General features: G+C 34.4%; 205 protein-coding genes, 3 tRNA genes, 1 rRNA gene and 1 other annotated feature (1 of these 210 cut by a window edge). Of the genes, 25 read left to right on the forward strand and 184 right to left on the reverse strand.

The window, feature by feature from the left end:
* The 33 genes from rpsD to T537_RS0103060 form a co-directional block, all read right to left on the reverse strand.
* Positions 1 to 337, reverse strand: the 5' portion of a protein-coding gene (gene rpsD / locus T537_RS0102900) for a 30S ribosomal protein S4 (RefSeq protein WP_027437064.1). 257 nt of this gene lie to the left of the window's left edge; 337 of the gene's 594 nt are visible here — the first part of the coding sequence; the start codon lies at positions 335 to 337; the stop codon falls past the left edge of the window.
* Positions 338 to 357: 20 nt separating this feature from the next.
* Positions 358 to 753 (reverse strand): 30S ribosomal protein S11, encoded by a 396-nt coding sequence (gene rpsK, locus T537_RS0102905; RefSeq protein WP_027430826.1) that lies wholly within the window; start codon positions 751 to 753, stop codon positions 358 to 360.
* Positions 754 to 794: 41 nt separating this feature from the next.
* Positions 795 to 1,169 carry a 30S ribosomal protein S13 gene (rpsM, locus tag T537_RS0102910; RefSeq protein WP_027430827.1) on the reverse strand — a complete coding sequence of 125 codons (375 nt, stop codon included), beginning with the start codon at positions 1,167 to 1,169 and terminating at the stop codon, positions 795 to 797.
* A gap of 287 nt (positions 1,170 to 1,456) precedes the next feature.
* Complete coding sequence (gene rpmJ / locus T537_RS0102915; protein ID WP_003022746.1) at positions 1,457 to 1,570, reverse strand: 50S ribosomal protein L36; 114 nt, start codon at positions 1,568 to 1,570, stop codon at positions 1,457 to 1,459.
* Between the two features lie 103 nt (positions 1,571 to 1,673).
* Positions 1,674 to 1,892 carry a translation initiation factor IF-1 gene (gene infA / locus T537_RS0102920; RefSeq protein ID WP_027430828.1) on the reverse strand — a complete coding sequence of 73 codons (219 nt, stop codon included), beginning with the start codon at positions 1,890 to 1,892 and terminating at the stop codon, positions 1,674 to 1,676.
* Positions 1,893 to 1,900: 8 nt separating this feature from the next.
* Positions 1,901 to 2,170 carry a KOW domain-containing RNA-binding protein gene (locus T537_RS0102925; protein ID WP_027437063.1) on the reverse strand — a complete coding sequence of 90 codons (270 nt, stop codon included), beginning with the start codon at positions 2,168 to 2,170 and terminating at the stop codon, positions 1,901 to 1,903.
* 9 nt (positions 2,171 to 2,179) lie between these two features.
* Positions 2,180 to 2,935: a type I methionyl aminopeptidase gene (gene map / locus T537_RS0102930; protein WP_027437062.1), complete on the reverse strand. Its 756-nt coding sequence runs from the start codon at positions 2,933 to 2,935 to the stop codon at positions 2,180 to 2,182.
* A 22-nt stretch (positions 2,936 to 2,957) separates the two neighbouring features.
* Positions 2,958 to 3,599 carry an adenylate kinase gene (locus tag T537_RS0102935; RefSeq protein WP_027437061.1) on the reverse strand — a complete coding sequence of 214 codons (642 nt, stop codon included), beginning with the start codon at positions 3,597 to 3,599 and terminating at the stop codon, positions 2,958 to 2,960.
* A 149-nt stretch (positions 3,600 to 3,748) separates the two neighbouring features.
* Entirely contained in the window at positions 3,749 to 5,068 is a 1,320-nt protein-coding gene (secY, locus tag T537_RS0102940; RefSeq protein WP_027437060.1) for a preprotein translocase subunit SecY, read from the reverse strand.
* A 1-nt stretch (position 5,069) separates the two neighbouring features.
* The gene (rplO, locus tag T537_RS0102945) at positions 5,070 to 5,510 is read right to left on the reverse strand and encodes a 50S ribosomal protein L15 (RefSeq protein ID WP_027437059.1); all 441 of its coding nucleotides are present in this window, start codon (positions 5,508 to 5,510) and stop codon (positions 5,070 to 5,072) included.
* Positions 5,511 to 5,538: 28 nt separating this feature from the next.
* Complete coding sequence (rpmD, locus tag T537_RS0102950; protein ID WP_027430834.1) at positions 5,539 to 5,724, reverse strand: 50S ribosomal protein L30; 186 nt, start codon at positions 5,722 to 5,724, stop codon at positions 5,539 to 5,541.
* A gap of 42 nt (positions 5,725 to 5,766) precedes the next feature.
* A complete protein-coding gene (gene rpsE, locus T537_RS0102955; protein ID WP_027437058.1) occupies positions 5,767 to 6,276 on the reverse strand; it encodes a 30S ribosomal protein S5 in 510 nt (169 codons plus the stop codon).
* 19 nt (positions 6,277 to 6,295) lie between these two features.
* The gene (gene rplR, locus T537_RS0102960) at positions 6,296 to 6,664 is read right to left on the reverse strand and encodes a 50S ribosomal protein L18 (protein ID WP_027437057.1); all 369 of its coding nucleotides are present in this window, start codon (positions 6,662 to 6,664) and stop codon (positions 6,296 to 6,298) included.
* A 17-nt stretch (positions 6,665 to 6,681) separates the two neighbouring features.
* Positions 6,682 to 7,224: a 50S ribosomal protein L6 gene (gene rplF / locus T537_RS0102965; RefSeq protein ID WP_027437056.1), complete on the reverse strand. Its 543-nt coding sequence runs from the start codon at positions 7,222 to 7,224 to the stop codon at positions 6,682 to 6,684.
* 143 nt (positions 7,225 to 7,367) lie between these two features.
* Complete coding sequence (gene rpsH / locus T537_RS0102970) at positions 7,368 to 7,769, reverse strand: 30S ribosomal protein S8 (RefSeq protein WP_027437055.1); 402 nt, start codon at positions 7,767 to 7,769, stop codon at positions 7,368 to 7,370.
* Between the two features lie 159 nt (positions 7,770 to 7,928).
* Positions 7,929 to 8,114, reverse strand: a complete 186-nt coding sequence (locus T537_RS0102975; protein WP_027430839.1) for a type Z 30S ribosomal protein S14 — start codon at positions 8,112 to 8,114, stop codon at positions 7,929 to 7,931.
* A gap of 17 nt (positions 8,115 to 8,131) precedes the next feature.
* The gene (rplE, locus tag T537_RS0102980) at positions 8,132 to 8,674 is read right to left on the reverse strand and encodes a 50S ribosomal protein L5 (RefSeq protein ID WP_027430840.1); all 543 of its coding nucleotides are present in this window, start codon (positions 8,672 to 8,674) and stop codon (positions 8,132 to 8,134) included.
* Positions 8,675 to 8,695: 21 nt separating this feature from the next.
* Complete coding sequence (gene rplX / locus T537_RS0102985; RefSeq protein ID WP_027437054.1) at positions 8,696 to 9,007, reverse strand: 50S ribosomal protein L24; 312 nt, start codon at positions 9,005 to 9,007, stop codon at positions 8,696 to 8,698.
* A 10-nt stretch (positions 9,008 to 9,017) separates the two neighbouring features.
* Positions 9,018 to 9,386, reverse strand: a complete 369-nt coding sequence (gene rplN / locus T537_RS0102990; RefSeq protein ID WP_027430842.1) for a 50S ribosomal protein L14 — start codon at positions 9,384 to 9,386, stop codon at positions 9,018 to 9,020.
* Between the two features lie 70 nt (positions 9,387 to 9,456).
* Positions 9,457 to 9,714, reverse strand: coding sequence for a 30S ribosomal protein S17 (gene rpsQ / locus T537_RS0102995; RefSeq protein ID WP_027430843.1), 258 nt, complete (start codon positions 9,712 to 9,714; stop codon positions 9,457 to 9,459).
* Between the two features lie 44 nt (positions 9,715 to 9,758).
* Positions 9,759 to 9,959 (reverse strand): 50S ribosomal protein L29, encoded by a 201-nt coding sequence (rpmC, locus tag T537_RS0103000; protein ID WP_012738580.1) that lies wholly within the window; start codon positions 9,957 to 9,959, stop codon positions 9,759 to 9,761.
* On the reverse strand, positions 9,949 to 10,386 hold the full coding sequence (rplP, locus tag T537_RS0103005) for a 50S ribosomal protein L16 (protein ID WP_027430844.1): 438 nt from the start codon (positions 10,384 to 10,386) through the stop codon (positions 9,949 to 9,951). The genes rpmC and rplP overlap by 11 nt, the downstream gene beginning before the upstream one ends.
* Positions 10,386 to 11,060 carry a 30S ribosomal protein S3 gene (rpsC, locus tag T537_RS0103010; RefSeq protein ID WP_027437053.1) on the reverse strand — a complete coding sequence of 225 codons (675 nt, stop codon included), beginning with the start codon at positions 11,058 to 11,060 and terminating at the stop codon, positions 10,386 to 10,388. The genes rplP and rpsC overlap by 1 nt, the downstream gene beginning before the upstream one ends.
* 86 nt (positions 11,061 to 11,146) lie before the next feature.
* Positions 11,147 to 11,533, reverse strand: a complete 387-nt coding sequence (gene rplV, locus T537_RS0103015) for a 50S ribosomal protein L22 (protein WP_027437052.1) — start codon at positions 11,531 to 11,533, stop codon at positions 11,147 to 11,149.
* A 115-nt stretch (positions 11,534 to 11,648) separates the two neighbouring features.
* Entirely contained in the window at positions 11,649 to 11,924 is a 276-nt protein-coding gene (rpsS, locus tag T537_RS0103020; protein ID WP_027437051.1) for a 30S ribosomal protein S19, read from the reverse strand.
* 48 nt (positions 11,925 to 11,972) lie between these two features.
* A complete protein-coding gene (rplB, locus tag T537_RS0103025; protein WP_027437050.1) occupies positions 11,973 to 12,815 on the reverse strand; it encodes a 50S ribosomal protein L2 in 843 nt (280 codons plus the stop codon).
* A gap of 48 nt (positions 12,816 to 12,863) precedes the next feature.
* The gene (gene rplW / locus T537_RS0103030; RefSeq protein WP_027437049.1) at positions 12,864 to 13,166 is read right to left on the reverse strand and encodes a 50S ribosomal protein L23; all 303 of its coding nucleotides are present in this window, start codon (positions 13,164 to 13,166) and stop codon (positions 12,864 to 12,866) included.
* On the reverse strand, positions 13,166 to 13,786 hold the full coding sequence (gene rplD / locus T537_RS0103035; RefSeq protein ID WP_027437048.1) for a 50S ribosomal protein L4: 621 nt from the start codon (positions 13,784 to 13,786) through the stop codon (positions 13,166 to 13,168). The genes rplW and rplD overlap by 1 nt, the downstream gene beginning before the upstream one ends.
* A gap of 27 nt (positions 13,787 to 13,813) precedes the next feature.
* On the reverse strand, positions 13,814 to 14,449 hold the full coding sequence (gene rplC / locus T537_RS0103040; RefSeq protein ID WP_027437047.1) for a 50S ribosomal protein L3: 636 nt from the start codon (positions 14,447 to 14,449) through the stop codon (positions 13,814 to 13,816).
* Positions 14,450 to 14,671: 222 nt separating this feature from the next.
* Positions 14,672 to 14,986, reverse strand: coding sequence for a 30S ribosomal protein S10 (rpsJ, locus tag T537_RS0103045; RefSeq protein ID WP_027430852.1), 315 nt, complete (start codon positions 14,984 to 14,986; stop codon positions 14,672 to 14,674).
* Between the two features lie 424 nt (positions 14,987 to 15,410).
* A complete protein-coding gene (locus T537_RS0103050) occupies positions 15,411 to 16,478 on the reverse strand; it encodes a carbohydrate-binding protein (protein ID WP_027437046.1) in 1,068 nt (355 codons plus the stop codon).
* A 176-nt stretch (positions 16,479 to 16,654) separates the two neighbouring features.
* Positions 16,655 to 18,244, reverse strand: a complete 1,590-nt coding sequence (locus T537_RS0103055; protein ID WP_027437045.1) for a zinc ribbon domain-containing protein — start codon at positions 18,242 to 18,244, stop codon at positions 16,655 to 16,657.
* A gap of 181 nt (positions 18,245 to 18,425) precedes the next feature.
* Entirely contained in the window at positions 18,426 to 20,249 is a 1,824-nt protein-coding gene (locus T537_RS0103060) for an ABC-F family ATP-binding cassette domain-containing protein (protein WP_027437044.1), read from the reverse strand.
* Positions 20,250 to 20,437: 188 nt separating this feature from the next.
* On the opposite strand from T537_RS0103060, the gene T537_RS0103065 reads away from it, so the two are divergent.
* Positions 20,438 to 21,343, forward strand: a complete 906-nt coding sequence (locus T537_RS0103065; RefSeq protein WP_027437043.1) for a class I SAM-dependent methyltransferase — start codon at positions 20,438 to 20,440, stop codon at positions 21,341 to 21,343.
* A gap of 62 nt (positions 21,344 to 21,405) precedes the next feature.
* Here the strand turns inward: T537_RS0103065 and T537_RS0103070 are convergent, their stop codons facing one another.
* From T537_RS0103070 to rpmG, 21 genes are all read right to left on the reverse strand, one after another.
* Positions 21,406 to 21,903, reverse strand: a complete 498-nt coding sequence (locus T537_RS0103070; RefSeq protein WP_031556230.1) for a Gx transporter family protein — start codon at positions 21,901 to 21,903, stop codon at positions 21,406 to 21,408.
* Positions 21,904 to 21,914: 11 nt separating this feature from the next.
* A complete protein-coding gene (locus T537_RS0103075) occupies positions 21,915 to 22,313 on the reverse strand; it encodes a NusG domain II-containing protein (RefSeq protein WP_051637146.1) in 399 nt (132 codons plus the stop codon).
* 25 nt (positions 22,314 to 22,338) lie between these two features.
* Positions 22,339 to 23,382, reverse strand: coding sequence for an FAD:protein FMN transferase (locus T537_RS0103080; protein WP_031556234.1), 1,044 nt, complete (start codon positions 23,380 to 23,382; stop codon positions 22,339 to 22,341).
* 138 nt (positions 23,383 to 23,520) lie between these two features.
* Positions 23,521 to 24,903, reverse strand: coding sequence for an FMN-binding protein (locus tag T537_RS12315; RefSeq protein WP_051637147.1), 1,383 nt, complete (start codon positions 24,901 to 24,903; stop codon positions 23,521 to 23,523).
* 14 nt (positions 24,904 to 24,917) lie between these two features.
* Positions 24,918 to 26,525 carry a hypothetical protein gene (locus tag T537_RS0103090; protein WP_031556238.1) on the reverse strand — a complete coding sequence of 536 codons (1,608 nt, stop codon included), beginning with the start codon at positions 26,523 to 26,525 and terminating at the stop codon, positions 24,918 to 24,920.
* Positions 26,526 to 26,660: 135 nt separating this feature from the next.
* A complete protein-coding gene (locus tag T537_RS0103095; protein WP_031556240.1) occupies positions 26,661 to 27,647 on the reverse strand; it encodes a P1 family peptidase in 987 nt (328 codons plus the stop codon).
* A 130-nt stretch (positions 27,648 to 27,777) separates the two neighbouring features.
* A complete protein-coding gene (locus tag T537_RS0103100) occupies positions 27,778 to 28,497 on the reverse strand; it encodes an ECF transporter S component (RefSeq protein WP_051554836.1) in 720 nt (239 codons plus the stop codon).
* Between the two features lie 374 nt (positions 28,498 to 28,871).
* Positions 28,872 to 30,065 carry an elongation factor Tu gene (gene tuf / locus T537_RS0103105; RefSeq protein WP_027430861.1) on the reverse strand — a complete coding sequence of 398 codons (1,194 nt, stop codon included), beginning with the start codon at positions 30,063 to 30,065 and terminating at the stop codon, positions 28,872 to 28,874.
* A gap of 222 nt (positions 30,066 to 30,287) precedes the next feature.
* Positions 30,288 to 32,405 carry an elongation factor G gene (fusA, locus tag T537_RS0103110; protein ID WP_027437038.1) on the reverse strand — a complete coding sequence of 706 codons (2,118 nt, stop codon included), beginning with the start codon at positions 32,403 to 32,405 and terminating at the stop codon, positions 30,288 to 30,290.
* Between the two features lie 22 nt (positions 32,406 to 32,427).
* Complete coding sequence (gene rpsG, locus T537_RS0103115; protein WP_027437037.1) at positions 32,428 to 32,898, reverse strand: 30S ribosomal protein S7; 471 nt, start codon at positions 32,896 to 32,898, stop codon at positions 32,428 to 32,430.
* Positions 32,899 to 33,119: 221 nt separating this feature from the next.
* Complete coding sequence (gene rpsL / locus T537_RS0103120) at positions 33,120 to 33,539, reverse strand: 30S ribosomal protein S12 (RefSeq protein WP_027437036.1); 420 nt, start codon at positions 33,537 to 33,539, stop codon at positions 33,120 to 33,122.
* A gap of 310 nt (positions 33,540 to 33,849) precedes the next feature.
* The gene (rpoC, locus tag T537_RS0103125) at positions 33,850 to 37,494 is read right to left on the reverse strand and encodes a DNA-directed RNA polymerase subunit beta' (protein WP_027437035.1); all 3,645 of its coding nucleotides are present in this window, start codon (positions 37,492 to 37,494) and stop codon (positions 33,850 to 33,852) included.
* An 18-nt stretch (positions 37,495 to 37,512) separates the two neighbouring features.
* Entirely contained in the window at positions 37,513 to 41,475 is a 3,963-nt protein-coding gene (locus T537_RS0103130; protein ID WP_031556245.1) for a DNA-directed RNA polymerase subunit beta, read from the reverse strand.
* A gap of 246 nt (positions 41,476 to 41,721) precedes the next feature.
* Positions 41,722 to 41,937, reverse strand: coding sequence for a type II toxin-antitoxin system HicB family antitoxin (locus T537_RS0103135; RefSeq protein ID WP_031556247.1), 216 nt, complete (start codon positions 41,935 to 41,937; stop codon positions 41,722 to 41,724).
* Between the two features lie 115 nt (positions 41,938 to 42,052).
* Positions 42,053 to 42,406: a 50S ribosomal protein L7/L12 gene (gene rplL / locus T537_RS0103140; RefSeq protein WP_027437033.1), complete on the reverse strand. Its 354-nt coding sequence runs from the start codon at positions 42,404 to 42,406 to the stop codon at positions 42,053 to 42,055.
* A 109-nt stretch (positions 42,407 to 42,515) separates the two neighbouring features.
* On the reverse strand, positions 42,516 to 43,013 hold the full coding sequence (gene rplJ, locus T537_RS0103145) for a 50S ribosomal protein L10 (protein ID WP_027437032.1): 498 nt from the start codon (positions 43,011 to 43,013) through the stop codon (positions 42,516 to 42,518).
* A 56-nt stretch (positions 43,014 to 43,069) separates the two neighbouring features.
* Positions 43,070 to 43,199 (reverse strand) — a sequence feature (ribosomal protein L10 leader region).
* A 68-nt stretch (positions 43,200 to 43,267) separates the two neighbouring features.
* Entirely contained in the window at positions 43,268 to 43,963 is a 696-nt protein-coding gene (gene rplA, locus T537_RS0103150) for a 50S ribosomal protein L1 (RefSeq protein ID WP_034209983.1), read from the reverse strand.
* Positions 43,964 to 44,118: 155 nt separating this feature from the next.
* Positions 44,119 to 44,544 (reverse strand): 50S ribosomal protein L11, encoded by a 426-nt coding sequence (rplK, locus tag T537_RS0103155; RefSeq protein ID WP_027430870.1) that lies wholly within the window; start codon positions 44,542 to 44,544, stop codon positions 44,119 to 44,121.
* A 138-nt stretch (positions 44,545 to 44,682) separates the two neighbouring features.
* On the reverse strand, positions 44,683 to 45,216 hold the full coding sequence (gene nusG / locus T537_RS0103160) for a transcription termination/antitermination protein NusG (RefSeq protein ID WP_027437031.1): 534 nt from the start codon (positions 45,214 to 45,216) through the stop codon (positions 44,683 to 44,685).
* 18 nt (positions 45,217 to 45,234) lie between these two features.
* Positions 45,235 to 45,435 (reverse strand): preprotein translocase subunit SecE, encoded by a 201-nt coding sequence (gene secE, locus T537_RS0103165; protein ID WP_027437030.1) that lies wholly within the window; start codon positions 45,433 to 45,435, stop codon positions 45,235 to 45,237.
* Between the two features lie 21 nt (positions 45,436 to 45,456).
* The gene (gene rpmG / locus T537_RS0103170; protein WP_027430873.1) at positions 45,457 to 45,606 is read right to left on the reverse strand and encodes a 50S ribosomal protein L33; all 150 of its coding nucleotides are present in this window, start codon (positions 45,604 to 45,606) and stop codon (positions 45,457 to 45,459) included.
* 350 nt (positions 45,607 to 45,956) lie between these two features.
* Between rpmG and fliD (T537_RS0103175) the strand changes: the two genes are divergently transcribed.
* Positions 45,957 to 47,279, forward strand: coding sequence for a flagellar filament capping protein FliD (fliD, locus tag T537_RS0103175; RefSeq protein WP_031556249.1), 1,323 nt, complete (start codon positions 45,957 to 45,959; stop codon positions 47,277 to 47,279).
* A gap of 216 nt (positions 47,280 to 47,495) precedes the next feature.
* On the opposite strand, the gene T537_RS11945 is transcribed toward fliD (T537_RS0103175), so the two are convergent.
* The 4 genes from T537_RS11945 to T537_RS0103190 form a co-directional block, all read right to left on the reverse strand.
* Positions 47,496 to 48,461, reverse strand: coding sequence for a DUF4885 family protein (locus T537_RS11945; RefSeq protein WP_081823240.1), 966 nt, complete (start codon positions 48,459 to 48,461; stop codon positions 47,496 to 47,498).
* 225 nt (positions 48,462 to 48,686) lie between these two features.
* A complete protein-coding gene (locus T537_RS12325; protein WP_027437027.1) occupies positions 48,687 to 48,899 on the reverse strand; it encodes a hypothetical protein in 213 nt (70 codons plus the stop codon).
* A gap of 129 nt (positions 48,900 to 49,028) precedes the next feature.
* The gene (locus T537_RS12330) at positions 49,029 to 49,397 is read right to left on the reverse strand and encodes a hypothetical protein (RefSeq protein ID WP_051637150.1); all 369 of its coding nucleotides are present in this window, start codon (positions 49,395 to 49,397) and stop codon (positions 49,029 to 49,031) included.
* Positions 49,398 to 49,619: 222 nt separating this feature from the next.
* Positions 49,620 to 51,011, reverse strand: a complete 1,392-nt coding sequence (locus T537_RS0103190) for an AMP-binding protein (protein ID WP_031556251.1) — start codon at positions 51,009 to 51,011, stop codon at positions 49,620 to 49,622.
* Between the two features lie 164 nt (positions 51,012 to 51,175).
* Here T537_RS0103190 and T537_RS0103195 point away from each other — a divergent pair, with 164 nt between their 5' ends.
* Together T537_RS0103195 and T537_RS0103200 are read left to right on the forward strand one after the other, a co-directional pair.
* A complete protein-coding gene (locus T537_RS0103195; protein ID WP_031556252.1) occupies positions 51,176 to 52,351 on the forward strand; it encodes a glycosyltransferase family protein in 1,176 nt (391 codons plus the stop codon).
* A 20-nt stretch (positions 52,352 to 52,371) separates the two neighbouring features.
* Positions 52,372 to 53,541 (forward strand): CgeB family protein, encoded by a 1,170-nt coding sequence (locus T537_RS0103200; protein ID WP_031556253.1) that lies wholly within the window; start codon positions 52,372 to 52,374, stop codon positions 53,539 to 53,541.
* Here the strand turns inward: T537_RS0103200 and T537_RS0103205 are convergent, their stop codons facing one another.
* The 31 genes from T537_RS0103205 to tig all read right to left on the reverse strand — a co-directional run bounded on the left by T537_RS0103205 (position 53,542) and on the right by tig (position 88,724).
* Positions 53,542 to 54,675 (reverse strand): glycosyltransferase family protein, encoded by a 1,134-nt coding sequence (locus tag T537_RS0103205; protein ID WP_031556254.1) that lies wholly within the window; start codon positions 54,673 to 54,675, stop codon positions 53,542 to 53,544.
* 20 nt (positions 54,676 to 54,695) lie between these two features.
* Positions 54,696 to 56,630: a glycosyltransferase family protein gene (locus T537_RS0103210; RefSeq protein ID WP_031556255.1), complete on the reverse strand. Its 1,935-nt coding sequence runs from the start codon at positions 56,628 to 56,630 to the stop codon at positions 54,696 to 54,698.
* A 4-nt stretch (positions 56,631 to 56,634) separates the two neighbouring features.
* Entirely contained in the window at positions 56,635 to 57,336 is a 702-nt protein-coding gene (locus T537_RS0103215) for an acylneuraminate cytidylyltransferase family protein (protein ID WP_031556256.1), read from the reverse strand.
* 22 nt (positions 57,337 to 57,358) lie between these two features.
* Positions 57,359 to 58,507 carry a UDP-N-acetylglucosamine 2-epimerase gene (neuC, locus tag T537_RS0103220; protein WP_197018731.1) on the reverse strand — a complete coding sequence of 383 codons (1,149 nt, stop codon included), beginning with the start codon at positions 58,505 to 58,507 and terminating at the stop codon, positions 57,359 to 57,361.
* Positions 58,508 to 58,525: 18 nt separating this feature from the next.
* Complete coding sequence (locus T537_RS0103225) at positions 58,526 to 59,581, reverse strand: N-acetylneuraminate synthase family protein (protein ID WP_031556258.1); 1,056 nt, start codon at positions 59,579 to 59,581, stop codon at positions 58,526 to 58,528.
* Positions 59,553 to 61,850 carry a motility associated factor glycosyltransferase family protein gene (locus T537_RS0103230; protein WP_027437017.1) on the reverse strand — a complete coding sequence of 766 codons (2,298 nt, stop codon included), beginning with the start codon at positions 61,848 to 61,850 and terminating at the stop codon, positions 59,553 to 59,555. Before T537_RS0103230 ends, T537_RS0103225 begins: the two co-directional genes overlap by 29 nt.
* A gap of 266 nt (positions 61,851 to 62,116) precedes the next feature.
* Entirely contained in the window at positions 62,117 to 62,938 is an 822-nt protein-coding gene (locus T537_RS0103235) for a flagellin N-terminal helical domain-containing protein (protein WP_027437016.1), read from the reverse strand.
* Between the two features lie 504 nt (positions 62,939 to 63,442).
* Positions 63,443 to 64,255: a flagellin N-terminal helical domain-containing protein gene (locus tag T537_RS0103240; protein WP_031556260.1), complete on the reverse strand. Its 813-nt coding sequence runs from the start codon at positions 64,253 to 64,255 to the stop codon at positions 63,443 to 63,445.
* Between the two features lie 219 nt (positions 64,256 to 64,474).
* Positions 64,475 to 65,287 (reverse strand): flagellin N-terminal helical domain-containing protein, encoded by an 813-nt coding sequence (locus T537_RS0103245; protein WP_031556261.1) that lies wholly within the window; start codon positions 65,285 to 65,287, stop codon positions 64,475 to 64,477.
* 332 nt (positions 65,288 to 65,619) lie between these two features.
* On the reverse strand, positions 65,620 to 66,432 hold the full coding sequence (locus T537_RS0103250) for a flagellin N-terminal helical domain-containing protein (RefSeq protein WP_027437013.1): 813 nt from the start codon (positions 66,430 to 66,432) through the stop codon (positions 65,620 to 65,622).
* Between the two features lie 231 nt (positions 66,433 to 66,663).
* Complete coding sequence (gene flgN, locus T537_RS0103255; RefSeq protein ID WP_031556264.1) at positions 66,664 to 67,137, reverse strand: flagellar export chaperone FlgN; 474 nt, start codon at positions 67,135 to 67,137, stop codon at positions 66,664 to 66,666.
* An 82-nt stretch (positions 67,138 to 67,219) separates the two neighbouring features.
* On the reverse strand, positions 67,220 to 67,636 hold the full coding sequence (fliS, locus tag T537_RS0103260; RefSeq protein ID WP_027437011.1) for a flagellar export chaperone FliS: 417 nt from the start codon (positions 67,634 to 67,636) through the stop codon (positions 67,220 to 67,222).
* A gap of 30 nt (positions 67,637 to 67,666) precedes the next feature.
* Positions 67,667 to 69,775 carry a flagellar filament capping protein FliD gene (fliD, locus tag T537_RS0103265; protein WP_031556266.1) on the reverse strand — a complete coding sequence of 703 codons (2,109 nt, stop codon included), beginning with the start codon at positions 69,773 to 69,775 and terminating at the stop codon, positions 67,667 to 67,669.
* 71 nt (positions 69,776 to 69,846) lie between these two features.
* The gene (locus T537_RS12335) at positions 69,847 to 70,311 is read right to left on the reverse strand and encodes a flagellar protein FlaG (protein WP_051554834.1); all 465 of its coding nucleotides are present in this window, start codon (positions 70,309 to 70,311) and stop codon (positions 69,847 to 69,849) included.
* Positions 70,312 to 70,500: 189 nt separating this feature from the next.
* Positions 70,501 to 70,728 carry a carbon storage regulator CsrA gene (gene csrA / locus T537_RS0103275; RefSeq protein WP_027437009.1) on the reverse strand — a complete coding sequence of 76 codons (228 nt, stop codon included), beginning with the start codon at positions 70,726 to 70,728 and terminating at the stop codon, positions 70,501 to 70,503.
* A gap of 1 nt (position 70,729) precedes the next feature.
* On the reverse strand, positions 70,730 to 71,194 hold the full coding sequence (gene fliW / locus T537_RS0103280) for a flagellar assembly protein FliW (protein ID WP_027437008.1): 465 nt from the start codon (positions 71,192 to 71,194) through the stop codon (positions 70,730 to 70,732).
* A 103-nt stretch (positions 71,195 to 71,297) separates the two neighbouring features.
* On the reverse strand, positions 71,298 to 72,836 hold the full coding sequence (locus tag T537_RS0103285; protein ID WP_031556270.1) for a flagellin N-terminal helical domain-containing protein: 1,539 nt from the start codon (positions 72,834 to 72,836) through the stop codon (positions 71,298 to 71,300).
* Positions 72,837 to 72,855: 19 nt separating this feature from the next.
* Positions 72,856 to 74,421 carry a flagellar hook-associated protein FlgK gene (flgK, locus tag T537_RS0103290; protein WP_031556272.1) on the reverse strand — a complete coding sequence of 522 codons (1,566 nt, stop codon included), beginning with the start codon at positions 74,419 to 74,421 and terminating at the stop codon, positions 72,856 to 72,858.
* 20 nt (positions 74,422 to 74,441) lie between these two features.
* Complete coding sequence (flgK, locus tag T537_RS0103295) at positions 74,442 to 76,394, reverse strand: flagellar hook-associated protein FlgK (protein ID WP_031556274.1); 1,953 nt, start codon at positions 76,392 to 76,394, stop codon at positions 74,442 to 74,444.
* 223 nt (positions 76,395 to 76,617) lie between these two features.
* On the reverse strand, positions 76,618 to 77,133 hold the full coding sequence (locus tag T537_RS0103300; RefSeq protein ID WP_031556276.1) for a flagellar protein FlgN: 516 nt from the start codon (positions 77,131 to 77,133) through the stop codon (positions 76,618 to 76,620).
* A gap of 16 nt (positions 77,134 to 77,149) precedes the next feature.
* Positions 77,150 to 77,431: a flagellar biosynthesis anti-sigma factor FlgM gene (flgM, locus tag T537_RS0103305; RefSeq protein WP_034210022.1), complete on the reverse strand. Its 282-nt coding sequence runs from the start codon at positions 77,429 to 77,431 to the stop codon at positions 77,150 to 77,152.
* A 283-nt stretch (positions 77,432 to 77,714) separates the two neighbouring features.
* The gene (locus tag T537_RS0103310) at positions 77,715 to 78,125 is read right to left on the reverse strand and encodes a flagellar protein (protein ID WP_027437002.1); all 411 of its coding nucleotides are present in this window, start codon (positions 78,123 to 78,125) and stop codon (positions 77,715 to 77,717) included.
* Between the two features lie 49 nt (positions 78,126 to 78,174).
* The gene (locus tag T537_RS0103315) at positions 78,175 to 78,927 is read right to left on the reverse strand and encodes a ComF family protein (RefSeq protein ID WP_051554832.1); all 753 of its coding nucleotides are present in this window, start codon (positions 78,925 to 78,927) and stop codon (positions 78,175 to 78,177) included.
* Positions 78,924 to 81,161 (reverse strand): SF1B family DNA helicase RecD2, encoded by a 2,238-nt coding sequence (locus T537_RS0103320; RefSeq protein WP_027437000.1) that lies wholly within the window; start codon positions 81,159 to 81,161, stop codon positions 78,924 to 78,926. The genes T537_RS0103315 and T537_RS0103320 overlap by 4 nt, the downstream gene beginning before the upstream one ends.
* A 104-nt stretch (positions 81,162 to 81,265) precedes the next feature.
* Complete coding sequence (locus T537_RS0103325) at positions 81,266 to 81,742, reverse strand: hypothetical protein (protein WP_031556279.1); 477 nt, start codon at positions 81,740 to 81,742, stop codon at positions 81,266 to 81,268.
* Positions 81,743 to 81,830: 88 nt separating this feature from the next.
* Positions 81,831 to 82,646 (reverse strand): flagellar hook-basal body protein, encoded by an 816-nt coding sequence (locus T537_RS0103330; protein ID WP_031556281.1) that lies wholly within the window; start codon positions 82,644 to 82,646, stop codon positions 81,831 to 81,833.
* Positions 82,647 to 82,891: 245 nt separating this feature from the next.
* Positions 82,892 to 83,662, reverse strand: a complete 771-nt coding sequence (locus tag T537_RS0103335; RefSeq protein WP_031556284.1) for a flagellar hook-basal body protein — start codon at positions 83,660 to 83,662, stop codon at positions 82,892 to 82,894.
* An 89-nt stretch (positions 83,663 to 83,751) separates the two neighbouring features.
* Positions 83,752 to 84,747 carry a rod shape-determining protein gene (locus tag T537_RS0103340; RefSeq protein WP_027436996.1) on the reverse strand — a complete coding sequence of 332 codons (996 nt, stop codon included), beginning with the start codon at positions 84,745 to 84,747 and terminating at the stop codon, positions 83,752 to 83,754.
* Positions 84,748 to 85,099: 352 nt separating this feature from the next.
* Positions 85,100 to 85,534 carry a MarR family winged helix-turn-helix transcriptional regulator gene (locus T537_RS0103345; protein WP_027436995.1) on the reverse strand — a complete coding sequence of 145 codons (435 nt, stop codon included), beginning with the start codon at positions 85,532 to 85,534 and terminating at the stop codon, positions 85,100 to 85,102.
* 217 nt (positions 85,535 to 85,751) lie between these two features.
* A complete protein-coding gene (locus tag T537_RS0103350) occupies positions 85,752 to 87,404 on the reverse strand; it encodes a SulP family inorganic anion transporter (RefSeq protein WP_031556286.1) in 1,653 nt (550 codons plus the stop codon).
* A 150-nt stretch (positions 87,405 to 87,554) separates the two neighbouring features.
* Complete coding sequence (gene tig, locus T537_RS0103355; RefSeq protein WP_197018732.1) at positions 87,555 to 88,724, reverse strand: trigger factor; 1,170 nt, start codon at positions 88,722 to 88,724, stop codon at positions 87,555 to 87,557.
* A 220-nt stretch (positions 88,725 to 88,944) separates the two neighbouring features.
* On the opposite strand from tig, the gene T537_RS0103360 reads away from it, so the two are divergent.
* On the forward strand, positions 88,945 to 89,682 hold the full coding sequence (locus tag T537_RS0103360) for a lysophospholipid acyltransferase family protein (RefSeq protein ID WP_031556291.1): 738 nt from the start codon (positions 88,945 to 88,947) through the stop codon (positions 89,680 to 89,682).
* Between the two features lie 51 nt (positions 89,683 to 89,733).
* Here the strand turns inward: T537_RS0103360 and T537_RS0103365 are convergent, their stop codons facing one another.
* From T537_RS0103365 to T537_RS0103385, 5 genes are all read right to left on the reverse strand, one after another.
* On the reverse strand, positions 89,734 to 90,231 hold the full coding sequence (locus tag T537_RS0103365) for a hypothetical protein (protein ID WP_027436991.1): 498 nt from the start codon (positions 90,229 to 90,231) through the stop codon (positions 89,734 to 89,736).
* 119 nt (positions 90,232 to 90,350) lie between these two features.
* Positions 90,351 to 90,902 (reverse strand): YwiB family protein, encoded by a 552-nt coding sequence (locus T537_RS0103370; RefSeq protein WP_155895223.1) that lies wholly within the window; start codon positions 90,900 to 90,902, stop codon positions 90,351 to 90,353.
* A gap of 10 nt (positions 90,903 to 90,912) precedes the next feature.
* Positions 90,913 to 91,581, reverse strand: coding sequence for a GntR family transcriptional regulator (locus T537_RS0103375; protein WP_027436989.1), 669 nt, complete (start codon positions 91,579 to 91,581; stop codon positions 90,913 to 90,915).
* Between the two features lie 12 nt (positions 91,582 to 91,593).
* Entirely contained in the window at positions 91,594 to 92,469 is an 876-nt protein-coding gene (ispE, locus tag T537_RS0103380; protein ID WP_027436988.1) for a 4-(cytidine 5'-diphospho)-2-C-methyl-D-erythritol kinase, read from the reverse strand.
* A gap of 118 nt (positions 92,470 to 92,587) precedes the next feature.
* Positions 92,588 to 93,964 carry an MATE family efflux transporter gene (locus T537_RS0103385; RefSeq protein WP_031556293.1) on the reverse strand — a complete coding sequence of 459 codons (1,377 nt, stop codon included), beginning with the start codon at positions 93,962 to 93,964 and terminating at the stop codon, positions 92,588 to 92,590.
* 213 nt (positions 93,965 to 94,177) lie between these two features.
* Here T537_RS0103385 and T537_RS0103390 point away from each other — a divergent pair, with 213 nt between their 5' ends.
* Together T537_RS0103390 and T537_RS0103395 are read left to right on the forward strand one after the other, a co-directional pair.
* The gene (locus tag T537_RS0103390) at positions 94,178 to 95,011 is read left to right on the forward strand and encodes a helix-turn-helix domain-containing protein (protein WP_031556295.1); all 834 of its coding nucleotides are present in this window, start codon (positions 94,178 to 94,180) and stop codon (positions 95,009 to 95,011) included.
* Between the two features lie 136 nt (positions 95,012 to 95,147).
* Positions 95,148 to 95,759 carry a hypothetical protein gene (locus tag T537_RS0103395; RefSeq protein ID WP_031556296.1) on the forward strand — a complete coding sequence of 204 codons (612 nt, stop codon included), beginning with the start codon at positions 95,148 to 95,150 and terminating at the stop codon, positions 95,757 to 95,759.
* A gap of 277 nt (positions 95,760 to 96,036) precedes the next feature.
* Here the strand turns inward: T537_RS0103395 and glmM are convergent, their stop codons facing one another.
* The 18 genes from glmM to T537_RS0103485 form a co-directional block, all read right to left on the reverse strand.
* Entirely contained in the window at positions 96,037 to 97,389 is a 1,353-nt protein-coding gene (gene glmM / locus T537_RS0103400) for a phosphoglucosamine mutase (protein ID WP_027436984.1), read from the reverse strand.
* Between the two features lie 28 nt (positions 97,390 to 97,417).
* Positions 97,418 to 98,434 (reverse strand): UDP-glucose 4-epimerase GalE, encoded by a 1,017-nt coding sequence (galE, locus tag T537_RS0103405; protein WP_027436983.1) that lies wholly within the window; start codon positions 98,432 to 98,434, stop codon positions 97,418 to 97,420.
* 86 nt (positions 98,435 to 98,520) lie between these two features.
* Entirely contained in the window at positions 98,521 to 99,264 is a 744-nt protein-coding gene (locus T537_RS0103410; RefSeq protein WP_027436982.1) for a polyprenol monophosphomannose synthase, read from the reverse strand.
* Between the two features lie 181 nt (positions 99,265 to 99,445).
* Positions 99,446 to 100,705: a hypothetical protein gene (locus T537_RS0103415; protein ID WP_031556297.1), complete on the reverse strand. Its 1,260-nt coding sequence runs from the start codon at positions 100,703 to 100,705 to the stop codon at positions 99,446 to 99,448.
* Between the two features lie 20 nt (positions 100,706 to 100,725).
* A complete protein-coding gene (locus T537_RS0103420) occupies positions 100,726 to 103,554 on the reverse strand; it encodes a YfhO family protein (RefSeq protein ID WP_031556298.1) in 2,829 nt (942 codons plus the stop codon).
* Between the two features lie 34 nt (positions 103,555 to 103,588).
* The gene (locus T537_RS0103425) at positions 103,589 to 104,467 is read right to left on the reverse strand and encodes a hypothetical protein (RefSeq protein WP_031556299.1); all 879 of its coding nucleotides are present in this window, start codon (positions 104,465 to 104,467) and stop codon (positions 103,589 to 103,591) included.
* A gap of 175 nt (positions 104,468 to 104,642) precedes the next feature.
* Positions 104,643 to 105,824 carry a MalY/PatB family protein gene (locus tag T537_RS0103430; protein ID WP_031556300.1) on the reverse strand — a complete coding sequence of 394 codons (1,182 nt, stop codon included), beginning with the start codon at positions 105,822 to 105,824 and terminating at the stop codon, positions 104,643 to 104,645.
* A 17-nt stretch (positions 105,825 to 105,841) separates the two neighbouring features.
* The gene (locus T537_RS0103435) at positions 105,842 to 106,993 is read right to left on the reverse strand and encodes a trans-sulfuration enzyme family protein (RefSeq protein ID WP_031556301.1); all 1,152 of its coding nucleotides are present in this window, start codon (positions 106,991 to 106,993) and stop codon (positions 105,842 to 105,844) included.
* 22 nt (positions 106,994 to 107,015) lie between these two features.
* Positions 107,016 to 107,450: a NifB/NifX family molybdenum-iron cluster-binding protein gene (locus T537_RS0103440; RefSeq protein ID WP_031556303.1), complete on the reverse strand. Its 435-nt coding sequence runs from the start codon at positions 107,448 to 107,450 to the stop codon at positions 107,016 to 107,018.
* A gap of 13 nt (positions 107,451 to 107,463) precedes the next feature.
* A complete protein-coding gene (locus T537_RS0103445) occupies positions 107,464 to 108,762 on the reverse strand; it encodes a nitrogenase component 1 (protein ID WP_031556305.1) in 1,299 nt (432 codons plus the stop codon).
* A gap of 1 nt (position 108,763) precedes the next feature.
* The gene (locus tag T537_RS0103450; protein ID WP_031556307.1) at positions 108,764 to 110,230 is read right to left on the reverse strand and encodes a nitrogenase component 1; all 1,467 of its coding nucleotides are present in this window, start codon (positions 110,228 to 110,230) and stop codon (positions 108,764 to 108,766) included.
* Between the two features lie 9 nt (positions 110,231 to 110,239).
* Complete coding sequence (locus tag T537_RS0103455; protein WP_031556309.1) at positions 110,240 to 111,238, reverse strand: PLP-dependent cysteine synthase family protein; 999 nt, start codon at positions 111,236 to 111,238, stop codon at positions 110,240 to 110,242.
* 21 nt (positions 111,239 to 111,259) lie between these two features.
* Entirely contained in the window at positions 111,260 to 112,108 is an 849-nt protein-coding gene (gene nifH / locus T537_RS0103460; protein WP_031556311.1) for a nitrogenase iron protein, read from the reverse strand.
* A gap of 13 nt (positions 112,109 to 112,121) precedes the next feature.
* Positions 112,122 to 112,478, reverse strand: a complete 357-nt coding sequence (locus T537_RS0103465; protein ID WP_031556313.1) for a NifB/NifX family molybdenum-iron cluster-binding protein — start codon at positions 112,476 to 112,478, stop codon at positions 112,122 to 112,124.
* The gene (locus tag T537_RS0103470) at positions 112,471 to 113,343 is read right to left on the reverse strand and encodes a radical SAM protein (RefSeq protein WP_031556315.1); all 873 of its coding nucleotides are present in this window, start codon (positions 113,341 to 113,343) and stop codon (positions 112,471 to 112,473) included. The genes T537_RS0103465 and T537_RS0103470 overlap by 8 nt, the downstream gene beginning before the upstream one ends.
* 130 nt (positions 113,344 to 113,473) lie before the next feature.
* Positions 113,474 to 113,623 (reverse strand): YezD family protein, encoded by a 150-nt coding sequence (locus T537_RS12645; RefSeq protein ID WP_081775411.1) that lies wholly within the window; start codon positions 113,621 to 113,623, stop codon positions 113,474 to 113,476.
* Positions 113,624 to 113,653: 30 nt separating this feature from the next.
* Positions 113,654 to 114,589, reverse strand: a complete 936-nt coding sequence (gene cysK / locus T537_RS0103480; protein WP_031556317.1) for a cysteine synthase A — start codon at positions 114,587 to 114,589, stop codon at positions 113,654 to 113,656.
* 181 nt (positions 114,590 to 114,770) lie between these two features.
* Entirely contained in the window at positions 114,771 to 116,006 is a 1,236-nt protein-coding gene (locus T537_RS0103485) for a dicarboxylate/amino acid:cation symporter (RefSeq protein WP_031556319.1), read from the reverse strand.
* Positions 116,007 to 116,186: 180 nt separating this feature from the next.
* Here T537_RS0103485 and T537_RS0103490 point away from each other — a divergent pair, with 180 nt between their 5' ends.
* From T537_RS0103490 to T537_RS0103505, 3 genes are all read left to right on the forward strand, one after another.
* Entirely contained in the window at positions 116,187 to 116,441 is a 255-nt protein-coding gene (locus tag T537_RS0103490; protein ID WP_031556320.1) for a hypothetical protein, read from the forward strand.
* Positions 116,442 to 116,641: 200 nt separating this feature from the next.
* The gene (locus T537_RS0103500; protein ID WP_031556321.1) at positions 116,642 to 116,935 is read left to right on the forward strand and encodes a hypothetical protein; all 294 of its coding nucleotides are present in this window, start codon (positions 116,642 to 116,644) and stop codon (positions 116,933 to 116,935) included.
* 119 nt (positions 116,936 to 117,054) lie between these two features.
* The gene (locus T537_RS0103505) at positions 117,055 to 117,219 is read left to right on the forward strand and encodes a hypothetical protein (protein WP_155895224.1); all 165 of its coding nucleotides are present in this window, start codon (positions 117,055 to 117,057) and stop codon (positions 117,217 to 117,219) included.
* A gap of 12 nt (positions 117,220 to 117,231) precedes the next feature.
* On the opposite strand, the gene T537_RS0103510 is transcribed toward T537_RS0103505, so the two are convergent.
* The 11 genes from T537_RS0103510 to T537_RS0103560 all read right to left on the reverse strand — a co-directional run bounded on the left by T537_RS0103510 (position 117,232) and on the right by T537_RS0103560 (position 126,152).
* Complete coding sequence (locus T537_RS0103510) at positions 117,232 to 117,765, reverse strand: RNA 2'-phosphotransferase (RefSeq protein WP_027436965.1); 534 nt, start codon at positions 117,763 to 117,765, stop codon at positions 117,232 to 117,234.
* A 46-nt stretch (positions 117,766 to 117,811) separates the two neighbouring features.
* The gene (locus tag T537_RS0103515) at positions 117,812 to 118,405 is read right to left on the reverse strand and encodes a helix-turn-helix domain-containing protein (RefSeq protein WP_031556322.1); all 594 of its coding nucleotides are present in this window, start codon (positions 118,403 to 118,405) and stop codon (positions 117,812 to 117,814) included.
* Between the two features lie 490 nt (positions 118,406 to 118,895).
* Complete coding sequence (locus T537_RS0103520) at positions 118,896 to 119,300, reverse strand: GNAT family N-acetyltransferase (RefSeq protein ID WP_031556323.1); 405 nt, start codon at positions 119,298 to 119,300, stop codon at positions 118,896 to 118,898.
* A gap of 9 nt (positions 119,301 to 119,309) precedes the next feature.
* Positions 119,310 to 119,765, reverse strand: coding sequence for a GNAT family N-acetyltransferase (locus T537_RS0103525; RefSeq protein ID WP_031556324.1), 456 nt, complete (start codon positions 119,763 to 119,765; stop codon positions 119,310 to 119,312).
* A gap of 101 nt (positions 119,766 to 119,866) precedes the next feature.
* Complete coding sequence (locus T537_RS0103530; protein ID WP_031556325.1) at positions 119,867 to 120,721, reverse strand: KilA-N domain-containing protein; 855 nt, start codon at positions 120,719 to 120,721, stop codon at positions 119,867 to 119,869.
* A gap of 30 nt (positions 120,722 to 120,751) precedes the next feature.
* Positions 120,752 to 121,048, reverse strand: coding sequence for a hypothetical protein (locus T537_RS0103535; protein WP_031556326.1), 297 nt, complete (start codon positions 121,046 to 121,048; stop codon positions 120,752 to 120,754).
* A gap of 292 nt (positions 121,049 to 121,340) precedes the next feature.
* A complete protein-coding gene (locus T537_RS13250) occupies positions 121,341 to 121,745 on the reverse strand; it encodes a histidine phosphatase family protein (RefSeq protein ID WP_081823245.1) in 405 nt (134 codons plus the stop codon).
* 5 nt (positions 121,746 to 121,750) lie between these two features.
* On the reverse strand, positions 121,751 to 122,263 hold the full coding sequence (locus T537_RS0103545) for an NUDIX domain-containing protein (RefSeq protein WP_031556329.1): 513 nt from the start codon (positions 122,261 to 122,263) through the stop codon (positions 121,751 to 121,753).
* Between the two features lie 108 nt (positions 122,264 to 122,371).
* Complete coding sequence (gene rlmD / locus T537_RS0103550) at positions 122,372 to 123,859, reverse strand: 23S rRNA (uracil(1939)-C(5))-methyltransferase RlmD (RefSeq protein ID WP_031556330.1); 1,488 nt, start codon at positions 123,857 to 123,859, stop codon at positions 122,372 to 122,374.
* A gap of 82 nt (positions 123,860 to 123,941) precedes the next feature.
* Entirely contained in the window at positions 123,942 to 124,880 is a 939-nt protein-coding gene (locus T537_RS0103555; RefSeq protein ID WP_027436956.1) for a 3'-5' exoribonuclease YhaM family protein, read from the reverse strand.
* Between the two features lie 33 nt (positions 124,881 to 124,913).
* Positions 124,914 to 126,152 (reverse strand): S1C family serine protease, encoded by a 1,239-nt coding sequence (locus T537_RS0103560; protein ID WP_031556332.1) that lies wholly within the window; start codon positions 126,150 to 126,152, stop codon positions 124,914 to 124,916.
* Positions 126,153 to 126,318: 166 nt separating this feature from the next.
* Here T537_RS0103560 and T537_RS0103565 point away from each other — a divergent pair, with 166 nt between their 5' ends.
* From T537_RS0103565 to T537_RS0103575, 3 genes are read left to right on the forward strand one after another with little or no spacing between them, the layout of a single operon-like run.
* On the forward strand, positions 126,319 to 128,691 hold the full coding sequence (locus tag T537_RS0103565) for an endonuclease MutS2 (protein WP_031556334.1): 2,373 nt from the start codon (positions 126,319 to 126,321) through the stop codon (positions 128,689 to 128,691).
* A gap of 15 nt (positions 128,692 to 128,706) precedes the next feature.
* Complete coding sequence (locus tag T537_RS0103570) at positions 128,707 to 129,417, forward strand: response regulator transcription factor (protein ID WP_031556335.1); 711 nt, start codon at positions 128,707 to 128,709, stop codon at positions 129,415 to 129,417.
* 11 nt (positions 129,418 to 129,428) lie between these two features.
* Complete coding sequence (locus T537_RS0103575; protein WP_031556337.1) at positions 129,429 to 130,859, forward strand: sensor histidine kinase; 1,431 nt, start codon at positions 129,429 to 129,431, stop codon at positions 130,857 to 130,859.
* 52 nt (positions 130,860 to 130,911) lie between these two features.
* Here the strand turns inward: T537_RS0103575 and T537_RS0103580 are convergent, their stop codons facing one another.
* From T537_RS0103580 to T537_RS0103630, 11 genes are all read right to left on the reverse strand, one after another.
* Positions 130,912 to 131,613, reverse strand: a complete 702-nt coding sequence (locus T537_RS0103580) for a 3'-5' exonuclease (RefSeq protein ID WP_031556339.1) — start codon at positions 131,611 to 131,613, stop codon at positions 130,912 to 130,914.
* Between the two features lie 20 nt (positions 131,614 to 131,633).
* Positions 131,634 to 132,263: an endonuclease III gene (nth, locus tag T537_RS0103585; RefSeq protein WP_031556340.1), complete on the reverse strand. Its 630-nt coding sequence runs from the start codon at positions 132,261 to 132,263 to the stop codon at positions 131,634 to 131,636.
* 15 nt (positions 132,264 to 132,278) lie between these two features.
* A complete protein-coding gene (gene trmD / locus T537_RS0103590; protein ID WP_031556342.1) occupies positions 132,279 to 133,061 on the reverse strand; it encodes a tRNA (guanosine(37)-N1)-methyltransferase TrmD in 783 nt (260 codons plus the stop codon).
* Between the two features lie 61 nt (positions 133,062 to 133,122).
* Complete coding sequence (locus T537_RS0103595) at positions 133,123 to 134,004, reverse strand: GDSL-type esterase/lipase family protein (protein ID WP_031556344.1); 882 nt, start codon at positions 134,002 to 134,004, stop codon at positions 133,123 to 133,125.
* Between the two features lie 117 nt (positions 134,005 to 134,121).
* Positions 134,122 to 136,227: a glycoside hydrolase family 13 protein gene (locus T537_RS0103600; RefSeq protein ID WP_420323100.1), complete on the reverse strand. Its 2,106-nt coding sequence runs from the start codon at positions 136,225 to 136,227 to the stop codon at positions 134,122 to 134,124.
* Between the two features lie 500 nt (positions 136,228 to 136,727).
* Positions 136,728 to 138,578, reverse strand: coding sequence for an ATP-dependent zinc metalloprotease FtsH (ftsH, locus tag T537_RS0103605; RefSeq protein WP_031556348.1), 1,851 nt, complete (start codon positions 138,576 to 138,578; stop codon positions 136,728 to 136,730).
* Between the two features lie 54 nt (positions 138,579 to 138,632).
* Positions 138,633 to 139,166 (reverse strand): hypoxanthine phosphoribosyltransferase, encoded by a 534-nt coding sequence (gene hpt / locus T537_RS0103610; protein WP_027436946.1) that lies wholly within the window; start codon positions 139,164 to 139,166, stop codon positions 138,633 to 138,635.
* A gap of 95 nt (positions 139,167 to 139,261) precedes the next feature.
* On the reverse strand, positions 139,262 to 140,692 hold the full coding sequence (gene tilS, locus T537_RS0103615) for a tRNA lysidine(34) synthetase TilS (protein WP_031556350.1): 1,431 nt from the start codon (positions 140,690 to 140,692) through the stop codon (positions 139,262 to 139,264).
* A complete protein-coding gene (locus T537_RS0103620) occupies positions 140,682 to 141,011 on the reverse strand; it encodes an FtsB family cell division protein (RefSeq protein WP_027436944.1) in 330 nt (109 codons plus the stop codon). Before T537_RS0103620 ends, tilS begins: the two co-directional genes overlap by 11 nt.
* Before the next feature lie 21 nt (positions 141,012 to 141,032).
* Positions 141,033 to 141,272, reverse strand: coding sequence for an RNA-binding S4 domain-containing protein (locus T537_RS0103625; protein WP_027436943.1), 240 nt, complete (start codon positions 141,270 to 141,272; stop codon positions 141,033 to 141,035).
* 89 nt (positions 141,273 to 141,361) lie between these two features.
* Positions 141,362 to 141,952, reverse strand: a complete 591-nt coding sequence (locus tag T537_RS0103630; RefSeq protein ID WP_031556352.1) for a cytidylate kinase-like family protein — start codon at positions 141,950 to 141,952, stop codon at positions 141,362 to 141,364.
* A gap of 202 nt (positions 141,953 to 142,154) precedes the next feature.
* Here T537_RS0103630 and T537_RS0103635 point away from each other — a divergent pair, with 202 nt between their 5' ends.
* Entirely contained in the window at positions 142,155 to 143,390 is a 1,236-nt protein-coding gene (locus T537_RS0103635; protein WP_031556354.1) for an NAD(P)-dependent oxidoreductase, read from the forward strand.
* A 104-nt stretch (positions 143,391 to 143,494) separates the two neighbouring features.
* Here the strand turns inward: T537_RS0103635 and T537_RS0103640 are convergent, their stop codons facing one another.
* From T537_RS0103640 to T537_RS0103650, 3 genes are all read right to left on the reverse strand, one after another.
* On the reverse strand, positions 143,495 to 144,592 hold the full coding sequence (locus T537_RS0103640; RefSeq protein ID WP_031556356.1) for a hypothetical protein: 1,098 nt from the start codon (positions 144,590 to 144,592) through the stop codon (positions 143,495 to 143,497).
* Positions 144,593 to 144,614: 22 nt separating this feature from the next.
* Positions 144,615 to 146,084: a phosphodiester glycosidase family protein gene (locus T537_RS0103645; RefSeq protein ID WP_051554830.1), complete on the reverse strand. Its 1,470-nt coding sequence runs from the start codon at positions 146,082 to 146,084 to the stop codon at positions 144,615 to 144,617.
* A 211-nt stretch (positions 146,085 to 146,295) separates the two neighbouring features.
* Positions 146,296 to 146,520 (reverse strand): hypothetical protein, encoded by a 225-nt coding sequence (locus tag T537_RS0103650; RefSeq protein WP_027436938.1) that lies wholly within the window; start codon positions 146,518 to 146,520, stop codon positions 146,296 to 146,298.
* A gap of 292 nt (positions 146,521 to 146,812) precedes the next feature.
* Here T537_RS0103650 and T537_RS0103655 point away from each other — a divergent pair, with 292 nt between their 5' ends.
* Entirely contained in the window at positions 146,813 to 147,841 is a 1,029-nt protein-coding gene (locus tag T537_RS0103655) for a branched-chain amino acid aminotransferase (protein WP_031556359.1), read from the forward strand.
* Positions 147,842 to 147,986: 145 nt separating this feature from the next.
* Positions 147,987 to 149,321 (forward strand): MATE family efflux transporter, encoded by a 1,335-nt coding sequence (locus tag T537_RS0103660; protein WP_031556361.1) that lies wholly within the window; start codon positions 147,987 to 147,989, stop codon positions 149,319 to 149,321.
* Between the two features lie 93 nt (positions 149,322 to 149,414).
* Here T537_RS0103660 and T537_RS0103665 read toward each other — a convergent pair whose 3' ends face one another.
* From T537_RS0103665 to pth, 4 genes are all read right to left on the reverse strand, one after another.
* A complete protein-coding gene (locus T537_RS0103665) occupies positions 149,415 to 150,389 on the reverse strand; it encodes an aldolase catalytic domain-containing protein (protein WP_027436935.1) in 975 nt (324 codons plus the stop codon).
* A gap of 193 nt (positions 150,390 to 150,582) precedes the next feature.
* Complete coding sequence (locus tag T537_RS0103670; RefSeq protein WP_031556362.1) at positions 150,583 to 151,677, reverse strand: PTS sugar transporter subunit IIC; 1,095 nt, start codon at positions 151,675 to 151,677, stop codon at positions 150,583 to 150,585.
* A gap of 20 nt (positions 151,678 to 151,697) precedes the next feature.
* Complete coding sequence (gene mfd / locus T537_RS0103675; protein ID WP_031556364.1) at positions 151,698 to 155,270, reverse strand: transcription-repair coupling factor; 3,573 nt, start codon at positions 155,268 to 155,270, stop codon at positions 151,698 to 151,700.
* A 12-nt stretch (positions 155,271 to 155,282) separates the two neighbouring features.
* The gene (pth, locus tag T537_RS0103680; RefSeq protein ID WP_027436932.1) at positions 155,283 to 155,840 is read right to left on the reverse strand and encodes an aminoacyl-tRNA hydrolase; all 558 of its coding nucleotides are present in this window, start codon (positions 155,838 to 155,840) and stop codon (positions 155,283 to 155,285) included.
* 211 nt (positions 155,841 to 156,051) lie between these two features.
* Here pth and T537_RS0103685 point away from each other — a divergent pair, with 211 nt between their 5' ends.
* Both T537_RS0103685 and T537_RS0103690 read left to right on the forward strand, forming a co-directional pair.
* Positions 156,052 to 156,738, forward strand: a complete 687-nt coding sequence (locus tag T537_RS0103685) for an ABC transporter ATP-binding protein (protein WP_027436931.1) — start codon at positions 156,052 to 156,054, stop codon at positions 156,736 to 156,738.
* A gap of 11 nt (positions 156,739 to 156,749) precedes the next feature.
* A complete protein-coding gene (locus T537_RS0103690) occupies positions 156,750 to 157,517 on the forward strand; it encodes an ABC transporter permease (RefSeq protein WP_031556366.1) in 768 nt (255 codons plus the stop codon).
* A gap of 79 nt (positions 157,518 to 157,596) precedes the next feature.
* Here T537_RS0103690 and T537_RS0103695 read toward each other — a convergent pair whose 3' ends face one another.
* The 5 genes from T537_RS0103695 to T537_RS0103715 form a co-directional block, all read right to left on the reverse strand.
* Entirely contained in the window at positions 157,597 to 162,135 is a 4,539-nt protein-coding gene (locus T537_RS0103695; RefSeq protein ID WP_031556369.1) for a pectinesterase family protein, read from the reverse strand.
* A 279-nt stretch (positions 162,136 to 162,414) separates the two neighbouring features.
* Positions 162,415 to 166,959, reverse strand: a complete 4,545-nt coding sequence (locus tag T537_RS0103700) for a right-handed parallel beta-helix repeat-containing protein (RefSeq protein ID WP_031556371.1) — start codon at positions 166,957 to 166,959, stop codon at positions 162,415 to 162,417.
* Positions 166,960 to 167,670: 711 nt separating this feature from the next.
* Entirely contained in the window at positions 167,671 to 167,943 is a 273-nt protein-coding gene (spoVG, locus tag T537_RS0103705) for a septation regulator SpoVG (RefSeq protein WP_027430975.1), read from the reverse strand.
* 249 nt (positions 167,944 to 168,192) lie between these two features.
* Positions 168,193 to 169,308 (reverse strand): glucose-1-phosphate adenylyltransferase subunit GlgD, encoded by a 1,116-nt coding sequence (gene glgD, locus T537_RS0103710; protein ID WP_027436928.1) that lies wholly within the window; start codon positions 169,306 to 169,308, stop codon positions 168,193 to 168,195.
* Positions 169,308 to 170,579, reverse strand: a complete 1,272-nt coding sequence (locus tag T537_RS0103715; protein ID WP_027436927.1) for a glucose-1-phosphate adenylyltransferase — start codon at positions 170,577 to 170,579, stop codon at positions 169,308 to 169,310. The genes glgD and T537_RS0103715 overlap by 1 nt, the downstream gene beginning before the upstream one ends.
* A gap of 265 nt (positions 170,580 to 170,844) precedes the next feature.
* Here T537_RS0103715 and murC point away from each other — a divergent pair, with 265 nt between their 5' ends.
* The 4 genes from murC (at position 170,845) to T537_RS0103735 (ending at position 176,042) form a co-directional block, all read left to right on the forward strand.
* A complete protein-coding gene (murC, locus tag T537_RS0103720) occupies positions 170,845 to 172,233 on the forward strand; it encodes a UDP-N-acetylmuramate--L-alanine ligase (protein ID WP_031556373.1) in 1,389 nt (462 codons plus the stop codon).
* A gap of 284 nt (positions 172,234 to 172,517) precedes the next feature.
* Complete coding sequence (locus tag T537_RS0103725) at positions 172,518 to 173,684, forward strand: DnaD domain protein (RefSeq protein WP_031556375.1); 1,167 nt, start codon at positions 172,518 to 172,520, stop codon at positions 173,682 to 173,684.
* Positions 173,685 to 173,778: 94 nt separating this feature from the next.
* Positions 173,779 to 174,774 (forward strand): ATP-binding protein, encoded by a 996-nt coding sequence (locus T537_RS0103730; protein ID WP_027436924.1) that lies wholly within the window; start codon positions 173,779 to 173,781, stop codon positions 174,772 to 174,774.
* Between the two features lie 89 nt (positions 174,775 to 174,863).
* Entirely contained in the window at positions 174,864 to 176,042 is a 1,179-nt protein-coding gene (locus T537_RS0103735) for a ribose-phosphate pyrophosphokinase (protein ID WP_031556377.1), read from the forward strand.
* Positions 176,043 to 176,111: 69 nt separating this feature from the next.
* On the opposite strand, the gene T537_RS0103740 is transcribed toward T537_RS0103735, so the two are convergent.
* The 13 genes from T537_RS0103740 to T537_RS0103800 all read right to left on the reverse strand — a co-directional run bounded on the left by T537_RS0103740 (position 176,112) and on the right by T537_RS0103800 (position 189,668).
* Complete coding sequence (locus T537_RS0103740) at positions 176,112 to 178,322, reverse strand: transglycosylase domain-containing protein (protein ID WP_034244210.1); 2,211 nt, start codon at positions 178,320 to 178,322, stop codon at positions 176,112 to 176,114.
* Between the two features lie 162 nt (positions 178,323 to 178,484).
* Positions 178,485 to 181,013 (reverse strand): hypothetical protein, encoded by a 2,529-nt coding sequence (locus tag T537_RS0103745; protein ID WP_031556381.1) that lies wholly within the window; start codon positions 181,011 to 181,013, stop codon positions 178,485 to 178,487.
* Between the two features lie 18 nt (positions 181,014 to 181,031).
* A complete protein-coding gene (locus T537_RS0103750; RefSeq protein ID WP_031556384.1) occupies positions 181,032 to 182,186 on the reverse strand; it encodes a class I SAM-dependent methyltransferase in 1,155 nt (384 codons plus the stop codon).
* 133 nt (positions 182,187 to 182,319) lie between these two features.
* On the reverse strand, positions 182,320 to 182,721 hold the full coding sequence (gene atpC / locus T537_RS0103755; protein ID WP_027436920.1) for an ATP synthase F1 subunit epsilon: 402 nt from the start codon (positions 182,719 to 182,721) through the stop codon (positions 182,320 to 182,322).
* A gap of 60 nt (positions 182,722 to 182,781) precedes the next feature.
* The gene (gene atpD, locus T537_RS0103760; protein WP_031556386.1) at positions 182,782 to 184,173 is read right to left on the reverse strand and encodes a F0F1 ATP synthase subunit beta; all 1,392 of its coding nucleotides are present in this window, start codon (positions 184,171 to 184,173) and stop codon (positions 182,782 to 182,784) included.
* A 75-nt stretch (positions 184,174 to 184,248) separates the two neighbouring features.
* Entirely contained in the window at positions 184,249 to 185,115 is an 867-nt protein-coding gene (gene atpG, locus T537_RS0103765; RefSeq protein ID WP_027436918.1) for an ATP synthase F1 subunit gamma, read from the reverse strand.
* A 71-nt stretch (positions 185,116 to 185,186) separates the two neighbouring features.
* Entirely contained in the window at positions 185,187 to 186,692 is a 1,506-nt protein-coding gene (gene atpA / locus T537_RS0103770; RefSeq protein WP_027436917.1) for a F0F1 ATP synthase subunit alpha, read from the reverse strand.
* 35 nt (positions 186,693 to 186,727) lie between these two features.
* Positions 186,728 to 187,276: an ATP synthase F1 subunit delta gene (atpH, locus tag T537_RS0103775; protein WP_031556389.1), complete on the reverse strand. Its 549-nt coding sequence runs from the start codon at positions 187,274 to 187,276 to the stop codon at positions 186,728 to 186,730.
* Entirely contained in the window at positions 187,264 to 187,812 is a 549-nt protein-coding gene (gene atpF, locus T537_RS0103780; RefSeq protein WP_330372386.1) for a F0F1 ATP synthase subunit B, read from the reverse strand. The genes atpH and atpF overlap by 13 nt, the downstream gene beginning before the upstream one ends.
* Before the next feature lie 56 nt (positions 187,813 to 187,868).
* Positions 187,869 to 188,123, reverse strand: a complete 255-nt coding sequence (gene atpE, locus T537_RS0103785; protein ID WP_027436914.1) for an ATP synthase F0 subunit C — start codon at positions 188,121 to 188,123, stop codon at positions 187,869 to 187,871.
* Positions 188,124 to 188,167: 44 nt separating this feature from the next.
* Positions 188,168 to 188,842 (reverse strand): F0F1 ATP synthase subunit A, encoded by a 675-nt coding sequence (gene atpB / locus T537_RS0103790; RefSeq protein ID WP_051554850.1) that lies wholly within the window; start codon positions 188,840 to 188,842, stop codon positions 188,168 to 188,170.
* A gap of 66 nt (positions 188,843 to 188,908) precedes the next feature.
* On the reverse strand, positions 188,909 to 189,295 hold the full coding sequence (locus T537_RS0103795) for a hypothetical protein (protein WP_027436912.1): 387 nt from the start codon (positions 189,293 to 189,295) through the stop codon (positions 188,909 to 188,911).
* 55 nt (positions 189,296 to 189,350) lie between these two features.
* Positions 189,351 to 189,668, reverse strand: a complete 318-nt coding sequence (locus T537_RS0103800) for an AtpZ/AtpI family protein (RefSeq protein WP_051554827.1) — start codon at positions 189,666 to 189,668, stop codon at positions 189,351 to 189,353.
* A 204-nt stretch (positions 189,669 to 189,872) separates the two neighbouring features.
* On the opposite strand from T537_RS0103800, the gene T537_RS0103805 reads away from it, so the two are divergent.
* Positions 189,873 to 190,382, forward strand: coding sequence for a ribonuclease FAU-1 family protein (locus T537_RS0103805; RefSeq protein WP_027436911.1), 510 nt, complete (start codon positions 189,873 to 189,875; stop codon positions 190,380 to 190,382).
* Positions 190,383 to 190,476: 94 nt separating this feature from the next.
* On the opposite strand, the gene T537_RS0103810 is transcribed toward T537_RS0103805, so the two are convergent.
* From T537_RS0103810 to T537_RS0103840, 7 genes are all read right to left on the reverse strand, one after another.
* Complete coding sequence (locus T537_RS0103810; protein ID WP_027436910.1) at positions 190,477 to 190,962, reverse strand: deoxycytidylate deaminase; 486 nt, start codon at positions 190,960 to 190,962, stop codon at positions 190,477 to 190,479.
* 31 nt (positions 190,963 to 190,993) lie between these two features.
* The gene (gene rpiB, locus T537_RS0103815) at positions 190,994 to 191,425 is read right to left on the reverse strand and encodes a ribose 5-phosphate isomerase B (protein ID WP_027436909.1); all 432 of its coding nucleotides are present in this window, start codon (positions 191,423 to 191,425) and stop codon (positions 190,994 to 190,996) included.
* An 11-nt stretch (positions 191,426 to 191,436) separates the two neighbouring features.
* Entirely contained in the window at positions 191,437 to 192,009 is a 573-nt protein-coding gene (locus T537_RS0103820; protein ID WP_242839155.1) for an arsenate reductase/protein-tyrosine-phosphatase family protein, read from the reverse strand.
* A gap of 71 nt (positions 192,010 to 192,080) precedes the next feature.
* Positions 192,081 to 193,139, reverse strand: a complete 1,059-nt coding sequence (locus T537_RS0103825) for an L-threonylcarbamoyladenylate synthase (protein WP_031556399.1) — start codon at positions 193,137 to 193,139, stop codon at positions 192,081 to 192,083.
* A gap of 16 nt (positions 193,140 to 193,155) precedes the next feature.
* Complete coding sequence (locus T537_RS0103830; protein WP_031556401.1) at positions 193,156 to 194,850, reverse strand: glycosyl hydrolase family 18 protein; 1,695 nt, start codon at positions 194,848 to 194,850, stop codon at positions 193,156 to 193,158.
* Between the two features lie 222 nt (positions 194,851 to 195,072).
* Positions 195,073 to 195,819 (reverse strand): hypothetical protein, encoded by a 747-nt coding sequence (locus T537_RS0103835; RefSeq protein WP_031556403.1) that lies wholly within the window; start codon positions 195,817 to 195,819, stop codon positions 195,073 to 195,075.
* The gene (locus T537_RS0103840; protein ID WP_081823248.1) at positions 195,758 to 197,143 is read right to left on the reverse strand and encodes a serine/threonine protein kinase; all 1,386 of its coding nucleotides are present in this window, start codon (positions 197,141 to 197,143) and stop codon (positions 195,758 to 195,760) included. The genes T537_RS0103835 and T537_RS0103840 overlap by 62 nt, the downstream gene beginning before the upstream one ends.
* A gap of 337 nt (positions 197,144 to 197,480) precedes the next feature.
* On the opposite strand from T537_RS0103840, the gene T537_RS0103845 reads away from it, so the two are divergent.
* The gene (locus T537_RS0103845) at positions 197,481 to 198,395 is read left to right on the forward strand and encodes an adaptor protein MecA (protein WP_031556407.1); all 915 of its coding nucleotides are present in this window, start codon (positions 197,481 to 197,483) and stop codon (positions 198,393 to 198,395) included.
* A 95-nt stretch (positions 198,396 to 198,490) separates the two neighbouring features.
* Here T537_RS0103845 and T537_RS0103850 read toward each other — a convergent pair whose 3' ends face one another.
* Positions 198,491 to 198,697, reverse strand: coding sequence for a DUF1858 domain-containing protein (locus T537_RS0103850; protein ID WP_027436903.1), 207 nt, complete (start codon positions 198,695 to 198,697; stop codon positions 198,491 to 198,493).
* A gap of 278 nt (positions 198,698 to 198,975) precedes the next feature.
* On the opposite strand from T537_RS0103850, the gene T537_RS0103855 reads away from it, so the two are divergent.
* A complete protein-coding gene (locus T537_RS0103855; RefSeq protein ID WP_027436902.1) occupies positions 198,976 to 199,146 on the forward strand; it encodes a DUF362 domain-containing protein in 171 nt (56 codons plus the stop codon).
* 175 nt (positions 199,147 to 199,321) lie between these two features.
* On the opposite strand, the gene dnaB is transcribed toward T537_RS0103855, so the two are convergent.
* From dnaB to T537_RS0103940, 17 genes are all read right to left on the reverse strand, one after another.
* Positions 199,322 to 200,659 carry a replicative DNA helicase gene (dnaB, locus tag T537_RS0103860; protein ID WP_027436901.1) on the reverse strand — a complete coding sequence of 446 codons (1,338 nt, stop codon included), beginning with the start codon at positions 200,657 to 200,659 and terminating at the stop codon, positions 199,322 to 199,324.
* 19 nt (positions 200,660 to 200,678) lie between these two features.
* Positions 200,679 to 201,125 carry a 50S ribosomal protein L9 gene (gene rplI / locus T537_RS0103865; RefSeq protein WP_027436900.1) on the reverse strand — a complete coding sequence of 149 codons (447 nt, stop codon included), beginning with the start codon at positions 201,123 to 201,125 and terminating at the stop codon, positions 200,679 to 200,681.
* Position 201,126: 1 nt separating this feature from the next.
* Positions 201,127 to 203,181, reverse strand: a complete 2,055-nt coding sequence (locus T537_RS0103870) for a DHH family phosphoesterase (RefSeq protein WP_027436899.1) — start codon at positions 203,179 to 203,181, stop codon at positions 201,127 to 201,129.
* Between the two features lie 102 nt (positions 203,182 to 203,283).
* Positions 203,284 to 203,913, reverse strand: coding sequence for a cytidylate kinase-like family protein (locus T537_RS0103875; RefSeq protein ID WP_031556410.1), 630 nt, complete (start codon positions 203,911 to 203,913; stop codon positions 203,284 to 203,286).
* A gap of 155 nt (positions 203,914 to 204,068) precedes the next feature.
* Positions 204,069 to 204,332, reverse strand: a complete 264-nt coding sequence (gene rpsR / locus T537_RS0103880; RefSeq protein ID WP_027436898.1) for a 30S ribosomal protein S18 — start codon at positions 204,330 to 204,332, stop codon at positions 204,069 to 204,071.
* 18 nt (positions 204,333 to 204,350) lie between these two features.
* Positions 204,351 to 204,812, reverse strand: coding sequence for a single-stranded DNA-binding protein (locus tag T537_RS0103885; protein WP_031556412.1), 462 nt, complete (start codon positions 204,810 to 204,812; stop codon positions 204,351 to 204,353).
* A gap of 46 nt (positions 204,813 to 204,858) precedes the next feature.
* Positions 204,859 to 205,146, reverse strand: coding sequence for a 30S ribosomal protein S6 (rpsF, locus tag T537_RS0103890; RefSeq protein WP_027436896.1), 288 nt, complete (start codon positions 205,144 to 205,146; stop codon positions 204,859 to 204,861).
* A 102-nt stretch (positions 205,147 to 205,248) separates the two neighbouring features.
* Entirely contained in the window at positions 205,249 to 205,440 is a 192-nt protein-coding gene (locus T537_RS0103895; protein WP_027436895.1) for a DUF951 domain-containing protein, read from the reverse strand.
* A 59-nt stretch (positions 205,441 to 205,499) separates the two neighbouring features.
* On the reverse strand, positions 205,500 to 206,219 hold the full coding sequence (locus T537_RS0103900; RefSeq protein ID WP_027436894.1) for an NAD-dependent protein deacylase: 720 nt from the start codon (positions 206,217 to 206,219) through the stop codon (positions 205,500 to 205,502).
* Positions 206,206 to 206,796 (reverse strand): P-loop NTPase family protein, encoded by a 591-nt coding sequence (locus tag T537_RS0103905; protein WP_027436893.1) that lies wholly within the window; start codon positions 206,794 to 206,796, stop codon positions 206,206 to 206,208. Before T537_RS0103905 ends, T537_RS0103900 begins: the two co-directional genes overlap by 14 nt.
* Positions 206,797 to 206,869: 73 nt before the next feature.
* Positions 206,870 to 207,964 (reverse strand): YveK family protein, encoded by a 1,095-nt coding sequence (locus tag T537_RS12820; protein WP_027436892.1) that lies wholly within the window; start codon positions 207,962 to 207,964, stop codon positions 206,870 to 206,872.
* Between the two features lie 104 nt (positions 207,965 to 208,068).
* A complete protein-coding gene (locus tag T537_RS0103915) occupies positions 208,069 to 208,986 on the reverse strand; it encodes a nucleotidyltransferase family protein (RefSeq protein ID WP_031556415.1) in 918 nt (305 codons plus the stop codon).
* A 69-nt stretch (positions 208,987 to 209,055) separates the two neighbouring features.
* Positions 209,056 to 209,889, reverse strand: coding sequence for a hypothetical protein (locus T537_RS0103920; RefSeq protein ID WP_027436890.1), 834 nt, complete (start codon positions 209,887 to 209,889; stop codon positions 209,056 to 209,058).
* A gap of 120 nt (positions 209,890 to 210,009) precedes the next feature.
* Positions 210,010 to 210,080: transfer RNA gene (locus T537_RS0103925), tRNA-Cys, on the reverse strand.
* 13 nt (positions 210,081 to 210,093) lie between these two features.
* Positions 210,094 to 210,165 (reverse strand) — tRNA-Glu (locus T537_RS0103930).
* A 52-nt stretch (positions 210,166 to 210,217) separates the two neighbouring features.
* A tRNA-Asn gene (locus T537_RS0103935) sits at positions 210,218 to 210,289 on the reverse strand.
* 124 nt (positions 210,290 to 210,413) lie between these two features.
* Positions 210,414 to 210,603: ribosomal RNA gene (locus T537_RS0103940) — 23S ribosomal RNA — on the reverse strand; the annotation flags it as partial.

A 210,603-nucleotide genomic window follows, 5' to 3' on the forward strand; every position in this document is an offset into this window, starting at 1 on the left:
GCTTATGATCAACGATCTGTCTAGCTTCCTTACGTGTTCTAGCTAAACCTAATCTATAAACAACATTATCAAGTCTGAGTTCAAGCATGATCATAAGGTTCTCACCTGTCATACCCTTCTGCTTCTCAGCCTTCTTATAATAATTTCTGAAAGGCTTTTCTAATACGCCATAGATGAACTTAGCCTTCTGTTTTTCACGAAGCTGTAAACCATATTCGCTAATCTTTCTTCCAGCATTCTTAGCCTTTCTTCTAGACTTCTTATCTATTCCTAAATATACAGGATCCAAATCAAGGGATCTGCATCTCTTAAGCACTGGTGTTCTATTAACTGCCATTGTTATACTACCTCCCTAAATTAAACTCTTCTACGCTTTGGTGGACGACAACCGTTATGTGGAACTGGTGTAACATCCTTGATACTTGTAACTTCTAGACCGCAAGCAGAAAGTGCTCTAATAGCAGCTTCTCTACCTGAACCTGGTCCCTTTACCATAACGTCTACAGACTTTAATCCATGGATTAAAGCAGCTTTTGTAGCTGTTTCAGCTGCCATCTGAGCAGCATATGGAGTAGACTTCTTAGATCCTCTGAATCCAAGACCGCCTGCTGATGCCCAAGATAATACATTACCTTCTGCATCTGTTAATGTAACTATTGTATTATTAAAAGATGACTGAATATGTGCCTGTCCTCTTTCGACATTCTTTTTAACACGCTTCTTTGTCACTTTCTTTGTAGCTTTCTGAGCCATGACTATATCCTCCTATTGAGTTAAACGTTTTATTTTAAAAATTACTTCTTCTTGTTAGCTACTGTTTTCTTAGGACCTTTGCAAGTTCTTGCATTAGTCTTAGTCTTCTGTCCTCTAACAGGAAGGCCCTTTCTATGACGAATTCCTCTATAGCAGCCAATTTCCTTTAATCTCTTAATATTCATGGCAACTTCTCTTCTTAAGTCACCTTCTACTAAATGCTCTGAATCAGCATCAATAACCTTTGCAATCTTTGCTACTTCTTCATCAGTTAAATCCTTAACACGTGTGTCAGGATTAACTCCAGCTTCAGCAAGGATCTTATTTGATCTTACACGTCCAATACCATAAACATAAGTAAGTCCGATTTCGATTCGTTTTTCTCTAGGTAAATCCACACCTGAAATACGAGCCATATTACTAACCTCCGTTAATTAACTAATTAATGTGTGATTCGAAACTTATTATTATAAACTTTACGCAGCTCCTTACCTTGATAAGTTTCCTATCTTAGTATGACCTGAAATGTGTGCGTCGCCTTATAATAACTATATTAAATAGCAACCATTATATCGTTATGGTTACTGCAGCCGCAAATTAATAGTTCAAGTAATAAATACTTGAAATCTTACATTGATAATAATTAATGACTTATTATCAATATGCAGAACCTAAGAAGTTTAACTTCTTCTAACAAAGCTAATTAGCCCTGTCTCTGCTTGTGCTTAGGGTTTTCACAGATAATTCTGATGCTGCCCTTTCTCTTAATGACTTTGCATTTTTCACAAATTGGTTTTACTGATGATCTAACCTTCACTGCAAAAGCCTCCTTTCAGACAAGTTCGTGAACAATTATATCACAAATGAAAATATAATTGCAACAACTAATTATAAAATATTCTACTATTATATTTTGTAGATTATTTATCACGCCAAATAATTCTTCCCTTTGTTAAATCATATGGTGACATCTCGATTGTTACCTTGTCACCAGGAAGAATTCTGATATAGTTCATTCTTAACTTACCACTGATGGTAGCAAGAATTTGATGTCCATTTTCTAATTCTACCTTAAAAAATGCGTTTGGTAATTTTTCTACTACTGTTCCTTCGATTTCAATTACATCAGCCTTAGACATACATCCTCCTATTTCTTTTCAATATAATGTTTAATCTCAAACTTAATTTCCTCATCAGATACTCTCTGATCATCAAGGATTTTTTTATATAATAACGAATTTTCATTCTTTATTATCTGAATATGTTTCTTCTTTTTTCTTTTGGGATTATTCACTTTTCTTATCTGGCCATCTGATAAATATGCAAATGTACTATCTTCTTCTATTACATAGTATATCTTATCTTTATCGTGTCCAGATAATGACTTTGCCATAAAACCTTTTATTCCATTATTCATATTCTCACCTTAATTTTCCAAAGTTAATATCTCTGGTCCTTCTTTTGTTACTAATACTGTGTTCTCATAGTGAGCTGATAATGAATGATCTCTTGTTTCAACTGTCCAGCCGTCATCAAGGAAATTAACTCTCCAGTCTCCTGCTGTTACCATTGGTTCTATTGCTAATGTCATTCCTTCATATAGCCTTATTCCTCTATGTTCTTGTCTATAATTAGGAATTTGAGGATCTTCATGCATTGATGTTCCAATTCCATGACCACATAAGTCTCTTAATACTCCATAGCCAAATGATTCATTATAATCTGCTATTGCATTAGATATATCATGTAATCTACAACCCTCTTTTGCAAATTTAATTCCTTCAAAAAAGCTTTGCTTTGTTACATCTATTAGCTTCTTAGCTTCACTTGATATTTCTCCAACACCATAAGTTCTAGCCGCATCTGCCATATAGCCTTTATATGATAGAACTGTATCTAATGATACAATGTCTCCATCTCTTAGAATCTTATTTTTGCTTGGTATTCCATGCACTACTTGATCATTAACTGAAACGCAAAATGATGCTGGATATCCTTGATAACCTTTTTCTTCAGGTATACATCCATAGCTTCGAATTATTTCTTCACCGATTCTATCTATTGTATATGTTGAAACTCCTGGTTTTATTTCCTTAGCAATTTCTTTATATACTTTTCCTAAAATCTTACCTGCTTCTCTCATTAACTCGATTTCTCGAGCACTTTTAATTGATACTGACATATTATGTTCTCCTATCAATTAATTATCCAAGAATATCAACGATTGCCTTAAATACGTCATCCATTGCCTGTGTTCCGTCTACTTCACGTAAAACATTCTTCTTATTGTAGTAATCAATAAGTGGCTGTGTCTGATCATGATATACTGATAATCTATTCTTAACTGTTTCTGGCTTATCATCATCTCTAAGGATTAATTTTTCTCCACATGTATCGCAAATGCCTTCTACCTTTGGTGCATTAAACTGAATATGGTATGTTGCTCCACATCCTACACATGCTCTTCTTCCACCCATTCTATTGATGATGTTTTCATCTGGTACTTCTACATTAATAGCGAAATCAACTGATTCTCCATTAGCTTCTAAAGCCTTATCTAGAGCTTCAGCCTGTGGAATTGTTCTTGGGAATCCATCTAATACATATCCATTAGCAGCATCTGCCTGCTTAAATCTATCCATGATTAAATCTACAACTAATTCATCTGGAACAAGTTCACCTTTATCCATATATGTCTTAGCTTTCTGACCTAATTCAGTATTGTTCTTGATGTTTGCTCTAAAAATATCTCCTGTTGAAATATGTGGAATAGAATACTTTTCTGCAATTCTCTTTGCCTGTGTTCCTTTACCAGCTCCTGGTGCTCCTAACATAATAATTTTCATGTCTAATTCCTCCATTAATAATTTCTAGTTATATGTAAAATCACTTGTTATGTGATTTATTTTCAATTTTAGGTATATTTTTATCATTACACAAATACAGACTTACCCAGGATTTCTCCCAGGTAAGCCTATTATATCTTAGTTAATTATTATTCAGATAAAAATCCTTTATAATAACGATTAACCATCTGTGCTTCAATTTGCTTTAATGTCTCAAGAACAACACCAACAATAATAATTACTGATGTACCACCAAATGAAATACTAGCATTAAAGAAACCAGTACATGCAATTGGAATAAGAGCTACAATAAGTAAACCTATGGCACCTATAAATACGATATAATTTAATATCTTATTTAAATAATCACTAGTAGATTTGCCTGGTGTGATACCTGGTACTACTCCACCAGCTTTCTTTAAATCATCCGCTACCTTAACTGGATTGAATGTAATTGATGTATAGAAGTATGCAAATATAATAAGCAATACTACATAAAGAATTAATCCAATTGAGTATTTAGGATAGCTTACTCTGCACCAGTAAGATGAGCTTAAATATCTTGTCCACTCATATGACTTACCAAATAACTGAGCAACAATTACAGGGAACTGCATAAGTGATGATGCGAAAATTACAGGCATAACACCAGCAGTATTTACCTTTAATGGGATATTTGTTGATTGTCCTCCAACCTGTCTTCTACCCACAACTTTCTGTGAGTACTGAACAGGGATTCGTCTTTCTCCATCTTGAAGAATGACTACTAATATTACCATTATTACAACAATTGCTATAATAACAGCTGCAGCAAGAACGCCCTTTGCTGGAGTCTTTGTTGCTACGAAAGAGCTGAATAATGTTGCGAAATCACTTGGCATTCCAGAAATAATATTAATTAATAATACTATTGAAATACCATTTCCTACACCATTTTCAGTTATTCTCTCACCTAACCACATAAGAGCTGCTGAACCAGCTGTAAGAGCCATAACTACTACAATAATAGCTACTACATAATGTAATTTGCTAAATGTCTGGTATCCAGCGATTAAGCCAGATCTACCAAATCCAACAGCCATAGCAATACTTTCAACTAGTGATAAACCAATTGTTACATATCTTGTTATTGCTGCAATCTTCTTTCTACCGTCCTCGCCCTCTTTTTGCATTTCTTCCAATTTTGGAATGGCAATTGTAAGTAATTGCATTATGATCGAAGATGTGATGTATGGAGTAATGCTTAATGCAAAGAGGGACATTCTTTCGAATGAACCTCCTGTAAATGCACTAAGATAATCCAAATCACCGGTATTAATTCCACTAAGTAAGCTACTAAAGTAATCAGTATCTACACCAGGAATTGGAAGAAGACTTCCTATTCTTACAACAATTAATATTGCTAATGTGTATAATATCTTTTTTCTTATGTCTTTGTTTTTAAAAGCGCCTACAAGTGTTTTGAACATACTAGATCACCTCGCAAGTTCCGCCGAGAGCTTCGATCTTCTCTTTTGCTGCTGCACTAAATGCATTAGCCTTAACTGTAAGCTTCTTTGTAAGCTCACCATTTGCAAGAATCTTTACGCCATCCTTAGTATTCTTTACAATACCAGCTTCGATTAATGTATCGATTGTTACTTCTGCACCATTATCGAATCTTTCTAATGTAGATACATTGATAGCTACGAATTCCTTACGATTTCTGTTAGTGAAACCTCTCTTAGGAATTCTTCTATATAATGGCATCTGGCCACCTTCAAAACCAGGTCTTGGTGCTCCTGAACGAGCCTTCTGGCCCTTGTGTCCCTTACCAGCTGTCTTGCCGTTACCTGAACCATGACCACGACCTCTTCTGAAATTATCACTCTGTACTGAACCTTCTGCAGGTCTTAAATTAGATAAATCCATTCTTGCACCTCCTTCTATTTATTTTTTATTAGATTTCTTCTACCTTTAACATATAACCAATCTGCTGAATCTGTCCTCTTGTAGCAGCATTATCTGGAAGTTCTACTGTCTTATGAAGCTTTGTAAGACCCATAGCTTCAACAGTTCTTCTATGCTTAGGAACAGCACTGATTGGAGACTTAACTAAAGTTATTCTTAACTTCTTATCAGCCATTTTAACCTCCATCTGCACCTATTACGGTGCTATCACAATTTCTTAACCTAAGATTTCTTCAACTGACTTACCACGAAGTCTTGCAACTTCTTCTGGAGTCTTCATAGACTCAAGACCAGCGATTGTAGCTAATACTACGTTCTGCTTATTGTTAGAGCCAAGTGACTTTGTACGAATATTTCTGATACCTGCTAATTCAAGTACTGAACGTGCAGGACCACCAGCGATAATACCTGTACCTTCTGGAGCCTTCTTTAAAAGAACTGTTGCTCCACAGAACTTACCGATGAAATCATGTGGTACTGAACCATTTTCATCCATTGGAATTTCTACTAAATGCTTAATGGCATCTTCCTTTCCCTTGCGGATAGCTTCAGGAACTTCAGCTGCCTTACCAACACCAGCGCCAACGTGACCATTACGATCACCAACTACTACTAAAGCTGCAAAACGCATATTACGTCCACCTTTTACAACCTTAACTACGCGCTTGATTGATACTACATTATCGTCTAATTCAAGCTGACTAGCATCAATTATTGTACGTTTCATACTGTTTTCTCCCTTCCGCTTAGAACTCGAGGCCAGCTTCTCTTGCTGCCTCTGCTAATGCCTTTACTTTACCTTGATAAATGAATCCGCCTCTGTCATAAACGACAGTTGTAATTCCCTTTTCTAATGCTTTCTTAGCAACTACCTTACCAACAACAGTAGCAGCTTCTACATTATTTGTCTTCTCTACTTCAGCCTTAACGTCAGCGTCAAGTGTTGATGCAGAAACAAGTGTCTTACCAACTGTGTCGTCAATAATCTGAGCGTACATATGATTGTTACTTCTGAAAACAGCTAAACGTGGTCTTTCAGTTGTTCCGCTGAAACGGTTACGTGTTCTTTTATGCTTTGCTTCACGAACTAATGCTCTTGACTTCTTACTAACCATTATATTCACTCCTTTAATTATTTCTTACCAGTCTTACCAACCTTACGTCTGATAACTTCATCAGCATACTTGATACCCTTACCCTTATATGGTTCTGGAGCTCTCTTAGATCTGATTTCAGCTGCGTACTGGCCAACTTTTTCTTTATTAATACCCTTAACAAAAATGATGTTCTGTCCATCAAGAGTTGTTTCAATTCCTTCTGGATCTTCCATCTCTACAGGATGTGAGTAACCTAATGAAAGGATTAACTTCTTACCCTGCTTCTGTGCTCTATAACCAACACCGTTAACTTCAAGCTTCTTTTCGTAGCCTTCTGTTACACCGATTACCATGTTGTTAATAAGAGTTCTTGTTAAGCCGTGTAATGACTTCATCTTCTTTAAGTCGTTAGGTCTAGAAACAACGATTTCTGTACCTTCAACCTTAATGTCCATTTCTGCAGGTAAAACTCTTTCGAGTGTTCCCTTAGGACCCTTTACAGTCACTTTATTATTTTCTGCTACCTCAACTGTAACACCAGCTGGAATAGCGATAGGCATTCTTCCTATACGTGACATGCCGTGCACCTCCTAAATATTATTAAGAAAACATTTACAATGATAGGAATATGTTTTCTTGGTTGGGTTAATAGTTATAGGATTAAATAAATTAAATCCGAACGATTAAATTATACTTAAATTCCTTTGTAACGTCTATATAATTACCAAACGAAGCAAAGAACTTCTCCACCAACGCCGAGCTTTCTAGCTTCCTTATCTGTTACAACACCCTTGTTTGTAGAGATGATTGCAACACCAAGTCCTCCTAAAACCTTAGGAAGATCATTCTTGCTAGCGTAAACTCTAAGACCTGGCTTAGAAATTCTCTGAAGTCCAGAAATGATTTTTTCATTCTTATCCTTACCATACTTTAAAGTAACACGGATATCCTTGAAGTTTCCATTTTCAACAACTTCATAAGACTTAATGTAACCTTCATCTAAAAGAATCTTAGCGATTGAAAGCTTCATCTTTGATGATGGAATATCAACTGTGTCATGCTTTGCTGTGTTTGCATTACGAATTCTTGTAAGCATATCTGCAATTGGATCTGTCATTAATATTTCCTCCTTATAATTCACTGGTTTCCAATTATTTAATTGGACTACGTCAATTGTTTACACATATTAATGTGCACTAAAGCTTTAAAAAAGCTTATATATATTGCTTAAAGCAAGATTTATTGTTGCAAGCTCATAGAACTTGCAACATTTATAAAAATCTTACCAAGAAGCCTTTTTAACACCTGGGATCTGACCCTTGTATGCTAATTCACGGAAGCAAATTCTGCAGATTCCGTACTTTCTTAAAACAGAATGTGGACGACCACAAATTGTACAACGTGTGTATGCTCTAGTAGAGAACTTTGGTTTTCTCTGCTGCTTAACTTTCATTGAAGTCTTAGCCATGAAATTTACCTCCTATATTAATTCTTCTTGAATGGCATGTTGAATAATCTTAATAATTCACGTGCTTCTTCATCTGTGTTAGCTGTAGTTGTAATAATAACATCCATACCTCTAACCTTATCTACCTTATCATATTCGATTTCTGGGAAGATAATCTGCTCTTTAATACCAAGTGCATAGTTACCTCTTCCATCGAATGAGTTAGCGCTTACGCCTCTAAAGTCACGTACACGTGGAAGTGCAAGATTTACTAATCTATCAAGGAATTCGTACATCTTTTCACCACGTAATGTAACCTTACAACCAATTGCCTGACCTTCTCTTAACTTGAAGTTAGCAATTGAATTCTTAGCTCTTGTAAGAACTGCTTTCTGACCTGCGATTGTCTCGAGATCCTTTACTGCTGCGTCAAGAACCTTAGAATTTTCTTTAGCTTCACCAACGCCCATATTTATAGTGATCTTATCGATCTTTGGAACCATCATTGGGTTCTTATAACCGAATTTCTCAGTCATCTTCTTAGCGATTTCATTATCATACTGTTCTCTAAGTCTACTCAAAATTATTGCCTCCTTCCTCGATTAATCGATAGCCTTTCCTGTTGCCTTAGCAACACGAACTTTCTTGCCATCCTTTATTTCATAACCAATCTTGCTTGCCTTACCATCTACTGAGTAAGCAATGTTTGATATATCGATTGGTGCTTCCTGATGGAGAATTCCACCCTGCTGATTAGCAGCACTTGGCTTAGCATGCTTAGTAACCATGTTAATACCCTCAACAACTGCTGTGTGGTTCTTAGCATTAACTGTTAATACCTTGCCTTCTTTGCCCTTGTCCTTACCTGCGATAACAACAACTGTATCGCCCTTTTTAATTCTAACAGCTGACATTCGGCACCTCCTATAATACTTCTGGAGCAAGAGAAACGATCTTCATGAACTTCTTCTCTCTTAACTCTCTAGCTACTGGTCCAAAAATACGTGTTCCCTTTGGAGTATTATCATCTTTAATGATAACAGCAGCATTCTCGTCAAATTTAATATATGAACCGTCCTTACGACGTGCGCCCTTTACAGAACGTACTACAACGGCTTTAACAACATCGCCCTTCTTAACAACGCCGCCTGGTGTTGCCTCTTTAACAGAAGCGACAATAACATCACCGATATTTGCATATCTTCTTGTAGATCCGCCCATAACTCTGATGCAAAGGATTTCTTTAGCACCTGTGTTATCAGCAACCTTAAGTCTGGTTTCCTGTTGTACCATAGTACTACCCCTTTCAGTAATATATGTCTCGTTTGTCTTAAACAAACGCGTTTACTAAAATTAAATTGAATTACTTAGCTCTGCTGATAATTTCAACTAATCTCCATCTCTTGTCCTTAGATAAAGGTCTTGTTTCCATAACCTTTACTACGTCGCCGATTAAGCATTCGTTGTTTTCATCATGAGCCTTAAGCTTATATGTTCTCTTTACAATCTTGTTGTAAAGTGGATGTTTAACGTTATCTTCTACTGCAACAACAATAGTCTTGTCCATCTTGTTGCTGACAACCTTACCTGTACGAGTTTTTCTTAAATTTCTCTCTTCCACAGTCGTACTCCTTTCTTAGGATTAATATTCCATCCAGTTAGCAATTAAGCATTCTTCTGTGCAATTACAGTCTGGATTCTAGCGATGTTCTTACGAACCTCTTTAATTCTGCTTGTGTTATCCAACTGATTAGTTGCGTTCTGGAATCTTAAATTGAAAAGTTCCTTCTTAGCAGCTACTAATTCTTCATTTAACTCTGCAGCTGATTTTGCCTTTAAATCTTCTACATACTTATTAATTTTCACTGTTATCACCGCCTTCTAAGTCTGCACGTGAAACGATCTTGCACTTGCATGGAAGCTTATGAGTAGCAAGACGAAGAGCTTCTCTAGCTGTCTCCTCTGCTACGCCTGAGATCTCGAACATAACACGTCCAGGTTTAACTACTGCTACCCAGCACTCTAAGTTACCTTTACCTTTACCCATACGTACGCCGATTGGCTTACCTGTTACAGGCTTGTCTGGGAAAATCTTAATAAATACTTTACCGCCACGCTTGATATATCTTGTCATAGCAACTCTGGCTGCTTCTATCTGATTAGACTTGATCCAACATGGTTCTGTTGCAACGATACCGAAATCGCCATATGCAAGAGTGTTACCTCTTGTAGCCTTACCAGCCATAGAACCACGGAACTGTCTACGATGTTTAACTCTCTTAGGTAGTAACATTACTTATCGCTCCCTTCCTTATCATTAACCTTAGCGTTAGCCTTAGTAGGAAGAACCTCGCCTTCATAAATCCAAACCTTAACGCCAACTTTACCATATGTTGTGTTAGCTTCTGCGAAACCATAATTGATATCTGCACGAAGTGTCTGAAGAGGAATTGTACCCTCGCTATAGAATTCTGTACGAGCCATATCAGCACCGCCAAGACGACCAGAACAACTTGTCTTGATACCCTTAGCACCCTGCTTCATTGTTCTACCCATGCATGACTTCATAGCTCTTCTGAAAGAAATACGATTCTCTAACTGCTGAGCGATGTTTTCAGCTACTAACTGAGCATCACGATCAGGTCTCTTAACTTCTTTGATATCGATGCTTAATCTCTTAGCAGATGTTAATTTTTCAACCTGCTTCTTTAATGCTTCGATTTCAGCACCACCCTTACCAATTACAACACCTGGCTTAGCTGTGTGAATAATGATCTTAAGTCTATCTGAAGCTCTTTCGATTTCGATCTTTGAAATTCCTGCAGCATAAAGCTTTTTCTTAAGGAATTTTCTTAAATTATAGTCTTCTACAAGGTTATCAGCGAATGCTTCTTCAGCATACCACTTTGAGTCCCAGTCAGAAATGACACCGACTCTTAAACCATGTGGGTTAACTTTCTGTCCCATAAAATCTCCTTTCTATTCTTTAGGAAATATTTGATTTAATATTCTAATTTCAAGTAATCTTGAAACAATAAATCAAGTACGTTTAATTATCTTTCATTAAGAATTACAGTGATGTGGCTCATTCTCTTTTCGATTCTGTAAGCTCTACCCTGTGCTCTTGGCTGTACTCTCTTCATTGTTGGTCCCTTGTTTGCGAAGCATTCTTCTACATATAACTTGCTTGGGTCCATTCCATTATTATTCTGAGCATTAGCTGCTGCAGACTTTAATAACTTCTCTATAAGTGATGAAGCATATCTTGGATTATACATAACGATACCAAGTGCTTCTTCAAGGCTCTTGCCTCTAATAGCATCTAATACGAAACAAGCCTTCTGAACAGATACTCTAGCGTAGCTTAACTTAGCGCTTGGTCTTGTATCTTTAACGGCGTTTCTTTCACGTTTAATTTGGGATCTATGTCCTGTTGCCATGGATTAGTCCTCCTTTCAAAAATTCAAATGTATACCAATTTCTTTTTTGTAAAAACGATTTCTATTTAAAGAATCCTACCGGAAAACCCCTAAGGGTCTTCCAAAGATTCATATATTATCTAGACTTCTTTTCGTCCTTACCGTGACCTCTGTAAGTTCTAGTAGCAACGAACTCACCGAGCTTATGACCAACCATATCCTCTGTAATATATACAGGAACATGCTTTCTTCCATCATGAACAGCAATTGTATGTCCCACAAAACTTGGGAAAATTGTTGAACGACGAGACCATGTCTTGATTACCTGCTTATCGTTTGAAGCATTTAATGCATCAACCTTCTTAAGTAAGCTAGCATCAGCGAAAGGTCCTTTCTTTAATGAACGAGCCATAGGTTAAACCTCCTTATAGTCTTGTTTTCAAAAGTTACAAGTATTAAATTACTTAATACCCTTTCCGTCTCTTCTTCTAATGATAAGCTTGTTTGAAGCCTTCTTCTTCTTACGAGTCTTAAGACCCATAGCAGGCTTGCCCCAAGGTGTCATTGGACTTGGACGACCAACTGGTGCTCTACCTTCACCACCACCATGTGGATGGTCGTTAGGGTTCATAACAGAACCACGAACTGTAGGACGGATACCCATATGTCTCTTACGTCCAGCCTTACCAAGATTAATAAGGTTGTGATCACCATTACCTACAACACCGATTGTTGCGCGGCAGATAATTGGAACCATTCTCATTTCGCCAGAAGGTAATCTAAGTGTTGCATACTTACCTTCCTTAGCCATTAACTGAGCTGAGTTACCAGCAGAACGAACAAGCTGTCCACCCTTACCTGGATAAAGCTCAATGTTATGTACCTGTGTACCAACTGGAATTTCTGTAAATGGTAAGCAGTTACCAACTCTAACTTCAGCGCCAGAACCGTTCTGAACTGTCATACCATCTGTTAAACCAGCAGGTGCAAGAATATATGATTTCTCACCATCAGCATAAGCGATAAGTGCGATATTAGCTGTTCTGTTAGGATCGTATTCGATACCGATAACCTTAGCAGGAACGCCTTCTTTATTTCTCTTAAAATCGATTACTCTGTACTTCTGCTTGTTTCCACCACCGTGGTGACGTACAGTAATCTTACCCTGGTTGTTACGACCAGCAGTCTTGCTCTTCTTAGCAAGTAATGACTTCTCAGGAGAAGACTTTGTAATTTCAGAAAAATCTGAACCAGTCATGTTTCTTCTGGAAGGTGTATATGGGTTATATGTTTTAATTCCCATTTCTTTCTCCTTTCGGCTGTGTAATATTGTTTTCTACACTTCTATATCTTAAAGTCCTTCGAAGATTTCGATTTCTTTAGAATCAGCTGTTAACTGCACAATAGCCTTCTTTGTCTTAGCTGTGTAGCCCTGATCCTTTCTGTTAGCTCTCTTCTTCTTACCGTTGTTATTCATTGTGTTAACTGAAGCAACCTTAGTTCCTTCAAACATCTTCTCAACAGCTTCCTTAATCATTGTCTTATTAGCATCTGTATGAACTAAGAATGTGTACTTCTTAGAAGCCATATCTGCCATAGACTTTTCTGTGATTACAGGCTTGAGGATTACATCATAATACTGAATATTTGCCATTATGCATACACCTCCTCTAATTTTTCAACAGCTGCCTTAGTAACAACTAATGTATCATACTTAAGAACATCATAAGTATTGATTTCGCTAGTGTTAGATACCTTAGCACCGTTAACGTTTCTACCAGAAAGAACAACGTTCTTGTTCTCTCCTTCAAGAACTACTAAAGCCTTAGAAACCTTAAGGTTATTTAAAACCTCAACGAATTTCTTTGTCTTAACTTCATCAAGATTGAATTCATCTAAAACAACAATCTTGCTATCAGCTACCTTAGAAGATAAAGCTGAAAGAAGAGCGATTCTCTTCTCTTTCTTATTCATCTTGAATGAATAATCTCTTGGCTTTGGTGCAAATACAACACCACCGCCTGTCCACTGTGGAGATCTTGTAGAACCCTGTCTAGCATGACCAGTTCCCTTCTGTCTCCATGGTTTTCTTCCGCCGCCAGATACTTCTGAACGAGTCTTTGCAGACTGTGTTCCCTGACGATTATTTGCAAGCTGGCTTACAACTGCAAGATGTACAAGATGTTCATTAACTTCAACACCAAATACTGCATCGTTTAATTCGATTGAGCCAACTTCTTTGCCTTCAATATTGTAAACAGATACGTTTGCCACTGTTTAGTCCTCCTTCCTTGGTAAAGATTACTTACTAACCTTTACTGTTTCTTTCAAAGTTACTAATGACTTCTTAGGTCCAGGTACTGCACCCTTAACTAAGATAACGTTATTCTCAACATCAACTCTTACTACTTCAAGATTCTGGATTGTGATTCTCTTAGAACCCATATGTCCAGGCATTCCTTTTCCCTTGAATACTCTACCAGGTGTTGTTGCTGATCCGTTAGAACCCTGATGTCTGTGGAATTTAGAACCGTGTGCCATAGGACCTCTAGACTGTCCTAATCTCTTAATAGCACCCTGGAAACCTTTACCCTTAGAAATAGCAGTTGCATCTACCTTATCGCCTGCTGCGAAGATATCTGCCTTAATTTCGTCCTTTACATTGTATTCTGAAGAGTTTTCAAATCTGAATTCTCTTACGAATCTCTTGTAAGGTACCTCTGCCTTGTCAAAATGTCCCTTAACTGGCTTGCTAACGAGCTTTTCTCTAATGTCAGCGAAACCAACCTGAACAGCTTCGTAACCGTCGTTTTCAACTGTCTTTACTTGTGTAACTACACAAGGGCCAGCCTGTAATACAGTTACAGGTGTTAATACACCGTCTTCGTTGAAGATCTGTGTCATTCCGACTTTTGTAGCTAAAATAGCCTTCTTCATACTCTTTTCCTCCTGTTAAATCTACAGCGGACAAGATGATAAAAATAATTTCAGCGCATCCTGTCATCCTAGATAAGTTAATATAAGTGGAACCTGCACCCACTGTTAAACGAATGCTTTTGTTGCTTCTATATTAAACCCTTAGGATTAGCTTTCATTGTAATTGAAACCAAATGTTTCTTGCTGCATTTCCTTGAATTATCAAGAAAATCTTGGCAATGATTAGTTCATTACCTTAAGGTTAATAAATACACCAGCTGGCATCTCTAACTTAGATAAAGCATCTACTGTCTTCTGAGATGGCTGTAATACGTCGATAAGTCTCTTATGAGTTCTCTGTTCGAACTGCTCTCTAGAGTCCTTGTACTTATGTACAGCTCTAAGAATTGTAACAACTTCCTTCTTTGTTGGAAGAGGTACTGGACCACTAACATTAGCTCCTGTCTTCTTTGCAGTTTCGATGATCTTCTTAGCTGACTGATCGATTAACTGATGATCATAAGCCTTCAAAGTAATTCTGATTACCTGATTTGCCATAAAAAAAGTCGCCTCCTTCGCACTTTATAAATGTAAGTACGACAAGCGGTGACTGTACACACTCCCACGTGTATCATATTATCTCTAACGAGAAACTTGATTCAACATGGTCCTACTAAAACCGATTTAGTAGAGTTTATAGTACAGTGACTTGTCGCCAGATTCTTCGTTGGAATCAATCCAACCTTGACATTCGCTCCACGGAAAACCTATATTCGAGCTATTGTTCAAATATAGCAACCTCACGCTTCACAGCTATCAATGTCACAGCATGTATAACTATACACTAGCTAAAATTTATTTGCAACAAATTGTCTTGTATTTTTTTTAAAACAATAATAAATAAAGCCACGAAGCTTTCAAATTGTTTTTTGAAAGTCCGTGACTTTATTATTTTATTTGTATACTATATAACATATTCTTCTCAAATAGGAGTATGATATAAATTAAGATAATATATATACCATTCTCCTTCTACATATGTGTAGCATATTGCTTCCTCCATATTTGTTATCACTGTTCTTGACCCGTTAAATGAATATTCTGCTTTTTCATGAAAAATAAATCCATACTGACTAAAACCTATATTAGGATTAAATGGCGGATGATCAGGATAATCTTTTCCATCATCTAATTCTAAAATTTCAAGATTCTTATATTCTTTACACATTTTTTCATAACTAGCTCTAGCATATTCCGTCAATTTCAAATTATTCTCAGATAAAATTTCCTCAAAGCTTAAATTTCTATTCCTTGCATCTGCCAAAGCATATACATCTGTTTTTGCTTTCTGTCTAAGCTCTTCTTTTGCCTCATCACTTATACGTAATTCTTTAAATAAATCATCTTTAAAATAATCATCTTCATTTACATCCAATATTATCTCAAAATCCGATATAAAATCGCCGGTAATTTTAATTGTATTATTCCCAGCATAAAAATAAGGTATTGTATATGTTGTAAAATATTCACCTGATGATTCAATGTAAACTTCTGTTACTTCTACGCCATTAACATATAAAGTAGTATACTTAGGAACTCTTAAATGTCCATTTTTATATATAAATCCATCAGAGGTAATTTTATAGCCACCCTTTTCTTTCTTTAAGACCATATCCATAGTCAAGTTTTCATCAGATTCAGTTGAATATACTGCAGTCACAGTCTTTTTCCTTTTTACCCTACCGATTGGATTACTACCTTTTACTATAGAGATATCCCTAACCTCTTTTACTGTTTCATTTTTATTTGCTTCTGCAAATGTATTCTCTGTCAAAAATTCACTCTCTGGTAAATCCATATCTTTAAAAGCTTCTTGCCAATTACAAGTCTCAACTGCAGTTACGTAATGTTTTGCTATCTTCTTATAATTTGTCGAAAACATTTTAAAACATACAACTATTGCAACAGCTAAAAGTAAAACTATAGCAATTATTATAACTTGTATTTTTTTATTTAATCCTGTCTTCTTTATATCACTACTTTTTTCCATTTTACCCCTCATTCTACATACGAAAAGGCTACCAACTATACATCAATAAGTATAATTAATAGCCTTTTTCATTTATTAAATCTAATTATATCACTAAACTTTTTAATAGTTAAACAACTTCAGTGTATAACCTATTATATAAGTAGAAACTTCTTCACTCTATCTTAGTTGTATTATTAATACATATAGAAGTTAAGGTATACATCGCTGATTAACCAATTGCTTCCATCATACTTATATGTAATATAGTAGTAATTATCATATGTATGTGTTGCATCTTTTTCTTCCTTAGAATATGTAGATGTGTACTTACCAGAAATTGTATAGTTTACACTTACTCTCATCATTGGCATTCCATCATCTGTGTCATAACGATAGTAGCTATCGTACATGCTTGTCTTAATTGATGATAAGCTATAAGAAGAGAATGTTCTTGATGATGGATGGAAATCTTCAACTAAGTTCTTATAGTGATTATTTAAGCTTGAACTTGCATCCTTTACAAAAACACTACCCTTTAATTCAGAGATATCCTTCTTATTATATGCTGCACCTGCAATTGTCTTAAGATCATTCTCAGCCTTAGACATTACTTCCTTCTCAACTGAATCCTTGAAATCAAGGTCAGAGTAAGAAATTGATGTAGTGCATTCATCATATGTAACATTAAATGTTTCTTCGTAATCTTCAACTATATCACTTGTAACCTTAACTGTGTTCTTACCAGCATATAAGTAAGGAATTACATATGTATCACTTGTTGAGCCTGACTTTGAGTTATCAGCCTTAATGTATTTAGCATCTGCTTCAACACCATTAACTGAAAGTTTCATTCCCTTTGGTACTGTAATAGCTGCATCCTTATATACGATACCTTCTGAAGATACCTTATACTTCTTAAAGAAAAGAAGATATTTATCATTAGTCTGAGATAATAATAAATTTACGCTATTAGCAGACTGTGTTGGAGTTGAATATGTAACAACAACTGCTTCATTACCCTTTAAGTTACTAGCTGTGCTGTATCCCTTAGCAACTGTAATAGCAGTAACCTTTTCACCTGTTTCATCAGCATGAGCATTAGCAAGAGCATCCTTTGTTAAGAATTCACTCTTAGGTAAATCAAGGTAATCATATGCACTATCCCAATCACACTGTTCAAGAGCTGTAATATACTTCTTAGCTGTCTTCTTATAATCAACACCAGCCTTACCTACGTTAATAAATATAGCAAGAACTGCAACTACAGCAATAACTGCACCAACAATAGCTATAATCTTCTTATTAACTGCTGGCTTAAATCCATTATTTGCACCATTATTGAAATTCTGTGTATTCTGATTAAATCCATTATTTGCAAAGCCCTGTGTCTGTGCGTTCTGATCAAATCCATTATTTGCAAAGCCCTGTGCCTGTGCGTTCTGATCAAATCCATTATTTGCAAAGCCCTGTGTCTGTGCGTTCTGATCGAATCCGTTATTTGCAAAGCCCTGTGCCTGTGCGTTCTGATCGAATCCGTTATTTGCAAAGCCCTGTGCCTGTGCATTCTGATCAAATCCATTATTTACAAAGTCCTGTGTCTGTACAGGTGTTTCTTCTGCAACAGTATTTTCTACTGTTTCATTTGTTTCATTTGTTTGTGTTGAGTTTTCATTAACTTCCTGATTAAGTGTTTCATTAAAATCATTAAGATCTAATTTGCTTCCGCAGTTTCCGCAGAAAACAGCACCATCTTCGTTATTTGTTCCACAATTTGGACAAAACATAAACAAACCTCCCGATATTTTTATTTTTTATTGCAAATTCATTGCTTTAACTAAATTCAAGTCCTATACATCCTGTCATAAGAATTCGATTGAACAATCTAACCCTCAAAAAGCAACAAATTCTTTATAAAATCTTAAGAAATGATAACATGAGAACGTTATCAAATCAAGATAGTTTTTGTTAATTTTTATTAATTTCTTCATTTAATTCATTTAAATATACCCATCTGTCCATTTTTTCCATAAGCAGATTTTCTTTTTCTTCTTTTTCCTTAGTTAATTCTCCTAGCTTAACAAAATCAGTAGCGCATTTAATTATAAGTTCATCTATCTCTTTAATGCGCTCCTCTAGTTTTTCGATTTCCTCATCAATTGTCTCAAATTCCTTCTTCTCTGAATAGCTGAACTTTCTACTATGAGATTTGTTAGCCTTGTACTCATTAGCAGCCTCCACATTACGAGTATTAGAAAAAGTCGTCTGTATCGTACCATTAATTCTTGCGCCGCTCTCATCAAGGACACCAGCCATAATAGCCTTGTCTCTATAATCTGAATATCCGCCCTCATACTGAACAAGTCTAGCATTCTCAAAGGCAAAAATTCTATCAACAACCCTATCAAGGAAATATCTATCATGACTTACCGCAATTACAATGCCCGCAAAACCATCAAGGTACTCTTCCAAAATTTCTAATGTCTCTATATCTAAATCGTTAGTAGGCTCATCAAGAATTAAAACATTAGGAGCACTCATAAGAACCGACAATAAGTAGAGTCTTCTTTTTTCGCCACCAGATAGCTTTCTTATAGGAGTCCATTGTTGCTTTGGACCAAATAAAAATTTTTCGCACATCTGAGAAGCTGTAGCCTTACCCTCAGCAGTTGTTACATATTCCCCAATGCTTCTTACAAATTCAAGAACCGTCATATTCTCATCAAGGGGCTCATTTTCTTGCATAAAATAACCTATTCTAACAGTTTCACCAATTTCAACGCTGCCCTCATCAGGCTCAACTTCGCCTGTAATAATCTTCATTAAAGTCGATTTACCACAGCCATTACTTCCAATGATTCCGATTCTATCATCTCTTAGAAAAATATATTCAAAATTTTCAAAAAGCTTCTTATCACCATAAGACTTTCCTATATTATGTAGTTCAATTGTCTTATTACCAAGACGTGTACCAACCGAACTCATAATCAAATCTGACTTCATAAACTTTGCTCTAGCCTGTCTAGACGCTTCCTTCATATCTTCATATCTATCAATACGCGCCTGTTGCTTAGTTGATCTAGCAAGAGCACCACGCTTAATCCATTCAAGCTCACGTCTTAAAGTATTTTGTCTCTTTTTTTCAGTAGCCCTTTCCATCTCTTCTCTTTGAGTCTTAAGTTCAAGGAAGCCCGAGTAATTGCTGTCATATTCATAAAGATTAGCATAATCTAGCTCCACAATCTTATTAGTAACATTATCAAGAAAATATCTGTCATGAGTTACAACAATAATTTCGCCCTTAAAATTTTTAATATAGCCTTCCAACCAAACAACCATCTCATTATCTAAGTGGTTAGTAGGCTCATCAAGAATTAGCACCTCTGAAGGTTCAAGAATAGCCTTGCAAAGCGCCACTCTTTTTTTAAGGCCACCTGATAAATTAGAAATTAAGTTGTCATACTCATTAATACCTAACTTATTAAGGATTTCTTTAGCCTCTGCTTCCGTAGCTCTATTCTTGCCCCTCATACAATAAGAAAGAACAGTTTCATTTTGAACAAAGGATGGCATCTGTTCCAAATAAGTTATTTCCACATCATTGCCCTTAATAACCTTTCCAGAGTCAGGAAGCTCAATACCAGCAATAATTTTTAAAAAAGTAGACTTACCAGTACCATTAACACCAATAACACCTATTTTATCACCCTTATTAACGCCAAGGGAAACATTCCTAAAAAGGTCTTTTTCTCCGTAAGTCTTAGTTATATTCTCAACGTTTAATATATTCATAAACTACCTCATTCTAAACTTCATATAGCACAAAATATGATAGACTAAATGAAACTTTCCTGTCAAATAGATTAAAGTTTAATTTGCCTTAAGACTTACAATCATATATAATCTTTAGTGCTAAATTAAAAGATACATTATAAACTTATGATTTAACATAAAATATTTATAATAGAAAGAAGGATAGCATGTTTATAGCCAACAATTGGAAAGAATATGATGTTATTGATACATCAAAGGGTGAAAAACTCGAAAGTTGGGGCGGATACTTACTAGTTAGACCAGACCCACAGGTAATTTGGGACACTCCAAAGAAAGAATATGGATGGAAGCACATGAATGGTCATTACCACAGAAGTTCTAAAGGTGGTGGAGAATGGGAATTCTTTGATTTACCACAACAGTGGAGCATTAATTATGAATTGCCAATCAATAAGACCTTAACATTTAACTTAAAGCCATTCTCATTCAAGCACACAGGCCTATTCCCAGAACAGGCAGCTAACTGGGACTGGTTCTCACAGTTAATATACAATAAGAAAAAAGAAAACCCAGACAAGGAAATAAAGGTTTTAAATCTTTTTGCATATACTGGCGGAGCAACCCTAGCAGCAGCTGCTGCAGGAGCAAAAGTAACACATGTAGATGCATCAAAGGGAATGGTAAACTGGGCAAAGGAGAATGCAGCATCATCTGGACTTTCAGATGCGCCAATTAGATGGCTAGTAGATGACTGCGTAAAATTTGTAGAAAGAGAAATTCGCCGCGGCAATAAATATGATGCCATAATAATGGACCCACCTTCATATGGAAGAGGACCAAAGGGCGAAATCTGGAAGATAGAAGAATCAATACATAACCTTGTAAAGATATGTATGCAGATTTTAAATGATAAACCATTATTCTTCTTAATTAACTCATACACAACAGGTTTACAGCCAGCAGTATTAACATATTTATTAAGAACAGAATTAAAAGACGTGTTAGACAAGAATCCAAAGGCATTTGTAGATTCACAAGAAGTAGGATTACCAGTAAGCAGTAACGGCTTAGTTCTACCATGTGGAGCAAGTGGCAGATTCCAGAACGCATAAACAAAATAAAAGGAAAAAGACCACAGATATTAAGATAGAAATCCTAATAATCTGTGGTTTTTTTATAATATTAGCTTTGGAATTTTCTTCTCAGCAAAAAACACAGCAAGCCCAGTAAATAAGCCAGTAATAATACCACTAATAATAAGAAATGGTATATAGGCAAAAATCCCGCTCATCTTTAACACAAAAAAGGCAGCAAGAATCTGTCCAATATTGTGGGCAATAGCGCCAAACACACTAGTCACAAAAAGGAACTCGCCCCTAAGAATAAAATTAATCAATCCCATAACAAGAAGGCACAATACCCCACCTGCAATAGAATAGGTAAATGAAACGATTTGACCTGCAAAAATACTAGCAAGAACAACCCTCATAAACAATACTAAAGCAGCATCCCTGATACCATGTCTTTTTATTACAAAAAGAGTAACAATATTAGCAAGACCAAGCTTAACCCCTGGAATAGGAACAAGGGGTGGAATCGCCGATTCAATCATAAAAATCGTAAGCGCAATAGTTGTATAAACTGCTAAAAGCGTAATTTTTCTTGTAGACATAAACACTCCCCTTATTTGGCCACACTATCATATGCACTATTTCCATCATCCAAAGAAGTCTTAACTTCAATAACAATCTTATTAGGAAGGCAGGTAATAGGCATAAGGCCATTCTTAATAAAACCTGTATTCATACAGATGTGATCAGGACAACTAGCATCAACAACACCAATACTACCATCCTTAGTCACTCGAATTAAATTATAGCCCCCATCCACTTCTATTTTAAATTCATAATCTTCTTTAACATTAGTTAAATCTACAACCTTAATAACTTCATTATTGTGGTAAATATATGCGTATGAACCCTTTTTAGTTTTAGTATTCATAATAAAAATACTACTAACAGCCGCGATGCCAATAACTACGGCCACAACAATCAAAATAATAGCCTTTTTCTTAATAGACATAATAATCCTCTTAAATAAAATCTAACTACTCTGCTCTTACAAAATCATACTGTCCAATGCCATCACTTGCAGCAACATCGCCATTTTCATAAATAAGCACACATTCCACACCATCAATTCCATTAATTAGGCTAAGTGCATCATCAGCTCCAAGGCAAAAACATGCAGTGGATAATGCATCACATTGAATAGATGAACTACCAATAATGCTGACACTTGCCAAACCCTTTTTAGCAGGGAAACCCGTCTTAGCATCAAGAATATGATGATATCTAACTCCATCTTTTTCAAAATAACGCTCGTAATTACCAGAAGTAACCACACAAAGATCAGACACGCTAACGCCACCATAGACATTGCTATTATCAAAAGGATCAGTTATCCCCACTTTCCATTTTGAACCATCAGTTTTTCCACCAATAGTCATAATATTTCCACCAAAATCAAGGATACCCGTAACCTTAGGATTCTTACTAAGAATAAGGCTTTTAATATCATCAGCAGCATAACCCTTAGCAATAGCACCAAGATCTATCTTAACCTTTCTAGAACTTACCCTTAATTCATTATTATCCTCATCAAGGCTTAAATAAGAACAACCCGTTCCAACAAGAGCCTCACTAATAGCTTCACTAGTTGGGAGATTTTCATGATCAGTACCAATTCCCCAAAGATCAATTAGGTTGCCAATAGTAATATCAAGAGCACCATTAGAAGCCTCATTTACATCAAGCCCATATTTAATAACCTTTTCAAGTTCATCAGAAATCGTAAAAGATTCCTCACCTCTAGCAATAGCCTGATTAATGGCATAAAGCTCACTAGATTCCAACTGAGCGCTAAAAATTTTCTCCAAATCATCAATTCTAGCATAGGAATCTCTAATTATACCTGTAAGCTCTTCCTTGTTATCACCATAAAGACTAATATTCATAATTGTATCAAAATGAAGCTCCGATAAACTAACCTTCTCATTAGCATGGCTAGAATTACCACTAGAGCAGCCAACTAAATTAACAACAAGAATCAAGCAAATTGATAAAAAAAGACATGATTTCTTCTTAAACATTTAAACACATTCCTTTCTAAATAAGCCAACAAGCATAATATAGCACTATTTTCCACTAAATAAAACAATGCCAGTAAGTTTAACCCCACTGGCATTAAATTTTATTATAAAAAATGTAGTAATGTCAACTATAGCAAACTAGCCTTTAGCCTTGGCAACAGCCGCATTATAAGCACTCTTAATAGCTTTTGAAGAAAAAGTTGCCCCACTTACAGCATTCATACCAGAAGTAGATAATCCACCAGCAGCTTTTTCAGCATATTCATAATCCAAATCAGAAGCATCCGAAATATCCGCATATACCTTAGAAACCTTATCATTACTAATAACAACATAAACAGTAATGTTATAGAAATAATCATCAACTGTAGCAGATGCGCTATAAGTACCATCGCTCTTATAAGTACGTGAAATAGCCGGTTCATTAGCCTCTACATTTGAATTGCCTTGACTATTCTGATTGTTAGATGATGCTAAATCACCATTAGAATCATTACTAGATTTAGCAGTTTCAGTACCCTTCGAATTTTTAGCCTCTATAGAGTTAACATTATCACTAGAAACTTCACTATTAGCTTCTGTGTTAGCCTCCTCACTTACAGCTTCACTACTAGCTTCCTCACTAACGACCTCATTATTATCATCTGCAGCAATTTCACCTAAATCAGAATTTATCATAGCTTCCAATTCCATTTGCTGTCTTTTTCTTTCAATCTTCTTCTGATTAGCAACATTGTAATTAGCAGCATTTACGTAAGTAATACTTACAACAACAATAATGGCAATAATTGATACAATGCTAGTTCCAATTTTACTAAATCTGTCAAGAATTGCAATATCAACCCTTTTATACTTAGAAAGAAGATATTTTCTTACACGCATAATAACATAAGTGAAGAATAAGCAACTATATGCAACAATTATGATAACAGCATCAAAGTCAGCATTTTTACACTTGTTAGCCTGCATAGTAACGCCGTGGATGTACATTAAAAAATAAAACAAATAAGCAGTTCTTTGTAAATTTTTCCAAGTCTTAGCCTTCATCTTTCTTCTTACAACCTTAACAGATGTAATACCAAGATAGATAGTCTGGATAAGAAGAATAGTACCGCAAATAATACTAAATAGGAGACTGCCATTAATTGTATTAGAATTTTTAACAGCCATTTCAATGTACTGAGGTCCAAAAATTACAATGTGAGATAGCATTAAAATGCATGATATTATCGAAAGTTCGCCCCTTATTTTCATAAGTTTCTTTATTAACTTTCCTTTTGCATTTAATGCACCAGTAAACATAACAATGTAAAAACCAGCAATACCCACGTAACCTGTAGTAAACATAGCCAATATATCATTTCTTAAAAAGCCGGATAAAGCCGCATTTTTATATATAATAAAAGCTATAAGGTTTAATACAAAAGCACCAATATAGAAGTATGCAGGAGCCTTCTTTATAGCATTATCAAAAAGAAGGACTATTCCACACATAACAATTAAACTTATAATAAAAGCCATTTATATCCTCCGCCTTAAGCTCTCTTTCTTCTAATAACAACAGTAGTTAAGACACTGATAGAAGCAAGAGCTAATACAATATAAATAGCATAATTTAAGCCATCAAAAGTATTAGTCTTAGAATCACTAACATTAGAATTGCCAGCAGCAGCTACTACAGCAGTTTCAGCAGCAACTTCACCATTAACACTATCATCTGATTTATCAATATTTTCACCAGCAGCTTCATTGCTTGTAGCACCCTTAACTACAACACCACTAATAATGCCATATCCTGGTACATCAAGTGTAACTTCATAACTACCATCAGATCCAAATAAAACCTTACTTCCTCTACCAGAAGTCTTAGCATCAAGATTAACACTAGCATCCTCATTATAGAATACAGAAGCACCATTAGAAATAGGAGTACCATTAATAGTTAAGCTAGCATTTTTAATTGCAGCTAATACATCATTAACATCAAACTTGTTATCCTTAATAGAAAGTCTATTATTTTCAATAGTAATATCACCATCAGCCACATCAGCTAAAACAATAGCATCTACATTAATATCTTCATACTTGTCATCAGTTAAGCGAATAGTATATTTGCCAGGCTTAACAGAATCAGCAAAATCCACACCAAAGCCTTGCTCAGTCTTTACAACACTATAATCAGTGCCATTTTCTAAGCCATTAATTGAAGCAACATTATAGTTAGCATCAGCAGGCACATTTAAACTAACATTTGATACATTACCGTTTGCAGTAGAAGCATTGCTTGCAGTAGCACCGCTATTCTCATCAAGTAAATTCTTAACCTTTAACTCGCCAACATTATAAGTAGACTTATTAAATACTGCATTCCCACTTTCATCACTAGTCTTATAAATATAAGTTACGCTAGTAATAGTCTTACCTGTAAGACCTGTAAGGCTCTTTGTATAAGGTGAATTACCATGAGGCTCCTTAAAATCAGGGTCAACTACCCAAGAAAATTCATAAGCCTGAAACCAAAGGTTTGCAGAATGATATAAAGGATAAGATTTACCCTCAGTAGTTGTTACATAAGCACCCTCAATTTCCTTACCAGAAGCAAGAGCCGAACCATCGTTAGGATAAATATAAAGAATATAATTACCCCAAGCAGAATCAGTAGAAATAGATGAAGTATTATTAGCAGCAACAACATTGTCATTTAAACCAACGTAAGCTCCAATAGAACCATCTTCATTAATATCCTTGTAAACTGAAAGTTCATCACAAGGAGTAAATCCTCTATCTAATAAAACAGCAACAGCGCTGTTGTTACCAGCAAGCGCGCTGTCATAGACAGACTTAGAAATCCTAACAGGTACATTACTAATACCGTAAATAGACGTTAATCCAGTAGACTCATCTGTAGAGTACGCAGAGTTAACAAAAGACTTGTATTTAGCAGTTGTTGCAGAAGTAATAGTATCATAATCACCACTAGCAACAGCCGCACCCTCTCCCAACTCACTTGTAAAATACTCACCATATGTAAGGTAACTTAATCTACCATATACATATTCATCCGCAGCTAATAAATTAGTTGTAGAAAAACTCAAAGCAACTAGCACTAAAGAAAGTACTAAAGCAATCTTTTTCTTTATCATTTTATGTTCCTCCCTAAAAAAATATAACACCGTGCGTTAGCTTAGCCTAACTTAAGTTCGTGTCTGATATTATCATAATTTTTCTAAAAAGGTCAATTGTTTTAATGATAAAGATTTTCAATAAGAAAAATCTTATTAATTAAAATCCTCATAGGCCTTAAGACCATACGCTGGCTTAGCCTGTTTAACACCGTCAATAATAGCCTTTTCCATAACGTAAGCCGCAAGCATACCAACTGTATTAACATCGGAATTAACATCACCTACAGATAAGGCATAAATACTATCACCATCCATCATACTATGAACAGGATTAATAGCTCTGCCATAACCATTATGAGCCATACCAGCAATCTTACAAAGCATAGACTTATCAAATTTAGCATTAGTTATAATAGCACCAATAGTAGTATTAGCTCTTGAGTTCTCATTAGGAATGTCAGCTATAGTATTAGCTTTACTCCTAAGTTCCTGCCATTTAAGAATCTGATTAAAGCTACTAGAAATACCATCTCCCGCTTCATTAATAAGACCAGCAATAGCCTTGCCATCTTCAAAAATATCACCAATAGCATTAACAACCACAATAGCACCAACTTTTAAATCACCAACTTCAACAGCGAAAGTTCCCACGCCAGATTTCATAGCACGTTCCATTCCACAGCACTTGCCAACACTAGCACCAGTACCAGCACCAACATTACCTCTAACAACAGAGTCATAGCTTGCATTTTCACAAGCCTTTCTACCTGCAGCTTTATCAGGACGAACATCCCCCCTGCCAACGCCAAGATCAAAAATGCAACTTTCAGGGACAAGAGGAACTCTAATACCACCAACATCTAAACCAATACCATTTTCACTAAGATATTCAAGCACACCACCAGCAGCATCCAATCCAAAGGCACTGCCGCCAGAAAGTAAAACCCCATTAATTTCCCCAGCAGCCATAAGAGGATTAAGGAGTTGTGATTCTCTTGATGCCGGGCCACCGCCCCTTATATCCACACCAGCAGGACACATTTTATCGCAGATAATAACAGTACAGCCAGTAGCAGCCTCAAAATCACTATAATGACCTATTTTAAAGCCCTTTATACTCATTAAATCTATTTCTTTCATATAAATCTAAATCTCCCATTTAAAAATTTTAACTCTAACAAAATCCATTAAAATAAAAAATAGGCATATGAAAACTAGCAAACACTAATATTTATCTCATATGCCTAGATTATATTAATAGATACGTAAATTACATAGTGCCATCAGCCACGTCTACATTAGCACTAGCACTAACATCATTCTTGTTAACATTCATTTTACTTTCCTGTGACTTATAAGGAATAGCGCTTGATTCCTTATTAACAGTTCTTACCAAAGCCTGACAAATTGCTGAACCAATAATAGTACAAGCAATAGCCTCAACGATACCATTAACAGCAACAAGACCAAGCATAAATACTAATAAAGTAAAGCCACCATTACCATTATAACCACCTGTTAAAGAATCATTGCTTAACCATGTATCCTTAAATATTAACCAGTTAGCAAGAATATAAAGCACAGTGTTAATAATAGGAGTCAAGAAAGCACAGATAGTAATAGAAAGTGATTTATTCAAGTTAATCTTTCTAAAACCACGATAGATTAAAGCCGGAATTAAACCAACTAACACTCTGTTACCAACAAGTAAATAAAATGTGCCAATAGGATTAGCATTTAGCATCTGTTGTCCAAGTACATTGGAAAAACTCTGAGAAAAAGAAGTTAAACCAAAAACCAAACCTAAAAATGCGCCAGCCTTAGGTCCAAGAATAATACCACCAACAGCAACAGGAATTACAATTAAGGTAATCTGAATTCCCCAAGGTGTCATTAAATAGCCAAGAGGTGTAAAAGCCATAATTAAAATAATGGCAGTTAAAACACCTAATTCTACCATCTTACGTACACTAAATTTGTTCTTCTTCATATTGTCCTCCTTACTGTCGCTCTCGCCTTTCGCGGATGCAACGTAACCTGTTGCAATTACTTCGTAATTGCAATGTAGCCTCATGCTAGCGCGAAGCGCATTTAAATGCATGAGGTTCAAGTAATTCATAGTGATTATACCTTAAATACAAAGCTGCACTTAGCTTATGCGCTTTTAAAGTATAAATCATCGATTTCGAATTCAGCTATAGTATAAGATACTTTTGTAAAAAAGACAATAAATAATGACATAAATTTGTATACAATATGCAAAATTTTCCAAAAAAACAAGGTGCTTGTAGATTTATCTACAAGCACCTTGGCGTCCGAACTATATATTATATTAATTACAAATTATTTCTAATTGATTAATAATTATTCAATGATTGTTGCAACAGCACCAGAACCAACTGTTCTACCACCCTCACGGATAGCGAAACGAAGACCCTGTTCCATAGCTACGTTATGGATAAGTTCAACAGTCATTTCTACGTTATCACCAGGCATGCACATTTCTGTACCAGCAGGTAATTCACAAACACCAGTAACATCAGTTGTTCTGAAGTAGAACTGTGGTCTGTAGTTGTTGAAGAATGGAGTATGACGTCCACCTTCGTCCTTTGTTAATACGTAAACCTGAGCTGTAAACTTGTGGTGTGGTGTGATTGAACCTGGCTTACAAAGAACCTGACCTCTCTGGATCTCGTCTCTCTGAACACCTCTAAGAAGTGCACCAATGTTATCACCTGGCTGAGCTTCATCAAGAAGCTTTCTGAACATTTCGATACCAGTAACAACAACCTTACGGATGTCTTCATGGATACCAACGATTTCAACTTCTTCGTTAACCTTAAGGATACCTCTTTCTACTCTACCTGTAGCAACTGTACCACGACCTGTGATAGAGAAGATATCTTCGATAGGCATAAGGAATGGCTTATCTGTATCTCTTTCTGGATCTGGAACATATTCATCGATTGTATGCATAAGTTCAAGAATCTTGTCACCCCATTCAGAGTTAGGATCTTCAAGAGCCTTAAGAGCTGAACCCTGGATGATTGGAGTATCATCGCCTGGGAAGTCATATTCGTTAAGAAGTTCTCTGATTTCCATATCTACTAATTCAAGAAGTTCTGGATCATCAACCATATCACACTTGTTCATGAATACTACGATGTAAGGAACACCAACCTGTCTTGAAAGAAGGATATGTTCTCTTGTCTGAGCCATAACACCATCTGTAGCAGCAACTACAAGGATACCAGCATCCATCTGAGCAGCACCTGTGATCATGTTCTTTACATAATCAGCATGGCCTGGACAGTCAACGTGAGCGTAGTGTCTCTTCTCTGTCTCGTATTCAACGTGAGCAGTAGAAATTGTGATACCTCTTTCTCTTTCTTCTGGAGCCTTATCAATATTTTCAAATGCAACAGCTTCACCTGTACCAAGTCTCTCATGAAGAGTCTTTGTGATAGCAGCTGTTAAAGTTGTCTTACCGTGATCAACGTGTCCAATTGTACCAATGTTACAATGTGGTTTTGTTCTTTCAAATTTAGCCTTTGCCATTGTTTAAAATCCTCCTTAATAATAACCAACTTTGATTAGTTGCCCGAATTTCGGGATTATCATAGCTGAAATCTATTATATTTCATTTCTGAAATTTTTTCAACTACAATTTATTATCATTATTTTTATTATGGGACAGGGATTAACCTATCCCACAATTTCACTATATAATCAAGAGTTTGCACTCTTTAATTAACGTTTAAGATATTTACAGTTAACAAATTACTTTGTATGAGCTGCAATAACCTTATCCTGAATTGACTTTGGAGCCTGCTGATACTTCTCAAAGAACATTGAGTAGTTACCACGACCCTGTGTTGAAGAACGAAGATCTGTTGAGTAACCAAACATTTCTGAAAGTGGTACATAAGCCTTTACAAGCTTACCATTACCAATATCTTCCATACCTTCGATCTGTCCACGACGTGAATTTAAATCACCAATTACATCACCCATGTATTCTTCAGGCATTGTAACTTCAACCTTCATGATTGGCTCTAAGATAGCAGGAGCTGCCTTAGCCATAGCTTCCTTGAAAGCCATAGAACCAGCGATGTGGAATGCCATTTCAGAAGAATCGACTTCATGATATGAACCATCGTAAACAGTAGCCTTAACACCAAGAACTGGGAATCCAGCAAGGATACCAGCCTGAGCAGCTTCTTCAATACCTTCACCAACAGCTGGGATATATTCCTTAGGAATAGCACCACCAACTACTGCTGATTCGAACTTGAATAATTCATCACCGTTAGCATCCATAGGTTCAAACTTAACCTTACAGTGACCATACTGACCACGACCACCTGACTGCTTAGCATACTTACTATCAACATCAACTGCCTTAGTAAAGCATTCCTTGTAAGCAACCTGAGGAGCACCAACGTTAGCTTCTACCTTAAATTCACGGAGAAGTCTATCAACGATGATTTCAAGATGTAATTCACCCATACCAGCGATGATTGTCTGACCAGTTTCCTGATCTGTATGAGCACGGAATGTAGGATCTTCTTCAGCAAGCTTAGCTAAAGCTTCACCCATCTTACCCTGAGCATCCTTAGTCTTTGGCTCGATAGCAAGTTCAATAACTGGCTCTGGGAATTCCATAGACTCTAAGATAACTGGATGCTGTTCATCACAAATTGTATCACCTGTAGAAGTAACCTTAAGACCTACAGCAGCTGCGATATCACCTGCGTATACCTTATCGATTTCTTCTCTCTTGTTAGCATGCATCTGAAGGATACGACCAACTCTTTCCTTCTTGTCCTTAGTAGCATTAAGTACATAAGAACCTGAGTTTAATGTACCAGAGTAAACTCTGAAGAAAGCTAACTTACCAACGAATGGGTCAGTCATAATCTTAAATGCTAATGCTGCGAATGGTTCTTCATCTGAAGACTTAACTGTAAGTTCGTTACCATCCATATCAGTACCCTTAATATCAGGTACATCTGTAGGAGCTGGCATGAATTCGATTACAGCATCAAGAAGCTTCTGAATACCCTTATTCTGGTGAGCTGAACCACAACAAACAGGTACTGCAGTACCGTCGATTGTACCCTTACGAAGAGCCTTCTTCATTTCAGCGATAGTTAATTCTTCGCCTTCAAGATACTTCTCCATAAGATCATCATCTAATTCAGCAATCTTCTCAACTAATTCTGTATGAGCGATTTCTGCCTCATCCTTCATATCTTCTGGGATATCTACAATTGAGATATCCTCACCCTTTGAATCATTGTAAATGTATGCCTTCATTTCGAAAAGGTCAATGATTCCCTTGAAGTAGTCTTCCTTACCGATTGGTAACTGGATAACTACTGCATTCTTACCTAACTTTGTTCCAATTTCCTTAACTGTGTTAGGGAAATTAGCACCAAGAATATCCATCTTATTAACGAAAGCCATTCTTGGAACACCGTATGTGTCAGCCTGACGCCATACATTTTCTGACTGTGGTTCTACACCACCCTTTGAGTCGAACACGCCGATAGCGCCATCGAGTACTCTTAAAGAACGTTCAACTTCTACAGTAAAGTCAACGTGACCTGGAGTATCGATAATATTGATTCTGTGCTCTAATGCGCCCTTCTTAGGCTTTGCCTGCTCCTGTAATGTCCAGTGGCATGTAGTAGCAGCAGAAGTAATTGTAATACCTCTTTCCTGCTCCTGTTCCATCCAGTCCATAGTAGCAGTTCCTTCATAAGTCTCACCGATCTTATAGTTTACACCTGTGTAATATAAGATACGCTCTGTAAGTGTTGTCTTACCAGCATCGATATGAGCCATGATACCAATATTTCTTGTTCTCTCAAGCGGATATTGTCTTCCTGCCATTGCCTATATCCCTCCGTTTTAATTAAAATCTGTAATGAGCAAAAGCCTTGTTTGCTTCTGCCATCTTGTGCATATCTTCTTTTCTCTTAACAGATGCACCTGTATTGTTAGCTGCATCAAGAATCTCGTTAGCGAGTCTTTCTTCCATAGTCTTCTCGCCTCTTGTTCTAGAGAAAGTTGTTAACCAACGAAGTGCTAAAGCCTGTCTTCTTTCAGGTTTAACTTCGATAGGTACCTGATATGTAGCACCACCGATACGTCTAGCCTTAACTTCAAGAACTGGCATGATATTGTTCATAGCCTCTTCGAAAACCTCTAAAGCTGGCTTATCGCTCTTAGCTGCTACCTTTTCAAATGCTCCGTATACAATCTTCTGAGCTACGCCTCTCTTACCATCAAGCATAACGTTGTTGATAAGCTTAGTAACTACCTTATTATTGTAAATAGGATCTGCTAATACATCTCTTTTTACAGTATGTCCTTTACGTGGCACGGTTCTTCCCTCCTTAATAATAATTAATTCATAGGTACTCACAAAAATTCGTGTACGCGCCGTCTATCTTAATCTGCAACCGTGGATTAATCTAATTCCGGCACAATATAAATTTTGTTCGTAAAAACGTCTTACGACTATAATGCACATATGTGCTGTTGTTAATCTGGCTTACGCAGATTACATTAATCAAATACTCGTTGTATTGGTTAAAGACTTAATTACTTAGCGTCCTTAGGTCTCTTAGCACCATACTTAGAACGAGCCTGTCTTCTCTTAGCTACACCTGCAGTATCAAGTGTACCTCTGATGATATGATATCTTGTACCTGGTAAATCCTTAACTCTTCCACCTCTGATAAGTACTACAGAGTGTTCCTGAAGATTATGACCTTCACCTGGAATGTATGATGTTACTTCGATACCATTTGAAAGACGTACTCTGGCAATCTTTCTAAGAGCTGAGTTAGGCTTCTTAGGTGTTGCTGTCTTAACAGCTGTACACACACCTCTCTTCTGTGGAGCAGAGATGTCTGTAGACTTCTTCTTAAGAGAGTTGTATCCCTTCTGAAGAGCTGGAGCTGTAGACTTCTTTACAGTAGACTTTCTTCCTTGCTTTACTAACTGGTTAAATGTAGGCATTCGTATTTCACCTCCCGGAATTAGAATAAAATTTGGTTGCATCTTAGTAATTCACTAAGAATGTTGCGCAACAAAATAGGGCATACCTATTTGGCACGCCCTAAAATTATATTATTTTCATTCATATATGTCAAGTAGGTATATTTATATTAACCTATAATTTAATCAGAAATCTATTTTTTATTTTTTCAACGATTTCTGTGCCTCTATAATAATAAAAAAACTCAAAAAACAAAACAAAGACGTTCTATAAAATAATTTATAGAACGTCTTTATTATACTATTATTATTTAATTAAATTCAATGTTTATTATTCTGTTACACTTATTTCTTCAGTAGCATCTGCATCTTCAGAAATAGTTAACTCTTCTACAGGTTCTTCATAATCAAGTCCTGTATCAAGCTGAACATTCTGATATCTCTTCATACCAGTACCAGCTGGAATTAACTTACCGATAATAACGTTTTCCTTAAGACCGATAAGTGGATCAATCTTACCATTAATTGCTGCATCAGTAAGAACCTTAGTTGTTTCCTGGAATGAAGCAGCTGAAAGGAATGAATTAGTTGCAAGTGAAGCCTTAGTAATACCTAAGATAATAGGTGTACCTGTAGCAGTTCTCTTACCAGCTGCCTCTAATGCTTCATTAGTTTCTGTAAATTCTATAGTTTCAACTGTAGATCCTGGTAAGAATTCTGAATCACCTGGTTCATCAATAACAATCTTCTTAAGCATCTGACGAACAATAAGTTCGATATGCTTATCGTTGATATCAACACCCTGAATTCTATAAACGCTCTGAACTTCTCTAAGGATATAATCCTGAACAGCTCTAACGCCTAAGATTCTAACGATATCATGTGGGTTTTCAGAACCTTCTGTGATTTCTTCACCCTTCTTAACAACCTGTCCTTCTTCAACTTTACGTCTAGTATCTTTAGATAATGGATAAGCCTTAGAATTACCTTCATCATCAGTGATGATAATCTCTTCCTTTTTCTCTGTCTTGTTGATACTTACAGTACCACCAAATTCAGCAAGAACAGCTAACATCTTAGGTTTTCTAGCTTCGAAAAGTTCTTCTACTCTAGGAAGACCCTGAGTAATATTATCACCGGCAACACCACCTGTATGGAAAGTTCTCATAGTAAGCTGTGTACCTGGTTCACCGATTGACTGAGCAGCGATAATACCAACTGCTTCACCAACCTGTACAGTCTGACCTGTTGCAAGGTTTGCACCATAACACTTAGCACAAACACCAATATGTGAACGACAAGTAAGGATTGTTCTAATCTTAACTTCCTTAACACCTGTCTTACAAATAGCTTCTGCTCTCTTAGGAGTTACAAGATGGTTAGCCTTAACAATTATTTCACCTGTTTCAGGATCAACAATATCTTCAGCTAAATATCTACCTGTAATTCTTTCCTGTAATGGTTCAAGAATATCTTCCTTAGAACCTGAATGTGATGATCTTTCATTAACGAAAGAATAAACATACATACCAGGAATTGCCTTACCTTCTGAACAGTCAGTTTCTCTAATAATAAGATCCTGAGATACATCAACAAGACGTCTTGTTAAGTAACCTGAATCGGCTGTTCTTAAGGCTGTATCAGAAAGACCCTTTCTAGCACCGTGAGCAGAGATGAAATATTCAAGTACATCAAGACCTTCACGGAAGTTAGACTTGATAGGAAGTTCGATAGTATTACCTGATGTATCGGCCATCAAACCACGCATACCGGCTAACTGTTTAATCTGCTGGTTAGAACCTCTGGCACCTGAATCGGCCATCATGAAGATGTTGTTATACTTATCAAGACCTTCAAGAAGGGCATCCTTTAACTGATCATCAGTTTCCTGCCATACTCTAATTACATTCTTATGTCTTTCTTCATCAGTTGAACGACCACGGTTGTAGTTTCTTGTAATCTGTTCAACCTTAGCTTCAGCTTCAGCAATAAGCTGCTTCTTAATAGGTGGCACTGTCATTTCTGAAATAGAAACTGTCATAGCCGCTCTAGTAGAATACTTATAACCCATTGCCTTAATATCATCTAATACTTCAGCTGTCTTAGTAGTACCATGTGTATTAATAACATGCTGTAAGATATCCTTAAGCTGCTTTTTACCAACATGGAAATCTACTTCTGGAAGAAGGAAGTTTTCTTCCTTCGATCTATCAACATAACCTAAATCCTGTGGAAGGATTTCGTTGAATAATAATCTACCAAGTGTAGTTTCAACATTACCTGATACTTCATTACCATTAGCATCAGTCTTAGTTACATGAACTAAAATCTTTGAATGAAGTGTAATAACACCATTCTCATAAGCTAAGATAGCTTCATTAGTACTCTTAAAGAATTTACCTTCACCCTTAGCGCCAGGTCTTTCCTGTGTTAAGTAGTAAATACCAAGTACCATATCCTGTGAAGGAACAGCTACAGGACCACCATCTGATGGCTTAAGTAAGTTGTTAGGTGAAAGTAACATAAATCTACATTCAGCCTGAGCTTCAACAGTTAATGGAAGATGGACAGCCATCTGGTCACCATCGAAATCGGCATTGAAGGCTGTACAAACAAGTGGATGTAACTTAATAGCCTTACCTTCTACAAGGATTGGTTCAAATGCCTGAATACCAAGTCTATGAAGTGTAGGAGCACGGTTAAGCATAACTGGATGCTCTTTAATAACATCCTCTAATACATCCCAAACCTCTGTTTCAAGATGTTCTACACTCTTCTTAGCTTTCTTAATATTATCAGCAAGACCACGTCTTACTAACTCTCTCATAACAAATGGCTTGAATAATTCAATAGCCATTTCCTTTGGAAGACCACACTGATAAATCTTAAGTTCTGGTCCAACAACGATAACTGAACGTCCAGAGTAATCGACACGCTTACCAAGTAAGTTCTGTCTGAAACGACCCTGCTTACCCTTTAATAAATCAGATAATGACTTAAGAGCTCTATTACCAGGACCTGTAACAGGACGACCATTACGACGACCGTTATCAATAAGAGCATCAACAGCTTCCTGAAGCATTCTCTTTTCGTTACGAACGATAATTTCAGGAGCGCCAAGCTCTAATAAACGAGCAAGACGGTTATTTCTGTTGATGATTCTTCTATAAAGATCATTAAGATCTGAAGTAGCAAATCTACCACCATCTAACTGAACCATAGGTCTTAAATCTGGTGGAATAACTGGAATCTCTGTTAAGATCATCCATTCAGGCTTCTGACCAGCATTAATAAATGCTTCAAAAACCTCAATTCTCTTGATAAGTCTAGCAGCTTTCTGAGATGTTGTAGTTGCTAATTCTTCCTTAAGCTTTGCAGCTTCTTCTTCAAGATTAACCATTGAAAGAAGCTCAAGAATAGCTTCAGCACCCATACCTACTCTGAAAGTATTACCATACTGATCATATAATTCTCTATATTCTGTCTCAGATAAAATCTTCTTAAATGGAATATCAGTTTCACCTGGGTCAATTACAATATAAGATGCAAAATAAAGCACCTTCTCTAAGTTCTTAGGACCGATATCAAGAATAAGATCCATTCTACTTGGAATACCCTTGAAATACCAAATATGTGATACAGGAGCTGCTAAGTGAATATAACCCATACGATCTCTACGTACAGATGCCTTAGTAACTTCTACGCCACACTTATCACAGATAATACCCTTATCTTTGATCTTCTTATATTTACCACAGTGGCATTCCCAGTCTTTACTAGGTCCAAATATTTTCTCACAGAACAAACCATCTCTTTCAGGCTTAAGTGTTCTATAGTTAATAGTTTCAGGTTTAGTTACCTCACCGTAGTAACCATCACTACGACGAGCCCATTCCTTAATTGTTTCAGGAGATGCAAGCTTAATCTGAATCTTGTCAAATTTTAAAGACTTATTGCTCTTTAAATTCTCTGCCATTATAGTGCTCCCTTCTCTTTATTCTTCGCTACCGTCACCGTAATCATCAGCTTCATCAAAACTATCATCAAAGCTATCGTCTACATCAGTAGCATCTTCAAAGCCATCTTCACCTATCTCTTGAATAGTTGAACCAGCCTTAGCATATTCAGCTTCCTGTTCTCTAGAGTTTCTTCTATAGTTACCATCATCTAAGACTTTCTTAAAATCAGTAACTTCATATTCAGAACTCTCAAGGAGCTTAACTTCGTTATTATCTGCATCAAGAACTCTAACATCAAGTGCAAGTGACTGTAATTCCTTAAGTAATACCTTGAATGATTCAGGGATACCTGGTTCAGGAATATTCTCACCCTTAATAATAGCTTCGTATGTCTTAACACGTCCAACAACATCATCAGACTTAACAGTTAAGATTTCCTGAAGTGTATATGCAGCACCATAAGCTTCAAGAGCCCAAACTTCCATTTCACCAAATCTCTGTCCACCGAACTGAGCTTTACCACCAAGTGGCTGCTGAGTTACAAGTGAGTAAGGACCTGTTGAACGAGCATGAATCTTATCATCAACTAAGTGGTGTAACTTTAAGTAATGCATGAAACCGATTGTAACTGGGCTATCAAAATATTCACCAGTTCTACCGTCACGAAGTCTTACCTTACCATCACTACCAATCTGAACACCCTTCCATTCAGCTCTATGATCTCTGTGCTCTGAAAGATATTCAAATACTTCGTCCTGAAGTACATCTTTATACTTATCTTCAAATGTTACTAAATCGCTTGGTAATTCTTCACCCTGCTTTTCAGCTTCTTCTTTCCATTCTTCTAATTCCTTAGCATCAAATGGAGTATTAGCATAGTCATTAGCAAGCTGTAATGTTTCAGTAATATCATTTTCATCAGCACCATCGAATACAGGTGTTGAGATATTAAATCCTAATACCTTAGCAGCTAAACTTAAATGAATTTCAAGGACCTGACCGATGTTCATACGTGAAGGAACACCAAGTGGGTTAAGTACGATATCAAGAGGACGACCATTTGGAAGATATGGCATATCTTCAACAGGAAGAACTCTTGAAACAACACCCTTGTTACCATGACGACCGGCCATCTTATCACCAACGCCAATCTTTCTCTTCTGAGCGATATAAATACGAACTGATTTATTAACGCCAGGAGCTAATTCATCGCCATTTTCTCTTGTAAATACCTTAACACCTACGATAATACCGTATGCACCATGAGGTACCTTAAGTGAAGTATCTCTTACTTCTCTAGCCTTTTCACCAAAGATAGCTCTAAGTAATCTCTCTTCAGCTGTAAGTTCTGTTTCTCCCTTAGGAGTAACCTTACCAACTAAGATATCACCAGCACGAACCTCAGCACCAATACGGATGATACCGTTCTCATCAAGATCCTTAACAGCTTCAGCAGCAGTTGAAGGTAAATCTCTTGTGATTTCTTCTGGTCCAAGCTTAGTATCTCTAGCTTCTGTTTCATATTCTTCAATATGAATAGATGTATATACATCATCTCTAACAAGACGCTCACTAAGAAGTACAGCATCTTCGTAGTTATAACCTTCCCATGTCATGAAACCGATAAGAGGGTTCTTACCAAGTGCAATTTCACCATTAGAAGTTGAAGGACCATCAGCAATAACATCACCCTTCTTAACTTCATCGTTCTTAAATACGATAGGTCTCTGATTATAACAGTTAGACTGGTTAGATCTTGAATATTTAGTTAAATGATATTCTCTAACGTTACCATCTGTTTCTCTAACAACAATCTTGTTAGATTCAGAAGATAATACAACACCATCTTCTTCAGCAACTACACAAACACCTGAGTCAACTGCAGTCTTATTTTCAATACCTGTACCAATTACTGGAGCTTCTGTCATAAGAAGAGGTACTGCCTGACGCTGCATGTTAGAACCCATTAAGGCACGAGTACAGTCATCATTCTGAAGGAATGGAATCATAGATGTAGCAACTGAGAAGACCATCTTAGGAGATACATCCATTAAATCAATCTGTTCCTTGGCAAACTGAGAAGTTTCTTCTCTAAATCTACCAGAAACTGTATTACGAACGAAATATCCGTTCTCATCAATTTCAGCATTAGCCTGAGCAACATGGAAATCATCTTCTTCATCAGCTGTGAAGTATCTAACTTCATTAGTTACTCTAGGATTCTTAGGATCAGTCTTATCTACAATACGATATGGTGCTTCAATGAAACCATAATCGTTAATTCTAGCATATGAAGCTAAAGAGTTAATAAGACCGATGTTAGGACCTTCTGGTGTCTCGATAGGACACATTCTACCATAGTGAGTATAGTGTACATCTCGAACCTCGAAACCTGCACGATCTCTAGAAAGACCACCAGGACCTAAGGCAGAAAGACGTCTCTTATGAGTAATCTCACTTAATGGGTTATTCTGATCCATGAACTGTGACAACTGTGAACTACCAAAGAATTCCTTAATAGCAGCTGTTACAGGCTTAATATTAATTAATGACTGAGGTGAAATACCTGAAAGGTCCTGAGTTGACATTCTTTCACGAACAACTCTTTCCATTCTTGAAATACCAATTCTAAACTGGTTCTGTAATAATTCACCAACAGCTCTAATACGTCTGTTACCAAGGTGATCAATATCATCCTTTGTACCAATACCGTACTCTAAGTGCATATTGTAGTTAATAGAAGCAAAAATATCTTCTACTGTAATATGCTTTGGTACTAAATCAGCAATATTCTTCTCAATTGCATCCTTAATATCATCAATATCAGAATTTTCTGAAAGAATCTGTTCAAGAACTGGGTAATAAACAGCCTCATTAACACCTAATTCTTTTAATTCTTCTTCTGATAAATCAACCCACTTTCTAATATCAACTGCACGGTTAGATAAAACCTTAACAGTTCTATTAGAAACTGTACCGTCAAAGTTCTTTATTTCAACATTGACAAATACAGAAGCAACAGCTGCATCCTGGATTTCCTGACCTAATTCTCTAGTGACTCTATCACCAGCCTTAGCAATTACCTGGCCATTTAAATCTACAACATCCTCAGCTAATATCTGACCGTTAAGTCTGCTTCTGAAAGATAACTTCTTATTAAACTTATATCTACCAACTCTAGCAAGATCATATCTTCTAGGGTCAAAGAACATACCATGAATAAGCGATTCAGCACTTTCTACTGATAAAGGTTCGCCTGGTCTTAACTTCTTATATAATTCAAGAATACCTTCCTGATAATTAGAAGAAGAATCCTTCTCCATAGTAGCAAGAAGTTTTGGTTCTTCACCAAAAATATCTATAATTTCGGCATTAGTATTAACACCCATAGCACGAATAAGAACTGTAATAGGTACCTTCTTATTACGGTCAACCTTAACATAGAATACATCGTTAGCATCTGTTTCGTACTCTAACCATGCACCTCTATTAGGAATAACCTGAGCGCTATAAAGGAAAATCTTACCGTACTTATCCTTCTGAATATCGTAATATATTCCAGGTGAACGTACTAACTGGCTTACGATAACTCGTTCAGCACCATTAATTACAAATGTTCCTGTTCTAGTCATTAAAGGAAGATCACCCATGAAAATTTCATGTTCACTTATTTCTTCACTTTCTTTGTTGTGAAGTCTTACTTTAACTTTAAGTGGAGCTGCATATGTTGCATCTCTTTCTTTACACTCTTCGATGGAATACTTTACTTCATCCTCGCATAACTCATAATCTACAAATTCAAGACTCAATCTACCATTGTAGTCTGCAATTGGAGATATGTCATCAAAGACCTCTTTTAAGCCTTCGCGCAAGAACCACTGATAAGAATCCTTCTGGACCTCAATAAGGTTAGGCATTTCAAGAACTTCCTTGGTTCTAGAAAAACTCATGCGCATTGATTTGCCTGACTTTACTGGGCGTAATCTGTTCTTTTCCATTGACGTTTCACCCCTTGTGTTTATTTCGCAAATGTGGTTTTTATTTCAATAAAAGTGCCAAATAGACACACTTACCACAATAGTGCATTGTCCATATTATCACAATAAGTCAAGTTAGTCAATATTAACATAGGGATTTTTTAAGAAATATTTTAATAGAATAAGCACTGCATCGCGTTAATGCAAAGAATCATTCTACGCAAAATGCAGTACTATAAATTTATATGATTTGTAAAGCTGCCTTTATTAATCAGGCTCTACAATTTTAGTTCCATTTTTAACCGCTAAAGATAACCATTCATATTTAGCTTTTCTAACATTCTTTAAAGCTTCTTCAATAGTCTTACCTTCACTAACAACTTCAGGTAGTTCAGGATAACAAGCTGTAAATGTGTCATTATTTTTGTTCGGAATAATTCTAACCCTATATGGTAAATCGTTATAATACTCTACTGATTTCATATCAAGTTGGACCTCCCAAATATAAGAATTAAAAAAGAGCCCAATCGAGAGCTAGCTCACCTTTGGGCTCTTAATAATTATATCATAGTTTCAAATAAGAAATCTATAAGCTAAATTACTTTAATGTTACTGTAGCACCAGCATCTTCAAGCTTCTTCTTGATTTCTTCAGCTTCTTCCTTAGAAACAGCTTCCTTGATAACCTTAGGAGCAGCTGTAACCATATCCTTAGCTTCCTTTAAGCCAAGACCTGTGATTTCACGTACAACCTTGATAACGCCTACGCCTGAACCTGCTGTTAATTCAACATCAAATTCTGTCTTTTCTTCAGCTGCTGCTGCACCTGCTGCTGCAACTACAACGCCTGCTGCTGCAGATACGCCGAATTCTTCTTCACATGCCTTAACTAAATCATTTAATTCTAAAACTGATAAACCCTTGATTACTTCAATAATTTCCTGTGTTGTCATAATCACTAAATCTCCTTTTCTAAAAAGTTGTGGTTAAACCACTATTTATAAATTGCTTAAACATGTTATGCATACGCATAACCAAATACTTCTAATTTGTATCAGCTAATTAAGCTGCACCATTCTCGTTCTTTTCAGCGATCTGCTTAATAACACGAGCGAAGTTTGTAATAGGTGACTGCATAGAGCCAAGTAACTTGCTGAGAAGTTCTTCTCTTGAAGGGATGCTTGCGATAACCTTAACGCCATCCTTATCATAAAATGTACCTTCAACAACAGCTGCCTTTAACTCAAGTGCTTCTGCCTTTTCTGCGAACTTAGCTAAAACTCTTGCTGGAGCTGTAGCATCATCCTTAGAAATTGCAATAGCGTTAGTACCATCAAGTAACTCTGTGAAGTTCTCGAATTCTGTACCAGCAATTGCTCTCTTAACTAAAGTGTTCTTATAAACCTTGTAAACTACACCAGCTTCTCTTAACTGCTTACGAAGTTCTGTATCTTCAGCAACAGTTAAACCCTGGTAGTTAACTAATACAACGCCACAAGCGCCATCTAAGTTAGCCTTAATTTCGTCTACGATAGGTGCTTTAAGTTCTACCTTTGCCATTAATATTTACCTCCTATTTAGATTCTTTCCACTACTAAGAGTGGTGAATTGCCACATGAAGTAAAGAAAAAGCCCTTCTGCCAAAGACAGAAGGGCTGAAATTACAAATTCAAATTTCTTTCCTCGGCGAGCGTGTTACCTTTAACCTTACGGACTCACTGTCTTAGGGCAATATATATATGATAAATAACCGAAGTTAATCATCAACGTGTGATAGTATACTATCAAAATATATAGGTTGTCAAGCGTTAATATTAGCCAACGTATTTAGCTGTTGAAACCTTAACACCAGGACCCATTGTAGAAGTAAGAACTACACTTCTTAAATACTGACCCTTAAGTGTTGCTGGCTTAGCCTTAACGATTGCATCCATAATAGCCTGGAAGTTGTCTGATAACTGTTCTTCTGTGAAAGAAGCCTTACCAATTGGCACGTGAATGATATTTGTCTTATCAAGACGGTACTCAATCTTACCAGCCTTGATATCATTAACAGCCTTTGTTACATCCATAGTAACTGTACCAGCCTTAGGGTTTGGCATTAAGCCCTTAGGACCAAGTACTCTACCGAGACGACCAACAACGCCCATCATATCAGGTGTAGCAACAACTACATCAAAATCAAACCAACCATCGTTCTGGATCTTTGGAACTAATTCCTCAGCACCAACGAAGTCAGCACCAGCTGCTAAAGCTTCATCAGCCTTTGCACCCTTAGCGAATACTAAAACCTTTACAGTCTTACCTGTACCGTGTGGAAGAACAACAGCACCTCTGATCTGCTGTTCAGCATGACGTCCGTCACAACCTGTTCTAATGTGTGCTTCGATTGTCTCATCAAATTTAGCAACTGCAGTCTTCTTAACTAATGAAACTGCTTCTGTTGCATCGTATAATGTAGCGCGGTCAATATTCTTGGCTGCTTCTACATATTTCTTTCCTCTTTTCATTATATAAACCTCCTAGTGGTAATAACGGAAGGATTAACTTTCCTCCCACATATATCAAAGTATGTGATATATGTTGTATTTTGCTCCTGCAATTCACATATGTGATAAAGAGCCGTTTCTAAATAACTTTCGTAAGTTTGTTAACTAAAGGCTAATTAGTCCTCTACAACAATACCCATACTCTTAGCTGTACCTTCGATCATTGAAGTAGCTGCTTCGATTGAAGCTGCATTTAAATCTGGCATCTTAAGTTCAGCAATCTTCTGAACTTCAGATCTCTTGATTGTAGCAACCTTAGTCTTGTTAGGAACACCTGAACCTGACTTAATGTTGCAAGCCTTCTTAAGAAGAACAGCAGCTGGTGGAGTCTTTGTAATAAAACTAAAGCTTCTATCAGCATAAACAGTAATAACTACAGGGATGATTAAATCGCCCTGATCTGCTGTCTTAGCATTGAACTGCTTAGTAAATTCTACGATATTAACTCCGTGCTGACCAAGTGCAGGACCAACTGGTGGTGCTGGTGTTGCCTTGCCTGCAGGGATCTGTAATTTAATATAACCTGTTACTTTCTTTGCCATAGTGGCACCTCCTAAAAATAATGTGGTAAATGGCGACCAATAATAAAAAGGAATATAAGCACTATAGAACAATCTTAATTCCCTGGTCTCCCACGCTCGAATATCGAGCCGCTTATTCTAACAAATAAGCCTTAATTGTTACATTAATTTCACGTCTGTGAAATCAATTTCGACCGGTGTTTCACGGCCAAACATTTCAACGTTAATAGTAAGTACTTGCTTACTTTCGTTGATACTAGTAATCTCTCCAATAGTGTCTTCCCAAGCACCAGAAAGAATCATTACCTTATCTCCAACCTTACCGTCGAACTGAACTGTTTCTTTCAATTCTCCTGTTGGAAGGTTAATTCCTAATGACTTGATTTCACTTGGAGTTAATGGAACTGGTTTTGATCCAGGTCCTACGAATCCTGTAACGCCTCTTGTATTACGAACGACATACCAACTATCATCATTCATAACCATTTTGATAAGGACATATCCAGGAAGCATCTTCTTTTGAGCAGTCTTCTTAGAGCCGTCCTTAACTTCGACTACAGTCTCGAGAGGAACGAGCACTTCTAGAATCTGGTCTTGAAGATTTCTGTTTTCAACTGTTTTTTCTATGTTGGCCTTTACTTTATTCTCATAACCGGAATAAGTATGAACAACATACCATTTTGCTTCGTCCATTCTATCACCTTTTCCTTATTATTTTACGATGAATTCAATACCAAAGCGGACAATTAAATCCACTACCGCAATAATTACACCTAATAATACGGATACAAATAGAACTGAAACTGTCTCTCTAGTAAGTGTCTGACGATCTGGCCAAACAATTTTAGAAAATTCTGCCTTTAATCCTTTAAACCAGCTCTTCTTCTGCTTTTTAACGTTAGCTTCGCTCATAATTGCACCTCACTGTTTAGATTACTTTGTTTCCTTGTGTAATGTGTGTGACTTACAGAACTTGCAGTACTTCTTAGTTTCCATTCTGTCAGGATGTGTCTTCTTATCCTTAGTTGTGTTGTAGTTACGCTGTTTACACTCTGTACATGCCAATGTTATCTTTATACGCACAACTTCCACCTCCAATTTACTTAATTTTGTAGGTGTTTATAACACCAATTGGTAGCTTTAATTTATGCTTAAATTATAGGGTTATTTAATTTAGGGCATAAAAAAAAGACCTCTTCCATAGCCGTTCTAATATATCACAGTCAAAACAACATAGTCAACATGAAAATTAAAAAATATTCTTTTGGTAATATTTTATTATCAAATATATCAAATTTTGCTTTACAAATGTTTAGTACCATGGTACTATAAGATTAAGATAAAGGATGGATTAGTATGTAATTTTATAATTTAGTAGGGAAAGGATTCCTATTACTATCTATATTGATTATACAGACAAGGAGGTGACTGTTATGATCAGTAGCGTGTACGATTACTATTTGTCCCAGTATGGACACAAAAGTAATGCCAAGTACGATTCGCATACCAAGAATGAGTTAAAAAATACATATAACAAAGTAATAAAGCATAACAGTCTTACTCCAACCTATAAGACTGATACTTCTAATGATGCGCTTAAATATGCCATCGACCTTAAAGAGAATGCTAGAGAGCTTAGTAATATTGCCAATGATTTATCTAGCGAAGACGGAACTAGCTTAGTATATAAAAAAGCAGCCATTTCAAGTAATCCTGATGTTGTAGAAGCAATTTATATAGGTGATTCCAAAAAAGACTTAGACACGTTAAGCATAAGCGTAGAACGCTTAGCAAGCAATCAGGTTAACACTGGAAATTATTTGCAGCCAAATACTAGTCTTTTTGAAGCAGGGGATTATTCCTTTGATTTAAGCATACATAATATAACCTATGAATTTCAGTTTAAGGTATATGACAACGAATCAAATCTTGATGTACAAGAGAATATATCAAGACTAATTAATAATTCAAATATAGGACTCTCATCACAGATACTAACTAATAATCTAGGAAATACTGCACTAAGCATAGAGTCCAAAGCCACAGGTATAAAAAATGTAAAGCCTATTATTTTTAATATAATGGCTAACACAGATACAAGTGGCGATGAATTAACCAATGACGAAACTTCCAATAAACAAGTTCGCAATTCTAATCTAATGCGAACGCTAGGCTTAAATAGGATTTCCCAATTTCCTACTAATGCCTCTTATACAATTAATGGAGATCAAAGAGCAAGTCCTAATAATGATGTTATTTATAACAAAGAATTTGTTCTTAATCTTAAGGCCGTCTCCGAGGAGCCGGTTACTGTAAGTCTTCTTGCAGATGCAGATTCAATAGTAGAATCCATTGAGGAGCTTGTATCCGGCTACAACAAGTTGATTTCAGTAGCTACGGATGAAACCAATAACAGATTTGGTGGCAACGAGAAGCTACGTAAAGAGATTATCGGAATAGCAAATTCCTATAAGGAACAGCTATCAACCAACGGTCTTACAGTAGATGACCATGGTTTAATAAACGTAGATAAAGGGCAAATTGTTGAACTTGCTAGAACTAACGATTTAACTGGTATTTTCAATGATTTAAATTCATTTAAGAGTAACATTCAGAAGAAGGCTGAAGAAATATCTCTTGACCCAATGAACTACGTAAACAATAAGATTGTGGCTTATAAAAATCCACAAAGAACAACTACTGACCCATACAACCCTTCTGCCTATAGCGGAATGATGTTTAATGGGTATACGTAGCAGCAAGTTTTATACTTGCACCCTAAAGCACATCAAATATTAAAGCGCTTATAACATATGTTATAAGCGCTTTTTTATTAACTTCTCTACAATTTTAACCCCACCCCCTTTTTAGTTTCTGCCTTCTTGGATGCATCCGCGAGATTCTGCTTCTGGTGCAGAATCTGATACATTTACCACACTATCCTTGCCTTATTGTTTCAACACTTTTTTCGTTCACAAAATGGAATACCACGCATTGTCAAGCTTGCTATACCCATCAAAAATCATATCCTGGTCCATATCTTTCAGCCCATTTTTCCCATATTGAACTTTTAATATCAGATCTGACATATTATTCCATCCTTTATTCGCAACCTTTGATAACAAATCCCTGACCCAGTTTTGCATCTGGTCACGATAATCTGATGGTACTGTCTTTTCAATGCTTTGATCTGCTATTTCCAGCACATCCTTCCCTTCATCTGTATAAAATGAGCCGTTCTTTTGAATCAGATCATTCAATTTTAGACCAGTCAATTCATTTATACGTGCGAAGGCTTGATATTTAGTATTCGCTTCTTCCGATATTTGAATACTATTACAATTATCCTGTGTGCTTAGCTTGTATAAATGCAAAAACAGGTTCTTCCCATTCGTTCCGACATTCATACCTTCTTCTATCATATCTTTTATTGTGTCTTCAATACCGCTAACAGAAATGTATTTGCTGTACGGATCAACAGAAATAATACAATTGTCTTGTATCTCATTAGGATCAATTCCGGTATCTCTTAAAATATTGTCAATTTGAGTATTAATCACACGTCGTTCCCATTGTAATCGATCATGATCCATTACATCTGAATTAAATTCCATACCTCTAAACAGAGAATCCGAGAAATTAACTCCTCTGACATGTCCAGTGTTCAAATACGACTTTTCATTCCTATACCCAGCCATTCTCTCTTCTTCAGAAAGATCTCTTTCGTATATAGCGGAATACTTATTAAAATACTTGTTGTTCAAATATTCATCTGTATCGCCGTACCTCTTTGCAGCTGCCGAAACTTTTGAATACTTTTCGTCTAGTGCTGCTTTAAGTGCCGAAATCAAATCATGATACTTCACAGCACTTTTATCTATACTTGTCCCGGCATTTTTTATTTCTGTATCGTTTTTTCCCTCGCCTCCTGTATGTATCCTGTAATATCAATTGTTTTATCTACATATCGTGTCTCACATTTAAAGTCATTGCAACCGTATGACATCATCAACTTTGCATCATTGCTTATGCTGTAACTGTCTTTTACGGATGTGCACTCCAGCGAGCTTTTCAATTCTTTTTTTCCACTTGATACATAAGATGGCTTTATCTGATTAGTTACTACCTGATTGTCAAAACGAATGTTCATCTTTTATATCACCTCAATATGTTGTGTAGTCTGTAAATGCCATATCATATTCCCAGTTGAGCGTAAGTTTAACATTTTTCATGGTAGATTTTGCTGTTGCAAGCGCATTATATTTAAATTTCCATTGCTGTTTAGCCTCAATGTCATCGCTTGAATTAATCGTATAACTTCCGCTTGATGAGCTTGCATATGTAGATGTATACCACGTTCCATCCACTCTTAACATGTGGTGAACATTACCCTGGCTTGGCGTCTGTGTTCCGCTTGTAGAAGCAGACGTTACAATAGCATGTGGGGGTATCGTTGTATTATTTGTAAGATTAAGCGTTAATTCTGTGGAATCCGCACCGGAAGGTTAAGCTGCAGCAATCTTTAAATCAGCTTCACGCTTAAAGTCTTCAACAAACTTTAAAATGCCTGTAAATGCTTCAACTCTTGCAGCATCATCTTCATCCTGATTAGCCTTATTTAATTCAAGAACATAAGCATTAACTTCATCCTGATCAATAACTGCGCCATTAGGATTAATCATATCCTGTGTAGAACCATAGATACTAAAAATCCAATAAAGGCCCATTAAGATATGATGCATATATTCGTCTGTATCTGGAAGTTTGTTGCCAGAATATTCATCAATAATACGACTAATAGCTGTAATAAGCTTTTCGCAATATGGGCTTGCTGCCTGTAATGCTTCAATCTGTTCTAATTCTAATTTACTCATAAGTAAACCTCCTTACTCTACCGACAAAGCGGTAATTATCCAAATATCCACCTTTACAATAAAGGTATGTTTTTGTAGAACAGCTGGCGCCTATACGCTAAAAAAGGTTATTCAAATATATAATAACGATTTGTGGTACATGCGTAACAACTACTTAATTGACGCCAGCCCTACAGCACATCTGTAATATATATCGGAACAACCTTTTTATTCTTAACCCTTTTATTGATTTTTCAAAAATTTTTCTATAATCATCTCTTCATCATGCTCGCCATTAGCCTTAACAGGTAGTGCTTCTTGGCTTACAATGATTTTTTGTATTTCCCAACGATAGCCTTTTTTCTCATTATATTTATCAATTAGGTGTTTAAATCTAGCCTCGTTGTCATTTTTATTAATAGGAACAATAATAGCAGTTAACATATCTGCATATTTAATAACAAAAGTATCAGCAATGCCAGAAAGTTCAGACAACTGTTTGCATGTTACCTTTTTACTAATCTTCTCACCTGTAGCAAGCTGAATAAGATCAGGATTTGTCTTTTTAAGATGAAGTCTACCATCTGCAGTTATTTCACCATAATCCTTAGTATGGTAAACACCTCCATCAAGCGCCTTAGAAGTATATTCTGGATCAGTTTCATAACCTGCCATAATCATATCGCCGCCAATTAGTATTTCACCATCATCTGCAATACTTGCACTAACCCCATCAAATAACTCAAAGCTCTCATCGCCAGCCTTGCCAATACCAATACAGCCAGATGTTTCAAGGGCTCCATATACGCTATAAGCTTCAACGCCCCTGTTCATCATTTCCTCAAGGTATTTCTTAGGACACTTAGCTTCACCCACAATAATTTTCTTAATTTCCTTATTATAGCCATTAACTCTATAAAGATATCTAGCCATAGCAGGTGTTATAGGAAGAACTGTTGCATTGTAATAATAAGTATCTGCATCAATATGACGAAGACCTCTACCAACAGCAATACATGCGCCATTAGACAGTGGCCACATAAGGCCATAAAGCACAGCAAAAATTCTATGCATGCTAATAGGTGTAAGAACAGTATCATTTACACCACAAGTTAATTTACTATTAACAGCATTAGCTGCTGCCACAAGGTTTTCTGAGGTAAGGACAGCAGCCTTATCATATTCACCACCAGTAGCAGTAAACATAAGAATATTGCCCTCTCCATCCTTTTGATTTAATTTAAGTCCATCAACATTGTCCTTTTCAGCATTCTTAATAATTCTAGCATCTGCATCAGCTAAGATGTACTGATTAGTCGATGTAAGAATAAATTCAACGCTGGCTTTGCCTAGGAGATCTTTTCTAACTTGAGAAGGAAGGAAAAAATCCACCAAAACCACGTCCTTACCTGAAACAATCGTTCCAAGCATATTAACAATCCATCTATAGGAAGATGGGCCATAAATTGCAACCCTTTGTCCCTGAAATCTCTGTAAATGAATTGCTTTATGAACAACATCATCTAATAATTGCTTATATGTCACTTCAAAAGTATCATAAATAATCGCCCTTTTATCAGGCCATTTTCTAGCAGCTTCTTCTAAAAAATTATAAATAAAACAATCTTTGTTCATCAATATTCCCCTTAAAATGTAATCTCATATTACAAGTAAATAATAGCACAAGAAAGGTACTTTTCCAACTAAGTTTTTTAAGATTATTTACATAATTTTACTATTTTGTTATAATTATATAAGAATGTTTTGTAGCGTGAACAAGTTAAGAATTTGGGGGATTTATGAAGGTATTAATTTACAGATACGGAAGCATTTGTGAACCTGATATAATAAGCGGCTTAAACTATTTAGGCTTTGATACCATAGAATGTACTAAGGAAATGGAAGATAAATCCTTAAAGCCTGCAGTTGCAGCCAAGATTGTATCAGGGATAATAATGGAGAATAAATTTGATTTTTGCTTTAGCATTAATTTTTTCCCATGGTTATCAGATATCTGCCAGCTGCTTAATTTAAAATACATAAGTTTGATTGTAGATAGTCCAGTGCTAGAGCTATATTCGGACTCAATTAAAAATCCCGTAAATAAAATCTTCTTATTTGACCTAGAGCTATTTAATAGCTTTAATAAATTTAACCCGGCTAATATATTTCATATCCCCCTATTTGCTAATACAAGGCGAATTGATGACCTTATAAAAAACACAAGTAAAGAAGTCAAAGAAAAATATAAATCTGACATATCATTTATAGGTTCAACCTACGAAGAAAAAAACATCTATACTAGCAAAGAAATGTCCGATTATAACAGGGGCTTCCACGACTCTATAGTAGAGGCGCAATCAAGAATCTCTGGGCTAAATCTACTATATGACTTAATTGATGAAAATTTTACAGATGAATTTTTAAAAAAATCCCAGGGCTTGCTCTTTTTACCAAAGGATAGTAGTAATGGGGATATTAAAGCTTTAGTTAGTGATGCTTATTTAAGCTATAGAGCTAGCTTCCTTGAAAGGCATCGAATACTTTTTGAACTATCAAAGGAATTTAATGTGGATTTATACACTGCAAGTAATATCTCTAATCTTCCAAATGTTAATTATAGAGGAATGGCAAGAACACTTACAGAAATGCCACTGATTTTTAATATGAGTAAAATCAATCTAAATATCACTTCAAAAGCTATAAAATCAGGGCTTCCATTGAGATTATTTGATTGCTTAGGAAGTGGAGGCTTTACACTAACTAACTATCAAAGTGAGCTTTTAGTTTTATTTGAAGATGGCAAAGATTTAGTTTGTTATGAAGATATAGATCATCTAAAAGAGCTTTGTAGCTATTATTTAAGCCACGAAGAAGAGCGACTAATAATTGCAAAAAATGGACATGATAAAGTAGCAAAATACCATAATGTGACCACTAGATTATTGCAAATAATAGACATCGCATTTAAATGATAGATGTAAGGGGATAGAATATGAATATATTAATATACGAACACAATCACTTTGGAATAGATGATTTAAAGGAAGTCCTTACTAAGATGGGACATAGCTTTAAAATAGTCTCAGACTATGACTTGTCAGAAAGAAAGGACTCTAAGTTTGAAAAAGAGTTTTTTAAGCTCTATGAAGAAGGTAAATATGATTTTGTATTTACTTTTAATTACTATCCAATAATTTCCAACTGCTGCCAGAAAATAAATAAGCCCTATCTATGCCTTATTTATGACAGCCCACATATAAATACCTATTCCTATACCCTGATTAATTCCTGCAATCATGTATTTACCTTTGATAGCGCCGATTTCTTCTTTTTTAGGGATAGAGGAATAAATACAATAAATTACATACCACTACCAGTGAATACATCTAGATTAGAAAGACAAACAAAAGTACCAAATCCCCACTTTGCATCAGATATATCCTTTGTAGGGGCACTCTATAATGAGAAACACAACTTTTATGAACGACTAGTAGATAGTAAAATAAGCGATTATACCAAGGGATATTTAGAAGGCATTATGGCAGCCCAGGAGCATATCTATGGAAATTTTCTCTTAGAAAGCCTAATTAATGGCCCCATACTAGATGATATGATGGATAAAATGCCTGCAAATCCTAATGCTGATGGAGTTGAAACAAGTAGCTACATTTATGCCAATTACTTTTTAAGTAGAAAAATCACAAGTAATGAGCGCATGCATATATTGGAAAAATTAGACAAAAGCCTAGCAAGTAAATACAAAGTAAATCTATACACCCATACGCCACCCAAAAATCTTAAGCATATAAACTGTTATGGAGCAATCGATTACATCAATGATATGCCTCAGGTTTTTAAAAATTCAAAAATCAATTTAAACATATCTCTAAAAAGTATAAAGACAGGAATACCACTTCGCTGCATGGATATACTTGGATCTAATGGATTTTTATTAACTAATTACCAGGAAGATATCCTAAGGCATTTCAGAGATGGTGTAGATTTAGTTATATATGAAGACTACGATGATTTAATTAGAAAGTGCGACTACTATCTAGAACATGATAATAAGAGGGAAGAAATTAGCCACAACGGATTTATGAAAGTGTCTAAAAACCACAGCTATGAAAAGGTGTTAAATACCATGTTTAATAGCCTATAATTAAAAGCTAAACATGTGATTAACTCTATCCTCATAACTAAAGGCTTTTTTTATAATATCCATACCCTCATTAATAATTTCATTTCTAACAGTGTCGTTGTTAACAAGAAATATAACCTTGTCCATTAATTCTTCAATAGAATCAAAAGTAACAATACTCTCATTAGGAGTAAAGTACTCAAAAATCTCTGGCTGTGGATTAGAACACACAAGACCACCGCAGCCAATAATATCAAGGACTCTAAGGGGAATTCCACTTTCAATTCCACTAAAGCTAATATTTAAATTTACCTTGGAATTTCTATAAATATCTGGCGTCTTATCATAACTAATTTCGCCACCCATAAAGGTATTATCAAGTCCCTCAACTTTGTCCTTAGAATAAATAGCAGTCCCCACCTTATTTTCAAGAAGCAAAAAAGCCTTCATTCTCTCACGCCTAGTAACTTCCCTACTAAAGCAAAGCGCAATATCACTTTTACTTAATTTAGTAAAATCCCCAATGTCCGTTTTTTTCATAAGGCAAGTATTAATATCTTCTACAATATCATCAGCTAAACAACTTTCAATAATATTGCCCCCTTGAAGCTTACGCTGAAACTCCACCAAGCCATCAATATAGCCCTTTAGATACTTATTTACAGAGGAGAGTAAATTTAAAGAATCAGATTCATACATGGAAGCCACCATGGAAAAATCATGAATATAACATGGACTATTATTAGCAACAGGCCTTATACTTGTGGCAAGGGGAAGATGATAGCTATTTTTATAGCCTTTCTTATGAAGTTTCTCAACATAATTTCTATCATAGAAAAATGCCTTATTAAAGTCATAAGAAAGTCCTGCCAATTCACTTAAATCAAAAGGCATTGTAAGGTTCCAGCTAATATAAATAAGCTTTCCACCTGCTAAATCAACTGCCTTAGAAATAATAGGCTTAAAATCAACGGAGAAGACATGGCTATAACCACCATTCTTAATTTCTTTTACTAAGCTTACAAGCTCTTCTTCACAAGATTCTATTGGGTTTACTTTTCCATTATAATTTTTCACATCAAAGCCTAATTTATCAAAACATTTGCTAAGCTCATCTTCAATTATAGAATTACACCTATAAAATAAAATCTTCATCCTATCCCCCATACCTATAATTAATCATCAAGGCCTAATATCTCATTTATAATATTATCTAAGTCTTCTACTCTTCTCTCCCAGGAATGATTCTTACTAACCTTCTTATAAGCATTAGCAATAATTCTTTCCCTTTCATTATCATTATTAAGATAGAACCTAACTTTATCTGGCAATTCATCAATATTTTTTAGATTAAAAAGTACCAGCTCCTCACCATCAATAAAGTTTTCATGTAAAGCCTTAGAATCATCCGAGATACATAAACTCATATTAAACATAGAATTTAGTACCCTCTCAGTTATGCAATCCTTATGCCAAGAAAAAACATTAAGAGAAATCTTACTCTTAGCCATTTCAAGAAGTCCCTCTTCATAGTTTACTTCCCCATGAATCTTTAGATTCTCATATTTTGCAAATATCTTATTTTTCCAACTATTGCCATAGACATGAAGCTCTATATTACTATCAAGCAAAGCCTTAATAACCTTCTCTCTATAAAGAGCAGTTACAATCCTTGCTACCATCCACAAATGATTCATAGTTACTAAAGTAAGCTTTCTGTCATTATATAGATCATGTAAATATTCATCTTCTCTAAAGACCAAGTCAATGGTTTCCTTATAGGCCACTTCAAAGGTCTTAGCTGGGTCCTTTTTTAGAAGCTGCAGCATTTTATTAGCAATATAGCGTTCCTCTCCCTTTAGATTATAAAGGTCTCTAATATAATCTCTATAATCCGTAAAAGAGCCCATAAAAATTAAATCATATGTCTTATTTTTCCAATCAAGACTAAGACCAGAAACTCTACTACCTCCTGGCCACCAAGAATAACCTTCCTTAACAGAAGTAAAATTAGTCTTAGCAAATTTAGCATAGTCCATATCCGGTGATAGACAGTAATAATCATTTACAGGGAACATTAAAAAATAGCTAATATAAAGTGGATGGTCAAAAATATCCATAAACTTAGGGCAATCTATGGCATTAATATTTACTTCATCTGAGTTAATGTCTGCAAAAATATCAGACTGAAAACCAAGAATTGCCCTTATATGCATATTTTTTGCATCTTCAATCCATTGTTTATTCTTATTCTTAATTAAGATTACACCCCTGCCCACATTAAGAGCAGCCTTATAAAATCTACTAGCAAATTCTTCTATAACATCAAGGCATAAATTATCCTCATCCATAATAACCACAATAGGATCCTTTATCCCCATCTGCTTAAGTAATTTCTCATCATTATCAACAAAAGCACTAAAGCTTTTGTTAAGAAGTTCCTTTTGATCAAAGAGCTTAGCCCAATCTTCCGTTCTCTTAACAGCAGAAGTTAAAAGTTTTATCTGCTCTAATTTTTTTCTGTATCTCGCTAGAACATATGCATAAGTTACAAAATCTTCCCTATAAACAGGCTTAATTTCAAAATTAGCAAACTTAACAAAATAATCTAAGCTATCAAGAAATGGGCTATATTCTTCAAGTCTTAATAAAAGCTCATAATCCTCTGCACTTTCAAGCAAGTCATTAAATCCACCAACCTGTTTTATAGCATTAACACTTACACAAAGCCCTGATAATCTTGAATTGTTGAGCATCATAATTCTTTCAAAGGAATATTTATAGCTAAAAGCTCTATCAATATCTTTAGGATCATCGCTGTTTGCAATGGCTCCAATCCAGATTTGATCATAGAAATTTTTAAGGAATTCCTCATCCTTTACAAAAATCACATATTTAGTTTGAACATATTTAATGGCAGCATTTTTAGCCATGGAATAATTTTCTATTGTTTCATCATCCCACACACATTCAATACATATATTAAGTTTTGTCATTTCCCTTTGTAAGCCAAAGGCACTATCCTTAACACCCTCAAGAATGTTTTTGTCATTTACAATAACAACAAGGGTTAATAAACCTTCCGTCTTATTTAGCTCAATCCAATTCATTTAACTATTTCCTTCCTAATAGGCCTAGATAATAATTAACTTCCGCAATATCCTTATATTCATCAATATCTGCTGAATGTGTTTTATCCATAATGTAACCAATTTCGTTATCATTAAGACTTGTATCCTTGTTTAAATCATCAACTCTATTAATATAAATAGCGCCATTAACCTTGTAATAGGTTGGTAAATCTTGTCTTCTTATTGTTGAATTGCCTTCTATAATCCTTACTAAAAAACCATTTTCATCAAACTTTCTCATAAGTATAGGAGATTCCTCAGCCTCAGACACAGATACAAGTCCTTTTTCTTCATTCTTAACAAATGTATCTAGGGCTCCTGCTATATCTGATGCTGTTCTTAGTGGAGAAGTTGCCTGTAATAAAACCACATAGTCAAACTCTCTCCCCATATTCTTTAGAGCTTCTATGGCATGCAATACCACATCTATGGTCTTAGAAGTATCACTTGCTAGTTCGCTAGGACGCATAAATGGAACTTCCGCTCCAGCTCTAATAGCTGCCTTAGTTATAACTTCACTATCCGTTGAAACAACAACACTGTCTATATAATCGCACTCAAGTGCTGAATTAATAGTGTAGGCAATTAGCGGTTTTCTGTTAATTTTGTAGATATTCTTATTAGGAATACCTTTGCTCCCCCCTCTTGCTGGAATTAATGCCAAAACCCTTTTACCATTAATCATAGCTACACCACCTTATCTATTTTTAATCATCTAAATCCACAAATTTCTTTTGTATATCATATTTCCATATATCTTCCCTGTTTATTATTTCCATAAATTTATCTGTAGAATTACCCGTACCAAAATCGTTTCTAGTGATCCTATAATCATCTACATTATTAATACAAGTCAGTATATCTTTTTTTCTTTCGTTAGCATGTTGAATATTAGAATTTTCTAGTTTATATCTTCCCTGCTGCCTTGTGCCTAAATCAATTGCAGGAACACCATAAACAGAAGTTTCTCTAATACCAGCGGAAGAATTACCTATTACAAAATCCGCAGATTTCATTAAAGTTAAAAAATACTCAAATCTAATAGATGGAAAAAGCCTAAACCTTACATTATCCTCAAGCCTTTGATATTCATTTAGAATAATCTCAGAGCCATAATCATTATTTGGAAAAATCACTATATAATTCCTATTAGATTCTATTAATGCATCAACAAGATTCTTTACCTTATTACCTATTTTCTTATATTCTGTGGTAACGGGATGATACATGCATATTCCGTAATTTTCAAAATTAATGTCATATCTAATTTTTGCAAGGCCAATACTTGGTAACTTATTAGAAAGCATAATATCAATATCAGGTGAACCCATTATAAAAATTCGTTTTTCCTCTTCCCCCAACTGTAGCAGGCGATTCTTTGCCTCTACGTTACTAACAAGGTGAATATGGGCAAATTTAGAAATAGCGTGTCTAATAGATTCATCAATTGTACCTGAAAGTTCTCCACCCTCAATATGCGCCACTTTTATATTTTTTAATGCACCAACAATAGCACCAGCAAGGGCATCATTTCTATCTCCATGTACAACTATTAAATCCGGGTTAACATGATCGATATATTTTGTAAAATGGCAAATAACGCTACCTAAATCAAAGCTCATATCTCCTGTATTTCCCTGAGAAAAATCCACATATACGTTAGAATATCCATCCTTTAAAACCTCCCTATATGTACAACCAAGATGCTTTACAAGATGCATACCAGACACATAAACATAAGCTATAAAACTTGAGCTTTTCTCAACTTGTCCAATTAATGATTTAATTTTTCCATAATCAGCTCTTGTACCTGTAACAAACACAATTTTTTTGATTTTCTTTCTTGTATCCCCCATACGGCCTCCATCACTTAGTTACTCTAAGATGTCATCATAACTAATATGAGTATCTACTTTTAAATCCTTACTTGCCCTTTTCCCAAGTAAAGACTCATATTCAATCGCCTTTATTGCCCCAATTCCAGGTCTTTTAACCCATAGATTATCCTTTGTAAATATTTCACCTTTTTTAATGTCCTTAATGGTAACCACCGTAGCAAAAGCAAAATCAATAGTTACCTGTTCTTCCTTACATGCCTCCTTCTTGCCCCCAAGCATTAAAGGAATTTCATAGGATGCATTAATTAAATCCTTTAATTCAGCCTCATCCATAGAACACACAATATCAGGACCAGTTCGGCTCTTAACATCTGTGTAATGCCTTTCAATTAGCTTAGCTCCAAGAGTCATTGCAGCAATACTTGAGTTATTATTAAGAGTGTGGTCAGAAAGGCCAATTGGCACACCCTTAAAATGCTCCATCATTTCCTCCATAGCCCCAAGCCTTACAAGTCTAGGGTCTGTTGGATAAAGATTGGTTGTATGCATAAGGGCATAGCTTACCCCTCTTTTTTCCATAATATTTACAGCTATATCAATAGCCTTAATATCATTCATTCCAGTGGATACAATCATTGGTTTACCATACTCTGCTATTTCCTCAATTAAGGGATAGTTATTTAATTCACCAGAACCAATCTTAAATGCACTAACGCCAAATTTTTTTAGACGTCTTGCTGCTGCCCTTGAAAAAGGTGTAGATAAAAAAACCATACCTAGCTCTTCTGTATAACGCTTTAGTTCTAATTCCTCTTCTTCATTTAGAGCGCACCTTTTCATAATGTCATAAATGGACACATCAGCATTCCCAGGGACAACCGATTTTGCTAAATGGCTCATTTCATCATCCACCACATGGGTTTGATGCTTAATTATCTTAGCCCCTGCCCTACTTGCTGAAAGTACCATTTCACATGCAACAGATAAACTGCCTTCGTGATTAATTCCGATTTCTGGAATTATTAGAGGATTATTATTCCCACCAATCTTAATATTTTCAATCCTAAATTCCTTCGTTTCTGTATGTATCAAAGAATATTTCACCTACCTCTAAGTTAGCAATTCTAAATTCATCTATAAGCTCATATATAACCTGAAGAAGCTTTATAGGATCTGATTCCGATTCACTTTCATTATTTTTAAATACCTCCATGGCTTTATTTTTTTGCTTTTCCTTAGTTTTAATATCAACTAATTGGAGATATTCGTTATCTCTAACACTTTCATCATGATCATTAATTCTTTCAAAAAGCGATGATAAATCTATGTTCTTATTCTTAGAAAGCTTATAGGTAGCAACTTTTATATCTGCAAGAAGCAATTCAAGCTTTTTATTCTCAGAATGACTATATTCCCCATACTCCTTAAATGAGCTAAGTATTTCTTGCTGCTCTTTACTAGTATATGTACATTCAGCTTTATCTATATAGTAGCTAAAATCAACATCTTCTAAATCCTGAACAAGTAAACTTTCACTTAAGGCAGTCCTATTTTCTATTCCCTTTAGCTTTCGTCCACCCTCTGTGCAGTTAATAATCTCAAGATCAGGATATTTTTTATTTAGACCTTCTATCCACTCACCATAAGCTAACATATCACTAGAAGTATAAACTTCATTGCCATCAAAGCCTTCACACTTAATTAAATCTAGCGCAACCGGGTCTGCCTCGCCTTCGTTATAAATATCACTGGCATGGAATTTCATATCAGTCATTGCTAAATCAAGACCCATCAAAACAATTTTCTTAAAGCCAGCTATCATAGCAAAAAATATTCCTGATGTAGCTACTGAACCACCTGTATCAAAGAGATAGTCCTTTTTTTCATACTTAACAAGAAAATGCAGATAAAATTCCATATCATTCACGCAAAAAATCTTAGATCTATGCTTAGTAACCACATTATATAAAGACTCTGCACCGCAAATCATTGCTATATCATTTATCCTGTCATCATCAAATGTTTCAGGTCTTTTCTTTGAATCAATTGTAACCATAATATCTGGTACAATTCCATGGTTTAACATTACCCTAACTGCAGTATCAGCTGCAATTATTACGGCCTTACCCTTGACCTTTTTTAATACATCTACATTTTTATCAAGAGAAGGTCCAGCACCAACAATAAATACAGTTCTATCCTTTATAGGCTCTAATGCAGCACAGGCATTTATAACACTTGATGCCTTTATTAGGGTTGGAAAATTCCTAATAACATTTTCAACGATATTAATTCCCCTTGTAACACTAACGTTATATAGCATACTTGCATGCTTATGTAGAGCTTCTATTTTTTCCTTTACTTTATAGAATTCATCTTGATAATATCTTAGATAAACCATAGAAAAAACCGTTGTTATAACAGGAGCCCTCTGTGGTGTTACAAGCATTGTAAAAATCTGATCAAAGGCCTCATCATTAATGCCCTTCACAAATACAAATCCCTTTGTCTTATTCTCTTGTTTTGGCAAATTAAAAATATGAAGTGCCTTAAAAAAAAGTTCTACATCCGGCTCAATACAAAGAATTTCGTTATCATCATTGGTATTTTTAAAAAACTCATTATATATATTTCCATTTCCAAGCCCCCAGAGAATAAAAGCAGCATCAAACTGATACTTGGTATTCTTAAAAACGCTTTCTGCTTCTCTTTTGGTATCATATCCACTAGCATGATAATAATTACTGCCATTATCAACAATTCTTACTATTTTTTCCCCTGTAAAATTTCTTTCAATATAGTATTTTCTATTATCATAAAAATTGCAGTCTTCAAGCAGTCTTTCATCAACTTGTAACTTTAATGCGTAATCCCTAAAAGAACTATCAATTAATTCGCCATTATATAAATCAATCTTATCAATGTATCTATCTAATATATTATCAATATCATCAATATCAGTTGTATCTATTAGCGTTTTGGCACTCTCATCATAAAAAAGCCTAATCATAACGCCGAAAAAAAGAGACCTATAGTGCTTATACATCACCCTTAAATTACTCTTAAAGGTATCTATAAGCTCCTCTCTATCTATAGGCATAAGATCAACTAATCTTTTATTTTTTACATCAAAAAAAAGATGTATTAAATCTACTCCCTTAGCAATTTCTCCATTTTCTAATGTTGCCTTTATTTCCTGTAATAAAAAAGATAATTCTTTTCCATTTTCACCTGATGCATCTTTCACTGTAATTTCACACAAATTGCCAAAAATCTCGTTAATCCTATCAAGAACAACATTATCAACCATTTCATAACAATATAGGTTATCAATGTAGCTTATAATCTCAGATTCAGTCATAGGTTCTTACTAATCCCCCTAATATAAATTTTACATTTATTAATCACGACCATAAACAAAGGTTAATGACCACCTTTACACAATTATTACTAAATTAATCATACCACAAGAATAGTTCCTTCGCAATTACATCAAATTTAAGAAGCAGCCTCTAGTCTTATTAAATGAAAAAGAGCTAGTCTTTCGACTAGCCCTTTTCCTGAAGGATTTGAAATTTATAAAGAGATTTATGATACTATCAATTTTATCAAAAATCGTTATTATCTTTAGCCCTGTAAGAGTGATAATACACCCTGTGTCTGAGAATTTGCCTGTGTAAGCATTGACTGGCCTGCCTGAGTTAAGATGTTATTCTTTGAATATTCAACCATCATCTCAGCCATATCTGTATCACGAATACGTGATTCAGCTGCCTGTGTATTCTCAGTTGTTGTATCTAGGTTATTAATTGTATGTTCAAGACGGTTCTGAATAGCACCAAGTGTTGATCTTTGTGTAGACACCTTATCAATAGCTGTCTGTATTCTTGTCATTGCAGTACCAGCTTTAGTAAATGTTGATAATGAAATAGCCGAAATATTAAGTCCATTAGTTCCTGCACTAAATGTAGTAATATTTATCTGAATTGTCTGACCTGCAATTGAACCTACTTGAAGATTCTTACCTGTAAATGTACCATCTAATAAGTTCTGTGTATTAAACTGTGTAGTACTCTTGATTCTGTTAATTTCAGAAACAAGCTGATCAACTTCTGACTGAAGAGCATCTCTATCTGTCTTTGTATTTGTATCATTAGCTGCCTGTGTTGCAAGTTCATTCATTCTTTGTAAGATTGAATGAGCTTCATTTAGGGCACCTTCAGCTACCTGTATAAGTGAGATACCATCCTGTGCATTGTCTGATGCTCTTGTAAGACCTCTGATCTGAGCACGCATCTTCTCTGAAATTGAAAGACCTGCTGCATCATCAGCTGCTCTGTTAATTCTATAACCAGAAGATAACTTCTCTGTTGCTTTTGATAATGAACTTGAAACTCCACCTAACTGTCTGTTAGTGTTCATTGAAGAAAGGTTGTGCTGTACTACCATAATTATTTCCTCCTTGATTTAGAAAATCTCCATAACTTTTTACTTTAATGTGCTAATTTTACTTTTACTTTTAATGTGCTTTTACTTTTTACTTTTTATTTTTATATTTGCTATACCTGTTACTTAAGTGGGTTCTTAAGTATTAATTATTCTAATCTGGGTAGGATTAGAATTAAGTGAATTTCTTATTGGGTACCTTGTTTATCACTTACACAATATTTATCGGAGTAAATGGAAAAAACTTAACCCTTTTTGAATACTTTTTTTCAAAATTGGGAACCTCTCGCATTTTTTGCGCTGCGCGCAGGCTCGAGGCTACATTGCAACTGCTTCGCAGTTGCAACAAGCGGGGAACCTCTCGCATTTTTTGCGCTGCGCGCAGGCTCGAGGCTACATTGCAACTGCTTCGCAGTTGCAACAATAAGCAGTTGCAACAATAGGCAGTTGCAACAATAAAAAAAAGAAAGGGACCAGTTGCCTGGCCCCTTCTTTAGGTTGGTAGTTTTAACCGAGAATTGATAATACACCCTGGTTAGCCTGATTTGCCTGTGAAAGCATTGATAAGCCTGCCTGAGAAAGGATGTTATTCTTAGAGAATTCAACCATCTCAGAAGCCATATCTGTATCACGAATACGTGATTCAGCTGCCTGTGTATTCTCGCTTGTTGTATTTAAGTTGTTAATTGTGTGTTCAAGTCTGTTCTGAAGGGCACCGAGTGTAGATCTCTGTGTAGATACTGCATCAATAGCTGACTGTACTTTTGTAATAGCGCTACCAGCTGTTGTAAATGATGCTAATGAAAGAGAATCTACTGATAATGAAGCTGCATCCATTTTGCCAATACTAATCTGAATCTTCTGATTTGCAAGTGAACCAACCTGTAAATTCTTACCTGTAAATGATCCATCAAGCAAGTTCATAGTATTAAACTGTGTTGTTGTACTAATTCTATCAATTTCAGTCTGTAACTGAGTAACTTCTGCCTGTAGAGCTGTTCTATCAGTTGATGTGTTTGTATCGTTAGCTGCCTGTGTTGCTAATTCATTCATTCTTTGTAAGATAGAATGTGTTTCATTTAGCGCACCTTCAGCAACCTGTATAAGTGAGATACCATCCTGTGCATTTGTTGAAGCCTTATTAAGACCTCTAATCTGTGCACGCATCTTTTCTGAAATTGAAAGACCTGCAGCATCATCTCCGGCTCTGTTAATCTTATAACCTGATGATAACTTCTCGGTTGACTTAGACAAAGCGCTCTGTACAGAGTTCATCTGTCTATTTGTGTTCATTGCTGTTACGTTATGTTGTACTACCATAATTTTTTCCTCCTTGAAAAAAAGCTCATACCATCCATGATATGTTATTTATTAATTTGCAGCCTCAAGATTAAATGTTGACTTTAATAATTTGCACATTTATCTTTTAGCTATTAATTATATCGGTAGCAATTTTATAAACTTAACAGCAAAATTTTAAAAATTAAGCGGTTTTTTCACATAAAAAAAGGGCGTCATAAGACGCCCTATAAAGTCTATTTATTGTAAGATTGATAATACACCCTGTGTTGCCTGATTTGCCTGAGTAAGCATTGACTGACCAGCCTGAGCTAAGATGTTATTCTTAGAGTACTCAACCATCTCACCTGCCATATCAGTATCACGAATACGTGATTCAGCTGCCTGTGTATTTTCACTTGTTGTATTTAAGTTATTAATTGTGTGTTCAAGTCTGTTCTGAACAGCACCAAGTGTAGATCTTTGTGTAGATACTTTATCAATAGCTGACTGAATCTTTGTAATTGCTGATCCAGCTGTTGTAAATGTTGATAATGAAAGTGCATTTACTGATAATGATGCTGCATTCATATTTCCAATACTAACCTGAATTTTTTGTCCTGCTAAAGAACCAACCTGTAAATTTTTACCTGTAAATGAACCATCAAGCAAATTCATTGTATTGAACTGTGTTGTACTCTGAATTCTGTCGATTTCTGATACTAACTGGTCAACTTCTGCTTGAAGAGCTGTTCTATCAGTAGCTGTATTTGTATCATTTGCTGCCTGTGTTGCAAGCTCATTCATTCTTTGTAGAATTGCATGAGTTTCATTTAGGGCACCTTCAGCTACCTGAATAAGTGAAATACCATCCTGTGCATTTGTAGATGCTTTGTTAAGACCTCTAATCTGTGCACGCATTTTTTCTGAAATTGAAAGACCCGCAGCATCGTCACCAGCTCTATTAATCTTGTAACCTGATGATAACTTTTCAGTTGATTTTGATAAAGCTCCCTGGACAGAACCCATTTGTCTGTTAGTGTTCATGGCTGTTAGATTGTGCTGTACTACCATATTGTTTCCTCCTTGATTTAGAAAATTTCCTTATAATTTGTTTCTATACACATCTATTAATTGATTGGGTAATTCAATTTAGATGTAACTTTGAAGTGAATTCTTTTTTGGGTACCATTGCTTTCACTCTTCATACTTCATATATCGGAAAAATTCTTTAGTACTTAACCCCTAAACAAAATATTTTTTTATTTTTCACATTTAAATTTATTATAGCTTAATTATTGCAAAAATAAAAAGAGCAGTCAAGTTATTCTTGACTGCTCCTTTTATAGTAGCTTATATTTACAAACTTAAGTCATAAACAAATACTAATACTTATTCTAACCTAATTAACCAAGTATTGATAATACACCCTGGTTAGCCTGATTTGCCTGTGAAAGCATTGATAAACCAGCCTGAGAAAGGATGTTATTCTTAGAGAATTCAACCATCTCAGAAGCCATATCTGTATCACGAATACGTGATTCAGCTGCCTGTGTATTCTCACTTGTTGTATTTAAGTTATTAATTGTGTGTTCAAGTCTGTTCTGAACAGCACCAAGTGTAGATCTTTGTGTAGACACCTTATCAATAGCTGACTGTACCTTAGTAATAGCACTACCTGCTTTAGTATATGTTGATAATGAAAGTGCATTTACTGATAATGAAGCTGCATCCATCTTGCCAATACTAAGCTGAATCTTCTGGTTAGCTAAAGAACCAACCTGTAAATTCTTACCTGTGAATGAACCATCAAGTAAGTTCATAGTATTGAACTGTGTTGTTGTACTAATTCTATCGATTTCTGTCTTTAACTGAGTAACTTCAGCTGCAAGAGCTGTTCTATCAGTTGCTGTATTAGTATCATTTGCTGCCTGTGTAGCTAGTTCATTCATTCTCTGTAGGATAGAGTGTGTTTCATTTAAAGCACCTTCAGCTACCTGAATAAGTGAGATACCATCCTGTGCATTTGATGAAGCCTTATTAAGACCTCTAATCTGAGCACGCATCTTCTCAGAAATTGAAAGACCAGCTGCGTCATCACCAGCTCTGTTAATCTTATAACCTGATGATAACTTTTCTGTTGACTTTGACAAAGCGCCCTGTACAGAGCCCATCTGTCTGTTTGTGTTCATTGCTGTTACGTTGTGTTGTACTACCATAATTTTTTCCTCCTTGAAAAAACCTAATACCATCCTTGGTATTATTAATGTTTAGTGAAGCGTTATTGCTTCATCTATTTATTATCGCTTACGCGATTAATAAACTATTTAATTTGCCACCTTTTTAGTCATTTAATCTTTTTCTAGTACTAATATACCATTTAGCATATTTTTTGTAAAGCTATTTTGATTATTTATTATTATTAAAATAATATTAAACCCACACATTTTCTATCTTTTTGAATCCATAAACTGTGGATCCACATTGGCTATTTTATTCATGGTGCTATAGTACTGTTTAGCAAGACTTGTACTTCTTTTCGCATTGGATAATTCTTTCCTCATGCTAGAAAGATTTCCATTAACTAGAGATTTATTTCTTTTTTCCTGGGCTTCTATATGCATGCTTAAATCTGTTATCCTTTTAATTAATTCCTGCATTTCCTTTATTTCTTTTTTATACTCATCTTTTCTATTATCAAGTTGCTCCTTGACCTTTTCAAAGACAGATTCAAAACCTGCATCCATTCTATTTATCTCATCTATTAGTGCACTCTTTCTATCAAAAGTCTCCCTGATTCTATCTTCATTATCCTTATCTGTACTAAAAAGAGTTGTCTGCTCATCATCTATTTTTACTATTTCCTCTAATATCCTAATTTTCTTTATTAAGCTGTCCTTTAATATCTCTAAGTAATTCTCCATAAGTCCCTCTCCTTATTACAAATCCCTTTTTTATTCTTTAAAAGCCAGGCGTTTTACCGCCTGGCTTCTTATCTAGTGTTCCTTAACTGTTTTTCGGCGATGTACCTTTAGTTTTTTCCATAACTTTTTTCCAAGTATCGCGCATTCCTCTTATTTCATTAAGAGCTTTCGTTAGTATTTCTATATCTTTTTTTATATTTCCTTCTACTAGAAGGTCATATATGTATATGTACACCCTGTCAAAATCTTCAGCCACCTTATATTTTCTATCAAGCGTTGATCTAAACTCCACAATTATATCTTCTGTCTTCTTTATGTAGATATGCGCTCTTTCCATATCGCCCTTCTCTATAGCCATAATTGCAATATTGCAAAACTTTATAGCGCCTTCATAAAGCATCAGTGTAAGTTCTGCAGGAGATGCTGTTAGGATTTTACTTCTTCTATATTGTTCTGCTAATGCTTGTTGTTGATTGTTATATCCATTAGTCATTGCCATTTCCTAATCCCCCTACGTTTAAATATATGTTTAGCCCTTTCCAAAATATCCAGAAAGTGAAGATTGCTGTGAATTTATATTAGAAAGTGCTGACTCCATGGCTGAGAATTTCTTGTAATAATAATCTTCCCATGTAGTTACCTTATCTTCCGCATCTGTTATTTTAGTTTTATATTCAGAATACTGAGTATTCATTTCTTTATCATTATAAATTGTATAAGCACTACTTGTTGCAGATGTTGCCATTCTATCTCCAAGATCTGTATATACCTTTGTAGCTAATTGTGAGAAAAAACTAATTACTGTATCTGCATCACTAGCAATTGCTTTTCTTAATTTATCTGATGTACCTGCAGTTGCTGTATCCTCAGAATCGCCATCTATATGATATACGCCAGTTTCATTTTCTGGAGATGCGAAATATCCTAATGTCTGAATTCCAAAGGAAGCAAGTGAATAACTCTTTCCATCAACCTTAATTGCTGCTGCCATATCTGCCTTTAATGAATTCATTGTCATTCCAAGAGTTCCATCTTTACGTAGAAGTGAAGTCTTAATTTTTTCTTCCCATTTTTCCACTTCATCATCTGACATTGCGCTCTTCTCATCATCTGTTAAAGGTTCAAAACCTTTAGATGATGCTGCATTATAATTAACGTCCATTTCCTTTATTAACATATTATATTCTTTAATAAAGTCCTTAACGAAATTATAAATTCCATCTACATCTGTATCTGTGGTTATATTTACAACCTCACCATTTGTCTTTGCTGTTGCCTGTATTGTTAATCCATTAATTGCAAATGTATTAGAAGAGCTTGTAAATGTTGCTCCATTTAAGATAATTTTTGAATCTTTACCCTCTATTCTTACAGCATTAGCTGATGCTCCCGTAGCCGCAGCTTCTCCACCATTTGCTATTAGATTAGCTGCATATGTACGTTTCTGTTTATAACTGTCTAAGTTTTCCTGATACTTAGCCTCATAATCTGCATCATACTCAGCCTGAATCTTAGTATAAGCTGGGCTTCCTTCTGTTGCTACACTAGCCTTACCACTATCAAGCTTAACTATGTAATCTTCTTTTTCAGACATAGTATCTTGATATTTATTATAGTTCTCAATTGCCTTTGAAATGTTATCTAAATTAGCCTTATCCTTTTTAAAATCAGCTGATTTTCCTGCTGCATCAATGGCTTCTGTATCATATGTTACATTTCCTTCTTCATCTACTGACTTATATTCATCATACTCAGCCATCTTAGTTTCATATTCGGCCTTCTTTGATTCCATTTCACTTAAAGAACCATTCTTATCTTTAATTACTTTTGCAGCATTGTATGCAGCGTTATATTCTTCTGCATATTTCTTTGCTCTATCATCTACTGACTTTACTTGATTTTTAGCTGTTTTTTGAGCCATCTCTTCAAGTTCTTCATCAGTATAATTAGCCCAAGCTTCATATTCCTTAGCGGACTTTAATGTTGTTGCATAAATACCAAGATTTTGCATCAAATCAATACCACTAGCATTAGAAGCTGTTAATGTATAGTCATTATCAGCTCCACTTTCACTTGCACTTATAAAAAATCGTGCATTACTTGTATCAAAGTTAGCATTTAATCCAGCTTCCTTTAACTTTGCTACAAATTGATTAATTGTTGTATCTGAAGTTACATTTATTTCATTGGCCCCATCCTTTGTAGTAACTGTAAAACTACCTGATGAAAAACCTTGTAAGCCCTTTACTTCAGATATTTTGCTGCTCAATGTTAGCTTTGATCCATCACTGTTTTCAATAACACCACCTGTTAAATAACCAGTTGATGCTAACTCGTCAACTTCTAATGTCTGTGATCCATTAACTGCACCAGAGGCTGCAGTTACCTTAGCCACAGAACTATTAGATACAGAAGCAGTCTTAATACTATAACTACTTGAAAGTCTGGCAGCAGAAAGCTTTCCTGAATAGAATTTATAAATATTACTATTCATGGATTTCCACTTATCCTGCTTCCAAGAAAGTTTAGTCTGTGCTTTTACTAAATTATCCTTTTTCATTTTGTACGATGATACAAGAGCTTCAACCAACGAATCGGTGTCCATTCCTGATACCATACCTGATAATCTGATTGGCATTTTACATCTCCTATCTATGCATCCTTGCATCTAACCTTAAACATCCTTGTTTATCTGATAGGTTTACTATCCTATCTTTTTTCGTCTACCATAATTCCTGCCAATTCCCAAGCCTTTGCTAACATTTCAAGTGCCTTCTCTGATGGTATTTCCTTAATAACTTCATTTGTCTCTTTATTTTTAATTTTAATAGCAATACGCTTTGTTGGCTCATTATAACTAAATTCAGCCACCGTATTATTGTTCACTATCTTACTGAAATCAGTTACATCACGCAAGGAAGTTTCTTTTTGAACTGGTTGTGTAGTTTCGCGCTTTTTTAATGATTCGTCAGAAACATTTATTTTACTTGCATCACCTGTTTCCACTACCTTACCAACTAAAACTGCCTCAGATGTAACATCTGATTTAGACTGGGCACTAACTACGCCATCTGTCTTAGCAGTCTCAACGTTAATAGAACTAGTCTGCGACTTTCTTACATTTACATTTTGTTCATTTTGATAACTTGCAACGTTACCTACATCAATAGCCATAAGTTTCACCTCCATGTGAAGATATTATATTTATTTAAAAGGATTTGCTGCATTTATACATTATCCTTTCATCACGTATATCGGATGACATTAATATAAAATTAACGCCAAAATTAGAAATTATACAATTTTGTACAATTTCTATAAAAATACCCTCATATCTTGTGCATTGTAACCAACCCAGTGAAATTATTTCTTTCCAACTAACTTCTTTAATGCATTTACATCCACATTCTGAGATGCAGCTTCCTTATTAGCTGCCTGAATCTGAACATAAACTTCTTTTCTATATACAGGAACAGACTTTGGAGCTGTAATGCCTAGCTTTACCTGTTCTCCTTTTATCTCTATTACTGTTACTTCTATATCATCGTTAATCACGATTGCTTCGTCTTTTTTTCTTGATAATGCTAGCATATTATTCACCGTCCTTTTTCGCATTGAGAATGTCATAAATAGGGTAACGAACCTGATAATCGTCATTTTCTGCGATTACCTGTACACCTCTATTAGTGTCTAAATTAATAATAATTGGCGCTTTAAGATTAATCGTCATATTCTCAAGCTTTTCAGGAACTGTCATTGTACATGCAACCAAAAGATTAGCATCTGCTATATTATCTCCAAGTGTATTAATAATAGCATCTTCAACTATTGGATCATATCCTTGGTAAACTAACTGTGGATCCATAATTGGAAGTGCAAGTGTTGGTTCATCAATTGCTTGAAGCCAATATATTGTTGTCTCTTCTAATTCTTTTTCTGCATCGTAAATTAGGGTAAATTCCTTCCAATCTTCAAACCCTATAATGCCCTTCTCGAAAGTAAGAATCTGTTCATCCCTCACTTCCATAGTACCAAACCATTTAGTCTCTACCTTCATGTCACACCTAACCTTTCCCTAAATTTTCCCCCAAATACATTTTTAGAGCAACAATTTAGCACAAATTATGCCTTTTTCAAGCAATTAATTAGCTTTGTAGAATTTATAGAAAATCTAATAAAGTCTGCTGTACTGATCTTGCCGAAGCTGTAAGTGATGCATTATAAACTAACTCTGCTGCCGAATAATTTACCACTACTTCTTCCAAATCAATATCTTCATTTTGCGACTTTAGATTTTTAAAATTAGTCTTCTGTTCTGTTAAACGAGCTTTAGTAAGGGATAGTCTTGTGTCCCTATTACCTACATCCGCCTTACATTCAGAAATTGTTGTTTGATATCCCTGCATCCAGCCAACGCCATTTTCATACACAGCAGTCATTTTATCCTCAGCTAATTCAAGTTGCTTTGTTAAGCCCTCTAAAATATCATTAAGCTTTAGCTGTGAATCACTATCTGAATACTGTTCCTGTGTTAACATGGAATTAACCTGCGTAACCTGTTCCTCCAAATCAAGAACGTTTTGCACCGCAGTAATCAAATCATCTATATTCCTACCTAAATAAATATCAAAAGCCTCACTAGCCTCAGTATTTATTTTAAGCTTTTGCGAGAAATTTATATTGTACTCAATGTTTTCTTGTTCTTTATTATACTCTATTTTTGAAATATTATCAATACAATCAAAATACATGGTTGGGTTTAAATCCCCTTTAATAAAATTATCCTTTCTATAAGTAAATGAAAATGCATTATTTTCATAAATATCCTTATATACATTCTCCCCAAGAAGCAATTCTCCTGTTGTTGTATTAATAGATATTTCATCCTCAGCTGGTACATAATTAGGATCAACTGTTGTTGTAATAGATATAGCTCCTCCAGTACTTGTTTGAAGGCTGCCATTTGTTGTTACATTTCCTTGTGCATCTACTTCTATTTCTGCTTCATTTCCTGCATAATCAACTATCTTAAATTCGCTTACAGATATATCTGAATAAGCAAGCTGTAATCTATGTACTGCCTCCACATTAGGAGTTATAAGTCTTCCTGTACTGCTATCATATTTAGCATCTAGATTTATAATATCTGCATTAGTATATGCATTGGTATATGCAGATTTAAGCGTCAAACTTTCCCTTGTGAATTTTTGTGTAATTGTATAGTCCACATCTGCTGCCGTTTCATCAGATTGATAAGTTAATGGTACATCAGTTGCAAAACCTGTAAACACATATCTACCTGCATAATCCACATCGCCTTCTGAATAAAAAGCCTGGCGTAGATTATTTAAACTCTCAGCAATGGTCTTTCTTTCAGCTGATGAATAGGAATCTGTTGAACCCTGAACACAGTAATTATAAAGATCTGTTAATACAGAATAACCCTCATCTAGAGCATCTTCTGTAACTGATAACCAGCTATCTGCATCAGAAATATTCTTATCTAGATACTGAGTTACCTTATCTAAACTTGAACGAAGTCTTAAAGCTCTAATTGCAACAATAGGATCTTCTGAAGGCTTATTGATCTTTTTCTGTGTTGAAAGCTGAGTATCAAGTGTGTTTAACTGATTTTTATTAACTTGAATGTTGGCAAGGGAACTATTAACCATCATTCCATTGGTAATTCTCATTGACATAAACTAACTCCTATCTTAACTACACGCCTGTTTGATTAATCAATTTATCATAAATCTGATTTAGAACAGACATCATCTTAGAACTCAAATCGTAAGCTTGCTTAAAAGTTACAAGATCCATGGTTTCCTCATCAAAATCCACACCCATTACAGACAATCTTTGATTTTGAATTGTAGTCTTTAAATTAGTATGGTTTTTTAGGAAATTATTAGCCTTGTTAGTATCAATGGATTCATCAGCAATAATACTTTCTAGAAAATATACTCCTGTTCCTCCATTAAAAATTTGTGCAGTCTGCAACTTACTTAACTTTTCTATTATATCGGCATTAGCAGCGCCAGTGTTTATACGCGACTTTGTTGCAAGCTTTGATGGATCAAGAGCTAATTCCTTATTAACAGTTACATTACTTGATGAGAAAGCTACCTGCTTATCCTTAATTACAAAAAGGGACATTCCAGGAGTTTCTCCATCAGATGAAAAACCTTGCTTAAATACATCATTAACAGCCTGTGCAAATATAGTCATAAACTTATTAAGCTGTGCCTGATAGTAGGGAATACCCTTAAAGCTTGTATTTTTTCCATCATAGTCCTTAAAATCAGTTGTAAAAAATCCATCTTCCGTATACTTATAATCTCCATTATCATCAGTAACAACAGCCTCAATCTGTCCATTACATCCATCCCTTATATCTATAAGTCCTTTAAGCTGCCCTCCAAGAGATGCTGAATAAATGTTAAATTCCTGGCCTGTATCCCACTTTATGTTATAAAGACCTGACACATCACTATTATTTCTTACTTCCTCATCCTTTCTACTTGAAACCACAAGTTCATGGTAACCATATGAATTAGTTAAGGTATTACCATCAATGTTAATTGTAAAGTTGGTAAGATTATTTCCTAAATCTTCTTCATTAGTTGTTATATTTACTATTTGTGCTAGCCTATCAACTAAGGCATTTCTAGAATCTCTTAAGTCATTGGCATTACCATAACAAGCCTCTATCTGATTTATCTGCTTACTTAACTGATAGATACTTTGTGCTAGAGAATTTATTTGTTCCACTGCATCTTTAACTTCGTTATTAGCATCTTCTTGAATATCCTTTAAATTAGATGACAAGTAATTAAAATAATCAGCCATACTAAGGGCACTTTGAATTAAAGAATTCTTAGCTGAATTATCCTCTGGTGTTAAAGTTACCTGGTTTACATTCTTAAAAAAATTATTGTATTCTTCTGTATATCCATTTAGTATAAACTCATTAAAAAAACTCTCTATCTGATTCATATAATTATTCTTAGCTTCATATTCACCATAATATGTCTGATTATTTCTATATTTCTCATCATAATATGTATCTCTTGTTTGTGTAATTTCATCAACAAGAACACCAGAGCCTAAAGTTCCGTAGGGTGCATAGGTTCTAAGAGAATCTGCAGCCATTTTTTGAGCTGTCTCCTTAGTGTAACCTTCAGTTCTAACATTAGATAGATTATGAGCTGTTACATTTATAGAAGCCTGAGCTGCCTGTAGACCAGAATATGCAATTGTTAATCCAAAAAATGTGGATGCCATAAATTACCACCTTTCTTTATTTAAGCTCCTAGCGATGTTACTAAGTGTTCTAGCATTTCACTAACAACATTAACATATCTAGAACTTGCATTATACGCATGTTGATATTTAATCATCTTTTGTAATTCTTCATCGGATGAAACTCCCATAGTTTCTGTTCTTTGATTGTCATAACCTGTTACCATATTTTGCTGATTGTTAACATAACTATCAAGAATATCACCCCAGGTTGCAAACTTTCCAACAAAATTATTGTAGTAAGAGTTAAAGGTTGCCTTAGAATATTCCTCAATATTAAAGGTTCCAAATCTTACATCCCAAGTATCAATAAGTTCATTAGCTCTTGCTAAATCTTCCTTATCTGTCTTAGTAGATAATGGGATTAAAGCAAGATTTTGTGCTGCCTTTGGGTTAATGCTTATATTACCTAATCTATAATATGACTCGTATTTTTGATCATTTAAATTGTTTCTAATATAGACATCTTCTCCATTAGCATCTTTAGCCTTAATATATCTTTGTGTATTATTTCTAGAAAAAAGTTCAACGCCAACTGTTCTATCACTATCCATTCCATAGTCCGTTTTTTCCATATCAAGAAACGAATACTCTATCTTATCAAAAGGAATAGCCCCACTACCATCGCCATTAGAATTACTATATAATTTTTCACCTGACTCATATGTATATGTACCATCATCATTTTTTACGCCCTCTACCTCTGCACCAAATCTGTTGTATAGCACAGACTCTGATCTGTTATTGTAATAATACATATCAGCCTGAATTGCATTGCCATTGGCATCCATAATTTCTCCAGATGTTTCCACTGTAATTTCTGGACATAACACATCATTTAGAGCTGTTACTATTCCATGTACGAGGTAGTCAAAAGAAGCCATAGCACTTAGAATCTGTGATGGATAAATATAAGTGTTGTAATATTCTTGTTTTTCAGAATAGGCCTCGTAATCCTTATTGTATTTATCTATACCATCTGCGCTAGTTAAGTCATAATTACTTGCATCTGGTCTTTCTGCCACGTATGTATAATCAACTACCATATTACCTCTTGCAAGAATAAGTCCCTTTAATTTTCCCTTATCTGTATCTGTTGCATTAGAAGCTGTTGCTAGGGCCTTAGCACTAAAAACAACTCTATCATAAACAGGCCAAGTTGGTTCTACTAAAGATGTCCCTTGAATATACTGTGTATCCATAACTGCAACTTCATTAAGGGAAACAAAGGGAACACCCTCTGCATTAATAATTATCTCGCCATTAGGACCTTCATAATAATCAAGATCCATATATTCACTAAGTTCATCAACTGCCTTATCTCTTTCATCCCTTAAATCATTGGCATGTTCAATGCCCGCAGCTTCTATGGCAGTGATTTTTTTATTATAATCAAAAATCTTTTTACCTAAGTCATTAATGGTTGCTACCATATTTCTTACTTCTGTATTAAGTGTTGTCTGGTAATTAGTAAGTCCTTCATAAATTGCTTCTGACTTATCTACAAAAGCTGTTGCTGTCTGAATTAAAGATGATCTAGCAACAGTACTTGTTGGGTTTTTAGTAAGTTCGTTTAATGAGTTATAAAGGTCTGTAAGATATGTTTGATAAGTTACACCCTGCATCTCGCCAAACAAATCCTCAATTTCATTAACAGCCTGATACTGAGATTCATAAAATCCAAGTCTTGCATTTTCAGATCTGTAGGCAGCATCAATAAAGGTATCCCTTATTCTTCTCACTTCAGAAATCCCTACACCAAGACCATACACAGGTGTTGTTACCTTATCATTAGTCTTAACAGGCATATACACTGTATCTTGAAAAGTTACCTGCTGTCTTGTATAGCCTTCTGTATTTATATTTGAAAGATTGTGTGCTGTCGCATTAAGCGCTATCTGTGCTGTTTTAAGTCCTGTTGTTCCTATAAAAAGACCAGCCATTCCATTTGCCATAATCTTCACCTCTATCTACTTACTTAAGTTAAACCCATCTATACTAGTCCATCTGCTAAATATATCGGTAAATATTAGTTTTTCTTAACAGCAACTAGGCATAAAAAATGAGCCCTATGAAATTCACCCAAATACTAAACAAATTTCTTGCTTATTTAGATACACTTCATGTGGCTCATTTTCTATTATATTAATTTTAAGAACTCCTTAGCTTTATATAATACTACTGTTTTGCATCAAAGCTAGCCGCAGTTGATATACCAGCCATGCTTTCAGTAGCTGTTTTTCCATAATTAGCAGTCTGTGGAGCTACCCTAGCACTTCTTGCTATGTTAATGTTAAATTCAATCATCTCCAAAGACTCTTTAAGTAAGAACTTATTATTCTCATTTATTTGCATCAAGCCCTTTACCGTTCTTTTAAGGGCTAAATAACTTTCCTGTAATCTATTATGTTCTAAAGGTCGTTTTCTTAACATCTGTACCACATCTTCCACCTTCACGTCTTTTGATGGTAAATGTAGAATATTACAGATCTCATCAACAACCTTGATTCTATCAGACTCTACTACACTTATTTTACTAATTAGTGCCTGCTCATCAATAAGAATAGCTTGTAGCTTCTCCACATCGCTATTAACAATGGCAGTTGTCTTTACTTTGGCAAGCTCATAAAGCTCGTTATACAAGCTATTCTCTTTATCCATATCTTTGATTAATGAATCAATTAAGCTAGCCATAATATTACCTCACTTCTTAGAATGTTAGAGTTGATACAGTATTAATAATCTTATCAGCTACATCGCTTGCAGATACCTGATATGTACCAGCTGCGATTCTTGCCTTAATATCTGCTATTTTATCTTCTCTAACATCTGGTGCACTTGCTACTGCACTTTTTGCTGTAGCATATGTCTTAGCTACGTCAGAAATTTCGAATTTGTCATTGGCACTTGCTACCTTTCCCACACCTTTAACATTACTTGTGGCATTTGCTTGATAAACCTGGCTCACTGCATTATAAGCGTCAATTCTCATATTCTTCGCCGTCCTTTCTTTCATTTCCTAAGACTTATAAAGAACTCCTCCAAATACCTTGTTTAAAGAAACTCTTATGCTTTACACTATTTTTATCGGTAGGTTAAACACTAAACTTAACCTAAAAAGTAATTTTTCTTTGTTCTTTTTTTAGTACAATCCTAAATTTTTACTTTTTATTATTTGTTACAGTATTTATATCGGATCATCTTTTTAAATCATAACACCTTATTTTATAAAATCAAAAATATAAAGGGTCATTAAATCTTGACCCTTTAATTTATTACTTATCTAAGAATCTCATCTTTGCTGTGGCCGTTCTCTTTGTTTTTTGTTCTATTGGCTTAGTTCCATAAAGCTGACTTAACTGATCTGATACCGTCTCTTTACAATTAGAACAATACTTTCCAGATTTAATTGGTGCCCCACATGACTGGCAGAATATAGCAATTGGTGAATCATCTGAAAAAACCAATCTTTCTTCTCTTACCCACTGTTCTATCTGCTTTGGACTAACATCGCAATCATCTGCAATCTGCTTTATATTGGCAACTCTATTATCTTCAATATAGCGCTTGACTTCCTGAAACTTATCTTCAAGTTTACTTATACAATCAGGACAAAGATTTCTATAATTCCCTCCTCCTACGTAATTGTATAATCTTCCACATCCACGACAATTCTTTACTTCCATAAAAGACCTCCTGTATATGTAAATTCAGTTAAAACACTTCCATTAACAACTAAAAGCCTTTACCAATACTAATAAATGCGCCATAACATTCTATCCCAAATTTTCTTAATTCTAGGGCAATAGCGTCAATTGTTGCTCCTGTTGTATATATATCATCCACGATCATTACTTTCTTATATCTTACAACATTTTTAGTAACTTGAAAAGCGTTTTTAAGATTTTCTATTCTGTTTGCTTTGTCTAAATTTTTCATTGGAGTTGTGTTCTTTATTCTATAGACCAATTCAGTATCCACAGGGATTCCAAGAATTTTTCCCATTTCATCTGCGATAATTTGAGCCTGATTATATCCTCTTGTCTTCATTTTTTCTTTACTAATTGGAACTGCTATTAGCACGTCAGGATTAATCAATTTAATCTGCGCCTCTAATGCATTACACATTTCCCTTGCATAAACTATTCCAAACTCTTTTTTATTCTTGTACTTAAATTCTGAAATGGATTTTCTAAGACTATCTGTATATTCAAAAGCAGAAAAAGATCTAATATAGATATGTGCATATTCTCTACAATCCTTACAATACTCATCTTCCGTATTATCAAGTTTCTTACCACACTTAAAGCATATAGGCTCTACAAGGATTGGTGCCTTCTTTCTACAAGGCTTACACATATTAAGCCTTATGCCATTAACTATTGGCCTTGGTCTTTTACAAATAGGGCAAGCAGGCGGATAAAAAACATCCACCATGCCCTGTATAAATTTTTCAAAATTAATTTTATCTTTATTATCCTTTGTCAATTCATTATCTCCCTTATTCGCTTGTCTAAAGAAGAATATCTTTTTGTATCTGTAATGTTAGCTGACATCTGTCTAAAAATTTCTTCTTCACCTACCATACATACACAAGTTCTTGCTCTTGTTACTGCTGTATAGAGGATATTTCTATTCATTAGCATCCTTGGTCCTTGATACATTGGAATTACAACTGCCGGATATTCACTACCCTGAGACTTATGAACTGTAATAGCATAAGCTAGTTCTAATTCCTCAAGTTGACCAAATTCATAATTAACAAATCTGCCATCTTCAAATTTAACAGTTACTGTTTCATTGAAGTTACTGATTTCATCAATTATACCTGTATCACCGTTAAACACTCCAGTTCCCCTGTCATAGGTTACACCGTATTTTGACTTTTTTTCCCATTCAAGTTGGTAATCATTTTTTATCTGCATAACCTTATCGCCTTCACGATAAATTGTATCTCCAAGCTGACGTTCCTGCTTAACTGGATTAGCTGGATTTAAAAAATCCTGCATAATCTTATTCAATCTATCAACACCTGTTGCTGACTTTCTTGAAGGTGTAAGAATCTGTATTTCTGAAATATCTGCATGAACATAATTAGGTAACTTATCTGACACCAAGGTCTTCATGGCATTAATTATGGCATCAGGCCCCTTTCTTCTAACAAAGAGAAAATCCTTACTGTACTTATTAAGCACAACCTCTTCCCCCTTATTAATTTTATGGGCATTCATAATAATTTCACTTGTCTCTGCCTGTCTAAAAATCTTCTCCAATTTAACAACTGGAAAAGCCTCAGAGGCAATTATATCTTTTAAGACATTTCCTGGTCCAACTGATGGTAACTGATCCACATCACCTACTAATATTAATTTTGTTCCCACAGCCACCGCTCTAATAAGGGAATACATAATATTAATATCAACCATAGACATCTCATCTACAATTATGACATCAGCCTCAAGGGGATTGTCTTCATTCCTTTCAAAAAACATAGAAAGTCCACTAGCCTTAGAATTGCTATCACTAGCTCCTCCCCCATTAATTTCAAGTAATCTATGAATGGTCTGAGCCTCCATATTACAAGCTTCAGTCATCCTCTTAGCTGCTCGTCCTGTTGGAGCTGCAAGTCTAATCTCTAATCCCTCAAACTGAAAATACTTAATAATAGAATTAATAGTTGTTGTCTTACCAGTTCCCGGGCCACCTGTAATAACTAATAAATTATTCTTAGCTGCCATCTTAACAGCCTCTTTTTGAATGTCATCTAGTTCAATGTCTTCTTCTTGTTCTATTTGAAGAATCTTTTGATTTAACTCTTCTTCATCTCTTTCTTCTAAAAGGGCAAGACCTTTAAGTCTTGCTGCTACATTGCCTTCCATGTAGTAGTTAAGACTTGAATATACATTAGTAATGCCATTATCATCGACTTTACATACTATTTTTTTATCCACGGATAAATCCATTAAATACTTATCGAAATCTACAATATCAATAAGCAAAAGAGATGTTACTTCCCTTAGCAATTCATCTTTAGGAAGATAGATATGACCATTTAGAGATGATTGACTTAGAGCGTAGCAAATACCGCTCTTAATTCTAAAATCAGAGTTTATCTTAATTCCAACCTTAGATGCTATTTCATCTGCTGTCTTAAATCCCACTCCTTCAATATCATCAGCTAATTTATAGGGATTTGTCTCTAAAATATTATAAATCTGATTTCCATATTTTTTAAAGATCTTAGTAGCTAGATTCATTGCAATTCCAAACTTTTGCAAATACATCATAGCCTTTCTCATGTCCTTTTTTTCCATAAGCTGGTTAGCTATATCCATAGCCTTATTCATGCTTATGCCCTTAATTTCAGCTAATCTTTCCGGTTCTTCTTCTATTATTCTAAAGGTATCATCCCCGAATTCCTTAATGATTCGGCTAGCCATCTTCTCTCCAACACCTTTAATTGCACCACTAGATAAGTATCTTTGAATAGAAGCTGTATCGTTAGGAGCTTGAAATTCATAAGAATCTATCTTAAATTGCATATAATAAACCGGATGTTTAACATAATTACCTGTGGCTACAATATATTCACCTTCATTTATGTAGCTTAGGGTACCAACACATGTTATCTCTTCTCCAGAATCATCAATTTCAAAAACCGAATATCCATTGTCTTCGTTTCTATATATTATTGATTCTATAAAGCCTTCAACTTCTTTTATGTCTTCGTAATCCACGATTATTCCTTTCTATATTGGAAACTTTGGCAAAAGCCATTTCTATAATATAATACCAAATATTCCCCCTAAACTAAACCTAATAATATTTAAAGGGTTGTATTATCAGATGTGCCAATAGACTGAACCTTGTCAACTGTTTCCACTGTGGAATAATTTCTCTTCATCTGCTCATATAACTGCATAGCAATGCCAAGGCCCTGACCACCGCTTTCATATGAGCTTTTTGTAATTGTGCTTGCAAGCTGAGATACTAACTCATCTCCATAATAATCACCTAATGTAGACATGGCAGAATCCTTACTTCCTAAATTGCCTACTAGTGAATTAAAAAGAGATGTGCTATTTTCTGAATCATCGCTAGCACCGTCGATGCTAGTCATTTTCTGCATTGACTTCATAACCTGCTCAACTAAATAACTCTCAAACTCCTTAGCAACCTCCATTAACTCTTCATCTGTGGCAGTATTAAAGTTTGTAGAATTAATTTTACTAGTTAATGCAGTACTTGAAGCATCATAAACATCTGCATAACTTGAATTAGCCAAACCTGAAATCTTAGCCATTTGTTTTCCCTCCTTTTCTAGTAAAAAGAATCAATATAACAACTCCCTTTACTACTCCCCCATAAAGATTAATTTTATATTAATCTATTTATCTCTTAAGATTATTAGCCTGTTCCATCATTGTATCTGATGTAGTAATTGCTTTAGAACAAAGCTCATAAGCTCTTTGAGCTGTAATTAAATTAACCATTTCATTGGCAACCTGAACATTAGAAGCCTCTAAGTAACCTTGTTTAAGAGTACTTTTCTTTCCAACTTCATCATATTCTTCACTTATTGGAACCCCTGAACTTTCTGTCTCCTTATAAAAATTGCCACCTATCTTGTCTAATCCCGAAGGATTTGTAAATTGATAAAGAGCTATTTTCATTCCAAGAGGCACTGGATTATTAGATTCATCTGGATATAATAATTCTCCATCCGTAGAAATTGTAAGTTCACTAACCTTATAATCCGTAGAAAGAATTATAGGATTATCATCCACATCAAGAATAGGATAACCATCTGCTGTGGCAAGCATCATGCCATCAATAGCAGTTGCCATATAAAGATTACCATTTCTTGTATATACTGTTTCTCCATCTAAGTCTCTTGCTGCAAAAAAGCCTTCACCAACAATTGCAAAATCCGTATCACTATCTGATGAATTTAGTGAGCCCTGTGAAAAATAAGATGTAATGGAAGCCACTCTAGTACCTAAACCCACCTGAGCTGCCACAGGTTTTTGTTCTATATTTGCAGTGGTAGTCTTGCTTTGGAGATCTTGATAAAGTAAGCTCTTAAACTGAGTAGACTCTGATTTATATCCCACTGTATTAACATTAGCTAAGTTATTTGCTATTGTATCCACACTTGTCTGCTGTGAAATCATTCCTGATGCAGCAGTCCATAAAGATCTCATCATAAGACATAACCTCCAAGACATAATATTCTTTCTCATCATATCTATCGGCAACTAGCTTTATATACTTAACCCCTATTTATAAAAAAATCGAGTAGGCTGACTCCTACTCGATTTCGCACACGAACATTCCGCACTTAGTGCTCCATGTTCTTACGACCGGCAAATGAATTTGTATGCAAGCATCCATTCGCTTGCCGGTCTTGTGCAACAAAAAAGTGAGATACCAAAAAGTATCTCACCTAAATCTACAATTCTGAAATTGTAACCATCTTAGCCAACATGCTATCAATGGAATTCATTATTTTTTGATTGCTTTCAAAATTTCTAGCAATAGCAATCATATCAATCATTTCATTAACCACATTAATATTAGAGCTTTCAAGATAACCCTGATTAACAGTTGCATCTGCTTCCTTTAATTCAAAGCCATCAACTGTCTTATACAGATTCTCTCCAAAAGCCTCTAAATAATCATAGTTTTCAAAATCAACAAGGGCAAATTTATCAATAAATACATCATCAGCATAAATATTACCAAGAACATCTACACTAAATTCATCTGTATTGGTTGGTATCTGAATCCTACCATTCTCACCAAGAACAAAGTCTCCATCTTTAGTAAGTAAATATCCATCCTTATTAATCTGAAAAGCTCCGTCTCTAGTATACATGGTTGTAGTTTCACCCTGTTTACTTGTATATTCAATAGAGAAAAGTCCAGAGCCAGCTAGAGCAAAATCAAATTCACTTTCTGTCGCCCTTAGGGCTCCCTGTGCCCAATCTCTATAGGTTTCACCTATCTTAACTCCAAGATTCATATTACCTATCTGTTGATTAATATAATTAACAGATGAGTCCTTAATCTTAATTCCATAAACAGTGTCAAAGGACTGAGCAGACATGCCCTCCTTCTTATATCCTGTAGTTAAGGAATTAGCTAAGTTATTAGAAACCAAATCTAATCTTTTTTGTTGTAATGTTAATCCTGAATATGAAGTATATAGACCCTTTACCATAACGACTCCTTATCTATAGTTTAAAAACGTCTAGTTACGGGTCCAAAATCAGGTCTAATTAATCTAAAAAAGTATTAAACGTTTTAAAACTATTTATCGTCTCTATAACCTGCTAAGAATTCAATAAACTTACCAGTACCAATTGCTACTGCTGTCATTGGATCTTCAGCTGTCATTGTGTTAATACCTGTCTTAGCTTCAATTAAGTCTTCAAGACCGTTAAGTAATGCACCACCACCAGTAAGTACAATACCTCTATCAGCAATATCTGATGCTAATTCTGGAGGAGTCTTCTCAAGTACTGAGTGAACTGCCTCAACAATCTGAGATGTAGCTTCTCTTAAAGCTTCTTCTGTCTCTTCTGATGTAACTTCTACAGTCTTAGGTAAACCTGTTACAAGGTTACGACCTCTTACATTCATTGTTTCAACTTCAGCTCTAGGATAAGCAGAACCAATCTTAATCTTAATATCTTCAGCTGTTCTTTCACCAATTAAAAGATTGTGCTTCTTTCTCATAAATCTAACTAATGCTTCATCAAAATCATCACCAGCAATCTTAATTGAAGTACTAACTACTGTACCACCAAGAGAAATAACAGCAATATCAGTTGTACCACCACCGATATCAACAATCATATTACCACATGGTCTTGAAATATCGATACCAGCACCAATTGCAGCTGCAATTGGTTCTTCAATAATAGCAACTTCTCTTGCTCCAGCCTGAAGTGTAGCATCTTCTACAGCCTTCTTCTCTACTTCTGTAACACCAGAAGGTACACAGACACTAATTCTAGGCTTCTTAAGCATTCTCTTGCCTACAGCTTTCTGAATAAAATACTTAAGCATCTTCTCTGTTACTGTATAATCTGAAATAACACCCTGTCTTAAAGGACGAACAGCTACAATATTACCAGGTGTTCTACCAAGCATAAGTCTAGCTTCTTCACCAATAGCCTTAATCTTGTTAGTATCTCTATCAAAAGCTACAACTGAAGGTTCCTTTAATACAACGCCCTTTCCCTTAATATATACTAAGATACTTGCAGTACCTAAATCTATTCCAATATCTGTTGAAATCATCTAATTTTCTCCTTTCACATCCTGTAAACAACTCTACAATTGTTTATCTTTCCTCTTATTTATGCTTATTAATCAATTATTATCAATATACTATGTCTTAAATTTCCCAAATGACCACATAGTCGTTAACATTATAAACAATTTAGATAGATTTTTAAAGTACTAATTTTAAAAAACAATAAAATAAGACAAAACATTTTATTTATTATGTATAAATTCTATGCCAATAGGATTTGAAAAAAGTCCCTTTAGATGTTCTCAAAAGTATATCGGCATCCCTTTACAAAAATTTATAGCTTTAATAAAAATAAAAATATTTTGTCCGATTTTTTCATATTAAATTATGTAATTTTTATTCAATACTATCTAAAATCTTGTGTAATACCTTATAAAGTATCTCTGATTCTTCCTTTGTAAGGTTAATACACTTACCCATTTTTTCAGGAATCTTAACAGCCTTCTCCTTTAATTCATCCCCTTCTTTAGTAAGTGTTACATTTAGCACTCTCTCATCTTTAGAATCTCTTTTTCTAACTAGCCAACCCTTCTGCTCTAACTTCTTTAAAACCGGTGTTAATGTTCCTGAATCAAGATAAAGATACTCACCTAATTCCTTAACATTCATAGTCTTGTGTTCCCACATAACCATCATTGTAATGTACTGTGTATATGTTAAATCAAGGGCATCAAGAAAGGGTTTATATTTCTTAACAATTTCCTTTGAAACAGCATATAATGGGAAACATAACTGATTTTCCAATTTTATTGCATCGTATTTATCTTTCATATTTATCCTCCAAAGTACATACAAATTTACAAAATAACGTAATATTCGTATCCTTATATAAGCAATTTAATTGTATTCAATTTATCATATTTTTTATAAAAAGTAAAGTCAACTAATACAAAAAAGTTCATTTCAAAAAGTTTTTAGGCTTCTTGAAATGAACTCTTATTCTTATAGTCAAGATTCAGTCGGAGCTTGTACCCCCGACTGAGTTAAATTATTCCACGAGACTTTCAGCTCTCTTTAATGATTCATCAATGTTCTTACAGAAGTTTTCTTCTCCTACAAGACTAATAAATCCAGCATGTTCCATTACTGACTTTGGCTGATCTTGCACATGACTTAATACTAAAGTAATGTTTCTTTTCTTACATAAAGCATAGATATTTTTTAATGAACGAAGAGCTGTAACATCCATTGCTGGAACACCTCTCATTCTAAGAACTAATACCTTTACATCACTAGCAAGTTCAATATTAACGAATTTATCAGCAGCAGCAAAGAACATTGGTCCAATAATTTCATAAACCACTGTATTCTTTGGAACCTTCTTTAATCTAATTGCTTCTGGGTCATTGTTCTCATCAATATCTTCACCAACATATTTCCAGCCCTTAACATCAGTAACATTAGCCATTCTATTAAGGAATAATAATGCAGCAAGAACAATACCAACACCAATAGCTACAACTAAATCAAAAACTATAGTAAAAATACATGTTACAAGTAATACTAAAATATCACTCTTTGGTGAATGCTTAATTAAATTAACCATTTCTCTCCAGCCACTCATATTATAAGCAACCTGGAAAAGAATAGCTGCAATACATGGCATTGGAATCCATGCTGCATAAGGCATAAGCACAACTAATATAAGTAAAAGTGTAATTGAATGAACCATACCAGCAATTGGTGTACGTCCACCATTCTTAACATTAGCAGCTGTACGAGCAATAGCGCCTGTAGCTGGAATACCACCAAACAATGCTGAAACAATATTACCTGCACCCTGTGCTACTAATTCCTGATTTGGCTTATGTCTACTACCAATCATACCATCTGAAACTACACAAGATAATAATGATTCAATACCAGCAAGTATAGCAATAGTAAATGCATCAGGTGTAACTGTCTTTATTATATTTAAATCAACATGAGGAACTGTAAGACCTGGTAACTTATTGGAAATAGTATATAAATCACCTATTGTCTTAACGTGCATGCCTAGCTTAACCATAATTACTGAAACAATAACAGCAATTAATGATGCTGGGATTTTATCAAGCTTCTTAAATCTAGGCCAGATAATAAGGATAGCAAGTGATACAACACCTACTATAAGTGCCTCATAATTAAATGTGTTAATTGAATCAACACAAGCCTTTAACTTATCCATTGTCTCTATTGGAGATGTCTTAAATGTTAATCCAAGGAAATCCTTAATCTGTCCTACTAAGATAGTAACAGCAATACCAAAGGTAAATCCTGTAGTAATTGTATAAGGAATAAAACGAATAAGGTTACCAAACTTTAAAAAGCCCATTACAACAAGAATAATACCAGCCATAATAGTGGCAACAATAAGTCCATCCATTCCGTTTTTAGCTACAATACCAGCAACAATAGTTGCAAATGCAGCTGTTGGACCAGCAATCTGAACATTGCTACCTCCAAGGAAAGAAATTACAAAACCTGCAAAAATTGCAGTATAAATACCCTCTTCCGGACCAACTCCAGATGCTAAGGCTAGGGCAATAGATAATGGTAGCGCAATAATGGCTACAATAATACCTGAAACCAGATCGGTTGCAAATTGCTTCTTAGAATAATTCTTCATGCAATCGAAAAGCTTTGGCACAAATTGATTCATGATATACGTCCTACTTTCTTTTTTTATAAATATAAAATTTTCATAAACCGTTTTAAAGTATCATACTGGAAAATTTTTTTCAAGATATTTTGCCCATAAAAAAACTAGGCAGTAAAATCTGCCTAGTATTTTTTCTAAATTAAATTGTTATTATGCTAATGTACAATTATCTGATAAGAACTTAGCTACATTAGCATAGAGGCAATTGTAACCAATTTCTGCATTCATTTCATTACCATATTCAGAAAGAATTGCATTATAATCATCGTAACCATACTGGCTAGCAAGCTGTGCACCCTGATCATTGATTTCATCAGCAGTTACTGTAATATCATTATCTGCTGCAATAATTGTATAAACCATCTTCTCAAGTAAATATGTCTTAGCATAATCTGTTGCATAGTCATTAAATGCATCCTGGTTTTCAAAACCATAAACTGTCTTAATATATGTTTCTAAATCTGTAATTCCATAATAAGAACCATATGTATTATATTCTGTTTCAATATTCTTATTAAGTGTATCAAGTAACTGATTTAATTCATCTTCTGGATAATCATTAACTTCAAGGCCATCTGTAGCAAGCTTATACACTGCACTTGCCTTAGCCTGAACTAAACTATTTTGTGCCTGTGTTTCTAGGGAAGCCTTTACAGCTGTTCTTAATTCATCAACTGTTGTGCAACCTTCGTATCCAAGTGTTGAAGCATTCTCTGCTACAAATGAATCAGTCAATTCTGGAATAATTTCCTTCTCAATGTAGTTAACCTTAACTGTAAAGATAACTGACTTTCCAGCTAAATCTGATGATGAATAATCAGAAGGGAATGTACAAGGAATATCATATGTCTGACCAACCTGTAAACCAATTAATCCCTGATCTAAATCTGTAATAAACTGACCTGAACCAACTGTATATGACACTGATGTTGCTGTACCACCCTGGAATGCCACACCATCTAACTTACCTGAATAATCAAGATTAATTACATCATTCTCTTTAGTTTCACCTTCAGTTACCTGCTGTGTTTCCTTTAATTGCTCTAATAATGTCTGAATCTGAGTTTCAACAGCATCATCTGTAACTGTATATGCTGATGTATCAAGCTCTATTTCACGATTCATATAGCTAGCAGAATCTATATTCACATACTTCTTATAGATATCTGCATTTGTCTTAATTGTTCCTGCATATTCTTCAGCTGTAATTGCAGTATTTTTACTTGAGACTTCTTCAGCCTTTTTTGTACCCTTGCTACATGCTACAAGTGAAGTAGCAAGTACTGCTGCAAGCATAACGCCCATAAATCTTTTTCTCATTGTCTTCACCATTTCCTTATTTACAAAATATCCCACCCATATAAATACCTACTCTTTTAGGAGTGGACCTTTTTATTTATATCACATTTCATATTTAATTTAAAGGATATTCACATTTTTTTCATAAATCCAGGAAAGAACTTATACAGTGTCAAAATTACTTTTAAATTTCCCTTCTTACAGTTATAATTAAGATAACAATTAAACTAAGGAGCAAGATATGATTCGATTATTATTAGTGGCAATATGGATAATTATTTTCTGTATTCTAAGTCTAATCCTTCTTCCAATAGGATTCATTATAAGCAAGATCAATCGAAGTGCTAGCCAAAAATACGCTGCAGTACTAGTTAAATTCGTTCTTAAAGGAATTCTGTTTCTTTCAGGAACCAAGGTAATTATTAAGGGATTAGAGAATATACCTAAAGATGAAGCTGTTTTATTTGTAGGAAATCACAGAAGCTACTTTGATGTGGTAGTAGCATATACATTAGTACCTCTAAAGACTGGATTTGTAGCTAAGAAGGAAATGAACAGACTTCCAATTATTAGACAGTGGATGAGAATGCTTAGATGTCCTTTCCTTGATAGAGATAATATCAAAGAAGGCCTAAAGACTATACTTAAGGGCATTGAATATATTAAAGATGGCACATCAATCGTTATCTTTCCTGAAGGAACTAGAAACACAGGCGATGGCATGTTAGAATTCCACGCTGGTTCTTTCAAGCTTTCAGAAAAATCAGGTTGTAAGATAATACCAATGGTACAAAATAATACTGATGAAATTTTTGAAAAGCATGTTCCTTTTATTAAGAGAACAAAGACAATAATAGAATTCTTACCAGCAATTGACTTAAATAATATGACTAGAGATGAGAAAAAAGAAGTACCAGCTAAGGTTAAATCCCTTATTCTTGAAACTTATAATAATAACAAGACACTTCTTAATAACTAAAGAGAAGCTTCGATAGATAATCTATCGAAGCTTCTTTATTTTTTAGTATTATTATTTCTTTTTCTTATTAGACTTCTTAGCGTTCTTCTCAACTGTATCATTAGCCTTATCAGCTACTCTCTTCCAGAATCCCTTCTTCTTCTTATCTGGAACAACAATCTTTCCACCACGAACTGACTTAATACCTACAATGTAGATACCACTGATTTCAGCCTTAATTTCTGCCTTAACTGGAATCTGTTCAAATACTCTTGGATCAGAAATAAGTGTCATAACCTGTGGTCCAATCTTAGCCTTAACGATAGGCATCTTACGTCCTCTAAGATACTTAGGTGTCTGATCTAATACGATTTTTGGAAGACCAGCGTCTTTTAATTTCATATTCTTCTTATCAATAATTAACATAGATACAGTCTGCTTAGCAGCATCAATCTGCTCCTGATTAGCTTCCTGTTTCTTTTGTAATTTCATTCCTACGATTGTAAGCACTATAAGTGCCACTACTACTACGGCTAATACAGCCAATAAAATAATGAGCCAAATTGGCATGGTAAACTTCCTCCTACATGTAACAAACTATAACGCTACTCTCCATAGCACACGCTAGTATTATATCATGACAAAAACTTATTGAAAAGAATGTATTTCTTTTTTAGTAATATAGTACACTATTCCTCTAATTGGCTTGTAATATGTATCTCTACATTACAATCTGATACAGTGTCATAATTAATATCTAGTGAATAATCAACTTTAACAATAATTCTATCTGTTTCTCTTTTTATTCTAATGCTTCTTGTGTATATACCAAGCAAAAGGCTGCCAAATGGTGTTGCATAAGCTGATGTACTTTTCTTACCAGCATGAAAAATCATATGTGTCTGATATTTTCCTTTCTTAGAAAGTTCTACAACAACGCCATCATCTTCTTTTTCTGATATCTTAATTGTATTCTTGATTTTAGATCCATCTTCATCTAATTCTTCATACTTAATATATTCATTTCCATTAACTACTCCGTAACGACCAACACTAATAATTTCAATTTCTTCATTATCAGTTTTTTTGTCATCTTCGCTAATTTCAATGTCATCCACCTTTGGTATTTCAACTAAATCAGGATTATTAATAAGCACTGGATCTTTTAAATCTTCATTTATATCAATAGCATAAGGGTCCATATACATACCCTTAATCTTAACAAAAACCTTGTTCTTCATTGTCTTCAACCTATCTATTAAGAAGTCTTATAATACCCTTCTCCTGATTATTAATATGCTGTCTAATAACAACCTTAGCCTCATCAACATCACGAGCTGATAACTGTCTAATAATATCATTATGTTCTGAGATAAGAATAGAATGTGTTCTTGCATCCTTTACATATTCAAGTCTATAACGATACATCTGCTCAGAAAGATTATTAATAATCTGAATTAATCTATCATTTTCTGTCATTGCATAGATAATATCGTGGAAAGCCACGTCCGCATCTACAATTGCTACAACATCCTTTGATACAATTGCTGATTCAAAAACCTTATTAGCTGCCTTTAATTCATTTAGCTTCTCTGTTGTAACATTTTTACAAGCAAGAGTTGCAGCTAATTCTTCAAGTGCTGATCTAACCTCAAGAACATCCTTCATATCCTTTTCTGTAATATGAGCTACTTCAGCACCCTTTCTTGGAATCATAATAACAAGTCCTTCAAGCTCAAGCTTTCTAATAGCTTCACGAATAGGAGTTCTTGAAACACCAAGCTTTTGAGCTAACTGAATTTCCATAAGTCTCTCACCAGGTTCCATTTCACCCTTTAAAATAGCCTGTCTTAATGTATTAAAAACAACATCTCTAAGTGGTAAGTATTCACTTACATCCATTTTTAATTCGCCCTTCATTTTTTACCTCCATTACTTCACTATATTAAAAACATCTGTTATGTAAACATGTCTAGCATCCTTCTTCTCTCTTAAGAAGGCCTGGCAAGCAAGCGCTCTTTCTTCATCTTCAAAAAGACCAAATACTGTAGGGCCACTTCCGCTCATCATGGCATTAATGGCACCACATTCTAACATATCCTGCTTAATTGTATCTATTACTGGATACATAGGAATTGTAACCTGCTCTAAGACATTACCCATCTTAGATGCAACTTCATATAAATCGCCCTTATTTAAGCCCTCAATGATTCCGTCAATATCAGGATGAACAATTTCAACCTCATCAGAATCTAATTTTTCATAAACTAACTTTGTTGAAACTGAGATTGGAGGCTTGGCAATTACAATATGACAATTAGGCATAGGCTTTAAACTTGTAAGTTCCTCCCCAATTCCTTCTGCTAGGGCAGTACCTCTTAAAATACAATATGGAACATCAGCACCTAAATTCACACCTAATTCCATAAGCTGTTTCATTCCAAGTTTAAGATTAAAAAGCTTATTAATAGCAAAAAGAGTAGATGCAGCATCTGTACTTCCCCCTGCCATACCAGCAGAAACAGGAATAAACTTCTTTAAATCTACATCAATTCCGCCTTCAAGATTATATTTTTCCTGCATTAGCTTAAACGCTTTATAAATTAAGTTATTCTCATTAACTGGTAAAAAGCCAAGATTTGTTCTAATTCTAACTTCATTCTCTGGTATTTTTGTAACGATAAGTCTGTCATAAATACCAACAGTTTGCATAATCATTCTAACGTCATGATATCCATTTTCTCTTCTACCAACGACATCTAGACCTAAGTTAATCTTAGCTCTAGCCCTAAGTTTAACACTTTCCATAACGACTCCTAAATAAAAAATAGACATGGATTGCATCTTGTATACATTCCACGTCTATTATATTAAAAGCAATTTTTAATTGCAAGATTTTTGTATTTATTTTAGAACAATTTAACATTTACTTGGATGAAATCTTTACAACTTCCTTTTTCCAAAGTCCTGTAAAATAAAGGATATAAAGGATTATAGCAGATGTTGCATTGGATACTACAACTGCATACCATACAGATTCCACACCCATATGAAGAAGACTAGAACATATCCACAAAGTAAGGAATCTAAATACCCAAATTCTTGATGCGTCCACAAGCATTGTAACTAAAGTATGTCCACTTCCATTAAAAAGCCCCTGGGATACATTATAGAAGGCATTAGTAAAGCACCAGGCTGCCATAATTGAAAGAAAATCTGTTGCAAGTGGTACCACATTCTTATCACTTGTAAAAATCGAAACCAATGTGGATGCCACCACTCTTCTAGATAAAATCATACCAAAAACTAATAAAAACACAGCTCCGATTCTTAATGTAATATGATAAGCCTTATCCGCTCTATTCTTATTACCAGCACCAATATTTTGTCCAACAATTGTAGAAATAGCTGAACCAAGACCACTTGCAGGCATAGTAATAAGGCTATTTATCTTATTCCCGATGCCATAAGCTGCTGTAGCTACGCTTCCATACACACCGACATTTTTAGTCATAAGCATAAAGCCAAACTGCATTGTACTGCCACCAATAGACGTTGGTAATCCAATTTTAAAGATATTAGTAATCTTATTTATATCCAACTTAAAGTTTGTAAAATTAATTCTAATTAACTGCGACTTTCCTGATAACACAATAATAGCAATAATTGCACATGGAATCTTAGCAACTAATGTTGCAAGTGCAGCACCAAATATACCCATTTTAAATACTATTAAGAATAATGGATCTAGAATTAGATTAATAATTACACCCAATGTGTTAAGTAACATAGGTTTTACAGTATCGCCCTGAGATTGCTTAACAGATGTAAATAGATTAATTGTAAATAAAAATGGCAAGTCAATTACCACAATTCTTATATATGTAAGTCCATACTTATAAATAAGTCCTGTTGCTCCAAGCCATGCTACAAGACCTGGGGAAATCATATAACATATGGCTGCAAGTACAATAGAAAAACTCCATGCAGTTAAGCATATATGATTAGCCATTGAATTAGCATCATCCTCTTTTTTTGCTCCAATATATTGGGCTATAAGAATTGCACCAGCTGTTGTAAATCCGTTACCAAAGTTTATTAAGATATTCTGAAAGGGTGATACTAAAGTAATAGCAGCCTGACTATCAGTACCAATTTTTCCAAGCCAGTATGTATCTGTTAAATTGTACATACTCTGAATAAAGCTATTAATCATTACAGGGATTGCAAGAGTTAGAATAGCCTTAACTAAATTACCATTTAAAATCTCATTTTTCTTACTTTCACTTATATGTTTTGCCATATACTCTCCTAAATTTTTCTTGACATTAGACATTGAATATTCAATAATTATTTTATCTGAAAAATATGTATTTTCTACAAATTTATACCTTTTATAAGGATATTTTACAGATAAATTGCTCTTTAGAATTTAGACAGACAGTAAGAAAATTAAAAAATTGTTTAGACATAAAATAATTTTTACTTTTAATATAAAGCAAGGAGATATATAATTATGTTAAAGAATGTACCGAAGGAATTTAATATACAACGTATAAAGAGAACTGCTACTTTTAAACCAAAGGATACTCACTCTCATCCCTTTCATGAGATTTTTTATCTTGTAAGTGGTCAATGTAAAGTATTTATCGATCACAATATCTATACCTTTAATAAAGGAGATATTGCAATTGTACCAAGAGGAACACTACACAAAACCGATTACACAGGTAAGGGTGTCAATGAAAGAATAGTCATAAGTTTTACAGAAGAGCAAGTCCATTGGCTTAATAGCTATGCTGGAGATGATTTCGTAGAAAATTTTCTTTCATCAAGCGATGTTTTTTCTATTCCGGATAAAAGACGTGAATATGCGGAAAGTGTAATGAACAAATTGCTTTTTGAAAAAGACAACCAGGATATATTATCCCCTGCTTTTATAAGCACTTCTCTTTCCGAATTATTGCTTTTTATAATTCGATGCAAGAAATTCGAGGCTAACGTTGTTAAGGAAATCGATACTAACAATCAGATAATGCAGGAAATAGCAACTTATATTTATAACCACTACAGTGAGCCCTTAATGCTAGATGAAATTGCACATCAATTTAATTTAAGTCGCTCATACTTATCAAAGAAATTCAAATCATCTACGGGATTTGGCTTTAAGGAGTACATGATTAATATTAGAATTAAAAAAGCCTGCGAGCTTTTACTTGGTACAGACAAGACCATAACTGAGATTGCATTTGAATGTGGTTTTAATGACAGTAATTACTTTGGAGATGCATTTAGACGAGTAAAAGGAGTATCTCCACATAAGTATAGAAAAAATGCAGAGACCTTTTAATTTTATTAAAACGAAAATTTTTTGCTTTAAGGGGTTAAGTTTTATTATTAAGATGCCGACACTTGAATTATAAGAAATTTTTTTCTTAACTTAATACATCTTAATAGAATCTTTTTTACCAAGGAGGGTAAAGCTTATGGAATTAAATGGAGTTAATTCAGTAGCAGTAGCACAATCAAGCGGTGCTGTTGCATCAAAGTACTCTAGTAAGGCCGAAAAGAATGGCTCTTCCACAGCGGAAAAGGCCATTTATTCTGATGTTGCGGCAACTTACGAGAGTTCACAAAATTCAAACACAGGCAATCTAAGAAAAGTTGCTAATCCTGAACTTGTAGCGCAAATGAAAGCAGATTTGCAAAATCGCCAAGCTCAGATGCAAAGCCTTGTAACAGATATGTTTAAGAAACAAGGCATCACCATAGGAAATGCAAGTGAAATGTGGAAACATCTTGCAAGTGGCAATTTTACAGTAGATGAAGAAACCATTAAAAAAGCAAAGGAAGATATATCTGAAGATGGATATTGGGGCGTCAAAAAGACATCCGAAAGAATCTTCTCATTTGCCCAAGCACTAGCAGGGGATGATGAAGAAGCTATGAAAAAGATGCAAAAAGCTGTTGAAAAAGGTTTTAAACTAGCAACTAAAGAATGGGGCAAGGATTTACCAAATATTTCCAAAGACACTTTAGATGCGGTAAACAAAAAGTTTGATGACTATTTCAATAGTAAAAAAGAGACAATCCAATAAGAACTAATATTTCTTCTTTGACTTAGAATTTTTTCGTATCTGATGAATTTCATTAGTAGGGGTACCAATGACTATAAAGCATGGGGGCATGCTTTCTCATCAGTAATTTAAATTTATTATTCTTGATTAGAAAATCAAAAATGCTTTTACTTTTATGTTTAAATGGGTATTAAACATAACAATTAACCAAGTTTGGCCATATATAAAAAGAGTGATGAAGCACCTAGCTTATTGCATAAGCAACTTTAAGCAGGCTTCACCACTCTTTTTCATTCAATTAAAGAACATATCCTCTTTCTTTAATAACTTCAATAACCTTATCTACAAGCTTGTTGCAAAGATCAATTGAGCTAGCTTCAACCATTACACGTACTAATGGCTCAGTACCACTTTCACGAACTAAGATTCTACCATCTTCTCCAAGTAACTTAGAAACTTCTTCAACTGCTGCCTTAACCTTAGGATCATTTTGAGCTTCAGTCTTATTAGTTACACGAACATTTTTAAGAACCTGTGGATAGATAGCAAGTGGAGCACAAAGCTCTGATAATGTCTTATTCTTAGCAAGCATAACTTCCATCATCTTTAATGCTGTGATAATACCATCACCTGTTGTAGCATATTTAGAGAAGATAATATGACCTGACTGTTCACCACCAAGTCTATATCCATTCTGTAACATATTCTCATAAACATACTTATCACCAACTGCTGTCTTCTCATATTCAATTCCAACAGCATCAAAAGCCTTATAAAGACCAAAATTAGACATTACAGTTGTAACAACTTTATTACCTTCAAGAGCGCCCTGCTCCTTCATATAGCATCCATAGATGTAGAGAATATGATCACCTGTAATAACTTCACCATTCTCATCTACACATAAACATCTATCAGCATCGCCATCGAAAGCAAAACCAGCATCAAGATGTTCTCTTCTTACTAATTCCTGTAAACCTTCAATATGTGTTGAACCACAATTTGTATTAATATTAGTTCCATCAGGATTAGCATTTATTACATAAGTCTTAGCACCAAGGGCATCAAACACTGCCTTTGCAAGTGTCCAAGCACTACCATTAGCTGCATCAAGACCAATTCTTTTATCCTTAAATGAGTGAATAGCAAGGCTCATAAGATAACCCATATATCTATTACGTCCTGCAACATAATCAACTGTACGACCGATATTTTCCTTAGTTGCGTAAGGAATTTCTCCTAAATCACCATCAAGGTATTTTTCAATCTGGCTAATTACGTCTTCACGCATCTTCTCGCCCTTATCATTAATAAGCTTAATACCATTGTCATAGAATGGATTGTGACTTGCACTAATCATAATACCGCAATCAAAATCCTCTGTTCTTGCTACATAAGAAACAGAAGGTGTTGTTGTAACATGAAGAAGATATACATCAGCACCAGAAGCTGTTAAACCAGCAACTAATGCATACTCGAACATATAACTACTTCTTCTTGTATCCTTACCTATAACAACCTTTGATTTACCATTCTCATGATTCTTACCATAGAACCATCCTAAAAATCTACCAACTTTAAAAGCATGGTCAACTGTTAATGTAACGTTAGCCTCACCTCTAAAGCCATCAGTACCAAAATACTTACCCATATATTCCTCCTAAAATTATATGGAATAACTAGTCTTCATATCCGTTAGGATTATTAGACTGCCATCTCCATGAATCTGCACACATCTGCTTTAAATCTCTCTTAGCTTCCCAGCCAAGCTCCTTTTTTGCAAGACTTGCATCACAATAACATGTAGCAATATCTCCTGCTCTTCTTTCCTTAATCACATAAGGAATCTTAACTCCTGTTGCTTCCTCGAAATTCTTAACAATATCAAGAACTGAGTATCCATTACCTGTACCTAAGTTATAAATCTTAACTCCGGGATTTTCCTTAAGCTTCTTAATTGCAGCAACATGACCAAGTGCTAAATCTACAACGTGAATATAATCTCTAACACCTGTACCATCATGTGTATCGTAATCATTACCAAATACACCAAGTTCCTTTAATTTACCAACTGCAACCTGTGTAATATAAGGCATAAGATTATTAGGGATTCCGTTAGGATTCTCGCCTATTCTACCACTTTCGTGAGCACCAATTGGATTAAAGTATCTAAGTAAGATAACATTCCATTCTGGATCTGCTTTTTGAATGTCCATAAGGATTTCTTCAAGCATCCACTTAGTCATACCGTAAGGATTAGTTGGCTTACCCTTAGGGCATTCTTCTGTAATTGGTACAAATGCAGGATCACCATATACAGTTGCTGATGATGAGAAGATAATGTTCTTAACGCCATGATTTCTCATTACATCAAAGAGAACTAATGAACCTGAAATGTTATTGTGATAATACTCAAGTGGCTTAGCTACTGATTCACCAACAGCCTTTAAACCAGCAAAATGTATAACACTATCAATTGACTCATTATCAAAAATTCTATTAAGAGCGTCTCTATCTAAGATATCATTCTCATAGAACTTAACTTTCTTACCTGTTAATTCCTCAACTCTTTTTAATGATTCTTTACTAGCATTAACTAGATTATCTACTACTACTACGTCTAAACCGGCGTTTAGCAATTCAACCACTGTATGACTACCTATAAAGCCTGCTCCACCTGTTACTAAAATTGACATAAATAATACCTCCATAAAAAATAACGCGGGTGAGAATTACCACACCCACGTCTTATAATACCATATAATCAATTTTAAGGCACTAATTATTCACCCTGCATCATACGCTCTGTTGACCAAGTCTCTACTGTATACTTATTAGCCTTGTTATATCTCTTACGAAGATTAACTAACTGCTTTAAGTATTCCATTGTAACCTTACCTGAAAGCTTAGATTCGCCTTCTGTTCTCTGCTGGAACTTATAAGGAATTTCTGTAACCTTAGAATAAGTACCCATAGCAAGAACTTCAACCATAATCTTCCAACCAATTGGCTGTAAATCTGCGTTCTCAATAACTTCTCTTCTAAACATGAAGAGACCAGAAGTTGGATCTGTAATCTTTCTTAAGCATGGTAACATAAACTGACCAATCTTTCTTGCAGTACCAGATACAAATTTACGATACCAGTTAAGACCACCATCATCGCCACCTGGAATAAGTCTTGAAGGAATACAGAAATCTGCACCTGCTTCCATAGCCTTATACATATATTTTAAAACAATTGGAGGGTGCTGTAAGTCAGCATCCATACAAGCCATGTAATCGCCCTTAGCTAATCTAAAGCCCTTTAATACGGCTGTTGCAAGACCTGATTCATTAGTTCTATGTTCCATACGAATCTGAGGATAGTCTTTTGCTACTTCCATAATGATTTCTGGTGTATTGTCCTTACTATCATCTACAAAAAGAATTTCATAATCAATTCCCTTAAGTGCATCATCAATCTGTGTTACAAGATTTCTAATGTTCTTACCTTCATTAAATGTTGGAATAACAACTGATAACATTGTTTGCCTCCTAAACTTAAACAAAATTTAATTCAATCAAATGCCTGCGAATTCTTATTTCATAAAAGCGAATCATCTATATACTTATAGAAATGATAGTTTTTTCACAAGCTTTCCCATTATAATACCTAAATATGAATATTACAAGTAAAATTATACCTTTCATAAAATTTATCTCATTTTACATAAACCAATAGAATTCATCATACCAATAAAAAATCATGAAAGTCTCAATTATAATAAGTGCTATCAAGATAAGATTTCTTACAAGCTTAGGTAAACGGACTAATAAATCATAAACGCCTATATATGTTACCCAAGCACCAATTATAAATCTTGGTGTACTCATAACATGACTAGTTAATGGAATTAATAAAGCAATTATTCCAAAAACAGCCATAGAAATATATTTTCGATGAATCATATATCCATAAAGGACAAATGCTGCAATACAAAGCCAGCCCATATATGTATATCTTAATTCAAGCTGACCTGTACATGCCTTAAATAATACTCCAATTACAGGGAAGTATTTATCATCTCTCCAGGCAATTTGCACATGCATAAAGGCCCATGGATCCCCGCAAAAAATCTTTAAAAATAGCATATAAGAAAAAGTACCAAGAGGAGCAATCATAATGGAAAAAACATCAAGAGGTCTTTTTAATTCATAAATAATAAATGACCAAAATGTCTTCCATACTCCCTTAATATCTTTAATCTTAGGCAATCTAATATTTTCTCTATTAATCCAATCAAAAAACATCTCAATTGCAATAGGAAAAACAAGTATACATCCTACAATTCTTGTTGCTGATGTAAGCATTGCAAAAAAGCCAGCCAGTAGATAATTCTTTTTTAACATATAATAAAAGCTTAGGGAAATACACATAATAAACAAGCTTTCCGTATATGTAGAAGAAGCATAAAAAGCATAAGGTGTAGCAAAAAGCAGTATAGAAATAATAATCCAAGAGCTTTCTTTTATTCTTTTTTTCTCACCTCTTAGAAGAAGAGCCTTGCCATCTCCATAATTAGTTCCCAAGCCGTTTACTATCTTAGCCGTTGCAAAAGCTGATATAAAAATGCATACATTAGAAACTATCATTCCTGTTACATAGGCACTAAGCATATTGCCAGTTAAAAACCTAAGCACTATACAAATCAATGGATAAAGTGGAAAGAATGCCCAATTGGCCTGTGGATCCACATCAGTTGGAAATGTATAACCGTGTTTTATAATATAGGCATAATGCTTAGCATCCCACACATTAATTGACTTGGCCCAGTCATGATGACTTTTTATTATAAAATCTGTAATTGGCACAAGGGCAATCATTATAAGTCTTGAAAGCCCCCATACCACAAGCAAGGTCACAAAAATCCTAAAGTTTTCATTTTCTTCTAGAAGGCGTCTAAATTTGTCTTTTACTTTTGACATCAATAGCCACGCTCCTTTTTTTATAATCCTGCTATGCCTTTCACAATCTGAATAACATTAGCAAATACACTAGTAATAATTGGGATTGCAAACATAAAGATTGCCATTAGTACAAATATTGCACCATAAACCCAAACAGCCACATAAGATAAAGCCTTTTCGCATGTTCTAAATAAAGCTAGGCTCTTAAGCTTCTTAGAATTTACAAGCCATGCATAAACGCTTCCTAATACAACAATTATTAAAGTGATTAATGAAATAATAAGACCATAAGATCTTCCCTTTGCATCAAATGAAAGCTTTATTACATTCTCACCTTCCATTAAATTAACAGCTGTAAATAGTCCAAATACATTATCTGCATTTGCATCTTTACCATTAATTGTTGCGCTCCAGTTATCACTATTATAAATAACTGGCATAATAACATATGTGTTATCTTCTGTAGCGTTATATTTAACTGTTACTGATGAATTATCATTTTCAACAACACAGTCTGATTTTTTTAAATCACATAATTCTCCTAACTTTCCTAAATCAACCCCACCAATTGATGCTATTAATCTAGAATAGTTATTCTTGTCTTTACAGCTAATTTCAACCTTAACATCCTCATCAGCAAATGTACCAAGATATAATGTACCGTTATTATAATCATCTGGAGCATTTACATTATCAAGGTGTCCAAGAGTTGAAACCTTAACATCTTCACCATTAACCTTTACAGATAAATCATTATAAAGCATTGATGAATTAGCATCATGATCATCATTGTTAGTATCAAGATAGACATAAAGAGCTTTAGTTCCAGATATAGTTAAATCATAACTTGCATTTATAACTGTATCTGTAGACTCTTCCTTAGGACTAACATCATATCTTGTAACAAGATTTGCGTCTTTATCTCCAACTAAAGCCTGATAGAAGATATTGTGAATATCTATCCAATCACCATGAGCTCCTCTTGTAAATGAAGTAGCATCTCCATATTCTCTAAGGCCTTCATCAAGAATTCCCTTATCAATGCTTAGTGCAAATGGAAGAACGTAATTAGCCTTATATAATTTAAAGTTTCCTTCTTCTTTTTCTAATGTATATAAATAATTATCTAAATCTAACTGATTAACTGCTTCTGTTACATGGAATAAAGCATTAGTAAATACTGTTCCACCTGAATCAAGTAACCATAAGAAGTACTTAGAGTAACCAAAGTTACGGCTATAGCTTTGAGTATCCTTTAAAAGTGCTGCTGTAAAACTTGATGTAGCGCCCCTTCTTAAAATTAAAGGATAGTTAGAATTAAGGGAAATATCTGGGTTAACTATTCTATCAGTTGCAGATTCCTTAATATCTAAATCATTACTTGCCTTAACAGCTAATTGAACATAATCGCCATACTGATATGGTGCATAACTATAGAACTTAGGTGGTCCAATAAATGCATAAACTCCTAAAAATACCTCAACACACATAAAAGAAAGAACTCTTCTAATGTTAAGACCATTCTTAGAATTAACCATCATTACAATATAAATAATAAGGAATATTACAAATACTGCATTTACAAATACAAAGCCAAAGACTTCTCCAAGGCTGCCTGCCATGTTATACCAAATAACAAAGGCTACACAAACAACTAAAGCACATATAGCTAATATAATAGCCTCTGTCTTTGATAACTTAGCATTATTAAATAAAGGTGCACCCTTTAAATCATTTTCCTTATCTGTAGAATTAATGGCATATTTTGCTGCAAGTACTATCATTGTAAAGCAAATAATAAAACCATTTCTTAATGTATAACCATTATATGAACCAAAATGCCACATAAGGTTTACACCTTCTGAAACAACTGGTGCTAATACAATAATTAGCATTCCAAGTGATTCTCTAAATCTTGGACTATTTTTCTTATCCTTAATCATGCCTGCAATTACTACTACAAACATTAAGGATAGTCCCATAATCATAATTGAACGTTCAATTATACCAAGTGAAATACTTGTTGCTACCGGCTTAGTAATCCAGCCTAAATATTGACTTAATAAGCTTCCGTCACTACCACCACGCTGTGATGTAGAAAGCTGCATAAATACTGGAATTAATACAAAGCAAGAAAGGCCAAGGCCGCCTGCTGTTCCAAGACCTGTATTCAATGTCTTTTTCTTCCAAGTCTTCTTATCTCCATAGGCAAACATTCTAATTCCACCTACAAGTAAGATGTAAACTAAAGACATAGCACCAAGGTAGTAATTAATAATAAACATTATTGCTACCATAATTGTATAGAATAGCTTCTTACCCTTATAGAACAATCTATCATAAGCCATAATAAGAAGTGGGAAGATAGCTACAATATCCATCCATGGTGTAAAGCAAGATGCATATACAATTACATATCCACCAAATGAGTAAAGAACTGCAAAAGCTACCTTTAACTTTCTATCTAAATTCTTAAATGTAACATAGAGGTAAGCATACATTGCAACTGATGCAAATACTAACTTAACCAATGTTAGAATAGAAATAAATTCTAATATGTAGTCCCTTGGACAAAAATATAATAATAGGTTAAAAGGTGTAAGCATTGAGAATGCTGAAATACTCATGGAAACATTGGTACCATAACCTGTAAACCAGTCAAACCAAAGACTTGCCTTTCCATGCATAAAATCCCATAAATGGGCATATAATGGTGCAACTTGTTGCATGTTATCAAAGAAATCAATTCTATTAGAACCTAAAGGCCAAATACCCTTACATAAATACACCACTAAAAGAGTAACTAGTGTTATAAGTCCTGGTAGGCTAAATTCCTTGATTGTCGACCACAATCGATTCTTCTTCATAAATCTGTACTCCTATTTTTTTATTTTTATTGGACTACTCATTAGTAACTTGAATACTCCATAATAAAAAGCTTGTATCCTTATCAGTTACAAACTTTAACTCATATAGTTTGTCTTTAATCACACTACTATCAACACTAAATTCATATTCACCTGGTTGATTAAATGTGCCAATTAATTCGTCTCCAAGATAGACAGATACACTGCATGAACCATCTGTTGATGGTGCTACAAATTCACGTCCTGTATAAGATGCCTTCTTTGAACTTTTAGATGGGAAGCAACTTGCGACTTTAAGAAGTGTGAGTTCTTCACCAGCTTCCTTTACTTGATGAGCTTTATTAATCACAGTTCTAATCCAGAATCTATGAGAGTTACCCTCATCCGTTGCGGCAATAATTGCCGTCTGTATTTTTCCATTAACAATTCTATCTGCAGATACTCGCTGCTTCTTTAAAAGCATGGCCTCCTGCATAGTCATTGTGGCATCCGATCTGACATATCCATATTTTGTCAAATAATCATTTATTTCTATATTAAATTTAAGATTATTTGTGTCTTCATCAAAGACATAGTAAAGTATGGATGTCTTCTTATTATTGGACCAAGTTCCATCAAACCTACCTGAGGTATGCCAACCTGCTCCTCTTCTTCGCCCCACATCATAATTAACATATTCGCCACTATAAAAAGTATTTTCTGTGAAGTATTCTTTTTTGCCAAATTCACAGGTCAAATTACCATAGCCTGGCCATTCCGTAAGTTCATGGGTAATGTAATACATCTTGTATTCAAGTCCCACCCTAGGTTCTAGTCCAAAATATAAAACCAATACATAAAAAAATACTAAAACAGCACTAATTCCGTACAATACCTTTCTAAAAGGGCCTTTAATTTTTGTGTTGTTATCCATATTTTATTCCTTTTATTTTTATTCACTAGTCAAAAAAAGCAAATATGCCCATATTCTGACTTATTATAACACTTAAATTAATAAAAGTCATTACGACTATGGCAAATAAAAAAAGAACTGTTTTATCAGATAATACCTAATATTAGTAGTATCTATAAACAGTTCTCTTTTTAGATTATAAGCAATTTTTTATTCTATCTAGCGCTTCATACAAAGTGGCACGACTACATGCAATATTTATTCTTTGAAAACCAATTCCCGATTTTCCAAAAATCCTACCACTATCAAGCCAAAGATTAGCCTTATTAATAATTAAGTCATCAATTTTTAAAGGATCAATTCCACAAGCAGTAAAGTCAAGCCACAAAAGGAAAGTTCCCTCTGTCTTAACTAATCTTACGCCAGGTAAATTTTCTTCAATGTATTTTTTGGCAAATGCTAAATTTTCCTTAATGTATTTTTTAACTGCAAATAGCCATTCATCCCCGTACTTATAAGCAGCCTCTGTTGCTACTATGCCCATTAAATTAGGTTCATCAAGTCCAGAAACGTCATACATCTTTTTAAACTTATCCTTTAATTTTTTATTGGCTATAAATATATTTGCCTGCTGTAAACCTGCTAAATTAAAGCTTTTACTAGCTGATGTTGCTGTAATTGTAAATTCCTTAAAGTCATCTGATACTTCTTGAAAAATATTATGCCTAGCTTCCCAAATAAAATCAAAATGAATCTCATCACTAAAAACTAATACGCTATGTTTCTTACAGATTTCCCCAAGTTTTAAAAGTTCGTCCTTAGTCCAAACCCTTCCCACTGGATTATGGGGATTACATAATATAAAAAGCTTTACCTGATTTTTAACGATTTTTCTTTCAAAATCATCAAAATCTATGGAATATCCACCATTCCCATCATATAAAAGCTCGTTAACCACAAGTTTTCTATTATTCTGGGTAATTATGTTACTAAATGGGTAATAAACCGGTTGGCATATAATTACGCTATCACCTATGTTAGTATAAGCTCTTATGGCATTAGCTATTGCAAAACAAACTCCCGGAGAATGCACATGCCATTTACCATCAACATCCCAGTCATGATGTCTTTTCATAAATCCCTTTACAGCTTCAAAAAAGCCATCACCCTCCTGAATATTGCTATATCCATAAATACCATGTTTTGCTTGATCAATTATAGCCTGCTCTATATATGAAGAGCTTTTAAAATCCATATCCGCCACCCACAATGGCAGTACATCCTCCCTATAGCCCCTTTTCTTTGCAAAATCATATTTAAGGCACTTAGTTTTATACCTATTAATTACTGTATCAAAATCTAAATTTTTCTCTGGCATATCACTTTCCTTCTTGTTTAATCAAGCCCATTAAAGGCTTCCTCTAAGTCTCTTATTAAGTCACTGACATCTTCAATTCCAACTGATAGTCTTAAGGTCTGTGGAGTTATTCCATTTCTTAGTCGAACCTCTTCTGCTACATCTGCATGAGTCTGGCTAGTAGGGTAAGTTATAAGAGTCTCAACTCCCCCAAGACTTTCGGCAAATTGTATAATTTTTACCTTTTCTAGAATTTTAAGAGCATTTTCTTTACTATTTACATCAAATGTAATCATAGAGCCAAATCCTGTTGCCTGCTTCTTTATAATTTCATAACTTGGATGTGATTCTAATCCTGGATAATAAACTTTGGTTACGCATTTTTGGTTAAGTAGCCAGTTAGATATTTCAATTGCATTTTGTTGTGCCCTCTCCATTCTAATTCCTAGGGTTTTAATTCCTCTAAGTATTAACCATGCATCAAAAGGAGCTAGCCCTGACCCAGTAGTCTTAATAAGAAATCTAAGTTTTTCTTTAACAGCTTCATTGTTAGTTACAATAAATCCTGCTAATGTATCATTATGTCCACCAAGAAACTTAGTTCCGCTGTGTATAACCACATCAGCCCCAAGGGTTAATGGTTTTTGAAAATAAGGCGACAAAAAAGTATTATCTACAATAAGCAATAAATTATTCTTCTTTGCTATCTTAGCGATTTTACTAATGTCACTTACATTCATCATTGGATTGGTCGGGGTTTCTATATAAATAGCTTTGGTATTTGTTCTTATTTCTGATTCAAAATCATCCTTAGAAAAATTTATGAATGAAAACTCATATCCATTTTTCTTGCTTACATTATCAAAAAGTCTAATGCTGCCTCCGTAAAGATCTGCTTCACAAAGTATATGATCTCCTGGCTTAAAAATCTCAAAGAGCAAACTTATTGCAGCCATGCCAGAACTTAATGCAAAGGCATCAATTCCTTCTTCAAGCCTACATACCACTTCCTCAAGATGTTGCCTTGTAGGATTTTGTAATCTTGAATAATCATAACCTGTGCTTTTACCCACGCCCATATGAGCATATGTAGCTGTCTGATAAATAGGAAAGCTAACTGACCCATAGTGCTTACAATCACTATCCTCCTTTTCTAGATGCAAACATTTTGTATTATTTCCAAACTTCATATAAACCCAACTCCATTCCAATTTATTTTCTAAGTGACTGATGATGATCAATCTTTTTATAGTAAGATGCTATTTTATCAAGGGCATCATTAATAGGCATTTCCACATCAAAAACTGTAATAGCCCTTTTCTCAAATTGTTTCTGTGCCTGAAAACCAACCTTTTTACAGACTACACATCTGCAATCATTAATTGTGGAAATTAACTTTAATACACCCTCCTCTCCGCCACAGCCATTACCTTTATTACCGCAGGAATTATCACTACTACATCCACTATTACAGTTAGCACTTACATCAGCTTTATTAGTATTATCTAGTGATCTTTTATCAACCTTTCTAGCTCCAACAAATCTAATATCATCATCTATGTCATATATAAGAAATTTACTTACCTCACCAAATTTAAGGTTAACATTAACTCCATCTGATGATCCTACTGCTATTTTGTATGACATAAATCACCTCACATTAATTAAATCTCTGTACAGCTACTGTATAAATATCCTCTATCAATCTGATTCCACCTGTGTATCCCACATAAAAATCATCAAAGACTACCTTATCCTGCACAGGATATGAGATATTAAGGAAATTACCCTTTAACTGTTCTGTTACTTCCTTTTCATAATAACCACCAAGTATTAATGGATATCCATGATAATCATGATTTTTGATTTCTTCATGAATCTTAAAACCATCTGTTTCAAATGCAACATCCGCCTCAATTCCGTAATTTAACTTCTTAAATTCATTACTAATTTCTTCCTGATATTTCTTAGGTGTGTCATCAACAATAAATTGTTTAGCTGGCACAAGTCCTAAATCATTAGCCAAAAATTTAGTAATAGCTAGAGCATAATGTGCATCTGAAACAAGACTAAATTGCTTATTAATTACACGATTTTCAAGGAAGAGATCAGCATATCTTTCAATAAGGTAATAATAATAGTTCTCATGCTTTTTAATTACAGACTCTACTAATTCACTATCAATCTCAGCAAATCTACCTACTTCTCTTAAAAACTTACTTGTTTCAGTAGCACCAATTGGCAAGGTCTTATAATGAAGATAAGGAATACCAAGCTTTTTCTCCATCTTCTTCATATTGCTTAATCCAACCCAAGGAGATACAAGAAGGTTAAATTCTGCTTCAGGAATTTTATTAATATTTTGGATGCCTCTCTGATAACCAAAAATGGTGTTAGGCGTTAAACCTATTTCACTTATTAACTTTTCCAACTCTCTTAAATTTCCAAGCCAGAAAAGATCCTGATATGGAACATCTGCCCAGATATTTACAAGTCCCTTTGTTCTTTTATCTGACTTTTTTAGATACTGATCAATAATTGCATCTACAACCTGCTCATGTCCCTTATAATTATTCCCCTTAAAACCTGCTGTTGGAGCATATACTACAGGCTTATCATTATCTGCATATCTAGATACAACCTCTCCAGAATCATCACCAACAATTTCAGGGATACAACCTGTAAGTACTACGTATAAATCTGCATCTATAACCTTAAGAGCATTCTCAATTGTGGAATTTAATTTTTTAACACCACCAAATACAACATCCTTTTCATTAATACTTGTACATGGAAAAATATTAGGTGAAAAATATCCTGAGCTACCAATTGATTCAGATAACTTCTGTGCACATCCAGGGCCTGAATGAAGTATTGGTAGTGCCCTATCAATTGCCTGTACTGTCTGCATAGCTCCAAGTGCACACTTATATCTTTGTTTATCTAATAACTTTGCCATTCTACTTCACCTCTTCTAAAAAAGTATCAACATCTTGCTTAAACCACCAATCTGTATATGGTAGCTTTGTTCTCTTAGCAAGATTTTCTTCAAAACTACGATTCTTAACTGCATCAAGTATAGTTTTTGCAAATTCTAATGTATGCTTATATCCAAAAATAGAGTACTCATCTGCCACATATACAGCAGGAGTGCCATTTTTAATAGCCCATACTGTTGAGCCTGGATGTCTTGAAAAATACACATCCGGCTGATACTTATTAAGAATGTTCATTACTTCGTAATTTTGCTGATCAGCTACACTTGCCTCAAAATCAATATCATTATCAAGAAGGTATTTCATAGAAGGTGGTACATCACCGTTTTCATATTTTTTATCATAATGCCATGCAAGTGTCCAAACCACCTGAATTCCTAGTTCATCTAATACACGAGAAACTTCAAAAGTATATCCAGGACCCATACCAATTACAGCTCTTAAGCCCTTTAACTCGGCCTTTATTTCTTCAATCTGTGGTAAATAAATAGCTCTTTGCTCTTCTATATACTTTTCAATCTTCTCACTTCTATTAGTTACCCTTCCAATTTCACGAAGCCAGCTTTCAAATCCCTTAATACCACATTGATTAATACTTCTAACATATGGAACTCCGTATTTTTCTTCTAGCGCGTTTCCAATATAGTTACCTAGTGTTCCACAAATACATGTAGTAGCTAAGCTTTCTGAAAGATGTGATAATTCCTCAATTGTAGAATTACAATAAAGAAATACCGGCTCAAGGTCGAATTCTTTAAACATCTCAATTATCTCTGGTCTTGCACTTTCAAAGAAATTCTTAAAATTAATCTTATTAGTCTTAACTCCCTCTCTTGGAGGCTGTACTATTTCCTGTAATATTGCATGATCAGAAATATCAAAACCGGTTGCCCAGATTCTTGACTTAAAGCCTTCACAATGTACTGCTACAATCGGTACACCAACTTCTTTTCTTACATCTTCAACAACACTATCAATATCTTCGCCAATAATACCTGTGGCACAAGAACTTGAAACAAATATTGCCTTTGGTGAATATCTTTTATTAACCTCTATAATTACTTCTCTAAGTGTCTTAGTTGAGCCAAAAATAGTGTCGTTTTCATTCATATCAGTTCCTACATAAACTGTTGATGATGTTACACCTCTCTTCTTTGCCATAACTCTAGACATATAATAAGAAGATGCACTAGCCACTGAACATCCTGCAGGTCCATGATGAATTACAGCCACATCTCTAATAGCTGCAAGCTGTGAAAGACCACAACTTGAAAGACAAGTACTTGACTGTGAAAAACATCTTGAACATCCCTTTAATGTTCCACATTCACTTTGACTAGCTAAATCCTTTAGCGTTCCAACATAACCTGTAATAGAGCCAATTCTATTTTCTCTTGTTGCAACATTCGAATTATTTAAATTAATTGCCATATTAATCTCCTATACGCTAAACTCCTCATTAAAAAGATTCGTTGATAAATACCTAAGTCCTGTGTCTGGAAGAATTGCCACAATTGTCTTTCCTTTATTCTCATGTCTAAGAGCTAACTTTGTTGCTGCAAAAATTGCTGCTCCAGAACTAGTTCCAATTAGTATTCCATCTGACTTAGCTACTTCTCTAGCTGCCTTATAAGCTTCAACGGTCTCAACTTCTAATTTTTCATCATAGATATCTTTGTTAAATGTCTGTGGCACTCTTTCACTTGGAATTCCCTCAAACTGATGGACACCTGTAATTTCCTCAGGGTTTGGATTAGATTCACTAGGTAATGAATTAGGACCTGGCTGTATTGCCACAACCTTAACATTAGGGTTTTTCTCCTTTAAGAATTTACCCGTTCCAGAAACTGTTCCACCTGTTCCCACATTAGCAACTAGTATATCAACATTTCCATCTGTATCTTCCCAAATCTCTGGTCCTGTTGTTAATTCATGAATTTTAGGATTAGCAGGATTAGAAACCTGATCTACAAAAAAGATATTCTCTTCCTTAGATAGAACCTCTTCCCTTAAAGTCTTAATAGCAGCAACAAAATCTCCATTAGTTTCAGCAAGAGTCTTAGCCACATGAGGCTCTTCTGACAATTTGATTGTTTCACCGCCAAAGGCTTTAATTACCTGAAATCTTTCCTTGCTTACATTGTCCTGAATATAAACTCTAAATTTATATCCCTTAGATGCAGCAATTGCTGCAAGACCAATTCCTGTATTACCACTTGTTGTTTCAACAATAGTATATCCAGGCTTTAAAAGTCCCTTTTTTTCAGCATCTTCTACCATTGCAAGCGCTATTCTATCCTTTACACTTTGATTAGGATTAAAGTACTCAAGCTTCACCAAAATCTTAGCCTCTAAATTATGATTTTTCTCATAATTAGTTAATTCAAGTAAAGGTGTCTTTCCTACTAGCTGTTGTATCGAACTATTTATTTTTCCCATATTCTCCCTCCTTTAAAAGCACTAAATCTTATAATCATCAGCAAGTTCCATCATTCCATATTCCATAAGAATTTCCTCAAGACGTTCCTGAGTCATTGGAGTTGGTATAACAAAATCCTTGTTTTCGATTACAGCCTGTGCAAGGTTTCTGTATTCCTGCGCCTGTTTTGAATCTGGCTTATATTCAATAACTGTCTTTTTATTAATTTCAGCATGTTGAACAATATTATCTCTTGGTACAAAATAAAGAAGTTTAGTGCCCAATTCCTTAGCAAAAGCACGTAAAAGGTCTAACTCTCTGTCTACATTTCTTGAGTTACAAATAATACCTCCAAGTCTTACTCCACCTGTTCTTGCATATCTACTAATACCCTTTGAAATATTGTTAGCTGCGTAAAGCGCCATCATTTCTCCACTGGCAACTATGTAGATTTCTTTAGCTTTGCCCTCTCTAATAGGCATTGCAAAACCACCACATACTACATCACCTAATACATCGTAGAATACATAATCCAAATCATCTGTATATGCACCTAAGTTTTCAAGCATATTAATAGATGTAATAATACCTCTACCAGCACAACCAACACCTGGCTCTGGACCGCCAGATTCTACACACTTAGTTCCGCCATAGCCTTCCTTTAAGATTCTGTCTAATTCAACATCTTCTCCTTCTTCTCTAATTGTGTCTAATACTGTCTTTTGAGCTAAACCACCAAGAAGTAATCTTGTAGAATCAGCTTTAGGATCGCATCCAACAACCATTACCTTCTTACCATGCTCAACCAATCCAGCTGTTAGATTCTGAGTTGTTGTGGATTTACCAATACCACCTTTTCCATAAATAGCAATTTGTCTTAATTCACTCATTTTCTTTCCTTCCTTACATAAATAAGTTATTAATTTTTACATATGTTAAAAGCTTTTCTATAGCTTCAACTATGTCACCGCTTATTTCATAACTTTCTATCCCCATACTATGAGCTAACATCCTAGGAATATCCCCAATTTTACTAACAAGTAAATAATCACAATCTTTAAGTTTAACTAGGTTCTTTTTTATACTTTCTTCATTGTGACTTCCATTAGCACATACCGCATTTAAATTTCTAATTTCTAGTTGATAAAGAGTGCCTTCCTCATCCATTTCATAAATAAAAAACTTATTAGCTCTGCCAAAATGGCTGTTTACATCTATACCATCAACTGATGCAACTGCAATTCGTATTTTTTTATCCATGAGAGAAAGTCTCCCTAACATTTAATCTTCTCTGATAAATCTGATCGCCATATTCTGATTTTCCAGGAACTCCAACAGCATCTGCTCTACATCTCTGACAATGTCTAAAAACATCTATATATTTAGATGCCTTAGTTCTAGCACTGTCTATTTCCATACATGTTGGAGCTTGTAAGTTTTTTAATTCATGTTGTGGTATAAGTGGAATAATATTATAGATACTAGCGCCAGCTTCACTTACAGCTCTAGCAATATCTTCAATGTGGTCTCCATTAATTTCTGGTACTAATACTGTATTAACCTTTACAGTAATTCCTGCACTAGAAACCTTTCTAATACCTTCTAGCTGATTCTTTATTAGGATTTTTGCTCCTTCCTCTCCTTCTATCTTCTCTCCATGATAGATAATGTAAGCATTTAACTTACTCTCTATCTTCGGATCAATAGCATTAACTGTTACTGTTAAAGAATCAATTCCCACATCAATAACTTCATCTGCCCTTTCATTAAGTAACAAACCATTTGTGCTCATACACTTAATTAAATCAGGGAATTCCTTTTTTATTAATCTAAAAGTGTCTAGTGCCCTATCTGTGGCTAGGGTATCACCAGGTCCTGCAATACCTGCCACCTTAATGTCTGGACAAATTGCAAGGGCTTTTTTTAAGATTTCCCCACATTCATCAACTTCTAACACTTTAGATGTAACTCCTGGTCTTTGTTCCACATCATTTATTGTTCTATCGCAAAACCTACATGCTATATTGCATCCTGGACTTACTGGAAGATGTATTCTTCCCGCATTATTTTTTTGTCCACCAAAGCAAGGATGTGAATTTTGCAAGTCTTTATATCTATTGCTCATATGCCACCATCTTCCTAAATACTAGATACAAAAAGACCAGAGTCTTGCTATTTAATCATCTCTACTAAACTAATATTAGTAGTCATAAATAAATGCAAACCTCTGGTCTTTCCAGTCAGTTTTTTTCATTTTATAATCTTATTTTTTCATTCTTATCAACTTGAATGACCTTTCCATCTTGGATTATTAATGTTATGTTTCCATATTTTATTTCTCCAACTAGCCTTTTTATAAGCTCAGTTAATTCAAGTTCTCTATAACTAGTTAATTCTGTTCCCATACCATCACCTCACTTATAAAGTCTACAATACTAGTCGTTAAAAAGAGATGTTGAGAGGTATCTATCTCCAGAATCTGGAAGTAATGCTACAATTACTTTGCCTTCATTTTCAGGTCTCTTAGCAAGAATTTCTGCTGCCTTAAGTGCTGCTCCTGAAGATATTCCAACTAATATGCCTTCAGATGTAGCAAAAGCTCTGCCTTCTGCAAAAGCATCTTCATTCTCAATAGTAATAATTTCATCATAAACATTAGTATCAAGTACATCTGGTACAAATCCAGCACCTATACCCTGAATCTTATGTGCACCTGGAGTACCTGTTGAAAGAACTGCACTAGTTGCTGGTTCTACAGCAACAACCTTAACATTAGGATTTTGCTCCTTTAAATACTGTCCAACACCTGTAATTGTTCCACCAGTTCCAACGCCAGCTACAAAAATGTCAACCTTACCATCTGTCTGTTCCCAGATTTCTGGACCTGTTGTTTCTTTATGTACCTTAGGATTAGCTGGATTTACAAACTGTCCAAGAATAACTGAACCTTCTATTTCCTTATTAAGTTCTTCAGCCTTAGCAATAGCTCCCTTCATTCCCTTAGCACCTTCTGTAAGTACAAGTTCTGCACCATAAGCCTTTAATAAATTTCTTCTTTCAACACTCATAGTTTCAGGTAATGTTAAGATAGCCTTATAGCCCTTAGCTGTTGCCACTGCTGCAAGACCAATACCAGTATTACCACTTGTAGGTTCAATAATTGTAGCACCCTTAGATAACTTTCCACTTTTTTCGGCATCCTCAATCATTGCAAGGGCAATTCTGTCCTTTACTGATCCTGCTGGATTTAAATACTCCAATTTAGCAAGTACAGTTGCTTTTGTAATTTCTCTCTTTTTTGAATAACCATTTAACTTAAGTAATGGTGTATTTCCAATTAATTCAAGTGCGCTTTCTTTAATTTTGCTCATAATCTAATTCCTCCTTACTATCCTCTTTGGGATTAACTATATGCTAGCACAAGCTATTCCTTCTGAAAATTTGAGAGAAATAATCATTGGTGATAGGTTTTGTTTATCGCAATAAAAAAGACCCTCCTTACTGCTTGTCCAGTAAAGAGGGTACACATAATTCTTACCTCTGGTCTTATATTTAAGCACTTGCTTTCATTTTTCTTTCATTCTTACGTTTTTCAATTGCTGATACAATTACTGCACATGATGCATCACCAGTAATATTAACTGTTGTTCTACCCATATCAAAGATTCTATCAACACCAGCTACTAGAGCAATACCTTCAACAGGAAGACCTACTGCCTGTAATACCATTGCAAGCATTACCATTCCAGCACCAGGAACACCTGCTGTTCCAATAGATGCAAGAGTTGCTGTAAGAACAATTGTAAGCATCTGTGGAAAAGTTAAATTAATTCCGTAACATGATGCAATAAAGATTGAGCACACACCCTGATAAATTGCTGTTCCATCCATATTAATTGTTGCACCAAGTGGAAGGATAAATGATGATATATCCTTATCTGCACCAAGCTTCTCTGTACATTCCATGTTAATTGGTAATGTACCAACTGATGAAGCTGATGAGAATGAGAACATAATTGCAGGCATCATTTCCTTAAAGAACTTAATTGGTGAAATCTTAGCAAGAGTTGATACTGTTGCTGAATAAACAACAAGCATATGAATTAAGTATGCTAAATATGCTACAAGTAATACCTTAGCAAGGGAACCAAGAACAGCAGGGCCATTCTCTGCCACTACAGGACAAAGCAAGCAAAATACACCAATAGGTGAGAGACTAATAATCATCTCCATTGCCTTTAGGAATATGTCATTAAGTGTTTCAACAAGCTTAAAATCCTTAGCTTTCTCAGAATCATTATTTACAAGTAATAGTGCAAAGCCAATTATTAATGATGCCACAATAATCTGAAGCATATTAGCTTCTGCAAAAGGTGTTATAAAGTTAGATGGAAAAATTCCAACTAAAGTATCCATAAAACTTACTGATGATGAAGCTTCATAAGTTAAATCTGTAGTTTCAACTATAGTGAATATACCCTTAAAAAGGTTTGCAAAAACTAAACCAATTGTTATAGCAAAAGCTGTTGTACACATATAATATAAAACAGTCTTAATGCCAATAGAACCAACCTTCTTAATATCTTTCATTGAAAGTACACCACTCATAATTGAGAAAAATACTAAAGGTCCAACAACCCACTTAACTAAATTAAGAAAGATAGTACCGAAGGGTTTAATATAACTTACTGCAATCTCTGGCTTAGCTGTAAAAGCTATACCTGCAATAATTCCTAAAACCAAGGCAATAAAAATCTTGGCTGATAATGTTAATTTTTTCTTTTTCATAAAACAATTTCCTCTCAAATGTGTTTTTCCGTTTGATATATTAACAAAACCATACCATTTAGGCAATATTTTTAAAGCGATTTCAAAAATACTTTATAAAATTAAGTACATCGCATATAATAAAAGATATATTTATAGTTCTCTGAAGCAACGCTTTACTACAATGGCTATATTTATTGGTTGGAGGCTCAAACAGATGATATTGAATCTGTTTTCTTCATTGATAGATGGAAAGCTCAGAATGAAGATAATAAATATTATCATTCTATATTAAACAATGATGGAACTCTTTCCTATGACCGAGTTTTGGAAATACATGGTAACAATTTAGATTTAATCAAAAAACAGTTTCTTGAAGCTACTCCCTTCGAGGGAAAAACATTCTGGCAAGTTGAAAAAGAGATTGCCTGGCTAGACGAAAGCACTCCAATTTAGAACAAGTGTGGTAAGGATCCGCAAGTACAATGTGCTGGTATGATTACATTCAAAAATGGTAAAATATATTCATATGATAATAGTAGCGGTCATTTTAGGCCTAACTCAAAATCATTACCTAAGGTAAAAGCAGCACTTGATAAATTATATAAAGAAAATCCGAATCTTTTTGATAAAGATTCCGAATGGAGGAAGAAGTAATGGATAACAAAGAACATATTCAGGCAGAAACCAATTATATATTCAACTATGATTTTAACGATAATGATATTCCAGAAGAAGTTGAAGAAGAATACTACGATAGAGCTTCTGCTTTATTAGATGAGTATTCATGGAATGATATATTTAACTGCTGGTTCGATTATGTCAAGACTCGCTCGCGAGTCTTGCACGCCGGATTCGGGTCTGCTTCAGCAGACAAATTCCTGTCCGAATCCGTGCGCATCCTCGCGGAGCGTTTAACTCAGTCGGAGCTTGTACTCCGACTGAGTTAAACGCAAACTGCAACACCCCTGAAGAAGTCATTAACTGGGCCAACCTCTTCTATTGGTATGGCGGCTTCGAAAAACCAATCTCTGACCCATATGAATTCTTGGGATATTTATACTTCAAAGTGGATGTTGCTAAATATGTCGATGAGGCACAAACAGTATTTGATGGTATTGCAATAGGTATACTTGGAAAAATTGGAAAAGTAAGTCTCATTGATAACCCCAATTACGCACCTGAAAATGACCCTGAAATAATAGCAGCAGTTGAACGATGGAAAAATCGTTAATGTTAACTTAGGCTATTGCTTTATTAAATACTTAACCGGAACTTCCTTAGTAAGCCATACACCATTCTTAGATAAGAAAAACTTATATCCTTCTCTATGCATCTCTCCTGCCTTAACAATATACAATACCGGATTGCCATGGCGTTGACCTACTTTTACAGCAGTGTCCACATCTTTTGACAAGTGTACATATAATCTGCTTTTAGGAATCAGTCCTTGCGCATCAATAGAATTAACATACTTCTCACCAGTACCATGCCATAATTCTTCCGGCGGTTCAGTTTCTTCAAGCTCTACATCAACCGGGATTGAATGTCCCTGGTTAGCTCTTATTAGTGTCTTATCATCATTGAATGAATATCTCTGTTTATTATCAGTCCTAACAATCTCTTCCAAGATATCCATGCTAAATTCATGAGTCTTTGCTATTCCTGCAATTAATTCATCGACATTAGCCCAGCCATGTTCATCTAAGCTGATGCCTATTGTCTCTGGTTTATGCCTAAGGATAAGACTCATGTATTTGCTCGTATCATTTAAACTCATATATTATCCCTTCCTAAAATGTTGGTTGTTTTCGTTAAACAGTTTATTAAAATAAAAACTCTAAAATCAGTAATATTCCACCGCAAACCACTGCAGCGATAACAGCTGACAGTATCGGCGCTAAAACTTTTTGATAAGGACGTTTTGCTTCTTCTCTAATCTGGTCATCTTTAGAAAGCGTCTCTCCATTTGTAAAGGCAACAATCTCCTTATAAGTTTGTACATTATACTTCTTGTTGTACTTTTCAATTCTAATGGCAAAATACATTGCGCAAGCAAACATCAATACAGATGGTATGAAAAACCAAAATCCGGTTGTGTATGCCAATACTGGCATAGAGATAAGAAGTGCCACTATAGAAATCAGCATTCCTATCGCATAGGTGTGCATCTTATTAATGTCTGCCTGCGTTTGTTCTGTGATGATTCTTTCCATCTTTTCAACATCTCCTTTTAATAGTTGGTCTACGGAGACATTAAAGATTTCACTTAGAAGCAATACGCTCTGAATATCCGGATAGCTTTTGTCATTCTCCCAATTTGAAATTGTCTGCCTTGAAACAAATAACTTTTCAGCCAATTCATCCTGGTTAATATTTTGTGCTTTCCTTAATTCTTTGATTCTGTTCCCAAATTCCATTCTTATGTCTCTCCTTCCACCTCACAATACCGAGATATTGATTTCGTTGCCATCAAAAGGCTTTGACATTTACACTTTTTAGCAATGTCAAAATCTTTTTACATGCCGCAAAATAGGCATTTCTACGCACTTTTATAATCTTACCATATTACGAATGCTAAAAAAATAAGGTACTGGCCGGATTACCCAAATCAAGGAAAAAGTCTGGAAAAAGATTAGATTTCCGGTTTTGGGAAAGTTCAATAAATTTACAACTAATCTAAACCTCACAAAAAGCTGTCAAAAAGGCAACAAATTCTTGCCTTTTCAGGGTTTTATAAAACTAAAATTGCCTATATACGTAAAATAAGGGCGAAAAAGATGAAAAACACAGAGGAAATTTCAAGATTAATTGCCCTACAGGAGATTTTTTTCTTCATATGGGCATTGGATATTCTCCTTTGCCCATTTTTCATTATTGCTTTATTAAATACTTAATTACAGATATTCCTTATGTCCATAAAGATGTTATAAACATTGGCGATGCATCATTACTCTTTTCAAAACCACAATTCTGGTAAAAATGCATTTCATTATCATAAGCAATTACAGCTATTCTAAGATAATCCTGATACTTATCTTTAATCTTATTGATTAGTGTTCTGCCAATCATCTGATTGTGATATTCTGGATTAACTAACAAATAATGGACATATGCATTCATTATTCCATCATCCATGGCGCAAACCATTCCGACTAATTTGTCCCCATCGTAGGCAGAAAAAACTGTGTTGAAATTTTTCATTGCAACGCATAGTTTTTCCGGATAATGACCTGAAGACCATTCAACTGACAAAAATAAGTCTTCTAATTCATTTTTATTAAAATCATGTTTATCTGTATATTTGATATCCAACGCAACCTCCTAAATTAATTCCATTTCTGATTCCATTTTAACAAAGCCATATTTCTCATATAAAGGTCGCCCCATATCTGTTGCCTCTAATGATATCTGTTTAACTCCACGTTCTTTTGAAACATTAACAAGCATATCTAATGTCTTGTGCGCGATTCCTTGTCGTCTATAGTTCGGATCTGTATACATATTCATAATGTAAGCTTTCTTGCCACTGGGATTATGATAAGTCGGCATAACATTATAAAAGCTAACACCGCCAGCCCCTATAAATTTACCATCATCCATTACGAGAATCGCGAAATGGGTACCATCAGCCAATGCCTTTTTATAATAATTGTAAGATTCTTTTTCTACCTCTGTCATATCAACAGAATCATCTAACTTATTTGCCGCTCTTAAAACTTTAACACGGGACGCCGTCAATAAATCAATATCATCCAAAGTTGCCACTCTATATTCCATGTTTTTTCACTCCTATGATTGTTTTTATACCATACGAAAATATTTCAAAGCATACCTAAATTGTATAATCCGGACCTGAAAGCATATGGCATTTTTTTCATTTACGACTCTCCTCCTGGAAGCCTTTTGATAGCATCCATACTGACAGCAGATAAAGTTTCCATCTGCTTAAGAGCTAATTCTCTAAGCAATACAAGACGCTCCGACATTGCTTTCCCCTGTTCTATGAGAATTGCGTTATAACTTTCCATATTTGCCAGTACAAGAAGTTGATTCAGCGTTGCGTCATCTCGAATGTTACCTTTCTTATCAGTATTATTTTCACGCCACTGTTTTGCCGTCATACCAAACAATGCCACATTCAGGATATCCGCTTCATTTGCATATTTATATGAAATCTGCTCCGGTGTAAGCTCCTGCAAAATAAGATTATCCTTAATAGCATCTGTGTGAATACGATAATTCAACTTTGCTATCTCACGATTCAGATTCCAATTCAGAGACAGTCGGCTGTTTTCGTCGGACTTGAGCCGTTGGTAATCTTTGATGATATAAAGCTTAAATTCCGGAGAAATCCAAGATGCAAATTCAAAAGCTATATCAATGTGCGCATATATCCCACCACCATATCTTCCGGATTTTGTGAACAAACCTATAGCGCCTAATTCATCTTTCCAATTCTTTATTGAAAACACAAACGCATTTGTACCTGCATCTTCTTTAAACGTATCGAAATCGATACGTTTAAAATCAGGATTATGTAAAATTTCCCAAAGTCCAAGAAATTCTACCACGTCTCTTCCGCGCAACCAGTTATGAATTGTAATTCTAGGATCAATGCTTTTATACCTAGCTATATCTGTCAATGATATAAATTCATTCTTAAAATCAGTTGTGTAAATACCTATATCTATGCCTGCAGCATGTATAGTTTCTTTTTTTATTGTCTTTGCCATATATCCTCCGATAAAATCCGATTAAATTGTTCACTTTCGAACAATTTTTGAATCATCTGCAATTTTCTGCAATTCCCTGTAATATGCTAGATAACGATAAGCTGTTCTCCGGCTGACATCACCTTCTGCAACAATCTCTACAAGAGTCTTTCCGCTCTCATACTTCAAAATGAAATCATTGTATGCAGACATCCAAGCTTCATCATGTTTTTTTCGACCACCGAAGTTACGGTTACGAAGCTTTTCGTTTTCCGCCTTAAGCTCGGCAACCTCTTTTTCTAATTCTTTTATTCTCTTAAGGGCTTCATCAAGAGTTGTAACTTTCATTTCGTGCCACCTCGCTTTCTGACACTATTTTAATCCTGCACTGTATTACTGTCAACTTGCTTTTTGACACATGCTCTTTTCTACATCCCTGAGCCTGGATTGTGATAACATTGACTATAATAATCTTTGAGTCGGTCACCAATTTTTTCGTATAAATAAGTTTCTCTGGCTATTGGTACATATACACGTAAACGTTTCCTTATCGTGTCATCATTCATTCGGATTTTATTTTTCTTGTTTCCACGGCATAAGCCCTCCTTAAAATTTGTTAGAGTTGCCTCTACAAATATAGTCAACACTTTTGATATTCCTTATAAATATGAGCCAATTCCCTCTTATCTATCAGTTCATGACCTATAAATGATAATTCCACTATATACGGCATCCAATCGATGAACCGAAGGAAATCATCCACATCAAATGCTGGATCATAATAATTCAGAATGGTGCTAAGTGCAGTTCCGTGCGTACCTATGACAACTGTTTTCCCATTAAACCTGTCAAGGACGTCAAATAAGGCATTGACATTGCGTTCCTTCGTTGAACTGAGGGATTCTCCACCTTGCTCCGCATAATCAAAATTTGTCCACCTTTTAGAAAATTGTCCCATTCCATTTCCGTATTCACCGCACTTCCTCTCGCAGAATCTTTCATCCGTGATGATACTCTTAGAAAAATAATCAGCAGCCGCTTGGATAGTATCTACACTTCTTCTTTCAGCATTTGAAGCACACGCAGCTCTCTCTTTATCATCTGATAATTGAAAACATTCTCACTAGTATACTCGTCATTTACCCGGATTGCTTCGTCAATATCAACATCTCTTAAAGTGAACTCCAGTTTTTCCTCGTAACTGTCAAGATCTTGCCCTATGTTTGCTTCACTTACATCACAGAAATAATAGAAATTTTCCTGTTCAAAAATGGTATCCTCATCTCTATCACTATTTTGTCTTCTCAAAACGCTGCCGTATTCTCTAACGGTTTCCGGTATAACAACAAGACCTGTTTCCTCTCGCACTTCCCTAATGAGCGTATCTATTCTATCCTCATTATCGTGAATTCCTCCGCCAGGAAACTTATAATACTTCTCGACAGGGCTGTATACCATGCGAAGTTTACCTTCTCTTTGTATGATTGCTCTAGCAGACGGTCTTCTGAAAATCCTGAAATCCTCTCTATAATCTTTAAGATCAATTGTAAATAATCTTCTCATATTACCGTTTCTCCTTTTTCCGGACGTATTGGAAAATGCAAACGTACTTTCCTCGTCCACCAATAGCATTGCACGTATAAACTCCTCAACATCATCTTCTGTGTACGGTTAACGGCGTTGGGAAAGAAGAACAACATTTTCTACATGAACAGTATGTGGGAACATATCCACAGGCTGCACCTTCTCCACCTTAAAGCCCTTCTCGCATAAGAACTTAAGATCTCTTGAAAGTGTTGCTGAATCACAACTTACATAAACAATTCTTTTTGGTGCCATTAATACAAGTGTATTAAGAAGTGCCTCATCGCAGCCCTTTCTTGGAGGATCAACTACAACTACATCTGGATGCTTTGCAGAAGCGTCCCCATCTTTACCATAGATTTCAGGAACCACTTCTTCAGCCTTACCCACCATAAAATTAGCGTTTGTGATGGCATTAATCTTAGCGTTATTTTTAGCATCCTCAATGGCCTGAGGAACTATTTCAACCCCATACACTTCCTTTGCCTTTTTAGCAAGAAAGAGCGATATTGTACCAATTCCACAATACATATCCCATACCACTTCTCCTCCAGTAAGACCTGCAAATTCTAAAGCCTTAGAATAAAGCTTCTTGGTCTGAACAGGGTTTACCTGAAAGAAAGATAATGGTGAAATCTGGAATTTAATATCTGCAATAAAGTCCTCAATGTAACTGCTGCCATAAAGAGTTTTACACTCTTCCCCTAAGATTACATTGGTGTCCTTTTTATTCAAATTAAGCATAATAGATGTAATTCTTGCAACACCATCACCCTTAGCTTTTAAGTCCTTTTTTAATTCTTCTGATTCTAAGTCATTAAATCTTGAAGCAGCACTTGTCTTTAATTTACTAAAATCAATTGAAAGTAATTTCTCATTAAGCTTATCTGCCTGCTCTGCCTTTAAGCCATTTCCATTAATTACAAGACAGACCATAATCTGACCTGTTGTAAAGCCTGTTCGTATAAGCACATGGCGAACAAGTCCCTTATGCTTAGTTTCATCATATGCAGGGATATCATTTTCCTCCATCCACTCTTTAACTTTTTGTAAAATGTAGACATTTTCCTTAGCACCAATAAGACAATCCTGGTTATCAATAATTGAATGAGTTCTTCCTGCATAAAAGCCCATAACAATCTTGCCTTCTTTATTTAATCCCACAGGATACTGTGCCTTATTTCTATAATTAAATTCAGATTCCATACCAATAACTGGAAGAACCTCTAATTTAGAATCTCCTGTGAAACCGCCAATTCTTTCAAGATTACCCTCCACTAAAGAACGCTTAAAATCAAGCTGTGCCTTATAATTCATCTGTTGAATCTGACATCCACCACACTGTCTAGCCACAGGACATTTAGCTTCAATTCTATGCTCACTTGCCTTGATTATATTCATTAAACGTCCGTAGCCATAGTTTTTCTTAGCCTTTATAATCTTAGCTTCAATTTCATCACCTATTAATGCATCCTTAACAAATACTGTATAACCATCTACTCGACCAATACCCTCTCCGCTAGTACCTAAATCTGTTATTTTTAATTTAACTATATCGCCTTTATTGTATGACATGTTAATCCTTTCTTTACATAAATTCAGCTTGCAACATATTGTTACAAGCTGTTTAGTCTAATGTCTTTTTAGTTTCTGCTAATTAAACTGTTCTTTTAATATTAGCATCAAGCCATCTATTATATCCAATCCAATCATTAGTATCTTTAGCTTCAAGAGCTTCTCTTAAAGTCTCTAACTTAGCATCAATATTATCAGCCATAGATAAAGCTACAGCTTCTGCAATTGATGGTTTTTTTGGTGAGCCATATTCTAATTCACCGTGATGAGCTAAGATACAATGTCCCATTTCTAATTTAAGTACTTCTGGGAAAGAGTCTATAGCCTTAATCTTATCCATAACCATTTCATAGCCAATCACAATATGTCCAAGGAAATTTCCCTCATCTGTATAATCATTCTTTGGAAATTCTGATAATTCCTTAGTCTTACCTGCATCGTGAAGCATAGCAGCACTTATAAGTAAATCCCTATTTAAAAAATCGTAGTTAGATGCCATCTTATCACAAAGTCTTGTAACTGATAAAGAATGTTCTAATAAACCACCTGTAAATCCATGATGTACTGTTTTTGCAGCAGAAATATTCTTAAAATTCTTAATAAACACCTCATCTTCTCTAAAAAATGCATTAAGAAGCTTCTTTAGATGCTCATTTTTTACACTATCTACAAATGACAATAATTCCTTATACATATCCTCTACATTAAATCTTGTAGATGGTACATAATCTGAAATTTCATATTCATCTTCATTTGCCACTCTAATTCTATCCACTTTAAACTGAAGTGAACCATTATAATTTGAAATCTGGCCTGAAACAGCAACAAAATCTCCTGCTTCAAATTCAGAAATTCCACCTGAATTTAAATCCCAAATCTTAGTATCAATCTGACCTGTTTTATCTGTAAGAATAACATTTCCGTATTCTTTTCCTGTTCTTGTAAGTGCAATACTCTTCGATTTAACTAAATAAACCTCTGACACTCTTTCTCCATCATTTAAGCTTTCAATATATTTCATCTTTTTTCTTGGCTAATGCCATCCTTTCTAATATCATATATTTTGGATAAGTTTAACATTAACATCAAAGCTAAGCTGTGAATAACCTTCTTTATCTTTTCTGTTAACTGTTAATCTCATAGTTTCTCCATCTGATTTCTGATATAGTTTCTCACTAAATAGCTGAATTGTCAAAACCGATTCATTATCAACTTTAGTTATTAAATCACCAGCCTGTAAACCTGCCATATATGCTGGTGAACCCACATCAACAGACATAATATAAACTCCCATTGGAAGATTATATTTAGCTGATAAATCCTTAGTTATATTTTGTGCTGTAATACCACAATATAGGTATCCATGTTTATTAATCATTTCCTGTAAGATTCCCTTTAAATCAGAGACTCCAATTGCTTTAATTGTCGAATCAGGACTCTTAAAATAGATTCCAACTAAGGCACCTAAGTCATTATAAAGAAATGAATAATCATCCCTATCCTTGGTTAGATTAGTTTCAATAATCTCATATCCATTATCTGTTTGGTAACTTATATTTAATCCTGATACTGTACAATAATTAACCGAACTAACCTCACCATGCATCTTACCTGCAACAATTAACATATCTCCCTGACCTATTAAATAGGAATTTCCTAAATCTGCAATAGCTATAGACTTCTTTGTATCAGTTGACACATCACTTGCACTAAATTTATATAAACTAAATCCAAGCTCATCATAGCTTCCCACATATTTAAGGGCTGCTTCACTACCATCATTAAATTTAGCTACTATTTTTTTATTCTGCTTGTTATTATCCTTTATTGCAGAATTAGTTAATACAATATATTCAGAATTAATGTTTCCAACAATCACTGCTGGCATCCTATAAGAATCACTATCATTTAATTCTGATTCAATATCTGTATTTTCATAATCTACCGTAATAATACTTTTAGTACATACATCTACTTTAGACTTAATATTTCGCATGGCATTATCATAGTCATCACCAACACCATCAGTTATATCTTCACTATATTGATCATCCTTATATTCTTTATAATCGTCTTTCTCAATATAGATAATCTCTGTGGTTTTTTCTTTTATCTTCTGTTTTATTATAGGCCATGTTATTCTGCATATTACAAAAGCAATAATACAGGCTAAAAGAATAACTACACAAGCCCTTATTCTTAATAATAGCTTTTTATATTTTCTTTTTGGGCTTTGAACTACAGTTTCTGTATAAAGTTCAAAGTCATTTGTTTCCTTTTTATCTTCGGACATATCTTTCCTCTCTAAATTACAAACCTTATTCACTAGCTTAAGTATATCCAAGCTTAATGAATTATTTATGACATTTATGTTAATATTATACACAAGATTATGGTTTTTTACCTTAAAATAAGATAAAATTAATTAGTGATTATGTAAATAGTTAGGAGAAATTTTTTTGAACAAAAAAGCTTTATATACTTTAGAATTTAACAAAATACAGGAAAGACTAGTATCTCTTGCCTCTTCTAATGGCGGCAAGGCTATACTTAGCAAATTAAAAGTAGAAACAGATATTAATATAATAAACAATAATCTAGAGGAAACTAACGATGCCCTATCAAGGATATATCAAAAAGGATGTCCAGATTTTAGTAAAGTAAGATCTATTAAAGACAGCCTTATGCGTCTTAAGATGGGCAGTTCCCTTAATGCAAGAGAATTACTTAACATTAGCGATATTTTAAGTCTTGCTAAGCATATTAAGGACTTTTATGAATACAGAGATGACTCACTTCAGCCAAGAATTGATTCACTAGATCCAGTAACAAGCCTTAATAATCAGATTAAGCGCTGTATTATTGCAGAAGATGAAATTGCAGATGAGGCTTCAGCTACATTAAGTGATATTCGTAGAAGCAAAAGACTTAGCGCAGATAAGATTCATCAAGAATTAAATAGACTCTTAAATAGCACAAGTGTTAGAAACTGTCTTCAAGATTACGTCATTACATCAAGAAATGGCAGATATTGCCTTCCTGTTAAGGCTGAATATAAATCTCAAGTACCAGGAATGGTACACGACCAGTCATCAACAGGTTCTACACTTTTTATTGAACCTGCATCAGTTGTTAAACTTAACAACGAAATACGTGAACTTGAATTAAAAGAAGAAGCTGAAATTGAAGTAATCCTTGCTAAATTAAGCGAGAACGCAGCACAATTTCAGGATGCAATTCATAGCGACTATGAGATTTTAGTATCCCTTGATGTATGCTTTGCAAAGGGCAATCTTTCAAGAAAAATGAACGCTGCCAAACCTAAGATGAACACTAATGGAATTATTAATATCAATAAGGGACGTCATCCACTTATTGACCCTGAAAAGGTAGTTCCAATAGATATTTATCTTGGAAAAGATTTTAAATTACTTATTATTACTGGTCCTAATACAGGTGGTAAGACTGTTTCATTAAAAACTGTAGGTTTACTTACATTAATGGCACAAGCAGGTCTTAATATTCCTGCACTAGAAAATTCAGACATTGCAGTATTTAATAAGATTTTCGCAGATATTGGAGATGAACAAAGTATTGAGCAATCTCTTTCAACTTTCTCATCTCATATGACAAACCAGGTCTCAATCTTAAGAAACGCAGACCGCAACTCATTAGTACTATTTGATGAAATTGGTGCAGGTACTGACCCTACTGAAGGTGCAGCTCTTGCTACATCAATTCTTAATCACTTAAAAAATAATGGCGTTACAACAATGGCTACAACTCACTACTCTGAGCTTAAGATGTACGCCCTAACAACTAAAGGGGTTGAAAATGCCAGCTGTGAATTTGATGTAGAGACTTTAAGTCCAACATATAAATTATTAATTGGTGTACCAGGTAAGAGTAATGCCTTTGCTATTTCTAAAAAGCTAGGTCTTCCAGAATTTATCTTAAATGACGCTACTAAGCGACTTGAAGAAGACGATATTAAATTCGAAGATTTAGTTACAGACCTTGAGAATACAAGAGCTAGACTTGAAAAAGAAAAAGAAGAAATCGCTTCATATAAAGAAGAAATTGAAAGTCTTAAGGAAAAACTTCAATCTAAAAACGAACGAATCGATCAAAGCAAGGATAAGATTCTTAGACGTGCCAATGAACAAGCTGCTGCTATTTTACAGGAAGCTAAAGACTATGCCGATGAAACAATTAAGGTAATGAATAAAACCGGTATGTCAGTTAAAGAACTTGAAAAGCGCAGAACTGAAGTTAGAACTAAGATTAATAAGCGAAATGAGAAACTAAAGGTTGAACCAACCAAAGTTTCTAAACATACATCTTCTAATATTGAAGACTTTAAAAAGGGTATGTATGTACGCGTACTTACTATGAATGTTATTGGTAGAATTACAGATATTTACCCATCAAAAAAGCAGGTAAATGTCCTTATAGGTAGTTTAAGTACAAAAATGCCTATCAAAAACCTAGAAATACTAGAAAACTACAAAGACCCAGAGGATGCTAAGGCTAATTCTTCAAAATCATCCACTGGCACAAGTAGAATTAAAGTTGGTAAAGCTGCTAATATTAAACCAGAAATTAATCTACTAGGCTACACTGTAGATGAGGCAATTTCCATCCTAGATAAATATCTTGATGATGCTTATATTGCTAAGATTCCTCAGGTAAGAATTGTACATGGTAAAGGAACAGGTGCCCTAAGAAATGGTATCACATCATATCTTAGAGGTGTTTCTTATATTGCAAGCTTCCGCTTAGGAAACATAGGAGAAGGCGACGCAGGCGTTACAATAGTAGATTTTAAATAAACGGAGGATACTAAAATGGCAACTAAACAGAAGGTAATGATAGTTGATGACGACGAAAACATAGCAGAATTAATAGCTCTTTACTTAAACAAAGAGTGCTACGAAACTCTTATTGTTTATGATGGTGAAAGTGCAATATCACAATTTTCTACATTTAAGCCAAACCTTATATTACTAGACTTAATGTTACCAGGGATGGATGGATATCAGGTTTGCCAGGAAATTAGAAAAAAAAGCAACGTTCCAATTATTATGCTATCTGCTAAGGGCGAGACTTTTGATAAGGTTCTTGGCCTTGAACTTGGAGCAGATGACTATATGATAAAGCCATTTGAAACAAAAGAACTAGTAGCAAGAGTAAAAGCAGTCCTTAGACGTTTTCATTTACCACAGCTTTCATTAACAGAAAGCTCAATTTCAAAACGTGCAGAATTCAAGGATTTACTTATTAATCTTGATAATTACACAGTAACCTATTTAGGAAAAACCATAGATATGCCACCTAAGGAAATCGAATTACTCTTTTTCCTTGCATCAGCACCAAACCAGGTTTTTACAAGAGAACAGCTTCTTGATAATATCTGGGGTTATGAATATGCAGGAGATACAAGAACCGTAGATGTTCATATAAAAAGAATTCGTGAAAAAATCAAAGATCACGCAAATTGGTCAATTGAAACAGTTTGGGGAATCGGATATAAATTTGTAGAGAAGAACGAAATTTAAGGAGGCATAAGATGCGATACAAAATGCTTTATAAACACATAGTAATTTATGTGGTTATACTTGTTTTAAGTCTTGTGTTCGTAAATACTATTTGCTACAAATTACATTATCAAGAAGAATACAAAAGACACACAGCAGACATGTATTCTCTGGCAACTAATATATCCACTGAATACACCTTTGATTACTTTAGCGAATCCCATTTAAGAACAATAGAGGTGGAATTAGACACTATTTCTAAGCTAAGCGATACACGAATAATATTTATTAATCCTGATGGAATGGTTCTTCTAGATACTAGATATGAAGGATCATACAATGAATTTATAAATGGACTATATTACATAGAGGACTTTAATTATGGCAATCTAAATGGTAATTATACTGACCACAGCGATTTCTATGGAGTTTTTGATACCCCAGCTATTAATGTATACGCTCCAATTACATACACATATCAAGTTAAGGGATACGTAGTTGTAAGTATGTCTGATGATGCGCTAGCAAGAAAAGTTAATTCAACTTTTTATATAAATTATATTGCCTTAGGATTTGTATTAGTTCTTTCCCTTGCCTTTGTAATTGTCTACTTTTTTCAAATTTATAAGCCAGTTAAAAAGCTTATACGTGCAACAGAAGAATATGGTAAAGGAAACTTTAAATATAAAACCAATATTAAAAATGCAGATGAAATCGGACGCCTAAGCTCGTCCCTAGAATATATGGCAAGTCAAGTTGGAGATATGGATATGTTCCAGCAAAAATTTCTTTCAAATATCTCTCATGATTTTAGATCACCTCTAACATCAATTAAGGGATATCTTGAAGCAATTGAAGACGGAACTGTTCCACCAGAGATGATAAAAAAATATGTCCGAATTATTCTATTTGAAACAGATAGATTAACTAAACTTACAAGTAATATCCTAACTCTAAACGAACTTGATCCAAAATCAGTTAGACTTGAAATAACTACCTTTGATTTAAATTCAATTATACGACACACAATTGAAACCTTCGAAGGTAAATGTAAAGATAGACATATTAATTTTTCTATTATTTATGCCAATTCTAAGGAACTAGTAAAGGGAGATAAAAGTAAGATAGGACAGGTTATTTATAACCTAATAGATAATGCAATTAAATTTAGCCCAGATCACTCAACCATTGCAATTACAGTTAAAGAGCGTGGTGAAAAAGCCTTTATATCCATTAAGGATCACGGTTGTGGAATTCCTAAAGAAAACCTCAATAAGATATTCGATAGATTCTATAAATCAGATTCTTCAAGAGGCAGAGATAAGAAAGGATCTGGCCTTGGACTTTCAATAACTAAAGAAGTTATTAATGCCCATGATGAAACCATCGATGTAGTTAGTACAGTGGGCGGCGGTACAGAATTTACCTTTACACTAGAATTAGCAAAATCAGGAAAACAATAATTAAAAGCCTAAGTTTTGGGACTCTTAAAACTCCCAAACTTAGGCTTTTTTCTTATTTACCAAAAGTAGATAAGATTCTATCTATTTCTTTTGATGCTTCGCTTTTTGTATATTCCTTTATGTCTTTATTTAATCTAACACCATGTTGCATGCATAAAGCATTTAAATACCTTTCCTGGGCTGGTGTAATAGGTGATGTCTTTTTTATACTATAGCTTACCTCAGTAGGCTGATTAATAAGTTCCTCTTCTGGGGCAAGAATAGCTAACTTCTCATATAATCTGTATGCACTTATGGCATCATCATAAGCTCTATGGGAATTACCAGGATCAATATTAAAATGCTCACAAAGGTCTGTTAGTTTTCTACTAGGAAGACTTTTTAAAAGCTTTCTTGATATCTTAAGAGTATCAATTACCTTATTAGGTATTTTTAATTTGGATTGTGATGCAGCAACCTTTAAAAAGCTGTAGTCAAAAGCCACATTATGTCCAAGTATTATTCCATCGCCAATAAATTCAACAACTTCTTTAATAACTTTCTCAATACTTGGTTTACCAACTAAATCAAGATCTGTAATACCAGTAATCTCAGTAATTCTATAATTAAGCTCATGTCCCGGATTAATTAACTGATTATATCTATCTATAATTTCACCATTTACAATTTTTGCCATTCCTATTTCAATGATATGATCATTACTAGGACTAATACCTGATGTTTCAAGATCAAGCGCTATTATTTCATTTATCATTTTATTAATCTATTCCTTTTCTAAAGATTTGAAGACTTGCATAATCCGTTAAGAAAACACTTATCACAAGCCGGTTTTCTTGCAATACAGATTTCCCTGCCAAAAGTAATTATCTGAATGTTATATAAAATCCAATGGTCCTTTGGCAACACCTTCATTAAATCCATTTCAATCTTTAATGGGTCTGACTCTTTAGTAAACCCTAACTTATTAGAAATTCGCTTAACGTGCGTATCCACAACAATACTTGGATCATTAAAGATATTACCCCTAATTACATTAGCAGTCTTTCTTCCAACTCCAGCAAGACTTGTTAACTCCTCTAAACTACTTGGTAGTTCGTCATTATATTTTTCATGAATAATCTTAGCAGTGGCAATAACATTCTTAGCCTTATTATGATAAAAACCAACAGAATGAATATCCTGTTCTAATTCAGAAAGGTCTGCATTAGCAAAATCCTCTACACTTTTATATTTCTTAAAAAGCGTAGCAGTTACTTGATTAACTCTTTCATCTGTGCACTGGGCTGAAAGCATGGTAGCAACTAATAATTCCCATGGATTATTATAATTTAAGCTGCATCTATATTCAGTTCCATAATGCTCATCTAAGAGTCTTAGAATTTCTTTGGTTCTTTTTGTAACCATATTAATTCTCCGTTTCTAACTCTGCCTTTTTTTTTCTCTTTGTTCTCTTCTTTTAGCTCTTTCTAACTTTCTTTGCTTCTTTAAAAGTCTTTTTTCCTCTTCTTGCCCATGTTCCTTCATATATTCCTCATAAAGGTCTGGTCTAAATTTAAGAGTTCTTTCTAAAGACCTCTCATGACGCCATTCATCGATTTTTGCATGATTACCTGATAACAATACATCTGGTACCCTTTTACCTCTAAATTCCACAGGACGAGTGTATTGTGGGTATTCAAGCAAGCCATCAGAAAAACTTTCTGTCTCAGCTGACACATCATTATTTAGTACACCTGGCACAAGTCTTGAAATTGAGTCAATAACAACCATTGCCGCAAGTTCTCCACCTGTAAGCACATAATCGCCAATTGAAATATAATCTGTAACAATTTCTTCTAGAGCTCTCTCATCAATACCTTCATAGTGTCCACAAAGAATAACTAATTCCTCTTCACTAGCAAGTTCCTTAGCCTTAGCTTGACTAAAAGTTTCACCTTGAGGAGTCATATAAACAACCCTAGGCTTAGTTCCCTTAGTTACTATATCTTCATAACACTCAACCACAGGACCTGGCTGCATAACCATACCTGCGCCACCGCCGTAAGGATAATCATCTACCTTTAAATGCTTATCATGTGTATAGTCTCTTATATCTACTGCATTAACTGATAAAACTCCTGATTTAATTGCACGTCCTGTAATACTTGTATTTAACCCATCCATAATCATTTGTGGAAATAATGTTAATACATGAAACTTCATAATATCCTCCGTATATAAAAAAAGCTAAAGCCCTTATTATTTAAGAGCTTTAGCACAAAATTTACTTTAATACTTCTGCAATCTTATTAAGTAAGAATGGGAAGTAACCAGCTTTTAATTCATAACCTGCATTAGTCATTGATGCAGATAAATGACCAGTTTCATCCTTAAATGAATCTGCCACATTAACATATGTGTATCCGCCTGTACTAGCACCTGTACTTAATAAATTGTTATATGTATCAATATCTGCCTGATTAGCTGCATGTGCTGCATTATCATCATACTCTGTACTAATAGGAGTAACTGAAAGAATTACAATCTTAGCACTTGGTAGCTTAGACTTAAGTGAATTTACTAACTCTACCATATAGTTATATGCATCCTGTGCTGTTCTTGTACCATAGTTAAAGTCATTAAGACCAACCATTACATAAACTGTACTAGGATTAATTGCTGCAATACTATCTACATATCCTGATGCTTTATCAGTTGTCATATTCGCATCTGAAACAACTCTATCTGAGCCTACTAATCCGTAATGTGCTAAACCACTCATTACTGAATCTCCAAGGAATGCAGCATTACTATAATAATCGCCTGCGCTAAATGTTTCTTCTGTTGCTTTAGCTGTTACTGTATAAGATTGACCAGTTGTATTGGCTGCTGTTGTTGTTTCTGGAGTTGTCTCCTTAACAGCGCTTTCTGTTTCTGCCTGTGTTTCTACTACACTCTGTGTCACATTTTCTGTTGCAACCTTTGCATTCTTAGTTGATGACTTAACAGGTTTCTTTGCAACCTTTGTTACGACAATCGCTGCAACAACAATAACGATTATCGCCAAACCCCCACCAATAATATACTTCTTAAACTTGTTCCAAGTTCTCATCTTACGGTTAATCTTAATCTTAGCTTTACCCCCGTTGTTGTTATCCGTAGCCATTTAAAAAACCTCGCACTTCTTCTTATTTCGGTTAGGTTAAGTTAATTTTTCTTAGGGCCTAACGATTTACCTAAAAAAAGGTAATGAACAGGGCTTTTGACCCTATTCATTACCATTTTACCACCTTAAGCGACGTAATACAACTGCCGATGTTTTTCTAATACCTATATCAAGCCAACCATTCTTTAAATGATATCCCAATTTATCTATGCTATATCCATTCTCAAAGGTTACCATTATCTGCTCAACATCGTCATCATATCCAAAGCCTGCTTCTATTAAAGAAACCCTTATTCTACGTTCATCATCATTATTATTTATAATAACAACTGCCGCATCATCTCTTGTAAATCTTGAATATGCAATTAAATTATAATCTGAGTACAGAGCCTTATATGAACCAACTCTAAAAACCTTATTCTCATTATGTAACTTAATAATATCCTTATGGAACTGAATCAATTCCTTATCTTCATTGCCCCAAGGATAGGTTCTTCTATTATCAGGATCAGTAAAACCACACACACCAGCCTCATCGCCATAATAAATTGTTGGTGCACCAGGCCAGGTAAACTGCATTACAACAGCTTCCTTAAAGACCGCTTTGTTTACATTCTCAGAAGCCTTCTCCGGTCCAAGAGTCTGGGTTCTACCAACCATCTTATTAGTTCTAGTAAGAAATCTAGAATGATCATGATTAGATAATTCATTCATAGAAATCATATAGCTTTGCTGTCCCATTCTAGCCATATTATGTCTCATAGCCCCAAAGAAATAATCAGGATTACCTAGAGAATCATGTCTATATTCATCACTATGTTTTTCCATACCTGTTAAAAACCAAGTAATCGGCTCCATAAAAGCATCATAGTTCATAATAGTATCCCACTGATCACCTTGTAACCAATCATAAGAATCACCATAATTCTCAGCTAAAATAATGGCATTAGGATTAGCATGCTTTACAACATCCCTAAATTTTCTCCAAAATTCATGGTTATATTCTGCGCTATGTCCTAAATCAGCAGCTACATCAAGTCTCCAACCATCCACATTAAATGGAGGTGAAACCCATTTTCTACCTATATTCAGAATGTAATCTTCAAGTTTTTTAGATTCTTCATAATTAAGAGTTGGTAATGTATCATGTCCCCACCATCCGTCATAAGAATCATTATTTGGCCACTCATTACCATAAAACTTAAAGAAGGAATTATATGGACTTTCGGCCACTTCATAGGCACCAGGACTATACTCGGCATTTGATTTGCTATAGATATGTTCCCTATCTAACCACTTATTAAAAGAACCACAGTGATTAAAAACCCCATCTATAATAACCTTCATGCCTCTCCTATGAATCTCAGCAACTAACTTTGCAAAAAACAAATCACTTGCATCAAGATTCTTAGGGTTAGTAACTCTATCTATATATCTAGTTGCATGAGTATTGTCTTTATCATCCTGTGAAAGAACATCGCCTTCATCAGAAACAATCACTCCAAAATGTGGGTCCACATGATCATAGTCCTGAATATCATATTTATGATTAGATGGAGATACAAAAATAGGGTTTAAATAAATAACTTCAATTCCTAAAGACTCTAAGTAATCAAGTTTATCATATACACCCTTTAAGTCTCCACCATAAAACTCTCTAACGCCCATTGCTGCAGGATATTTTCCCCAGTCCTTAACAGCATTAACGTGTTCGCCAATATATGTGTATTCGTCATCTAATACATCATTAGATTTATCTCCATTATAAAATCTATCAACATAAATTTGGTACATTACTGCACCCTTTGCCCAAGCAGGTGTTTTAAATCCAGGCATTATCTGGAAATTGTAGTAAGGATTAAGATCCTTAGTAGCGCCAATCTGGTTGTAATAACCAATTGCTTTTCCAATTTCAACCTTAAAATAATAGAAAACCCTTTCATTAGTCACCTTAATTGTTGCCTCATAATAATCAAAAATTATGTCACTCTCCACTCTCTTCATGACATATTCCACATTATTAGCTACAAGAATTGCCTTATCTACGTTAAAACGACCAGTTCGAAGACGAATTGCAACTAAATCCCCAGGCATTGGTTCCTCAGGCTTTCTATAATCTATGGTTCCATCCGAAAATAGATGATTTGTATTTAGTGTAGGCTTTACACCACACATAAATACCGCTTTCTTCTCCCACTCTGCTAGGTTCTCAAATGCTCTCATTATTTTCATAAGACACTTCTCCCCTAAGCTATATCTTTAAAATAATTTTAAGACAATTACGAACTTTTTTCAAGATAAAATCTCTTATAATATTAAAAATTATACAAGAAAACCTTCAAAATCAATCATGTAAAAATTTTTTATGTAACGAAAAAAGACGTGCCTTAAGCACGTCTCCTTACGTTCCCATTTCCTCTTAACATACCGTCTGGGGGGACTGTATATTATCGAGAAGGTATTTCACTTATTATGGGGTGTAGCAAAAAATATATAATGTATTGGGGGTTTTTACAGTTATTATAATATCAAATCCGCAACCGAAAGTGTTCACAAACATAACAATAATTCTCAGATTTTTTTGTTTATTTTGCTAAATTGTATTCTGTATACAAAATACAATTTATGCTTTTTTTAGAATTTCGAGCAAAAATCCGAGCTTGTAAACTCAATCTAATCAAATCAAAAAAGCTCCTAGCCATTTAGGCTAGAAGCTTTAATTTTTACTCTGTTACAGTATTATCTGAATCATTAAATAAGCTTTCAAATTCTTCTCTTGTAATCTTTTCTTTTTCAAGAAGAAGGTTTGCTGATTTTTCTAAGACATCTCTATTCTCAGTAATAATCTTCTTAGCTTTATCATAACATTCAGAAACAATTCTCTTAACTTCTTCATCAATTGTTGATGCTATAAGTTCTCCGTATGGTCTTGTATGAGCTAAGTCTCTACCAATAAATACTTCATCTTGTTCTGTATCATAATTAATAGTTCCTAATTTTTCTGAAAAACCATACTTAGTTACCATTGCTCTTGCTGTCTGAGTTGCCTGCTTAATATCCTGTGAAGCACCTGTTGTAATATCATCAAATATAAGTTCTTCTGCTACTCTACCACCAAGGCTTACTATAATGTCTTGTAACATCTTACCCTTTGTATAAAACATTTCATCCTTTTCAGGAAGTGGCATTGTATAACCTGCAGCACCCATACCTGTAGGAATAATTGAAACTGAATGAACAGGTCCAACATCTGGTAATAAGTGGAAGAGAATTGCATGTCCTGATTCATGATATGCTGTAATCTTCTTTTCCTTTTCAGAAATAATCTTACTCTTCTTCTCTACACCAATTCCAACCTTAACAAAAGCAAGCTTAACGTCTTCATTGCTAATGTATCTTCTCTTATTCTTAGCTGCATTAATAGCTGCTTCGTTTAAGAGATTCTCTAAATCAGCACCTGTAAATCCTGCTGTTGTTCTTGATAAACTATCTAAATCCACATCATCTCCAAGTGGCTTCTTACTTGCATGCACATTAAGAATTTCAAGTCTACCTTTAACATCAGGTCTACCTACTACAACTTTTCTATCAAAACGGCCTGGTCTTAAAATAGCAGGATCAAGAATATCTACTCTGTTCGTAGCAGCTATTACAATAATTCCTTCATTTACACCAAAACCATCCATTTCAACAAGTAACTGGTTTAATGTCTGTTCACGTTCATCGTGTCCACCACCCATACCAGTACCTCTGCGTCTTGCTACTGCATCAATTTCATCAATAAATACAATACAAGGTGCGTTTTTCTTAGCTTCTTCAAAAAGATCACGTACTCTAGATGCACCTACACCTACGAACATTTCAACGAAATCTGAACCTGAAATACTAAAAAATGGAACTCCTGCCTCACCTGCAACTGCCTTTGCAAGTAAAGTCTTACCTGTTCCCGGAGGGCCTGTTAAAATAACACCCTTTGGTATTCTTGCTCCAAGATTGGTATATTTATCTGGATCCTTTAGGAAGTCTACAATTTCTTCTAGCTCTTCCTTTTCTTCATGTAGTCCAGCAACGTCATCAAACTTAACTTTATTCTCCCCATCTGAAATAAGTCTAGCTCTACTCTTACCAAAGTTCATCATCTTAGAACCACCGCCGCTTGCTGCTCCGGCTTGTCTAGACATAAATAGTAAGAATAAGACAATTGCTAAAATACTAATGCCAAAAGGTATAATAATTGATACCCATACACTAACTCTAGTCACGTCTCTTAAGACGTAATCCACATTCTCATCCTTTAGTAAATCCTGTACAGATACAACATCTGATACATTAAGCTTTACTATCTGAGAATCCTTAAGAGTAATTGTAAGCACACCAGTCGGCACTTCTGCATTTTGTTTGATGTCAACAGATTCGATTTTCTCATTTTTTACATCGTCAACAAATTGTTTATAGGAATAATTACCAGCCTGCTTAGACATATAGGTAATTCCAAACCAGATCAAACCAATTACAACGATGATAAATAAGTACACTCCAATTCCACCAAACTTGTTGTCCTTCTTTGTCTCCATTAAAGTCCTCCTTGTGAAATTTCTCCTCCCCTAATATAAATGGGATAGCTTAATTTAGTTCTCCTCCAAATGTAAAACTCCAATAAATGGAAGATTTCTATACTTCTGATCGTAATCAAGACCATAGCCGACTACGAATTCATCTGGAATATTAAAGCCATTGTATTTAACATCCACTTCAACTTCTCTTCTTTCAGGCTTATCAAGTAATGTACATACTTCTAAGCTTTCAGGATTTCTTTCCTTTAATAAAGGTAATAATCTAGATAATGTATTACCTGAATCAATAATATCCTCAATAATAATTACGTTCTTTCCTTCAATGCTTTCATCAAGATCTTTCTTAATCTTAACTACACCACTTGATGATGTACCACTACCGTAGCTTGATGCCTGAATAAAATCTATTGTAACAGGTACACTTATTCTCTTAGCTAATTCACAAGTAAAGAAAATGCTACCTTTAAGAATACAAATAAGTGTAACCTCCTTACCTTCATAATCTGCGTTAATCTGCTCTCCTAATTCTGCAATTCTTTTTGAGAGCTCATCTTCTGAAATTAATACGCTAATTGAATGGTTATCCATATCTAATACCTCCGAAAATTTTTTAATGTACGATATAAAATTCAATTATAATGCCGTCTTTTCATTCGTCAAGTGTAATCCAAACATAATAGAAATTAATCAAACATTAATTGTATCATTAAAATCTTTTTTGTATTATTGTCCACCAATGCATCATATGACCTTCTAACTCCTACAGCCCATAAACACTCGTCACCTTGACATATTAGAATACATTCATCTCTATATCTACTAGGAATTTTACGATTAATAAATTCGGACTTTATTCTATGTGAATGGCCTAACCCATCGATTACAATTACATCATTTGTTTGTCTATATCTTATATCTAAACACTCTTTGATTTTATCATAATCAAAACACTTTAAAAAGTCGCTATCCTTATCTTTTATCGAAAAATTATTATCAACTATACTGCACTTAATCGCCTTTAATCTACGAGTTTCATCCTTATAATAAATGTCCTCATCTACATTTACTATAAGTTCATTCTTTATGTCTGATTTATTCACAGTAATTGTTGGTCTATTTTTTTCAGTTCTTTTTTTATCACCATCAACATAATCTATAATTATTTTACCATATTCTTTCTTGGCATATAATCCATAAGGTAAAGAAATTTGCTTGTTAGTGTCTTTATTTATCAATTCTTGTACTTTTTTTACATGAACTTCATAGATGTCTTTTTTCTTCTTAGCCATTCCTACAATTGCTTCATATATTACTCGGCTTTGGATAACAGCATGATACTTGTCTAATTTTTTCACATCAAGACTGACATTATCTTTATGTAATAAGACATCCCTAATCGCCTTTGTAGTTTCTATATTTAGATAGTCCTCAATTTGTGATAAATTCTCTGCAAGCATGGCAATATTATTAACTGCTCTTGCATTAACATTATCTGTTAATGTGGGTATAACTATATTTCTTATGGAATTTCTAGTGTACTCATTGTTAAAATTAGTTTCATCTGTTACAAATTTAAGTCCATTTTCTTCAATATAGTTCTCAATTTCCATTCTCGTTACACATAAAAGCGGACGAATAATTTCATCTCTAACTGGCTTTATTCCACGCATTCCAGATAAATTAGTTCCTCGTGCCATATTCATAAGGACTGTTTCTGCCTGGTCGTTCATATGGTGTGCAACTGCTATTCTTGCATTGTCCTTATCCTTTGCTAGCTCTCTAAAAATCCTATATCTTTCAAGTCTTCCTGCTTCTTCCACCGTTTGATTGTTCTTTTTTGCAAGTCCTATACAATCAATTCTTACAACTTTAAGATTTATATTACGTTTTTTACAAAAATCCACTACAAATTCTTCATCATCAATTGCAGCCTTTCGTATACCATGATTAACATGCACTGCATATAAGTTAATATCAAGCTTATTATCCCTTATATAATCCTGCAAAATAGAAATTAGGCAAATAGAATCAGCGCCTCCTGATAGTCCTACTATCAAGTTGGCGCAGTCTAACATCTTGTTTAATTCAATATAATTGTAAACTTTATTTTTCATGAGCTTTAAAAACTAATTCATCAGGATAAATTAAACCAAATTTATCCTTTGCAATCTCCTCAACAAACTTTTTACTTTTAACATAGTCAGATCTTGCATTAAGCTCATCTGCTCTGTTGTTTTCATCATCTATTAAAGATTCCATTTCACTAATCTGGGATTCTATTTCCTTATTCTTAGCTGAAAGAGTCTTTTTATTATTAATAAGAACTATTGATAATAAAATAAGCACCATAGCTGCTGCCACAATACCTATTAGAGCAGATCTTCGCTGTAGTTTTCTTCTTCTTTCTTTCTCTCTTCTAGATTCCCTAACCATATACTTCTCCCAAAACTTCCTTTAAAGGTAAGTAAACATTTCCTTAGCTTCTTCCTTCTTAACTACATCTTTAACGTCAGTTACCTTTACTTTAACGTTTCTGTTACCAAACTGTATCTCAATAACATCTCCAACCTTAACATCATAAGATGCTTTTGCTACAGTCTCATTTACTAAAACTCTGCCAGCATCACAAGCATCATTAGCAACTGTTCTACGTTTAATAAGTCGCGATACCTTTAAATACTTATCTAATCTCATATTATTCCTCTTTTTCTTTCCTACTTTTGATTAGATTCTATTATATTAGTTATATCTTATTTAGTAAAGTAACTAATGAATTAAAAAGGCTAATTTTTTTCATTTCTTTTTCTTATGTAGCCCTCTATTAAATCAACTGTTCCATCAATACCAAGTTTTGAGCTATTAATACATAAATCATAGCGCTTAGCATTACCCCAACTATTTCTTAGCTGACTATTATGGAAACGCTTTCTATTGGCATCATGTCTTTTTATTTTTTCCTTAGCTGCTTCGAAATCTATGTCGTATTTATTCATAACTCTAGATACCCTTGCTCGATTATCTGCAGTTATAAAAATAGTTATTAGATTATCTCTTCCCTTTAAAACTTGATCTGCTAATCTTCCCACAATTACAAAGCTAGTTCCTGAATCAGCGACTTCATTAAGATAGTCAAATTGTAACTCATTAACCATAGCTCCAATTGAATCCACAACCACATCTGACTCTCTTGAAAAATAAGACTTTCTTTTATATTTATCTGCCACACTTTTCTCTATCTTCACGCTTGTAACTAGTTTATCTAACATCTTTCTATCTATAAAAGAGAATCCAAGTCTTCTAGATAGTTTTTCTCCAATTTCATGGCCTCCAGAGCCAAATTGTCTTCCTATACAAATTATTACTTGTTTATTCACAATAACATCTCCAAACTATTTATTTTTTCACTGTATTTTCACTGTATTTTTATAGTTTAATTTTACAACTTTTTCTATAAAATTCCAAGAAAAGTTTGTTAATTATTTAATTTATTGTATTTCTCTTTTCTAATTAGATAAAAAATGATAGAATGCTTTACATAAAGAATGAGCACTTAAAAGTGCTAGAAAGAGGGAAAAAATGGCATTACACGTAATGGATGAAGCTAACCGTTGTCTACAGTGTAAAGTACCACAATGTCAGAAGGGATGTCCGATTCATACAAATATCCCAACTGCCATACGTTTACTAAAAGAAAATAAACTTGATGAAGCTGGAAAAATGCTTTTTGAAAACAATCCTTTAACTACAGTTTGTAGCTTGGTTTGTAATCATGAAAAGCAATGTGAAGGGCACTGTGTTTTAGGCAGAAAAGGAGCACCTGTTCATTTTTCTACAATTGAAAATTATATTTCTACTACATACGCTAACAAAATGGTAGCTGGACCTAAGCCATCTAATGGCATGAGAGTTGCAATTATTGGATCTGGTCCTGCTGGTATTACAATTGCTATTATTCTTGCAAGATATGGCTATAAGGTTACCATTTTTGAGGGAAAGGATAAAATTGGTGGAGTACTTCGTTATGGTATTCCAGAATTTAGATTACCAAAGTCAGTTCTTGATGATATTGAATATCGTCACCTTGAATTAAAGGGTATTCAGGTTCGTCCTAATACAAGAATTGGCGGTGCTATTGGTATTGATGACTTATTCCGTGATGGTTATAAGGCTATCTTTATTGGTACTGGTGTATGGCAGCCTAATGCTCTTCATATTAAAGGTGAAACATTTGGCAATGTACACTTTGGAATTAACTACCTTAACAACCCTGACAGTTATAAGCTTGGTAAGAAAGTAATTGTTATTGGTGCTGGTAATGCAGCTATGGACGTTGCAAGAACAGCAATCCGTAAAGGTGTAGAAGACCTTACTTGTGTATCAATCACTAAGGAAGTTGCAGCTAGCCAGTATGAATTCTCATATGCGCAGCTTGAAGGTGTTAAATTCCTTTACAATCTAAAACCTGTTGAGATTTTAGATGAAGGTATAATTCTAAGAGAAGTGGAAGAAGCTGAGGATGGAACCCTTACAGATATTCCAGGAACAGATAAGCTTTATGAAGCTGATAGTATTATTGTATCTATTAGCCAAGGTCCACAAAATACAATAGTAAATACAACTAATGGACTTAAGGCTACAAGTAGAGGATTGCTTGATGCTGATGAAACAGGACACACATCAAGACCTGGTATTTTTGCTTCAGGTGATGTTGTTAATGGTGCAAGAACTGTTGTTGAAGCGGTAGCTCATTCAAAAGTAGTTGCTGAATCAATGCATGAATATATGCAATCTCTTGCAAAGGACGAGCAATAATTTAGGCAGATAATATTTTTTTCATAAAAAATTTAAATGTAAAAAACACTGTGAATTAGAAACAAATCTAGTTCACAGTGTTTTATTTATGCTTTATTTATGTCTTATTTGTTCAATAGTTTAAAATCAACTACATACCAAACATCATTTTTCTTAATCCATATTAATTTCATATGTGTTGGATATTCTCTAACATCTCCACTATTAGTTGTACACTTAGGCGTAACACTTACCTCAACACTGAAGCAATCGCTTGTATACTGCTGATAATTGCTAATTGTTGCCTCTCCATAATCTAAACTCTTAGGTGTTCCATTCCATGAAATGGCAGCTGCAGCATTAGCATAAAGTTTTCTTGCATTACTTCCTGAAAGAACATAACTTGTTATGGTATCCACCTTCTGAGTTCGTAACACATAATCAATATATTCATGAATATATGATTTTACCCTTTCTTCTACAGAAGTTATAAACTCCTTACTGCAATCAAAGGAATATTCATACATTACCGTTTTATCATTCTCTGTTACTACATTCTCAGCCTTTAATTCCTCTTTTGTTACACCAGCAACAACCTTAACATTTAAGTTTCCATATATACCATTTAAGGTATAGGTCTTATATGTTGGCATTTCCACATAATCTTCTACATATTCAAGATCAACAACTGCCTCATCATTGGAGGTTACATATGTATTCCCAAGTTCTATATTATTCACACTTACAGTTGCATTTCCTGGTGCTTTTATAGTTACTGTTCTTGCTTCATCAACTATGCCCTCAATTGATGCCACTTCATAAATTGGCATATTAAAGGCTGCCTTTTTATCTTTCTTGCTTAGTCTAATTACACCCTTTTTCTTGCCGTCTTTTAATAGGTAATAAGCGGGTTCATCAGCAGAACCATCCCCAATTTTTTTGTTGTAAGACCATTCACCAACCAACTCATTTTTAAAAACCGTCTCAAAATTCTGCTCTGTCTCAAATTCCGTTAAATCCACCGAAATATATTTCTTTATATTTTTTATGTCCGATTTATTCAACTCATCCACATACTCTTGTACTAAACTTTCTGGTCTGGATTTTTCATATACTGTTAAGTACTCCCATAAAACTCCCCAAACTGCAATAATACACATAATTACAATTATGACTATTGCTAAATATATCTTCCAGAAAACTCCTTTCCCTTTCTTCTCCATTTTTACTCTCCCCTTTATTAACTTACTTTACAATAAATGCTGTTGGAATTAGTCTTGAACCTGTTAATGGAGAAGCGCTATTTACATACTCTCCATTATAATAAAGAACTGTTGAGCTTCCTCCATCAAGGTTATATGCATTTACTGCACCATATTCAAGCATTACCTCTATAACATCTGCAAAAGTTGCACCAATACTATTTATCTGTCTTCCATCTATTACAAGTAACAATACGCTTCCATCAGCACACTGTCCTATTGCTGTCCTTGGATTAATACCACTACCTGAGCCATTAACAAGTGTTGGTTCACCATTTACAATTAATGTAGGACCATAAAAGCAACAATCTCTTATCCCTCTATCAATTGCTTGTTGGCCTGTCATTGTTCCTACAACTAATATGTTATTCTTATCAAAACCTGCTATATCATAGGCCTTGTTCTTATCGCCATATTTAAATACACCATTAGAAATTACAAAACCTATAGGAGTTCCACCTGCTCCCATTCCGTTATCATCTTGAAAACCACCGCCATTTATTCCAGCGACTGCCCCATAATTTTCAACAATTTCTCCAACATGAAGCCCATATCCACCGAAATTATTTACAGTTCCAACTTGAACTCTTGATGGATCTTTAACCTTTAAAATGTATCCGTTATAAGAGCCTCCATTAATTTCTATTAACTCAATATCATCACTTGTATCACTTGCAACACCAGTATCTGCTGTATCAGCTTTATATGCATTGGTGATAAGAGAAGTATCTGTTATTTCATCTGTTAGCTCTACAGAATTTTTTTGCTTAATCTTTGCAATTTCACTAGCTGGTAAAAAACTTGTTGCAAGAAATTTACCTGCACTTGTTTCAAGCACTGTATTAACAAAAAGATTCTTAGCTGACTCAGATGGTCCATGCTCTATTATTAATACAATTCCTAGTATCCCCACCACAAATAAAACTATAGCTGTAAAAACACTAAGTAAAATTCTTACAATCACTTTTTTAGCTGTTAATCTATTAGTTTTTTCTGATTTTTTATCCCTTTTAGATGCCTTTGTCTTATCTTCACTCTCATCTTCAAGACTAATAAGTTCATCATCATTTATATCCTCATCTAGCAAATCATCATCTAATAGATCATCAGAATTATCATCTAACAGATCATAATCTTTCTTGATAAAAACGTCCTTAGGCTCTAAGCTGTCTAAATTATTTAGATTCTTTATGTCTTCTTTTTCTTTAACACTATCAAGATCTAACACATTGACATCACTTGTCTTTAAGTCTTTTATCTGATTCTCAGATTCAATATCCTTTTTATTCAATGCGTTTTTTTCTTCTTTTTTTAAATAGTCCTCACTAGCCGTTTCTGTTCTCTGACGCCAATTTGGATTATAACCCCAGATTTTTTTGTCATTCTCACAAATCTCGTCTTTTGATAATTCTATCAAATCGACTTCAATGTCCTTTTCTTTTTTTCTCAACATTTCCCTCTACCTCTAAATTTAAAAATCCCCTATGTCCATTTTAGACAATTTATATCTATCTAATAAAAATATTACTCTATTATATGTTAAGATTCAAGTAAAAAGGATTATATCGATATAAAAAATATCAATATAATCCTATAATTTTTAGAATTTCATGTCTTATTTATCCATGTCAAATTCTATTAAATATTAATTTGTACTAAAGCGATTACTCTCCCAAAATTGCTTTCGCTTTATCGTATGAATCTACATGAATGTAGATATCACATTTACTACTTTTGCCGAAATTCATAAATTTAAGAAGACCTGTATGTAAATTCCATTTCTCAAAATATGAAATGTTATTACGTCTAAGAACTCTTTCGATCTTCCTGCTCTCTTCCATAGTAACATCGGCTTTAAGTAGACGTTCTGTTGTCATAATCTCTGCCACTTAAAACACCTCAATTCTAGTTTACCCCAAATTTTATCCACTTCGGACGTTTATATACTAAACTTAGTTTAGCTACAAATCCCTTCTATCTTCATTTATTATAGCACATTTGTTTTTTTAAAATCTACTATTTAATTTAACGTTTTAGGACAAAAATTAAAAAGAAAATTAACTTGTATGACAAGTTATGGTAGTTGTATGACATTAGTATTGACATATATTAGTTTAAAGCGTTAAAATATCTTAAAACACTTAGATCTCATCTAAGCTTATATTGGAAGGGAGACTTTTTATGGTAGAGAAGAAAAACATTGATTGGGCCAATATTGGCTTTGGTTACATGAAGACAGATGCAAGATATGTAACAAATTTCAAGGATGGAGCATGGGATGAAGGATATATAACAGATGACGATAAAGTCGTTTTGAACGAATGTGCAGGGGTTTTACAGTACGCTCAGACTTGTTTTGAAGGTCTTAAGGCATATACAACTAAGGATGGTCACATTGTAACATTTAGACCTGAACTTAACGCTAGCAGATTAGATGATTCATGTAGAAGACTTGAAATGCCTGTTTTACCTGAAGGAAGATTCCTTGAGGCAATAGATGAAGTAGTTAAGGCTAATGCAGCTTGGGTACCTCCTTTTGGTTCAGGTGCATCACTTTATATTAGACCTTATATGTTTGGTACTAATCCAGTTATTGGTGTTAAGCCAGCTGACGAATACCAATTTAGAATTTTAACTACACCTGTAGGACCTTACTTTAAGGGTGGCGCTAAGCCTATCGTTATTAAGGTTTCAGATTATGATAGAGCAGCACCTCATGGTACAGGTAATATTAAGGCTGGTCTTAACTATGCTATGAGTCTTTATCCAATCGTTAAAGCTCATGAAGAAGGCTTTGCTGAGAATATGTATCTTGATGCTGCAACACGTACTAACGTTGAAGAAACTGGTGGTGCTAACTTTATCTTTATTACTAAGGATGGTAAGCTTGTAACACCAAAATCAGACAGTATCCTACCTTCAATTACAAGACGTTCTATCGTTCATGTTGCTAAGGAATACTTAGGACTTGAGGTTGAAGAAAGAGTTGTTCCTTTTGAAGAAGTTAAGGATTTTGCTGAATGTGGTCTTTGCGGTACAGCTGCTGTTATCTCACCAGTAGGTAAGATTAATGATCACGGTAAGGAAATCTGCTTCCCAAGTGGCATGGATGAAATGGGTCCTGTAACTAAGAAGCTTTATGAAACACTTACAGGAATCCAGAAAGGTGAAATCGAAGCACCTGAAGGTTGGATTCACAGAATTATGTAATTATCTAACAAACCTTTATAAACTTTTTTATTTTTTTGCAAAAAGTGTTAGCTGTTTTGGCTAACACTTTTTTCTTATTGCAAAAGCCATATTTAGGCTTTACAATAAACAAGGTTTTACACAATTTAATTTTATAGGAGTTATTATGATATTTTCTAATAAGGATCTTAAAAAACTTATTATTCCCTTGATGGGAGAACAGCTTTTATCATTAACTGTTGGTTTTGTTGACCAGTTAATGGTGTCTCAAACCGGCGAAGCTGCTGTTGCCGGTGTAGCCCTAGTAGACAATATTAACAGATTAATTATTCAAATCATGGCTGCCCTTGCAACAGGTGGTGCTGTTGTATGTAGCCAATACATTGGTGCTGGTAGGGATAAACAGACTAAAAAGGCTGCAGGACAACTCGAATTAGTTTTATTTACCTTTGCCTTTATTATGATGGGAATTTCTGTACTTTTTGCAAGACCGTTACTTTCCGGAATTTTTGGTAATACTCAAAAGGCCATTATGGATTTTGCAGTTCTTTACTTTACAGTAACTGCCATATCCTATCCATTCCTTGGTATTTATAATTCCGGTGCTGCTATCTTTAGAAGTGTTGGTAATTCCAAAATCAGCTTATATATTAGTTTACTGATGAACGTTGTTAACATCCTTGGAAATGCTATTTTCGTTCTTTGCTTTAAATGGGGAGTTTTTGGTGTGGCACTATCAACTCTCATAAGTAGAGTTATTGGTAGTGGTGTAATGAGCTACTTTATAATGAGAAAGCAAAGTCCAATAAGGCTTAACCAAATTGCTGACTACATACCTGATTTTTCACTTATTAAGAAAATTCTCTTTATTGGTATACCATCCGGTGTGGAAAATGGAATGTTCCAGATTGGTAAACTTATGGTTGTTCGTATGGTTACTAGCCTAGGTCAGGCTTCCATTGCTGCTAACTCTGTAAGCTACACAATTATAGATTTTGCTAATATTCCAGCAAGTTCTATGGGGCTTGCCCTTATTACAGTTGTTGGACAGTGTATTGGTGCTGGTAAAAAAGATGAGGCTAAACACTATGTTAAGAAAATTCTTCTATGGTCATACATTGGAGACTGGATTTGTAATATAACACTATTCTTTATAGGTCATTACATTCCTACATGGTTTAACTTATCTCCTGAAGCTGTGGATATTGCCACTGTGGTACTTAGAGCCTTTAACATTACATCTTTATTTATCTGGCCATTATCCTTTACTATGCCAAATGCCCTTAGAGCCGCAGGGGATGTTCATTACACCATGATAGTAAGTATTCTATCTATGTGGATATTTAGAGTAGGTAGTAGCTATGTCTTTGGTATTATACTAGGCTTTGGAGTTCTTGGTGTTTGGATTGGAATGTTTGTTGACTGGGCATGTAGATCTGCATTTTTTACAATTAGATTTCTTAATGGAAAATGGATTCAGAAAAAATCCCTTGTTAACTAAAATAAAATGTGCGACTGCAATTTGCAGTCGCACATTTTAGTATAAAGAAAACCGTTGAACACTTTTTACCTTCGGCTAAAGGCATCTATCTATTTATTCGTAAGCTACAACTTCTGTATGAAACTTAGAATAATCCTCTCTATTCTCCTTAGTAAAGGCAATTGCAGCTCTTGGATGCTGATTTGCCTGACCTGTTATAATATATGGAATATCTGAACCCCATGTAATTCCCGCTTTTTTTAATGGAAGCATATGCTTCTCGATAAATTTAAATACAGATGCTATCTTATACTTAGGATTTCTTAAAAATCCTAATAATAGTTCTGTAGAACAGTTACCTGCTCCTCTACCCATTCCATTCATTGTTGCATCTAAATAACTAATTCCAATTGATGCTGTCTGAATTGTATTGGCAAAAGCTAACTGTTGATTGTTGTGAGCATGAATACCAATTGACTTATTGTACTTCTCGCCTATTGCTAAGTATTTCTCAGCTAAGCGACACATCTGCTCTGGGAATAGTGAGCCATAGCTATCAACTAAATAGATTACATTGGCTGAGCTCTTACCAAGCAATTCTAGAGCTAAGTCAAGTTCTGTTTCTGATGCTGTTGAAATAGCCATAATGTTAACTGTAACCTCATATCCCTTCTTAGCAAAATCTTCTATCATCTCTATCGCTGCAGGAATCTGATAAATGTAAGTAGCAACTCTAATAAGATCTACCACACTCTCCGACTTTGGTGGTATATCATTTAAATCAGTTCTTCCTACATCTGCCATTACAGCAATCTTAAGATCTGTATTATTATCTCCTACCACTGCTCTAATGTCTTCCTCATTACAGAATTTCCATTTACCAAAATCCTTAGGATCAAAAACTTCCTTAGAAGCCTTGTAACCAAATTCCATATAATCAATTCCAGCAGCTACATTAGCTTTATATAAATCACGGACGAAATCATCAGAGAACTCAAAATTATTAACAAGCCCTCCATCACGTAATGTACAATCAACTACTTTAATATCTGGCCTAAATGAGGTTAAATCACCTTTTTGTTCTAACACAATACTTTCCTCCTGTTATTTTTTAATCTTTACTTTAAAGCGTTACGCTTTAAAGTACTAAAATGTATTATAAGTACTTTTTCTTTTTATGTCAACAAAAAGCTATAAAAAAAAACAAATGCCAATCCTTATTATTGATTTTATCACAAAACCTTAATAAGTATTAGCATTTGCTTAAAAATTTATATCATTTTTACATTTCTAATTTCATATCTCCTGGTTTAACAAAACCAATTTTCTTTAGTATCATATTAAAAATCACTGATAGAACTGCTGGTAACACAATACAAATTAATAGTAAACCAATCCAGTCAAAGGCAGTAATTCCTGCCTTAATTCCCTTTTGTATATCCCCTAGCCAACCTGTATAAACTCCAAGAGGTCCTACCATTCCGCAAGTTCCCATACCTGATGAAACTGCTGCACCATTCATCTGTAGCTTAAATACACATGTAGCTATTGGGCCTGTTATTGCTGATGCAAGTATTGGCGCTATCCAGATTTTCGGATTTTTTACTATATTACCCATCTGTAACATTGATGTTCCAATACCTTGGGAAATAAGGCCTCCCCAACCATTTTCTGAAAATGATATTACTGCAAAACCTATCATTTGAGCACAACAGCCTGCAACTGCTGCTCCACCTGCAAGGCCAACAAGACCAAGGGCTGCACAAATTGCTGCTGATGAAATTGGTAGTGTTAAGAAAATTCCCATCATCACTGAAACAATAATTCCCATTAAAAATGGCTGTAAATCTGTTGCCCACATAATAATGTTTCCAAGCCATAGTGCTGCCTTTCCAATTGGTGGCGCTATAAGACTAGAAACTAATATTCCCACAACTATTGTTACAAGTGGTGTAATTATAATATCTATCTTTGTTTCCTTAGATACTGCTTTTCCACACTCTGCTGCAATAATTGAGATAAAGTAAACTGCTAATGGTCCACCAGCTCCACCAAGTGCATTAGCTGCAAATCCCACTGATACCATTGAAAATAATACTAGAGGGGGACACTTTAGAGCATAAGCTATAGCAAGCGCCATTGCAGGACCGCTCATAGCTGATGCAAGTCCTCCTACTGTATAACCTGTGTTATTTATTGTTGCTACTGTTTTTGTAAATACATCTATAGAAAACTGTGTTCCTATAGCATTAAGTATTGTTCCAATAAGTAATGAACAAAATAGACCTTGTGCCATAGCGCCTAATGCGTCTACACCATATCTTTTTAAGGATATTTCTATATCCTTTCTTTTAAGGAAACCTTTTATTTTTTCCATAAAACCTCCCATTAATATTTTTACTTTTTCACTACATTTTCAAGGAAATCATCCATTAAACTATTAAGTCCTAATAGATATTCCTTGGCATTACCAAACTTGCGTTTAGTTACCTTCCATCTAAAGCTTGCATCCTTTATGTTAAATTGCAATGCTCCCCCAAATCTTACTAAGAATGCATCTAATGCGTCAACATCTATTTCTGATTTTGGTGAAATTGACATATTAGTAAACCACTGTGAATTACCAGTTCCGCCTATGGCATTATTTAATCCGCCCTTAATTTCTATAAAGCCGATTTTATGTGCCTTTGCCTTTATTAGAGCTATCATTGTTAGATTATGAGCTGATGCTGGCATTTCTCCATATCTGTCCGTCAACTCATCTTCCATATCATTTAATTCATCTAATGTTTCAATAGCTGCAATTCTTTTATAAACATCTAACTTTTGGAACTCGCTTTTTATATAGCTTGATGGAATAAAAGCGTCCACATCTAAGTCTATGGTTGTTTCAAAATCATATTCATTTTTTATGCCCTTTAGATTGTTAACTGCCTGATTTAACATCTTACAATAAAGGTCATAACCTACTGCTGCCATATGTCCATGCTGACTTCTACCAAGAACTGAACCTGCGCCTCTAATTTCTAGATCCTTCATAGCTATCTTAAATCCACTACCAAATCCAGCAAATTCCTTTATTGCACCTAATCTTTTCTCTGCTATTTCACTTATCATTCTGTCTCTTTTATACAAGAGGAAGGCATAAGCTGTTCTATTACTTCTACCTACTCTACCTCTTAACTGATAAAGTGTTGAAAGCCCGAAATTATCAGCATCTTCAATTATCATGGTATTACAATTAGAAATATCCATACCGGTTTCAATTATGGTTGTACATACTAATACATCTATTTCATGATTGATAAAATCGGACATTATTTTTTCTAATTGTCTTTTGTCCATCTGCCCATGGGCTACTGCAACCACTGCTTCATCCCCCACAAGACTTTGCACATGAGCTGCCATATCTTCTATGCCCCTTACCTTATTATAGACATAGAAAACCTGACCATCTCTTGCTAATTCACGATTTATAGCTTCCCTTATCATCTCATCATTATGTTCTGTAACAAAGGTCTGAATTGGTATTCTATCAACCGGTGGTTCCTCTAATACGCTCATATCCCTAATTCCTACCAAACTCATATGTAGAGTTCTAGGAATTGGTGTTGCTGATAGGGTAAGAACGTCTATATTTTCCTTAAGTTTTTTAATTTTTTCCTTATGAGTTACACCAAATCGCTGTTCCTCATCAATAATTAGAAGGCCTAAATCCTTAAATTCCACGTCCTTTGAAAGGAGTCTGTGTGTTCCTATTACAATGTCAACCGTTCCCTTTTTAAGTTTTGCCACTGTCTCTTTATTTTGTGCAGAGGTCTTAAAGCTTGATAACTGCTCTACTGTAACCGGGAAATCCTTTAGTCTTTCCTTGAAATTGTTAAAATGCTGATTACATAGAACTGTTGTAGGAACAAGGTAAGCTACCTGCTTGCTATCCTGAACTGCCTTAAATGCTGCTCTAATAGCTACTTCAGTCTTACCATATCCCACATCTCCACATATAAGTCGATCCATAACTCTGCTTGATTCCATATCTTTTTTGGTATCTTCTATGGCATTTAGCTGATCTAGTGTCTCCTCATATGGGAACATTTCCTCAAATTCCTGCTGCCAAACTGTATCTGGAGTAAATTCAAATCCCTTTATCTTAGAACGGGTAGCATATAATTCAACTAAATCCTTAGCCACCTCTTCAACTGCGGACTTTACCTTACTCTTAGTTTTTTTCCATTCCACAGAATTTAATTTATTTAGCTTTGGTTTTTTCTCAACGTCAGCTGCTGCATATTTTTGCAATCTATCTATCTGAGTTGCAAGTACAAATAGATTACTGTTACCATCATAAGCGATTTTTACATAATCCTTCTCTACATCATTAACGACAATTTTTTCAATGCCCTTATAAATTCCTAAACCATGGCTTTCATGCACTACATAATCCCCAACATTTAAGTCATTAAAGCTTGCAATTGTATTTCCATTTTTCTTAGCTTCTTTCTTTCGTTTAAGCCTTTTCTTCTCCCTATCTGTAAAAATATCACTCTCTGATATTACTACAAAATTAATAAGGGGATATTCAAAGCCTGCATGCAAGCTTCCATAAGTAAACATAATAGTTCCTTTTTCATATTCCTTAGAAAAATCTTCACTATAAAAGCTCTCAATTCCAAGCTTACTAAGGTCATCAACTATTCTTTTTGCTCTAGTTCTTGAGCTAGATACCAGTACTATTTGATACTTATTTTTCTTATATTTTGCAAGGTCTGATACAAGGTACTCAAAACTATTATTATATGAACTTATACTTCTTGTCTCTAAATTAAGGCTGTAATCCACCTTATTATGCTTATAGGCAAAATCTAGGGTTTGTAGGGCTAGCTTTTTAAAATCCCTTAAATTGGCCATTATTTCATCTATGCTTCTAATGAGACTAGTCTGTGCTGGAATTACCATACCACAGGATAATCGATTCTTCATGCTTTCCTCATATTCATAGGAAACTAAATCTGCCTTCTCCTTTAATCTATGTAACTCATCAAGTACCACTAAACAATTATTCTTTGGCAAATAATCAAGGAATGACACGCATTTTCTTGAAAATACCTTTATAAACTTAGAAAAATCCCTAGTTCTTATGGCATCATCTACTAGCTTTCTTGTGGCATTTCCTGCATCAATATCTTCCTTACTACGTCTCTTTTTATCAATGTTAAAGCGCTTTAACTGTTCGTCTCTTTCCTTTTCTATTTCTTTTAAGCCATTTTGGATTTCTTCTTCATCAAAAATAAACTCTGTTGCGGGAAAAATCCTAATTTCCTTTAATTTTTCAATTGAACGCTGGCTCTCCACATCAAAATATCTAATGGAATCTATCTCATCATCCCAAAGCTCAATTCTTACAGGCACTTCCTGTGTATATGGGAAAATATCAATTATTCCACCTCTAACACTAAATTGGCCTCTACCTTCAACTAATGGCATTCTCTCATATCCTATTGCCACTAATTTCTTCTTTAATTTATCTAAGTCAATTATGTCATCCGTCTTAAATTCTAATGTGTTATCTATGTATTTTTCAATTGGAATCAGAGTATCTGATAAGGCGTCTATTGTGGTAACTATCATTAACTTATCGCTATTAATTATCTTATCAATTACACTAATTCTTTCTCCTTGTATCTGATTACCTGAAATATCAGCATTGTAAAAAATCGCATCCTTGGCAGGATAATACACTACATTTTTATTAAAAAAGAGAGCGTCCTCCACTATCTTTCTAGCCTTTATTTCATCACTTGTAACCATTAATACAAAATTATAAGCACTTCCTATTGCACTTGCTATATGAACTTTTTGAGTATCTATACAGCCTGATATAGATACAAGTTTTCCGCCATCGCTATTTAACACATTATTAAGTTCTTTAACACCACTTAAATTAAGTACCGGTTTAAAAAATGTATCCATATTTTCTCCTTTTTAATTAAACTTGTTCATGGCAAACTCTACTGATTCATCAAGCATTGTTTCCACTGCCTCACAAGCTCTAGTTCTTGCTTGCTTTAAAGTGGCTTCATCTTCCTGTTTAAATCTGCCTAATACCCAATCTGCAAGATCCCATCCTGATGGCTTATTACCTACACCAAACTTAACTCTCTTAAATCCATCTGTACCTAAATGGGCAATTATACTTTTAATTCCGTTGTGTCCGCCAGCACTTCCCTTTGGACGAATTCTTAACTTGCCCACATCTAAACTTATATCATCAAAAACAACTATAAAGTCATCAATATCAGCCTTATAATAATCCATTACTGCTCTTATACATTCACCTGAATTATTCATATATGTAAGTGGCTTTACAAGTATTACCTTATTTCCATTAATTACACCCTTACCAATCATTCCGTTAAATTTTGATGTATCTAAACTAATATTGTGCTTATCTGCTAATTCATCTATTACCATAAAGCCTGCGTTATGTCTTGTATTTACATAATCCTTTCCTGGATTTCCTAATCCTGCAATTATATACATAATTTTACCTCACTTTTTTACATGACTAAATACACACAAAAAATACATTTCACGCACTTTTCCTGTGTAAACTAATCTTATCACCAAATTACTTGGTCAACAAGATTGTTAACGTGCTAAATAATCTACTATATTTTGACTAAATATTATGATATAATCTTTTTAAATTTGATTGTATATAAAAAATTTAACACAATCTAAAGGAGGAATTATGTTACAACTACAAAATGTAAATAAGCGATACTCTCATACTGTCGCAGCTGACAACCTTAATCTAAGTCTTGAACCCGGTAATGTCTATGCACTACTTGGTCCTAACGGTAGTGGTAAATCTACTTTTATGAAATTAATCGCAGGACTTGTTAAAGCTGATTCAGGTTCTATTTATTATAAAGGGAATCCACTTTCATCAAGCGATAAAGCTGATATTGCATATATGCCTACTGAAAGTTTCTTTTACTCATATATGACAGCTAGAGATATTAGCAAATACTTTTGTGATTTTTTCCCAGATTTTAATCCTGATAAATTTGCTAAAATGCTAAGTGATATGGACTTACCTGATAACTTAAAGGCATATAAGATGTCTACAGGTATGCTTGCTAAATTAAAAATTGCAGTTTCTCTTTCAAGAAGCTCTGGTGTAATGATGCTTGATGAACCTCTAAACGGTATTGATATCATTGCTCGTGAACGTATGGTAGCAACAATTGCAGCAAATTCAGGAGCTGGTCGTATTATGCTTGTTTCTTCTCACTTAGTTGATGAACTTGAGCAGGTTTCAACTCATGCTATCTTCATTAAGCATGGTCAAATTATAAACGCAGGACCAATCGCTAGTCTTAGAGAACAAACTGGTCTTAGTCTTGTAGATCAATACAAGAGAATTTACGCTTAAGGAGGATTATCATGTTAAAACTTATTAAATACGAATTTAGAAAAAATATAACACCAGTACTTATATTCCTTGGTATTCTTGCTGTTTTTGAAATTTACTTTCTTGTAAGTTACAACAATAGAAACGATGAACATATTGCACTTGCTATCTTAGGACTTATACTTACAGCATCTATAGCATATTTTGTTGTACTTGCCCTTGGAATTAGTTCATATAGTAAGGAACTTAAAAACAAGACAATTTATCTTATTTTTATGACACCTAATTCAACTATTTCTATTATTCTTTCAAAATTAATACATGTTGCAATTACAGCTTTAATTGTTGCACTTATTTTTGTTGGCATTGGTGTTTGGGATATTCAATTATACGCTAATATGCTTACTGAGTCATCTTTTAGCGCCTTTGATGTATTAGATATTGTATTACAGTCATATAACATGAGCCTTTCAAGCTTAATAGCTTCTCTTATCGGTTTGACTATTTGTTCATTAATTGTATTCCTAACATATGTTGTAATGGGATACTTAAGCATAACTTTATCAGCTACTCTTCTTTCAAATAGCAAGGGAAAGGGCTTCTTATCTGTAGTATTTTATGTTGTATTATTTGTAATCAACATTTTTGTAATTGATGCTCTTCCAAAAATCGGAGAATATCCTGAAACAATAGCTGATTACGTATATCAGCGTTTACCTCAAACAATTTTTGAACTTATTTTTATGGTTATTATGGTTTGGGCAACTGCTTACCTTCTTGATAAAAAGATAAGCTTATAATTAAACATTATTTTAAAGGGGCATGTAGTAAATACTTACTACATGCCCTCTTATTATCTAATAAATTAATTATTTATTATTATTCTTCTTCTTTCTTTCTAGAAGTTACTGTCATTGCTGCTAATGAAATTGTTGCTGCCATTGCACAAGCTCCAAGTACGAATCCCTTGTTATCTCCTGTGCTTGTTGTGTCAGCTGCAACTTCCTGTGTAGTTTTTTCTGCGCTTTCAACTGCCTTAGCTTCATTTGAAACCTTAGCTGTATCAGCTGCAACTTCACCTTCATCTGCTGCCTTTGCCTCTTCCTTTGCCTCTTCCTTTGGTTCTTCCTTTGGCTCTTCCTTTGCCTCTTCATTAGTATTAGGCTTTGTAGCTATCTCTTCCTCTGCAACAACTACATTAAATGTTGCCTTTCCATCACTAGAAAGAATTACTATTTCATGTTTACCACCTGCAAGTGTCTTAGTATAATCACCAGTTAATTCAACTACTGTTGAACCTTCATAAGCATTATAATTAGCCTTATCAAGCTCTACTCCATCTACGTAAACACCTTCAAACTTACTAAAGTCTGCTGCTGATCTTAGTTTTATTACATCACCAGCCTTAACTGTAGCGCCATCACCTTCTAGGCTTTCATAAACAATGTCTTCTACTGCCTTTCCTGTTAGTTTACCTGCTGCCATTAATTCATTAATCCATTCACTACCAACAAAGTTTTCCATTGTTATTTCTGTGCCATCACTTAACTTGTTGTCTGTAAGTAATACGCTCCAGTCTACTCTCTTGTCTGTATTTACTGCATTTCCATTAGGGTCTACTGAATTATATTCATAACTTAATTTTGACTTACCTCCAAGTGATGAGTTCCAACCTTCATCTGCAATGAGAAGTCTTTCTTCTCCATCATAGAAATTAGTTGTATCAATCTTAGTATTATAGAATACTACTTCAGCTGTATTAGCTTGCCATGGTCTACCAAAGTAACCTTGCTTTGATTCCTTAGCTGATGCTGTATCAACACCTGGCTTTGTAGATGTTACTCTACACTCATACATTAAGTATCCTCTGCCCTGTGTCTGCTGTGCAGCTGTAATATAGAATGTATCATTAGCATCTTCACTTGTATTAGCTACTAAATCACACTGATTAAACACAGCTTCCATACCACCAAAGATGTAATCTGTTCCACCATAGATTGAACACTTATCAAATACTACTGTTGAATTAACTCCACCATATAAAGTATCCTGTCTACTTACAAACTTACAGTTACCAAAATATGAATGTGCTACATTACTTCCAATTGAAAGTGCTGCAGCTCTTTCAACATATGCCTTATTTTGAACTGCTGTTGATCCAGCCTCGTAGTCATTTCTTGCACCCTTATTCTCGCCCTTAGCGCCACTTAAAGCAACTATTGTATCCTTTGTTGCAAGTTCTGACTGATACTGGTTAAATGAGTTTTCAAAAATAATACCTTCAGCGCTAAATCCATTAGCATATACAACTACTGTTGCATTCCAGTAACTACCATTTGTTGTACCAGAACCTGGGTTTTCAAATGAATAGTAACCATTGTATGTATTTACATCTAATAAATCTGCATTAAACTTACAATCCTTGCCCATGCTGTAATATGCATAGCCATGACCATAGTATGATGTGATTCTTACTGCGTTATCATCTGCTGTAACACCGCTATCTTTAAGGTCAATACTTGCATTTTCCTTAGCTGCATTAGCAAGAGTTACATTATCCATATCAATAACTAGCATTTCTTCATATGTACCTGGATCAATTTCAATTGTTACATTCTGCTCGCTAGTTCTTGACATTGTTCTTACTGCAGAAAGTGCATCATTAATTGTCTGATATTCTTTGTCCTTACCTACTGTAAGTGTATCCTTATACTCTGTAGGTGTAACTACCTTAATATCTGTAAAATATGTCTGTCCACCGTTTGATGTAATATCTAATACACCATCTTCACTTGCTACTACGCTCTGTGTTTCAATTAAAGAAGTGCTTCCTGATTTTGCAGCTATATTTAAATCACCTGCTACAAAATATGAGCTATAGCAGTATGAAAGTGTTACTATATCGCCCTTCTTTACTGGAACCTTAATGCTACCTGCTAGTTTATTTCCCTGTGCATCTGTAGATTCGTTAAGAAGTAAATATGTCTTATTCTCAAGAGCATTTACTGTTTCAAGACCATAGTAATAATCCTTATCATTTACTTTTTCTATGCCATTTCCACTATATGCCTTATTATAAAGTCCAAAATTCCAATCCTTAACTTCATAGAATTTTACTTCTACTTTGTTACCTGTCTTGTTATCTGTATTATCATATGAACCAAGCTTTAAATCATATGTTGGAGCCTGTTCATATGGAAGGTTTCCAAGACCTGAAACCTTAATACTATACTGTCCTTCTCTTAAAGAAATCTTATCTGTATAGTTAAATGTGTATGTGTAGCTTGAGCCATCTTCGTAAGTTTCATTAATATTTGTTAATGTAAATACTGCATTCTTAGCATCTTCACTTGATACGCCTGAAAGTGTAATTTCTGCATCGTATGTTGCTTTCTTACTGAATGTTATATTTTTTGTAGCATCTCCATTTGTTGAGATTTCTGTTGTTACTAATGTATAGTCATTAGCATCTGATGCTACTACACTATATGTAACTCCTGCTTCAACCTTTAATGTAAATGATAAATCATTATTTACAACTAATTCAGGTACATAAATCTTATCTGCAACAAATGATAACTTAAGTTTTGCAGCCGCATCTGCACTAATTCCTTCTAAGTTACCTGTAATTGTTACAAGCTCTACTGGGTTAACTACTACATTAAATGTCTTATCAACCTCTCCTCTAGCTACTGATATAGTATTTTCTGATGCTACTACATATCCATTAGCATCTACAAGGGTTACATCGTAGTCGTAGTTTTCATATAAATATGTCTCATATGTTCCATCTGCTGCAACTGCAACTACTGTCTTTCCATGTGTCTGTCTATTAGTAAAGCAAAGGCTATATCCTGATGGAGCTTTTGTGCCAAGTCCATTAGGATCAGCATATGTGCTTTCACCAGTTACCTTTACAGGTACAATATGCTCTCTTGTAGCTCGTGTAATTACTAACTTTTCGTTAGTACAATATAACTTATACTTACCAGATTCTGGAGCGTAGAATGTTGCTTCTTCTACCTGATTTTTTCCTGAATAATTAAATTCCTGAATTTCACCACTTGGTGAAACAAAGTAATAAAGTGCTGCATTAGAATTAGATCCTAACATTAGCTTTAATACATCATTTTCAACTAAGTTAAAATTCATATAAACTGAATCTGTAGAAGAATTGTTAGAATAAACCATACCTGTGTATTTATTACCGTTGGCATCTGTCTTCTCCTTAGAATCATATCTAGATACAGCTTCGTTTGTTGTTCTTACTCTATTATTAGTCTTGCCACCTGCACAAAAATAAATAAATTCTTTGCCTTCTGCGTCATTAATTGTAAAATCGCCAATATTTACACCTGTTGTTCCAGCCTCAACGCCTGAACCATAGAATGAATTGTATAAATCAACTGTTAATAAGTTATTGTAAATATTGCTATCTAGCATTTCGGCACCAAAATCAACCACATCGATTTTGCCATTACCTGCCTGTGTAGGAGCACTTGATCTAGCCTGTGTCAATGATATCTCCCTTATATATGTACTTGAAGTTACATTTAAATCAATTGACTCTGTTTCCATGTCTGTTGTTCCATTAATTGTATAAGTAACCCAGCCATTTGATCCTTCTACAGAAAGTGCGTTTCCATCAACTTCAAATGAACCTCCACCATATGCTAACACATCTAATGTGTAATTAGAATATGCATCTACAGGAATTGTTATCTTAGTTCTTGCATTAGCCTGTGCATCAGAAGCTCTAGCTGCTAACTTACCATTTGTAGCATCAATTGTTAAGCCTTCAAATGTACCTGTACCATTATTAGCTCCCTGAAGTGCTAATGAATATGCACTAGTATAATTAGTGTTAGACTGATCAAAATTCCATGTTGTTGTTGTAGGAACATATGGATTAGGTGTTACTGTAATTTCGTGAATCCAAGTTCCACCTTCAGCCACACTAAATGTAACCTCTCCTGCTTCACCTGTATATTCATATGTAAGTAAATCACCTTCGTTAGCTAAACGTGCATTCTGTCCCTGTTCTCCATTCATGTAAAGTACTGGCTCTCCGCTATAATAAATACATGTCTGGACATTAATTGTACAAGGTCCTGCTACCTTTACAGTAATTTCTGCGCCCTTTCCCATAGTTAAACCATGTGCGCCATTATTAGCTGTATTTTTTACAAATGTTACTAAACCTAGACTTGTTCCTGGAGTATGTTTGTAATCGCTTCCATCTAATCCAGCAAAAGTCATTACATATGTCTCTCCCTTTACAGCTTTCGTTTCTGTAAGTCCATTAGTTAGCTCTGCTGCTTTTACTTCAACTAAGCTTCCTGTAAATGGAATTGAAGCGACAAATAAAATTAGTGCTAATACACTTGTAAGCACTCTTTTTAAATCCCTTAACTTCATATAGTACCTCCCTTTACCTATTTTGCTTTTTGATATAAAAATGAATTTGCGGTTTCATTTTTATAATCTAAGGCTTTTCTTGCCACTACCCCTGTTGTCTTTTTTTAAGCCTTATTTATAAAAAAGACCCCTTATCATATAATAAAGGGTCTTTTCTTTCAGTTTAGTAAAACGCGCCTACTTTATGTTTTACTTTTACTCGAACCTTATGCATTTAAGTGCGCTTCGCGCTAGCATGAGGCTACATTACAATTACTTTGTAATTGCAACATTTATCTACTATGCATTTTTCTTTTTTCTTGTAAATAACACTGCAACACCTGCAACTAACATCATTGCAGCATATACAACTAACATCATATTGTCACCTGTCTTAGCATTGTCCTTTGCTTGTTCGAAAGTGCTTGTTGATGTATTTGTTGCTGTGTTTGCATTGGCTACATTAGCTACATCTGCAGCTACTTCTTCTTTATTATCTGCACTTGCTACTGTAATTGTTGCCTTTGCTTCTCCATCAGTAGAAACTATTACAACTTCATGTGTACCATCTGCTAAAGTTGATGAATACTCTGGTGTAAATGTTACTACTGTTGAACCTTCTGTTACTGTGTAGTTAGCTGGATCTACTTCGTTACCATCAACTAAAACCTTAACAAACTTATTAAAGTCTGCTGCTGATCTTACTACAAATGAATTTCCCTTAACTACTGTCTGTCCATCTCCGTTAAGAACCTCGTAAACTATACCCTTATCTTCCTCTTTATTGTCCTTTGTAAGACCTGTTGTTACATCACCTGTAACCTCAATTGTCTTTGAAGCAGTTAATGTGCTTGCATTTAATGTAGCACCTGTATTAGCTGCTGCCTTATCAGTTAATACTAATAAACCATTCATGTTAATAGTACCATCAGCATTACGTGTCACTGGTAATTCCTTATATACATGTGTTTGATAGTTCATCTTAGTATCTACTGATTCAAACCAATCTGCACTAACTTCCTTAGATGCATCCTTTGATTCACCATCTGTTGTTAACCAGAAGTAGTTAGTTGCCTGATAAACCTTTGATGTATCCTGTGTTCCCTTTAACTTGAAGTTTTCACCATTATCTGTATTTTCTGTTCTAAATGATAAAATACCAGTTGCACTAAAGTCTGTATTTGCAGCTGTATTAGTATAAAGAGCTACGTTATTAGCTTCATTGTTAAATGATGTTGAATCACTTATCTGAATATCTGGGCAAGAGTTAGAGTCAATACCCTTTGACTTATTATCAAATGCTACGCAGTTAATAAGTTTGTGATAACCTGTCATTGAGTCACCACCCATCTTAAATCCGTTACCATTACCAGCATTTGTTCCATCTGAAAGGTAACCATTTGCGTATGCTACTGAGTTTTTAATTGTTACAACACCAATTGCACCTGACTGAACCTTAGCAAATAAATCCCAACCATCATCGGCATTGTTATGTGCGATACAACCGTCAAATACGTTTCCATCTCCACATGTTAACTTAGCTGCAAAACCATCTGCATCTTCATAACCATGATCTGCATTATCATATGATGTACAATTTAAAATATAGTTATATGATGGCCATGTTGACTTATCTGCATCTGCTGCTGAAAGTCTTGAAATCTGAAGACCTGTATTACCGTTTTTATAGCATTCTACATTATCAACTGTATTGTGGCTACCACTTAAATGAATACCATCCTTACCATCTGCTGACTTTGTAACATCAATACCCTTGATATACCAGTAGTCACCTGCAATTTCCATAGCATGTCCACTTGCATTCTCACCACTAATTACTGGTCTTGTTGTTGCATTTTCATCAGCTACTAATGTGATTTCCTTCTCACTTGTTCCATTAGTTCCTCTAGGAATTGTTAATGTATGGTTATAACTATATGTACCTTCTTTAACAACTATTGTCTGACCTGGCTGAGCAAACTTAATTGCTGTCTGTAAATCAGCTGGATCTTCGTTAGTACCTACGCCATTAGCATTAGGTGCTACATAAATAATATCTCCTGTATAAGCCTGATACTTAACTGTCTGGCTAAGAGTCTTTTCGTCATAAGAACTCATTACCTTAAACTCACCTGGCTTATAACCATCTGTTGGATCATACTTAACCTGGAATGTGTTATCTCCTAAGTTAAGAACTGTATTAACTACAACCTGCTTACCATCCTTAACATCTACATTTGCAATTTCTACACCGTTCTGGTAAACAACTGCCTTACCATCAGCGTTAGCATTAAACTTTAATTCGTAATTTGCTGCATTTGATGAATCTGCTGAATCAATTGTTGCTACTGTTTCAATTGTTTCAACAGGCTGCTCTTCTGCTGGTGCATCACTTGCCTTGTCAATTACATTAAGTGTTACATCTGAGAATGTTGCCTGAGCAAATCTTGATACGAAGAATCCTACATAAACTGAATCTGAATCAATCTGTGAAAGAGCTTCTGTATCATAGTACTTCTTTGTTACTGAATATGAACCATCTACTGATTCGTAAGTTACAAAATAACCTGTGTTATTCTTCTGAATTGTTAAATACATTTCTGTAATATTCTGTTCAGAAGTTACACTATTAACATTATTTCCGATTACATTACCTGAGCTAGCATATCTTTGCTCTAATGGATATGAACTTGTCTTAAAATTAGCAATAATAACAGCTGTATTGTTTGCTTCAAATTCACTTAAATTTTCCTTTGTTAAGCCTGTCTTTTCCTGTGAAGCAATACCAATTTTTTGTGTTACCTTTGTTGCTGTTGTATCTGTTGTTACTTTCCCTTCTGCATCTGCATAGTATTCTGACTTAGATACAACTGCCATATATGAATTGTTCCATCCAGAACCACCAAGCTGATCTGCTGCCATAAGGCCGAAACCTTCCTGTCCATTTGAAAGATACCACTGATCAACATTTACCTTAGCTCTTAATGTAAAGTTCTTATCTGTAGGTACTGATGTGTAATAGAATGAAAGTCCATCAAATGATGCAGGAACTAACTTACCGTTGTTACCTGAACCTGTAAGCTTTCCATTTGTTAACTTACCAGCTGTTAACTGTACCTTACCATCTTTATTAATATCTCCAACCTTTGTAAAGTTGCTTTCGTTAGCACCATTACCATAAGTAATTGTACCCCAAACTGTCTGAGCTTCCTTAGTTGCCTCTAGCTCATCGCTTACTGTACCATTTGTTGTTGTGGCTGGTAAACGTCTTACTGCCTGCACCTTAAATTTATAAGTAGTGCCAACTGTTAAACCAGTTACTGTATATTCTGTATCAGTAATTGCATCTGCAGCAACAACATAATTTTCCCCATCTGTGCTATAAGAAACGATATAAGAATCAGCTTCCTTAACTTCTGTCCAGTCAATTAAAACTGTTCCATTACCTGTACTTGTTACTGAATTAATTGTTACATTTTCAAGTGGTAAAACAAAATCAACTTCTTTGCTTTCACTAGTCTTATCTACTTCACCTTCACGATAAATGCTAACTGTTGCAGTATATGTTCCTGATGAACTAACTGTAAATGTCTTTGAACCTGTATTACCTTCCTTTAAATACTTACTTGTCTGAGATTCTCCAGTAGTATCTGTAAGTGTAACAACAGCTCCATCTGCTCCATTTGTTCCGATTAAAGCATCGAAATCAACTGTTACTGTACCATCTCCATTATCTACTACATTTGTTACTGTAGGATTAGCAACTTCTGACCAATCTGCTCTTACTACTTCTGCTGCCTCACCTGAAGTTTCAGTAACTTCGATCTTAAAAATGTAATTATTGTTTTCTAAACCACCTAATGCATATGTTCCTGCTTCACTTAATGTTAGTGTTGAAACACATGCTGCATTCTTAGCTAATGTCTCTGATGTCTGTGCTGCAACTTTTCCACTTGATAGGTTGTAGATTGCCATGCTTCTATTATCATCTCCGCCTTCTGCCCACCAAATCTTTACTGTTGCACTTGCACTTGTTTTAAAGCTTACATAATTCTTTCCTGCTTCTATATCTGCTTTTCCACCAAAGTTTAATCTCTGTCCTGATGTATATTCATCATCAAATGTCTTTGAACTTGAATCAATCTTTGTCTTTGAACTTGCAACTATTGTGAAATAGTCATCATATGCAATTTCTTGTCCATCTGTATAAGTACCTGCAGCTGTTGCTTTAAGTGTTGATGTTTCAAATGTATTAACTGTTGATGTAACAGTTGGTGTTTCAGTAACCTCAATCTTAAAAATGTAATTGTTGTTTTCTAAACCACCTAATGCATATGTTCCTGCTTCACTTAATGTAAGTGTTGAAACACATGCTGCATTCTTAGCTAATGTCTCTGATGTCTGTGATGCAACTTCTCCATTTGATAGGTTGTAAATTGCCATGCTTCTATTGTCTTCTCCGCCTTCTGCCCACCAAATCTTTACTGTTGCACTTGCACTTGTTTTAAAGCTTACATAGTTCTTTGCTGCTTCTATATCTGCCTTTCCACCAAAGTTTAATCTCTGTCCTGATGTATATTCATCGTCAAATGTCTTTGAACTTGAATCAATCTTTGTCTTTGAACTTGCAACTATTGTGAAATAGTCATCATATGTAATTTCTTGTCCATCTGTATAAGTACCTGCAGCTGTTGCTGTAAGTGTTGATGTTTCAAATACATGAGTATTTGAACTATCCTCAGTGGCTCTTACACTCACAACTGAAAAATCAGTTGGCATAAGACCAACAACCATGAGAATTGCCATTGCGATTGACATAATTCTCGCTCTCATCTTAGTCTTCATAGACCATTCCTCCCATAAAATATATAATCACTAAACTCCTGTTTATCAGCAATTCATTACGTCCCACGATTACTTCTCCTGCTGATACTTGTCATTATAGCTAAAATATGATTTTTACGTCAACACAAAGCATTGTGTAATTTTCACTAAAATCTTCGCCTTTATATTGTTTATTTTGACATTTGTTCCAAAGCATAGTACTAGAGTACTAGTTTTATAGTACTTAAATATGAATTTTCCATTATTTTTTTGTTACTAAATTGTAAACAAAAAATGCCATTTTTAGTACCCTAGTACTAGCTTTATAATACTTTAGTATCTATTTATTTGCTTGGAAACTTGTTGGTGGGTTTTATTTTCCTTTTAAAAATTATGCCGTTTATACATATCTAACAATGATATTTTATTTTTCTTGTTTATCTTATGCAAATTATACATACAAATTTTTTCATTAGTTTCCTGTTATTTTATTTTATAGTCCTTTTTGACCATGTTTTATCTTAATAATTTTCCTATTTTTATAGTCCTTTTGCTCTATTTATTTCTAAAAAATTGGGTTTTTAACTGAAAAAGGCTTTCCCAAAACAGGGAAAGCCTTTTATTCTTGAATGTTTGTGTCTTACAGCGCAAGTTGCTGTCACACACTATTAAGTTTTTACATTATACGTAATGTGTGCCATTGCGGTTTAGCTACATTAGAATAATTACTAATTACTCTTCAGCTGGTGTGTCGTCAGCTTTTTCATAAGCTTCGAGCACTAACTTCTGAAGGTTGTCTCTTGTGGCTGTATTGATTGGATGAGCAATATCTCTATATTCGCCATCTGTAGACTTTCTACTTGGCATAGCAATAAATAAGCCCTTTTCGCCTTCAATAACCTTAATATCATGTACAACAAACTCATCGTCAATTGTTACTGATACTACAGCCTTCATTTTGCCTTCTTTAGTAATCTTACGTACTCTTACGTCTGTAATATTCATAAGCACCCCTTCTGCCGCAACTTTTTGTCGGCCTATCATATTAATATCCCTTCGTTACCTTTTCAAGGAACTTCTTATATATTGTTTATAACCTAATCTCTACTGCAATTAACTCCTCCCAAAATTAATTACAGATCAACTTGCTAGACCAGATTGTTAAACCACTAATAAGGTTTCTTGATTTATTTACTAATCCGCGGGGTGCCTCTTTACGTTAGTCTAATCTTTCCACGAATTTTAGTAACCACATTAATAATATAATGGACTATCCTCTATAACTATCTGAGGACCGTTCTCACCAACATACTTTGCGTTGGCCTTAATAGTACTGTTACTTTCTACGATACAATTTTCAATATAGGCATTATCACCAATATATGCATTATTTAAGATAATAGAATTCTTTATTACTGCATTATTTCCTACATATATCTTCTTAAATAAGACAGAATTCTCTACTGTACCATTAACAATTGATCCACTAGATACTAAGCTGTTCTTTACATTAGCACCAAAATTATACTTTGCTGGTGGTAAATCCTCAACCTTTGAGTAAACATCTGGATACTGTTTAAAGAAATAATCTCTAACATCCTTCTTTAAGAAATCCATATTTGTCTTATAATATGCATTTACTGTTGAAATGTTGCTCCAATATGTATCTAGTTTATATCCATATATTTTCTTTATGTTCTTATATCTAACTAGGATATCTCTTACAAATTCATGTCTGTCTTCTTCTGCTGCCTTTTCAAGCAATTCAATTAAAAGACGTCTTCTAATTACATAAATACCTGTCGAAACAGTTGATAGATTTGTCTCTAATGGCTTTTCTTCAATTTCAGTGATTCGTCCTTCATCTGTCATTGCAACAACGCCATAACGACTAATTTCGCTTCTATCTTCAAGCTTCTTTACTACCATTGTAATATCAGCTTTTTTCTCGATATGGTATTCAAGTATCTTATTATAATCCATTTTGTAAACTCCGTCACCTGACGCAATTACAACATATGGTTCATGGCTTGATTTAAGGAAATGTATATTCTGATAAATTGAATCAGCTGTTCCTCTATACCAATTACTGCTTTCTGCAGTTATTGTTGGTGTGAATACAAATAATCCACCCTGTTTTCTACCAAAATCCCACCACTTTGATGAACTCAAATGTGAATTAAGAGATCTTGCGTTGTACTGTGTAATAACAGCAACTTTTTGTATACGAGAATTAGACATATTGCTTAATGCAAAATCAATACCTCTATAACTACCGGCAATAGGCATTGCAGCAATCGCTCTTTTATTAGTTAATTCTCTCATCATTCTGTTGTTTCCGCCGGCTAAAATAATTCCTATCGCCTTCATTACTCTTCACCTGCCTTAACTAAATATCCACCACTTGCTAATTGATTATCTGTGTAATCAGAAGCAGTTGTTACACCTGAAATTGCACTGTTTTTACCAACCTTAATATTATCTGGTATTACTGTGCATTCTCCTATAGTTACCAGGCCAGAGTTATAAATCTTTGGAAGCTTGATGTTCTCAGCTTCTTCCCCAACTCCAAGTTCTACGTTGTCTCCAATGACTACGTCTTCTGCAATAATTGACTTGTTGATAATTGTATTCTTACCAATTTTAGTGTTGTTCATAATAATTGAATCATGTACTTCTGCACCTTCTTCTATTATTACACCACTACCAATTACAGAATTAAATATTTTACCATATACTTCTGTACCATCGCCTATGATACTCTTCTCAATATAAGCATCTGATGCAATATACTGAGGTGGAATAGAATCATTACTTGTGTAAATCTTCCAAAATTCCTCGTATAGGTTAAATATAGGAATTATATCAATAAGTTCCATATTAGCTTCCCAATATGAGCTTAAAGTTCCTACATCCTTCCAGTAGCCATTATATTCATACGCAAATATTCTCTTATTGCTATTAAAGCAATATGGAATAATGTGTTTACCAAAGTCACACTCTTGTTGATCTTTCAACTTAATAAGTGCATCCTTTAATACCTTCCAGCTAAAAATATAAATACCCATTGATGCTAAATTGCTCTTTGGATTAGCTGGCTTTTCTTCAAATTCTGTTATCTTGTTATCACCGTCTGTTACAACGATACCGAATCTAGAAGCTTCCTCAATAGGAACCGGCATAGCTGCAATTGTGACATCAGCATTATTTGCTTTATGATAATCAAGCATAATTTTATAATCCATCTTGTAAATATGGTCACCTGAAAGGATTAACACATATTCTGGATTAAATTGTTCCATATAATCTAAGTTCTGATAAATGGCATTGGCTGTACCTGTATACCATTCACTATTAGTACTCTTTTCATATGGTGGTAAAACCGTAACACCTCCAACGTTACGATCCAAATCCCAAGGAATACCTATTCCTATATGGGTATTTAATCTTAGTGGTTGATACTGTGTCAACACACCTACTGTATCAATTCCCGAATTAATACAGTTACTTAGTGGAAAATCAATAATTCTATACTTTCCACCAAATGCTACTGCCGGCTTTGCGACCTTAGAAGTCAAAACACCCAGACGACTTCCCTGGCCACCAGCAAGTAACATAGCTATCATCTCTTTCTTAATCATGCTATCACCTCTGATGTAAATATTTCTACGGTTCTAGATAATAAAAGTATAGCACAATATAATATTTAAGTAAAAACTTTTTCTCTATTATTTTCAGATAAATTTATTTTTTTTCGTAACATTTGTCTATATTTGCACAAATAAATTGTAATTTGATATAAATAAGTATAATATAGAAAGAACTTGTCACTTTTTTGATAAGGAAAAATGATAATTTTTAATTTAACACTAGATTAAATAATATAGAAAGAAGGCACTTTTTATTATGTACAAGATTGATTTTAAAAATCCAGTTTCTGTTCACTTTATTGGTATCGGCGGAATTAGCATGAGCGGACTTGCACAAATATTGGTTAAGGAAGGCTTTAAAGTTTCTGGTTCTGATCAAGCATCATCTAATCTTACTAAGGATTTAGAGGCTGTAGGCTGTAGGATTTCTTATCCTCAGGCTAAGGAAAATATAACAGATGATATTGATGTTGTAGTTTATACTGCTGCCATTCATCCTGATAACCCTGAATTTATGGAAGCTAAGAACAAAAATATTCCTATGTTAACAAGAGCTGAACTATTAGGTCAGATTATGCAAAACTACCCATCAGCAATTAATGTAGCTGGTACACATGGTAAGACAACAACAACATCTATGCTTACTGAAATTTTTATGGCTGCTAACACAGATCCAACAATTTCAGTTGGAGGTATTTTAAATAGTATCGGTGGTAATGTAAGAGTTGGTAGCTCAGACATATTTATTACAGAGGCCTGCGAATATACTAACAGTTTCTTATCATTTAACCCAACAACTAATATCATCTTAAATGTTAAAGCTGATCACCTTGATTTCTTCAAAGACTTAGATGATATTCGTCACTCATTTAAGCTTTTTGTTGAGAAATTACCTGACAATGTTGGTACATTAATTATTAACTCAGATATTGAAGATTACACATATTTCTTTAAGGACAAGCATTGTCATGTTATTACATTTGGCTCTGATCCTTCTAAGTCAATGTATAGCGCTAAGGACATTACATATGATGAGTTTGGATGCTGCACTTATACATTAATTAAAGATGGCGTTGATGTAGATAGTATTAAATTAAGCGTTCCTGGAATACACAATGTTTATAACTCTCTTGCTGCAATTGCTACAGCACAAAACGAAGGAATAGACTTAAGTTTCATTAAACAGGGCCTTTTAAACTTCACAGGAACTAACAGACGTTTCCAAAAGAAGGGCGAATTTAACGGCGTAACTGTTATTGATGATTATGCACATCATCCAGATGAAATTGAGGCAACACTTGAATCAGCTAAGCATTATCCACATAAAACAACATGGTGCGTATTCCAGCCACATACATATACAAGAACAAAATCCCTAATGGATGAATTCGCAACAGCACTTTCAAAGGCTGATAAAGTTGTTCTTGCTAAGATTTATGCAGCTAGAGAAACAGATGATTTAGGAATTAGCTCAGCAGATCTTGCCAATAAGATTAAAGCTTTAGGCAAAGAATGTTACTATATAGATACATTTGAAGGTATTGAAGAATTTTTACAAAAAAATTGTATCAACGGTGACTTGTTGATAACTATGGGCGCCGGCGACATTGTAAAAGTTGGTGAAGACTTAGTAAATAACCAATAAATTCACAATAGAACAAATTTTCAACAAAGTTATCCACATTATCCACAGAGCTTATGTTAATATCGAACTAAGTTTCTGTGGATTTTATTGTTTATAAACAGTTTTTTACAGGCCACTATCTACGGGCTTTACAGCCAATTGTGAAATAAATATCCACATTATCCACAATATCCACAATCAGAATGTGTATAGCTTGTCTACATTTGCAAGTTAAAATTAGTGTGTTATAATCTGTGTGACTTAAAAGACAGTGGTCAAAACTTATAATAAAGAGGGAGTTTCAAATGCATAATTTAACTTTAACTACAGACTCTGACAACAACTATACTGCCGTTCCAGACATATTTATTGATAAATACATACCTAATGCTAATGGAGAATTCGTCAAGGTATATCTCTATCTTTTACGACTTCTTTCTAATAAGAACAATAACTTAAGCATCTCCTCTCTTGCAGATATATTTGAACAGACAGAATCAGACATAATAAGAGCTTTAAGATATTGGGATAAACAAGGTCTTCTTGATCTTGATTTTAATGGAAATGGTGTTATCTGCGGAATTACACTTAAAGATCTTAATAACAGATCTAATAATATTATTTCCCATGTATCTAGCGGTACTAACAACGGATATGATTTAAACATTTCCCTTAAGAAAAATACCGATAATATAACAGAAACTAAAGCTAAACCTGTGGCTGAATCTAATCCTATAGTTAAGAACAATGTAATCATTAGGCCATCTATGATTGCACCTACTAAAGAAAGACTTGCTCAACTAAATGATGAAGAGGATTTTTCTCTCCTTATGTTTGGTATTCAGTCATACCTTGGTAGACCTCTTAAGCAGACAGAAAGTAATTTAGCTGCATACCTTTATGATGAATTTAAATTCTCATCATCACTTATAGATTATTTATTCTCTTATTGCATTCAGACAGGTCATACAGATATTAGATATATCGAAGCTACTGCCCTTGCGTGGAATGAGAAGAATATTAAGACTATAGCAGAAGCTAAAGAAGAATCAACAAATCATAGCGATGTTACAGTAAGTGTTATAAAAGCTTTCGGATTACAGGGCAGAGACCTTGCTACATCTGAGAAAGAATATATCGAAAGATGGAACAACAATTATAATTTCTCACCAGAAATTATTTCTGAGGCATGTAATCGTACTATTATTAAGACTCATGAAGCTAGCTTCCCTTATGCAGAGTCAATCTTAAAGGGCTGGTATGAGGCTGGCATTAAGTCATTAAATGATATTTCAAAACTAGATGCAGAATTTAATGCTAAGAAGGCTAGTAACTATAACAACGGAAGCTCGTCAAAGGTAACTAGTATGACTAATAAACAAGCTTCTAAGAACAAGACTAATAAATTCAACAATTTCCAACAAAGGGAATATTCTCAGGAATTCTACGATTCCTTATATGACAACATGTAATTATTGGTTATTTTCATAGTAGTTATTTTCCGCTATTTTGTGGTAATATATAACTACTATGATAATTTTATTTTAGGTAAATAAGGAGCGAATTATGGCTTTAACTAATACTCAATATGCTTCTGTTATGCGTACATTCGACGATTTAAGAAGCCTAAACAACCGAATACTAGATAATAGATATGAAGAGATTAAAGCTTTATCTCCTAAACTAGAAGAAATCGACAATAAAGTTATTGAGATTTCACTTGAAGCTGCAAAGGCTAAGATTAATAAGAGTTCTAACGATTCATCTGATATTGACAACATCTTAGATTCTAAGCTTAAAAAGCTAGAGCAGGACAAGAGAGATTTACTTATTTCTCTTGGTAAGCCAGCCAACTATCTAGATGAAATTTATAACTGTCCAAAATGCCATGATACAGGCTTTATTGGACAACAGAAATGCTCTTGTTTTAAAAAAATTGCCATTGATCTTGTATATAGAGATTCTAATCTTAAGAACATCATTAAAGATGAGAATTTCGATACATTCACATATAAATGGTACGATGATACTGTTATAGACCCACGTTTTAAGACTACAGCACGAAAGAACATGGAGAAGGTCTATGGTATCGTTCGTAAATTTGTCAGTAATTTCGACAAGGAATTTACCAACCTGCTAATAACTGGTAATACAGGTGTTGGTAAGACATTCCTTACAAACTGTATTGCTAAGGAATTACTAGACAGTTCACATAGTGTTATATATCTAACTGCTATCGAATTTTTTGAAAGCTTTGAAAGCAGGGATTTTAACAAAGATAGAGACAACGTAGTTGATACTCAGTATTTTTTAGATGCCGATCTTCTTATAATAGATGATTTAGGCACAGAGAACAGCAATTCTTATACTAATTCGAGATTGTTCTATATAATAAACGAACGTAGTATACGAAAAAAACCTATGATTATTTCTGCCAATTTGGAAATTAATGAAATTGGTGATAGATACTCTGAAAGAGTTTTCTCTAGACTGCTTAGTTCCTACAAACTCTTAGGTTTGTTTGGACAGGATATTCGAATACTTAAGAGAAATAATCATTGACTTTATCTTTCGACTTGATTATATTAGTATAGGTTTTGCAAAACAAACCAGTCACTTTTTATTGTTATTTTTTATGGAGGAGTTATATTATGCCACGAGACGAACGTCATATTGCAACTATTCCTTATGGTAAATTAGGAATTATTCCTTTAAAGAGCTGCACAGCTATGGGAGATAAGGTTGATAAGTACCTTGTAGATTGGAGAGAAAAGCGTGACAACGAAACTGTTCTTAGCGTAGCAGGTTACAAGAAGGATTCTTATATCCTTAATGCTAAGACACCAAGATTTGGTTCAGGTGAAGGTAAGGGAACACTTAGCGATTCAGTTAGAGGTCATGACCTTTATATCATGGTTGACGTAGCTAATTACAGTCTCACATACTCGCTTAACGGCGTACCTAATAGAATGTCTCCTGATGATCACTATGCTGATCTTAAGAGAGTTATTATGGCTGCAGGTGGTAAGGCAAGACGTATTTCAGTAATTATGCCTTTCCTTTACGAGTCTAGACAGCATAAGAGAACAGGTAGAGAATCTCTTGACTGTGCTTTCATGCTTCAAGAATTAACTAACATGGGTGTTGATAACATTATCACTTTTGATGCTCATGACCCAAGAGTACAGAACGCTATCCCTCTTAAGGGCTTCGAATCTGTATCTTGTACATATCAGTTTGTTAAATATCTTCTTCTTGGTGTTGATGATCTTCATATCGATTCAGATCATATGATGGTTATTTCTCCTGATGAAGGTGGTATGGGACGTGCTGTATATCTTGCTAACTTACTTGGTCTTGATATGGGTATGTTCTACAAGAGAAGAGATTATACAAAGATCGTTGACGGACGTAATCCTATCGTTGCTCATGAGTTCCTTGGAACTAATGTAGAAGGTAAGGATGTTATTATCATCGATGATATGATTTCATCTGGTGATTCAATGATTGATGTTGCTTCTGAACTTAAGAGACGTAAAGCAAGAAGAGTATTCTGTGCTACAACATTTGGTCTCTTTACTAACGGATTTAAGAAATTTGATGAAGCTTATGAGAAGGGCATCATCGATAAGATTCTTACAACTAACCTTATCTACCAGCCAGAAGAGCTTTTATCTAAGCCTTGGTATATCAACGTAGATATGAGTAAGTACATGGCTCTTATCATTGATACACTTAACCATGATTCATCAATTAGTAACCTCTTAAACCCTGTTGAAAGAATTCAGAATAGAGTAAGAGAATATAACGAATTACACTACGGTAAGTAATTTTTTAGTTCATATGTTTATAAAAGCCAATAGAAATTTTTCTATTGGCTTTTATTTTTATATATTTTTTTAATCATTATTAGTCGGGGCGTCCTGATCTCCGTCGGAATTGGCTCCACCGCCCTCATCTTCTAGTTTTACATCCTTATCAATATCAGAATTTGCCCCACCATCTATAGTTTCACCATTTTCATTAACTGCCTTTGTGCTTAAATCATTAACATCACTAGCTTTATTGTCATTGTTATTTAATGTCTCATTGATATTATCACTTATAGTTGACTTTTCTTTTTTATTAGGGCTTGATTCCTTTTCATTGCTTTTTTTACTTGTTGAATCATACTCTTCAAAAGGAGTCTTATCTAGTCCTGTATGAATCTGTTCCATATAGTCTTTAAAAATATCTTTAGTATTAATACTAGTTAAAGTCTCTGGATAGTCATATCCCATCCAGACAGATGTGGTGTAATACTTGCTATAACCTACAAACCAAGCATCTTTATTGGAATTAGTAGTACCTGTCTTGCCTGCAACAGTTGCATTAAAACAAGCTGCTCCAACACCAGTACCACTTTCAACTACGCTTTCAAGCATGCTAGTCATCATTTTACATGGATTAGTTTCATATATACGTTCACTGCTAATTTCAGATGATTCCCAGACTGTCTGACCATTTATATGAGAAATCTTACTTATACATGTTGGATTTCTGTAATATCCATCATTAGCTATAGTTGCATAGGCTGCTGCCATTTCAACTGATGATACACCATAAGTAAATCCACCAAGGGCTGCCGCATTGTAGTTTTTATCCATCCATACCTTATGAAATCCCATATTTAAAAGGAAGGATATTCCTCCACTTGGTGTTATTTCCTGGAAAATATTCCATGCCACTGTATTCTTAGAATACTTAACCGCATCCCTTAATGTCATTTCACCTGCATATGAATTATCTGCATTAGCAGGACCATTTGGCATATATTGATCAACGACTATTGTGTCTGGAGTGTTTCCAAGCTGTAAATAAGGCAAATAAACGATTAAAGGCTTAATAGCACTACCTGCTTGTCGATAGCTCTGATATGCCCTATTAAGAGTCAAGCCAACCAAATCCTGACTTCTTGCCCCAACAATGGCAACCACCTGACCTGTGCTATTATCTATACATGTTGCCGCAGCTTGAAGGGAATAAACTCCATCTTCATTAACCTCACTACTCCAGGAAAGATTATCATCTATAGATTCCTGTAAGGCCGCCTGAGCCTTCATATCTATACTTGTGTTAATTACATAGCCACCGCTTATTAAAAGCTGCTGACAGTAAGTATAAAAGCTCTCATATTCATCACAGTATTTATTGTAATCATCTTCACTTGTAAAATTGCTCCTAAAAGTAAATCCATAATCCCCCATTAACGTTTCAGTGGCACAGTGCCTTGCATAAGTAACAACTGAATTATTGTGATTCATTTCTTTCTTAGCATTAAGTGTAACTGTTTCATTTTGTGCCACAAGATAATCTAATTCTGGGATAAAATTATATTCATAAAGTTCATGAAGTATAATATCTCTTCTATTAACCGTGTTATCATACTTAGTTAATGGATTATATTTTGTTGGATTATTAGGAATTGCTGCTATAAATGCCATTTCAGATAAATCAAGTTCATCTACTCCCTTTTGAAAATATCCAAGAGCTGCTGCCTGAACCCCATAATATCCATTACCAAAATAAATATTATTAAGATAAAATTCTAATATCTCCTTCTTAGAATATTTAGCTTCTAATTCCTGTGATAAAAAAATCTCTTCTACTTTTCTTTCCCATGTAACATCCTGACTTAGATATATGTTACGTGCTAACTGCTGTGTAATTGTGCTTGCGCCCTGTACTATTTCATTGGCCTTCTTATTAGCTATTACTGCTCTAACTATAGCCTTATAGTCCACACCTTGATGTTTATAATAATCCCTATCTTCCATTACCACAAAAGCATTAACTAGTGTTTCTGGAATATCATCATATTTCACATAATACATATCCTTGGTATCCCTCATACTACCAAGTTCTTTGCCATCCTTATCGTAAATAATGGTAGTCTGAGAGCCATTAAAATCACTTAGTTCACTTTTATTTGCTATGGCACAAGCATCATTATAAAGCTCTTTAATTCTTAAAACCCTTGGCCAGTAATAAATCAAAGCCACTAATACCATAAGAATTAGACTAAAAAGCAATAGCTTAAAAATAGACCCTTTCTTCTTTTTTGCCTTCATAATTATCTCCCTCTTTATTCCCTTATCTCCAAAACATCTACCTTGATTATATACTAAAAATAAAAAAGACACATGAAAAATTTAATATTTAACGATATTTTTATCATTAAATCAGTTTTTCATGTGTCCTTATTTATTATATTTTTTATTGTATTTAAATTATTATTTTACATATGTTATAAATACATCCCCAGCTGCGCTAAAGGTCTTACTTGCAGCTGAAATTGTAGTTGTTGTTGATGCTCCAGAATCAAGTGATACATAAACTATATTGTCTGAATCATATGCAGTAATTACACAGTATGAGCCATCTCCTAATTTTCCCACAATAATTGAACCACTGCCTACATAATTTAATAGCTTATCTATTGTAATTCCATTGGTATTAATAATACTTATTTCACCACTTGTTTTTAATGCATCTATTGGGGACATTCCACTATCAACAAGGTTTTGTATATTTATATTAACACCTGCAAAACTAGCTATGGTTTGTAGACTAGCTACAACTCCTCCTCCCGTAGATGCTACAGGAGCACTAATAGACGCCTTTGTAGCTTTGTATCTGTTATAGATTACATTGCCCTTATTATCAAGCACTCTACCATAATTAGCATAAGCCGTATTAATCGCAGTATTAATATTACTTGTGCTTAATAAGTATTTGCCAAAACTATAAACATAATACTTACCTTCGCCATTTACTGAGACATCTAAGTCAAGCCACTTTTTCTCGTTATAGACAATTTTTTGCGAAGCTCTAAATGAAACACCATTTAGTGATGGAGCCTTACTAAATAATACAATTCTTGTTTCTGTTAATCTTGCATCTGTTGCAGAAGTTATAACACTTAATTCCTTCTCAACCACATTCTCATCTTTATTTATAAGCTGATCAATCGGTGCAGTTGCAAAACCTGTATCAGTCTTAGTTGCTCTATCTAGAGTTACTCTCTTACCATCAATCTTAGCTCCTGTAATATAATAATTACCATCGCCATATTCCTTAATGATATTGTAATCCTTATCAATAACATTTACCTTTTTCATAGCAAATGTGACATTTCCTAACTCATCTCTAACAACATCAGATTTATTAGCGATTCCATAAATACAATCGTTATCAATAAATCCTATAACCGATAGAACTTCACCTTCACCCGCTTTAATCTCATAGTCAGAGCTATTAGAGATATTGTAAATTCTAAGTGTATCTGTGTTATATAAATCTCCTGTTGTACTATAACAAATTGTTGAACCATCCGCAGAAACTGCATATGTTCCCTCTGTTAAGTTAGATACAATTTCCATAATTTCCAAACTTGTTATGTCAATTGAATATAAGGTATCGTCAATTAAGCAATAATACATATTTTCATTAAGATATGAAATACCTGCTGTGTTCTCTGACATAATTGTGTAGCTTGTATTAAGAGGTATAAAAAGCGCTTCTTTAACCTCATTATCAGAATAATCATAATGATACAATGAAATACCAACTCTTCCCTCATGTTCACCTCTATTCATATATCCACGAACAACAAATGTGGCATCTCCATTAGCATCTACCGTAATTATTCTAAAATCGTGAGCATTATAATCCTCTCTAACATTATCTGTATCTTCACTTGCAAAGCTGAAAACACTAGTAAATGTATTATCTACAGTGCTATAACACCATAAGGAGCCGTTATTTTCAAAATAATTATATTTGCCTTCTTCATCAGCCTTCATATTAACATCAGTATTAGATGTAATACCTAGATTAATCTTAGTTGTGGTTACTAAATCGTTCTTAGCATCAAAAATCTGATCAGCATCACGTTCATATCCTAACAAATAAAATCTTGAAGCTGTTTTTCTGATTCTGTAATACTCACAAACCTTATAAGTATCGTAGCTACCGTTAGTATTCTCAGCACCCATTCTATATTCAAGGGTTACTACGCCAATTTCTTGATTAACATCCTTAACGGATATATTAATATCACTTTCCACATATGGAGTTAAATCTCCCCATGTTACCATAGAACTACTTGAATTAATATTCACATGGCCAAAGTTATCATTTAAAGCATTGGTACTTGTTTCTAAATACAATGCAATTTCATTTACCCTAGTTGGATTAAATGTTACCTCATTGAAATTTAAGGCAAAATCTACATAATCCTTTATTTCGTAGCTATCACCTTTAATAATAGTTGAGTAATAGTGAACGTCCCTTTCGCCCTTTAAATTAAGGGTTATCTCTAATGAGTATTTTTTATCATCCTCAATTAGATTCTTTAGTGTAAACTCAAGATTAATAGCATTATCTATAACACTATAATCTTCAACTTCCGTATTCTCATATAATTCATTAGTTTCTAAATCACGCACTTTAAAACTAATTTTATTAATTTCTGTCCCATATGTATTAACATAGGCTTTTACAACTCTATTAGTTCCAATTGGAGTTATAGACTCGTTCTCTAGAGTTAAGTCTATTTCATCTGTGTAACCATGCATTAAATTGTATGTTCTGTTATCATTATCAAGAAATGCAACAGTTGGCAGAGTTGCCTCAGACATGGTTGTATATGATGCCTCTTCAGCTTCTAATTGCATTGTTAAAAAAGTAAGTATTCCCGTTACTAAAAATATCGCACCTAATATCCAGTGCTTCATTTCTAGAATTTTTCTAGTCTCCATTATTGTCTCCCATCTTTGTTATATTAGCTTTGATAAAGTCAAATCCACATTTAAAGCCTTATTCATTGTGTCATTAAGAAGTCTAGCCTCTTTATTCTCCCCCTTTGACTTAACAGCTCGAATTAATAGATTCTTAGGTGTATGTTCCATATCTATAAATTCAAGAATCTGTGTGTCATAACCATTAGCTTCTAGCATCTTAGCTCTTGAAGCATCTGTTATAATTGCTGCTAATCTCTCCTTTAAAATTCCATAATCCATAACTGGCTTTAGAATTTCATTATCAATTGTTTTATTGGCTTCATGCTGGCAGCATGGCACTGATAAAATAACCTTAGCGCCCCACTTAACTGCATTAGCCAAGGCATAATCAGTAGCTGTATCACAAGCGTGAAGTGTAACTACCATATCAACTGCATTAACATCTTTATAGGATGCAATATCACCTACATAAAAGTTTAATTTATCATAGCCATAGTCACGGGCTAAGACATTGCAGTTATTAATAACATCTTCCTTTAAATCAAGGCCAATAACTCTAATATCGTATCCCTTTAACACTTTTAAATAATAATACATTGCAAAAGTTAAATAGGACTTACCGCAACCAAAATCAATAATTGTCTGTTCTCTATCCTTAGATAGAGATGGCAAAATATCTTCAATAAATTCCAAAAATCTATTTATCTGCTTGAATTTATCATATCTAGAATTTACAATTTTTCCTTCCTTAGTCATTACACCTAAATCCACAAGGAATGGTACCACAATACCCTCTTCTAATATATATTTCTTTTTCTTGTTATGATTTAAATCCCTTGCTGTTTTAATTTCCTTAGCTTTCTTTAGTTTAATAGTGTAATGCTGTTCTTGTCCTTCTTTATATTTAGAGGCAAGAATTAACCCTGTTGCATCAGTTAAATTAAACTGTGCTTGACTAAATTCTTTAAGGTAATCCTTAATAGAATTCATTGCCTCTTCCTTTTCTAGATTCTTATGAAAAGCTTGTCTTCCCACAAATTCTTCTATCTGAAATAATAATTTATCATTAATCTTAACAGGTCTTATTTTAACTCTGTAAGCCTTTTTCTCGTCTTTTTTTCTTCTTGCTGAAATTGTACAATCTAATAACTTCTCGGTTAAATTTAATTCTAAAAAATCCTTTAATTCCATAGCTATTCCAATCTTTACTTCTTATTATTTTATTAACCCCATATTTTATAAAACTATCCTCTAAATTATACCTTTATTTCTCCTTCTTGTTAAGTAAAAAAATAGGACGCGGAAATCCGCGTCCCACTAATTTTTATTTTGCTGCTCCAAGTCTTGCAAGTGATCTCTTTAATGCCATTTCTGCTCTTGCTACATCAAGGTTAGGATCTTTAGCTGCAAGTCTTCTTTCAGCTCTAACTCTAGCCTCGTTAGCTCTATTAACATCAATTTCATCAGGCCACTCTGCAACTTCTGCAAGGATTGTCACCTTATCCTTAAGGATTTCGATGATACCACCATGAATAGCAGCTTTTTCCACATCATTACCATGATGAATCTTAAGTACACATGGTACAACTACTGATGTAAGAGGAATATGCTGTGGAAAAACACCTATTTCCCCTTCAGATGTAGCTAACTCAACCATAGTAACTGTATCGTCATTGTAAAAAACTCTATCTGGTGTATTAACCAGAAGCTTCATAGTCTCTGCCATGGTATCCTCCTTTACATGCTAAGCATCTATTATTAACTATCAGTTTAGAATAAAGATTTATTACTTAACCTTAGCTAATACATCATCAATGCTACCGCAGTTTAAGAAGTAACTTTCTGGAATATCATCATGCTTACCTTCAAGAATTTCTCTAAATCCACGAATTGTTTCCTGAATTGGTACATACTTACCTTCAAGACCTGTAAACTGTCCAGCAACGAAGAATGGCTGAGATAAGAATCTCTGTACCTTTCTTGCTCTAGAAACTACAAGCTTATCATCTTCAGATAATTCATCCATACCTAAGATAGCGATAATATCCTGTAATTCCTTATATCTTTGTAAGATTTCCTGAACAGCACGAGCTGTCTTATAATGTTCTTCACCTACGACTCTTGGGTCAAGGATTCTTGATGTTGATTCAAGTGGATCTACAGCTGGGTAGATACCAAGTTCTACGATTGAACGTGAAAGAACTGTTGTAGCATCAAGATGGGCGAATGTTGTAGCTGGCGCTGGGTCAGTTAAATCATCCGCAGGTACATAAACGGCCTGAACTGAAGTGATAGAACCGTTCTTTGTAGATGTGATACGCTCCTGAAGAGCACCCATTTCAGTCTGAAGTGTTGGCTGGTAACCAACGGCTGATGGCATACGTCCAAGTAAGGCTGAAACCTCTGAACCTGCCTGAGTAAATCTGTAGATATTATCGATGAAAAGAAGTACATCCTTTCCACCCTTATCTCTGAAGTACTCAGCCATTGTAAGACCTGTTAAACCAACTCTCATTCTAGCTCCAGGTGGTTCGTTCATCTGACCAAATACCATTGTTGTCTTCTCGATAACGCCTGATTCCATCATTTCATGGTAAAGGTCGTTACCCTCTCTAGTACGCTCACCTACACCTGTGAATACTGAATATCCACCGTGCTCTGTAGCGATATTTCTAATAAGTTCCTGAATAAGAACTGTCTTACCTACACCGGCACCACCGAATAGACCGATCTTACCACCCTTCTGGTAAGGGCAAAGTAAATCTACTACCTTGATACCTGTTTCTAGGATTTCTGTGTTTGTAGCCTGCTCTGCAAAAGTAGGAGCCTGTCTATGAATAGGCATATACTCTTCTACATCTGGAGCTGGCTTGTTATCAATAGGATCACCTAATACGTTAAAGATACGTCCAAGTGTGTTTTCACCAACTGGAACAGAAATTGGCTTTCCTGTAGCTTCTGCTTCCATACCTCTAACCAAACCATCTGTAGGACCAAGGGCAATACATCTAACTGTATCATCACCAAGATGCTGTGCAACCTCTACAACGAGCTTGCCGCCGTCATTAGTCTTTATGTTGATGGCTGAATTAATTTCTGGAAGATTACCCTCAGTGAACTTAATATCAATTACGGCACTGATGATCTGAGTAATCTTACCGATATTCTTCTCTGCCATTACTAACCTCCATTATTAGTTAAATAAAAGATTTATATAAAATCTAACAGTATAACTTAAATTAAGCACTCTTTTTTAGCCAGTAGCGTTGGCACCACCAATGATCTCTGTAATCTCCTGAGTAATAGCACTCTGACGAGCTCTGTTGTACTGAAGAGAAAGTGTTGAAATAAGATCTTCGGCATTACTTGTAGCGTTATCCATTGCCTGCATACGAGCACCATTTTCACTGGCAACAGATTCGATTAATGCACCATAAATAAGTGAGCATACATACTTTGGTATGATCATATCAAGTGCTTCATCTTCCTCTGGCTCATAGCTCATTGGAGTTGTGTCTACTTCCTTTTTGTCCTCTTCGCCCTTTAAGTCATCAGTTGATACTGGTAATAACTTAATAAGCTTAGGAACATGTACTACTGTATTCTTAAATGATGTATATGCAAGATAAATCTCACCTATTTCACCTGCTGCGAACCTTTCAAGAAGTTCTTCGCAAATTTCCTTAGCATCAGTATAAAGTGGCTCATTAATTACATCAGAATAATCCTTAGCAATATTATAGCCTTTTCTTTTAAGAGCATCTCTACCCTTAGTACCGATTGCAATTATATCCACATCACTTTTATTAAAACCGCTATTAAAAATGAGTTTTTCAATATTTGAGTTGTAACCACCCGCTAATCCTCTGTTACCTGTTATTGTAATCACTGCTTTTTTAGTAGATTCACCAGCAACTAAATATTTATGATTAATATTTCCTGACTTAGCTAAAATACTACTAACAGTATCATACATAAGATCTGAGTATGGCTTTGTTGATTCTGCCTTACCCTTAGCTTTTTGTAACTTAACAGTGGAAACGAGCTTCATCGCTTTGGTAATCTGACCAGTGCTTTGTATACTGTCTCTACGTCTTTTTATGTCTCTCATTGAGGCCATAAAATTTTACCTCCGTTTCCTAAAGCTAACAAACGTAACTGTTAAATCTTAACTCATTACATTTGCAAATATTACTTAAAACTCTTTTTGAATTCTTCAATAGCATTAACAAGTGCTTTTTCATTTTCCTCTGATAATTCCTTAGATTCTTTAATCTGTTCAGGAATTGTAGGATATTTTGTATTGATGAAGTCAAATAAACCTGTTTCAAATTCACCAATCTTCTCAGTTGGAATATCAAGTACATACTTTCTTGTTACTGCATAGATAATAATTACCTGATACTCTACTGGCATTGGCTTATACTGAGGCTGCTTAAGCATTTCTCTGATTCTTTCACCCTGTGCTAACTTCTCTCTTGTATCAGCATCTAAGTCTGAACCAAACTGAGCAAATGAAGCTAACTCTCTAAACTGAGCTAACTCAGTTCTGATAGGAGCTGAAATCTTCTTAATAGCCTTAATCTGAGCAGCACCACCAACTCTAGATACAGATAAACCGGCATTAATAGCTGGTCTGAAACCTGAGTTGAACATTTCTGTTTCAAGATAAATCTGACCATCTGTAATAGAAATTACATTAGTTGGAATATATGCTGAAACATCACCTGCCTGAGTTTCAATGATAGGAAGTGCTGTAAGTGAACCTCCACCATATTCCTCTGACATTCTAGCAGCTCTCTCTAATAATCTTGAATGTAAATAGAATACATCACCAGGGTAAGCTTCACGACCTGGAGCTCTCTTTAAAAGAAGTGATAATGTACGGTATGCAGCAGCATGCTTACTTAAATCATCGTATACTACTAATACATCTTCACCGTTTTCCATCCACTCTTCACCAATAGCACAACCTGCATAAGGAGCAATATACTGTAATGGAGCAAGCTCTGAAGCAGTAGCTGCTACTACAGTTGTATATGACATAGCGCCATATTCCTCAAGTGTCTTAACGATTGTTGCAACTGTTGAAGCCTTCTGACCAATAGCTACATAAATACAATGTACGCCCTGGCCCTTCTGGTTAATAATTGTATCAATTGCGATGGCTGTCTTACCTGTCTGACGGTCACCGATAATTAACTCTCTCTGTCCTCTACCAATTGGTACCATGGCATCAATAGCCTTAATACCTGTCTGGAGTGGTGTATCAACTGACTTTCTTGTGATAACACCTGAGGCAACTCTTTCAATCTGACGGAACTTAGTTGTGTTTAAAGGTCCCTTGCCATCAATAGGCTGACCAAGGGCGTTAACAACTCTTCCTGTCAATGCATCACCAACTGGAACCTCAACAACTCGGCCAGTTGTCTTTACTGTATCACCTTCGTTAATGTTCTTGTTTGAACCAAGTAATACGGCACCTACGTTATCCTCTTCAAGGTTTAATACCATACCGTATACTTCGCCAGGGAATTCAAGAAGTTCGCCTTGCATGGCCTTCTCTAATCCGTGAACACGGGCGATACCATCCGCAACCTGAATTACTGTACCAACATCTGATACTTCAAGTTCGGTAGAATATCTTTTAATCTGTTCTTTTATAACTGAACTGATTTCTTCCGGTCTTAAATTCATTGTTTAGAAACCCTTTCTTAAAGTTTATTTTTAAACTAAGCTAACTGAATACCACTAAGTTCATTAGCCATATTGGCAAGTTTAGTTTTTATGCTACTATCTACAACTCTATCTTTAATTCTAATAATCATACCAGCAATAAGACTTTCATCTATTGAGTAGTTTATCTTGAATTCCTTATAGTTTGTTGTAGCAAGAAGCTTATCTTCTACTGCTTTTTTCTGGGCATCTGTAAGCTCACTAGCAGTAGTTACATAAGCAATGCCGATCTTCTTATATTCAAGTACTTTTCCAACAAAGTACTCTAATGTATCAACAATGTTTCCTTGTCTGTCCTTAGAAACCATGAGTGTTAATAAACCTGTCATGTCCTTTGAGACAAATTTTTCAAAAACATTCTTAATAACTGTTTCTTTTTCTTCTTTTTCAACCTTTGGGTGTGCGAGAAGCTTTTCTAAATCTGGATTAGCTTTAAAGCTTTCAATTACGGCTAATGCCTCTTCATATAATGTATCCATACTAGATTCAGAAACAGCTAATTCAAACAAAGCATCACCGTAGGTTGTCTCTACTAGCTTAGCCATGTTTTATCACCCATTTCGTTTAAAGTCTCTTCAATAAGAGCATTACTGTCGCTTTCATTAATTGACTTAGAAACTAACTTAGAAGCCATTGCTGCAGCAACAACAACGATCTGCTGTTTAACTTCATCAGCAACCTTCTGCTTTTCAAGCTCTGCTTCCTTATTAGCCTGTGCAATAATTCTAGCTGCTTCTTCCTTGCCTTCATCAATAAGCTTCTGCTTATTGTGCTCGCCAGTTCTTCTAGCATCGCTTAAAATACCTTCTGCTTCTTTATTAGCAGCCTTAAGCTTAGCCTCATATTCCTGCTTCATAGCAAGGGCATCTTCTCTATCCTTAGCAGCACCTTCAATATCGTTAGTTATCTTATCCTGACGCTTCTTTAACATGTTACGTACCGGATTAAAAAGGATATATGAAAGTAGAATAAATAGGATAAATACATTTATTAATGTTATTGCAGCATCAAAAAGGAGCTGTGCATCCAAGCCAAATAATCGTCCTTCAAGGACAATTGCTGTACTTCCTAACAAATTCACTTGTAGGCCTCCTTTCTATTATCTTACTTCGTATACAAGTTAAACTTGTTTAAATCTTACTTAAAAGGCTTAACGAACATTAAGATAATAGCTACAGCGAAACCGTAAAGACCTGTTGTTTCTGCAACAGCCTGACCAAGTAACATAGTAGACTGAATCTGTGACTGAGCACCTGGGTTACGACCTACTGCTGAAGCACCGTGACCTGCGGCAATACCCTGACCTACACCAGGTCCAACACCGGCGATCATTGCGATACCTGCACCAATTGCTGACATAGCACTAATAAATTCCTGTCCTGAAATATTCATGTTGAATTCCTCCATTAAATAAAAATTTGTTTTTTGTAATCTGCCTAATCGGCAATCTTGTCGTTAACATATACCATTGTTAACATACTAAATACATACGCCTGAATGCATCCTGAGAAGATATCAAAGTATGCATGGAGTAATGATGGGTAAGCTACTGTGTAAGGACCAAGTAAATCATAGATTAAGCCCATAAGTACTGTACCCGACATTACGTTACCGAATAAACGTAATGATAATGACAACGGAACTGCAAATTCACCAATTAAATTGATTGGGAATAAGAACCAAATTGGCTGGAACAATGCGCCAAAATGTCCTAACTTATTCTTCTTAATACCATTGAACTGTACTAAGACGAAAGTTATAAGACCAAGGCATAATGTTACGCCGTAGTCCGCTGTAGGCGGTCTCAGACCAAAAACGCCCGAAATATTTGATATGATTATAAATATAAATAAGGCTGAAATGTAATTCTTGAATCTATAAGCATTGCTGCCCATAATTCCATCAACCATTCCGCCAAGCATATCTACTATCATTTCAATAATATTTTGGAATGTTCCCGGTGTGTCCGTGGCATTAACTTTGTTAATCTTCACTCTAGCTATAATAGCCATAATGATAATGAAGACTGACACAATCAACATAGCTACATGAGTTGAATCAATTCCAAGTTCTACTCCGCCAAGCTTAAACTTGTAGAATGTAGAAATCATGAAACTAGACTCACCAGCTACTGATGTGTATAAACTTAAAGCGCCCACCTTCTCACCTTCCTTTTCTTAAGATAATAATTTATGAGTAAACGGCTCAATATAAGCCGCTACTTTCATTGAAAACATGCCAACTATGGCACAAATCGGATGTCCTGCATGAAGCAAAAACAATACCAAAAAAACAGCTATCATCGCCGTTAACCTAACAAGATAGCCTAAAACGTATGATTTTGATCCACGCTCATTACTATATATAACCTTACGAATCACAAGACTCATATGGAATGATGAAAATAATGCATAAAGAACACCAAAAGAAAAACCAGAAATTAAATACAATTTATTTCCTGGAACTAAAAATAAGATAATGATAACCCCTACAAAAAAATAAATTCCCTCTACTAAAAACATTCCTGGTAAGCTTTCGTTAACCTGCTTAATTCTTTCTAGCATAAAATACCATCCTTACTTTGAGTTATACTTAGAGCCCATATACATTATTTAATCTTTATCTTTTTATTTTTTCTTCACGTTCATTATTATTGTGTTCACGATTATAACGTTCCACCTTTTCCTTAATAAGCGCTTCTTCTTCTCTTTTCCGCTTAGCTTCATCTTGCACTATCGTGGCCTTCACGAGAGCATAAGCGTTCCTTCCTCCTGCCGCAATTCCTAGTATTGATAATACTAGGGAAAAGAGATTTGTGTTTAATTTTCCATCTAGCCAAACACCCAGCGCAACGCACACAAAAAGTGGTACCATTACACAAATACTTATCTGGGATACTAGCACTATATTCTTCAATGCTTTTCCTTTATTATCCATAGTTGATATCCCTTCAAAACAGATATACATATTTTAACATTAATTCTTGTAATTGTCCACATTTTGTTAATTTTGTATCAAAATAAATTCATAAATCTATTTGAATTTTATCTTTTTTATTGTTATAATTTTCTTAATATACGATTCTTTAGAAACTTATAAAAAGGAATTCGTTGTGACTTCAATATAAAGGGAGGGGTTTTCATGGCAACATTATATAGAAAACGATTAATACCTTCAGAATGTGTAGAATTAAAAGATGATATCATTGTTTATCAGGATTCAGATAGAATCGTTACTATTTGGAACACCCTTAAGCCTAAGAAGGAATTTTCCCACGGCATCTCTTATTATGTTATGAATGAAGGCATAAAGGTAAGTAAATTCTATAGAGATGACAACTCTCTAACTTATATTTATGTTGATATTATAAATACAGAATATAATCAGAAAGAAGACAGCTATGTATTTACTGATTTGCTTGCTGATGTAATCGTTGATGAAGATGGAAAATATCGTGTTGTAGATTTAGATGAACTTGCAGATGCCATTAATAAAGGCATTATCTCTAAAGAATATGTGTCAGAATCTCTTCAGAAACTAAACAATCTCCTTCTTTCTATATACAACGGAACTTTCAAGGAATATGTGAAATTCATAGAAAGGTTCGAACTTTCAGTATTCCACACAGACCTTGCTACAAATAGGACTTAAAAATAAAGCATAAAAATAAGACATAAAAATAAAGCTTTAATCATAATTATAGAATTAAATCTATGATTAAGATTAAAGCTTTTTTTGAACTTTATTACAAATCTAATGAAACTTTTCTTCCTGAACTTTGATATTTAATAATCTCCACGCCTGCAGACTTTAGCATTCTCTTTGATGCTATTACTGAAGCTGTATCAGCGTACTTATCACTATCATACACCACTGCTTTTATTCCGCACTGTATAATTGCCTTGGCACATTCATTACAAGGAAAAAGTGTAACATATATTTTAGAATTTTCTAGACTACCTCCTCGGTAATTTAAAATTGCATTTAGCTCACTATGAGTAGTGTAAAAATACTTATTATCAAGTGGTTCTCCTTCTCTGCCCCATGGATATTCATCATCTGAACAACCAATTGGTAATCCGTTATAACCCATTGATAAAATTTTATTATTCATACTTACTATGCAAGCCCCTACTTGAGTGTTAGGGTCTTTAGATCTCATAGCTGAGAGCTTAGCAACTCCCATAAAATACTCATCCCAAGAAATATAATCTTTACGTTTTTCATTCATATGTTACACCTCCTTTATGTTATTAATATTATTAGTCTTCTAACATACTAATTCTTCTAATATGTCTTTCATCATTAGAAAATTTTGATTCTAAGAATGTATCTGCAATTCTAAATGCTAATTCTGGTCCAAGTACTCTAGCGCCCATACATAATACGTTAGCATTATTATGTTCTCTTGTTGCCTGTGCTGAGAAGCAGTCGCTACATAATGCTGCTCTAATACCCTTAACCTTATTAGCTGCCATACTCATTCCAATACCTGTTCCACAAAGAAGAATTCCTAATTCTGCTTCCTTTGAAAGAACTGATTCGCATACTTTCTTAGCATATACTGGATAATCACAAGAATCCTTTGTATATGTTCCCTTATCTTCGATCTCATAACCTTTCTTTGTTAAATGATCAATTAACTGTTCCTTAAGTTCAATTGCGCCGTGATCGCATCCGATTGCTACCTTCATACTAAACTCCTTTAATCTTTAATAATTTGTCCTTTTCCTTGTCTTTTGTTATTACCATTAATAACAGGTACAACAATGATGTCTTCTTTATTAGCATCTTCCTCTAATTCCTCTGAATCAGATTCCAAATCGCTATCATCTTGATCTTGTAATTCCACGGCTACCCTACTCACTAATTCATAAATCTGGTCAAAACACAGATTATATTCTTCCATCCCTTTGCCATATGGGTTAATTATTTCTTTATCTACTTCACCAACATATTCTGATAAAGTATAAACATTTATTGCTTCATCAAAAGAATCATAAATTTTTTGCTTCATCTTAGAATCCATAGTTAACACTAATGTATCATTTCCAAAATCGCTTGCATTAATTTCTTCTGATGAATTGTTCGGTATTATAAATCCATGCTTTGCAGCTATTGCAACTGCCTTTGGATTATATGGTTCTGGAAACAAAACAACCATTCCACGAGATTCAACCTTTATATCCTGCTTTATATTAGCAAGGATAGTTGCTGCCATAGGACTTCTGCTTGTATTCTCAGAACAAACAAAAATAACTCTATTAATTGTACTCAATCGCAGGTCACCCCCCAGTCACATACTTTTGCCTAATTAATACCATACAAATTCTATCAAAACATTTGATTCTAATCAACAGTAACAACTTTATGTCCTGCTGCCTTAATAAGTCTATTCATAATAGCCTGTCCTGCGCTAACATTCTCAAAGCTTTCTGAATATACCACTTCAATACCATCCTTATCAAAATCTCTTAGGACTTTGTAAAGATTCTTAGCTATGCTTAATTCATCATTTCTGCTGCCAAGTATATATTTATGATAGTCATTATATAAATCCTTGGTTTCATCTGTTGTCATTATTGCTACTTTCTTGCCATTACCACAATCTTCCTTGGCCTTGCGATTAATGTAGTCAACCACATTTTCTATGCTTCCTTCAACTATAGTAATCTGAGCATTTGGAGCATAATGTTTATATTTCATTCCAGGAGCCTTAGGTTTAACACCTGGCTTAAGCTCTCCAACAATCGCTGGATCAATTCTTACCTCACCTAATACTTCTTCAAAATCCTTCTTTGTAATATATCCTGGACGAAGAATTGTTGGAACGTCTTCACTTAAATCTATAATTGAAGACTCTAAGCCAATATCAACTGTATCATCCTGAATAATCATATCTATTTTTCCTGATAAGTCATTAATAACATGTTCTGCCTTAGTTGGACTTGGTTTACCTGATGTATTAGCGCTTGGAGCTGCTATATATACACCTGACTGCTTAATTAATCTATTAGCCACCTTATGGCTTGGCATTCTTATAGCTACAGTTTCAAGTCCACCCGTAGTTTCCTTTGGTACAATGTCCGATTTTTTCAAAATCATTGTCATTGGGCCTGGCCAAAATTTCTTAGCAAGTGCTAATGCTTTATCGTTAACTTCCACTGATAATTTATACAAAGCATCTAAATCAGCAATATGTACTATTAAAGGATTATCTGATGGTCGTCCTTTAGCCTGATAGATTTTTTTAGAAGCTTCCTTATCAAGGGCATCTCCACCAAGTCCATAAACTGTCTCTGTTGGAAATGCAACAAGTCCTCCTTTTTCAAGGATTTCCTTAGCTTCTTCATATATTAAATTATCTGTTTTCTCATTTCCTGAAATCACTCTAACCTTTGTTTCCATGACTTCTCCTTCTTATCTACTTATTAAGATATTTGTTAATTATTCCCCATACACTTTTCTTTTCAAGGCCTAACTTCCAGCCAGCTACACCGCTTACATTAGATTCAGAAATCGCCTTCATTCTCTCTTCAACAGACTGTTCTTCTTCAAACCATATCTGAATTGTAGATCCATTTTTTTCATAGTTTACAGCATATTGTCCAATTTCTTCATTCCATAATGCTGAAAAACCGTCCTTTGTCATTTGGTTGATTGCCTCATCCATGCCTACTGCACTGCTTGTTGTCTTACCATTAGTTGTTGTCCATATTCTTGTAAAAAATGGAATTCCAACCACAATCTGATTTGATGGAACTAAGTTAATCATATCGCTAATTGCTTCCTTAAAAAATGGAAGTGATGATACAGAACCTGCTTCAGTTCCAGCATAATGTTCATCATATGCCATTAAAACTACATAATCAACAAATGAAGCCTGCTCAGTTAATCTATAACATTCATTGTAACTTTCTGGCTTATAATTATCTGTGGAAAGAACAATTCCTGCTTTTTCACATTCAATAGATAACTCTCTTACAAATTGTAAGAAGTCTCTTGAATATTCTTTTTTTACTTTTTCAAAATCAAGATTAATTCCATCAAAGCCATATTTTTTAGCATCTGATATAAGGGTATTTACCATCTTAGTTCTAGCTTTCTTACTCTGGTAAAGTGTCTTAAAATCAACGTTTGTATTAAAGTCATCAACTAATGCCCAAACCTCCATGCCTCGATTATGGATATCTGTAACTGTTTCCTGAGAGGCAAAACAGCTCATTGTTCCATCATTTCCTGTAATTGAATACCAAGTTGGTGAAACAATATTAATGCCACTAGTTCCTGAAAGCGCTGAATCTAATGTTGCATTTCCTGCCACGCCTCCTACCTGAAACCAGGCAAGATTTATGCTCTGATTATATGAAATAGATTCATATTCATCCTGATAAGTTGTATCTCTTACATATGAATATGTCTTATTTAATTCGCTTTGTTTTACATAACCCTTAATTCCTGAAGGAGTTATTACCTCAAGCCAATTACCTAAGTCCTTAGTTACCGTAACTCTAGTTTCCTTTGGAAGTGTCTCTAATACTAAACTTTTTACGCCACCTCTGTATCTTACAGTTGCCTTTTTCTTAGTATCTGCACAATTAGTTTCATTATAACTTGTGTTAATTACTAATCTATTAGGATTTTTAGCAAGTTCATAATTTAAATCTGTGTGGCTTGCAACATATTCCCAATCAAGGTATCTCTCACCATTTTGATTAAGAACTACTACGTTATCTGTATTAGTTACATTTCCTTCTTCATCTGTATATTTAGCTTCGCCAGTTACAAAACTATAAATATGATGTGTGTCAGAATAAAGAACGTTACCACTTTCTTCATCATAATAGAATCTAATATTAATACTATCTTCTATTAGATTCTGTTTTATATATAATCTGTCATCCACATATATTCCGCTGTCTTCAAAATTCTGTCCGTCTAGAATAACAAGTACATTCTCGTTACCATTCTCAATTCCAAAATAGGTATATCCGCTCATAGTCTCCTTAGTCGGCGAATATCTAGCTATGTAAACCACAACTGAAAGCACAATTAATACTACTAAAATAGCTACTATTCCAATTATAGTTACTTTCTTTTTTTGATTTTCTTTATTCATAAATCTCTCCATTTATTCTTACTTTAATATCTATGTTAAGCAACATAATCACTATTGTAACACTAGGGCATAAAAAAAGCCACCGACCATTATACATCACTCGTATAGATAATCAAATACCTACAAATGAATTAATGTCAGTAGCTTTTTAAAGCTTACCAGCCAAATATACGCAGAGGGAACCACCATATTTAACTTAGATTACTTTATTTTATTTTTGTATTAAATTGTATGTGATATATTTTTTTGTGCAAATATTAATTCGTCTAGCCATTTAAGGTTACTGCCGTTTGTAACTCTTAAATCTTGTTCATATGGAATAGCTTTTATTGTTACTCCAAATGATTCCTTTAAAGCCTTAGCTTCTTCCTTATTATAGGTCATGCTTACCACACTCAACTCTTCTTTTCCTACAAGCGTCTTTATTCGCTTAAATCTTTCAATACACTCATTTAGTTTATATGGTGTCATGGACCCTACAATAATTTTCTTATCGCAGCTAACAAAATCTTTAACTGCCTTACTATAGTTATAATCACTCACACTTATGTCTATAATCACATATTGATATGTGTTAGTTAAAGTTCTCCAGTTCTCGCAACTTCTATGACTAAAAATATCTATGCCATTGTGTGTTATACCGCGAAACTTTTCTACTTCTTCATTATTCTTTGAAAAAATACTATTGTTTTTTCTATCAAAAATTTGCTTTAAAAGATCCACTAAACTACCGTCATCAAAGCAAACTATTGCCGTTTTTATTCCTAATACATTTACCAAATAATTTCCTAGCATAAGGCTTAAATGCGATGTTCCTACGCCTCTAGAAAGTCCTATTAATCCAATTACCTTTTTACTAGACCTTCTTGAATTCAATCCAATCAAATCCTTAAATCTATTCTTTCTTCTAGCGTTCCATCTTCTTCTTTTTTCCAAAAATCTTTTTTGTAAAGAAACAGATTCTATCATATGCAGTTATCCTTCCTTTCCCAACATATTCACTTAAATATTCACTTTTAAACTCATATAGCATCTGTTCTAAAACATCAGAACTGTCCTGCCAGTCATAAATACAAGGAATTCTGTACATTTCTCTTTCATATAGAAGGTTTGCATAATCATAAAATGCCCTAGCACTCACTAAATTAACAAATAAAGCGCAGTTTTTATGAACGTTTTTTAACTGTTCCAATTCATCATAAATTCCATGACCACCGCCCATAACAACAAGATTAATAGCCCTGTTATTTTCACTTTTACTTAATAAACTTTCTTTTAGCTTGTCTATGTTGTTATCTGCTAATAATCCGCAATCTACAATGCGAACTCTAGAATTGTCCATAATATTTATTGTTTCATTAGTTTGTGGAATTATATTGATCATATTAAGACTAAATGACCCATTAGACTCTAGATTCCCCTTAAGGGCCTCTGTACGTAAGTGATTATTTTGCGAATAGTCATAGACTGAAACTGACGTATACTCTCTTATCCATCTAGCTAGACATAAACAGATATGGGTTACGCCTATACCTCTTCTTATGCCACTCACAAAAATATAAGTGAACGTTTCCTCTGTGCTACTAAAGGTATTTAGAGCGATTTCTAATTCTGTTCTTACCTTTTTTACATTTTTAAATCTTTGACTCGGTTCATGTTTAATACATTTTTTTACAATCTCATCTAGCATATTATTGTCTTTGCTAACATCGCCATGATCACATAAGAAGCGCATAACCATACCCAATCCATATATATCCGACTGAATAGTTGCATACTCATCTAAATATTGCTCTGGTGAAGCAAATGTTGGACTACCCGTATTCACCCTTTGCTTAGAATTTGCTACTACTGCACTACCCAAATCAATAAGAAAAATATCATCATTATCATCAACAATAATATTTTCCGGCTTTAAATCCATGTGAAGAATTCCAGCCTCATTATGCATATATTCCAGTATATTACATAATTTAATCATAATCTTAGCAATATCTTTAGATCTAAGTGTTACTTTTTCTACATACGATTTCAAATCAATTCCTTTGACATATTCTAAAATTATTACAAGCTGTTCTTCTTCATTCTCAATATCAATTAGCTGTGGAATATTAGGATGTTTAAGATTTCTTATTAGATTAGCTGACTCAAGAGCCTTTAGATAGGTCTCATCAGCCTTAGATATTATTTTTGCAATTCTTAAAAATTGCAGCGTCTTATGCCTTACTAAATATATTCTAGATTGCTTTGTTACTCCGAGTAATTTGATTATCTCATACTTATCAGAATTAATAACTAATCCTCCTTCATCTTAGGTGAAGCACGAGTAACATCCGCTTTGTATATTACAAGAATATTTTTGATTTGTCAAGAAGCTAAATTACTATATTTTGTTTATACATTTTTTATTATTTGTGATAAAATTTAATTAGTATACCTTTTTAAGTCCTTTACATAGGATATAAAAATCGTTATTATTAAATTAGAGATAAAGCATTTAAGATAACATGTCGATAACATAATATGAAAAGATTTATGATTGTTAGATAATTATGTACTTATTTAAGTTTTATCTAATACCTCATTTATCGATTTTAATCGAGTAGGTATTTAAGAATGTGAGGTGCCTTATGAAAATTGAGAGGATTAATGATAACCAAATTAGATGCACACTTAATAAATCTGACCTTGCATCAAGACATTTAAAAATAAGTGAATTAGCTTATGGAAGTGAAAAAGCAAGAGAACTTTTCCGTGATATGATGAAACAAGCAAATAGCGAATTTGGATTTGAATCAGAGGACTTACCACTTATGATTGAGGCAATTCCTGTTTCATCAGAATGTATCATACTAATCATCACTAAAGTAGAAAATCCTGAAGAACTCGATACTCGTTTTTCAAGATTCTCAGATGCTGATGAAGAAGATAATGATTTTAACGACGACGATGATTTCGACGATTTTGATGATGAGGACAATGATGATAACGTTGTAACATTATCAGAAGAACTTGATTCCGTTGAGAATTTAGATAGTGAAATGGGCGAAATTAATTCAGATTTAATGAATATTTTTAGCCAGGTTAAGGATTACCTTAATAAGAAGAACATTTCAACAAAGGATTCTAATAATTTTGTTCCTTTTAGTAAGTCAATATCAAAGACTAATAAGGAAAGCAACACAACTAGTGAGAATAAAGATAATGTCATTAAAGAAAAAAATGCTACGGCAGACAACTTAACTCCACCAGTTATTGTTAGAGTATTCTCCTTTGATTCACTTGATGATGTAACTTCTGCTTCTAAGATAATTCTTCCTATTTACTCAGACGATAGCATATTATATAAGAGCTTGAATGAAGCTAAATATTATCTTACTATAACAAGAAAGAATACATCTTCTATTAACTTTAACAAGATCTGTAATATTCTTTCTGAATATGGTAAAAAAGAAACTATTGATTCGGCTGGAATTAATTATCTTAATGGTCATGCAGATACACTTATTAAAAAACATGCGGTTCAGGTATTAGTTTCGCTATAAATAATAGCAAGACAAAAAGTGCAAAAACAAAAGACAGTTTTACATAATTGTAAAACTGTCTTTTTTATTATTGTATCCTGTTTAAATCAACAATATTAACCTAGAGAAGCAAGATATGTTGTGATTTCTTCCATTAAGTCGTCACAATCAATTCCATGAACTTCTGCTGCCTCTTCAATTGTTTCACCTATTGATGATGGGCAACCTATACAATGCATTCCTGCTCCCATAAGAATTGGAATAATGCTTGGCTCTATCTTTAATGCATCACCTATTGTTGTATCCTTTGTTATTCTTCTCATTTTATTTATACCCTTTCTTTATTTCTTTTCTAAAAATCTAGTGCACAATTTAATTGTCCAATTTGTATAATAACACATCAACTATTCTTGTCAAGCAAGCTTATAATAAGACTGTTGGAACTTAAGTTTTTTTCTAATATTTTTATGAAAAATAAGACAAATTTTTTTCTACATATGAAGACTTAATCATGTGTTAAATCGAGTAACCGTGCGACTTTCCTTGATTTATTAACCCGTTTATCGTATAATTAACTATATTTAAAAAGGAGGTAATTATCATGGCATATGTAATCAGTGATGATTGTATTAGTTGTGGTGCTTGTGCAGCTGGATGTCCAGTAGAAGCTATTAGCGAAGGCGCTTCACACTACGAAATCAACGCAGATGTTTGTGTTGATTGTGGTGCTTGTGCAGGTGTATGTCCTGTTGGTGCTCCTAACCCACAGTAGTTTTCTACGTGAGTAGGATGTTTTAACCTATTAGCTTAATATAAGTCTAACTTATCTAAGTATATTAGGATGCATCTTTTTATAACAAACTAATACGTATTAAAAAAATAGCCCTGATTCATTTAGCATATATTTTATATGTGTTTACTGAATCAGGGCTATTTCTTTTTTATTATTATCGCTCGTCTTTTAATAAATCTGCGAATCTTGTCTGTTCTGGTAACCATGCCATCTTAACTGTTCCAATAGGGCCGTTACGCTGTTTAGCTATAATAATTTCAGCTACTCCAGGGAATTCTGTATCCTTGTTATAGTAATCATCTCTATATAAGAACATAACAACATCGGCATCCTGCTCAATAGCACCAGATTCTCTCAAATCTGAAAGCATTGGTCTATGATCAGGTCTTTGTTCTACCGCTCTTGATAACTGAGAAAGTGTAACAACCGGTACATTTAACTCTCTAGCCAAGGCCTTTAACGCTCTTGATATATCTGAAATTTCCTGCTGTCTTGAATCTGTCTTTCCATTACCACTCATTAACTGAAGGTAATCGATAATTATAAGTCCAAGGTTATGTTCCAACTTGTATTTTCTACACTTAGAACGTAATTCTGATATTGAAATACCTGGAGTATCATCAATTATTATGTTAGATTTTGCAATACTATCTGCACCATCAATTAACTTACCCCAATCTCCTGAATCTAAATTACCTCTTCTAATCTTATCAGCATCTACTGTAGATTCAAGTGATAACATTCTGTTTACAAGCTGTACATTAGACATTTCCAATGAGAAAATAGCTGTTGTTATACCTTCTTTAATTGCAACATGTTCTGCAACATTTAATACAAAAGCTGTTTTACCCATAGATGGTCTAGCCGCAACCAATATAAAATCTGATGGCTGTAAACCTGATAAATATCTATCCAAATCTCTAAATCCAGTAGGTACACCTGTTACACTACCTCTATTTTTAGCCGCTTCCGAAATTCTATCAAGGGCTTCAAGTACAACCTTATCTATACTTGTATATTCGTGATCTCCCTTATTTTTTACAAGATCAAAAATCTTTTTTTCTGTGTCAGCTAAGATATCATCTGTCTTATCATTTCCTGCATAACAATCATTAGCTATACTCTCTGTTGTTCTAATTATACTTCTTAAAAGTGCCTTATCCTTAACTATTCCTGCATAGTGTCTAATATTAGCTGATGTTGGCACTGAAGCTAATAAATTACGAATAAAATCGAGGTTATAAACCTGTGGTGGAGCATCTTTTTCCTTAAGTCGCTCCTGGAGGGTTACAATATCTACAGGTTTTCCCTCATTATTCATATCAACAATTGTCTGGAACATAATTCCATAATTGCCATAATAAAAATCTTCTTGAGTTAATTGCTCACTTGCCGTAAGAATAGCCTGTCTATCAAGCATCATTGAACCTACAACAGAAGCTTCCGCCTCAATACTGCTAGGCATCTGCCTAGTAACTATTGCCTCATCCATTTACTTATCCTCTTTTTAATTACTTAGCTACAACCTTAACTGTTAATTTAGCTGTTACTTTCTTATGTAACTTAACAGAAATAATATAACTTCCAAGTGATTTAATAGGTTCATCTATTTTCATCTTCTTCTTATCAATCTCTAAGCCTAACTGCTTTTTAGCTGCTTCTGCAACTTCCTTTGTAGAAATTGTACCAAATGTTTTTCCACCTTCACCTGTCTTCATTGAAACAGTTACTGCTGATTCTTCTATCTTTTTAGCTAATTCCTTAGCATTCTCTAGTTCAAGTGCTGCTTCTTTTTCAGCTCTTTTATTAGCTAACTTTAAATCATTTAGATTCTGTGCTGTTGCCTCAATTCCAAGTTTTTTAGGTAATACATAATTTCTTGCATAACCATCATTTATCTTTACAATCTGTCCTTTTTTACCTAATGTCTTAACATCCTCTAAAAGTATTACTTCCATCTTACACTTCTCCTTCTTCTACCATATTATCTAGTGTAGATTTAATCATATCTACAGCATCTTCAGCAGTTACATTTTCAAGCTGGGCACCTGCCACACTCATATGTCCACCGCCTCCGAGTTTTTCCATAACTAACTGTACATTGATTTCATCTATAGATCTAGCTGAGATAAAAATCTTTCCTTCATATGGTGTAATTACAAATGAGCCTTTAATTCCGTTAATATCTAACAAATCATTAGCTGCCTTTGCTCCACCAATTGTAGGACTTTCAAGTCCTGTTCCATTAAATATAGTAATTGCAAATGCGTCTCTATAAACTTCTGACTTACTAACAGCCTCTGCAACTGCTCTATACTCGTCCATATCATTTCTAAGCATTTTTCTTACTCTTGTAACATCTGCACCATTTCTTCTAAGGAAAGCTGCTGCCTCAAATGTTCTTGGACCTGACTTATTATTAAATCCATCTGTATCAATATTAATTCCGGCAAACATCGCATCTGCTTCAAATGCCTTTAACTTAATGCTATCATCCACATACTGAATCATTTCAGCTATCATTTCACAAGCTGATGATGCATATGGATCAATATATGAAAGAACCGCACCTGTAATAGTATCATTTGTTCTTCTGTGATGATCAAAATTAATAATTGTCTTACATTTTGTAAGTAATTCAGGGCATTCTGTTCTTTGAGGTCTATTAACATCCACCACAACTACAACTGTTTTTGGAGTTACAAAAAGTGGTGCCTCTTCCCTTGTAAGAAACATATCTGCCGGATAATCATCGTTATTTTTAAACCTATTTATAAAAGGTCTAACTGAACTTGTTACTTCACCATATACTATATGAGCATCCTTACCCATTTTTTTAGCTATTAAATAAATACCTAGCGCAGAGCCAAAAGCATCAATATCAGGAATTGTATGTCCCATTACTAGAACTCTTTCATTAGTCTCTAATATCTGCTTTAGGGCATGAGCCATAACTCTAACCTTAACTCTAGCATTTTTTTCCATCTGCTGGCTCTTACCACCAAAATAATGAATCTTATCATTATCCTTTACAACTGCCTGATCTCCGCCTCGTCCAAGAGCTAAATCCATGGCGGCCTTTGCCATGTCGTAATTCTTAGAATAATCTGACGCTCCTGTACCTACACCAATTGAAAGAGTAAGCGTCATTTCATTACCGATTTTTACACCCTTTATATCCTCTAAAATACTGAACTTATCTGCAAGAATCTTTTCTAAATACTTATATCTAAATACAACAAGATATTTGTCTTTTTCCATTTTTCTTACTATTGCAGCTCCTGGAGAAAAATATTTATTAACTCTCTTATCTACAAGTCCAATAAACAATGACTTTCTAACATCATCAATTGCTTCAAGGGCATCTTCATAGTTATCAATATAAACCAAACCAACTACAAATCTTTCATCTCTGATTTTTTGGATATACATATTTATATCTGTTTCATCAAACATGTACATTGCAACCAAGCTTGAATTATAGTTTTTTTCTAGTATATTAGTTCCCTCTGTTATCTTTTCAGAACTAATTCTATGAAGTTCCACACGATAATTTCTTTCATTAAATACTATTGGCACATCATATGACTTACCAATCTCTGGAAAGATATTATATTTAATTTCTGGAATTATAGTTGATATATTCTTATTAAAATCCTTCCCCTTACCTAGGCAATCCTGCATTGCCTCATTTAACCACAATACCTGACCGTTATTATCTAATAAAGCATAAGGAATACTTAACTTATTAAATAACATGCGCTGAATCTGCGAATAGTTGGATGCAAATTCTATCAAGTCATGAGCCACTCTCGGGCGCAGTACCATAAGCATAACAACGCATACTAAAAGGTATATAAACATAAATACACTAACTACAACGCCAGCCTGAATTGAAATTATATAAACCACAATATTTATAAGTACTAAAGCAATTAATAATATTGTAGGCCATATAAATAAGCTATTTAATTGTCCTGTCGGAGTAAACGACGTTTTTCTTTTCTTTATCATTTATATCACCATACATAAATAAATTATGCCCACCTATGTTTTAGTGGGTGTCAGATAAATCTAAACACCCACTTTACTATCTGCTTTATTATAACATACTTATTAACCTTTTTTTACATTGTCATAAATATTTTTCACTTCTCTTGCTATATCATTAATCGGCATCTTACTTGAATCAAAGAAAAATCCATAGCTTTCCTTATCTGCCCACTTACGTTTTGTATGAGATTCGTAATAGCTCTTTCTTTGCTTATCCCTCTTTTTTATAAATTTTAAAGCCTGTTTGTCATCAAAATCAAAATAAGTTTTTACTCTTTCAATTCTACTGTCAATTGGAGCATCAATAAACACGCTAATAACTTCAATTTTTGGCTCATAGCCGTCTTCTTCTTCCAATACAAAATCAGCACAACGGCCAACAATAACTGCATCTGACTTTGCAGCAATATTTTTTATTACTTCGCTTTGTAATTTGTATAACACATCCTCCATTGGTTCTCCCTTTGGAGCATACTGATTTCCAGAATAATTCCCCTCAAATAAAAAAGGATTTGATTTTTTCTCATCAAATTTCTCCATTATTTTTTTATCAAGTTCGCCTCTTTTAGCCGCTAAATTTATTAATTCATTGTTATAATATGGTATTTGTAGAGCAGTTGCTAATAACTCCCCAACAACATGTCCACCACTACCAAAGCTTCTACCTATTGTGATTATAACTCTCTTATCCATATAAAAATCCCCCTTATGATATTGTTAGTCACTTTTTAATTCTAATGATATTATATCACAAATTGTAGTTTGTTCTTAAAAATTTATAAAAATAAAAAGGACCATTGAATACTCAATGGTCCTATATATATACGTTATACGTAATATGTCTGTAATTATTCTACAGTGTATGGTAAAAGAGCTACGTGTCTTGCTCTCTTAACAGCTACTGTTAAAGCTCTCTGGTGCTTTGCACAGTTACCTGTGATTCTTCTAGGAAGGATCTTTCCTCTTTCAGAAATATACTTTCTTAAAAGAGCTACATCCTTATAATCTAACACCTTATTAGCATCAGCACAAAATACGCAAACTTTCTTTCTTCTACGTATAGGTCTTCTTCTCATCTGACCTTCTGATCTTTCAGCCTTCTTTTCTGGCATGGTAAGCTACCTCCTATCTTAGTTGAAAGGCAAGCCCTCATCCTCAACTCCATCAGGAATATTCATAAAACCATCTCCAGCTTCCTGGACAGGCTCTTCCCTTGATGGTGTATATGCTGCTTCTGAATAGTTAGAACTATTGTTAGCAGCTGCTGACTTGCTCTCTGCAAATTCTTGTTCTTCAACAATAACATCAGTAGTATAAACTTTACGACCTTCTTTATTAGTATAGCTTCCTGTCTGAATTCTACCAACAACTACCATCTTAGTTCCCTGGTGTAAATACTTTTCAGCAAATTCTGCTGACTTTCCAAAAGCCACACATGGAATATAATCAGTGTTCTGACCATCTCCATTATTTCTTGAAAATCTTCTATCAACTGCTAATGTATATCTAGCAAATGCACTTGAGTTATCTCCAGCAGAATATCTTACTTCTGGATCTCTAGTTAATCTGCCCATTAAAATTACTTTGTTCATAATTGCCTCCTCTACAGAGCTATAAGCAAAAATAAACGTCGTTTAATTACTCGCCATCCTTAACGATTAAGAATCTGAGTACGTTTTCAACAATACGAAGTCTATTCTCGATTTCAGCTGGAGCTGTTGCGTCAGCTTCGAACTTAATGAATGAATAGAAACCTTCACTCATATGCTGAATTTCGTATGCAAGCTTCTTCTTCTCGCTAGTACCTGGATCAGTAATTGTACCACCGAAACGAGTGATTAAATCAGTAACCTTCTCGATTGTAGCTGTTCTTACTTCTTCTTCGACGTTCGCGCTTACAACTAATGCTAACTCATACTTATTCATCTACGTCGCACCTCCTTTTGGTCTTTAGGTCCCTTCAACGGCGAAGGAACAAGGATAAAAATATATCACAGATAAATATACTATCATAATAAGAAAAGGAAATCAAGTTCTTTTTATCCTTTTTACACTTTTTTGTAATACACTCCTTTTTAAGATTATATTATGTCCGCAAGCGCAGCATTCTAGCCTTATATCTGCACCAACACTTATAACCTTCCAATCATAACTACCGCAAGGATGCTTCTTTTTTAATTCAAGGATGTCTCCTATTTCTAACTGTAAAATTCCTTCCATAAAATACCTCTTTTGCGTTTATATATCGCTTTTATAAATATATATTTTATGGATTTTTTTTACAAGAAAAATTTGAAAACTTCGCCTAAAGAATCATTAATTAATATATTAGCCTTTGAATCAAAACTTGTCTTAGATTTATTAATTAAACATAACTTGTTTCCCCTATATTCATTAACAAATCCTGCTGCTGGATAAACAATCAAAGATGTACCTCCAACAATCAACATATCTGCCTGTCTTATTAAATCAATAGCTTTTTCAATGTCTCCATAATCTAAGTTTTCTTCATACAAAACAACGTCTGGCTTAATCCTTCCACCACACTGACACTTAGGCACTCCCTCTGATTCCACAATGTAAGAAAGATCATAAAATCTATGGCAGACTTCACAATAATTTCTATGTACAGATCCATGAAGCTCTATAACATTTTTACTACCTGCCATTTGATGGAGTCCATCGATATTTTGAGTAATTATACCCTTTAATTTTCCCATTTCTTCTAACTTAGCAAGAGCTTTATGGGTAATACTTGGTTTTGCATCCAAAAAAAGCATTTTATCTTTATAGAATTTAAAAAAAGTCTCTGGATGTGACATGTAAAAAGATTTACTAATTATTTCTTCTGGAGATAAGCCGCCATATTGACTCATATAAAGTCCATCTGCACTTCTAAAGTCCGGAATTCCACTTTCTGTAGAAACGCCGGCTCCGCCAAAAAAAACAATATTATCGCTAGCATTAACCATTTCTATAAATTCATCAATTTTGCTCATTAATAATTACTCCTTTAATGTTACAACCTACTGATTCAAGATCCTTTACAAGGCTATCTAATTCTTCCTCATCGTATTTATCCTCATCAACCATAACAACTGAAGCATATACATACTTAGCTGCTGTTCCACTTATATCCGAATCAACAATTACGACATCATATCCTTTACCAAAAGATTCTATAAGTCCTTTAATGATTATTTCATTTTCCTTGTTAATCTTACCAATCTCATTACTGCCTGAAAAAATAATATCAAATCCTTCTTTATTCGTATGGCAAATAATATTTGGTGTCTTTTGTACGTTTGAAATAAAATCAACTACACCAGGTATATTTTTACCTAGCTTATATTTCCCTACAAAAATCTCACTAGAAATATCTGCATCAATAAACAATACCTTTTTCTTCATTTCATACAGGCTGTATGCAAGTTTGAAGGATCCCATCCCTCCAGTTACAACAGCAAAAGTTTTTTCTCCATTTAACTCATCTAAGACATTTTTTGCCAACTCTCCATAAGTTTTCTTATCATCTAAGGACATATTTATCAATTTATCAATATTTACACTAATCATTTTTGCACCTCTCTAGCATAAGCATGATTAAACATGTCATTTCACATTTCATATTTCTATCACTATTTACTTGTTATTTTTTAACTCGTCCAAAAATCTTAAATTTCTTCTTAGCTTTAACCTCCTCATTATTTTCTTCTTTATTTCCCTTATTATTTTCCTCTTTATCTTCTTTAGCAACTTCCCTTTTTTCTTCTATCTTTTCGTCAGGAGAGACTTCATTATCTGTTGCTTCCTGATTTTCTTTAGTAAGCTCTTTCTCTTCCTGCTGTTCTTCTACTATTTCTTCTTCAATCATCTCTTGTTCTTCTATCTTTTCTTCTTCAGTTTTTTCTTGCTGTTCCTCTATCTTTTCCTCTTCAGTTTTTTCTTGTTCTTCCTCTAGCTTTTCTTCTGTAATTACATTATTCTTTTCTGAAGCTTTTTCCTTTGTTTCACTCTCGTCTTTCTTTGTAGACTCTATTTCACTGGCTAAAATGTATCTGTCCACTTCTTCAAAAACATCTTCAGCTACATTAGGCGCCATATAATTATCATTTTTATTTAATTTATTTTTGTTTTTCTTGTCTTTTTCATGTTCTTTTTCATAATCATAATATTCATCATTATCAGGAATTTTTCTAAATGACACATAGAATAATCCAACAAGAAGCTCTAATACTAATGTTATTGCTGCTACTAAGCCTGTTAATAATGCAGTCTTAGTAATTAAACCTGGCTTATAAGCTTTATTATTGTCTGTTCCTTCAGATAAAATTTGAATTGATTCTGCAGGTATAATTGAAGTTGTCTTTATTGCTGTTGATGCAAATGCATCTGCATATCTTTTGGCTGTTCCCTGATCAACATTTGAAACAATCAACTCAATGATATTACTATTGGCTACTGTCTTTACAGTTAAATACTTCTCAATATCATCAGATGTTCCAGCTAATTGTTTAGCTGCAGATATTACAACTTCACTCTTAAAAACGATAGCAAAATCTTCCTTTAATCCACCGTCTTTAGCTCGTAAACTCTCTTCGTTAGCTTCACCTGGCACAACGTAAAGTTTTGCTACCGAAATATGCTCATCCCTTATTGTATTGTATTCATATAAAAATGCACATATTCCACCCAATAATGTTACTAATATTAATAATAATATTCCTCTAGCTATTTTTCTCATTTCTTACCCCTTATGTCTACTCTCAATGTTAATATGTTCCTAAAAAATCCTCTACTATTTCTCAAAAAGTAGAGTACATTTAAAATGTACTCTACTTAGCATTATTAATTATATAATTTTTCTGGATACTCTCCAGCTTCAATTAATTTCTTAATTGATTCAACAACAACTGGCTTGTCTTCCTTATAAGTAACACCAAACCACTTATCTTGTGTTTCTAATACAGCTACATCAGCCTTATTAGACTTAATTAACTGGTCAACAATTGATGGAAGTAAATATTCGCTCTTAATATCGCCTTCCTTTAATCCACCTAAAAATTCCTTAAAACCTTCTTCTAATTCATCTAAGAAATCAGCTGTAAAGCCCCACATATTCATTGAAACATGTGCCTTAGGATCAACTTCAACAATTTCACCATTCTTTTCAGCATTAGCACCGGTAGCAGTCTTAACAATGCCGCCTGTTTCTTCAACACCAATTAACTGCTCCTTATCGTTAACCACGCAGATACCTCTTGTAACAGCACCATTGTCTGATAATGTGTTGCCTAAGATAAATCCTGCCATGCAGAAATCATACTTACCTGTAGCTGGTCTTTCAGATACTAAATAGTCATGGATGAGCTTAAATGCAGTCTTTCCATAATAGTCATCAGCATTAATTACAAGGAATGGATCCTTTACAGTACCCTTACAAGCTAAAATAGCCTGACCTGTTCCCCAAGGCTTTGTTCTATCAGCTGGTGCCTCAAATCCTTCTGGAACATCCTCAATCTCCTGGAAAACATACTCTACAGGAATAACCTTCTCAATACGATTTCCAATAACTTCCTTAAATGTCTCAAGTAGATCTTTTCTTGTTACAAATACTACTTTATTAAATCCAGCCTCTATAGCATCATAGATAGAATAATCCATGATAATTTCTCCATTTGGGCCCATTGGTTCTAGCTGTTTAATGCCCCCACCAAAGCGGCTTCCCATACCTGCCGCCATGATAACAAGTGTTGTTGATCTCATAACAAATCCTCCATAAATTAAAAACTTATATATAAAAACAGAATACCTATGAATCTGAATTTATCAACCCTAATCTTCAGGATAATAATACCATCTTATAGCTGTTATATTACCATCATTATTCATATCAAATGTCAATTGTGCAAATGCGTCATCAATTTCAACTTTATCACTAGCTTCATTATCATCAAAGCTAGTAAAGGTAATAATATATTCATCTGCTGTCTTTAGTGATGAATATCCTGTAAAATCAATAACTGCGTATTGACTTGACTTAACAATTTTATCATCACCTACACTATCAATTGTTGCATCTCCATATAGGTAATTACCAATAATTGTTCCATCATCTTCTTTATAGTATTTACTCTTATAATCCTGATCTCGATAATATTTATCTAAAATATCATCTATGGAATTTCCTACCTTTAATCCTCTAGAAAAAACGTTTTTTTCACTTAAAGAAGCAACAGCTGTAAGCTTATATGTTCCTTCTTCATTTACCGAATCAACCATGTGATTCTCATTATCTAATTTTATAAAAATCAAGCTTAATTCATTGTATGAATAAACTCTCTCAAAATATTCATCCTTATCATCTTCTAAAGCTGCATCTTTCTTCTTATCTACAACTTCAGATGAATCCAATTTAGTAACTGGCTCTCCTAAAAGCTTTATTACCTCTTCTTCTGTCATAAAAAGCTTTAGATTATCCATTGTAAGATCTTTTATGTCAAATTTCTCGTTATTACTTTTATCAACCAAGTCAGCTGCTAATACAGACTGTGTTGTTAATTCTTCACTTACAATAACTGCTTCTTTCTTATTATTGCATCCTGATAAACATATACCTAGAATACATATTATCGCAACGGGTAAAAACTTCTTATTTTTCTCTATCATAAATCCCTCACATTTGTCATAACTAAATCTTTTGTATTATAACATATTAGCTAGTAAAATGCACTAATTCTGACTTTTTTGCATAAAAAAAAGAGCTTTAATCAACCGATTAAAGCTCAGAGGCGACAACCAGATTCGAACTGGTGATCAGGGTGTTGCAGACCCACGCCTTACCACTTGGCTATGTCGCCAGGCTTAAATAAATGACGCCAAGGGGATTCGAACCCCTGATACCACCGTGAAAGGGTGGTGTCTTAACCGCTTGACCATGGCGCCTTATTTAAAATAAGAATAAGAACCAATGGTCAAAACCATTTATTCTTATGAGCTCCCCGAGTAGGGCTCGAACCTACAACAACTCGGTTAACAGCCGAGTGCTCTACCATTGAGCTATCGAGGAATAACCTGAAAGATTGCTCTTTCAAAACTGCACATTAAATATATTCATCCGTAAGTCATTCTCTAAGAATAACCCTCGCTTATGTTCAGTGATTTCTCACTCTCTATCCAAACCTTAACCTTAATTGGTTAAGCCCTCGACCTATTAGTACAAATCAGCTCCACATGTCACCACGCTTCCACCTTTTGCCTATCAACCTCGTCGTCTTCAAGGGGTCTTACTACATTCGTATGGGATATCTCATCTTGAGGGGGGCTTCACGCTTAGATGCCTTCAGCGTTTATCCCGTCCCGACTTGGCTACTCGGCCATGCA

The organism is Lachnospira multipara LB2003, from assembly GCF_000702205.1.
Lineage (GTDB): Bacteria > Bacillota > Clostridia > Lachnospirales > Lachnospiraceae > Lachnospira > Lachnospira multipara_A.

Bases quoted from the DNA above. Each gene is read 5' to 3' on its own strand.
- rpsS (WP_027437051.1), bottom strand. From the start codon at position 11,924: ATGGCTCGTTCATTAAAGAAAGGACCTTTCGCTGATGCTAGCTTACTT.
- rplV (WP_027437052.1), bottom strand. From the start codon at position 11,533: ATGGCAACAGGACATAGATCCCAAATTAAACGTGAAAGAAACGCCGTT.
- T537_RS0103660 (WP_031556361.1), top strand. From the start codon at position 147,987: ATGATATTTTCTAATAAGGATCTTAAAAAACTTATTATTCCCTTGATG.
- T537_RS0103430 (WP_031556300.1), bottom strand. From the start codon at position 105,824: ATGCCAGAGAAAAATTTAGATTTTGATACAGTAATTAATAGGTATAAA.
- T537_RS0103075 (WP_051637146.1), bottom strand. From the start codon at position 22,313: ATGTCTATTAAGAAAAAGGCTATTATTTTGATTGTTGTGGCCGTAGTT.
- flgM (WP_034210022.1), bottom strand. From the start codon at position 77,431: ATGAGAATTGACGCTTATAATGCAGTGAGCCAGGTTTATCAAGCAAAT.
- atpB (WP_051554850.1), bottom strand. From the start codon at position 188,842: ATGATTTCTACATTCTACAAGTTTAAGCTTGGCGGAGTAGAACTTGGA.
- T537_RS12820 (WP_027436892.1), bottom strand. From the start codon at position 207,964: ATGAGAAAAATAGCTAGAGGAATATTATTATTAATATTAGTAACATTA.
- neuC (WP_197018731.1), bottom strand. From the start codon at position 58,507: ATGGGGGATACAAGAAAGAAAATCAAAAAAATTGTGTTTGTTACAGGT.
- T537_RS0103205 (WP_031556254.1), bottom strand. From the start codon at position 54,675: ATGAAGATTTTATTTTATAGGTGTAATTCTATAATTGAAGATGAGCTT.
- T537_RS0103420 (WP_031556298.1), bottom strand. From the start codon at position 103,554: ATGAAGAAGAATCGATTGTGGTCGACAATCAAGGAATTTAGCCTACCA.
- T537_RS0103100 (WP_051554836.1), bottom strand. From the start codon at position 28,497: ATGAAGAAGAACAAATTTAGTGTACGTAAGATGGTAGAATTAGGTGTT.
- T537_RS0103050 (WP_027437046.1), bottom strand. From the start codon at position 16,478: ATGGAAAAAAGTAGTGATATAAAGAAGACAGGATTAAATAAAAAAATA.
- T537_RS0103335 (WP_031556284.1), bottom strand. From the start codon at position 83,662: ATGGTAAAGGGTCTATATACTTCATATTCAGGATTAACATTACAACAA.
- T537_RS0103735 (WP_031556377.1), top strand. From the start codon at position 174,864: ATGCCACGAGACGAACGTCATATTGCAACTATTCCTTATGGTAAATTA.
- rpsC (WP_027437053.1), bottom strand. From the start codon at position 11,060: ATGGGACAGAAAGTTAACCCACATGGTTTAAGAGTCGGTGTCATTTCT.
- rplF (WP_027437056.1), bottom strand. From the start codon at position 7,224: ATGTCACGTATAGGAAGAATGCCTATCGCTATTCCAGCTGGTGTTACA.
- T537_RS0103830 (WP_031556401.1), bottom strand. From the start codon at position 194,850: ATGAATAAAGAAAATCAAAAAAAGAAAGTAACTATAATTGGAATAGTA.
- T537_RS0103445 (WP_031556305.1), bottom strand. From the start codon at position 108,762: ATGGCAAAGTTATTAGATAAACAAAGATATAAGTGTGCACTTGGAGCT.
- T537_RS0103655 (WP_031556359.1), top strand. From the start codon at position 146,813: ATGGTAGAGAAGAAAAACATTGATTGGGCCAATATTGGCTTTGGTTAC.
- flgK (WP_031556274.1), bottom strand. From the start codon at position 76,394: ATGGCAAATGGAATGGCTGGTCTTTTTATAGGAACAACAGGACTTAAA.
- rpsF (WP_027436896.1), bottom strand. From the start codon at position 205,146: ATGAATAAGTATGAGTTAGCATTAGTTGTAAGCGCGAACGTCGAAGAA.
- T537_RS0103435 (WP_031556301.1), bottom strand. From the start codon at position 106,993: ATGAAGTTTGGAAATAATACAAAATGTTTGCATCTAGAAAAGGAGGAT.
- rlmD (WP_031556330.1), bottom strand. From the start codon at position 123,859: ATGTCATACAATAAAGGCGATATAGTTAAATTAAAAATAACAGATTTA.
- mfd (WP_031556364.1), bottom strand. From the start codon at position 155,270: ATGGATACATTTTTTAAACCGGTACTTAATTTAAGTGGTGTTAAAGAA.
- T537_RS0103510 (WP_027436965.1), bottom strand. From the start codon at position 117,765: ATGAGTTTAAATGATACGAGCAAATACATGAGTCTTATCCTTAGGCAT.
- T537_RS0103375 (WP_027436989.1), bottom strand. From the start codon at position 91,581: ATGAAGGGCGAATTAAAAATGGATGTAAGTGAATACTTACCACTTAGA.
- T537_RS0103595 (WP_031556344.1), bottom strand. From the start codon at position 134,004: ATGGCTACGGATAACAACAACGGGGGTAAAGCTAAGATTAAGATTAAC.
- T537_RS0103870 (WP_027436899.1), bottom strand. From the start codon at position 203,181: ATGATAAAGAAAAGAAAAACGTCGTTTACTCCGACAGGACAATTAAAT.
- T537_RS0103640 (WP_031556356.1), bottom strand. From the start codon at position 144,592: ATGGAGAAGAAAGGGAAAGGAGTTTTCTGGAAGATATATTTAGCAATA.
- T537_RS0103905 (WP_027436893.1), bottom strand. From the start codon at position 206,796: ATGATTAGTGTAAATATTGATAAATTGATAAATATGTCCTTAGATGAT.
- T537_RS0103190 (WP_031556251.1), bottom strand. From the start codon at position 51,011: ATGAACAAAGATTGTTTTATTTATAATTTTTTAGAAGAAGCTGCTAGA.
- rplX (WP_027437054.1), bottom strand. From the start codon at position 9,007: ATGTCAGCTGTTAGAATTAAAAAGGGCGATACAGTTGTTGTTATCGCA.
- T537_RS12315 (WP_051637147.1), bottom strand. From the start codon at position 24,903: ATGGCTTTTATTATAAGTTTAATTGTTATGTGTGGAATAGTCCTTCTT.
- rplI (WP_027436900.1), bottom strand. From the start codon at position 201,125: ATGGAAGTAATACTTTTAGAGGATGTTAAGACATTAGGTAAAAAAGGA.
- T537_RS0103915 (WP_031556415.1), bottom strand. From the start codon at position 208,986: ATGAGATCAACAACACTTGTTATCATGGCGGCAGGTATGGGAAGCCGC.
- murC (WP_031556373.1), top strand. From the start codon at position 170,845: ATGTACAAGATTGATTTTAAAAATCCAGTTTCTGTTCACTTTATTGGT.
- T537_RS0103850 (WP_027436903.1), bottom strand. From the start codon at position 198,697: ATGAGAAGAATAACAAAGGATACAACAATAGGTGATGCATTAAAGATA.
- T537_RS0103130 (WP_031556245.1), bottom strand. From the start codon at position 41,475: ATGGAAAAGAACAGATTACGCCCAGTAAAGTCAGGCAAATCAATGCGC.
- T537_RS0103805 (WP_027436911.1), top strand. From the start codon at position 189,873: ATGGCAACATTATATAGAAAACGATTAATACCTTCAGAATGTGTAGAA.
- T537_RS0103855 (WP_027436902.1), top strand. From the start codon at position 198,976: ATGGCATATGTAATCAGTGATGATTGTATTAGTTGTGGTGCTTGTGCA.
- secE (WP_027437030.1), bottom strand. From the start codon at position 45,435: ATGAGCGAAGCTAACGTTAAAAAGCAGAAGAAGAGCTGGTTTAAAGGA.
- atpG (WP_027436918.1), bottom strand. From the start codon at position 185,115: ATGGCCTCAATGAGAGACATAAAAAGACGTAGAGACAGTATACAAAGC.
- map (WP_027437062.1), bottom strand. From the start codon at position 2,935: ATGTCAGTATCAATTAAAAGTGCTCGAGAAATCGAGTTAATGAGAGAA.
- tig (WP_197018732.1), bottom strand. From the start codon at position 88,724: ATGAGAAAAAGATTTATGGGCGTTATGCTTGCAGCAGTACTTGCTACT.
- rplB (WP_027437050.1), bottom strand. From the start codon at position 12,815: ATGGGAATTAAAACATATAACCCATATACACCTTCCAGAAGAAACATG.
- glgD (WP_027436928.1), bottom strand. From the start codon at position 169,308: ATGAAGGCGATAGGAATTATTTTAGCCGGCGGAAACAACAGAATGATG.
- T537_RS12330 (WP_051637150.1), bottom strand. From the start codon at position 49,397: ATGAGTAAATTAGAATTAGAACAGATTGAAGCATTACAGGCAGCAAGC.
- ispE (WP_027436988.1), bottom strand. From the start codon at position 92,469: ATGGAAAGTGTTAAACTTAGGGCTAGAGCTAAGATTAACTTAGGTCTA.
- trmD (WP_031556342.1), bottom strand. From the start codon at position 133,061: ATGAAGTTTCATGTATTAACATTATTTCCACAAATGATTATGGATGGG.
- T537_RS0103080 (WP_031556234.1), bottom strand. From the start codon at position 23,382: ATGTTTAAGAAGAAATCATGTCTTTTTTTATCAATTTGCTTGATTCTT.
- csrA (WP_027437009.1), bottom strand. From the start codon at position 70,728: ATGCTAGCATTATCAAGAAAAAAAGACGAAGCAATCGTGATTAACGAT.
- T537_RS0103800 (WP_051554827.1), bottom strand. From the start codon at position 189,668: ATGGATAATAAAGGAAAAGCATTGAAGAATATAGTGCTAGTATCCCAG.
- T537_RS0103365 (WP_027436991.1), bottom strand. From the start codon at position 90,231: ATGCCAATTTGGCTCATTATTTTATTGGCTGTATTAGCCGTAGTAGTA.
- T537_RS0103285 (WP_031556270.1), bottom strand. From the start codon at position 72,836: ATGTCAATGAGAATTACCAATGGAATGATGGTTAATAGTTCCCTTGCC.
- T537_RS0103620 (WP_027436944.1), bottom strand. From the start codon at position 141,011: ATGGTTAGGGAATCTAGAAGAGAGAAAGAAAGAAGAAGAAAACTACAG.
- T537_RS0103395 (WP_031556296.1), top strand. From the start codon at position 95,148: ATGGAATTAAATGGAGTTAATTCAGTAGCAGTAGCACAATCAAGCGGT.
- T537_RS12335 (WP_051554834.1), bottom strand. From the start codon at position 70,311: ATGGCTATTGATGTAGGTAACGTTGCAAGTTATCAAAATGAACAAAAT.
- nusG (WP_027437031.1), bottom strand. From the start codon at position 45,216: ATGGACGAAGCAAAATGGTATGTTGTTCATACTTATTCCGGTTATGAG.
- rpsR (WP_027436898.1), bottom strand. From the start codon at position 204,332: ATGCCAGAAAAGAAGGCTGAAAGATCAGAAGGTCAGATGAGAAGAAGA.
- T537_RS0103545 (WP_031556329.1), bottom strand. From the start codon at position 122,263: ATGAGAAGATTATTTACAATTGATCTTAAAGATTATAGAGAGGATTTC.
- T537_RS0103530 (WP_031556325.1), bottom strand. From the start codon at position 120,721: ATGGCAAAGACAATAAAAAAAGAAACTATACATGCTGCAGGCATAGAT.
- T537_RS0103700 (WP_031556371.1), bottom strand. From the start codon at position 166,959: ATGAAGACTAAGATGAGAGCGAGAATTATGTCAATCGCAATGGCAATT.
- rpsM (WP_027430827.1), bottom strand. From the start codon at position 1,169: ATGGCTCGTATTTCAGGTGTGGATTTACCTAGAGAAAAACGAATCGAA.
- T537_RS0103500 (WP_031556321.1), top strand. From the start codon at position 116,642: ATGGATAACAAAGAACATATTCAGGCAGAAACCAATTATATATTCAAC.
- T537_RS0103345 (WP_027436995.1), bottom strand. From the start codon at position 85,534: ATGAAAGATAAATACGATGCAATAAAATTGGAAAATCAGTTATGTTTC.
- T537_RS0103330 (WP_031556281.1), bottom strand. From the start codon at position 82,646: ATGATGAGATCTTTATGGACTGCTGCATCAGGAATGATTTCACAGCAG.
- tilS (WP_031556350.1), bottom strand. From the start codon at position 140,692: ATGAAAAATAAAGTTTACAATTATATTGAATTAAACAAGATGTTAGAC.
- T537_RS0103715 (WP_027436927.1), bottom strand. From the start codon at position 170,579: ATGATTAAGAAAGAGATGATAGCTATGTTACTTGCTGGTGGCCAGGGA.
- T537_RS0103065 (WP_027437043.1), top strand. From the start codon at position 20,438: ATGTTTATAGCCAACAATTGGAAAGAATATGATGTTATTGATACATCA.
- rplW (WP_027437049.1), bottom strand. From the start codon at position 13,166: ATGGCAAATATTCAGTATTATGATGTAATCCTCAAGCCTGTAATCACA.
- T537_RS0103440 (WP_031556303.1), bottom strand. From the start codon at position 107,450: ATGTCATACAAAATAGCAGTAGGATCATCAGATGGAGTTAATGTTAAC.
- cysK (WP_031556317.1), bottom strand. From the start codon at position 114,589: ATGAGCAAAATTAAAGAAAGCGCACTTGAATTAATTGGAAATACACCA.
- T537_RS0103410 (WP_027436982.1), bottom strand. From the start codon at position 99,264: ATGTTATCAGTTGTTATTCCAACATTTAATGAAGGTAAGAACATTAGA.
- rpiB (WP_027436909.1), bottom strand. From the start codon at position 191,425: ATGAAGGTAGCAATCGGATGCGATCACGGCGCAATTGAACTTAAGGAA.
- rpsE (WP_027437058.1), bottom strand. From the start codon at position 6,276: ATGAAACGTACAATAATTGATGCTAGTCAGCTTGAATTAGACGATAAT.
- T537_RS0103625 (WP_027436943.1), bottom strand. From the start codon at position 141,272: ATGAGATTAGATAAGTATTTAAAGGTATCGCGACTTATTAAACGTAGA.
- T537_RS0103360 (WP_031556291.1), top strand. From the start codon at position 88,945: ATGATTCGATTATTATTAGTGGCAATATGGATAATTATTTTCTGTATT.
- T537_RS0103695 (WP_031556369.1), bottom strand. From the start codon at position 162,135: ATGAAGTTAAGGGATTTAAAAAGAGTGCTTACAAGTGTATTAGCACTA.
- T537_RS0103900 (WP_027436894.1), bottom strand. From the start codon at position 206,219: ATGAGCAAAATTGATGAATTTATAGAAATGGTTAATGCTAGCGATAAT.
- T537_RS0103750 (WP_031556384.1), bottom strand. From the start codon at position 182,186: ATGGAATTAAAGGATTTTTTAGAATTAAATTTAACCGAGAAGTTATTA.
- spoVG (WP_027430975.1), bottom strand. From the start codon at position 167,943: ATGAATATTACAGACGTAAGAGTACGTAAGATTACTAAAGAAGGCAAA.
- T537_RS12325 (WP_027437027.1), bottom strand. From the start codon at position 48,899: ATGTTAAGAGTGGATGGAACGTGGTATACATCTACATATGCAAGCTCA.
- rpsL (WP_027437036.1), bottom strand. From the start codon at position 33,539: ATGCCTACATTTAACCAGTTAGTAAAGCAAGGAAGAAAGTCTACTGTA.
- rplN (WP_027430842.1), bottom strand. From the start codon at position 9,386: ATGGTACAACAGGAAACCAGACTTAAGGTTGCTGATAACACAGGTGCT.
- T537_RS0103425 (WP_031556299.1), bottom strand. From the start codon at position 104,467: ATGGATAACAACACAAAAATTAAAGGCCCTTTTAGAAAGGTATTGTAC.
- T537_RS0103690 (WP_031556366.1), top strand. From the start codon at position 156,750: ATGTTAAAACTTATTAAATACGAATTTAGAAAAAATATAACACCAGTA.
- T537_RS0103885 (WP_031556412.1), bottom strand. From the start codon at position 204,812: ATGAACAAAGTAATTTTAATGGGCAGATTAACTAGAGATCCAGAAGTA.
- T537_RS0103635 (WP_031556354.1), top strand. From the start codon at position 142,155: ATGGCATTACACGTAATGGATGAAGCTAACCGTTGTCTACAGTGTAAA.
- T537_RS12645 (WP_081775411.1), bottom strand. From the start codon at position 113,623: ATGGGAACAGAATTAACTAGTTATAGAGAACTTGAATTAACTGAGCTT.
- T537_RS0102925 (WP_027437063.1), bottom strand. From the start codon at position 2,170: ATGAATAATGGAATAAAAGGTTTTATGGCAAAGTCATTATCTGGACAC.
- rpsK (WP_027430826.1), bottom strand. From the start codon at position 753: ATGGCTCAGAAAGCTACAAAGAAAGTGACAAAGAAGCGTGTTAAAAAG.
- T537_RS0103600 (WP_420323100.1), bottom strand. From the start codon at position 136,227: ATGAGAGCATTTGAGAACCTAGCAGAGTGGGAGAAGAAAGCGGTATTT.
- flgK (WP_031556272.1), bottom strand. From the start codon at position 74,421: ATGGCATCCACATTTTTTGGATTAACAATTGCATATTCTGGTCTACAG.
- rplO (WP_027437059.1), bottom strand. From the start codon at position 5,510: ATGGATTTATCTAATTTAAGACCTGCAGAAGGTTCAGTACAGAGTGAT.
- T537_RS0103835 (WP_031556403.1), bottom strand. From the start codon at position 195,819: ATGATAGAATCTGTTTCTTTACAAAAAAGATTTTTGGAAAAAAGAAGA.
- T537_RS0102975 (WP_027430839.1), bottom strand. From the start codon at position 8,114: ATGGCTAAGACTTCAATGAAAGTTAAGCAGCAGAGAAAACCAAAGTTC.
- T537_RS0103450 (WP_031556307.1), bottom strand. From the start codon at position 110,230: ATGGCAATTAATTTAAATAATTCGAATGTTGCAACAAGAGAAAATAGA.
- T537_RS0103350 (WP_031556286.1), bottom strand. From the start codon at position 87,404: ATGAATCAATTTGTGCCAAAGCTTTTCGATTGCATGAAGAATTATTCT.
- T537_RS0103340 (WP_027436996.1), bottom strand. From the start codon at position 84,747: ATGATTTCAACAGATATTGGAATAGATTTAGGTACTGCAAGTATCTTA.
- T537_RS0103725 (WP_031556375.1), top strand. From the start codon at position 172,518: ATGCATAATTTAACTTTAACTACAGACTCTGACAACAACTATACTGCC.
- rpsJ (WP_027430852.1), bottom strand. From the start codon at position 14,986: ATGGCAAATCAGGTAATCAGAATTACTTTGAAGGCTTATGATCATCAG.
- tuf (WP_027430861.1), bottom strand. From the start codon at position 30,065: ATGGCAAAGGCTAAATTTGAAAGAACAAAACCACATTGTAACATTGGT.
- T537_RS0103070 (WP_031556230.1), bottom strand. From the start codon at position 21,903: ATGTCTACAAGAAAAATTACGCTTTTAGCAGTTTATACAACTATTGCG.
- T537_RS0103195 (WP_031556252.1), top strand. From the start codon at position 51,176: ATGAAGGTATTAATTTACAGATACGGAAGCATTTGTGAACCTGATATA.
- atpH (WP_031556389.1), bottom strand. From the start codon at position 187,276: ATGGCTAAGCTAGTAGAGACAACCTACGGTGATGCTTTGTTTGAATTA.
- T537_RS0103210 (WP_031556255.1), bottom strand. From the start codon at position 56,630: ATGAATTGGATTGAGCTAAATAAGACGGAAGGTTTATTAACCCTTGTT.
- T537_RS0103230 (WP_027437017.1), bottom strand. From the start codon at position 61,850: ATGACTGAATCTGAGATTATAAGCTACATTGATAACCTATATTGTTAT.
- T537_RS0103470 (WP_031556315.1), bottom strand. From the start codon at position 113,343: ATGAGCAATAGATATAAAGACTTGCAAAATTCACATCCTTGCTTTGGT.
- T537_RS0103525 (WP_031556324.1), bottom strand. From the start codon at position 119,765: ATGGAATATAGAGTGGCAACTTTGGATGATATTGATTTATTGACGGCG.
- T537_RS0103825 (WP_031556399.1), bottom strand. From the start codon at position 193,139: ATGGAAACAAAGGTTAGAGTGATTTCAGGAAATGAGAAAACAGATAAT.
- T537_RS0103200 (WP_031556253.1), top strand. From the start codon at position 52,372: ATGAATATATTAATATACGAACACAATCACTTTGGAATAGATGATTTA.
- rplK (WP_027430870.1), bottom strand. From the start codon at position 44,544: ATGGCAAAGAAAGTAACAGGTTATATTAAATTACAGATCCCTGCAGGC.
- fliS (WP_027437011.1), bottom strand. From the start codon at position 67,636: ATGGCAATGACTAATGGATATAACAATCAACAACAAGCATTAGCAGAA.
- fliD (WP_031556266.1), bottom strand. From the start codon at position 69,775: ATGCCAATCAGATTATCAGGTATGGTATCAGGAATGGACACCGATTCG.
- T537_RS0103575 (WP_031556337.1), top strand. From the start codon at position 129,429: ATGCGATACAAAATGCTTTATAAACACATAGTAATTTATGTGGTTATA.
- galE (WP_027436983.1), bottom strand. From the start codon at position 98,434: ATGTCAATTTTAGTAACAGGTGGAGCAGGCTTTATAGGTAGTCATACA.
- rplA (WP_034209983.1), bottom strand. From the start codon at position 43,963: ATGAAAAGAGGAAAGAAATATGTAGAAGCAGCCAAGAATATTGACCGC.
- T537_RS0103415 (WP_031556297.1), bottom strand. From the start codon at position 100,705: ATGTCAAAAGTAAAAGACAAATTTAGACGCCTTCTAGAAGAAAATGAA.
- T537_RS0103060 (WP_027437044.1), bottom strand. From the start codon at position 20,249: ATGAATATATTAAACGTTGAGAATATAACTAAGACTTACGGAGAAAAA.
- pth (WP_027436932.1), bottom strand. From the start codon at position 155,840: ATGTATATAATTGCAGGATTAGGAAATCCAGGAAAGGATTATGTAAAT.
- T537_RS0103795 (WP_027436912.1), bottom strand. From the start codon at position 189,295: ATGCTAGAAAGAATTAAGCAGGTTAACGAAAGCTTACCAGGAATGTTT.
- dnaB (WP_027436901.1), bottom strand. From the start codon at position 200,659: ATGGATGAGGCAATAGTTACTAGGCAGATGCCTAGCAGTATTGAGGCG.
- T537_RS0103515 (WP_031556322.1), bottom strand. From the start codon at position 118,405: ATGGAATTTGGGAACAGAATCAAAGAATTAAGGAAAGCACAAAATATT.
- fliW (WP_027437008.1), bottom strand. From the start codon at position 71,194: ATGAAGGTAGAGACTAAATGGTTTGGTACTATGGAAGTGAGGGATGAA.
- T537_RS0103300 (WP_031556276.1), bottom strand. From the start codon at position 77,133: ATGGCTAGCTTAATTGATTCATTAATCAAAGATATGGATAAAGAGAAT.
- T537_RS0102935 (WP_027437061.1), bottom strand. From the start codon at position 3,599: ATGAAAATTATTATGTTAGGAGCACCAGGAGCTGGTAAAGGAACACAG.
- atpD (WP_031556386.1), bottom strand. From the start codon at position 184,173: ATGGCAGAGAAGAATATCGGTAAGATTACTCAGATCATCAGTGCCGTA.
- T537_RS0103570 (WP_031556335.1), top strand. From the start codon at position 128,707: ATGGCAACTAAACAGAAGGTAATGATAGTTGATGACGACGAAAACATA.
- T537_RS0103325 (WP_031556279.1), bottom strand. From the start codon at position 81,742: ATGGCTAAGATTTCAGGTTTGGCTAATTCAAGTTATGCAGATGTTTAT.
- T537_RS0103095 (WP_031556240.1), bottom strand. From the start codon at position 27,647: ATGAAAGAAATAGATTTAATGAGTATAAAGGGCTTTAAAATAGGTCAT.
- infA (WP_027430828.1), bottom strand. From the start codon at position 1,892: ATGTCTAAGGCTGATGTAATTGAAATCGAAGGAACAGTAGTAGAAAAA.
- rplC (WP_027437047.1), bottom strand. From the start codon at position 14,449: ATGAAGAAGGCTATTTTAGCTACAAAAGTCGGAATGACACAGATCTTC.
- T537_RS0103670 (WP_031556362.1), bottom strand. From the start codon at position 151,677: ATGGAAAAAATAAAAGGTTTCCTTAAAAGAAAGGATATAGAAATATCC.
- fliD (WP_031556249.1), top strand. From the start codon at position 45,957: ATGATCAGTAGCGTGTACGATTACTATTTGTCCCAGTATGGACACAAA.
- T537_RS0103370 (WP_155895223.1), bottom strand. From the start codon at position 90,902: ATGAAGAACAAGGTTTTTGTTAAGATTAAGGGTATGTATATGGACCCT.
- rpoC (WP_027437035.1), bottom strand. From the start codon at position 37,494: ATGGCAGAGAATTTAAAGAGCAATAAGTCTTTAAAATTTGACAAGATT.
- T537_RS0103740 (WP_034244210.1), bottom strand. From the start codon at position 178,322: ATGAAGGCAAAAAAGAAGAAAGGGTCTATTTTTAAGCTATTGCTTTTT.
- rplR (WP_027437057.1), bottom strand. From the start codon at position 6,664: ATGGTTAGTAAGAAGTCAAGAGCATTAGTTCGTGAAGCAAAGCATAAA.
- secY (WP_027437060.1), bottom strand. From the start codon at position 5,068: ATGTTCAAAACACTTGTAGGCGCTTTTAAAAACAAAGACATAAGAAAA.
- T537_RS0103135 (WP_031556247.1), bottom strand. From the start codon at position 41,937: ATGAAATCAGTAGAGTATTATAACGATTTACCATATAGGGTTAGAATT.
- nth (WP_031556340.1), bottom strand. From the start codon at position 132,263: ATGGTTACAAAAAGAACCAAAGAAATTCTAAGACTCTTAGATGAGCAT.
- T537_RS0103215 (WP_031556256.1), bottom strand. From the start codon at position 57,336: ATGATTAATGGTAAAAGGGTTTTGGCATTAATTCCAGCAAGAGGGGGG.
- rplJ (WP_027437032.1), bottom strand. From the start codon at position 43,013: ATGGCAAAGGTAGAACTTAAAGCACCTATCGTAGACGAAATTAAGGCT.
- fusA (WP_027437038.1), bottom strand. From the start codon at position 32,405: ATGGCAGGAAGACAATATCCGCTTGAGAGAACAAGAAATATTGGTATC.
- hpt (WP_027436946.1), bottom strand. From the start codon at position 139,166: ATGGATAACCATTCAATTAGCGTATTAATTTCAGAAGATGAGCTCTCA.
- T537_RS0103250 (WP_027437013.1), bottom strand. From the start codon at position 66,432: ATGGTAGTACAACACAACGTAACAGCAATGAACACAAACAGACAGATG.
- T537_RS0103685 (WP_027436931.1), top strand. From the start codon at position 156,052: ATGTTACAACTACAAAATGTAAATAAGCGATACTCTCATACTGTCGCA.
- T537_RS0103895 (WP_027436895.1), bottom strand. From the start codon at position 205,440: ATGGAAGGAATTTTACAGTTAGAAATAGGAGACATCCTTGAATTAAAA.
- T537_RS0103455 (WP_031556309.1), bottom strand. From the start codon at position 111,238: ATGGGAAAAATAAATAGTTCGATACAACAGCTAGTAGGAAAGACACCT.
- flgN (WP_031556264.1), bottom strand. From the start codon at position 67,137: ATGGAGAATTACTTAGAGATATTAAAGGACAGCTTAATAAAGAAAATT.
- rplP (WP_027430844.1), bottom strand. From the start codon at position 10,386: ATGTTACTACCTAAGAGAGTTAAACATCGTAGACAGTTCCGTGGTTCT.
- T537_RS0103730 (WP_027436924.1), top strand. From the start codon at position 173,779: ATGGCTTTAACTAATACTCAATATGCTTCTGTTATGCGTACATTCGAC.
- T537_RS0103245 (WP_031556261.1), bottom strand. From the start codon at position 65,287: ATGGTAGTACAGCACAATCTAACAGCCATGAACACTAACAGACAAATG.
- T537_RS0103465 (WP_031556313.1), bottom strand. From the start codon at position 112,478: ATGGATAAAAAAATACGAATTGCAGTTGCATCAGTTGATGGTATAGAT.
- T537_RS0103645 (WP_051554830.1), bottom strand. From the start codon at position 146,084: ATGTTGAGAAAAAAAGAAAAGGACATTGAAGTCGATTTGATAGAATTA.
- T537_RS0103580 (WP_031556339.1), bottom strand. From the start codon at position 131,613: ATGATAAATGAAATAATAGCGCTTGATCTTGAAACATCAGGTATTAGT.
- ftsH (WP_031556348.1), bottom strand. From the start codon at position 138,578: ATGGAGACAAAGAAGGACAACAAGTTTGGTGGAATTGGAGTGTACTTA.
- rplL (WP_027437033.1), bottom strand. From the start codon at position 42,406: ATGACAACACAGGAAATTATTGAAGTAATCAAGGGTTTATCAGTTTTA.
- atpC (WP_027436920.1), bottom strand. From the start codon at position 182,721: ATGGCAGAGACTATGAAGCTTCTGGTTAATACACCAGATAGAGTTTTT.
- T537_RS0103875 (WP_031556410.1), bottom strand. From the start codon at position 203,913: ATGGATAAGAGAGTTATAATCACAATAGGTAGAAGCTTTGGTAGTGGT.
- T537_RS0103920 (WP_027436890.1), bottom strand. From the start codon at position 209,889: ATGATAGAGAAAAATAAGAAGTTTTTACCCGTTGCGATAATATGTATT.
- T537_RS0103055 (WP_027437045.1), bottom strand. From the start codon at position 18,244: ATGTTTTGTCCAAATTGTGGAACAAATAACGAAGATGGTGCTGTTTTC.
- T537_RS0103810 (WP_027436910.1), bottom strand. From the start codon at position 190,962: ATGAATGAAAAACGTAAAGATTATATTTCTTGGGATGAGTATTTTATG.
- nifH (WP_031556311.1), bottom strand. From the start codon at position 112,108: ATGAGTGAATTAAGACAAATTGCTATTTATGGAAAAGGTGGTATTGGT.
- T537_RS0103555 (WP_027436956.1), bottom strand. From the start codon at position 124,880: ATGAAATATATTGAAAGCTTAAATGATGGAGAAAGAGTGTCAGAGGTT.
- T537_RS0103090 (WP_031556238.1), bottom strand. From the start codon at position 26,525: ATGATAAAGAAAAAGATTGCTTTAGTACTTTCTTTAGTGCTAGTTGCT.
- T537_RS0103310 (WP_027437002.1), bottom strand. From the start codon at position 78,125: ATGGAAGTAAAGAATTGTCGTGGATGTGGAAGATTATACAATTACGTA.
- T537_RS0103390 (WP_031556295.1), top strand. From the start codon at position 94,178: ATGTTAAAGAATGTACCGAAGGAATTTAATATACAACGTATAAAGAGA.
- atpE (WP_027436914.1), bottom strand. From the start codon at position 188,123: ATGAATATTTCAGGACAGGAATTTATTAGTGCTATGTCAGCAATTGGT.
- glmM (WP_027436984.1), bottom strand. From the start codon at position 97,389: ATGGGTAAGTATTTTGGTACTGATGGCTTTAGAGGTGAGGCTAACGTT.
- rpmD (WP_027430834.1), bottom strand. From the start codon at position 5,724: ATGGCTGATAAGAAGTTAAGAATAACTTTAGTTAAGTCTCCAATCAGT.
- T537_RS0103240 (WP_031556260.1), bottom strand. From the start codon at position 64,255: ATGGTAGTACAACATAACGTAACAGCAATGAACACAAATAGACAGATG.
- T537_RS0103385 (WP_031556293.1), bottom strand. From the start codon at position 93,964: ATGGCAAAACATATAAGTGAAAGTAAGAAAAATGAGATTTTAAATGGT.
- atpA (WP_027436917.1), bottom strand. From the start codon at position 186,692: ATGAATTTAAGACCGGAAGAAATCAGTTCAGTTATAAAAGAACAGATT.
- T537_RS0103485 (WP_031556319.1), bottom strand. From the start codon at position 116,006: ATGAAAAAGAAAAAATTAACATTATCAGCCAAGATTTTTATTGCCTTG.
- T537_RS0103535 (WP_031556326.1), bottom strand. From the start codon at position 121,048: ATGAAAGTTACAACTCTTGATGAAGCCCTTAAGAGAATAAAAGAATTA.
- T537_RS0103560 (WP_031556332.1), bottom strand. From the start codon at position 126,152: ATGTCCGAAGATAAAAAGGAAACAAATGACTTTGAACTTTATACAGAA.
- T537_RS0103745 (WP_031556381.1), bottom strand. From the start codon at position 181,013: ATGGAGACTAGAAAAATTCTAGAAATGAAGCACTGGATATTAGGTGCG.
- T537_RS0103845 (WP_031556407.1), top strand. From the start codon at position 197,481: ATGAAAATTGAGAGGATTAATGATAACCAAATTAGATGCACACTTAAT.
- T537_RS0103235 (WP_027437016.1), bottom strand. From the start codon at position 62,938: ATGGTAGTACAGCACAACCTTTCTTCAATGAACACTAACAGACAGTTA.